This is a genomic window from Pampinifervens navoyensis (genome assembly GCF_046159715.1).
Classification (GTDB): domain Bacteria; phylum Aquificota; class Aquificia; order Aquificales; family Aquificaceae; genus Pampinifervens.
Window position 1 is genome coordinate 1 of sequence record NZ_JBJXCT010000003.1, and the last position, 179,885, is coordinate 179,885.

219 protein-coding genes, 6 tRNA genes and 1 CRISPR repeat array are annotated in these 179,885 nt (G+C 47.3%); of the genes, 126 read left to right on the top strand and 99 right to left on the bottom strand.

Annotation, left to right across the window (positions count from 1 at the left end; genetic code table 11):
* Nucleotides 1-48: 48 nt before the first annotated feature.
* Nucleotides 49-1,008: a CRISPR direct-repeat array (repeat unit 29 nt; unit sequence GTTGCTAATCTACCGTGTGGAGTTGAAAC).
* Between the two features lie 147 nt (nt 1,009-1,155).
* Nucleotides 1,156-2,649 (bottom strand): methionine--tRNA ligase, encoded by a 1,494-nt coding sequence (metG, locus tag ACKRDP_RS02765; RefSeq protein WP_409153230.1) that lies wholly within the window; start codon nt 2,647-2,649, stop codon nt 1,156-1,158.
* On the opposite strand from metG, the gene ACKRDP_RS02770 reads away from it, so the two are divergent.
* The 4 genes from ACKRDP_RS02770 to ACKRDP_RS02785 all read left to right on the top strand — a co-directional run bounded on the left by ACKRDP_RS02770 (nt 2,648) and on the right by ACKRDP_RS02785 (nt 5,000).
* Complete coding sequence (locus tag ACKRDP_RS02770; RefSeq protein WP_409153231.1) at nt 2,648-3,196, top strand: hypothetical protein; 549 nt, start codon at nt 2,648-2,650, stop codon at nt 3,194-3,196. The two genes, metG and ACKRDP_RS02770, sit on opposite strands and share 2 nt — an antisense overlap.
* Before the next feature lie 17 nt (nt 3,197-3,213).
* Nucleotides 3,214-3,300, top strand: a tRNA-Leu gene (locus ACKRDP_RS02775).
* 7 nt (nt 3,301-3,307) lie between these two features.
* Nucleotides 3,308-4,108 (top strand): TIGR00282 family metallophosphoesterase, encoded by an 801-nt coding sequence (locus ACKRDP_RS02780; protein WP_409153232.1) that lies wholly within the window; start codon nt 3,308-3,310, stop codon nt 4,106-4,108.
* Between the two features lie 10 nt (nt 4,109-4,118).
* Complete coding sequence (locus ACKRDP_RS02785) at nt 4,119-5,000, top strand: DUF86 domain-containing protein (protein ID WP_409153233.1); 882 nt, start codon at nt 4,119-4,121, stop codon at nt 4,998-5,000.
* On the opposite strand, the gene mqnE is transcribed toward ACKRDP_RS02785, so the two are convergent.
* The 3 genes from mqnE to polX are packed head-to-tail and all read right to left on the bottom strand — an operon-like array spanning nt 4,991 to nt 8,309.
* A complete protein-coding gene (mqnE, locus tag ACKRDP_RS02790; RefSeq protein WP_409153234.1) occupies nt 4,991-6,100 on the bottom strand; it encodes an aminofutalosine synthase MqnE in 1,110 nt (369 codons plus the stop codon). The genes ACKRDP_RS02785 and mqnE overlap by 10 nt on opposite strands.
* A gap of 11 nt (nt 6,101-6,111) precedes the next feature.
* Nucleotides 6,112-6,525 (bottom strand): nucleotidyl cyclase domain-containing protein, encoded by a 414-nt coding sequence (locus ACKRDP_RS02795; protein WP_409153235.1) that lies wholly within the window; start codon nt 6,523-6,525, stop codon nt 6,112-6,114.
* A 35-nt stretch (nt 6,526-6,560) separates the two neighbouring features.
* Nucleotides 6,561-8,309, bottom strand: coding sequence for a DNA polymerase/3'-5' exonuclease PolX (gene polX / locus ACKRDP_RS02800; protein WP_409153236.1), 1,749 nt, complete (start codon nt 8,307-8,309; stop codon nt 6,561-6,563).
* 16 nt (nt 8,310-8,325) lie between these two features.
* Between polX and ACKRDP_RS02805 the strand changes: the two genes are divergently transcribed.
* Nucleotides 8,326-9,144 carry a metal ABC transporter permease gene (locus tag ACKRDP_RS02805; protein WP_409153237.1) on the top strand — a complete coding sequence of 273 codons (819 nt, stop codon included), beginning with the start codon at nt 8,326-8,328 and terminating at the stop codon, nt 9,142-9,144.
* On the opposite strand, the gene ACKRDP_RS02810 is transcribed toward ACKRDP_RS02805, so the two are convergent.
* Nucleotides 9,113-9,892: a ribonuclease HIII gene (locus tag ACKRDP_RS02810; RefSeq protein WP_409153238.1), complete on the bottom strand. Its 780-nt coding sequence runs from the start codon at nt 9,890-9,892 to the stop codon at nt 9,113-9,115. The two genes, ACKRDP_RS02805 and ACKRDP_RS02810, sit on opposite strands and share 32 nt — an antisense overlap.
* Nucleotides 9,893-9,951: 59 nt before the next feature.
* Between ACKRDP_RS02810 and ACKRDP_RS02815 the strand changes: the two genes are divergently transcribed.
* Genes ACKRDP_RS02815 through ACKRDP_RS02830 form a run of 4 tightly spaced genes read left to right on the top strand, consistent with a single transcriptional unit; the run spans nt 9,952 to nt 15,011 of the window.
* Complete coding sequence (locus tag ACKRDP_RS02815) at nt 9,952-11,115, top strand: LL-diaminopimelate aminotransferase (protein WP_409153239.1); 1,164 nt, start codon at nt 9,952-9,954, stop codon at nt 11,113-11,115.
* A complete protein-coding gene (locus tag ACKRDP_RS02820) occupies nt 11,112-12,617 on the top strand; it encodes a sodium-dependent transporter (protein ID WP_409153240.1) in 1,506 nt (501 codons plus the stop codon). Before ACKRDP_RS02815 ends, ACKRDP_RS02820 begins: the two co-directional genes overlap by 4 nt.
* Entirely contained in the window at nt 12,614-13,906 is a 1,293-nt protein-coding gene (locus tag ACKRDP_RS02825) for a PDC sensor domain-containing protein (RefSeq protein ID WP_409153241.1), read from the top strand. The genes ACKRDP_RS02820 and ACKRDP_RS02825 overlap by 4 nt, the downstream gene beginning before the upstream one ends.
* Nucleotides 13,878-15,011: an acetoin utilization protein AcuC gene (locus ACKRDP_RS02830; RefSeq protein WP_409153242.1), complete on the top strand. Its 1,134-nt coding sequence runs from the start codon at nt 13,878-13,880 to the stop codon at nt 15,009-15,011. Before ACKRDP_RS02825 ends, ACKRDP_RS02830 begins: the two co-directional genes overlap by 29 nt.
* Here ACKRDP_RS02830 and ACKRDP_RS02835 read toward each other — a convergent pair.
* Genes ACKRDP_RS02835 through ACKRDP_RS02850 form a run of 4 tightly spaced genes read right to left on the bottom strand, consistent with a single transcriptional unit; the run spans nt 15,002 to nt 18,068 of the window.
* Nucleotides 15,002-15,727, bottom strand: coding sequence for an SCO family protein (locus ACKRDP_RS02835; RefSeq protein ID WP_409153243.1), 726 nt, complete (start codon nt 15,725-15,727; stop codon nt 15,002-15,004). The genes ACKRDP_RS02830 and ACKRDP_RS02835 overlap by 10 nt on opposite strands.
* A gap of 10 nt (nt 15,728-15,737) precedes the next feature.
* Entirely contained in the window at nt 15,738-17,480 is a 1,743-nt protein-coding gene (locus ACKRDP_RS02840) for a cbb3-type cytochrome c oxidase subunit I (RefSeq protein ID WP_409153244.1), read from the bottom strand.
* A gap of 12 nt (nt 17,481-17,492) precedes the next feature.
* A complete protein-coding gene (locus ACKRDP_RS02845) occupies nt 17,493-17,930 on the bottom strand; it encodes a cytochrome c oxidase subunit II (RefSeq protein ID WP_409153245.1) in 438 nt (145 codons plus the stop codon).
* A gap of 12 nt (nt 17,931-17,942) precedes the next feature.
* Nucleotides 17,943-18,068, bottom strand: a complete 126-nt coding sequence (locus ACKRDP_RS02850) for a hypothetical protein (protein ID WP_409153246.1) — start codon at nt 18,066-18,068, stop codon at nt 17,943-17,945.
* Between the two features lie 216 nt (nt 18,069-18,284).
* On the opposite strand from ACKRDP_RS02850, the gene thiS reads away from it, so the two are divergent.
* Genes thiS through hemG form a run of 3 tightly spaced genes read left to right on the top strand, consistent with a single transcriptional unit; the run spans nt 18,285 to nt 20,641 of the window.
* Nucleotides 18,285-18,491 carry a sulfur carrier protein ThiS gene (gene thiS, locus ACKRDP_RS02855; protein ID WP_409153247.1) on the top strand — a complete coding sequence of 69 codons (207 nt, stop codon included), beginning with the start codon at nt 18,285-18,287 and terminating at the stop codon, nt 18,489-18,491.
* Nucleotides 18,492-19,295: a thiazole synthase gene (locus ACKRDP_RS02860; protein ID WP_409153248.1), complete on the top strand. Its 804-nt coding sequence runs from the start codon at nt 18,492-18,494 to the stop codon at nt 19,293-19,295.
* Nucleotides 19,292-20,641, top strand: coding sequence for a protoporphyrinogen oxidase (gene hemG, locus ACKRDP_RS02865; RefSeq protein WP_409153249.1), 1,350 nt, complete (start codon nt 19,292-19,294; stop codon nt 20,639-20,641). The genes ACKRDP_RS02860 and hemG overlap by 4 nt, the downstream gene beginning before the upstream one ends.
* Here hemG and ACKRDP_RS02870 read toward each other — a convergent pair.
* From ACKRDP_RS02870 to panD, 6 genes are read right to left on the bottom strand one after another with little or no spacing between them, the layout of a single operon-like run.
* Entirely contained in the window at nt 20,588-21,046 is a 459-nt protein-coding gene (locus ACKRDP_RS02870) for a Mut7-C RNAse domain-containing protein (protein WP_409153250.1), read from the bottom strand. The two genes, hemG and ACKRDP_RS02870, sit on opposite strands and share 54 nt — an antisense overlap.
* Nucleotides 21,027-22,316, bottom strand: coding sequence for a 3-isopropylmalate dehydratase large subunit (gene leuC / locus ACKRDP_RS02875; protein WP_409153251.1), 1,290 nt, complete (start codon nt 22,314-22,316; stop codon nt 21,027-21,029). The genes ACKRDP_RS02870 and leuC overlap by 20 nt, the downstream gene beginning before the upstream one ends.
* 22 nt (nt 22,317-22,338) lie before the next feature.
* Complete coding sequence (gene ftsH, locus ACKRDP_RS02880; RefSeq protein WP_409153252.1) at nt 22,339-24,219, bottom strand: ATP-dependent zinc metalloprotease FtsH; 1,881 nt, start codon at nt 24,217-24,219, stop codon at nt 22,339-22,341.
* A gap of 34 nt (nt 24,220-24,253) precedes the next feature.
* On the bottom strand, nt 24,254-25,147 hold the full coding sequence (tilS, locus tag ACKRDP_RS02885; protein ID WP_409153253.1) for a tRNA lysidine(34) synthetase TilS: 894 nt from the start codon (nt 25,145-25,147) through the stop codon (nt 24,254-24,256).
* Nucleotides 25,144-25,746: a hypothetical protein gene (locus tag ACKRDP_RS02890; protein ID WP_409153254.1), complete on the bottom strand. Its 603-nt coding sequence runs from the start codon at nt 25,744-25,746 to the stop codon at nt 25,144-25,146. The genes tilS and ACKRDP_RS02890 overlap by 4 nt, the downstream gene beginning before the upstream one ends.
* Nucleotides 25,736-26,134, bottom strand: coding sequence for an aspartate 1-decarboxylase (panD, locus tag ACKRDP_RS02895; RefSeq protein ID WP_409153255.1), 399 nt, complete (start codon nt 26,132-26,134; stop codon nt 25,736-25,738). Before panD ends, ACKRDP_RS02890 begins: the two co-directional genes overlap by 11 nt.
* A gap of 76 nt (nt 26,135-26,210) precedes the next feature.
* On the opposite strand from panD, the gene ilvE reads away from it, so the two are divergent.
* The 4 genes from ilvE to ACKRDP_RS02915 are packed head-to-tail and all read left to right on the top strand — an operon-like array spanning nt 26,211 to nt 29,266.
* Nucleotides 26,211-27,128: a branched-chain-amino-acid transaminase gene (gene ilvE / locus ACKRDP_RS02900; RefSeq protein ID WP_409153256.1), complete on the top strand. Its 918-nt coding sequence runs from the start codon at nt 26,211-26,213 to the stop codon at nt 27,126-27,128.
* The gene (locus tag ACKRDP_RS02905) at nt 27,118-28,203 is read left to right on the top strand and encodes a M28 family peptidase (RefSeq protein ID WP_409153257.1); all 1,086 of its coding nucleotides are present in this window, start codon (nt 27,118-27,120) and stop codon (nt 28,201-28,203) included. The genes ilvE and ACKRDP_RS02905 overlap by 11 nt, the downstream gene beginning before the upstream one ends.
* Entirely contained in the window at nt 28,200-28,808 is a 609-nt protein-coding gene (locus tag ACKRDP_RS02910) for a LolA family protein (protein WP_409153258.1), read from the top strand. Before ACKRDP_RS02905 ends, ACKRDP_RS02910 begins: the two co-directional genes overlap by 4 nt.
* Nucleotides 28,805-29,266 (top strand): GNAT family N-acetyltransferase, encoded by a 462-nt coding sequence (locus tag ACKRDP_RS02915; RefSeq protein ID WP_409153259.1) that lies wholly within the window; start codon nt 28,805-28,807, stop codon nt 29,264-29,266. The genes ACKRDP_RS02910 and ACKRDP_RS02915 overlap by 4 nt, the downstream gene beginning before the upstream one ends.
* Here the strand turns inward: ACKRDP_RS02915 and ACKRDP_RS02920 are convergent.
* The 8 genes from ACKRDP_RS02920 to ACKRDP_RS02955 are packed head-to-tail and all read right to left on the bottom strand — an operon-like array spanning nt 29,229 to nt 35,342.
* A complete protein-coding gene (locus ACKRDP_RS02920; RefSeq protein WP_409153260.1) occupies nt 29,229-30,146 on the bottom strand; it encodes a TIGR00269 family protein in 918 nt (305 codons plus the stop codon). The genes ACKRDP_RS02915 and ACKRDP_RS02920 overlap by 38 nt on opposite strands.
* 4 nt (nt 30,147-30,150) lie before the next feature.
* Nucleotides 30,151-30,360, bottom strand: coding sequence for a MoaD/ThiS family protein (locus ACKRDP_RS02925; protein WP_409153261.1), 210 nt, complete (start codon nt 30,358-30,360; stop codon nt 30,151-30,153).
* Nucleotides 30,357-31,238, bottom strand: coding sequence for a methylenetetrahydrofolate reductase [NAD(P)H] (gene metF, locus ACKRDP_RS02930; RefSeq protein WP_409153262.1), 882 nt, complete (start codon nt 31,236-31,238; stop codon nt 30,357-30,359). The genes ACKRDP_RS02925 and metF overlap by 4 nt, the downstream gene beginning before the upstream one ends.
* A complete protein-coding gene (locus ACKRDP_RS02935) occupies nt 31,201-31,548 on the bottom strand; it encodes a hypothetical protein (RefSeq protein WP_409153263.1) in 348 nt (115 codons plus the stop codon). Before ACKRDP_RS02935 ends, metF begins: the two co-directional genes overlap by 38 nt.
* Before the next feature lie 3 nt (nt 31,549-31,551).
* Nucleotides 31,552-31,848 (bottom strand): GYD domain-containing protein, encoded by a 297-nt coding sequence (locus tag ACKRDP_RS02940; RefSeq protein WP_409153264.1) that lies wholly within the window; start codon nt 31,846-31,848, stop codon nt 31,552-31,554.
* 18 nt (nt 31,849-31,866) lie between these two features.
* Complete coding sequence (locus ACKRDP_RS02945) at nt 31,867-34,896, bottom strand: efflux RND transporter permease subunit (RefSeq protein ID WP_409153265.1); 3,030 nt, start codon at nt 34,894-34,896, stop codon at nt 31,867-31,869.
* A gap of 36 nt (nt 34,897-34,932) precedes the next feature.
* Entirely contained in the window at nt 34,933-35,088 is a 156-nt protein-coding gene (locus ACKRDP_RS02950; RefSeq protein WP_409153266.1) for a type II toxin-antitoxin system HicA family toxin, read from the bottom strand.
* Nucleotides 35,089-35,132: 44 nt separating this feature from the next.
* On the bottom strand, nt 35,133-35,342 hold the full coding sequence (locus ACKRDP_RS02955; RefSeq protein WP_409153267.1) for a type II toxin-antitoxin system HicB family antitoxin: 210 nt from the start codon (nt 35,340-35,342) through the stop codon (nt 35,133-35,135).
* Nucleotides 35,343-35,415: 73 nt separating this feature from the next.
* Here ACKRDP_RS02955 and ACKRDP_RS02960 point away from each other — a divergent pair, with 73 nt between their 5' ends.
* The 8 genes from ACKRDP_RS02960 to ACKRDP_RS02995 all read left to right on the top strand — a co-directional run bounded on the left by ACKRDP_RS02960 (nt 35,416) and on the right by ACKRDP_RS02995 (nt 44,219).
* The gene (locus ACKRDP_RS02960) at nt 35,416-36,480 is read left to right on the top strand and encodes an efflux RND transporter periplasmic adaptor subunit (protein WP_409153268.1); all 1,065 of its coding nucleotides are present in this window, start codon (nt 35,416-35,418) and stop codon (nt 36,478-36,480) included.
* On the top strand, nt 36,477-37,694 hold the full coding sequence (locus ACKRDP_RS02965) for a TolC family protein (RefSeq protein WP_409153269.1): 1,218 nt from the start codon (nt 36,477-36,479) through the stop codon (nt 37,692-37,694). The genes ACKRDP_RS02960 and ACKRDP_RS02965 overlap by 4 nt, the downstream gene beginning before the upstream one ends.
* Nucleotides 37,691-38,266 (top strand): TetR/AcrR family transcriptional regulator, encoded by a 576-nt coding sequence (locus ACKRDP_RS02970; RefSeq protein WP_409153270.1) that lies wholly within the window; start codon nt 37,691-37,693, stop codon nt 38,264-38,266. Before ACKRDP_RS02965 ends, ACKRDP_RS02970 begins: the two co-directional genes overlap by 4 nt.
* On the top strand, nt 38,266-39,525 hold the full coding sequence (locus ACKRDP_RS02975) for a TolC family protein (protein ID WP_409153271.1): 1,260 nt from the start codon (nt 38,266-38,268) through the stop codon (nt 39,523-39,525). The genes ACKRDP_RS02970 and ACKRDP_RS02975 overlap by 1 nt, the downstream gene beginning before the upstream one ends.
* The gene (locus ACKRDP_RS02980; protein WP_409153272.1) at nt 39,522-40,640 is read left to right on the top strand and encodes an HlyD family efflux transporter periplasmic adaptor subunit; all 1,119 of its coding nucleotides are present in this window, start codon (nt 39,522-39,524) and stop codon (nt 40,638-40,640) included. The genes ACKRDP_RS02975 and ACKRDP_RS02980 overlap by 4 nt, the downstream gene beginning before the upstream one ends.
* Nucleotides 40,637-42,223 carry a DHA2 family efflux MFS transporter permease subunit gene (locus tag ACKRDP_RS02985; RefSeq protein ID WP_409153273.1) on the top strand — a complete coding sequence of 529 codons (1,587 nt, stop codon included), beginning with the start codon at nt 40,637-40,639 and terminating at the stop codon, nt 42,221-42,223. The genes ACKRDP_RS02980 and ACKRDP_RS02985 overlap by 4 nt, the downstream gene beginning before the upstream one ends.
* A 3-nt stretch (nt 42,224-42,226) precedes the next feature.
* Entirely contained in the window at nt 42,227-43,051 is an 825-nt protein-coding gene (locus tag ACKRDP_RS02990; protein ID WP_409153274.1) for a DUF2860 family protein, read from the top strand.
* Nucleotides 43,052-43,148: 97 nt separating this feature from the next.
* Nucleotides 43,149-44,219 (top strand): EAL domain-containing protein, encoded by a 1,071-nt coding sequence (locus ACKRDP_RS02995; RefSeq protein WP_409153275.1) that lies wholly within the window; start codon nt 43,149-43,151, stop codon nt 44,217-44,219.
* Here ACKRDP_RS02995 and gcvPA read toward each other — a convergent pair.
* The 3 genes from gcvPA to ACKRDP_RS03010 are packed head-to-tail and all read right to left on the bottom strand — an operon-like array spanning nt 44,216 to nt 46,554.
* A complete protein-coding gene (gene gcvPA, locus ACKRDP_RS03000) occupies nt 44,216-45,532 on the bottom strand; it encodes an aminomethyl-transferring glycine dehydrogenase subunit GcvPA (protein WP_409153276.1) in 1,317 nt (438 codons plus the stop codon). The two genes, ACKRDP_RS02995 and gcvPA, sit on opposite strands and share 4 nt — an antisense overlap.
* Entirely contained in the window at nt 45,533-46,060 is a 528-nt protein-coding gene (gcvH, locus tag ACKRDP_RS03005) for a glycine cleavage system protein GcvH (RefSeq protein WP_409153277.1), read from the bottom strand.
* 11 nt (nt 46,061-46,071) lie between these two features.
* Nucleotides 46,072-46,554 (bottom strand): hypothetical protein, encoded by a 483-nt coding sequence (locus ACKRDP_RS03010; protein ID WP_409153278.1) that lies wholly within the window; start codon nt 46,552-46,554, stop codon nt 46,072-46,074.
* A 36-nt stretch (nt 46,555-46,590) separates the two neighbouring features.
* Here ACKRDP_RS03010 and ACKRDP_RS03015 point away from each other — a divergent pair, with 36 nt between their 5' ends.
* The 3 genes from ACKRDP_RS03015 to secD are packed head-to-tail and all read left to right on the top strand — an operon-like array spanning nt 46,591 to nt 50,228.
* Nucleotides 46,591-47,691 carry an inositol-3-phosphate synthase gene (locus ACKRDP_RS03015; protein WP_409153279.1) on the top strand — a complete coding sequence of 367 codons (1,101 nt, stop codon included), beginning with the start codon at nt 46,591-46,593 and terminating at the stop codon, nt 47,689-47,691.
* Entirely contained in the window at nt 47,672-48,718 is a 1,047-nt protein-coding gene (locus tag ACKRDP_RS03020; RefSeq protein ID WP_409153280.1) for a 3-deoxy-D-manno-octulosonic acid transferase, read from the top strand. Before ACKRDP_RS03015 ends, ACKRDP_RS03020 begins: the two co-directional genes overlap by 20 nt.
* Before the next feature lie 16 nt (nt 48,719-48,734).
* Nucleotides 48,735-50,228 (top strand): protein translocase subunit SecD, encoded by a 1,494-nt coding sequence (gene secD, locus ACKRDP_RS03025; protein ID WP_409153281.1) that lies wholly within the window; start codon nt 48,735-48,737, stop codon nt 50,226-50,228.
* Here the strand turns inward: secD and ACKRDP_RS03030 are convergent.
* On the bottom strand, nt 50,225-51,520 hold the full coding sequence (locus ACKRDP_RS03030) for a hypothetical protein (RefSeq protein WP_409153282.1): 1,296 nt from the start codon (nt 51,518-51,520) through the stop codon (nt 50,225-50,227). The two genes, secD and ACKRDP_RS03030, sit on opposite strands and share 4 nt — an antisense overlap.
* A gap of 67 nt (nt 51,521-51,587) precedes the next feature.
* On the opposite strand from ACKRDP_RS03030, the gene mtnA reads away from it, so the two are divergent.
* From mtnA to ACKRDP_RS03075, 9 genes are read left to right on the top strand one after another with little or no spacing between them, the layout of a single operon-like run.
* Nucleotides 51,588-52,538, top strand: a complete 951-nt coding sequence (gene mtnA, locus ACKRDP_RS03035; protein ID WP_409153283.1) for an S-methyl-5-thioribose-1-phosphate isomerase — start codon at nt 51,588-51,590, stop codon at nt 52,536-52,538.
* Nucleotides 52,535-53,227, top strand: coding sequence for a PilZ domain-containing protein (locus ACKRDP_RS03040; protein ID WP_409153284.1), 693 nt, complete (start codon nt 52,535-52,537; stop codon nt 53,225-53,227). Before mtnA ends, ACKRDP_RS03040 begins: the two co-directional genes overlap by 4 nt.
* Nucleotides 53,224-54,390, top strand: coding sequence for an FtsX-like permease family protein (locus ACKRDP_RS03045; RefSeq protein ID WP_409153285.1), 1,167 nt, complete (start codon nt 53,224-53,226; stop codon nt 54,388-54,390). Before ACKRDP_RS03040 ends, ACKRDP_RS03045 begins: the two co-directional genes overlap by 4 nt.
* On the top strand, nt 54,383-55,042 hold the full coding sequence (locus ACKRDP_RS03050) for an ABC transporter ATP-binding protein (RefSeq protein ID WP_409153286.1): 660 nt from the start codon (nt 54,383-54,385) through the stop codon (nt 55,040-55,042). Before ACKRDP_RS03045 ends, ACKRDP_RS03050 begins: the two co-directional genes overlap by 8 nt.
* Nucleotides 55,043-55,050: 8 nt before the next feature.
* Entirely contained in the window at nt 55,051-55,386 is a 336-nt protein-coding gene (gene secG, locus ACKRDP_RS03055) for a preprotein translocase subunit SecG (protein WP_409153287.1), read from the top strand.
* A complete protein-coding gene (gene prmC, locus ACKRDP_RS03060; protein WP_409153288.1) occupies nt 55,295-56,110 on the top strand; it encodes a peptide chain release factor N(5)-glutamine methyltransferase in 816 nt (271 codons plus the stop codon). The genes secG and prmC overlap by 92 nt, the downstream gene beginning before the upstream one ends.
* Nucleotides 56,098-57,330, top strand: coding sequence for a hemolysin family protein (locus tag ACKRDP_RS03065; protein WP_409153289.1), 1,233 nt, complete (start codon nt 56,098-56,100; stop codon nt 57,328-57,330). The genes prmC and ACKRDP_RS03065 overlap by 13 nt, the downstream gene beginning before the upstream one ends.
* The gene (gene radC, locus ACKRDP_RS03070; RefSeq protein ID WP_409153290.1) at nt 57,314-57,991 is read left to right on the top strand and encodes a RadC family protein; all 678 of its coding nucleotides are present in this window, start codon (nt 57,314-57,316) and stop codon (nt 57,989-57,991) included. The genes ACKRDP_RS03065 and radC overlap by 17 nt, the downstream gene beginning before the upstream one ends.
* Nucleotides 57,988-58,629 carry a ComF family protein gene (locus tag ACKRDP_RS03075; RefSeq protein WP_409153291.1) on the top strand — a complete coding sequence of 214 codons (642 nt, stop codon included), beginning with the start codon at nt 57,988-57,990 and terminating at the stop codon, nt 58,627-58,629. The genes radC and ACKRDP_RS03075 overlap by 4 nt, the downstream gene beginning before the upstream one ends.
* Here the strand turns inward: ACKRDP_RS03075 and ACKRDP_RS03080 are convergent.
* Genes ACKRDP_RS03080 through ACKRDP_RS03100 form a run of 5 tightly spaced genes read right to left on the bottom strand, consistent with a single transcriptional unit; the run spans nt 58,626 to nt 60,851 of the window.
* Nucleotides 58,626-58,820 carry a nucleotidyltransferase substrate binding protein gene (locus tag ACKRDP_RS03080; protein WP_409153292.1) on the bottom strand — a complete coding sequence of 65 codons (195 nt, stop codon included), beginning with the start codon at nt 58,818-58,820 and terminating at the stop codon, nt 58,626-58,628. The two genes, ACKRDP_RS03075 and ACKRDP_RS03080, sit on opposite strands and share 4 nt — an antisense overlap.
* Nucleotides 58,808-59,002 (bottom strand): nucleotidyltransferase substrate binding protein, encoded by a 195-nt coding sequence (locus ACKRDP_RS03085; protein ID WP_409153293.1) that lies wholly within the window; start codon nt 59,000-59,002, stop codon nt 58,808-58,810. The genes ACKRDP_RS03080 and ACKRDP_RS03085 overlap by 13 nt, the downstream gene beginning before the upstream one ends.
* Entirely contained in the window at nt 58,950-59,234 is a 285-nt protein-coding gene (gene mntA / locus ACKRDP_RS03090; protein WP_409153443.1) for a type VII toxin-antitoxin system MntA family adenylyltransferase antitoxin, read from the bottom strand. The genes ACKRDP_RS03085 and mntA overlap by 53 nt, the downstream gene beginning before the upstream one ends.
* Before the next feature lie 47 nt (nt 59,235-59,281).
* Nucleotides 59,282-60,493, bottom strand: a complete 1,212-nt coding sequence (locus tag ACKRDP_RS03095) for an aminotransferase class I/II-fold pyridoxal phosphate-dependent enzyme (protein ID WP_409153294.1) — start codon at nt 60,491-60,493, stop codon at nt 59,282-59,284.
* Nucleotides 60,486-60,851, bottom strand: coding sequence for a TraR/DksA C4-type zinc finger protein (locus ACKRDP_RS03100; protein ID WP_409153295.1), 366 nt, complete (start codon nt 60,849-60,851; stop codon nt 60,486-60,488). The genes ACKRDP_RS03095 and ACKRDP_RS03100 overlap by 8 nt, the downstream gene beginning before the upstream one ends.
* Nucleotides 60,852-60,870: 19 nt before the next feature.
* Here ACKRDP_RS03100 and ACKRDP_RS03105 point away from each other — a divergent pair, with 19 nt between their 5' ends.
* The 4 genes from ACKRDP_RS03105 to argC are packed head-to-tail and all read left to right on the top strand — an operon-like array spanning nt 60,871 to nt 63,223.
* Nucleotides 60,871-61,296 (top strand): DUF1122 family protein, encoded by a 426-nt coding sequence (locus ACKRDP_RS03105; protein WP_409153296.1) that lies wholly within the window; start codon nt 60,871-60,873, stop codon nt 61,294-61,296.
* Between the two features lie 48 nt (nt 61,297-61,344).
* Nucleotides 61,345-61,779, top strand: a complete 435-nt coding sequence (gene rplM, locus ACKRDP_RS03110; RefSeq protein ID WP_409153297.1) for a 50S ribosomal protein L13 — start codon at nt 61,345-61,347, stop codon at nt 61,777-61,779.
* The gene (rpsI, locus tag ACKRDP_RS03115) at nt 61,776-62,216 is read left to right on the top strand and encodes a 30S ribosomal protein S9 (RefSeq protein ID WP_409153298.1); all 441 of its coding nucleotides are present in this window, start codon (nt 61,776-61,778) and stop codon (nt 62,214-62,216) included. Before rplM ends, rpsI begins: the two co-directional genes overlap by 4 nt.
* Nucleotides 62,201-63,223, top strand: a complete 1,023-nt coding sequence (gene argC / locus ACKRDP_RS03120; protein ID WP_409153299.1) for an N-acetyl-gamma-glutamyl-phosphate reductase — start codon at nt 62,201-62,203, stop codon at nt 63,221-63,223. Before rpsI ends, argC begins: the two co-directional genes overlap by 16 nt.
* Here argC and ACKRDP_RS03125 read toward each other — a convergent pair.
* The 13 genes from ACKRDP_RS03125 to ACKRDP_RS03185 form a co-directional block, all read right to left on the bottom strand.
* Nucleotides 63,220-63,768, bottom strand: coding sequence for a GTP-binding protein (locus tag ACKRDP_RS03125; RefSeq protein WP_409153300.1), 549 nt, complete (start codon nt 63,766-63,768; stop codon nt 63,220-63,222). The genes argC and ACKRDP_RS03125 overlap by 4 nt on opposite strands.
* Nucleotides 63,768-64,460 (bottom strand): DUF4388 domain-containing protein, encoded by a 693-nt coding sequence (locus ACKRDP_RS03130; protein WP_409153301.1) that lies wholly within the window; start codon nt 64,458-64,460, stop codon nt 63,768-63,770. The genes ACKRDP_RS03125 and ACKRDP_RS03130 overlap by 1 nt, the downstream gene beginning before the upstream one ends.
* 6 nt (nt 64,461-64,466) lie before the next feature.
* Complete coding sequence (locus ACKRDP_RS03135) at nt 64,467-64,820, bottom strand: roadblock/LC7 domain-containing protein (protein WP_409153302.1); 354 nt, start codon at nt 64,818-64,820, stop codon at nt 64,467-64,469.
* A 25-nt stretch (nt 64,821-64,845) separates the two neighbouring features.
* On the bottom strand, nt 64,846-65,706 hold the full coding sequence (locus ACKRDP_RS03140; RefSeq protein WP_409153303.1) for a permease: 861 nt from the start codon (nt 65,704-65,706) through the stop codon (nt 64,846-64,848).
* Between the two features lie 13 nt (nt 65,707-65,719).
* Complete coding sequence (locus ACKRDP_RS03145) at nt 65,720-66,151, bottom strand: phosphatidylglycerophosphatase A family protein (RefSeq protein WP_409153304.1); 432 nt, start codon at nt 66,149-66,151, stop codon at nt 65,720-65,722.
* Nucleotides 66,151-66,708: a Fe-S-containing hydro-lyase gene (locus ACKRDP_RS03150; RefSeq protein ID WP_409153305.1), complete on the bottom strand. Its 558-nt coding sequence runs from the start codon at nt 66,706-66,708 to the stop codon at nt 66,151-66,153. Before ACKRDP_RS03150 ends, ACKRDP_RS03145 begins: the two co-directional genes overlap by 1 nt.
* A gap of 23 nt (nt 66,709-66,731) precedes the next feature.
* The gene (locus ACKRDP_RS03155) at nt 66,732-67,583 is read right to left on the bottom strand and encodes a flippase-like domain-containing protein (RefSeq protein ID WP_409153306.1); all 852 of its coding nucleotides are present in this window, start codon (nt 67,581-67,583) and stop codon (nt 66,732-66,734) included.
* The gene (locus ACKRDP_RS03160) at nt 67,580-68,182 is read right to left on the bottom strand and encodes an FAD-dependent oxidoreductase (RefSeq protein WP_409153307.1); all 603 of its coding nucleotides are present in this window, start codon (nt 68,180-68,182) and stop codon (nt 67,580-67,582) included. Before ACKRDP_RS03160 ends, ACKRDP_RS03155 begins: the two co-directional genes overlap by 4 nt.
* 61 nt (nt 68,183-68,243) lie before the next feature.
* Entirely contained in the window at nt 68,244-68,387 is a 144-nt protein-coding gene (locus ACKRDP_RS03165; protein ID WP_409153308.1) for a hypothetical protein, read from the bottom strand.
* Nucleotides 68,388-68,453: 66 nt separating this feature from the next.
* Complete coding sequence (locus tag ACKRDP_RS03170) at nt 68,454-69,686, bottom strand: FAD-dependent oxidoreductase (RefSeq protein WP_409153309.1); 1,233 nt, start codon at nt 69,684-69,686, stop codon at nt 68,454-68,456.
* Nucleotides 69,679-70,953 (bottom strand): dihydrolipoamide acetyltransferase family protein, encoded by a 1,275-nt coding sequence (locus ACKRDP_RS03175; RefSeq protein ID WP_409153310.1) that lies wholly within the window; start codon nt 70,951-70,953, stop codon nt 69,679-69,681. Before ACKRDP_RS03175 ends, ACKRDP_RS03170 begins: the two co-directional genes overlap by 8 nt.
* The gene (locus ACKRDP_RS03180) at nt 70,943-71,920 is read right to left on the bottom strand and encodes an alpha-ketoacid dehydrogenase subunit beta (protein ID WP_409153311.1); all 978 of its coding nucleotides are present in this window, start codon (nt 71,918-71,920) and stop codon (nt 70,943-70,945) included. Before ACKRDP_RS03180 ends, ACKRDP_RS03175 begins: the two co-directional genes overlap by 11 nt.
* Nucleotides 71,907-72,878 (bottom strand): thiamine pyrophosphate-dependent enzyme, encoded by a 972-nt coding sequence (locus ACKRDP_RS03185; protein ID WP_409153312.1) that lies wholly within the window; start codon nt 72,876-72,878, stop codon nt 71,907-71,909. Before ACKRDP_RS03185 ends, ACKRDP_RS03180 begins: the two co-directional genes overlap by 14 nt.
* Before the next feature lie 17 nt (nt 72,879-72,895).
* Here ACKRDP_RS03185 and ACKRDP_RS03190 point away from each other — a divergent pair, with 17 nt between their 5' ends.
* Genes ACKRDP_RS03190 through ACKRDP_RS03200 form a run of 3 tightly spaced genes read left to right on the top strand, consistent with a single transcriptional unit; the run spans nt 72,896 to nt 74,518 of the window.
* On the top strand, nt 72,896-73,213 hold the full coding sequence (locus tag ACKRDP_RS03190) for a nucleotidyltransferase family protein (RefSeq protein ID WP_409153313.1): 318 nt from the start codon (nt 72,896-72,898) through the stop codon (nt 73,211-73,213).
* Nucleotides 73,197-73,565, top strand: coding sequence for a nucleotidyltransferase substrate binding protein (locus ACKRDP_RS03195; protein ID WP_409153314.1), 369 nt, complete (start codon nt 73,197-73,199; stop codon nt 73,563-73,565). The genes ACKRDP_RS03190 and ACKRDP_RS03195 overlap by 17 nt, the downstream gene beginning before the upstream one ends.
* A complete protein-coding gene (locus tag ACKRDP_RS03200; RefSeq protein WP_409153315.1) occupies nt 73,562-74,518 on the top strand; it encodes a gluconokinase in 957 nt (318 codons plus the stop codon). Before ACKRDP_RS03195 ends, ACKRDP_RS03200 begins: the two co-directional genes overlap by 4 nt.
* Here the strand turns inward: ACKRDP_RS03200 and ACKRDP_RS03205 are convergent.
* The 7 genes from ACKRDP_RS03205 to ACKRDP_RS03235 all read right to left on the bottom strand — a co-directional run bounded on the left by ACKRDP_RS03205 (nt 74,515) and on the right by ACKRDP_RS03235 (nt 79,874).
* Nucleotides 74,515-75,072 carry a tetratricopeptide repeat protein gene (locus tag ACKRDP_RS03205; protein WP_409153316.1) on the bottom strand — a complete coding sequence of 186 codons (558 nt, stop codon included), beginning with the start codon at nt 75,070-75,072 and terminating at the stop codon, nt 74,515-74,517. The genes ACKRDP_RS03200 and ACKRDP_RS03205 overlap by 4 nt on opposite strands.
* On the bottom strand, nt 75,062-75,628 hold the full coding sequence (locus ACKRDP_RS03210; RefSeq protein WP_409153317.1) for a hypothetical protein: 567 nt from the start codon (nt 75,626-75,628) through the stop codon (nt 75,062-75,064). The genes ACKRDP_RS03205 and ACKRDP_RS03210 overlap by 11 nt, the downstream gene beginning before the upstream one ends.
* Complete coding sequence (locus ACKRDP_RS03215) at nt 75,625-75,807, bottom strand: hypothetical protein (RefSeq protein WP_409153318.1); 183 nt, start codon at nt 75,805-75,807, stop codon at nt 75,625-75,627. Before ACKRDP_RS03215 ends, ACKRDP_RS03210 begins: the two co-directional genes overlap by 4 nt.
* A gap of 75 nt (nt 75,808-75,882) precedes the next feature.
* On the bottom strand, nt 75,883-77,532 hold the full coding sequence (locus ACKRDP_RS03220) for a cytochrome c oxidase subunit I (protein WP_409153319.1): 1,650 nt from the start codon (nt 77,530-77,532) through the stop codon (nt 75,883-75,885).
* A gap of 18 nt (nt 77,533-77,550) precedes the next feature.
* The gene (coxB, locus tag ACKRDP_RS03225) at nt 77,551-78,327 is read right to left on the bottom strand and encodes a cytochrome c oxidase subunit II (protein ID WP_409153320.1); all 777 of its coding nucleotides are present in this window, start codon (nt 78,325-78,327) and stop codon (nt 77,551-77,553) included.
* Complete coding sequence (locus ACKRDP_RS03230) at nt 78,324-79,094, bottom strand: SCO family protein (protein WP_409153321.1); 771 nt, start codon at nt 79,092-79,094, stop codon at nt 78,324-78,326. The genes coxB and ACKRDP_RS03230 overlap by 4 nt, the downstream gene beginning before the upstream one ends.
* 3 nt (nt 79,095-79,097) lie before the next feature.
* Nucleotides 79,098-79,874, bottom strand: coding sequence for a cytochrome c oxidase subunit 3 (locus ACKRDP_RS03235; RefSeq protein WP_409153322.1), 777 nt, complete (start codon nt 79,872-79,874; stop codon nt 79,098-79,100).
* A gap of 180 nt (nt 79,875-80,054) precedes the next feature.
* Here ACKRDP_RS03235 and ACKRDP_RS03240 point away from each other — a divergent pair, with 180 nt between their 5' ends.
* Both ACKRDP_RS03240 and ACKRDP_RS03245 read left to right on the top strand, forming a co-directional pair.
* The gene (locus ACKRDP_RS03240; RefSeq protein ID WP_409153323.1) at nt 80,055-80,759 is read left to right on the top strand and encodes a dienelactone hydrolase family protein; all 705 of its coding nucleotides are present in this window, start codon (nt 80,055-80,057) and stop codon (nt 80,757-80,759) included.
* Entirely contained in the window at nt 80,756-82,768 is a 2,013-nt protein-coding gene (locus ACKRDP_RS03245; RefSeq protein WP_409153324.1) for a carbon starvation CstA family protein, read from the top strand. Before ACKRDP_RS03240 ends, ACKRDP_RS03245 begins: the two co-directional genes overlap by 4 nt.
* Nucleotides 82,769-82,789: 21 nt before the next feature.
* Here ACKRDP_RS03245 and ACKRDP_RS03250 read toward each other — a convergent pair whose 3' ends face one another.
* The gene (locus tag ACKRDP_RS03250; protein ID WP_409153325.1) at nt 82,790-82,996 is read right to left on the bottom strand and encodes a hypothetical protein; all 207 of its coding nucleotides are present in this window, start codon (nt 82,994-82,996) and stop codon (nt 82,790-82,792) included.
* Nucleotides 82,997-83,060: 64 nt separating this feature from the next.
* Here ACKRDP_RS03250 and ACKRDP_RS03255 point away from each other — a divergent pair.
* The 3 genes from ACKRDP_RS03255 to ACKRDP_RS03265 all read left to right on the top strand — a co-directional run bounded on the left by ACKRDP_RS03255 (nt 83,061) and on the right by ACKRDP_RS03265 (nt 85,960).
* A tRNA-Ser gene (locus ACKRDP_RS03255) sits at nt 83,061-83,150 on the top strand.
* A 16-nt stretch (nt 83,151-83,166) separates the two neighbouring features.
* Nucleotides 83,167-84,288: a glutamine-hydrolyzing carbamoyl-phosphate synthase small subunit gene (carA, locus tag ACKRDP_RS03260; RefSeq protein WP_409153326.1), complete on the top strand. Its 1,122-nt coding sequence runs from the start codon at nt 83,167-83,169 to the stop codon at nt 84,286-84,288.
* Nucleotides 84,275-85,960, top strand: coding sequence for a peptidoglycan D,D-transpeptidase FtsI family protein (locus ACKRDP_RS03265; protein ID WP_409153327.1), 1,686 nt, complete (start codon nt 84,275-84,277; stop codon nt 85,958-85,960). Before carA ends, ACKRDP_RS03265 begins: the two co-directional genes overlap by 14 nt.
* Here ACKRDP_RS03265 and bioD read toward each other — a convergent pair.
* The gene (gene bioD / locus ACKRDP_RS03270) at nt 85,910-86,581 is read right to left on the bottom strand and encodes a dethiobiotin synthase (protein WP_409153328.1); all 672 of its coding nucleotides are present in this window, start codon (nt 86,579-86,581) and stop codon (nt 85,910-85,912) included. The genes ACKRDP_RS03265 and bioD overlap by 51 nt on opposite strands.
* Between bioD and ACKRDP_RS03275 the strand changes: the two genes are divergently transcribed.
* Nucleotides 86,580-87,311 (top strand): SDR family oxidoreductase, encoded by a 732-nt coding sequence (locus tag ACKRDP_RS03275; RefSeq protein WP_409153329.1) that lies wholly within the window; start codon nt 86,580-86,582, stop codon nt 87,309-87,311. The genes bioD and ACKRDP_RS03275 overlap by 2 nt on opposite strands.
* Nucleotides 87,289-87,891, top strand: a complete 603-nt coding sequence (locus tag ACKRDP_RS03280) for a 7-cyano-7-deazaguanine synthase (RefSeq protein ID WP_409153330.1) — start codon at nt 87,289-87,291, stop codon at nt 87,889-87,891. Before ACKRDP_RS03275 ends, ACKRDP_RS03280 begins: the two co-directional genes overlap by 23 nt.
* Here ACKRDP_RS03280 and ACKRDP_RS03285 read toward each other — a convergent pair.
* From ACKRDP_RS03285 to ACKRDP_RS03295, 3 genes are read right to left on the bottom strand one after another with little or no spacing between them, the layout of a single operon-like run.
* A complete protein-coding gene (locus ACKRDP_RS03285; RefSeq protein WP_409153331.1) occupies nt 87,878-88,291 on the bottom strand; it encodes a secondary thiamine-phosphate synthase enzyme YjbQ in 414 nt (137 codons plus the stop codon). The two genes, ACKRDP_RS03280 and ACKRDP_RS03285, sit on opposite strands and share 14 nt — an antisense overlap.
* Nucleotides 88,288-88,512: a DUF465 domain-containing protein gene (locus tag ACKRDP_RS03290; RefSeq protein WP_409153332.1), complete on the bottom strand. Its 225-nt coding sequence runs from the start codon at nt 88,510-88,512 to the stop codon at nt 88,288-88,290. The genes ACKRDP_RS03285 and ACKRDP_RS03290 overlap by 4 nt, the downstream gene beginning before the upstream one ends.
* Entirely contained in the window at nt 88,509-88,925 is a 417-nt protein-coding gene (locus tag ACKRDP_RS03295) for a hypothetical protein (protein ID WP_409153333.1), read from the bottom strand. Before ACKRDP_RS03295 ends, ACKRDP_RS03290 begins: the two co-directional genes overlap by 4 nt.
* Before the next feature lie 37 nt (nt 88,926-88,962).
* On the opposite strand from ACKRDP_RS03295, the gene ACKRDP_RS03300 reads away from it, so the two are divergent.
* From ACKRDP_RS03300 to ACKRDP_RS03315, 4 genes are read left to right on the top strand one after another with little or no spacing between them, the layout of a single operon-like run.
* Nucleotides 88,963-89,253: an ArsR/SmtB family transcription factor gene (locus ACKRDP_RS03300; RefSeq protein WP_409153334.1), complete on the top strand. Its 291-nt coding sequence runs from the start codon at nt 88,963-88,965 to the stop codon at nt 89,251-89,253.
* 1 nt (nt 89,254) lies between these two features.
* Complete coding sequence (trxA, locus tag ACKRDP_RS03305; protein WP_409153335.1) at nt 89,255-89,575, top strand: thioredoxin; 321 nt, start codon at nt 89,255-89,257, stop codon at nt 89,573-89,575.
* Complete coding sequence (gene trxB, locus ACKRDP_RS03310) at nt 89,575-90,516, top strand: thioredoxin-disulfide reductase (RefSeq protein WP_409153444.1); 942 nt, start codon at nt 89,575-89,577, stop codon at nt 90,514-90,516. Before trxA ends, trxB (ACKRDP_RS03310) begins: the two co-directional genes overlap by 1 nt.
* Before the next feature lie 16 nt (nt 90,517-90,532).
* Complete coding sequence (locus ACKRDP_RS03315; protein ID WP_409153336.1) at nt 90,533-91,606, top strand: flagellar brake protein; 1,074 nt, start codon at nt 90,533-90,535, stop codon at nt 91,604-91,606.
* On the opposite strand, the gene rpsU is transcribed toward ACKRDP_RS03315, so the two are convergent.
* Genes rpsU through efp form a run of 7 tightly spaced genes read right to left on the bottom strand, consistent with a single transcriptional unit; the run spans nt 91,584 to nt 97,749 of the window.
* Nucleotides 91,584-91,766 (bottom strand): 30S ribosomal protein S21, encoded by a 183-nt coding sequence (rpsU, locus tag ACKRDP_RS03320; protein ID WP_343203647.1) that lies wholly within the window; start codon nt 91,764-91,766, stop codon nt 91,584-91,586. The genes ACKRDP_RS03315 and rpsU overlap by 23 nt on opposite strands.
* Nucleotides 91,767-91,798: 32 nt before the next feature.
* Nucleotides 91,799-94,165 carry an endopeptidase La gene (lon, locus tag ACKRDP_RS03325; protein ID WP_409153337.1) on the bottom strand — a complete coding sequence of 789 codons (2,367 nt, stop codon included), beginning with the start codon at nt 94,163-94,165 and terminating at the stop codon, nt 91,799-91,801.
* A gap of 9 nt (nt 94,166-94,174) precedes the next feature.
* Complete coding sequence (gene ftsY / locus ACKRDP_RS03330) at nt 94,175-95,548, bottom strand: signal recognition particle-docking protein FtsY (RefSeq protein ID WP_409153338.1); 1,374 nt, start codon at nt 95,546-95,548, stop codon at nt 94,175-94,177.
* Nucleotides 95,549-95,552: 4 nt separating this feature from the next.
* Complete coding sequence (gene trpA, locus ACKRDP_RS03335) at nt 95,553-96,335, bottom strand: tryptophan synthase subunit alpha (RefSeq protein WP_409153339.1); 783 nt, start codon at nt 96,333-96,335, stop codon at nt 95,553-95,555.
* A complete protein-coding gene (locus ACKRDP_RS03340) occupies nt 96,325-96,729 on the bottom strand; it encodes an OsmC family protein (RefSeq protein ID WP_409153340.1) in 405 nt (134 codons plus the stop codon). The genes trpA and ACKRDP_RS03340 overlap by 11 nt, the downstream gene beginning before the upstream one ends.
* Before the next feature lies 1 nt (nt 96,730).
* Nucleotides 96,731-97,174, bottom strand: coding sequence for an acetyl-CoA carboxylase biotin carboxyl carrier protein (accB, locus tag ACKRDP_RS03345; protein ID WP_409153341.1), 444 nt, complete (start codon nt 97,172-97,174; stop codon nt 96,731-96,733).
* Nucleotides 97,174-97,749 carry an elongation factor P gene (gene efp / locus ACKRDP_RS03350; protein ID WP_409153342.1) on the bottom strand — a complete coding sequence of 192 codons (576 nt, stop codon included), beginning with the start codon at nt 97,747-97,749 and terminating at the stop codon, nt 97,174-97,176. Before efp ends, accB begins: the two co-directional genes overlap by 1 nt.
* Nucleotides 97,750-97,794: 45 nt before the next feature.
* Here efp and ACKRDP_RS03355 point away from each other — a divergent pair, with 45 nt between their 5' ends.
* The gene (locus ACKRDP_RS03355) at nt 97,795-99,177 is read left to right on the top strand and encodes a TldD/PmbA family protein (RefSeq protein ID WP_409153343.1); all 1,383 of its coding nucleotides are present in this window, start codon (nt 97,795-97,797) and stop codon (nt 99,175-99,177) included.
* Nucleotides 99,178-99,186: 9 nt separating this feature from the next.
* On the opposite strand, the gene ACKRDP_RS03360 is transcribed toward ACKRDP_RS03355, so the two are convergent.
* Genes ACKRDP_RS03360 through thiE form a run of 3 tightly spaced genes read right to left on the bottom strand, consistent with a single transcriptional unit; the run spans nt 99,187 to nt 100,881 of the window.
* On the bottom strand, nt 99,187-99,396 hold the full coding sequence (locus ACKRDP_RS03360; RefSeq protein ID WP_409153344.1) for a hypothetical protein: 210 nt from the start codon (nt 99,394-99,396) through the stop codon (nt 99,187-99,189).
* Nucleotides 99,397-99,401: 5 nt separating this feature from the next.
* Entirely contained in the window at nt 99,402-100,319 is a 918-nt protein-coding gene (gene miaA / locus ACKRDP_RS03365) for a tRNA (adenosine(37)-N6)-dimethylallyltransferase MiaA (RefSeq protein WP_409153345.1), read from the bottom strand.
* Complete coding sequence (gene thiE, locus ACKRDP_RS03370) at nt 100,288-100,881, bottom strand: thiamine phosphate synthase (RefSeq protein WP_409153346.1); 594 nt, start codon at nt 100,879-100,881, stop codon at nt 100,288-100,290. The genes miaA and thiE overlap by 32 nt, the downstream gene beginning before the upstream one ends.
* 21 nt (nt 100,882-100,902) lie before the next feature.
* On the opposite strand from thiE, the gene ACKRDP_RS03375 reads away from it, so the two are divergent.
* The 5 genes from ACKRDP_RS03375 (at nt 100,903) to murJ (ending at nt 103,962) form a co-directional block, all read left to right on the top strand.
* Nucleotides 100,903-100,986, top strand: a tRNA-Leu gene (locus tag ACKRDP_RS03375).
* Between the two features lie 23 nt (nt 100,987-101,009).
* On the top strand, nt 101,010-101,564 hold the full coding sequence (locus tag ACKRDP_RS03380; protein ID WP_409153347.1) for a hypothetical protein: 555 nt from the start codon (nt 101,010-101,012) through the stop codon (nt 101,562-101,564).
* A complete protein-coding gene (locus tag ACKRDP_RS03385; RefSeq protein WP_409153348.1) occupies nt 101,554-101,985 on the top strand; it encodes a hypothetical protein in 432 nt (143 codons plus the stop codon). The genes ACKRDP_RS03380 and ACKRDP_RS03385 overlap by 11 nt, the downstream gene beginning before the upstream one ends.
* 47 nt (nt 101,986-102,032) lie before the next feature.
* Nucleotides 102,033-102,485, top strand: coding sequence for a hypothetical protein (locus tag ACKRDP_RS03390; RefSeq protein ID WP_409153349.1), 453 nt, complete (start codon nt 102,033-102,035; stop codon nt 102,483-102,485).
* On the top strand, nt 102,472-103,962 hold the full coding sequence (gene murJ, locus ACKRDP_RS03395) for a murein biosynthesis integral membrane protein MurJ (RefSeq protein WP_409153350.1): 1,491 nt from the start codon (nt 102,472-102,474) through the stop codon (nt 103,960-103,962). The genes ACKRDP_RS03390 and murJ overlap by 14 nt, the downstream gene beginning before the upstream one ends.
* Here murJ and rpsT read toward each other — a convergent pair.
* The 6 genes from rpsT to ACKRDP_RS03425 all read right to left on the bottom strand — a co-directional run bounded on the left by rpsT (nt 103,903) and on the right by ACKRDP_RS03425 (nt 107,054).
* Nucleotides 103,903-104,190, bottom strand: coding sequence for a 30S ribosomal protein S20 (rpsT, locus tag ACKRDP_RS03400; protein ID WP_409153351.1), 288 nt, complete (start codon nt 104,188-104,190; stop codon nt 103,903-103,905). The two genes, murJ and rpsT, sit on opposite strands and share 60 nt — an antisense overlap.
* 29 nt (nt 104,191-104,219) lie before the next feature.
* Nucleotides 104,220-104,291: transfer RNA gene (locus ACKRDP_RS03405), tRNA-Cys, on the bottom strand.
* Nucleotides 104,292-104,295: 4 nt separating this feature from the next.
* Nucleotides 104,296-104,367, bottom strand: a tRNA-Gly gene (locus ACKRDP_RS03410).
* 22 nt (nt 104,368-104,389) lie between these two features.
* Nucleotides 104,390-105,238, bottom strand: coding sequence for a YicC family protein (locus tag ACKRDP_RS03415; RefSeq protein ID WP_409153352.1), 849 nt, complete (start codon nt 105,236-105,238; stop codon nt 104,390-104,392).
* Between the two features lie 15 nt (nt 105,239-105,253).
* Nucleotides 105,254-106,654 (bottom strand): replicative DNA helicase, encoded by a 1,401-nt coding sequence (gene dnaB, locus ACKRDP_RS03420; protein ID WP_409153353.1) that lies wholly within the window; start codon nt 106,652-106,654, stop codon nt 105,254-105,256.
* Nucleotides 106,655-106,664: 10 nt separating this feature from the next.
* Nucleotides 106,665-107,054: a Rid family detoxifying hydrolase gene (locus tag ACKRDP_RS03425; RefSeq protein WP_409153354.1), complete on the bottom strand. Its 390-nt coding sequence runs from the start codon at nt 107,052-107,054 to the stop codon at nt 106,665-106,667.
* Between the two features lie 17 nt (nt 107,055-107,071).
* Between ACKRDP_RS03425 and ACKRDP_RS03430 the strand changes: the two genes are divergently transcribed.
* Nucleotides 107,072-107,701 (top strand): Crp/Fnr family transcriptional regulator, encoded by a 630-nt coding sequence (locus ACKRDP_RS03430; RefSeq protein WP_409153355.1) that lies wholly within the window; start codon nt 107,072-107,074, stop codon nt 107,699-107,701.
* A 3-nt stretch (nt 107,702-107,704) separates the two neighbouring features.
* Here the strand turns inward: ACKRDP_RS03430 and ACKRDP_RS03435 are convergent, their stop codons facing one another.
* On the bottom strand, nt 107,705-108,178 hold the full coding sequence (locus ACKRDP_RS03435; protein ID WP_409153356.1) for a cytochrome P460 family protein: 474 nt from the start codon (nt 108,176-108,178) through the stop codon (nt 107,705-107,707).
* Here ACKRDP_RS03435 and ACKRDP_RS03440 point away from each other — a divergent pair.
* Nucleotides 108,159-109,415, top strand: coding sequence for a transglutaminase-like domain-containing protein (locus ACKRDP_RS03440; RefSeq protein WP_409153357.1), 1,257 nt, complete (start codon nt 108,159-108,161; stop codon nt 109,413-109,415). The two genes, ACKRDP_RS03435 and ACKRDP_RS03440, sit on opposite strands and share 20 nt — an antisense overlap.
* A 26-nt stretch (nt 109,416-109,441) precedes the next feature.
* Here the strand turns inward: ACKRDP_RS03440 and ACKRDP_RS03445 are convergent, their stop codons facing one another.
* A complete protein-coding gene (locus tag ACKRDP_RS03445) occupies nt 109,442-110,095 on the bottom strand; it encodes a rhomboid family intramembrane serine protease (protein WP_409153358.1) in 654 nt (217 codons plus the stop codon).
* Between the two features lie 23 nt (nt 110,096-110,118).
* On the opposite strand from ACKRDP_RS03445, the gene lptB reads away from it, so the two are divergent.
* The gene (gene lptB, locus ACKRDP_RS03450; protein ID WP_409153359.1) at nt 110,119-110,835 is read left to right on the top strand and encodes an LPS export ABC transporter ATP-binding protein; all 717 of its coding nucleotides are present in this window, start codon (nt 110,119-110,121) and stop codon (nt 110,833-110,835) included.
* On the opposite strand, the gene ACKRDP_RS03455 is transcribed toward lptB, so the two are convergent.
* Nucleotides 110,825-111,961, bottom strand: coding sequence for a hypothetical protein (locus ACKRDP_RS03455; protein ID WP_409153360.1), 1,137 nt, complete (start codon nt 111,959-111,961; stop codon nt 110,825-110,827). The genes lptB and ACKRDP_RS03455 overlap by 11 nt on opposite strands.
* A 91-nt stretch (nt 111,962-112,052) precedes the next feature.
* On the opposite strand from ACKRDP_RS03455, the gene ACKRDP_RS03460 reads away from it, so the two are divergent.
* The 4 genes from ACKRDP_RS03460 to fsa are packed head-to-tail and all read left to right on the top strand — an operon-like array spanning nt 112,053 to nt 114,411.
* Entirely contained in the window at nt 112,053-112,649 is a 597-nt protein-coding gene (locus ACKRDP_RS03460) for a sulfite oxidase-like oxidoreductase (RefSeq protein WP_409153361.1), read from the top strand.
* Entirely contained in the window at nt 112,625-113,380 is a 756-nt protein-coding gene (locus ACKRDP_RS03465) for a pseudouridine synthase (RefSeq protein WP_409153362.1), read from the top strand. Before ACKRDP_RS03460 ends, ACKRDP_RS03465 begins: the two co-directional genes overlap by 25 nt.
* Nucleotides 113,381-113,382: 2 nt before the next feature.
* On the top strand, nt 113,383-113,751 hold the full coding sequence (locus tag ACKRDP_RS03470; RefSeq protein WP_409153363.1) for a thioredoxin family protein: 369 nt from the start codon (nt 113,383-113,385) through the stop codon (nt 113,749-113,751).
* A 3-nt stretch (nt 113,752-113,754) separates the two neighbouring features.
* On the top strand, nt 113,755-114,411 hold the full coding sequence (gene fsa / locus ACKRDP_RS03475; RefSeq protein ID WP_409153364.1) for a fructose-6-phosphate aldolase: 657 nt from the start codon (nt 113,755-113,757) through the stop codon (nt 114,409-114,411).
* On the opposite strand, the gene rseP is transcribed toward fsa, so the two are convergent.
* Genes rseP through ACKRDP_RS03510 form a run of 7 tightly spaced genes read right to left on the bottom strand, consistent with a single transcriptional unit; the run spans nt 114,408 to nt 119,367 of the window.
* Nucleotides 114,408-115,703 (bottom strand): RIP metalloprotease RseP, encoded by a 1,296-nt coding sequence (rseP, locus tag ACKRDP_RS03480; RefSeq protein WP_409153365.1) that lies wholly within the window; start codon nt 115,701-115,703, stop codon nt 114,408-114,410. The genes fsa and rseP overlap by 4 nt on opposite strands.
* A 10-nt stretch (nt 115,704-115,713) precedes the next feature.
* Nucleotides 115,714-115,998, bottom strand: coding sequence for a hypothetical protein (locus ACKRDP_RS03485; protein ID WP_409153366.1), 285 nt, complete (start codon nt 115,996-115,998; stop codon nt 115,714-115,716).
* A 2-nt stretch (nt 115,999-116,000) separates the two neighbouring features.
* Nucleotides 116,001-116,399: a secondary thiamine-phosphate synthase enzyme YjbQ gene (locus ACKRDP_RS03490; protein WP_409153367.1), complete on the bottom strand. Its 399-nt coding sequence runs from the start codon at nt 116,397-116,399 to the stop codon at nt 116,001-116,003.
* Between the two features lies 1 nt (nt 116,400).
* Complete coding sequence (locus ACKRDP_RS03495) at nt 116,401-116,886, bottom strand: V4R domain-containing protein (RefSeq protein ID WP_409153368.1); 486 nt, start codon at nt 116,884-116,886, stop codon at nt 116,401-116,403.
* On the bottom strand, nt 116,874-117,185 hold the full coding sequence (locus ACKRDP_RS03500) for a metal-sulfur cluster assembly factor (RefSeq protein WP_409153369.1): 312 nt from the start codon (nt 117,183-117,185) through the stop codon (nt 116,874-116,876). Before ACKRDP_RS03500 ends, ACKRDP_RS03495 begins: the two co-directional genes overlap by 13 nt.
* A complete protein-coding gene (gene galE, locus ACKRDP_RS03505) occupies nt 117,182-118,162 on the bottom strand; it encodes a UDP-glucose 4-epimerase GalE (RefSeq protein ID WP_409153370.1) in 981 nt (326 codons plus the stop codon). Before galE ends, ACKRDP_RS03500 begins: the two co-directional genes overlap by 4 nt.
* Nucleotides 118,163-118,176: 14 nt before the next feature.
* Nucleotides 118,177-119,367 (bottom strand): (Fe-S)-binding protein, encoded by a 1,191-nt coding sequence (locus tag ACKRDP_RS03510; RefSeq protein ID WP_409153371.1) that lies wholly within the window; start codon nt 119,365-119,367, stop codon nt 118,177-118,179.
* Nucleotides 119,368-119,439: 72 nt separating this feature from the next.
* On the opposite strand from ACKRDP_RS03510, the gene ACKRDP_RS03515 reads away from it, so the two are divergent.
* The 10 genes from ACKRDP_RS03515 to ACKRDP_RS03560 all read left to right on the top strand — a co-directional run bounded on the left by ACKRDP_RS03515 (nt 119,440) and on the right by ACKRDP_RS03560 (nt 126,954).
* Nucleotides 119,440-119,525: transfer RNA gene (locus ACKRDP_RS03515), tRNA-Leu, on the top strand.
* A gap of 16 nt (nt 119,526-119,541) precedes the next feature.
* Entirely contained in the window at nt 119,542-120,837 is a 1,296-nt protein-coding gene (gene tig, locus ACKRDP_RS03520) for a trigger factor (RefSeq protein ID WP_409153372.1), read from the top strand.
* The gene (gene clpP / locus ACKRDP_RS03525; RefSeq protein ID WP_409153373.1) at nt 120,824-121,420 is read left to right on the top strand and encodes an ATP-dependent Clp endopeptidase proteolytic subunit ClpP; all 597 of its coding nucleotides are present in this window, start codon (nt 120,824-120,826) and stop codon (nt 121,418-121,420) included. Before tig ends, clpP begins: the two co-directional genes overlap by 14 nt.
* Before the next feature lies 1 nt (nt 121,421).
* A complete protein-coding gene (clpX, locus tag ACKRDP_RS03530; protein WP_409153374.1) occupies nt 121,422-122,660 on the top strand; it encodes an ATP-dependent Clp protease ATP-binding subunit ClpX in 1,239 nt (412 codons plus the stop codon).
* A gap of 32 nt (nt 122,661-122,692) precedes the next feature.
* The gene (locus ACKRDP_RS03535; RefSeq protein WP_409153375.1) at nt 122,693-123,178 is read left to right on the top strand and encodes an OmpH/Skp family outer membrane protein; all 486 of its coding nucleotides are present in this window, start codon (nt 122,693-122,695) and stop codon (nt 123,176-123,178) included.
* Nucleotides 123,175-124,173 carry a UDP-3-O-(3-hydroxymyristoyl)glucosamine N-acyltransferase gene (lpxD, locus tag ACKRDP_RS03540; protein WP_409153376.1) on the top strand — a complete coding sequence of 333 codons (999 nt, stop codon included), beginning with the start codon at nt 123,175-123,177 and terminating at the stop codon, nt 124,171-124,173. The genes ACKRDP_RS03535 and lpxD overlap by 4 nt, the downstream gene beginning before the upstream one ends.
* Nucleotides 124,145-124,987 (top strand): menaquinone biosynthesis family protein, encoded by an 843-nt coding sequence (locus tag ACKRDP_RS03545; protein WP_409153377.1) that lies wholly within the window; start codon nt 124,145-124,147, stop codon nt 124,985-124,987. Before lpxD ends, ACKRDP_RS03545 begins: the two co-directional genes overlap by 29 nt.
* A gap of 23 nt (nt 124,988-125,010) precedes the next feature.
* On the top strand, nt 125,011-125,457 hold the full coding sequence (nuoE, locus tag ACKRDP_RS03550; protein WP_409153378.1) for an NADH-quinone oxidoreductase subunit NuoE: 447 nt from the start codon (nt 125,011-125,013) through the stop codon (nt 125,455-125,457).
* Entirely contained in the window at nt 125,432-126,709 is a 1,278-nt protein-coding gene (locus ACKRDP_RS03555) for a complex I 51 kDa subunit family protein (RefSeq protein WP_409153379.1), read from the top strand. The genes nuoE and ACKRDP_RS03555 overlap by 26 nt, the downstream gene beginning before the upstream one ends.
* Nucleotides 126,706-126,954, top strand: coding sequence for a hypothetical protein (locus ACKRDP_RS03560; RefSeq protein ID WP_409153380.1), 249 nt, complete (start codon nt 126,706-126,708; stop codon nt 126,952-126,954). The genes ACKRDP_RS03555 and ACKRDP_RS03560 overlap by 4 nt, the downstream gene beginning before the upstream one ends.
* Nucleotide 126,955: 1 nt before the next feature.
* Here the strand turns inward: ACKRDP_RS03560 and ACKRDP_RS03565 are convergent, their stop codons facing one another.
* Entirely contained in the window at nt 126,956-127,720 is a 765-nt protein-coding gene (locus tag ACKRDP_RS03565; protein WP_409153381.1) for a helix-turn-helix transcriptional regulator, read from the bottom strand.
* A gap of 277 nt (nt 127,721-127,997) precedes the next feature.
* Between ACKRDP_RS03565 and ACKRDP_RS03570 the strand changes: the two genes are divergently transcribed.
* Both ACKRDP_RS03570 and ACKRDP_RS03575 read left to right on the top strand, forming a co-directional pair.
* Nucleotides 127,998-128,228 (top strand): hypothetical protein, encoded by a 231-nt coding sequence (locus tag ACKRDP_RS03570; protein WP_409153382.1) that lies wholly within the window; start codon nt 127,998-128,000, stop codon nt 128,226-128,228.
* Nucleotides 128,229-128,488: 260 nt separating this feature from the next.
* Nucleotides 128,489-129,187: a uracil-DNA glycosylase gene (locus ACKRDP_RS03575; RefSeq protein ID WP_409153383.1), complete on the top strand. Its 699-nt coding sequence runs from the start codon at nt 128,489-128,491 to the stop codon at nt 129,185-129,187.
* Here the strand turns inward: ACKRDP_RS03575 and ACKRDP_RS03580 are convergent.
* Complete coding sequence (locus ACKRDP_RS03580; protein WP_409153384.1) at nt 129,176-130,363, bottom strand: TRC40/GET3/ArsA family transport-energizing ATPase; 1,188 nt, start codon at nt 130,361-130,363, stop codon at nt 129,176-129,178. The two genes, ACKRDP_RS03575 and ACKRDP_RS03580, sit on opposite strands and share 12 nt — an antisense overlap.
* Before the next feature lie 205 nt (nt 130,364-130,568).
* Between ACKRDP_RS03580 and rplN the strand changes: the two genes are divergently transcribed.
* The 25 genes from rplN to ACKRDP_RS03705 are packed head-to-tail and all read left to right on the top strand — an operon-like array spanning nt 130,569 to nt 143,833.
* On the top strand, nt 130,569-130,934 hold the full coding sequence (rplN, locus tag ACKRDP_RS03585) for a 50S ribosomal protein L14 (protein WP_409153385.1): 366 nt from the start codon (nt 130,569-130,571) through the stop codon (nt 130,932-130,934).
* Nucleotides 130,934-131,290 (top strand): 50S ribosomal protein L24, encoded by a 357-nt coding sequence (rplX, locus tag ACKRDP_RS03590; protein WP_409153386.1) that lies wholly within the window; start codon nt 130,934-130,936, stop codon nt 131,288-131,290. The genes rplN and rplX overlap by 1 nt, the downstream gene beginning before the upstream one ends.
* Nucleotides 131,287-131,856, top strand: a complete 570-nt coding sequence (rplE, locus tag ACKRDP_RS03595; protein WP_409153387.1) for a 50S ribosomal protein L5 — start codon at nt 131,287-131,289, stop codon at nt 131,854-131,856. Before rplX ends, rplE begins: the two co-directional genes overlap by 4 nt.
* A gap of 1 nt (nt 131,857) precedes the next feature.
* Nucleotides 131,858-132,046: a type Z 30S ribosomal protein S14 gene (locus ACKRDP_RS03600; RefSeq protein ID WP_409153388.1), complete on the top strand. Its 189-nt coding sequence runs from the start codon at nt 131,858-131,860 to the stop codon at nt 132,044-132,046.
* An 11-nt stretch (nt 132,047-132,057) separates the two neighbouring features.
* Nucleotides 132,058-132,462 carry a 30S ribosomal protein S8 gene (gene rpsH, locus ACKRDP_RS03605; protein WP_409153389.1) on the top strand — a complete coding sequence of 135 codons (405 nt, stop codon included), beginning with the start codon at nt 132,058-132,060 and terminating at the stop codon, nt 132,460-132,462.
* 9 nt (nt 132,463-132,471) lie between these two features.
* A complete protein-coding gene (gene rplF, locus ACKRDP_RS03610) occupies nt 132,472-133,026 on the top strand; it encodes a 50S ribosomal protein L6 (protein WP_409153390.1) in 555 nt (184 codons plus the stop codon).
* A gap of 11 nt (nt 133,027-133,037) precedes the next feature.
* Nucleotides 133,038-133,415, top strand: coding sequence for a 50S ribosomal protein L18 (rplR, locus tag ACKRDP_RS03615; RefSeq protein ID WP_409153391.1), 378 nt, complete (start codon nt 133,038-133,040; stop codon nt 133,413-133,415).
* Between the two features lie 11 nt (nt 133,416-133,426).
* Nucleotides 133,427-134,014 (top strand): 30S ribosomal protein S5, encoded by a 588-nt coding sequence (gene rpsE / locus ACKRDP_RS03620; protein WP_409153392.1) that lies wholly within the window; start codon nt 133,427-133,429, stop codon nt 134,012-134,014.
* 11 nt (nt 134,015-134,025) lie between these two features.
* Nucleotides 134,026-134,211, top strand: coding sequence for a 50S ribosomal protein L30 (gene rpmD / locus ACKRDP_RS03625; protein ID WP_409153393.1), 186 nt, complete (start codon nt 134,026-134,028; stop codon nt 134,209-134,211).
* Nucleotides 134,208-134,654 (top strand): 50S ribosomal protein L15, encoded by a 447-nt coding sequence (gene rplO / locus ACKRDP_RS03630; RefSeq protein WP_409153394.1) that lies wholly within the window; start codon nt 134,208-134,210, stop codon nt 134,652-134,654. The genes rpmD and rplO overlap by 4 nt, the downstream gene beginning before the upstream one ends.
* On the top strand, nt 134,651-135,946 hold the full coding sequence (gene secY, locus ACKRDP_RS03635; protein ID WP_409153395.1) for a preprotein translocase subunit SecY: 1,296 nt from the start codon (nt 134,651-134,653) through the stop codon (nt 135,944-135,946). Before rplO ends, secY begins: the two co-directional genes overlap by 4 nt.
* Nucleotides 135,943-136,584 (top strand): adenylate kinase, encoded by a 642-nt coding sequence (locus ACKRDP_RS03640; protein WP_409153396.1) that lies wholly within the window; start codon nt 135,943-135,945, stop codon nt 136,582-136,584. Before secY ends, ACKRDP_RS03640 begins: the two co-directional genes overlap by 4 nt.
* Entirely contained in the window at nt 136,574-137,365 is a 792-nt protein-coding gene (map, locus tag ACKRDP_RS03645) for a type I methionyl aminopeptidase (RefSeq protein ID WP_409153397.1), read from the top strand. Before ACKRDP_RS03640 ends, map begins: the two co-directional genes overlap by 11 nt.
* Nucleotides 137,358-137,597, top strand: a complete 240-nt coding sequence (gene infA / locus ACKRDP_RS03650) for a translation initiation factor IF-1 (RefSeq protein ID WP_173833229.1) — start codon at nt 137,358-137,360, stop codon at nt 137,595-137,597. The genes map and infA overlap by 8 nt, the downstream gene beginning before the upstream one ends.
* A 37-nt stretch (nt 137,598-137,634) precedes the next feature.
* Nucleotides 137,635-137,751 carry a 50S ribosomal protein L36 gene (gene rpmJ / locus ACKRDP_RS03655; protein WP_173833230.1) on the top strand — a complete coding sequence of 39 codons (117 nt, stop codon included), beginning with the start codon at nt 137,635-137,637 and terminating at the stop codon, nt 137,749-137,751.
* Between the two features lie 11 nt (nt 137,752-137,762).
* The gene (gene rpsM / locus ACKRDP_RS03660; protein ID WP_409153398.1) at nt 137,763-138,143 is read left to right on the top strand and encodes a 30S ribosomal protein S13; all 381 of its coding nucleotides are present in this window, start codon (nt 137,763-137,765) and stop codon (nt 138,141-138,143) included.
* Nucleotides 138,144-138,154: 11 nt separating this feature from the next.
* Nucleotides 138,155-138,544: a 30S ribosomal protein S11 gene (gene rpsK, locus ACKRDP_RS03665; RefSeq protein WP_409153399.1), complete on the top strand. Its 390-nt coding sequence runs from the start codon at nt 138,155-138,157 to the stop codon at nt 138,542-138,544.
* Nucleotides 138,545-138,547: 3 nt separating this feature from the next.
* The gene (rpsD, locus tag ACKRDP_RS03670; protein ID WP_409153400.1) at nt 138,548-139,177 is read left to right on the top strand and encodes a 30S ribosomal protein S4; all 630 of its coding nucleotides are present in this window, start codon (nt 138,548-138,550) and stop codon (nt 139,175-139,177) included.
* 12 nt (nt 139,178-139,189) lie between these two features.
* Nucleotides 139,190-140,143 carry a DNA-directed RNA polymerase subunit alpha gene (locus tag ACKRDP_RS03675; RefSeq protein ID WP_409153401.1) on the top strand — a complete coding sequence of 318 codons (954 nt, stop codon included), beginning with the start codon at nt 139,190-139,192 and terminating at the stop codon, nt 140,141-140,143.
* A gap of 3 nt (nt 140,144-140,146) precedes the next feature.
* Nucleotides 140,147-140,503 (top strand): 50S ribosomal protein L17, encoded by a 357-nt coding sequence (rplQ, locus tag ACKRDP_RS03680; protein WP_409153402.1) that lies wholly within the window; start codon nt 140,147-140,149, stop codon nt 140,501-140,503.
* Complete coding sequence (locus ACKRDP_RS03685) at nt 140,500-140,739, top strand: YggT family protein (RefSeq protein ID WP_409153403.1); 240 nt, start codon at nt 140,500-140,502, stop codon at nt 140,737-140,739. Before rplQ ends, ACKRDP_RS03685 begins: the two co-directional genes overlap by 4 nt.
* A complete protein-coding gene (locus ACKRDP_RS03690; RefSeq protein WP_409153404.1) occupies nt 140,736-141,512 on the top strand; it encodes a TlyA family RNA methyltransferase in 777 nt (258 codons plus the stop codon). Before ACKRDP_RS03685 ends, ACKRDP_RS03690 begins: the two co-directional genes overlap by 4 nt.
* A 10-nt stretch (nt 141,513-141,522) precedes the next feature.
* Complete coding sequence (locus ACKRDP_RS03695) at nt 141,523-141,891, top strand: hypothetical protein (RefSeq protein WP_409153405.1); 369 nt, start codon at nt 141,523-141,525, stop codon at nt 141,889-141,891.
* The gene (locus ACKRDP_RS03700) at nt 141,867-142,115 is read left to right on the top strand and encodes a hypothetical protein (protein WP_409153406.1); all 249 of its coding nucleotides are present in this window, start codon (nt 141,867-141,869) and stop codon (nt 142,113-142,115) included. Before ACKRDP_RS03695 ends, ACKRDP_RS03700 begins: the two co-directional genes overlap by 25 nt.
* Complete coding sequence (locus ACKRDP_RS03705; RefSeq protein ID WP_409153407.1) at nt 142,115-143,833, top strand: oxygen-binding di-iron domain-containing protein; 1,719 nt, start codon at nt 142,115-142,117, stop codon at nt 143,831-143,833. Before ACKRDP_RS03700 ends, ACKRDP_RS03705 begins: the two co-directional genes overlap by 1 nt.
* Here the strand turns inward: ACKRDP_RS03705 and lepB are convergent.
* Complete coding sequence (lepB, locus tag ACKRDP_RS03710) at nt 143,823-144,506, bottom strand: signal peptidase I (protein ID WP_409153408.1); 684 nt, start codon at nt 144,504-144,506, stop codon at nt 143,823-143,825. The genes ACKRDP_RS03705 and lepB overlap by 11 nt on opposite strands.
* 5 nt (nt 144,507-144,511) lie before the next feature.
* On the bottom strand, nt 144,512-145,555 hold the full coding sequence (rlmN, locus tag ACKRDP_RS03715) for a dual-specificity RNA methyltransferase RlmN (protein WP_409153409.1): 1,044 nt from the start codon (nt 145,553-145,555) through the stop codon (nt 144,512-144,514).
* A 60-nt stretch (nt 145,556-145,615) separates the two neighbouring features.
* Here rlmN and ACKRDP_RS03720 point away from each other — a divergent pair, with 60 nt between their 5' ends.
* The 5 genes from ACKRDP_RS03720 to ACKRDP_RS03740 are packed head-to-tail and all read left to right on the top strand — an operon-like array spanning nt 145,616 to nt 148,530.
* Nucleotides 145,616-146,551, top strand: a complete 936-nt coding sequence (locus tag ACKRDP_RS03720; protein ID WP_409153410.1) for a lytic transglycosylase domain-containing protein — start codon at nt 145,616-145,618, stop codon at nt 146,549-146,551.
* Nucleotides 146,551-147,150, top strand: a complete 600-nt coding sequence (gene mobA, locus ACKRDP_RS03725) for a molybdenum cofactor guanylyltransferase MobA (protein WP_409153411.1) — start codon at nt 146,551-146,553, stop codon at nt 147,148-147,150. Before ACKRDP_RS03720 ends, mobA begins: the two co-directional genes overlap by 1 nt.
* The gene (locus tag ACKRDP_RS03730) at nt 147,125-147,337 is read left to right on the top strand and encodes a heavy-metal-associated domain-containing protein (protein ID WP_409153412.1); all 213 of its coding nucleotides are present in this window, start codon (nt 147,125-147,127) and stop codon (nt 147,335-147,337) included. The genes mobA and ACKRDP_RS03730 overlap by 26 nt, the downstream gene beginning before the upstream one ends.
* On the top strand, nt 147,327-147,914 hold the full coding sequence (locus tag ACKRDP_RS03735) for a hypothetical protein (RefSeq protein ID WP_409153413.1): 588 nt from the start codon (nt 147,327-147,329) through the stop codon (nt 147,912-147,914). The genes ACKRDP_RS03730 and ACKRDP_RS03735 overlap by 11 nt, the downstream gene beginning before the upstream one ends.
* Nucleotides 147,877-148,530, top strand: a complete 654-nt coding sequence (locus tag ACKRDP_RS03740) for an endonuclease III domain-containing protein (protein WP_489685576.1) — start codon at nt 147,877-147,879, stop codon at nt 148,528-148,530. The genes ACKRDP_RS03735 and ACKRDP_RS03740 overlap by 38 nt, the downstream gene beginning before the upstream one ends.
* On the opposite strand, the gene ACKRDP_RS03745 is transcribed toward ACKRDP_RS03740, so the two are convergent.
* Genes ACKRDP_RS03745 through petA form a run of 3 tightly spaced genes read right to left on the bottom strand, consistent with a single transcriptional unit; the run spans nt 148,508 to nt 150,879 of the window.
* Nucleotides 148,508-149,140, bottom strand: coding sequence for a cytochrome c1 (locus ACKRDP_RS03745; RefSeq protein ID WP_409153414.1), 633 nt, complete (start codon nt 149,138-149,140; stop codon nt 148,508-148,510). The genes ACKRDP_RS03740 and ACKRDP_RS03745 overlap by 23 nt on opposite strands.
* On the bottom strand, nt 149,137-150,348 hold the full coding sequence (locus tag ACKRDP_RS03750) for a cytochrome b (RefSeq protein ID WP_409153415.1): 1,212 nt from the start codon (nt 150,346-150,348) through the stop codon (nt 149,137-149,139). The genes ACKRDP_RS03745 and ACKRDP_RS03750 overlap by 4 nt, the downstream gene beginning before the upstream one ends.
* A gap of 12 nt (nt 150,349-150,360) precedes the next feature.
* The gene (petA, locus tag ACKRDP_RS03755) at nt 150,361-150,879 is read right to left on the bottom strand and encodes a ubiquinol-cytochrome c reductase iron-sulfur subunit (protein ID WP_409153416.1); all 519 of its coding nucleotides are present in this window, start codon (nt 150,877-150,879) and stop codon (nt 150,361-150,363) included.
* Between the two features lie 152 nt (nt 150,880-151,031).
* On the opposite strand from petA, the gene ACKRDP_RS03760 reads away from it, so the two are divergent.
* Entirely contained in the window at nt 151,032-152,324 is a 1,293-nt protein-coding gene (locus ACKRDP_RS03760) for an NAD(P)/FAD-dependent oxidoreductase (protein WP_409153417.1), read from the top strand.
* On the opposite strand, the gene ACKRDP_RS03765 is transcribed toward ACKRDP_RS03760, so the two are convergent.
* Nucleotides 152,321-154,582 (bottom strand): endonuclease MutS2, encoded by a 2,262-nt coding sequence (locus ACKRDP_RS03765; RefSeq protein WP_409153418.1) that lies wholly within the window; start codon nt 154,580-154,582, stop codon nt 152,321-152,323. The genes ACKRDP_RS03760 and ACKRDP_RS03765 overlap by 4 nt on opposite strands.
* Before the next feature lie 12 nt (nt 154,583-154,594).
* Nucleotides 154,595-156,442 carry a GGDEF domain-containing protein gene (locus ACKRDP_RS03770; RefSeq protein WP_409153419.1) on the bottom strand — a complete coding sequence of 616 codons (1,848 nt, stop codon included), beginning with the start codon at nt 156,440-156,442 and terminating at the stop codon, nt 154,595-154,597.
* A 120-nt stretch (nt 156,443-156,562) separates the two neighbouring features.
* On the opposite strand from ACKRDP_RS03770, the gene ACKRDP_RS03775 reads away from it, so the two are divergent.
* Genes ACKRDP_RS03775 through ACKRDP_RS03785 form a run of 3 tightly spaced genes read left to right on the top strand, consistent with a single transcriptional unit; the run spans nt 156,563 to nt 159,111 of the window.
* Nucleotides 156,563-157,162: a peroxiredoxin gene (locus tag ACKRDP_RS03775; protein WP_409153420.1), complete on the top strand. Its 600-nt coding sequence runs from the start codon at nt 156,563-156,565 to the stop codon at nt 157,160-157,162.
* A 53-nt stretch (nt 157,163-157,215) separates the two neighbouring features.
* Entirely contained in the window at nt 157,216-158,187 is a 972-nt protein-coding gene (gene trxB / locus ACKRDP_RS03780; protein ID WP_409153421.1) for a thioredoxin-disulfide reductase, read from the top strand.
* 24 nt (nt 158,188-158,211) lie between these two features.
* Nucleotides 158,212-159,111, top strand: coding sequence for a polyprenyl synthetase family protein (locus ACKRDP_RS03785; protein ID WP_409153422.1), 900 nt, complete (start codon nt 158,212-158,214; stop codon nt 159,109-159,111).
* Here ACKRDP_RS03785 and ACKRDP_RS03790 read toward each other — a convergent pair.
* Genes ACKRDP_RS03790 through ACKRDP_RS03810 form a run of 5 tightly spaced genes read right to left on the bottom strand, consistent with a single transcriptional unit; the run spans nt 159,108 to nt 163,074 of the window.
* Nucleotides 159,108-159,350: a hypothetical protein gene (locus ACKRDP_RS03790; protein WP_409153423.1), complete on the bottom strand. Its 243-nt coding sequence runs from the start codon at nt 159,348-159,350 to the stop codon at nt 159,108-159,110. The two genes, ACKRDP_RS03785 and ACKRDP_RS03790, sit on opposite strands and share 4 nt — an antisense overlap.
* Nucleotides 159,316-159,726 (bottom strand): flagellar export chaperone FliS, encoded by a 411-nt coding sequence (fliS, locus tag ACKRDP_RS03795; protein ID WP_409153424.1) that lies wholly within the window; start codon nt 159,724-159,726, stop codon nt 159,316-159,318. Before fliS ends, ACKRDP_RS03790 begins: the two co-directional genes overlap by 35 nt.
* Nucleotides 159,723-161,045 (bottom strand): flagellar filament capping protein FliD, encoded by a 1,323-nt coding sequence (gene fliD / locus ACKRDP_RS03800; RefSeq protein ID WP_409153425.1) that lies wholly within the window; start codon nt 161,043-161,045, stop codon nt 159,723-159,725. The genes fliS and fliD overlap by 4 nt, the downstream gene beginning before the upstream one ends.
* Nucleotides 161,046-161,048: 3 nt before the next feature.
* The gene (locus tag ACKRDP_RS03805) at nt 161,049-161,426 is read right to left on the bottom strand and encodes a flagellar protein FlaG (RefSeq protein ID WP_409153426.1); all 378 of its coding nucleotides are present in this window, start codon (nt 161,424-161,426) and stop codon (nt 161,049-161,051) included.
* 49 nt (nt 161,427-161,475) lie between these two features.
* Nucleotides 161,476-163,074: a flagellin N-terminal helical domain-containing protein gene (locus tag ACKRDP_RS03810; RefSeq protein ID WP_409153427.1), complete on the bottom strand. Its 1,599-nt coding sequence runs from the start codon at nt 163,072-163,074 to the stop codon at nt 161,476-161,478.
* A gap of 166 nt (nt 163,075-163,240) precedes the next feature.
* Between ACKRDP_RS03810 and ACKRDP_RS03815 the strand changes: the two genes are divergently transcribed.
* From ACKRDP_RS03815 to pseH, 10 genes are all read left to right on the top strand, one after another.
* Nucleotides 163,241-165,169, top strand: a complete 1,929-nt coding sequence (locus ACKRDP_RS03815; protein WP_409153428.1) for a motility associated factor glycosyltransferase family protein — start codon at nt 163,241-163,243, stop codon at nt 165,167-165,169.
* Complete coding sequence (pseI, locus tag ACKRDP_RS03820; RefSeq protein ID WP_409153429.1) at nt 165,166-166,209, top strand: pseudaminic acid synthase; 1,044 nt, start codon at nt 165,166-165,168, stop codon at nt 166,207-166,209. Before ACKRDP_RS03815 ends, pseI begins: the two co-directional genes overlap by 4 nt.
* The gene (gene pseB / locus ACKRDP_RS03825) at nt 166,206-167,231 is read left to right on the top strand and encodes a UDP-N-acetylglucosamine 4,6-dehydratase (inverting) (RefSeq protein WP_409153430.1); all 1,026 of its coding nucleotides are present in this window, start codon (nt 166,206-166,208) and stop codon (nt 167,229-167,231) included. The genes pseI and pseB overlap by 4 nt, the downstream gene beginning before the upstream one ends.
* A gap of 65 nt (nt 167,232-167,296) precedes the next feature.
* Nucleotides 167,297-168,403 carry a UDP-4-amino-4,6-dideoxy-N-acetyl-beta-L-altrosamine transaminase gene (pseC, locus tag ACKRDP_RS03830; protein ID WP_409153431.1) on the top strand — a complete coding sequence of 369 codons (1,107 nt, stop codon included), beginning with the start codon at nt 167,297-167,299 and terminating at the stop codon, nt 168,401-168,403.
* Nucleotides 168,400-170,433: an aminotransferase class III-fold pyridoxal phosphate-dependent enzyme gene (locus ACKRDP_RS03835; RefSeq protein WP_409153432.1), complete on the top strand. Its 2,034-nt coding sequence runs from the start codon at nt 168,400-168,402 to the stop codon at nt 170,431-170,433. Before pseC ends, ACKRDP_RS03835 begins: the two co-directional genes overlap by 4 nt.
* 30 nt (nt 170,434-170,463) lie before the next feature.
* Nucleotides 170,464-171,066: a hypothetical protein gene (locus ACKRDP_RS03840; RefSeq protein WP_409153433.1), complete on the top strand. Its 603-nt coding sequence runs from the start codon at nt 170,464-170,466 to the stop codon at nt 171,064-171,066.
* Entirely contained in the window at nt 171,053-172,129 is a 1,077-nt protein-coding gene (locus tag ACKRDP_RS03845; RefSeq protein WP_409153434.1) for a glycoside hydrolase family protein, read from the top strand. Before ACKRDP_RS03840 ends, ACKRDP_RS03845 begins: the two co-directional genes overlap by 14 nt.
* 12 nt (nt 172,130-172,141) lie before the next feature.
* Nucleotides 172,142-172,840 (top strand): formyl transferase, encoded by a 699-nt coding sequence (locus tag ACKRDP_RS03850; RefSeq protein ID WP_409153435.1) that lies wholly within the window; start codon nt 172,142-172,144, stop codon nt 172,838-172,840.
* Entirely contained in the window at nt 172,830-173,519 is a 690-nt protein-coding gene (locus ACKRDP_RS03855; RefSeq protein WP_409153436.1) for a PIG-L deacetylase family protein, read from the top strand. The genes ACKRDP_RS03850 and ACKRDP_RS03855 overlap by 11 nt, the downstream gene beginning before the upstream one ends.
* Nucleotides 173,516-174,616 (top strand): UDP-4-amino-4,6-dideoxy-N-acetyl-beta-L-altrosamine N-acetyltransferase, encoded by a 1,101-nt coding sequence (gene pseH / locus ACKRDP_RS03860; protein ID WP_409153437.1) that lies wholly within the window; start codon nt 173,516-173,518, stop codon nt 174,614-174,616. Before ACKRDP_RS03855 ends, pseH begins: the two co-directional genes overlap by 4 nt.
* A gap of 684 nt (nt 174,617-175,300) precedes the next feature.
* Here the strand turns inward: pseH and ACKRDP_RS03865 are convergent.
* The gene (locus tag ACKRDP_RS03865; RefSeq protein ID WP_409153438.1) at nt 175,301-176,386 is read right to left on the bottom strand and encodes a PseG/SpsG family protein; all 1,086 of its coding nucleotides are present in this window, start codon (nt 176,384-176,386) and stop codon (nt 175,301-175,303) included.
* A gap of 114 nt (nt 176,387-176,500) precedes the next feature.
* Here ACKRDP_RS03865 and uvrB point away from each other — a divergent pair, with 114 nt between their 5' ends.
* From uvrB to ACKRDP_RS03880, 3 genes are read left to right on the top strand one after another with little or no spacing between them, the layout of a single operon-like run.
* Nucleotides 176,501-178,492 (top strand): excinuclease ABC subunit UvrB, encoded by a 1,992-nt coding sequence (gene uvrB, locus ACKRDP_RS03870; RefSeq protein ID WP_409153439.1) that lies wholly within the window; start codon nt 176,501-176,503, stop codon nt 178,490-178,492.
* Between the two features lie 8 nt (nt 178,493-178,500).
* Nucleotides 178,501-179,130, top strand: coding sequence for a class I SAM-dependent methyltransferase (locus ACKRDP_RS03875; protein WP_409153440.1), 630 nt, complete (start codon nt 178,501-178,503; stop codon nt 179,128-179,130).
* A complete protein-coding gene (locus ACKRDP_RS03880; protein ID WP_409153441.1) occupies nt 179,127-179,375 on the top strand; it encodes a hypothetical protein in 249 nt (82 codons plus the stop codon). Before ACKRDP_RS03875 ends, ACKRDP_RS03880 begins: the two co-directional genes overlap by 4 nt.
* Here ACKRDP_RS03880 and ACKRDP_RS03885 read toward each other — a convergent pair.
* Complete coding sequence (locus tag ACKRDP_RS03885; RefSeq protein ID WP_409153442.1) at nt 179,366-179,647, bottom strand: ubiquitin-like small modifier protein 1; 282 nt, start codon at nt 179,645-179,647, stop codon at nt 179,366-179,368. The genes ACKRDP_RS03880 and ACKRDP_RS03885 overlap by 10 nt on opposite strands.
* Nucleotides 179,648-179,885 lie beyond the last annotated feature (238 nt).

Genomic DNA, 179,885 nt, shown 5'->3' on the forward strand with positions numbered 1-179,885 from the left:
TGACAAAAGGCTTGATGTTTCTTATTATTTTTTACATACCGATTTAGGGTTGCTAATCTACCGTGTGGAGTTGAAACAGCTATAGCGGGGGGGAGACGATCACAATCTATGCCCGTTGCTAATCTACCGTGTGGAGTTGAAACTCTCTTAAGGACTCAAGGAACTCTTTGTCATATACGAGTTGCTAATCTACCGTGTGGAGTTGAAACAGTAGGGGTTTGTTTTTGGGTATACTTTTTTTCAGTGGTTGCTAATCTACCGTGTGGAGTTGAAACGAGAAGGACTGTTTTGAGAAGTAGGTTTTGTTGTTTACCGTTGCTAATCTACCGTGTGGAGTTGAAACGTTTACATACAGCACCTGTTCGTTTGTTGTGTCAGAAGTTGCTAATCTACCGTGTGGAGTTGAAACTGAACCAGAAATTATCTTTGTATACTCTCATGAATGCGTTGCTAATCTACCGTGTGGAGTTGAAACAGAAGTGGATGGGAAGCAATGCAGGAAAGGATACTTAGTTGCTAATCTACCGTGTGGAGTTGAAACTTAATTTTTCGGGTTGGAATAGAGGCACGGCTACAGTTGCTAATCTACCGTGTGGAGTTGAAACTAAAAGATAACATCAATTGAAAGTTTTCTTCCAGTATGTTGCTAATCTACCGTGTGGAGTTGAAACCTGTCTTATGTAGGTTCTTAGGGTTTTGTCCTGTGGGTTGCTAATCTACCGTGTGGAGTTGAAACACTCTTATACTACCAGTCGCCGCAGTAGAAACAGATACTCGTTGCTAATCTACCGTGTGGAGTTGAAACTAGATTAACCGCCTCATCAATTTGAGCTGGCGTAGAATTGTTGCTAATCTACCGTGTGGAGTTGAAACTCTATACTATCCTCATGGATTGGACTATTACAGATTGTTGCTAATCTACCGTGTGGAGTTGAAACTGCTCTCTGTCAGCTTAAAGCGTTTCATGAGTTCTCTGTTGGTTGCTAATCTACCGTGTGGAGTTGAAACAGCGTACGTGCTTTTTGCGAACTCTCTCGGAAGGGCGTTGCTAATCTACCGTGTGGAAGTTTCTCATGTGAGCTATAGGCTCATAACTTCATAAAGTTTACGGTCGGCCCTTCTCTGCGTAAGCTAAAAACCTACACCAGTTTTTTCTCATTCCCTCTTTGGAAAGAGTATTACCCTATCTTTCACAAGGTATTCTCTCCTTGCGTATGGCTTTAACTCCCCCTGCAGTGGCTCACATCCCATAGCTCTGAAGATTTCTCCCATCTTGCCCGGCATGAAGGGCTCAAGCAGGTTTGCCAGAAGATGTATACCATCGGTAAGCGTGTAGAGAACTTTTCTCAAAGCAAGTTCATCCGTCTTTGCAAGACTCCATGGTGCTTTTGAGTCCACATACTTGTTGAGATAAGAAGAAAGCCTCAGCACAGTCTCCAATGCGTTGTAAAAGTCGACCTTTTGCATATATCTGTCGTAGTCATCAACTACTTCACGGGCAACATTTTCATACTCAGAATCTCTTTCCCCCGAGACCTTACCCCCAAGATACTTTATATCCATTGCCATTACTCTACTGAATAAGTTTCCAACTTCATTGGCTAGCTCCCCGTTGAGCCTGTTCAGGATAGCCTCCCTTCTTATGTCTCCATCTTCTCCAAAGGGCATGTCTCTCAGAAGGAAATACCTTACCTCATCCAGCCCCCACTCTTTGACAAAGTGGTAGGGATTTATCACATTGCCCAGAGATTTTGACATTTTCTGACCTTCCACCTTCCACCATCCGTGGGCAAAGATTCTTCTGGGAGCCTCAAGGCCCACAGAGAAAAGAAAGGCAGGCCAGTAGACTGCATGAAAGCGTAGAATATCCTTTCCAACCAGATGAAGGTCTGCAGGCCACAGATGCATCCTGTCCCTGATTGCAGAAACGTAGTTAAAAAGAGCGTCAAACCACACGTATATGGTATGCTCCTGGTCAAAGGGCACCTCTATTCCCCATCTTACTCTGTTTCTCGGTCTTGTAACAGATAGGTCTCTCAACCCCTGTCTGACAAAGGCTTTCACCTCATTTTTCCTGTAGTCAGGCATTATGAACTCTGGCATGCTTTCGTAGAATTCAAGAAGTATGTTTTCATACTTTGACAGCCTGAAAAAGTAGGAGGGTTCCTTTATGTAATCGCAGGGTTTTAGATGTATGGGACAGACCTTCCCCTCTAAAAGCTCACCCTCGGGCTTGAACTCCTCACAGCCAACGCAGTACCAGCCCTCGTATTCTCCAAGATAGATGTCTCCCCTTTCATAACTTTTCACAAAAACTTCCCTGACAAGCTCCTTATGTTCCCTGTCTGTGGTTCTTATAAACCTGTCATAACTTATGCCCATAAACTCCCAGAGCTTCTTAAAGTTTTCAGAGTTCTGGTCTGCAAGTTCCTGTGGGCTAATGCCCTTTTCTTCTGCAGACCTCTGTATCTTCAGACCATGCTCATCGGTCCCGGTAAGGAAAAAAACCTCATACCCTCTTTTTCTGTAATGCCTGGAAAGCACATCGGCAGCTACTGTGGTATAGGCATGCCCTATGTGAGGGACATCGTTAACATAGTAAATGGGAGTAGTGACATAGAACTTCATGAGCTCTATATTATAAAGCATGAGAGCCCTTCTGCTCCTTCTGACTCTTCTCCTTTCTGGCTGTGCAGTGAAGACATGGACGCTGGAGGGTCCATCAGACCTTTCCAATGGGTTGACAGTCAGGGTAGAGATGAACCGGTGGAAATACTATCCCTCAGACCTTGATAGATATGTGCTGCCCATATACATTGAGATAGAAAACCGCGGTTCACAAACGGTCAAGGTGGCAAGAGAGGATGTATTTTTGATAGACGAGAAGGGTAATCAATACAATCCAGTTGAACCCAGAGATGTGATAAGCATGTTGGGAAGGGATTACCGCATGGGTATTGGTCTCGGGTTTGGCTACTGGAGCTCACCCTTTGGGCTGTGGTGGTCACCATATTACACCTTCCCCAGAAATGAATCATACCCCGACATTGTGAACAGAGCCTTTATATTCGGTGAAGTTCAGGGTGGTGCCAGGCTAAGAGGTTTTGTGTATTTTCCAGAAATTCCCAGAGATATAAACAAACTTACTCTAAACGTGAAGGGATACAAGTTCAGACTGAAGGCTAAGGAGGATTGAATTATAATATTTCTTCAGCGGGTGTGGCGGAACTGGCAGACGCGCTGGACTCAGGATCCAGTGGGCTTACGCCCGTGAGGGTTCAACTCCCTCCACCCGCACCATAAGGCCATGAAATTCCTCGTGTTTGGAGACATAATAGGAAAGCCCGGCAGGAAAGCACTCAGGTATTATCTTGCTGGATACAGAGACCTTGCAGATGTGGTGCTTGTAAATGTTGAAAACTCAGCCGGCGGATTTGGAATAACAAAAAAGGTTTACGAGGAGCTCCTCAACCTTGGTGTGGATGTAATGACATCGGGAAACCACATATGGGACAAGAAGGAGGTCTACCAGTTTATAGACCAGACAGACACACTTCTCAGACCCGCCAACTACCCTAGCGGTGTGCCCGGTAAAGGTTATGGTCTTTACGAAAAAAAGGGTGTGAAGTTTGCGGTAATAAACCTTATGGGCAGGTCCCTTCTGGACTCAAACCTTGACAATCCTTTCCTTCTCTTTGACAGACTTTACGAAGAACTTTACAGAGAAACCCCCCTCATAGTCGTTGATTTTCATGCAGAAACCACCTCTGAAAAGTGGGCTTTTGCACTTTATACGGATGGCAGGGCAAGTCTGGTATACGGAACGCATACACATGTTCCCACTGCAGACCAGATAATACTGAGAAAGGGCACAGCTTATGTGAGTGATGTAGGTATGACAGGATGCTGGTATTCTGCCATAGGCATGAAGCCAAAGGAGGCGATAGAAAGGTTTACAAGGGGAATACCCCAGAAGTATGAAGTAGAAGAGAAGGAGGATGTGGTGGTTAACGCCATTCTGGTTGAAGTGGATGACCGCACAGGTAAAGCGCGAAGCATTGAACGCCTTCAGCAATACATAACAAGAGAAGAGCTTAGAGAAGTATAAATTTATACACATGCAGGAAAGGCAGAAAAAGCCAAAGATAAGCCTTATACTGGAGAGCTTTACTCAGCTCGAGAAGGCATACACGGACCTGAAAAAGAACCTCAGCTGTGTTAGGGAAGACTTCGTTGAAAACAAGCTCCTGCAAGATAAGGTGAGGGTTGATTTCAACCTGGCCTTTGAAAGCTGTATGAGAGTTTGCAGACATCTTTCGACAGTTTACAACATAAAAACTACCTCAAAGGACTGTCTGCAGAAGGTGGGTGAGTTTGTTGGCCTTTCTCAGGTGGAGGACCTGGGAGAACTCAGCCAGTTCTACATAAAGCACCGCGACCTCAAGGAGGCTCTCCCCCCGGAAGAGCTCTACGACTTTCTGAGCAGGTCTCTGCACCTTTTCAAGGACTATGCAAAGGCTGTGGTGGAGTTCATAAAAAAGGAGACAAACAACCCTCTGCTAATAGACTTTGAACTACTCAACGAAAAGGCAAGGCACATAAAAGAATCCCTAAAGAAGATAGACTTTGTTCTGTCTCAGGGTTTTGAAGAGTTTTCAAAGACGCCCATGTATTACGACAGGGTGAAATACTTCTATCAGGTGGCCTACGACAGCCTCTTTGACATATGTAAACATCTGGCACCCAAGTTTGGTGTCAAAAAATTTGGAGACGACTGCCTCTCAAAGCTGGTAGAGGTGGGCGTTATTCCCCAGGAGTATTACATGGACATTTTCCGTATGACCAACCTCAAAAACAGGCTCATAAGCACCTGGGAGGTAAGTCCGGAAGAACTTTACAGAAGCCTTGTGGAAGTAAGGGATAAAATAGAGCCCGTGGTGAGAGAGATATCAAAGAGCCTGAAGAGCCTGCTGGAAAGCAGGCAGAAGCCTCAGGGATAGATGGCCACAGGATTGTAAAAGGTATCTCTTTCCACCGGTATCTTGTCCGCACCTCTTATGAGTTTTATGAGTTTTTCTTTTGTATGTCCGAGGGCAGAGGTTGTTCCCGCTGCATGCACTATCTTCTCCTCCTGAATGGTTCCATCAAGGTCATCCGCACCCATGTTCAGAGCTACCTGTGCTACTCTTTCGCCAAGAGTGACCCAGTATGCCTTTATATGGTCAAAATTATCCAGAAAGAGCCTTGCTATGGCTATGGTCTTGAGGTCGTCAACAGAAGATGTTCTTTTTCCACCTATCCTTGTGCCCTCTGGCCAGTAGGCCAGTGGTATGAAAACCTGAAAACCACCGGTCTCGTCCTGAAGGTCTCTGAGCCTTTCCATATGCTCAACCCTCTCCTCATAGGTTTCCAGGTGTCCGTAAAGCATGGTAGCGTTGGTGGGAATGCCGAGCCTGTGTGCTGTTTTGTGAACCTGGAGGTATTCCTCTGCGTTGGCCTTGTATGGAGCTATGATTTTCCTAACCCTTTCTGAAAATATTTCTGCGCCACCGCCTGGTATGGCATCAAGTCCCGCCCACTTGAGTTCAGTAAGAATCTCCTCATAACTCTTGCCCGATATCTTGCTCATATGATGTATCTCTATGGCAGTCCATGCCTTTACAACCATATGGGGAAAAGACTTTTTTATCTCCCTCACAAGGTTTACATATTCCTCATACTTCCAGTGAGGTGGTATTCCACCAACTATGTGAACCTCCTTACCACCCATCCTTTGAGTCTCCTCAACCTTCCTGAGCACCTCCTCAAGGCTCATCTCATAGGCCCTTGGGTCTGACTTTGTAACTCCAAAACTGCAGAAGTTGCACTGATAGACGCATATGTTGGTGGGGTTTATCTGCCTGTTGACTATAAAGTAGGCAAAATTGCTATTTTTCTTCCTGTTTACCCACTCCGCAAGGGCACCAACATAACTGAGGTCTGCTTCGTAGAAGAGCCTTATGGCATCTTCAGAGGACAATCTTTTGCCTTCAAGCACTTTTTCGCCTATGGATTTTAAACTTTTTGCAGAGCTTTTTTCTATAAGCGACTCTAACTGCATGCTTTCCTCCTTCAGTTTATTGGTATAGGTCTGCCCTTCTGTTCAGAATATAGTTTGAGGGAATCAATTAAATCTTCGTAGCTTTCTCCGTCTTCTGGGTAGGTGACCACAATGTAATAGCCCTCTTCACCCAGAAAATCCCTGATACCCTCTGCCAGGTGGATGGCTCCTTCCTTACTTGTGCCGGGAAGCAGGCAGATTATATAGAACCCCAGCTGAGCTATTACGTCTGACTCTCTCATGGACTTAGATATGCTCTCAAGGTGTTGTTCTGAAAGGTGTTCACTGTATAGCAACAAAATTGAGAAATTATCTACACCGGGGATATGTTCTACAAGAGAGAGGTCTTTTTTCAATCTCTTTAACTCACCTATCTCGTGCCTTACAAGGGCATGAAGGTTCTCAGGGCTGACAAGCTGTGCCATACTTACGATTATAAGCCTTTTTGCATGCGGGGCAATCAGTATTTTCCACTCAGCATGAGCTCTCTTTTACGCTTTACAAAGTCCTTTACACCATGCAGGTCTTTCGTGTTCAGAACGAGCTCAGGAATTGCCCAGCCTCTCCTTGCAAGACCAACACCCACCTGCATGTATGAGAGATGTTTTACAGAGTGAGCATCAGTAACAATGGCTATGGTAACACCCTCCTGCATGCACCTCCTTATGTTCTCCGGTGAGATGTCAGCCCTGTAGGTGTTTAGCTCAAGGGCAGTTCCAGTCTCTTTTGCGGTTCTTATTACCTTTTCCATGTCAAGGGGGTAGCTTTCCCTGGTCCCGTAGGCCTTTCCCGTTGGGTGGCCTATAAGGTTCACATAGGGGCTTTCCATAGCTTTGAGTATTCTGTAAGTATTGTCTTGATTGAACCTTGAGTGTATGGAAGCTACCACAAAGTCAAACTCCTCAAGGAGTTCGTCTGGAAGGTCAAGAGAACCGTCAGGCAGTATGTCCACCTCACAGCCTCTCAGTATGTAAAAGCCCTTTGGATTGTAGTACTGGTTTAACCTCTCTACCAGTTTGAACTGCTCCCTGTAGCGGGCTGGGTCAAGGCCGTTTGCAACCCGTGCGGATTGGGAGTGGTCTCCTATAACCATATACTGGTATCCAAGCTGATAGCAGGCTTCCGCCATTTCCTCAAGGCTGTGAAGTCCATCGCTCCAGTTTGAGTGCATATGGAAGTCACCCTTTATATCTTTTAGCTCCACAAGCCTTGGCAGTTTCCCCTCAAGGGCAAGCTCTATCTCCCCTGTGTTTTCTCTCAGCTCTGGCGGAATCCACTGCATGCCTATCAGGTTGTAGACCTCTTCTTCGGTACTTCCTCCTATCCACTCCTCCGTGTCTGAACGGAAAACTCCATATTCGCTTATCTTGAGCCCCTTAGCTCTGGCTATGTCCCTGACTCTCACGTTGTGTTCCTTTGAGCCTGTAAAGTATTGAAGAGCTGCACCCCACTGATGGGGTTCTACTGTTCTGAAGTCCACCTGCCTGCCTTCCTGAAGCACCACGCTTGACTTGGTTTCTCCATGAAGGAGAACCTCTTTTACGCCTCCGTAAGACACAAAGTGCCCATGGAGTTTTGCCCAGTTATCTTTTTTTGCAGAGATGAGAAGGTCAATATCACCTACGGTTTCCTTTCTTCTTCTCAGGCTTCCAGCAAGCTCTATGTTTTCATAGAGGTCTCTTACGCTCTCAAAATACTTCAGAAGCTCCTGTCCAAGCTCGTAAGCCTGTAGAAGTGTCATCCTCTCCTTGCTTTTTTCCCACAGCTCCAGACCCCTCATTATGTTCTGAATTTTCTTTTCTCCCATTCCTGGAAGGAAAGCAAGCTGCCCGCTCCTGACTGCCCTTATAAAGTCTTCCTTGCTTCTTACCTTGAGCCTGTCATAGGCAAGTCTCAGAGTCTTTACGCCCACCCCCGGAACTTCAAGAAGCTCAAGAAGGTCTTCCGGCACTTTCTGCCTCAGTTCCTCGTAAGCCCCAACTCTTCCTGTGCGAAGGTATTCCAGTATCTTTTCTACGCTGGATTGTCCTATGCCGTGTATCTGGTGAATCTTTCCTGTGCGCACCAGCTCTTCCACATCCTCACCAAGCTCTGAGAGAACCTCAGCCACCCTTCTGTAGGTGTTTATACGGTAGGGGTTATCTCCCAGAAATTCAAGCATGTCCGCCATCCTATCAAAGATTCTGGCAAGTTCTCTGTTTTTCTCCATAGGTTAAAATTTAGGAATGGAACTTCTCTCTTACAGCCTTTTCTGGGAAGGCTTCCTCTCTGCTCTTTTCATAGCCCTCTCCACCTCCCTTGTGGGAGTTTTCCTCCTCATAAAGAGGCTTGCCATGCTGGGTGCGGGTCTGTCGCACGCTGCCTTTGGGGGCATAGCCCTTGCCATAGTGCTTGACCTTGAGCCCATGACCTTTACTGTGTTTTATACTGTCCTGCTTGGTCTTCTCATTCAGTTCCTTGTAGACAGAAAGTCTCTGCCGGCGGATACGCTGGTTGCCCTTTTTTTCTCTGTGGGTGTGGCCATGGCAATAGTGGTGCTTGGAATTACGGACAACCTGGGCACAAATGTGTTCTCCTATCTCTTTGGTAGTATGCTCACTGCTTCAGAAAAGGACCTTCTCCTTTCTGTGATTGTTTTTATGCTTACCCTTCTTTTTGTATTCCTGAACTACAGAAGTCTGTTGCTTCTCAGCTTTAATGAAGAAATTGCAAGGCTCAGGGGTGTAAAGGTGGGGCTTCTCAACTATTCTCTTATTGCCCTTGCCTCTGCCAATGTGGTTCTTTCCATAAAGGCGGTGGGCCTTGTGCTCTCTGCAAGCTTTATATCCATACCCGCCATGACCTCTCTGATGGTGTCCTCTTCCTTTCTTCAGGGGATGCTCCTTTCAGTAGGTTTTTCTTTCCTTTCTCTTTCTTCTGGCATAATTCTTTCCCTGCTCCTTGACCTTCCGCCCAGCGGTGCGGTGGTGGGAAGCATGGTCTTTTTCTTTGTCCTTGCCTCCTTAAGCAAGTTTATAAAAAGAAGGTTTTCAGGAGTTTTTTAGCCATCTGTGCATCCCGGCGGTAGATTCTCCGGGCAAGTTCCATAACCTGCGGTGATGAACCCTTTGGCAGGTTGTGCCTTCTGAGCCATGTGAGAAACTCAGCCCTTGCAAGGACACTGGCGGTGGCAACCGCAAGCCTTTCTTCCCCCCTATGCTCAAATTGAACCCTTTTATCAAAGGGGCTTTTCTTTGAATAGGCGTCGACAAAAAAGCTTGCAGAAGGATACTTCTTGAAAAGCCCTTCCAGTAGTTCTCCATAAAGTGCATCCAGTATTCTGTTGAGATTTCCAGATTTCTGATAAAGCTCGTTTAACTGGCCGGGTTCTACAAGCCTGCACCTGAACTCTCCAAAAGACCTGAAAAGGTCTGCTTTCCTGAGAACCTCCTCGTCTTTCATCCTCTTACAATCCCTCATATTGAGGCTCAGAACCTTCTTGTAATACTCTGGCTTTATAACAGCACAGCAGAGCACCAGAGGACCAAACACATCCCCCTTCCCAGACTCATCACAGCCTATGTCTGTAGAAGAGGGTGCTTCAATCAGAGAGAGAACCAGTTCCTTCATAGCCTCTGTCCTCTTACCCTGAATGAGAAGAGTTCCCGAAGGGTATAGCCTGAGGGTGTTTTCTCCGTCAGTTAAGAGCCATTTCAGACCAGGACTCTCAAGTTCATAGAAGCCCCTTCTCAGAAGCTCGCTTTTAAGCTCCTCTGCCTTTTCAGGGAATACTTTGAGGGTTAGGTTTGTCATGTTCTGAACATTACTATTTTACTGATATAATAAAAATCCATAATCTTCGGAGGTGCACAATGATTGAATATGCCCACAGGATAAATGCTCTTCCACCCTATCTCTTTGCTCAGATTGACCAGAAGAAGAGAGAAAAGCTCTCTCAAGGTGTGGACCTCATTGACCTTGGGGTTGGGGACCCGGACATTCCCACTCCACAGCCCATAGTGGAAGCTATGAAAAGGGCTGTAGAAAAGCCCGAGCATCACAGATATCCCTCCTACGAGGGCATGCTTTCCTTCAGGCAGGCTGTAGCAGACTGGTATAAAAAGCGCTTTGGCGTTGAACTTGACCCTCAGAAGGAGGTGGTGACCCTTATAGGCTCAAAGGAAGGTATAGCCCACTTTCCACTGGCTTTTATAAACCCGGGCGATGTAGTCCTTTGTCCTGACCCGGCGTATCCAGTCTACAAGATAGGCACTCTTTTTGCTGGAGGCGAACCATACATACTGCCCCTGAGGGAAGAGAATGGCTTTCTGCCAGATTTTAAAAGCATTCCGGGTGATGTGCTCAAAAGGGCAAAAATCATATGGGTAAACTACCCCAACAACCCCACTTCTGCCACTGCGGATGAAGGCTTTTACAGAGAGCTCGTAGCGTGGGCTAAGGAGCACAACTTAATAGTGGCTTCAGACCTTGCCTATTCAGAGATATACTTTGGAAGCAGAAGACCCATGTCCATACTGCAGATAGAGGGGGCAAAGGAGGTTGCCATAGAGTTTCACTCTTTTTCAAAGACCTTCAACATGACAGGGTGGCGTCTTGGTATGGCGGTTGGCAATGAAAAGCTCGTTGCTGGACTGGGGAAGGTGAAGACAAATGTGGACTCTGGTCAGTTTCAGGCAATTCAGGAGGCAGGCATTACAGCCCTCAACCTTCCAGAGGAGGAGCTCCAGAAGATAAGGGAAACATACAGGGAAAGAAGACAGGCCATGGTAAAAGCTCTTGAAGAGGTAGGTCTGAAGGTTTACAAGTCTGATGCCACTTTCTACCTATGGGTGAGGGTGCCTGAGGGATACACCTCTGCAGGCTTTGTTTCAAGGCTGCTTGATGAATGTGGAATAGTATGCACTCCGGGCAACGGCTTTGGAGAGCATGGAGAGGGATACTTCAGGATATCTCTGACGGTGCCAACTCAGAGGCTTCTTGAGGCGGTGGAAAGAATAAAGGGTCTTAAGATATGAAGAAGAGGGAAGCCTGGGCTTCCAGAATAGGTCTCATCTTTGCCGCTGCAGGAAACGCTATAGGTCTGGGAAACCTGCTGAGGTTTCCCTCCAAAGTTGCCCTCTACGGCGGCGGTGCCTTTATGATTCCCTACTTTGTGGCGCTTTTTCTGCTTGGTATACCACTAATGATATTGGAGTGGGTAATAGGAAGGTATGCGGGGGCAAAGGGTCATGGTTCTATGACGGGGATTATGGGCTCTCTCTTTCATCATGCCAACTGGGCAAGAGTGCTTGGCTCAATAGGCGTTGCCATACCCTTTCTAATTGTCTGCTACTATATATACATTGAGTCCTGGACGCTGGGCTTTGCAGTGCTTTCCCTCTTTGGTCAAATGCCAGTGCCCGTAGAAGGCGGTGATGCAAAAACCGCCATGGCTCCCTATGTAGATTTTTTTAGAAACTACACAGAACCCTCAGTTTACGCCCTTGTTTTTTTGTTCATAACCCTTGCGGTAAACTGGTATATACTCCAGAGGGGGATAGTCAAGGGTATTGAACTTACCGCAAAGGTGGGAATACCAGCCCTTCTGCTCATGGGGATTTTCCTTGCGGTGGTATCTCTGTCCATTAGAGGGGGAAAGGGTCTTGAAGGGCTTCTCTACATCTATACTCCAGACTTCAGCAGAATATGGGACCCTCAGGTCTGGCTTGAAGCATCAGGGCAGATATTCTTTACTCTTTCTCTGGGTATGGGTGCTATAGCCACCTACGCCAGCTATGTAAAGGCCCGTGAGGATGTTTTAAAGGCAGGGCTCTGGACGGCAGGCTTGAACGAGTTTGTGGAGGTAATCATAGGTGCTTCCATAGCCATACCTGCCGCCTTTGCCATGTTTGGGGCCATGGCTGTGCCTGAGCTGGCAAAGGAGGGCACTTTCAGAATTGGCTTTATGTCCATGCCTGCAGTTCTTATGGCATTGCCCCTTGGCTGGCTTCTCTCTGCGGTGTGGTTCTTCCTTCTTTTTATAGCTGCACTTACCTCCTCCCTTGCCCTTACACAGCCTCTTATAGCGCTCTTTGAGGATGAGATGAGGTGGAAGCATTCAAAGGCTGTAAATGTTTCCATGCTCATGGTAAGTTCAGGCGCTCTTCTTTCTGCCTTCCTTCCTGGATTTATAGACGAGCTTGATTTCTGGGCAGGGACCTTCATGCTTGTCTTCTTTGCCCTCCTTGAAATAATTGTTTTTGTATGGATATTTGGAGTTTACAGGTTTCATCACGAGCTTACAAGGGATGTTTTTATAAGGGTGCCAAAGTGGCTGGTTTACTTTTTTGCCATAGTTTCTCCCATGTTTCTGGTTATTCTCCTCTATCAGTGGGGACTCCTTCAGGCACCCAGGGTGCTGGCTCAGGCCGATGGTGGAGTGGTTGCCGCCCGCCTTTTCATAATTGCAACCCTCGTTCTGCTTGCCTTCATAGCCGTAGAGAGTAGAAGAAGATACCTGGCAGGACCTCACATATGAGAGATATACAGCTTGTGAGTTTAGCCACTGGTGTGCCAAGAATAGAATACAACCTTGGTATAAAGGAAGCCCTGAAGGCTTTTGAAGAGTTCAGTATCTATGACTTTCTTGTTGTGGTCAGGGACAACAGACCTATAGGCACAGTCAGCAAGCTTGACCTGATAAAAGCTCAGCACAGAGAACATCTGACAGTGGGCGACCTTGCTCATCCGCTGATGAAGTTAAGGAACGCAACCTTAAAGCCTGAGCATCTTACATCGCTTCTGGACTTTTTTAACGCCTACAAATCACCCATCCTGCTGGTGGACAAAAAGGGTTCATACATGGGTGTTCTTTTTTACCATGTGGTTCTTTACCACGCAAGCCTTTTTAGAGAGGCTACAGTTCCCATGTTCCAGAAGATAAGGTCCCTCTTCGGTCAGGATTACTATTTCTACTGTTTCTACATAGGTGGCCTCAGGGGTTTTGTGGAAGAATACGGGTCTTCAAAGGGGGAGAGCCTTCAGAGGATACTTTACGAGGACGTAAAAAATACCATACAGGGAGACGTGAGCCTCTCTTACGAGGAAAATGAGGTATATGCCCTTTCCAGGGTGAAGCTGAAAGAAGAAGAAATCGTAGATTTATACCGGGAGTTTCAGAGAGAATTCTCCCTGCTCTATGCAGATGCAAAGCCCATCTACCTGTTCGGCTACTGCATACCCATAAAAAACCTTAGAAGCTTTGAGGACTTTTTCAAGCTCAGCTCAGAACTGAAAAAAAGGATGGAGGATGTGCACGATGCTTCCTGTTTCATATTCCATGAAGAAAAGCCTTCTGTGGTTCTCTGCGAGTATGAGAAAAGGGAGTTGATACACCACATAAGGCACAGGATAAAGCAGGATTTTGAAAACATAGTGGAGAGCCTCAAAAGGACTGACAGAGACCTGTGGGAATTTGTGCTATACGATTTTTTCAAAAAGTATCCATACTTTGAGCTTTTTTATGTCATAGGAGAAAGTGGGCTTCAGGTTTCCAACAATGTGGTGAACCCAAGGCTCACCTATCCCATCAAGACTGGTAAGAAAGGAGCAGACAGGTCAGAGAAGGAGTATTTTAAGAAGGCGAGCCACGAAGATGTTTACATCTCCAATATATACATATCGCAGGCAACTGATGACTTTTGCATAACCGTTTCCAAAAAGTTCAGCTATGGTGAGAAGAGCTACCTTCTGGCTGGAGACATAAACTACAGAGAGGTCCACAGGCTGGTAAAGAGCTATGCGGAAGAGCTCAAAACTGATAGGTAGCTACGCCTATAGAAACCTCAGGTATTCAAAGAATCATCCCCTGAGGATTCCGAGGGTTTCACTGCTCTTGGAGCTCCTGCACGTCATGGAGCTCCTTTCGGGGGAAGAGCTTACAGAGAGCAGACCCGCCAGCTGGGAGGAGCTGAGACTCTTTCATGAGGAGGAATACCTCAGAGCCCTTCAGGAATGCGACCAGTGTCAGTGCGTAAAGAGGGAATACAGAGAGAAGTTCAACATAGGAAGCTATGAAAATCCAGTTTCACCCGCCATGTGGAGAGGTTCTCTGCTTGCCACAGGCTCTTCCGTGCAGGCGGTGGAGCTATTTCTTGAGGGATACTCAGCCTTTAACCCGGCTGGTGGCATGCACCACGCCTATCCCTCAATGGCAAAGGGCTTTTGCTTTATAAACGACCCGGGAGTAGCCCTGCAGTATATCCTATCAAGGGGCTTCAAAAGGGTGCTCTACATAGACCTTGACGCCCACCACTGTGACGGAGTGCAGGACTTTTTCTACGAGGACGACAGGGTTTTCGTTTTTTCCATCCATCAGTCCCCCGAGTATGCCTTTCCCTTTAAGAGAGGCTTTCTCCATGAGCGTGGTTCTGGAAAGGGCAGGGGCTACAACCTCAACGTACCTCTACCTGCGGGAGTCAACGATAGCGAGTTTCTGTTTGTGTTAGAAAGAATCATCCCCATAATAGCAGAGCTCTACAGACCAGAGGTGTATGTGCTTCAGCTTGGCACCGATGTGCTTTTAGAGGACTACCTTTCCAAGTTTGAGCTGTCCAACTGGGGCTTTCTGAGAGCCTTTGACCTTGTGAGGGAAGTCCTTGGGGATGGCGTGTATCTGGGGGGAGGAGGCTACCATCCCATCGCCCTTGCCAGAGCGTGGGCTCTCCTGTGGTGCAGGCTCTCAGGTAGGAAAATCCCAGAGCGTCTGAGTGCGGAGGCAAAGGAGCTTCTCCTTTCCGTGGACTTTGAGGAGTTTGATGAAGATGTGGACAGAAGCTACATGTATGAGAGCCTCCTTGACAGACCAAGGGAAGGAGAGGTAAGGGAAAAGGTAAGGAAGATAGTGGAGGAAACGCTGGCTTACTACAGGTGAAGGGTTTTTTTTGTTTCTCTTCTGTGAAGAAGCCTTGCACTGCTTATTACAAGATACAGACCGCTGAGGGATACCCCCATAAGCCCCGCAAAGAAAAGAAACCTTGTAAAGTCCTCAAGAATGTCCCGCTTACCCAGAGAATATTCAAGAGCTCTGCGCATCTCCTTGCTATCAAACACAACACCATACACATACTTTTTGACCTTCATGTCCGGAGAGATGAATACCACAAGATTGGGGTGAACAAAGTCCTTTGTCTCCGGAATAGACATGAACCTGAAGTCTATGGCATCCACAAGCCTGAAGAGGTCTTCCTTGCTCTTTACCCTTACCACCTTCCATCCATCTCCATCAAGACCATGCTTTTCCTGAAAGGTTTTTATATCCTCCTGCCCATCGGTGGGGTCAAAGGTGAAGGATAGAACCCAGAAGTCTACGCCGGGCTTTCCCAGGGACGGGATGACTTTTTTGAGCGAGTCCGTTATTATGGGGCATGCGGAGGTGCAGTTGGTGTATATGGGGCTCAGGATTAGGGGCTTTCCCTTCAGGCTGTGGAGGTTGAACTCCCTTCCGAAAGAGTCTACGAGAAAAACGTCGGGAAGCTCCTTTCCGAGAGTTTTTCCCTCGTTGGGGGGTATGCCAGTAGAGCTTTCCTGAGAGAAGGCTGAAAAAATAAAAAAGAGGAGGGCTAAGAGCCCTCCTGACAGATGGCGCACGACGGAACCCTCACTTGACCTCAGCGGTTTCTTTCTTTTCATCTTTTGCAGACTGTGGTTTGGTTATAGGCACGGGGCTTTTGTCGTTGTAACCCGGTGAGTCAAAGAACACGCCCCTCTTTGTAACATCGTAGAGGGGTGGTATGTAGGATATGAGGAAAAGCAGAGAACTGAAAACTACCCAGGGAGTAAGCCTTTGAAGGGCTGGCATCTTTTCATCGTGATAGGGTTCTGCGGTGGGGATTTCAAGCTCAGCTTCTTTAACCGCAGGTGAAAGTAAGGTTCCAAAGAAGGATACAGCCCAGAATACAAAGCCCACAACAATAAGAACTCCTGCAAACACAGAAAGCTCGGCGTATCCAACCCATTCCGGCCTGTAGAGGGGTGATTCAGGGTTCAGGTAGGATGTGCCTGTGTTTGTCCTTCTTGGAAATCCATGAAAGCCTGCCAGAGACATGGCGTATTCAAATATGAGCATGCCCTGCCACCAGAGCCAGGGTGCAAGCACTGCAAGACCCTTAAACCTTATTTCTTTTCCTGTTAGCTGGGAGAGGAAGAAAAGAGACATACCAAGAAATACAAGCGTCACAAGTCCACCCACAGTGGTGTGGAAGTGGCCGGGGACAAAAGAAGTGTTATGAACCACCTGATTCATGTTGTAAGAGGCGTTTATGATGCCAGTAATACCACCCACAAAGAAGAGGAAAAGACCTGCCATGAAATAGGAAACAAGCCACTTGTTGCCCTCAAGGCTTATGTAGGGTATCTTTGCCCACCAGTAGAAGAGAGAGTTTTTCACCTCTGGAAATTTTGACTTTATGGAGTATTCAAGGGATGCAGCCACCGTAAAGGCGGTTATCATGCTGGGAACTGCAACACCAAAGGTAAAAAGGGCATGTATAAGCTTGTAGTTGCTGGTTATCCCTGGCTCTGTAAACTGGTGATGTAGCCCCACGGGGAAGGAGAGTATGAGGAAGAGGATAAAGACGAACCTTGCGGCGCCATCCGAATAGAGCTTTCCATCACCGGTAACTATCCTTGGAAGAACGGTGTAGAGCATCACATAGGCAGGCAGGAGCCAGAAGTAAACCACAGGATGTCCAAAAGCCCAGAAGAGAGTTCTCGCAAGGGATGGGTTTATCTCCTGAACTAAGCCAAGAGACAGGGGAAGAAGCTGAAAGAGCACTTCAACAACCACAGGCACCACCATAATCACCCACATGATGTGGTTTATCAGCATGCCATAAACGGCAAGAGGCACCTTCTGCCCGGGGTTTTCCCTTCTCCAGGATACATAGTTAGGTAACCAGTCAAAGAAGAGTGGAACTATCGAACCTACTATCAGAAGAGCAGCACCGAGATAAAAGGTCCAGTGGGCTATGAGCGGTGGGTAAAAGGTGTAAAGCACGTTTGCCTTGCCAGTAAACATTGCCCACGCAGCCATAAGAGTTCCGCCGAACATGAGGATAAGACTGAGCCACTGCACAGGAGGTCTGAGGGGTTTTTTAAGGTAGTAGAGAAATACTATGTTTCCAAGGGCCACTATGATTATGGTGGTGAAAACTATAGCGTTTATAACCCCGTGTAAGGTAAGACCCTGATAGTATTCAATACCACCCACAGACATGTCCTTTATGACCCCAGCCCTGTAAAGCACCTGCATTAGGCCGTGGTAAATACCAAAAACAAGGAGCAGGACTGGGAAGACTATCTCTGCCACTATGATGTTCCTTATTGTTCTGTCTACCTTCATGGCATACCTCCTTTACTTGACTACTATCTTCGTAGCCATATCCTGATGGCCTATGCCACAGTATTCATGGCATACTATGTGATAGACACCTGGCTTGTCAAACTTATACCTTGCGTAGGCAACAGTTCCGGGAATAGCCATAAGGTTCACGTTTGTTCCGTCAATCTGAAAACCATGTATCACATCTCCACTGGTCAGGTATATGTCCACCACTGAGCCTGCTGGTATTTCCACATCCGCTGGCTCAAAATACCACATCTTGGCAAGATAGTGAATTTCATACCTGTTAGGTGCATGCTGGATTACCTTGCCTTCAGTAAAGGGTTTAACATCCGTTATACACGTTGGTACGTCAATGTTCAAGGCTTTTGCAGCATAAACGAGCAGGGCTGCAAAGAAACCAAGAAAGCCAACCGCAAGCACAAGAGCTGTCTTTTCTGCCTTATCCATGGCTTCACCTCCTTATGGTTGTGTCTGACCCCTGACGAGCATTGTCAGGTAAGTGGACAGCCACACAAAGGCATAAAAGCCAAGCATGAAAAGGAAGAAGGCTACCGCCCCCTTTGGGAAGAACTGCTCGTCCTTCATGGCATACCTCCTATAAGGATGTTTTATAACATAATAAAACTTACTTATGAGTATATGCAAACTTTTATATTTTGTCAAGTTATATCAGAAGAAAGATTTATTCAATTTCTTCTTTTCACCTTTCATGGTTTATTAATCTAAAATAAGTAATTAAGAATATCATTATGCATTTATACATCTTGCAAAACCGAAGCAGAGTTTATATTTAATATTTCCATGAAGCTTCTCGTTAACGGCAAGGAGCTGGAAGTAAAAGAGAACATCACCCTGCTTGCCCTCCTTGAGAGTAGTGGCATACAGGTCAGACCTGTGGGTCTTGCGGTGGCGGTGAACGAGGAGATAGTGCCAAAGAGTAAGTATGGGGAGTGCATATTGAAGGATGGAGACAGAGTTGAGATAGTAAACATAGTAGGAGGTGGCTAAATGCTGGACTACGAAAGGCTTCTGGAGGATGACTACCTTGAGATTGCGGGAAGGCGTTTCCGCTCAAGGCTCATAATAGGGTCTGGTAAGTTCAGGAGCTTTCAGGAAAACAGGGATGTGCTTGAAGCCTCTGGTGCGGAGATGATTACGGTGGCAGTGCGCCGGGTAAACATTACAGACCCGACAAAGGAAAACCTTCTTGACTACATAGACCCCAACAAGTATCAGATTCTTCCCAACACCGCCGGCTGCTATACCGCAGAAGAGGCAATAAAGACCGCCATGCTGGCGAGGGAAGCAACGGGCATAAACTGGGTCAAGCTGGAGGTCATAGGAGACCAGAAAACACTACTGCCAGACATGGAGGAAACCCTAAAGGCGGCGAAGTTTCTTGTAAAAGAGGGCTTTGTAGTCCTTCCCTATATCTTTGACGACCCTGTTTACGCAAAGAAGTTTGAGGATGTGGGCTGTGCGGCGGTCATGCCCCTTGCAGCACCTATAGGCTCAGGTCTTGGCATGCAGAATCCCTATAATCTCATATTCATAAAGGAGGCGGTCTCAGTGCCAGTTATAGTGGATGCAGGCATAGGCACTGCAGGAGACATACCTCCCGTTATGGAGCTTGGCGTGGACGGTATACTCACCAACACAGCCCTTGCAGAGGCAAAAGACCCCATAAGAATGGCGGTCTCCATGAAGTATGCCACCATAGCGGGAAGGCTCGCCTACCTTGCGGGGAGGATGCCAAAGAGGACTTACGCAGTGCCCTCCTCACCTCTCAAGGGTGTTCCCTACAAGACATGATAGACATAGCAATAGTAGGGGCGGGCATATCCGGGCTTTCCGTTGCCCTGCACCTTAAAAGAAGGGGCTTTGAAGTCCATGTCTTTGAAAAGGAAGAGCTCCCAGGGGGCAACATACAGACTCTTCAGAAGGGGGGCTACATCCTTGAGCTTGGACCACAGACGGTGCTGGCGGATGGAAAGGTAGAGGAGTTTTTAAAGACCGCAGGCATAAGCCCCCAGTATGCCAGCGAAAGCTCTAGGATAAGGTATGTCTACAAGAAGGGTAAGCTTGTCCCGCTTCCCATGTCTCCCCTTAGCTTTATAAAGTCTCCCTTGCTCTCTCTTACAGGCAAGCTAAGGGTTTTGAGAGAGCCCCTTGTGCCACCTTCTGTAAAGACAGAAGAAAGCATTGCAGAGTTCGTCCGCAGAAGGCTCGGGAAAGAGTTTCTTGACTACGTGGTCGCTCCCTTTGTTTCGGGGGTTTATGCAGGAAATCCCGAGGAGCTATCTGTTAAGTATGCGGTAAGGCGTGTCTACGAGCTTGAGCAGAAATTCGGAAGCCTGATAAAGGGAGCCATTAAGCTCAAGGCTCTCGGACCGGGTGGAAGGCTCATATCCTTTGAGGGTGGAAACTATAGTCTCATAAGGCATCTATCTTCTGAGCTAAAGGTGGATACAGAGAACGTGGTCCTCAAGATAAGGAAAAAAGATGATAGGTTTGTGCTGGACGCAAAGAAGGGCAAATACGAGGCAAAGTGCGTGGTGGTCTCTGCTCCCGCCACTTCTGCGGGCTATCTTCTGAGGGACATATCCTGGAGCGCATCAGAAGAATTTGACAGGATATACTACGCCCCCGTGGTGGTCATTCACGCAAGCGTAAAGAGGGGTTCTGTCCCTCCGGGCTTCGGCTTCCTCGTGCCAAGGGTTGAGGGAAAAAGGACTCTTGGCGTTCTCTTCTCCTCTCAGATATTCACTAAAAGGGCACCGGAGGGCAGGGAGCTCCTGACCGTATACATGGGGGGAGCTACAGACCCCGATGTGGTAGATTACGAAGAGGAAGCTCTGTATGAAATAGCGGAGAGGGAACTGAAAGAAACGCTCAGAGTGGACGCAGTTGACTTTCTCAACATAACTCGCTGGAAGAAGGGCATTCCCCAGTATACACTGGGTTACGGCAAGTATATTGAGCTTGCAAAGACCTTGGAAAGAGAAAACCCCGGTCTTTTCCTGACGGGAAACTACCTCAATGGCGTTTCTGTAGCGGACTGCATAAAAGGGAGCTATGAAGTTGCCAAGAGGGTGGAGGACTACTTAGCAGGAGTTAAGCACTTTCCTGAGAATTCTCCTAAGTCTGGGATGGTGTGAGCCCTTCCAGTATATCTTTCCACAATGAGGACACAAAGTAAAGTCCCTTCCGTATAGGTAGACCATGGGTGGTATCCTGTCCTTTACCTCCTCCCTGTCAACTGCTACAAGTTCAGCGTTGCAGTGATAGCATCTGTTTAGCTTCAGCTCTGGCTCAATGTGGAAGTATCTTATGAGAAGGCAGAGCTGGACCTTCCAGTCATCCTTTGGAAGTATCAGGTATTCTATGCCCCATGCCTTGAAGTGTTCTTCCAGCTTCCTTGAGGTGGTGATAAATATCCTGCCCGGATACCTTACAACTTCTGATTTGTTTATAGGTCCCTTTATAAGAAGGGCATCCTGGCCCAGGAGCCTGAGCCAGTGGGCAAGCCTGTGAAGGTCTGCTTCAAGCAAGAACCTCTTCAAGCTCCTCCTTTCTGACCACCTCCTCAGGATGGGCTATCCTGCCAAGGACTGCACTTGCAGCCACCACTGCAGGGTTGGCAAGGTATGCCTCGCTCTTTGGATGTCCCATCCTTCCGGGGAAGTTCCTGTTGGAGGTGGATATGCAACGCTCACCCTCCGCCAGAATGCCCATATGACCACCAAGGCATGGACCGCATGTGGAAACGGAAACAGAACAGCCTGCAGAAAGGAAGATGTCAATAAGACCTTCCTTCAGAGCCTGCATGTATACCTGCTTGGAAGCTGGAATTACTATGCATCTAACATATGGGTGGACCTTCTTACCTTTGAGTATCTTTGCCGCTACTCTGAGGTCTTCAATCCTTCCGTTGGTGCAGGAGCCTATAAAGGCCTGGTCTACAGTTATGTGGGTTGATTCAGAAACAGGGTGCACGTTTGATGGCAGGTAGGGCCAGGCAACCAGAGGCTCTATCTTGCCTGCGTCCCACTCGTATAATACCTCGTAGCTGGCATCAGGGTCGCTCTGATAGACCTTCCAGGGCTTTTTTGCCCTCTGGGATACATACTCTATGGTCTTCTCGTCGGGTGCTATTATTCCGCTCTTGCCACCGGCCTCTATCGCCATGTTGGCTATGGTGAGCCTCTGCTCTATTGAGAGACTCCTTACGGCTTCGCCGTCAAACTCCATAGCCTTGTAGAGGGCTCCATCCACTCCTATGTGACCTATGGTATGCAGTATGAGGTCTTTGCCTGAGACCCAGGGCTGGAGCTTGCCGTAAAAGACAAACTTCATCGTAGGCGGGACCTTGAGCCATGTTTCTCCCGTTGCCATGGCGTAGGCTATGTCCGTGGAACCCATGCCTGTGGCAAAGGCGCCTATGCCCCCGTAAGTGCATGTATGAGAGTCTGCACCCACCACAAGGTCTCCGGGCACCACAATACCCTGCTCGGGCAATATAGTGTGTTCTATGCCCTCACCTTCTGGGAAAAACCACTTTATGTTGTGTTTCCTTGCAAAATCCCTCACTATCTTTGCCTGCTCTGCAGACTTTATGTCCTTTGCAGGCACAAAGTGAGAGAGAACCAGAGCTATTTTCTCAGGGTCAAATACCTTCTGTATGCCATACTTTTCCAGTATCTTTATGGCAAGGGGTGCAGTCACATCGTTTGCCATGGCAAGGTCTATCTTCACCGTAATGAGCTCACCGGGGTGGACTTCCCTTTTCCCCGCGTGGTCTGCAAGTATTTTTTCTGTGATGGTCATTCCCATAATTTCACCTCCTTCTTTTTCATCATGCTACCTCCTGCTCAAGGCTTTTCTTCTCTTCCATCTCAACCTTAAACTCTTCCTTCTTGCACTCGCTTTTTACCTCAACTCCATGGAGTTTGAGTATTTCAACCACCTCCTCACAGGACATGGTTTCCTTTTCCAAAAGCCTTTTTACTACAGCCTGAATGGCTTCCCTGTATTCAAGAACGACTTTCTTCGTATCCTCGTATGCTTTTGTAAGTATCTTCTTTACCTCCTCGTCTATCTCCCTTCTCAGGTCCTCGCTTATATCCACGGAGGTTGTCATGCCACCAAGGAATGGGTTTACTGTTCTTCTCACCGCCAACGGACCAACGCGCTCACTCATGCCCCACATGGAAACCATCCTGTAGGCAAGCTCCGTTGCTCTTTGAAGGTCGTTCTCCGCACCTGTGGTGATGCCTTCTTTGCCGTAGAACACCTCTTCTGCAGCACGCCCGCCCATGAGGGTGAGTATCTTTCCGTAGAGGTCCTGCCTGTCATACATGTGCTTGTCATCTATGGGTAGCTGTTGCGTCACCCCAAGAGCCATACCCCTTGGTATTATGGAGACCTTGTGCAAGGCATCAGAGCCCGGGACCATCAGGCTCATTATGGCGTGTCCCATCTCGTGGTATGCGATTTTTTCTTTTTCTTTCGGTGAGATTACCATGCCCTTCCTCTCAAGACCCATGGTAATCCTGTCTATGGCTTCTTCTATGTCCTGCATCTCTATGGCTTCCTTTCCCTTCCTTGCCGCAAGAAGGGCCGCCTCATTCAGAACGTTCTCAAGGTCTGCGCCCGTAAAGCCTGGGGTCGCTCTTGCTACTATCTCAAGGTCCACATTGGGAGCCAGCTTCTTGTCCCTTGCATGCACCTTGAGTATTTCATACCTGCCCCTCACATCGGGTCTTGGTATGTATATCTGTCTGTCAAACCTGCCAGGTCTGAGCAGAGCAGGGTCAAGTATGTCCGGTCTGTTGGTGGCGGCAATGACTATTATTCCTTCGGAGGTGTCAAAGCCGTCCATCTCCACAAGGAGCTGGTTGAGGGTCTGCTCCCTCTCGTCATGCCCTCCTCCGAGGTTGAGGGCACCCCTCGAGCGACCCACTGCGTCTATTTCATCAATGAATATGATGCACGGAGCGTGCTTTTTTGCTGTATCAAAGAGGTCTCTCACCCTCGCAGCACCTACACCAACGAACATCTCCACAAAGTCAGAACCCGAAACTGAAATAAAGGGCACATGGGCTTCACCAGCAATGGCTTTTGCCAGAAGGGTTTTACCCACACCGGGCTCACCATAAAACATCACGCCCTTTGGAGGTCTACCGCCCAGCTTCTGGAACTTCACAGGGTCTTTCAGGTATTCTATTATCTCCTTGACTTCTTCTTTTACCTCTTCCATACCCGCCACATTCTCAAGGGTGACCTTGGGCTTCTCGTCTATGTATACCTTTGCTCTGCTTTTGCCAAAGCTGAAAGCCCTTGAGGTGGGGTTCCCCCCACCGCTCACCTGCCTCATCATGTATATCCATATGCCTATAAAAAGAAGAATAGGAAGCCATGAGACAAGAAAAGGCACAAGCCAGCTGCTTTCCTGCACAGCCACCTCAACCTTTACTCCCTTGTCTATAAGTTTGTTCACTATATCAGAACCCGGCGGTATGCCCGTCTCTATCTTCTGACCTTCTGTGGTCACACCTGTAAGCAGGTTATCCTTTACCTTTACCTCTTTAAGCTTGCCTTCCTCTGCAAGCTCAAGCACCGTGTTCACCGGTGTCCTGACTGCAGACTGGCTTCTATTGCTCTCAAAGAGGTTAAAGGCGAGAACCATAAAACCCAGAAGAACAACCCATATAAAAATGCTTTTCATCCACTGCATCCGCTTACCTCCACGCTTAAAGATTTAATATTAATCATGCCTCTGGGCTTTTCAAGGGCATGCCCCTTTTTACACTGTTTATAAAGCTTTCCACACCTTTCATGCTTTTTATACCGTAGAGCCTGTATATGAGTCTTCTCCTTATAGCATGGGGTAGCTTTAAAAATGCCCTTCTGTCCATATCGCCATCTTTTATAACACTCTCTATGGCTTCCTGTGTAAGTTTCTGAAGAACATCCTCCTCTTCCTTCAGTATTTCTCTGAGCCTGAGAAAGCTCTCCTCAAGCCTGGGGTTTATCTTTTTCAGCTCTGGGACAACTCTGTGCCTTATTAGATTTCTCGCGTAGCTCAGGTCGTAGTTGGTGGAGTCCTCTACCCATGTCTCTCCCTCTGATTTTACAAAATCCTCTATTTCCTCCCTTGTGGCAAGGTAGAGGGGTCTTATTACTCTTCCCTCTTTTTCTTCAAAGCCAAGGAGCCCCTCCCTTCCTGCACCACGCACAAGCCACAGGAGCATGGTCTCTAGGAGGTCGTTAAGGTGGTGGGCGGTGGCTATGAGGTCAAAGCCAGCCTCCTGCCTTATCTCTTCAAGGGCTCTGTATCTTAGCTCCCTTGCCCTTGCCTCAAGGTTTTCTCCATGGGACACAACCCTGAGCCTTCTTACGAAGATTTCAACTCCCTTACTCCTGGCAAAGTTCAGACAGAAGGACTCATCCCTGAAGGCTTCCTCCCCCCTTATCTGATGGTTTACGTGGGCAAGGGCGAGCCTCTTCAGCCTGAAAAAGTCCCATAGCCGGAGCATGCACAGGGCGAGGGCAACAGAGTCCACACCTCCTGAGAAGGCAATAAGAAGGGAAGAGTTTTCAGGTATAAGCCTTTTCTTCCTCTGAAACTGAACCACCTTTCTGAGCAGCCTGTGATATTTCATGCTGTAAGCCGTTTCTTTACCTCCTCATAGAAGGGGTGTGGAACGCCCTCCTGGTGAAGCCTCTCAAGAAGTTCAAGGGCGGATGTTCTGTCTCCCTTTCTTTCCAGGAGGTAGACCATTAGCTCGTAGGAGTTTATCTGAGGGAGTGTTCCCCCGTTCCTTTCTTTGAGTTCCTCCTTGTAGTCTTCAAAGAGCTCAAGGTCCATTCTGGCGTATTTTTCCATCCTTTCAAAATCTTTTAGCTTCTGGGAGAGCATAAGCAGGTCATTGAGTATGAGATGCCTCTCAAAAGCATTCTGACTGAGCTCAAGAGCTCTCAGATAAAGCCATTCTGCGTCCTCGTATTTCCCCTCAAGCAGGGCGGTCTGTGCAAGAGTGCCAAGAAGCGTTGTCCTGGTATAGCCAGGGTTGCTCACTTCTCCTGAGTCAAAATGCTTTGCCCGGAAGGGGAAGCGCATATCCTTTATGCTTTTAAGGGAAAAATAATACTTGACCCTCTTCTGGTCCCCCGGCTCAAGGGCTTCATACCAGTTCCAGAGGTCAAGGGCTTTCAGCACCCCTCCCTTTTCCCTGAAAATTCTGAAGACCTTACCAATCATAGGTGCTTCCTACACCCTCAATAACCATATCCCTCCTTACTTCCTTTATCTGATTGTTTTCGTTTACATAAACCAGATAGGGGCTGTAGTTTTCTAGCTCCTGTTCATTGAAAATTGCGTATGAAGCTATGATGATTATGTCGCCCACAGCGCCCAGCCTTGCAGCTGCACCGTTGAGCCTGACTTCACCGGAATACCTCGGGGCAGGTATCACATAGGTGGAAAAGCGTGCGCCGTTGCTCACGTTGTATACCTCTATCTTTTCAAAGGGCAAAAGGTCTGCCGCCTCCATCAGGGCAAGGTCAAGGGAGAGACTCCCTTCGTAATGAAGTTCTGCGCCCGTTATTCTTGCTCTGTGCACCTTTGATTTCAGCATAAACCTCTGCATACCTTCCTCCAGAGGAAATAAAAATATAACCTGAACCTTATAAACTTCAATGCCTTTTCTGATATAATCTATAGGCATGGAATACGCCTTTTTTGAAGGGAACTTCGTCCCCATAGAAGAAGCAAACATAAACATAAAGACCAACTCCTTCCACTACGGCACTGCCGTCTTTGAGGGTATTAGAGCCTACTGGAACGAAGAGCATGAGCAGCTGTATATCCTCTTTGCCAGAGAACATTACCAGAGGCTCATAAAAAACTGCAGGGCCATGTTCATGGAGCTTCCCTACAGCGTGGAGGACCTTGTTAGCATAACGGTAGAGCTCCTCAGAAAGAACCAGATAAGAGAGGATGTTTACATAAGACCCATAGCATACTTCAAAGACCTGAAACTCACACCAAAGCTCATAGACTACACTCCTGAAGTGGCCATATACACCTACAATTTTGGAAGGTATCTGGATACTTCCAAGGGCATAAGAGTAAAGGTTTCCTCCTGGAGGCGTAACGACGATAACTCCATACCTTCAAGATGGAAGGTGGCGGGAGCCTATGTAAACAGCGCACTGGCGAAAACAGAGGCTCTCATGGCAGGTTACGATGAGGCTCTCATGCTGAACCAGCACGGTTTTGTGGCGGAGGGGTCTGGAGAAAACATATTCCTCATAAGAGAGGGAAGGGCTATAACGCCCTCCTATTCAGAACATATACTTGAGGGCATAACAAGGTCTGCTGTAAAAAGACTTCTGAGAAATGAGCTTGTGGTTGAAGTGGAAGAGCGTCCTGTATCAAGGAGCGAGCTGTATGTGGCTGATGAGATTTTCCTTACAGGAACTGCAGCTGAGATAACTCCTGTGGTGGAGGTGGACAACAGGAAGGTGGGGAATGGAGAGACGGGAAGTATCACAAAAGAACTTCAGGAAATATACTTTCGTGCCGTGAGGGGAATGATAGAAAGATACTCTGGCTGGCTTACACCCGTTTATGAAAAGTGAAAGGCTGGAGTTTTTCAAGGAGTTTGCATACAGGACCCTAAACCACAACAGACTTACAGGAACAGATGGCAACGTAAGAGTTCGCAGGCTGATAGAGTCCTTCCTTGATTACACCTCCAGCAACTACAGGAAGGAGATTTTCCATACAAAAAAGCTCATACCCGAAGAGGCATGGCTCAGCATAGGTGACAGAAAGATAAGGGGTGTTGCTTACATTGGCAGCAGGTCTATTGATAGGGAATCCTACGCAAAGAGGGAATACATAGAAGGTGACATAGCCCTCATACCGGACTTAACCCGGGAAAAGGCTCTTCAGGCTCAGGAAAAGGGGGCTGTTGCGGTGATAACTTACAGGTCAGAGGATAAGGCAGACGCATACACCTATGGAAGCTATGTGGGTCTGGACATACCCGTGGTGAGCATAAGGCGTGAGGATGTTCCAGAGATAGAGGACTCTGAAGTATTACTCAGAGTAAAGTCAAGCGAAAGAGTGGTAGAGGGCACAAATTTTCTCATGGAAATAGGAAGAGGACCCATAATCTACATCATCTCCCACATGGACACCACCGTAGATATATACGGGGCTGTGGGCAACGGTGTTGGCTTTCTTCTTCTGCTCTTCCTTTACGAGGAGCTAAAGGAAAATTACACTGTTCCCTACAGGCTCAGGTTTCTTATCACAGATGCCAGAGAGCTTGGTATGGAAGGTGCGAAGTTTCATTTAAGGGGTGGTCTCAAGCACGTTTTTTACTGTATAAACCTTGAGGGTGTTGGATGGCACAACCCCTGCGTCCTCTACAGAGACTGGGGAGGGTATAACGGAGAAAAAATAAACCATATGTTTTACAAGCACCTGCAGGATATGAGGGTAAGCATAGACTTCTGTGAGGCAAAGGATAGGGATGGCGACCACATTCCCTTTAAGGAGCTTGGCATTCAAACCCTCTATCTCAGCTCTTATCCCTTTACCATAAGGCACACCCATTATGATGTCTACGACGCCATAAGCTGGGACCATGTAATAATGTGGTATGAAGTTATACTATCCTTTTTAAGGAGGTTTCACAAACTATGAGGCTCTTAATTCTTTTTACTCTTCTGCTTGCATACTCTGCCCTTGCCCAGTCCTTTGAGGACTTTCAGAAAAGGCTTGAAGACATAAGGAGCCTGAAGGTTGTATTTGTCCAGCGAGTTCAGTATCCATGGCAGTCAAAGCCTGACGTATCAAAGGGAACCTTTTATGCCCAGAGGGGTGGAAGGTTCAGGATAGAATACGAACAGCCGGAGAACACGCTCATAGTGTCCGATGGATTTCAGGTAATGGTCTATTCACCGAGGGATAGAACAGCCTTCCTTGACCGTCTTGAGAGAAACAGCTCACCAGTTGTGGAGGCCCTTTTTCTGGTGTCAAGACCTCTCTCTGAGGTGTTTGAGCTGGTTGGTGAGATGGAAAGTTCAAGGGGCAGAGTTTTCATACTCAAGCCAAAGGTCAGGGATGAATATTTTTCCAGGGTTCTGGTAGAGGTTTCCTCAAGGGGTGATATAAGGAGCATAAGGGTTGAAGAAAAGGAGGGAACCACTACCACAATAGAGTTCCTGAGTATGTCTTCCAACTTTACGCCCTCGGAGAACCTTTTTAGGGTCCGAGTTCCAGAGGGTGCAAGGGTAATAAGACCATGAAGATTCGCAGGGCAGAGGAGGGAGACATAAAAGAGCTGGTGGATGTCTATCTGCAGGGCTACAGAGGTCTTGAGGAATATTCCTATACTCATCCCGATGATGTGCAGGCATATCTTCACTGGCTTTTCAGAAGAGATGTGGCAGGCATATGGCTTGCGGAAGAAAATGGAAAGATTGTTGGTTTTATTGCAAGCGACGGAAACTGGTTCAGTAAGAGGGAAGGAAAGGTGGTGGGTGCTATTCATGAGCTTGTGATTCTTCCAGAATACAGAAAAAAGGGCATAGGGAAGGCTCTTGTGGAGAGGGCCCTGGAATACTTCAAAAGTAGAGGACTTGAGATTGCAGAGCTCTGGGTGGGTGATGAAAACACAGGGGCAATGGACTTTTACAGGAATCTTGGGTTTGAGGAAAAAGACAGGTTTAACTACTGGGTGAGGATGACAAAAGCTCTGAAGTGAGCCTTTCTTTTAGCTTGCATACAGAACACACCTCTGCGGTGGTAGGCTCGCCACAGACAGTGCATGGTCTTAGCTTCACTTCCTTAGACTCAAGCAAAGGATGGAGCCTTCTTATAAAGTCCATGTAAAACCTCAGCTTTGTGCCGGGGCTATTCTCCTCTACTTGCGAGAGTATCTTCTTGTGTTCTATGGAGCTCGCCCCCTCTGCAAAGGGACATTCCTCCTCCACATACTCAATCCCTGAGAGGAAGGCATAAAGGGCGTTTTCCTTCTCAGTAAACTTAAAGAGTGGTTTTACTTTTCTCACAAAGCCATCGCCCTCTGGAAGAACTGGAAACTGCCTTGAAAGATAGTCCATGTTCCAGCTGAGCACATTGGAAAAGAGCGTAGCACTTTCATCATCAAGGTTATGTCCGGTGGCTATGACCCTGTAGCCCCTTTCCCTGGCAAAGCGGTTCATGTAGTATCTTTTGAGCTGTCCGCAGAAGGAGCAGGCAGGGCGGGACTCCACCTCACTTATCTGAGGTATTGTAGCAATTTCCTGACGCAGTTCCACCACAGAAAGCTCAAGCCCTCTTTCAAGGGCAAACTTCTCACACGCCTGCCTTGACCTTTGAGAATACTCGCCTATGCCAAGGTCTATGTAAAGCCCGTCCGCTCTGTAGCCAAGCCTGTGCAGTGCATCCCACAGAGACAGGCTGTCCTTTCCACCAGAGACCGCCACAAGAACTCTGTCCTCCCTCTGGAACATGCTGAACTCTCTTACGGTGGACTCTACCCTCCTGAGATACCACTCTATGTAGTGCTCTTTGCAAAGAGAGAGCCTGTGCTGTGGCAGGGACACAACAGCCTTCTGACCGCACTTCTGACATTTACGCATTCTCTTAAATATATCCACCCGATATAGCGTTTATTACCCTGAGGCTCTCCCCGTCTTTTATGAAGTCCCTTTCGTCCAGAATCTCATCCCCCTTCACCACAAAGGCGTATTCCCTTGAAAGCCCAAGAGACCTCAGCAGGTCCTTTACCCTTACCCTATCCCCTTCAAACTCCAGTTCAAGGCTCTGCCCCCTGTAGCTAACCCTGACCCTCATGCCCTCAGAGCACCCTTGATGCCTTCGTATACAAGCAGTGTAGCCCTTGACTTGTTCAGAGTATAAAAGTGCAGTCCCTGAACGCCGTTCTCTAAGAGGTCAAGACACTGCTCTGTGGCAAACTCCACGCCTATCTTGAAGGTTTCCTCCGGGTTGTCCGCATAGGGTTCAAGCTTCTCCACCAGGCTCTGGGGTATGGTGGCACCGCACATGCTGGCAAACCTCTGAATCTGCCTGAAATTGGTGATGGGCATTATACCGGGTATGATGGGAATATCTATGCCCTCTTTACTGCACAACTCCACAAACTCATAGAAGAAGGAATTATCAAAAAACATCTGTGTTATGGAAAAGTCTGCACCCGCCTCCACCTTCTTCCTGAAGTATCTTATCTCCCACTCCATGTTGGGAGACTCGGGGTGTCCCTCAGGGTAAGAGGCCACGCCTATGGAAAACCATGCGCCAAAACTTTCCCTTATCAGCCTCACAAGTTCATCAGAATGCCTGCAGGCACCCTCGGGGGGCCTGAAGTCGGGCATGTTTGCAGGCACATCCCCTCTAAGGGCAAGTATGTTCTCTATGCCCATGTGCCTGTATTCTTCCAGTATTTGCAAAAGCTCCTCTTTTGTATGTGCTATGCAGGTAAGATGTGCCATCACAGTCAGGTCTGTTTCCCTGTGAATCCTTTCCACCACCCTGCGCGTTCTGTCTCTTGTGCTTCCACCCGCACCGTAAGTGACGGAAACAAAGGTAGGGTTAAGAGGCTGAAGGCTCTTTATGGTCTGAAAGAGCTCTTCCTCTCCCTCAGAAGTTTTGGGAGGGAAGAACTCAAAAGAAACGCTAAACCCTTTCTGTTTCAGATACTCTCCTATCTTCAAGCAGTGCCTCCGCAAAGTTTATGAGCCTTATTTTACAGGGTGCAGGCGACTTTATGAACATGCTTAGCAGGCTTATGAGCCTTTCTGTCTCTTCTGGATGCTCCTTCACAAAAGAATGAAGAAGGGGGAGGATGTCCTCTATCTCAAAGCTTAGCTCCCGTATGTGCCTTATTTCCTCTGGATTTTTCCCCTCTCTGAAAGCCCTCAGAGCCTTCATAGCCCTGCTTATAAGGTCATCTCTGGTCTTTGCCCACTTAAAGTCTGTGTATCTTGTGGTTATTTCAAAAAAGGCTCTGAGGGAGGGCAGCATATATCAGCCAAGCTCTTTCAGGTCCTTTATAAACTGGTCCACATCAAGGGCGGGCATGGTCAGCGTCCTTATGGTGCCCCTTGAACCCAGCTCCACAGCCATCTTCACTATAGTGTCGTTGTCCGGAGCCTCAAGGATGTTTACAAAGTCATAGGGACCCATCACCACATACTGAGCCAGCACCTTCACACCAAAGCGTTCCAGCACCTCCTTATCCACTTCCTTTATCCTCTCAGGCTTGTGCTTGAGGGTCTTCATACCCTCATCTGTAAGGGTTGTGAGCATCACATACACTGGCATGGCTTACACCTCCTTAGTTTATTTTCTAATATGATACTTCCTCAGCCCAATTCTGTCAAAGAGTTCATAGAGCACCGGAAGCAGGAAAAGGCTCAGGGGCAGTCCTGTAAATATGCCACCTATGACTGCTAAGGCAAGGGGCTTTCTCAGTTCTGCACCTGCAGTCAGTCCCAGAGCCACTGGTGTGAGGGCTGAGACGATGGTAAAGGTGGTCATTAGTATGGGTCTGAGCCTTTCTCTTCTTGCCTGAAGTATTGCCTGACGGGTCTCTATACCTTCCTTCCTGAGCTGAATGATCCTCTCTATAAAGAGAACCGCGTCGCGCACGATTATTCCTACCAGCAGGATTATTCCAAAGTAGGAAGGGACGCTGAGAGATGTGTTCGTTAAGAGAAGAAGTCCAAAAGCTCCTGCCACAGCAAGGGGAACCATGAGAAGAACTGTAAAGGGATGCCTGTAGCTCTCAAAGAGGGAGGCAAGCACCATGTATACACCCACGAGGGCAAATATTAGGGCAAAGCCGAGCCCCTGAAAGGCTCTCTGAAACTCCCTTGCCTGACCCACCGGTTCAAAGGTGTAGCCCGGTGGGAGGTTGTTTCTGAGCCACTCTTCTACCTCTACCACTGCACTGGCAAGGGGCTTTTCTGGAGAGAGATTGGAGAAAAAGGTAAGGGAATACTGTCTGTTGTAGCGGTTTATTGCCTTGTAGCCTGTGGCAATCTGAATGTCTACAAGCTCTGTGAGGGGGATAAGTTCCCCCTTAAAGTTTCTAACAAAGACCTTTCTGAGGTTTTCCACGTTCTGCACAAATTCGGGCACAGCCTTCACATACAGGTCGTAGCTCTCCGCACCGAGCTCATAGGTGCCCAGCTGAAACTTGCCAAAAAGCACATTCAGAGTTGTTGCCACGTCCTCCACATTCACCCCCAGGTCTCCCAACTTTTCCCTGTTTACCCTTATCTGAACTTGAGACTCGTTGAGCCTGAGGTCTGTGTCCACGTCCCTGTAGCCGGGCCTGTTTCTGAACTCTGAGGTGAGCCTGCTGGCTATGGTCTGAAGCTCCTCAAGGGAAGGTCCTCTTATGGCATACTGCAGGTCCACCTGCCTTCCACCTCCAGGTCCCACTATACCCGGAGGCTCTATGCTTACCCTCACATCCTTTACCCTCCTGAGTTCTTCTCTTACCATTTCCATTATCTTTGCCTGATGGGGTCTTTTACCCTCTTTGAGGTAAACAAAGCCAAGTCCTCCATTTACATCGGGCCTTCCTGCCACCCCCTGACCCATGGCAAGTCCAAAGCGGTCTACATATGGGTTCTTCAGAAGTATGGCTTCTATCTCCTGAGTTTTCTTCTCTGTGTATTCAAAGGAAGAGCCCACAGGCGTTTCAAACCTCACGAGAAATCTGCCCTCGTCCACTATGGGGAAAAACTCCTTCTTTGTCGCCCTGAAGAGCTGAAAACCAATAAAAACACTGACAAGGGATAGTGCTATAACAATCGCCTTGTGGTCAAGAGCCCATCTCAGAAGTCTGTCAAAGAAGGCCTCAAACCTCTCGTAAGCCTTCACAAAGGGGTTTGTGGAGGGTGGTCCAGCTACAAGCCTTGAGACTGCCATGGGTGTAAAGCTAACCGCTACAAGGTATGAAAGGGCAATGGCTATCACGAGGGTCAGGGCAAAGCTGCCAAAAAGCTTGCCCACAACACCTTTCAGGAATATTATGGGAAGGAAAACTATCACAAGAGAGGCGGTGGAGGCGAGGAGTGCAAATACAACAATCCTTGTGCCTTTCTCTCCCGCTTCAATAGGCTCCAGCCCCTCCTCATGCCTCCTTCTGTATATGCTTTCAAGCACCACTATGGCATCGTCTATAACAATACCTACCGCCACCGCAAGGGCAAGAAGGGTAAAGGTGTTGAGGGAGTTGCCAAGCTGGTATATGAAAAAGACAGTTCCCAGAAGGGTTATGGGTATGGCAAAAACAGGCACCAGGGTGAGCCTGACGCTTCCGAGGAAGAAGTAGACCACAAGGGCAGTCAGAAGGCTACCTATTATGATTTCCTCTATGGCTGCTTTGACGCTGTCTTTTACAAATATGGAAGAGTCAAAGGTGTAATCCATCCTCATTCCAGGGGGTAGTTGACGGTTGAGCTCTTCCATCTTTGCCTTTACCGCATCCACTACCTGAACTGTGTTGGTTTTGGATTGCTTGTAGACCACAAGAGCAACGGCTTGCTCTCCCATAAACCTTGACATTCCTCGTCTTTCGTCTTCTGTAAACTCCACAAAGCCCACGTCCCTGAGCCTTACACCGTTTCTTATGTAGACCCCCTCAAGCTCCTTCGGGTCCTGAGCCTTTCCGTAGAGCCTTATTATGTATTCTCTATTTTTGCCGTATATGGCTCCCGCCGGAGCTTCAAGGTGATTTTTGCTCATCGCGTCAATAACATCCTGAACCGCAAGCCCCCTTGAGTAGAGCTTTTCCGGCTCAACCCTTACCCAGAGCACATTGTCTCTGAAACCTCCCAGGTCCACCTGACCCACGCCGTTTATCCTCTCAAACTCCCTCTTTATCACCTTATCCGCCCAGTAGGCAAGGGTTTGGTAATCCGCGGTTTTCGAGTAAAGTAAGGTCACAAAGACAGGAGCAAGAGATGTGTCCACCTTCCTAACTACAGGAGGGTCAACTCCCTCAGGAAGCCTTCTGAGGGCTCTCTGCACCGCATCCCTGACTTCCTGCGCCGCCACATCTATGTCCTTTTCGAGGGAGAAGGTAATTGTTATCCTTGAAGTGCCTGCAAAGCTGGCGGAGGATATGGTCTCAATACCGCTTATGGTGGCTATCTGGTCTTCTATCTCTCTGGTGACATTCACATCCACCACGTAGGCGTTGGCGCCGGGATAGGTGGTTACTATACTCACTGTGGGAAAGTCCACATCAGGAAGCCTGTCAAGAGGGATTATCCTCAGAGAGTATAGGCCCAGGATTATGAAGGCTATCATGAACATCCAGGAAGTGACTGGTCTGTGTATAAAAAAGCGATACATGGCAGGTATATTATAACCGACCGACTGGTCAGTATGTTAGGGACTTTCCCCAATAACTCTAAATATTTCTTTCACTATCTTGGGATGCAGAGTTTTGCCAGCATGAAAGGGAATTACAATTCTCAAATTACCCTTGCCATAGATGCGATGGCTTCCTTTTGTTCTCAGCAACTCAAAGCCCTTTTCCAGCAACAGCCTTTACGCTTCCTGTGGCGTAAGCCTCGGCAATCTTGGCATTATAGTTCTACAAAGGCGGTAATGACTTCCTTACTCTTGAGGTCCATTAAGTCTTCCTCTGTAAGAGTTTCAATATACAGCTCAATGGCTTCTCTTATGTTTTTCATAACCTCTTCAAAGGTATCTCCCTGCGTCTGACAACCGGGCAAATCTGGACAGTAGGCGTAGAAACCATGTTTATCCTTTTCAATAACCACAAGATACGCCATGATTTACTATTAAATGCCTTCCCGTACGTTTGTCAACCGACCGACCGGTCAGTATGTTATAATGTAAGGTGCTATGAGGAAATTCCTCTCTGTGTTGACAGCTTTTTCTCTAACTTTTGTCCTCTCATGCCAGAAGCAGGCTCAGAAGCCACAAGACCAGCAAACTCAGGAAAGAAAGGTTGTGGTCAGCCTTTACAGGGTAAAGTCTGAAGATGTCCCCATTGAATACAGCACAAAGGGTTACTTTGAAGGGGAAAAGGATGTGATTCTCAGACCCCTTGTCAGCGGGAGGGTTCTGAACCTTTTTGTGGAAGAGGGGGATTTCGTAAGGAGCGGGCAGGCACTCTTGAAAATAGACCCTGCAGACTACGAAAATACCCTAAGACAGTTTGAGGCGCAGCTGGCTCAGGCGAGGGCAAGCTACGAAAACCAGAGAGCCATTGCAGAGAGAAGAAGGTTTCTCTTTGAGAGGGAGCTGATAGCCAGAGAAGAGTATGAAAATGTGCAGACGCAACTCAGGGCTCAGGAAGAATTCATAAGAAGCCTTCAGGCACAGATATCCAACGCAAGGCTCAGCCTTCAGAGAACCACACTCACCGCACCTTTCTCTGGATACATAGCCCAGAAGTTTGTAAACGTGGGTGATTACATAACTCCCCAGAGCCAGACTTTCAGGCTGGTGACCCTTGACCCCATAAGGTTTGTGTTTCAGACTCCTCAGGAGTATGTGATTCACGCAAGTGAGGGCTCAAGGGTAAGGATAAGAGTGGAGCCTTTTGGAGAGTTTGAGGGGATTGTGTTTTTTGTCTCGCCAGCGGCAGATTCCAACAGACTTCTTACCATAAAGGCAAGGCTCAAAAACCCCAGAGGTGAGCTCAAGCCAGGCATGTATGGGGAGGCTAAGCTACTGCTTGGCGTTGAAAGGGGCTTTGCGGTGCCAGAACAGGCTGTGGTTGTTCAGGGAAATAGAAAGGTGGTCTGGAGGATTCAGGATGGCATAGCACAGCCCGTGCAGGTGGAGGTGATAAAACAGGGGCAGGGTGTAGTTTACGTAAAGGGTGACCTCAGAGATGGTGAGGGAATCGCTCTTGAAAATGCCTACGTGCTCCAGCAGGGTGTAAAGGTGGAAGTAAGATGAGGTTTATTCTTATTTTTCTGCTAAGCATAAAGTTGACGCTCGCCCTTACTCTTGAGCAGGCAATAGATTTTGCGGTCAGGAACAACACCTCAGTGAGGCTCTCTCTTCTTGACCTCCAGAAGGCGGAGGAAAACATAAGAAAGGCCAGGGCTGGCATACTTCCACAGGTAAGCTTCTCATACAGCTATACAAGGCTGGGCGGAGACCTTGCCTTTGGCTTCACCCCCAAAAACAGACACAGCTACATACTTGAAGTAGACCAGACAGTATTTAACCGTGCAGTCCTTGAGGGTCTGAGCCTTGCAAAAGAACAGAAAGAGCTCCAGAGCCTGATATACGAAGACACCAAAAGGGAAGTGGAGTTTCAGACAAAGCAGCTCTTTTATGCTCTTCTTTACAAAAAGGAAGTTGTAAAGCTCCTTGAGGAAAATCTCAGATACTGGGAAGAGAACTACAGGCAGACAGAAGGCAAGTTTCAGGCAGGGGTGGTTCCCAAGGTGGAGCTCATGAGGGCAAAGGCTCAGCTGGAGAATGCGAGGGCACAGCTGGAGAATGCAACTGCAGATTACAGAAAGAGTCTTGAAGACTTTAAAGCCTTTCTCAGGTTTGAAGGAGAGCCAGAGCCGGAAGGAAAACTACAGATGCAGCCCCTGAATGGGGAAGACCACAAAAAACTTCTTGAAAACAACAGCACGCTAAAGGTTGCCAGAAAAAGCCTTGAAGTTGCCCAGAGAGCCCTTGATCTACAGAGGTCTCAGTATTACCCCAGCCTTGACCTCTTTGCCACCTACCAGGGCAGCACTGCAAGGATTGGGGGAAAGGATAGCCTGGTGGATGGTTACACTGTGGGTGCAAGGCTAAATTACAGGATATTTGACGGCTTTGCCCGTGAGTCAAGCATAGCTCAGGCAAGGATAGACCTTCTCAAGCAGGCAGAAAATCTCAAGGATACAGAACAGAGGCTCAGAGCCGAGCTCAGCAAAACTCTTCTGGACTTAAACTCTCTCATGGCTCAGATAGGGGCAGTAGAGCTATCTCTTGAATCTGCGAGGGAAAGCTTGAGGCTTTCCACGGAGAGATACCGCTTTGGCGTTGCCACACAGCTTGAAGTGCTTGATGTCATAAGTAATTACAACAACACTCTACAGAACTACTATTTTCTGCTCTATTTATACAACACTGCAGTAGCCAGGCTTGAAAGGCTTACAAAATGAGTGCAAGAGAGAGAATAATTCAGTCTGCCAAAGAGCTTTTCTCCCAGAAGGGTTATAACCACACCACAGTGGAAGATATAGTAAAACATGCTGGCCTTTCAAAGGGTGCCTTTTACTTCTACTTCAAGAGCAAGGACCAGCTCATGGAGGAGCTCATAAACAGTATGGCTAACAGGACAAAGGAGATAATGAAAAGGTGGCTGGAGAAGGATGTTTCAGCAGAGGAGGCTATAAAGGGGCACATAAGGGACTTTCTCCTTGAATGCTACGAGGACAGGCATATAGCCTATGTGTTCTTCTTTGAGCTCATGTGCAGTAAGGAGGAATTCAGAAAGCTGCACAGCATGCACCTGCAGGAGATAAGAGAATTGCTCTCTCAGATGGTAAAAAAGGGCTACGAAAGAGGTGAGTTTCTGTGCGGAAGTGTAAAAACCCTTGTTAATCTCATAGCAGGCTACATAAGGCTTATATACATGGAGGGGCTCCTCCTTGACCACACTCCTCTGGAAGATGTTTTGAAGGAGGCGGAGGAGGGCCTTGAAATCATATTCAGGGGGCTGAAATGTGGCTAATGCTACTTCTTCTCACTTTCTGCGGATTTTCCTTTTCCCTGAGCCTTGAAGAACTCCTCAGCTCTGCAGTAGAAAAAAATCCCAGGCTATCTGTAAAAAGGTATGCGGTGGAGTCTGCACGCCTGAACCTGAAGGGTGAGACACAGCTTTATTATCCCGAATTCTTTGCTGGATACAGGTTTTCTTTTCAGTCTGAAAAGCAGTCTATAAGCGTGCCGGCTTTTTGGGGCTTCCAGCCCTTTGAATTCAGCAGTTCAAAGAGAAGCTATCAGAACCTGCAGGCGGGCGTAAGGCAGTTCCTCTATGATGGAGGGCTGAGAGCCTCAAGGGTAGACATAGCAAGGAGCAGGCTGAAAATCTCAGAGGAGGATTACGCAGAAACTCTGCTGGATGTAAAGCTGGAGGTGATAAGGGCCTATCTATCTGTGCTCTCCTCTGCAGAGCTCCTGGAAGTTCTCAAAAAGCAGAGGGAAGCGGTGCATGCTGACCTTACGCAGAGGGAAGCATTTTTCAGAGAAGGCCTGGTTGCCATAACAGACGTGCTACAGGCAAGGGTCAGGCTTGCGGAGGTGGAAAGGGACCTCAGGCAGGCAGAGGGAAGTTACCGTGTGGCCATTGCAAACCTCTCAAGGCTTACAGGCATTGAAGAAGACAGACTGAAGGACATAAAGCCAGTAAACATTAAGCCTGAGATGGAAAGCCCTGAATCGCTCATACAGAGGGCATTGCAGAGACGGCCCATCACAAAACTGACCGCACAGAGGCTCGAAGCGACAAAAAGTCAGAGAAGGATTGAGTTATCTCAGTTCCATCCTAGGGTCTTCTTTGAGGGAGTTTACAACTACTCAGACCAGAACCCGACCCTGTCTCCAAAGGGGTTCTTTGTGCTCAGTGCGGGCATGAGCATCAGCTTTCAGTCTCTCAGCTCCTATTACAGAGCCCTTGCCCTTGTAGAGGAAGAAAAGGGCATAAGAGAAGAGCTCAGGGACTTACAGCAATCTATAGCCCTTAAGGTAAGGTCTGCCTATGAAAACTTCCTGACAGCACAGGATAATCTGAAAGTAGCAGAAGAGGCCCTCACTTTTGCAGAGGAATACTACAGGTTATCTCTGGAGCAATACAGAAATCAGATAATAAGCGGCACTGACCTTCTTCAGGCGGAGGCAAGCAGGACACAGGCTCTAAGGTCTAAAGTCATAGCCTACTACAGGCTTCTTGAAGCCTACTTTGAACTGCTCAGAGAGGTAGGTGAGTTATGAAGAAGCTGGGTGCAGTCATAGTAATCCTGTTAATCCTTGTCTTTGGCTTTCTTTCCTACAGGTGGATAAAGCACAGGATAGAATATGCCATAACCGATGCGGTTTTTATAAGGGCAGAAAACATGAGCAACGTAGCCTTTGAAGTGGGAGGAAGAGTGGTGGAGGTCTACAGGGACATGGGAGACAGAGTGAAGAGGGGGGAAGTTATTGCAAGGCTTGAACCTGAAGACTACAGGCTGCAGCTTGAGGTGCTTCAGGGCAGGCTCTCCTCCATGATTGCCCAGAAGGAAGCCCTTGAGCTTCAGCTAAATAGGTCTCAGGGTCAGATTAATATAGGTGTAGATATCTCAAAAGACACGCTCAGCGAAGTAAAAGCCAGAGAGGAAGCCCTCAGGAAGCAGATACAGGAGATGGATGTTCAGCTTGAGCAGGCAAAGCGAGACAGAGACAGACTGGAAAATCTACTGAAAGAGGGTCTGATACCAAAGCAGAAGTTTGAACAGGCTGACACTTCTTACAGAAGCCTTCTTATGAGAAAGAAAGCCCTTGAGGACCATCTGAAAGAACTCAGAGCGGTCTACTCAAAAGCTCAGGGAGAATTCGAAAGGGCTCAGTTAGACAGGCTTAGGGTGCAGGAACTCAAAAAACAGGTCAGCTCCCTTGAAGAGGAAATAAAGGCTTTAAGGGCACAGATACAGAAGGCTCAGCTTGACCTGCAGAGGACTGAGCTTCGCTCCCCTGTGGATGGAGTTGTGGCAAAGAGGTTCATAAGCGTGGGGGACATGGTAAGACCAGGTCAGCCAGCTTTCAGCCTTGTGGATGACAGCTCACTCTTTGCGGAGGCTCTCCTTGAGGAAACAAAGCTCAGAGGTATAAAGCAGGGCTCAAAGGCATACATCAGGCTTGATGCCTATAAGGGTGTTGTGTTTGAAGGGGTAGTGGAAGAGATAAGCCCTGCCTCCGCCGCCACCTTCGCCCTCGTGCCAAGAGATATATCCGCCGGGGAGTTCACAAAGGTGGTGCAAAGGATACCCGTAAAGATTAAGATAACAAAGGGAGACATGAGCCTTCTCAGAGTTGGCATGGGAGGAAGGGTGGAGATAAGGAGAGAATGAGAGAAGAAAAGCCCTTTCACGAAGCCCTAACGCCCCCAGAGCGTGCAGTCCTGACCCTCTCTCTGATGATAGGGGTCTTTATGGCAATCCTGGATACCACCATAGTGGACATAGTGGTTCCAAAGATGATGGCACCTCTGAGCACAGACCTCTATGGCGTCCAGTGGGTGATAACCTCCTACATGACCTCCGCAGCTACCGCCATCTTGCTGGTAGAGTGGCTTGAAAGCAGGGTGGGACTCAAAAGGGTGTTTCTGGCGGGCCTTTTTCTCTTCACCACCGCCTCCTTTTTCTGCGGTCAGGCTCAGTCCCTTGAGTGGATGATAGCTTCAAGGACCGTTCAGGGTTTTGGTGAATCCCTCATAGTGGTCAGTGCGGAGGCCCTTCTTTTTTCCGCCTATGCCCCAGAGAAGAGGGGTCTTGCCATGGGCATATATGGGCTCGGGGTGAGCTTTGCTCCCGCTCTTGGTCCTACCCTTGGAGGCTGGATAACAGAACATATAGACTGGAGATGGATTTTCTACATAAACCTTCCCATAGGCATACTCAACTTTACCCTTGCCCTTTTCTTTCTCAAAGACTACAGACCTATCCACAGGCTAAGGCTCAATTTTCTCTCCTACCTTCTCATCTCCCTTGCCACTGTGAGCCTGCTTGTGGTGCTCTCAAGGGGACAGAAGGAGGGCTGGTTTGCCAGCGACTTTATACTCCATCTTTCTCTTCTTTCTCTCTTTTCTTTCCTTCTCTTTCTGCTATCAGAACTCACATCCAGAAATAAGCTTATAGACCCTTCCATCTTCAGGATAAAGGAGTTTGTGGTCGCCTTCTGGGTCTACTGCTTTGTGCTGGGCTTTTCCATGTATCAGGTCTTCTATCTTATACCTCTTTATTTTGAAAAGCTCAAGGGCTACACAACCCTTCAGGCGGGGCTTGCCATACTTCCCATGGCCCTTACCATAGGCTTTCTCTCTCCAGTTGCGGGCATAATCTCCGATAAAAAATCACCAAGGTTTGCCCTGTATGTGGCAACAGTTCTTTATCTGTCAGTCGCCTTTCTTTTGCTGCCAAGGCTCAACTACTTTACTCCGGGGAGCACTGCGGTGCTCTATCTTGTGGCGATGGGTGCAGGTATGGGCTTTTTCTTTGCTCCTGTGACTCAGATGGCGCTGAAGAGACTGGGGGAAAAGACTACCCTCGGAGTGAGCCTTATGCACTATATAAGATTTGTGGGTGGGTCTTTTGGCACAGCCCTTGCTACCAACGACCTTCAGAGGTTTGCCGCAGAAAACCTTCAGAGGAGCACAGAGCTTCAGAACCCATACTGGCTTCAGATGAAGATAAAGGAGGCAGCTGATTTTATATACCAGTTTTCCCATCAGGCTGAAGAAAGGGCAAAAGCAATGCTCTACCAGCTCCAGAGCCTCTATGCCATGTCGGATGCCTTTGGTTCAACCCTTCTTCTGGCAGCCTTCTGGGCTCTTCTTGGCAGTCTGCCGGTCCTCTATCTTTTCTGGGAGGACATCAGGGATTTGCTGTCACATGGTCTTACAAAAGAAGTTGCAGAAAAAAGTCAGGAGGTGTGAGCCATGCGTGCATACAGGACTTTGCTGACGCTACTCTTGCCTGCGGCTTCCATGGCGGAGAATCGTATAGGTGCAGGTGGAGCTCTTATATGGGGAGAGGACAACAACTCCACTAGGTCCACAGGCATCATAAAAAATCTTGGAAAGCCGGAGGATAGCTTTCTCAGAGCCATCCCCCTGATTGACCTTAACCTCTCCTACAGGAGCGGAGCAAACACCTACTTCTTGAGGACAACCACGGAAGGAGCAACGCCCACCCTTCAGGCGGGCCTGAAAAGAGAGGGTTTTGTATTCCAGTCAACAGAATTCTATTTTGGCTACAACCCCTTCAGAAGAGTATGGAAAGACCCCTATCTGGTAAACATCCCGCGAGAAAAGACATACCAGCGTGATTACGAGGCTGGCATAAGATTCTCTCAGGGTAATTCAAGCCTCACGCTGAAGTCTACATATTCTGACGTGGAGGATGACCAGTTAGGTAAAAGAGAAAGAGACCTGAGAAGAGACAGAATTCTCATAGATACAGGCTATTCATACACCTACAGCTTTGGCAAAAGCCTGAGACTGACTCCCTCTGTAAATCTCAGATATTCAGAGGCAAAGGGCAGGGCAAACTCTTACGCAGGCTATGCTCTGGGTCTGTCAGGTTCTTACAGGACAGGTTTCTATCTTTTCAATGCAGGCATGGGAGTAGAAGTGGACAGATACATGAAACAGGACCCAGTTCTTCTCAAAAAGAGAAAGGAAACAGGATACTACGCCCTTGTAGCGTTGACAAGAAACAATATTTTCCACCAGAGGATTTACATAACATCTCTTGTAGCTTAAAGACAGGTTAACTCCAATCTAGACTTCTACGACAGAACTGGCCTCTTTTTTGGTGTATTGACAGGATACCGCTGGTGATGGATAATAGGAAACTGATATGCACGAGGAATGCGGGAAGTGCAATGCAATAGGGGGACTGAGGGAAGAGCCTGCCACACTTGTTTTCATAGCCGAGAGTGAATTATTAAGGCAAAAACTAAAGAAACAGCTTGAGGACCTCTCATATGAGTTTTATGATGAAGAGGATTCAATAACTTTACAGGTTTCAGGACTAAAGAGCTTCTTTTACAGGTTTTATGAGGCAAAGGGGCTGTCAGAGATTGAGAGCCAAGATATATGGCTTGTGGTTCTTTCTCCAGGGGAGAGGTTCAGAAGTTATCATGTAAAAAATGCAAGAAATCTGAATTTCTGGCTTTCGCAGGTAGCCTGCGACGAATACATGGAAATTCTAAGGGAAAAAAGGCTTATGGTGTATTTTCATCCCATAGTGGACAGCAACCTATCTGTGGTTGGCTTTGAATGCCTTATAAGGGGTATAAACCAGAAGGGTTCGCAGGTATCACCTGCTTATCTCTTTGAATGTGCAGAAAAGACAGACAGCCTCTTTTACCTTGACAGGGCCTGTAGGGAAATTGCCATACAGAAATCTGCAGAAAGAGGATTGAGGGAAACCCTCATATTTATAAACTTCGTGCCCACCAGCATATACAATCCAGAAACCTGTCTGCAAACTACCATAAGGCTTGTTAACACTTACAATCTCAGGCATGAAAACATAGTTTTTGAAGTAGTTGAAAGCCATCAAGTCAGGGATATAAAACATCTCAGAAATATAATGGACTACTACAGAGAGATGGGTTTCAAGGTGGCAGTTGATGATGTTGGTTCAGGCTTTTCTGGTCTTAACAACCTTATAAATCTGCGACCGGATATAATCAAGATTGACAGAGATATAGTTCACAATGTAAACGGAGACAGCTTGAGAAAGGGAGTTGTAGATGCCCTTGTAAACATGTGCAGGCAAAACCACATAAAGGTTCTGGCAGAGGGTGTGGAGAGCATAGGAGAATTTAACTTTCTGGTAGAAAGAGTTGATTACATGCAAGGTTTTCTCTTTGCAAAACCGTCTCCAGAGCCACAGATGCAGATAAATTTAAGGAAATCTTAGATGTTTCTCATAGACTCTACAAGCCCGTCCATTTCTTCTCTTGTTCTCTTCTCTGTAACCGCAAAGAGAAGGCTCTTAGAATAGCCAAACCTTTCAAGGGGCACGCCTGCCAGAAAGCCATTTCTCAGGGATTTTCTGTGAAGCTCTTTTGCTCTGTTGTGTCTGAGGGGGAATTCCCAGAGATGCCTGCCAGTGTATACCTCCTCAAAGCCCAGGTCCAGAAGCCTTCTTTTCAGGTATAGGGCCTTGGAAAGGCTCTGCTTTGCAACCTCTCTCATCCCCTCCTTTCCCAGAAGAACCATGTAGAGGAGGTTTGCGAGGGCTATCAGGTTCTGGTTTGTGCAGATGTTCGAGGTTGCCCTTTCCCTCCTTATGTGCTGTTCCCTTGTCTGGAGGACGAGGGTAAAAGCCTTTTTATCCTCCACATCCTCGGCCATACCCACGATTCTTCCAGGCATTTTTCTCAAATACTCCATCCTCGTGGCAAAAAAGCCTGCGTAGGGTCCTCCAAAGTTGAGGGGGACTCCCATCTGCTGACCCTCTCCCACCACTATGTCCGCACCCAACTCTCCCGGAGACCTGAGAATCGAGAGGGCAACAGAGTCCGCCACCACCACAAGTGGCACTTCATACCTCCTTGCCATTTCAGAAAGAACCGTAAGAGGCTCCACATAGCCCATGAAATTTGGATACTGCACCACAAGGGCATGAGCCTCGCCATCCCTGAGAAAACTTTCCAGCCTCTCAGAATCCGTATAGCCTTCCTCCGTAAGGGGGCACAGGCTTATCTCGTCCTCGTATCCTATCAGGTAGGTTTTTACAACTTCCCTGTAGAGGGGGTTTATACCCTCAGAAAGCACAACCCTCTTCCCCCTGCCCCTTATAGCCCTTGCCATAAGAACCGCCTCTGCAAGGGCGGAAGCTCCATCATACATGCTGGCGTTGGCAACTTCCATGCCGGTGAGTTCACATATAAGGGTCTGGTATTCAAAAAGAGCCTGTAATGTTCCCTGAGATGCCTCAGGCTGGTAGGGTGTGTAGGCGGTGAGAAACTCCCCCCTGCTCAGAATCTGCCATATGGCAGAGGGTATTATCCTGTCATAGGCTCCAAAGCCTGCAAAGGATATGAGGGATGTATTCCTTCCGCTCAGGTCTCTGAAATATCTCCTGAGATCCTCCTCACTCCTCGGCTCCGGAAGCTCAGGCCTTGAGAGAAGGGATGCGTCTATGTGTGAAAAGAGGTCTTCAAGTCTTTCAAGCCCAAGTTGCCTGAGTATTCTCTGCGTCTCATCCTCTGAATGGGGAATATACATCTACCTTTCCCTTTCTTCGTAGCCGAGCTCCTCCTCAGGCAGAGCTTCAAGGGATTCTTCAAACCTTTCTTCTTCTTCCTCCGGCAGACCTAGCTTTACGGTTTCTCCCTTTTCATCCTTTATTATCTCCACGAGAAGTTGTGCGTAATCCTCTGCGGGCATAAGGTCCTCCACCTCCATTGGGTCAGAAAGCTCTATGACAGCCAGCCATCCATCCTCGTAGGGTGATTCGTTCATGAGATGAGGCTCATCGTTTAATACTTCATTTATTTCCACCACAGTGCCAGAGAGAGGTGCATATATGGGTGATACGCTCTTTACCGATTCCACATTGGCTATAGTATCACCACTCTCGTAGGATTCGCCTACCTGAGGCAGGTCCACATAGACCACGTCGCCAAGCTCCTTTTGAGCATAATCTGTTATACCTATCCACGCCCTGTTTCCCTTCACAAGTGCCCACTCATGGTCCTTGGTGTAATACCTGTCTGTTTTCACCACATACTTGCCAACAATTATCTCATCCATCGCTTTCCTCCTTAAAGAGTTTCATATTCTATACCATATTCCTGCTTGAGTTTTTCCATCACAGTGGTGAGGTCCTTCTCTTCTCCAAGTAAGCCTTCCAGAGTTCTTATAAAGTAATCAAGGTCTATGAGCCTGAGAAGTGCCAGACCTTTCCATTCCCCATCTGTTGAGTAGAGGACATTCTTTCTCCTCTTGCTGATAAACTCTCTTAGTTTATCAAGGCTTATAACGTGAGAAGGGTCAAGGACAAGCACATCGTTTCCCCTTAGCTTCCTGAGACCTTTGTAAAGTCCGTAAAGGAAGGTTCCCCTATCGTTTCTTATGAATACGAGGTCGGGGAACCTGTCTATAAAGTCCTTCATCTCCGTAGTTATCACTGCATATAGGCTATCTGGACCTATGAGCCTTTTGAGGGTGTTAACCCTGTCCGCTACCTTCTGCAGCAGATCGCTTTCTTGGAGTAGCCTTGAGTAAAAGACCATAAGAACCTTCATCCTGCTATAATATTATAAGCCTTTGCGGAGGTTAAAATGTCAAAAATAAGAGTGGCAATAGCCGGCGTAGGAAACTGTGCCAGTAGCCTTGTTCAGGGTATCTATTACTATGCGAAGCACAGAGAAGATGTGAGTGGTCTCATGTTTGAAGATGTGGGTGGCTACAAGCCCTGGGACATTGAAGTGGTTGCCGCATGGGACATTGATGCCAGAAAGGTTGGAAAGGATTTATCTGAAGCCATATTTTCTCAGCCAAACTGCACTGCGGTCTTTGAAAAGGATGTGCCCAGAACTGGCGTTATTGTTAGAAAGGGTAAGGTGCTGGACGGATATGCAGGCCATATGGCAAACTACCCTCCGGAAAGGAGCTTTGTGCTATCTGAAGAAAGGGAAGACGAGCTTGAAGATGTGGTAAGGGTTCTCAAAGAAACGGGTGCGGACATGCTCATAAACTATGTGCCGGTGGGGTCCGAACAGGCAGCGAGGTTCTATGCAGAAGCATGCCTGAGGGCAGGAGTGTCCTTTATAAACGGTATGCCCACCTTCATAGTTTCAGACCCCTCGTGGGCAGAGAGGTTTGAGGCGGAGGGCATACCGGTGGTTGGGGATGATATAAAGTCTCAGGTTGGCGCCACTATAGTTCACAGGACTCTTGTCCAGCTCTTTCTTGACAGGGGAGTAAAGATTGACAGAACATACCAGCTTAACTTTGGAGGAAATACGGACTTTCTGAATATGCTTGAAAGGGAAAGGCTGAAGACAAAAAAGGTTTCGAAGACACATGCGGTTTCCTCTCTCATACCTTACGAGATGGACCCCTTCAGCATACACATAGGACCCTCTGACTGGGTGCCATGGCTAAAGGACAGAAAAATAGCCTACATACGCATTGAGGGGAGGCTCTTTGGGGACGTTCCCATGTATGTGGAACTAAAGCTGGATGTGGAGGATTCTCCAAACAGCGCAGGCTCCATGATAGACGCCATAAGGTGCTGTAAGCTGGCAAGGGACAGAGGCACAGGTGGACCCCTCTATTCAATAAGCGCCTACACCATGAAGCACCCCCCAGTGCAGTATCCCGACTGGCAGGCGAGGAAGATGGTGGAAGAGTTCATAAGTGGAAAGAGGGAAAGGTAGGCTCTGGTTTCATGTTGCAAGCGTAGGTGAGTTCAACACTGCCAAGCCTCTTCTCAAAAGGCTATATAGGGATTATCACATAACCCTTACATACTTTTCCTTCAGGGCAAGAAAATATCTTGAGTCTCAAAAAGGAAAAGGCTATTTCCACGAGCTTTACAGGCTTCCTCCAGACATACCCTTTCTCATAAGCAAGTTTGAGAGAAAAATAGACCCGGAGGCGATCCTCATAATGGAGAGGGAGCTGTGGCCCTTCCTCATATTATCCACCAGAGCCCCGAAGGTATGGTTGAACGCCTATTCAAAGGGTGGAGTGCTTGAAAGATGGTTTTCAAAAAGATTCTCCTTGATACTGGCAAGGGAGGAGAGGTCTTCTGAGAAGTTCAGGTCTTACGGGTCTGCACATGTCCACTCCTGTGGCAATCTGAAGTTTGTGCTTGAAGAACCTCCACCCTCAGAGCTGGAGGTGAAAGGCTCAAAACTTCTCGTAGCAGGCAGCACCCATTCCGGGGAGGAGCTTATTATAAAGAGAGCCTATGAAAGGCTTTTGAGGGACTTTGAAAGCCTCAAGCTCCTCATAGCACCCAGACATGTGAGCAGGGCTGGAGAAGTGATGAAACTCTTTGATGGAATGGGTGTGTGCTTGAGAAGCAGAGAAGAAAAGGGATGGAAAGTGCTGGTGGTTGACACCCTTGGAGAGCTCTTTTCCCTGTATAGATACGCAAACGTGGCCTTTGTGGGGGGGACATTTGTTCCCGTGGGCGGGCATAACCTTCTTGAACCCGCTTACTTTGGAAAGCCAGTGCTCTACGGACCTAACACTAAAAAGGTGGAAGACCTGAGAGCTTTTCTGGAAGAGAGAGGGCTTGGCTTTTGCGTAAAGGATGAGGAGGAGTTATACAGGCGACTGCTTGAGCTTCTGAGCAGAGAAGAGAACACGGATAAGACTGGGTTGAGAGAACACAGCGAGAAGGTTCTTGAATGTTATCTTTCCAGTCTTAACACCTTTCTGAAAAAAGTTTTGTAAAATGTTGTAAGAAAACATGAAGGACCTGAAAATTAACCTCCTTATCCTGCTCTTGATAATAGCTGTCTCGGTGGCGGTGGTTGTCCTCAAGCCTGTAAACCTCGGACTTGACCTCAGGGGCGGTATATCAATGGTTATACAGCCCGATATGAACTACAGCCTTGAGCAGGAATATGAGAGGCTCCTCAAAGATGTGGAGCAGAAGCTGAGAGAGGGAGGGGTCAGGGTTCTTGATGTTACGGCGGGTGTTGATGGAATAAAGGTTGAGTTGCTTGAAGAAGGCGAATACATTAAGCTTTCCTCCCTCCTTGAAAGAGAATTTCCCAGGTTTACGGTAGCAAGAAGGGAAAGAGGTGAGGTATTCATCAGGCTAAAGGATGCAGAGATAGAACAGCTCAGAAGTGGAGTGCTCACGCAGACAATGGAGGTTCTCCGCAGGAGGATTGATGAGCTGGGCGTAGTCCAGCCCGTCATAACTCGTATAGGTGCAGATAGAATACTGGTGGAGCTTCCTGGAGTTTTGGACATACAGAGGGCAAAGTCCATAGTGGGAAGAACCGCACTTCTGGAGCTAAAGCTGGTTGTGGAAGCAGGACCGAAGGAGGCGCTTCAGGAAAAACTCACAAGGGACTACGAGCTCCTCCCGGACCAGAGCGGGACAGAATGGTTTCTTGTGGAAAAACTACCGGTAATAACCGGGGCAGACCTGAAGACCGCCTACACCACAACCGACGAGTTTGGTATGCCCGCAGTGGGTTTTGAGCTTGCAGGAAGGGGTTCAGAGGTATTTGCACAGGCAACAGAGCAGAACATAGGCAGAAGGCTTGCTATAGTGCTTGACAAGAGAGTAATCTCTGCACCCGTTATAAGAAGCAGGATAAGCGACAGAGGGCAGATAAGTGGGAACTTTACACCCGAAGAGGCAAAAGAGCTCGCCATAGTGCTGAGAGCGGGTGCTCTTCCCACAAAGGTTAATTTCCTGCAGGAAAGCGTGGTTGGTCCCTCCCTTGGAAGGGATGCCATAGAGCAGGGTATGAAGGCTGGAATAGCAGGCTTTTTGCTCCTTGTTCTTGTCCTCGTAGCCAGATACAGAACTGCGGGCGTCACCGCTACACTCTCCATAATCCTTAATGCCCTCATGCTCTGGGCTGGTCTAGTTGCTCTTGGTGGGACCCTTACCCTTCCGGGCATTGCGGGCATAATACTGAACATGGGCATAGCGGTGGACTCAAACGTCCTCATATTTGAGAGGGTAAAGGAAGAACTCAGGCTTGGCAACAGCGTGAGAAAATCCATTGAGCTGGGCTACAGAAGAACCCTCAGCGCAGTATGGGACACACACATAACGCTTCTTGTGGCGGCCCTCATACTCTTCCAGTTCGGCAGTGGTCCCGTAAAGGGCTTTGCCACAACCCTTACCATAGGAACAATAGCCTCCTTTGTTTCAAACGTTTACTTTGCCAAGGTTCTTTTAGAACTTCTAAGCAGGCTCAGGCTTTTCAGGGTCTAAAGATAAAGGCTGAAGCTCTTTGCGGTATTTTCTGAGGGTTCGGATACAAAAAACATATGACTTTTTTCCCTGCTCTCCCTCTTAGCACCCTGCCTATGGTCTGAGCTGTAAAGACTGTTTCCGTTAAGTTTAAGAACCTCAAGGTTAAGCCCAAGGCTCTGAAGGGACTGAACAAGCCTGTGAACCTCGAAAGTGGTTGGTTGTCTGTATAGGTCTTCGCTCAAGTTCATGAAGAGCCTCAGTCTATCCCCAGAAAGCATGAATCTTACGCTGCCTTCCTCAAGGCGTATGTTTATATGCTTTGGTTCATAGGAAGGTTGAGGTTGTGGCTTTTCAACCCTCTCTATCTGCTGAACCCTATCATCCTGAAACTTGACAGTGTTTGCATGCCCTTCAAAGGACAGCAGGTCAGAACTTTTACCCCCCTTTTCTTTTCTATGGTCTTCTCCATTCTCTATTGCTTTATCGGGATGAACCAATGTCCTGGCATGAGAGTCGTATTTTTCCTGAGAAAACTCGGCAAACTTTTCACTGTCTGAGTTTATATCCTCTCTAACACCAGAGGCTTCATTCTGGGAAGGCGTAGAAAATGTGACCTCTAAGAACTTACCTTGCTCAGGGTAGGACACTGCGAAGCGCTCTGGCTCTATCCCTTTGCTGTTGGCACTGGTCTGTCTATGGGTTAAACCATAAGTTTTCTCAGATGTTTCTATTTCTACCCGAAAAGCCTCCCGATGGGCCGGCTTATTCCCGAAATCATAGCCTTGTTCAATCTGTTCTGAGTTCATATAAGGCAGATACTTCCCGGTCTCTGACCTTTCTTCTTTTTCAGCAAAAATTGGCTCATAGTCAGGATTTGTCCTGTTTAGAATTTCTGCACTTTTTTCCCAGAATGACCACGAAGCCTCATCCTGCGAAATTTTCAGTTCAGCAACGGGCTCTTCCTTATTAAGGGGCGTATGTGGGATATTTATGGGCTGTGGCTCAATCGTATGAATTGCTTCCGTTTTTGAAGCACGCTTGTTTGCCTGTATGTCTTTCACTTCTGCTGGGGAAGCAGACATCAGAAGTATTACATCAGGAAAAGCAGTTATATAGAGGTTTTCACCTAAAGCAGTTAAAGGATTTTCCTGGTCCACCTTCTTCAGAGGCTCATGTTCATTTGGAGTGAAGGTCGTCTCCCCAAAAACCTCAAAAATAACATCCTCAAAAGATATAGCAGTGTAATATGAAGAAACCCTGTAGTTCAACCCAGCAGGCACCGGAAAGCTTTCAATCTGCTCCCCTCTCAAGTTTTCCCCTCCACGGGCATAATTATAATCTTTTTTTCAGACCTGGCAAGTCTATTATATATAAGTTATGGAAGTGAAGGCCTTTTACTGGAAGGGTGATACCCTTGAGCTTCTGGACCAGAGAGAGCTTCCCGATAGAGAAATATGGCACAATCTAAAAGACTACAGAGAAGTGGCCCGGGCAATAAAGGATATGGTTGTGAGGGGAGCACCAGCCATTGGATGCGTTGCCGCCTATGGCTTTGTCCTTGGCGTGAGGTCTGGAGAAAATCCGGAGAAAGTCTATGAAACCCTCAAAAACACAAGGCCTACTGCATACAACCTCTTTTGGGCGCTGGACAGAATGAAAAGATGCCTTCAGGAAGGCAGGGACATAGAAGCAGAGGCAAGGGTTATAGAAGAGGAGGACTATATGGCAAACAGAAAAATGGGGGAGCTTGGCCAGAAGCTCATCCCCGCAGGAGCAAGGATACTGACCCATTGCAATACTGGAGCTCTGGCAACTGCCGGCTGGGGCACAGCCCTCGGTGTCATAAGGTCTGCACATTATGCAGGGAAGAATGTTTCCGTATGGGTAGACGAGACAAGACCTTACCTTCAGGGCTCAAGACTTACAGCCTGGGAACTTCTTAAAGAGGGCATACCCCACAGTATAATCACAGATTCAACCGCTGGCTTTCTTATGAGAAAAGGACTGGTGGACTGTGTTATAGTGGGTGCAGACAGGATAACAAAGGATTACCATGTGGCAAACAAAATTGGAACATATTCACTCTCAGTGCTTGCAAAGGCTCACGGAATACCCTTCTATGTGGCGGCCCCGAGGTCAACCTTTGACACCAGATCCATCACGGGAGACAGCATAGCCATAGAAGAAAGGGACGAGAGAGAGGTGAAGTTTATAAGAGATATTCCTGTAGCCCCAGAGGGCTCGCCCGCCCTTCACCTAGCCTTTGATATAACTCCACCAGAAAACATAACTGCCATAATAACAGAGGAAAGTATAATAAAACTATGATGGTGGCAGACGTGCTTAAGGAGCTGGAGAGGGAAAGGTCCTGCGAGGTGGTCACATCCTGGAGGCAAATACCCATAAGGGTAAAACTTTCTGTGAGGTGGGTATCTCCTCAGGAAAGGTTCATCAGCTTTGACTTTAAGGGTTGTAAGTTCAGACATGTGTTCTCAGACAATGTTCCTGTTTACATAAAGGTCAGAGAGTTGTTCCTTATATGTAAGGTATTCAGCAACATAAGGGATGAGCTGGTTCTCGAAGTTGACTCGCCGGTGCCTGCTCCACCTGTGGTGCTCAGAGAGTTCATAAGGGTTGAGCCCACAGAAAAGGAGCCTGTCTATGTATCCTTCTGCGTGGAAGACAACTGCCTTGTGAAGACAAGGGCTGCAGACATAAGCGAATCTGGGGTTGGTGTTTTGCTGAGTAACGAGGATACAAAAAGGCTCGTAGAAATTCTATCACAGATAGCAACGGATGCATCCAGGATACATACTCCCTTTGAGCTTGAAATAGAGCTTCCAAGGGAAGGGGTGATAAGGGCACAGGGAGAACTCAAGAACATAATAAGCAGAGAAGGGGATGTATATGTCAGGCTTGGCTTTAAGATAAACCTCAGGGAAGAACAGACCAGGAAAATAAGACAGTACATAATGCGCAGACAGAGAGAGATACTGGAACAGCTAAAGGCATTATGATGCCCCTTCTGAAGCTCTCTCTGAGATATCTCCTTTCCAGCAGAGGGTCCACCCTGCTGGTTTCTCTCATAGCCTTCCTTGGGATTGTTCTTAGCGTTACCGCCCTTCTCCTTACAATGGGCGTCTTTGCAGGCTTTCAGCAAGCCCTCAGAGAAAAAATACTTTCTGCATCGCCCCACATAGTGGTCAGCCTCGTAAGCCAGGAAAACAGAGAAGAGTATCGCAACATCATAAGTCAGAAAGCCGGCGTAGAAAAGGTCTACTATCTCATGCTCTACAACGGACTGATATCAAAGGATGGAAGGCTAACAAGCGTCAGTGTAAAGGCACTTGAGCCGGAAGAGGCTCAAGAAATATACGGGCAGAGGGTAAAGGATGGTCTTCTCGTGGGCAGAGGGCTTGCAGATATACTGGGGCTCCATGAAGGAGATGAGGTGATGGTGCTATCTCCCATGGGAAAACGAACCCCTTTTGGTATTCTTCCGAGGGTTAGAGTTTTTAAGGTTGAGGGTATCTTCCAGAAGGGGGTCTTTGACCAGGACTACGCCACAGTGGTTATGGACATCAGAACTGCCTCAGACTTTTTTGGAGAGGGATACCAGCTCTCTGGATATGAGGTATACCTCAAGGACCCTTACAGAGCCCAGGAGGTAAAAAGAGAGCTGGAAAAAAGCCTTGGGGATATGGCCATAGTGCGTTCATGGATAGACCTGAACAAACCTCTTTTCAATGCACTACAGCTTGAGAAGGTGGGAATATTTTTTGTGCTCATGCTCATGATTGTAATAGCCTCCTTCAACATAACAAGCCTTCTTTTCATGAAGGTAAGGGAAAAGGTAAGAGATATAGCTGTTCTGAGAACCTTTGGCTTGAGGAGATGGCAGGTGGCGTATGTATTCCTTCTTCAAGGTCTTATGCTGGGTATTTCTGGAGCCTTCCTCGGCCTCCTTCTGTCTCTGGTAGGAGGATATTTTATCAACGAATACAGGCTTGTAAGGGTTCCAGCGGATGTCTACCTCATGGACCACGTGCCCGTGCACTTTGAACTTTCCGACATTATTTTTACAATTCTGGGTGCCGTAGTTCTTTCCCTTCTGGCAAGCCTCCTCCCCGCCTACAGGGCGGGAAGGGAAAGTATAGTAAGGGTCCTTAGAAATGAATAGGGTTATACACATAAAGAACCTGCGGAAAGTCTACCCGGGTGGCGTTGAGGCCCTTAAAGACATAAGTCTTGAGATCTTTGAGGGTGAGGTGGTAGGTCTGATGGGACCCTCCGGGTCTGGCAAGAGCACTCTTCTCCACATAACTGCCGGCCTTGAAAGGCCAACAGAGGGGGAGGTTTACCTTATGGACCAGGACATAGTTGAGATGGATGAGGACCGGCTCGCATCTTTCAGACAGAAGTATCTGGGCTTTGTTTTTCAGTTTTACTACCTTCTTGAGGACTTTGATGTGCTGGAAAATCTGACTCTTATAGGTCAGCTGGCTGGTGTTGAAAGACCCAAGGAAAAAGCCCTGCAGATACTTGAATACCTCAGGCTCACCCACAGGCTCAGACACAGACCCAGTCAGCTCTCTGGAGGAGAACAACAGAGGGTTGCCATAGGGAGGGCTCTCATGCTGGAACCCAGAATACTGCTTGCAGACGAGCCCACAGGAAATCTTGACCTTGCTGAGGGCAGGAGGATTTTTGAACTTTTCCTCAAACTCAGGGAGGAAAAGGGGCTGACCCTTCTTGTGGCAACACATAACGAAGAACTGAAAGCATACTTTGACCGGATATACAGGTTAAAGGATGGAGAGCTTATCGTATAATAGTAGACATGTATTACCTTCTTCTTACGCTTTTTGTAATAGTTGCCCTTCTGCTCATTGTTGTGGTGCTGATGCAGAGGAGCAGGGGGGATGTGGGCACCGCCTTTGGTGGAATGGGGCAGGGTGTGTTTGGACCGGGCGGTGTGGACACGATTCTTACAAAGGTCACCTACTGGCTTGGCTTTTCTCTCATGGCAATAGCCATCCTTCTTGCCCTCACCCATCCCTCAAAAAGAGGCTCTCTCATAAAAGATGAAGGTCAGACAGCTCCTTCAAAAACCCAGCAGAGCATCCCTCAGGGACAGAGCACTCCTTCTGGCACACCTTCTGGGAACAGACCATAAGGAGCTTTATTTTATGGAAGGCCTTGAGGTTCCCCCGGAGGTGGAGGAAAGATTTTTCAGAGAACTCAGCAGACTTGAGGAGGGGTATCCTCTTCAGTATATCCTGGGTGAGTGGGACTTTTATGGTATGACCTTCTTTGTGGAGGAAGGTGTTCTCATACCGAGGCCGGAGACGGAAATTCTTGTGGAGGAGGTTCTCAAGAGACTGCCAGAGGATAAACCTCTTCTGGGCCTTGAGCTGGGCGTGGGCACAGGGTGCATAAGCGTGAGTCTTCTATATTACAGGACAAACCTGCGCATGCTTGGAAGTGATATAAGTCTGAGAGCTCTCAGGCTTACAAGGAAGAATGCCCTCAGACATGGAGTTTCAGACAGGCTTTTGCTCTTTGCAGGAGACCTATTTACGCCTCTAAAGCCCTACCCCTTTGACCTTCTTGTTTCAAACCCCCCATACATTCCGGAGGCTCACTGGGAAAAACTCCCCAAGAGCATAAGAATAGAAGGCTATTCCTCTCTCATAGGTGGAGTGAGGGGATGGGAGTTTTACGAAAGACTGGCAGCGGGAGTGGCGGATTACCTCAAGCCAGGTGGTCTCATAGCACTTGAGATAGGTCATGACCAGGGGGAGGTGGTAAGGAGGCTTTTTGAAGAAAAGGGGTTTAAAGTTGAAACCATCAGAGATTACTCAGGACAGGAGAGAGTAGTGCTGGGATGGAGATATTAGGATTTCTTCTTGGTGCCTTTTTCTTCATACTGCTTGAAGCCTTCTTTGCTGGGTCTGAGATAGCCCTTGTGAGCGTGGACAGGGGAAGAGTGATGAACCTGTATAGAAGGACAAAACAGGAGTTTCTCAGGGACTTTCACGAAAACCCAGAGGACTACATAACCCTTACCATGCTCGGCTACACGGTTAGTATAGTCTTTGCCTCTACCTTTTACACCCTTGCGGTTATTAAGCTCTCCGATTACCTCCCCTTTATAAGAGGACTTGAGGTGCTCTTTTCCGCAAGCCTTGTAGTCTTCACCCTCCTTCTTGGAGAACTGCTCCCCAAAAGCCTCTTCCAGAAGCATGCAGAAAGGCTAATCCTGCCTTCCCTGTGGATTTTAAGCAGGCTCAAGACCTTTACAAAGCCAATTCTCACCATCTCAAGAGGTGTAAGCAGGTTTATCACCGATATCCTCAGAGACAGGTATCAGGAAAGGCTTCAGAAAGAGGAAATCATAAAGCTTATGGAAGAGACTGCAGCAAGAGAAGAAAGCCTCCGAATAGCTCTTCAGAGCATAACCATGAGGGACCTTTTTGTGACAGAAGAGATTAGACCCATAAAAGAGGTGGTCATGGTGGAGGAAAATGCCGGTATTGAGCAGGTCATGGAACTTATGAAGGAAAGCCAGTATAGAAGACTCCCCGTCTACAGAAGAAGAGTTGACCAGATAGTGGGCTATGTGGACCTTTTTGACCTGGTGCAGAGCAGGCATGCAAGATTTATAAGGGAGCTAATAAGGCCTGTCCATTACTTTTCAGAGTTTACAACCCTTGACAAGGTTTTTGACTTTTTCAAGAGAAGCAAGGAACATATGGGTCTTGTGGTGGATGAGCGCGGAAACATACTGGGCATAATTACATGGGATGACCTCCAGAGCTATCTTATAGGAGGTCTTTCTGAAGGAAGGGCAGAGGAAGATGAGGACATATTGGAGATAGAAAAGGATATATGGATAGCAGAGGGCAGCGTGGAGAGGGAGAGGATTGAAAGGCTCCTGAACATTGAGCTTCCAGAGGGTCCCTACACAACCCTCGGTGGATTTCTCTCCTTCAATCTTAAAGGTCTTCCAGAAAAGGGGCAGGTGGTAGACTATCAGGGATACCGTTTTAAAGTGGTTCAGAGGGATGAAAGGAGGATAATAAAGGTGAGGATAGAAAGACATGTATCGGAGGAATAAAAGCATAAGGGAGCTTCCGGAGGAACTGAAGCCGAGGGAGAAAATGCTCAGGCTCGGGGCGGAGAGCCTCACAGAGGAAGAACTGCTGGCACTGATTCTTGGCTCTGGCACCAGAGAGATGGATGTGCTCAGCCTTTCAAGGGAAATAGTGAGGCTGGGATGGCAGAGACTGGGCAAAATGTCCCCAGAGGAAGTCATAAAGAGCTTTAAGGGTATAGGTGAGGCAAAGGCATGTCAGATTAAGGCCATAATAGAGCTTGCAAAGAGGATAAGCGACCCTTACGAGGGGGTCTTCATAAACAATCCAGAAGAAGCCTACAGATTTTTAAAGAACATGGTGGACGAAAGAAGGGAACATCTCATAGCCCTCTATCTCGCACCAACCAACAGACTTATAGCACACGAGGTGATAGCCATAGGCAGGATGAACGCCCTGCACGCAGAGCCAAGGGAAATACTCTACCACGCCATAAACACCGCCTGTCATTCCATCCTAGTAGCCCATAACCATCCAAAGGGCGAGCTGAGACCTTCAAGGGAGGACATAGAGTTCACAAAAAGGCTCAGGGATGCCTGCAAGCTCATGGGCTTTGAGCTCCTTGACCATCTCATAATAAACCGAAAGGGTTATGTTTCCCTCAAAAGGGAGGGCTATATGTGATAGGTCTGCTTCAGAGACTTGGACTTTCTTCTGAGAAATGCCTTTCCTGTGGGGGTTTTTTCAGTGGTTCCTCTCAGGGCTTTTTATGCGATAGATGCCTTGAAGCCATAAAACCTCACCATCCCATGGACTACTCAGAAAAGATTGAATATGTGGCTTCTTACAGGGTTTTTGGTATGTATGAGAGCGTTCTGAGAGAGGTCCTTCACGGCATAAAGTTTGGAAATTCAAAAAGCCTTGCACTGCTTCTGGGCAGAAGGATAAAAGAGCACCTGCCGGATTATCTTGAAGAGATAAAGCCAGACATGATAACCTTTCCTTCTCTTAACATAAGAAGGTTCTGGGGAAGGGGATTTAACCATGTGGAGTATATACTCAGAGGGGCAGAGGTGCCATACATGAAAGTCTTCAGAAGAAGGGACATAAGTCCACCCCTTGCACGCCTTAACGCAGAAAAAAGACAGAAGGCAGTTCTCGGACACATGCTCAGGGATGAGTTTATAGACTTTATTGAGGGTAAAAGAGTTCTTCTGGTGGACGACCTTCTGACTACAGGCTCCACCATAAAAAGGCTTGCATACCTGCTCCTCTCTGTGGGTGCGGAGGAGGTGCATGCCTACTTTATCGCAAAGGGCTAAAAGACTTCTGTAATCCCCTCTAAAAACCGTTCAAGTTTGTCCATGTATCTTCCCTTTATCCTTTCAAACACCTCTCTGCTTTCTGCCTCACTGTATATGCGTGAGGCGAGATTTCTATCTTCAAGCATGTCAAGGAAAAGCTCATCATCCTCCAGAAACCCTGCCCTGAAGGCTGTCTTTATATTTTGCATTCAAAGCCGTGATATTCAAGAAGTATCTTCAGAAACTTCCAGAAGGACTCAAAGGTATACTCAAACCTCTGCAGAACTCCGTCAATCTCAAGAGGAGTTTTTGCCTCTGACAGCCCCTCCTTCATGGTCTTAAAGGCTCTGCTGAGTTTCTCGTAGGCTTTTTGCACCTCTTCCCTTTTCATAGAGAACCCTGCCGGTTCTTCTTACAAGCTCTGCAAAGTCTTTTTCCACTTTATGGAGAAAGACCACATCCACACTGTATATACCACTGAGCTTCTCTATCTTTTCCTTTAACTTTCTCCGCTCCCTGTGATCAAGCTCTTTGCCCCCCTCCACCGCTATGTCTATATCCGAATATGGCTTTGCGCTGCCCTTTGCCCTTGAACCGAAAAGGATTATCCTGTCGGGGTCCAGCTCCTGCGTTAGGAGGTCAACAAGCTTCTAGATAAGGTCATCAACTTTCATACCCTCTGTGTAAATCTTTCAAAAGCCCTCTTTATACCCCTTATTGCCTGTCTTATCCTGTGTTCGTTCTCCACAAGGGCAAACCTCACATAGCCCTCACCATATTCTCCAAAACCTATGCCCGGAGATACCGCCACCTTGGCCTCTTTTAGCAGATAGAGGGAAAAGTCAAGAGAGTTCATACCCACCCACTGGGGTATCTTAGCCCACAGAAACATGCTTCCCTTCGGCTTTTCCACATGCCATCCTATACGGTTAAGTCCTTCCACCAGCACATCCCTTCTTTTCCTGTAAACCTCCCTGTTTTTCTCCACAATCTCGTAGGGGCTATCAAGGGCTATTATGGAGGCAACCTGAATGGGGGTAAAGACACCATAATCAAGATAGCTCTTCAGATGGGCAAGGTTCTTTATGAGCGTCTCATTCCCCACTATGAAGGCAACGCGCCATCCTGCCATTGAAAAACCCTTTGACATGGAGTAAAGCTCCACCGCCACATCCTTTGCCCCTTCCACCTGCAGTATACTTGGAGGCTCATAACCGTCAAAGCCAAGGTCCGCATAGGCAAAGTCATGAACAAGCCATACCTCTTCCCTCTTTGCCAGCCTTACCATCTCTCTGAAAAAGTCAAGGCTCACGCAGAGGGTTGTGGGGTTATGTGGAAAGCTCAGCACCACTGCTCTGGGCTTTCTAAAAGATGCCTTGAGGGTATCATGAACCCTTCTGAGAAAGCTCTCCTCAAAAACCTCTCCATAATCGGGAATTATTGGGACGGATATGGCATCACCGCCGGCTATTATGGGAGCATAGTAGTGTATGGGATAGGTGGGGTTGGATACAAGCACTGTGTCACCGGGCTCAAGCATGGCAAGCATAAGGTGAGAATATCCTTCCTTGGCACCTATGGTGAGTATGGCTTCCCTCTCAGGGTCAAGCTCCACCCCGTATCTTCTTCTGTAAAAGTCGCATATGGCTTTTCTGAGCCTGGGAATACCCTTTGAAGCAGAGTAGCCATGAACGTTATCTCTGCGTGCCACTTCACAGAGCTTTTCCACTATATGCTCCGACGGTGGAAGGTCAGGGTTTCCCATACCCAGGTCCACTATGTCTTCCCCCTCACGCCTGAGCCTGTATTTTAGCTCGTTTACCATAGCAAAGACATACTTTGGAAGCCTGCTCACTCTCGGAAACATCCAGCTCTCACTCATGCTCTCCTTCCTCTTCAAGTTCCTTACAGTTTATGCACATGGTGGTGACAGGTCTTGCCCTCAGCCTTTCAAAGGGTATCAGGGCTCCACAGCTTTCACATATGCCGTATGTGCCCTGCTCCAGCTTCATAAGGGCATAATCTATCTTACGCAGAAGCTTTAACTCTCTTGTCTTTATCCTCTGCAGGCTTATGTATCTGCCTGTTTCTATGTTTGCCCTGTCAATCTCATCACCACCCTCAAAGGAAACGTTTGAAGGGTCTTTTATCTGCTCCTCCGCATATTTTATTATCCTCTCCCTCATCCTCAGAAGTTCTTCCTTTAGCTCCGCTATCTGTTTTGGAGTTAGATGGTGCATAATCCTATAATTATAAGTCATGAAGGAGGCTTTCAAAGAGGAACTTGGGAAACACTTCAGTCTTATCAGGGTTGAAAGGGGAAGGTTTGCGGAAGAAGAGAACATAACCCTTGGAAAAGATGGCAGGAGAATACTTTTCATAAAAGCCTTTTATGGCAGAAAGCCCTACTGGAAAGAGTGGGTGGAGCTTTTCCACATTAGCCCGGAGTTCTTTGGCTCCTCCTCTGAGGAGGAACTCTACCATATACTGGCTAAATACTTCAGAAGGGTTTTTGTGGAATACTATGAGGACCATCAGACCATGCAGGAGCTAAAGGCGGGAAAGGAGCCGCAGTATACAAGGCTTGGTTCAAAGCTGAAAGCCCTCGGCTACAGATACTTCAGGGACTGGTATTATCCGGAAGGATGGATGGAGGGTGGGTATAAGTTGCAGGCGGAAAGATAACCTGTGTTATAATGTATAATTCTTAGAAGTTCTTAAAGGAGAAGAAGGATGAAAACCTACCATGTTAGAAAAGAGGATGTGGTAAGGAACTGGTGGGTCGTAGACGCCCAGGGAAAGGTTCTGGGCAGGCTTGCCTCTCAGATAGCAAGGGTGCTTATGGGAAAGCACAAGCCCTACTACCAGCCGGACGTGGATTGCGGTGACTTTGTCATAGTTCTGAATGCGGACAAGATCATTGCCACCGGCAAAAAACCTGAGCAGAAAAAGTATCAGTTTCACAGCAACTACCCCGGTGGTCTCAAGGAGAGAAGTCTTTCCTGGATGCTCCAGCACAAGCCCGAAGAGGTTATAAGGCTTGCCGTCAGGAGAATGCTTCCAAAAAACAGACTGGGGCACAGAATGCTCAAGAGGCTAAAAGTGTACACAGGAAACGAACATCCGCACACTGCTCAGCAACCCAGAACTCTGGAGGTTGAAGCATGAGTCTGAAGCTGAAGGATTTTAAGATAGGCTTTGATAATGCCTTTTATGGCACTGGAAGAAGAAAGGAAAGTGTGGCAAGGGTATGGCTCATAAGAGGGACAGACAGACAGATAGTAAAAGTCAAGGAAAGCGGAAAGGAGTATAATCTGAAAGACTATCTTCAGAGGGAAACCCTCTATCATAAGGTTTTCTATCCCATAAAGCTCACAGGTCTGGATGGAAGGTTTGGCATATATGCCACTGTAAGCGGCGGTGGCATAAGCGGGCAGGCGGAAGCCATAATGTATGGTGTTGCAAAGGCTCTTCTCAAATACAACCCAGACCTGAGAGGTAGCCTCAAGAAAGCTGGACTCCTGAAGAGGGATGCAAGGGAAAAGGAAAGAAAGAAATATGGACTCATGAAGGCAAGAAAAGCCTACAGATGGAGCAAGAGATAAGAGTATGTATCTACGGTGCCACCGGATACACGGGGGCTGAGCTTCTCAGGATACTTTTAGAGCATCCTTATGTAAAGGTGGCTTCTCTCACTTCTCAATCCTATGCCGGCAAGAGGCTTTTTGAAGTTTTTCCCTCCTTCCTGCCAGCCCCTGTTGGCTCTTTAAAGCTTACTGAAGAGCCTGATGAGGACTTTGACGTTGCCTTTCTCTGCCTTCCACACGAAGCATCGCTGGAGCTTGTGCCAGAGCTCCTGAAAAGGGGTAAGAAGGTAATAGACCTCTCTGGCGCTTACAGAATAAGGGATGCATCTAAATACCCCGAATACTACGGTTTTGAGCACACACATAAAGATTTGCTACAGCGAGCAGTTTATGGACTTCCGGAGATTTTCAGAGAAGATATAAGGGGAGCTCAGCTGGTGGCAAACCCAGGCTGCTATCCTACTGCTACACTGCTGGCTGTCTATCCTCTGCTTAAAGAAGGTATTGAAATGGACTTTTTAATCGTGGATGCTCTCTCTGGAGTTTCCGGTGCAGGCAGAAAGACGAGCCAGAAGTTCCATTATCCTGAGATGGAAGGAAACGCCTTCGCCTACTCAGTGGACAGGCACAGGCATACACCAGAAATGGAGGAAGTTATTCATAGGGTTTATGGAAAAGTTTTGAAGGTAAGGTTTACACCACAGGTTGTCCCCACAGTGCGGGGGATGCTGGCAAAAGTCTATACAAGATGCGGAGAGATGGACTTCAGGGGTCTTTATGTGGAAACTTACAGAGGGGAGCCATTCCTATTTCTCACAGAAGAGCCACCGCACATGAAGCACGCTGCTGGAAGTAATTTCTGCTTTTTATACCTTTACTATCACAGAGAAACATCCATACTTGAAGTTATAAGTATCATAGACAACCTGGGGAAGGGGGCATCTTCACAGGCGGTGCAGAACTTTAACCTTATGATGGGTTTTGAAGAAAGCCTGGCATTGAAAAGATCTGCGCAGTTCCCTTAACTGGAGATTTCTTCCTTTATTATTTCAAGCAGTGTAAGCAACACACTTTTAACGCTTTCCTTATCAATGGCAGAGAGGGGCAACACAGGTATGCCCTCATCCTCACCTATGTCAAGGGCGGTGGATACGTCTTCTGAAGACCAAGCGTTGGGCAGGTCCTGCTTGTTTGCACCCACCACCATGGGAACAGGAAAGCGAGAGTGGAAGAAATTTATTATCCTCCTTGCCTCATGAAAGGTGGAGGGGTCTGTGCTGTCTACCAGTATTATTATTCCAAGTGCACCTTCACCCAGTATCTCCCACATGAAGTCAAACCTTGACTGACCGGGCGTGCCAAAGAGATACAGCTCATGCTCATCATCTATGCGTATCTTTCCAAAGTCCATGGCTACGGTGGTGTATTCCTTCACGCTCCTTTCGCCAACTGCCTGAGTTCTTCTTTCAGTTTTAACCGTTTTAATCTCACTCACAGTGTTTATAAACTGCGTTTTGCCCGCCGCAAAGGGACCAGCCACCACTATTTTTATCTTCTTTATGGTCTTCATCACAGCTCCCTTATCCTTTCTATTATCTTCATGAGAAGGTCAAGGGCTATTGAAGGCTTCTGTTTCCTCTCTTTCTTCTTTCTCTTTATTACCCCAAGGGCAAGGAAGCCATACAGAGCCCTGTCCACAGTAAGGTTTTCAAGACCTGACTCTTTCCTTATGTCATACACAGTTCTCTCGCCGTTCACGAGAGGAAGGACCTTTTGCTCTTCTGGAGTGAGCTCTACCCTCTTTAGCTTTTCCTCGGAACCCTCAGCGGGTTCAAAAAGAAGCATTTCATCAGATATTTTTCTTTCAACCTCCTCCGGTGTAAGGTAGCGGGATGCCATCATGATTATGTTTTCAACTGGATAGACAACCGAATAGTTGGAGTTATACTTCACAAATCCTGGCGTAAAGGAAAACACACCCTCTTTCATGTCAAGTCTCTCAAGTAGAAACCTCTGCACAGTTCTAAAAAGGTTCTCCTTTGATATGCGCAGCTTTTCTATCAGAAGGTCAAAGTCCCTCTCCGCATAAACTCTGAAGACCCTGTCCACAGGACGGGCAAAGATTATCTCCCCATCCTTCACGTAATAGGCAACCGTTATATCCTTCCACTCCACAAGGAGAATCCCGCTCTTCCTGTCCTTGGCTATTATCTGGAGTATGTCCACAAAGTTAAAGGTTTTCAGGTCACCCGTGAGAGCCATAAGCCTTTATATCATCCCCTTTAGCTTATCCTGGGACTTCCTTATCTCCATAAGCAGTAGCCCCAGCTTGGCATTGTTATCCGCAAGAACCACCATCACCGCATCCCTTCCCACTCCAGTGAGTATGACATAACCATCATGCCCCTTGATAGTTATCTGTTCCAGGTTACCCTTTGCAAGCTCTTCTGAGACACGTTCACCCAGTGAGAGTATGGCTGCGCTCATGGCCGCTATGCGGTCCTCCTCCATGCCTGGCTTGAGCACTGAGGCTATTGGCAATCCATCTGCAGATACGAGGGATGCACCCTCAAGACCTGTGTTTCTTATGAGTTCCTGCAAAACCTGTGTATACCTGTCCATTTTTCCCTCCTCTCTAAGAATTATACTAAACTTTCCAGAAGAATATATCGTAAAGAATCCCCATGGTTACAGAGAAAAAGAGCCAGAAAAACACATATGCGAGGACCAGGCCCTTTGGCAGGAACTTAAGCGTTGCCAGTATAGTAGGCACGCATATGCCAGTTCCTCCCAGCATAAAGGTAAGTGCACCACCCCAGCTGAAGCCTATATCTCCCAGAGCCTTTGCTATGGGCACCTCCTCACCGGAGCATACATAAATTGGTATGGATACAAAAGAAAGGAGAGGGTAAGATAGAAAACTGCCGGCTATCGGCTTTATAAGACCAGGGGGGATAAGGGTCTTAATCAGGGAGGCAATCACTATACCCAGCAAGAGATACCTGCCTATTCCAAGAAAGTTATCCTTAAAGTACGTGCCAAAGGATTTCCAGCCTGTGTCCCTTGCACTTCCTATAGTTAGGGGCAATCCACTGGGTTTTTTGAAAAAGAAGTCAGATATGTAGGCAAAGAGAAGGGCAAAGAAAAGAGTGCCAAAAAGTCTCAGCATAGTCATGGGAAGACCAAAGTAACCGTAAGTAAGGAGCAGGGTTACTGGGGATACAACTGGTGCTACCACAAGAAAGGAGAGCACTGGTGCATAGCCTCTGGACATGCTGCTTATAAGGTTTGCCACTGGAAGCATGGAACAGGAACATAGAGGCAAGAGCCCAGCAAGAATACCAGTGTATATGGGCGCAGTTCTTCTTTTCCTGAGGAAGGTTTTTAGCCAGCTGAGGCTCGTAAAACCCTGAAGCAGAGATGTAATAAGAACTGCAAGGAGAAAGAAGGGGAGTATGTCCAGTGTGTAGTCCCATAAGGAAAGGAAAAAGTTTCTGAAAATTTCCATGCTGAAAAATATCTTAGCTGAAAAGAAAATAGAGTATGACTGCGTTCATAAGCCCTGCAACTGCGTCGTCTGCCACCACACCATGACCACCAGGCAGTCTTTCAAAGAACTTTATGGGATAGGGTTTTACTATGTCCAGAATTCTGAAAGTAATAAAGCCCACCATGATAGCCTTCAGTGTTGGTTCCACAAGGAGAAAAGAGAGAAAATACCCAACAACCTCATCAATAACCACCTCCTCAGGGTCCTTTTCTCTTGTTAGCTCCACCATATAACTGGCAGACCAGACAGCAACCCAGTAAAGCAGGACACCAAAAATCAGCGTGAGCCACCATTTGTAAACAAGTAAATAAACAAGAGGTATACCCAAGAAGGTCCCAACTGTTCCCGGTGCGTATCTGAACCTTCCAATATAAAAGCCCGTGGCGATTAGTTCCTGCCACATTAGAGGTCTATCCTCGCAAACCTCTTTCTTCCCTCCTCAAACACATCCCCCCCGTATATATCATTGGCAACTATGACGGGAAAATCTTCCACGTAGAGTCTCCTAATCGCTTCTGTGCCAAGGTCTTCGTAAGCGACCACCTCAGAGGACTTTATACACTTTGACAGGAGAACAGCCACACCGCCTACTGCAGCAAAGTAAACTGCCCTGTATTTTTTCAGAAGCTCCCTTACCTGAGGAGACCTGTAGCCTTTACCTATCATACCCTTAAGACCCAGCTTGAGAAGGTCCTCCACATACCTGTCCATCCTTATGGAGGTGGTGGGACCTGCAGAGCCTATAACTTGCCCGGGCCTGGGAGGCGTTGGACCCACATAGTATATAACCTGACCTCTTACATCAATGGGTAGAGGTTCACCCTTCTGAAGGGCTTCCACCATCCTTTTATGAGCTGCATCCCTTGCAGTGTAGATGTAGCCCGTGATTAAAACCTTATCCCCTGCCCTTAGTTCTTCAATGACTTCATCGGTCAGTGGCGTCTGGACCTTTTTTTCCATAAGAAGATTATAAGGCAGTTTTTCTAAGTCCTGTGCCTGCTGAGTAGCAGGGCAGATGGAACTCCCCAGATGAAAGAAGACAGGAGAAGAAAGCTGTGGAATATGAAGCCCAGCTTCAGCCATTCTTTGAGGCTCTCTCCCAGAAACTTGAGGGGAAGACCAAAGGCGAGCTCATAGGTGCCAAAGCCCATAAAGCTATGAACTGGAAGCACAGAACTGAGCTCTCCACCCAGGAAGGCAAGAAAGCTTCTGTAAAGGTCTGTGTTCTCCACAGGCAGAAGCACAAGAAGGCTTGCAAACTTCAGACTGTGAGATAAGGAGGACAGAAGGAGTAAAAGCAGAGAAAGTCTAAGAGTTGCTTCTTTTTTCATAAATTCCTTCAGTTCTCCCAGCTTTCCAGTAGAAGGCAGGAAAAAATAGAACCTGTAGAGGGTCAGTCCGAGCAGAAGGAGAAGGACAGAGGGAATTATGGCATAGCCGAGGGCTGGGGACAGACTGAGAAAAAAGAGAAAGAGAAGACTTATGAGGTCATAGAGCCTTCCCACAAGGAAAGACCAGAGGGAAGCACCCAGACCTACACCGAGCCTTCTTGCATAGTAAAACCAGCTCAGTTCACCCGTCCTTGCAGGCAGAAGGTTGTTAAAAAGTATGTTGGCAGAGTTAATGAGAAAGCTCTGGTAAAGGTTCAGGTTTTTCAAAAGGAGTCTCCACCGTAGGGACCTCACCAGCTGGCTCAGACTGTATAAAAAAAAGGCAAGCAGAAGGCTCATAAAATCCACATTTTTCAGGCTTGAGAGAATCTCCCCAGCTGGGACAAAGTAAAAAAGGAGAGAAAGGAAAAGAAGGGTAAGGGCAAAAGGGATGAATTTTTTCAAGTCACCTCTGGCACGTCGTGTATTACTATCCTCTTGCCCGCAAACCTTGAAAGTATTTCAACGGCAACCTCCACACCTGAGCCTGCACAGGAAGTGAAGTGAGAAGAGAGGCCTGCAAGAGTCCCGGCAACGAAGAGGTTTCTATCAACCTCATAGTCCTTATGTTTTATCATCACTCTGCCTGGCTTGGGAGACTTTGGGTTTTCAAGGAGCTCTATTTCCAGACCTTTTATGCTGAAGGAATGAAAACCTCCAGCGAGCACCACATAGCCTGAAAGAAAGGTCCTGCCAGACCTGCTCTCAACCTCAAAGGCTTCCCCCCTTCTTTCAACTCTTATCACTTCTTCCTGAATAAAATCCACGCCGCCCCATTCTTCTATCTGCCTTCTTATCTTCTTTAACAGCTCTGTGCCTGCAATGTGGTCTATACCGGGCACATTCTTGAGGAAAGCCTTTCTGAGGTCTGAGCCCTCTGTGTCAAAGAGAAGATATCTTCTGCCCTCTGCCCACTGCCAGCCCCGTCCCCTTGCAGATGCAAGGGTCAGAGCACAGGCAAGTCCACTGGCTCCTCCACCCACTATGATAACATCATAATTCATAAGAACACTATTATACAATAAAAGCGGCTACTCCCTCCCAGAATACTCCTTGAAGCTCTCTTCACTTGCTTGCAAGCGCTTCTCTCTTTTCTTCCTTCTTCTCAAAGTCTGAGGGTTTTACGCTTTTGAGAGCCTCTTTTATCTTCTTTTTTTCCTCTGCCATAGCCCTTATTTTCTCAAGCTCTTCCTTGCTGAAACAGCACATGGTAGCACCTCCTTACTCTTGATGCTTTTATTCTATGTCCCTTTCACGAAGCAGTTATGCCTTAAATCATAAAAGCCTGAGAAAAGGAGTCTCTCCAAGCGTGGGATGAGGGAGGCAGAGCCTTGAGAGCATATCAAGGTTAAGCTCGGAAAAGAGGCTTACTGTAAGCACAGACGCAAGCTCGCCTGCATCCCTTGAAAAAACCTCCCCTCCGAGGAAAAAACCCTTTCTGTCAAAGTAGAGGAATGCCATTCCTTCTTCCGTATGGTATATGCTACCCACTGCAAAGGCTCTGAGGCTTACGCTCTTTTCTGTAAATTCTAAATTTTTCTCCTCAAGCTCTCTTCTTGTAAAGCCAACCTTTGCGTATGACAGGGGTTGCGTGTAGAGAACATAGGGGATTTTGTAAGGAGGTGTGTAAAAGCCCTTACCTTTTGTGAGCCTGAGTGCCACTGAAATTGACTGGAGCCGGCTGGCATGGGCAAGCTCAGCAATACCGTTTATGTCTCCAACCGCATAGTGGTCTTTCAGTGTAGTTTCGTAGTTTCTGTCCACGAGCACATGCCCTCTCTCATCCCTTGGAAGGTCAACCTTTATACATTCTGAGTTTGGCACCCTCTTCATAAGCCAGTATGTGCCCTCATGGGCTGCTTCAGAAAGGGGCTTGAGGGCTATGTGGAGGTCTTTCAGCATCTTCAGAAGCCTGCTCTTTATGGAAGGGTGTATGAAATCAAGACTTTTCTCATCAAAGTAGGCCTCAAGGGATACACCCATGAGGGCATACATGCAGGCAAACTCAAGAAGCAGTGGGTCATCGCCTGCCAGCCTTATGCTCTGTGGAAGCTCTTCAAGCTCCAGAAGCTCATCACCGCTGGGCTTTTGAGGATAGGATTTGCCCGTGTTTATGATTATGTTTTTCCCGCTGATTCTCCTCCCCTCCACCTCTATCACATTTGGCTCTACAAGCTCTCCGTATCCATATATGAAGTCCACGCCCTTCAGGAGCTTTTCAATCTGGTCTCTAAGTGTTTTCGTGAGCTTTTGCTTTTTCTCTTTGAGGGTTTTCAGATTGAGGCACAGCTCCTTTGCCGAAATAAGGGGTGAGTTTTTGAGGTCAGAAAGTTTTCTTGCTTCAAAGAGGTAAAGCTTTGTGGGTATACATCCTTCATGAAGACAAACGCCACCAAGATGGGCGGGGTCCTTTTCCACCACTGCCACCTTCATACCTGCGCTCCTCAAAAGCTCCGCCCCCACATAGGCAAGTCCACCCCCGAGCACCACCACATCATAGTCAAACACTCTGCACCCCCTTCTTTAGCATCTTTACGTAATTTCTGTCAAGGACCTTCTCCTTCAGGTGTTTTACAAAAAGTGCTGCATGAAAGCCGTTGACCACCCTGTGGTCAAAAGTGAAAGTTATGTGGGCTTTGCCGTCGCTTTCCTGCATGCCCACAGCCATAATGCATACCTGACCGAAGGGAATGACCGCATCAAAGGCTCTTACGCCAAACATGCCAAGGTTTGATATGGTAAGGGTTGCTCCCTTCATTTCTTCAAGACTCAGCCTTCCCTCTTCTGCCTTTTTTCTGAGCTCTCTTACCTCCTGAGCTATGTCTCTGAGGCTCTTTCTGTTCACCTCCTTTACCACAGGGTTGTAGAGTTCATCCCCCACAGCCATGGCAACACCCACATGAGAGCCAGGGTATACAAGATAGTGGTCTTCCCTGAATACAGCCCTGAGCCTGTCAAAAAACTGCATGGCATCGCCCACGATTTTTATGAGCCAGTGGGTCAGGGTTATCTCCTTATCCCATGGAATGGCAGACAGGTCAAAAACCTCGTATATGTGATAGTGGGGAAACAGAAAGCTCTTTGAGAGGTTGGATATGAGGCTCTTCTGGACGGAAGATATAGAAACCTTTCTTGGAATTCCTTTCCTTTCCACATAGGCAAGCAGAAGGTCTTCGTCAATCTTTCTTTCGGGAAACTCTCTAAGAAGCTCGTCGGTGCTGAGGTCGTATTCTTTTAAAAGCTCAAGGGCCTTTGGAGTAAAGTATCTTTCCCTTTCAAATTCCTCCACATCTCTTGCATGGGCTGGAGATGGCAGTCTGCCCTCCCTCTGAAGCTCATGTAGCTCCACTCCCTTTTCCTTTGCAAGAAGTCTTGCGTAGGGTGAAGCAAAACCGGGAGGTAGTTCAACCCTTTCCTCCTTTTTTGGAGGTGGGGGAGGGGGCGCCTTCTCTTCCTTCTTTTCCGGGATTGTCCTTCTCTCTTCAACTCTGGGCTTCTCTTCCACAGGGGTCGGTCTCTTTAACACTTCAACCTTTTCCCCAAGCTCCATTATGGCTATGGACTTTCCCACATGAACCTCTTCCCCTTCTCCTGCAAGTATCCTCTTTATGAATCCCTTTTTAAAGCTCTGAAGTTCCATAACCGCCTTTTCAGCCTCTATCTCTGCTATCACCTCACCCTTTTCCACATAATCCCCCTCCTTCTTCAACCATCGGACTATCTTGCCCTTTTCCATGGTGTCTGAAAACTGAGGCATGAGAATTTCATAATCCATGGCTTCTGCTCCAGCTCAGTATCTGTGAGTATATCTTTTCTGGTGTGGGTATTGCCATTAGCTCCAGTTTCCTGTTGTAGGGTATGGGAACTTCCTCTCCTGCAATCCTGAGAGGCGGTGCGTCAAGAAGGTAGAAGAGTTCCTCGCAGACTCTTGCAGAAACCTCTGTCCCAAGTCCCAGCGTCTTTGGTGCCTCGTATACCACCACAAGCCTGTGTGTCTTTTTTACAGACTGGTATATGGTCTCAAAATCTATGGGTCTGAGAGAGGTAAGGTCTATAACTTCACAGGATATGCCGTCCCTTTCCTGAAGCCATTCACAGGCTTTGAGAACATCGTGTAGCATCTTGAGATAAGACACGACCGTTATATGACTTCCCTCTCTCAGAACCCTTGCCCTGAAGGGGTCAAAGCCCTGCACGTAATCAAAAGGAAAGTCCATGCCATAAAGGAGGGTATGCTCAAGGAAGATAACAGGGTCATCAAGCCTTATGGCATGAAGAAGCCCATGGTAGGCACTTACGGAGTCTGAAGCACAGAAGACATAAAGACCGGGCACGCTGGCGAAGAAGTGTTCAAGGCTCTGAGAATGCTGTGCAGCGAGCTGTTTTGCCACCCCCTGAGGCATGCGCACCACAAGTGGAAGAAAGAGCTTGCCCCCGCTCATGTAGCGAAGTTTTGCCATCTGGTTCACAAACTGCTCCATAGCGAGCATGGAAAAGTTTACGGTCATTATCTCCGCCACCGGACGAAGTCCCATAAGAGCCATCCCTATGGCTGTTCCCACTATGGAGTTTTCTGCTATTGGTGTATCTATAACCCTCTTCTCTCCGTATTTCACATAAAGACCGTCAGTCACCTTGTAGTTTCCACCATAGAAGCCCACATCCTCCCCGAGGACAACAACCCTCCCATCGTGTTCCATGGCATGGTCAAGGGCAAGGTTCAGGGCATCACGGTATAACATCGGAACACACCCCGCAGTAAAGGTCCGTGTAGAGCTCCTCTTCGGAAGGCTCTGGAGAGTTCAGGGCAAACTCCACAGACTCTTCCACCACCGCTTCCACCTTCTGGTCTATGAGCCTTAATTGCTCTTCTGTGAGCCAGCCCTCTCTGAGAGACCTTTTAACAAGAAGGTCTATGGGGTCTTTCTTCCTGAACATCTCCAGCTCTCTTGGAGACCTGTAGTCCCCCTTGTCTGCCATGGAGTGCCCTTCAAAGCGGTAAGTGTGTGCTTCAATAAAGTAAGGCTTTCCGTATTCTTCTATGTATCCCTTTGCCCTTACAACCGCCTCATAGACCGCAAACACATCCATGCCGTCCACCACCTCCGTGGGCATGTAGTCCCTTGCCTTAAGGTAAAGGTCCTTCAGAGCCGAAGACCTGCTTACATGAGTTCCTATAGCGTAGTAGTTGTTCTCACACAGGAAAAGAACGGGCACTTCCCAGAGTGAGGCCATGTTTATTGACTCAAAGAAGGTGCCGTTGTTGGTGGCACCGTCCCCGAAGATACATAGAACTCCTGCCTTTTCTCCCATGAGCTTTCTGGCATAGGCTGCACCCACCGCATGGGGAAGGTGCGCTGCCACTATGGCATTTCCACCATAAAAGTCCAGCTTCGGCTCGTAAAGGTGCATGGACCCTCCCTTACCCTTTGAAACGCCCGTTGCCTTTCCAAAGAGCTCCGCCATTATGAGCCTTGGGTCTACGCCCCTTGCCAGAGCCAGCACATGCTCCCTGTAGGGACAGAAGAGGTCTCCCTTTCCAAAGCCCACCACAGCCCCCACATGCACCGCCTCTTCGCCTATGGCAAGATGCAGAAAACCTGAGATGTTACCCTTGAGGTATTCTTCCTTGCACCTTATCTCAAATTCCCTCCCCAACTTCATAAGGTAATAGAACTTCTCTGCCAGAGTCTGGCTCATGGGTAAAATTATAAGAGATGAAGCTGGAAGAATATTCCGTAGAAAAGCTAAGGGAGGAACTGCTGAGAGCTCTTTCAAAACATCTTGACCTTTCCAGATACAGGGTTTTCTTCTTTGGCTCAAGGGTACAGGGAAAAGGTGGTAGGGGCTCCGATGTGGATGTGGGCATAGAGGGTCCGCCCATTGACCCATTAAAATGGTCAAATATACAGGAAGAAATAGAAAACCTGCCAACGCTATACAGGATAGACCTTGTGGATTTTAACACAGTCTCACAGGATTTCAGAAAAGAAGCTCTGAAACACATAGAGGTAATTCATGAGCCAGAGACTTGAGCAGTTCAGAAAAGCCCTACAGAGGCTTGAAGAGGTCCTCAGCCTTCAGGAAGAAAATGAAATTTTCAGAGATTCTGCCATCCAGAGGTTTGAGTTCACCTTTGACCTTGCATGGAAGTCTTTGAAAGACTACATACTGGAAGCTCACGGGCTTGAGTGTAACTCTCCAAAGAGCTGTTTTAGACTTGCCTTCTCTTTGGGTCTCATAGACCACGACGAATACTGGCTAAAGATATGTGACTTCAGAAACCTCACATCTCACACCTACAATGAAGAGCTTGCAGAAAAGATATACAGGGAGCTTCCAGAGGTGCTAAAATACTTTAAAAAGCTCTATAGGATAATTTCATGATAGAGGAGCTTGCAAGGGAGCTCGGGGCCCAGGTGCTTCAGACGCACACCAGCTGGGTCCTACTTCTTGAAGATGTGGTCTACAAAATAAAAAAACCCGTGAATTTCGGCTTTCTGGACTACTCCACGCTGGAGAAAAGGCTTGAAAACTGCAAAAGGGAGGTGGAGTTAAACAGAAGGCTCTGCCAGTGGGTGTATCTGGGGGTTGTTCCCATAAGCCTGAAGGACGGAAGGTATGCTCTTGAAGACCCATCGGAGCCTGTTGAGTATGCAGTCAAGATGAGAAGGATTCCGGAAGATAGCCTGCTCAGAAACAGGCTGTTAGAAGTTTCAGAGGAGGACATGAGAAAGCTCGCAAGGCACATAGCAGAGTTTCATCTGAGGGCTGAAAGAAAGGACGAGTTTGGAAAGCTTGAGGTTATGAAGTTCAACACGGATGAAAACTTTGCCCAGACGGAAAAATACGTGGGAATAACCATTGACAGGGAAGACTATGAGTTTATAAAGGAAAAGACAGAAGGTTTTTACAGAAAATACGCAAAGCTTTTTGAAAAGCGCGTTAAGAATGGACGCATCAGGGACGGACACGGAGACATAAGGCTTGAGCATGTGGCTTTTCTTCCAGAGGGTATATGCGTCTTTGACTGCATTGAGTTCAACGATCGCTTCAGATGTGGGGACATGCTTAATGATATGTGTTTTCTCTCCATGGAGCTGGAGCTTCATAGCAGAAGAGACCTTTCAGAGGCCTATGAAGAAGAATACAGAAAAATTACTGAGGATGAAGAGTTTGACCTATTTCTGCCCTTTTTCAAGTGCTACAGAGCCTATGTGAGGGGAAAGGTGAACAGCTTTCTCCTAGATGACCCCCATTATGAGAAAAAAGAAGAAGCCAGAGTTCTTGCACAGAAGCTCTTCAAACTTAGCAGAGCATACGCAGAGAATATAACTTAGTCAAGCCACCTAAGGGTGAGCTCAAAGCCCTCTCTATCCTTTGGCTTTTTCTTTATCTTTGGCTTTTTGGGGCCCTTGCCTTTTCCAGGCTCATCCCAGTCGTAGTAGGCTATAACTATTTCGTTTCTTGGGTCAAGGGCTCTTGCTCTTTCAAAGTAAACCACAGCATCCTCATCCCTGTCCATGTATAGAAGGGTTATGCCTATGGTTGCGTTAACCCTTGCCTGCCAGCCCCTGTCTGGCGAATATCTGAGAGCAACCACAAGCCTGTCGTAGGCTCTGCTGTAATATCCGCACATACCCTCTGCAACGCCCAGCCAGTAGAGGGCTTCAAAGTTGTTGGGGTTCTTGTCAAGAGCCTTTTCAAATTCGTGAATAGCCTTTCTGCAGTTGCCCTTTCGGAGGTGTTTTTTTCCATTTTCTAATGCCTTTTCCGATGCAACCACGAGACCCGGTGGTCTTGCAGGGGGTGCCGTATCTCCAACGACGACGGTAGTCTTTTCTGCACAGGCAAACACAGAAAGGGTCAGTAAAGTAAATATCTTAAGCTTCATAGGTATCATTATACTTTATATCCTTCTTTAATTCCTCAACCTTTTTCCAACCACCAGAGTCCTTAAGGTAGAAATCCTCCACTCTTTTGAAGTTCAGCCTTCTCAGCCTTTTATACTCCTGAAAGCTCTCAAGAAAGCTCTCTAAGTGTTCCCTTGAATCAAAGTAAAGCAGGTCTCTTCCTTCTCTTGCAACGGCGTAGTCATCTTCGGCTTTTACAAAACCTCCGCACACGGGGCATCTCGTCCCCCTTGGAGGTGGGGGTGGGGGCTTTATTCTGAACTCCCTTTTTTCCATAAAGGCATAGAAGGCTATGGCAAGAACCACAGAAAAAACAAAAGCATCTACCGCAAAAGACGCCATTGGAGACAGGAAGCTTCCCAGATAGCCAAATATGGAAACAAGTATGCCACCAACCGTTATACCCGCAGTGAGGAATATGTGCTTGAGGGCCACACCCTTAAAGATAAAGACAAGGACCATTCCAAAGCTGAACATCTCCAAGAGCCTTGCAACCACTATGAGAATATGACCAAGGGTAACTGCATCAAGGTTCATTTTGTTGGGTCTTTATCGTGCCTTATGTAGGGCACGTTCTTTATGTTTTTTAGCCTGTTTATGAAGTGTTCCCTGTTTTTCTCAGAGAAAATCATGCCAAGAAGCCCGGTGAGGAAACCTCCAAGGACTATAAGACCGACTATGATGCCCGTCAGCTTTTTTTTCTGTTCCTGCGTCATATAATAATACCTCCAGATAAAGAATAAAAAGAGCTCCCCAAGATGGGGAGCCAAGTTAAAAGGTGCACCACCACTTTAAATATGCGTGTGGTATCCCTTGTAGTAGGCGTAGGGGTGCCAGTCATCAGGAACTTCTACTGGTAACTTCTTGAAGTTATTTGGACCAACAGGTGTTGTCGTCATACTCCACTCAAGGGATGGAGAACCCCAGGGATTGTCGGGAGCCTTTGGACCCTTCAGGCTCTTGAACCAGTTTATGAAAGAAATCAGTATTCCCACAGACATTATGAGGGCTCCAACGGTCTGTATCTGCATGAGCTGAACCCACTCTGGGATGGGTGGATAGTCTGGATACCTTCTTGGCATACCCTCAGCCATTCCCATGTACATCTGGAAGAAGAACATTATGTTGGCTCCAATAAGCATGAGCCAGAAGCTGAGTTTTCCAAGCCCTTCTGAGAACATCCTTCCAGTTACTTTGGGATACCAGTAGTATATTCCGCTGAAGGCTCCAAAGGTGAGAGCCATACCGAGCACGTAGTGGAAGTGTCCTACGATGAAAAGAGAGTCAGATATACCAAGGTCTATGGAGACCATGGCGTTGGGTATACCGGTGAGACCGCCTATAAGGAACATGAGGATTCCACCAAAGGTAAAGAGCATGGCAGTGTTATACCTTATGGCTGCCCTGTGCAGTGTCGCCACCCAGTTGAATATCTTTATACCCGTGGGAACAGCAACAAAGAGGGTTGTGTAAGAGAATAGAACCCTGAGCCAGTCTGGCACGCCGGAGACAAACATGTGATGAACCCAGGTTTCAAATCCCACAAAGGCTATGGCGTATATGGCAAGTGCCATGGATATGTAACCAAATATAGGCTTTCTGGACATGGTGGAAATCACTTCGGAGAATACACCGAAGGCTGGAAGTATCATCACGTAGACAACAGGGTGAGAGTAGAACCACAGAAGGTGCTGATACAGAAGTGGGTCGCCACCAAGCATGGGGTTGTAGAAGTTGGTTCCAAGATACTTATCGGTAAAGAGAAGTATGACGCTTCCCATCAGAGATGGAACACCAAAGAGCTGTATGAGGCTTGCAGCCATTATGGCATGAACAAAGAGGTTGAGCTTTGTCCAGCCAATGCCCTTTGCCCTCATGCTCACTATGGTGGTTATCATGTTAACAGAGCCAGCAGTGGAGGATACACTGTAGAGAAGGACTATGAGAACGTAGAGAGATGTTGGTCCTGCATTATCGTTCATAGAATAGGGTGCGTAACCCGTCCAGAGCATCTTAATCCAGTTGCCTGGTATGAGTGTAAGAAGCACCAGAAGGCTTGCACCAAAAAAGGACCAGTAGCTGAAGGCGTTAAGCCTTGGAAAAGCCACATCTCTCGCCCCTATCATGAGAGGAACCAGAAAGTTGGCAAAACCACCAGTCCATACAGTGACCGCCCACCATAGAAGCATTACAGCACCGTGTCCTGTAAGGACATAGTTGTAGAGGTCTGCACCCTCCTGCCCAAACATACCCGGAAGCTGGATACCAGGGGCGCTCTGTTCAAACCTGATAATCAGGCCGAAAAGACCGGCTACCACAAAGAATACAAGTGCTGTAATGAAGTAGAGCATGCCCACCTTCTTGTGGTCGGTGGTAAATATCCACTCCTTCAGAGTGGCACCATACCATGTTCCTGAGGGTGGTAAGTGCGCTACCGCCATGGTATACCTCCTTTATATTTATTGCTGAACCGGCTGAGCCGGCTGTTCTGCAGGAGCTGGTTGCTGGGCATCCCCACCAAGCCACTTGTTGAACTCATCCTCGGGAACAACCTTCAGAACGCTCGCCATCCTTGAGTGCCATGTGCCACAGTATTCCCTGCAGAAGACCCAGTATTCTCCGGGCTTGTTGAACTGGAACCAAAGCTTGGTAATCCTTCCAGGGACACAGTCCTCTGTAACCCTTGCCTCGTGGACGAAGAAGGAATGTATCACATCCCTTGAAGTGCAGTAGACCTTTATGGGCTTGCCAGCGGGAATATAAGCCTTTGCAGAGTCATCAACCTTATCAGGCATGAGGTAGATGTTCTTTTCAGGGTCTGCTACCTGATTGAAGAAGGTATAGACCTTCTTCCCGTTGGGATACTCAAACTCCCAGCCCCACATAAAGGCAGTGACCTTTATCTCCAGAGAGCCCTCTGGCGCCTTCCTCTGCTTGACAAAGTTGGCAAAGGAGTAAGTTCCAAGGAAGAGGACTATTATGGTGGGTATGACAGTCCAGACTATTTCTATGGCTGTGTTACCTTCAATATGAGCACCCTCCTCGTTCTCCTTGGGTCTGTAACGGTATTTGACCATGAAGTAGATGGAGGGCACTGCCACTACGATGTAAATTGCCACAGCCACCCAGAACCATACGGTTACAGAGTTTTCCCAGAAGGCCCTGGGGTAGGCGAATATTTCCTCTTTTGCCATGGCAGTTCCTGCCAGTAAGAGCAGGAGCAGAAGGTTTCTCATGTCTTAACCTCCTTTTTCTTTCTTACTATGGCATGAAGCAGGGTAAGGCTTGCAAGCATTGCCCCACCAAAGGCGAAGATTATGGCTGGGTTCAGTCCATACTTTCCTGTGTTTGGGTCATACCTGTAGCACACCATATAAGCCACATCCACTATGGTGTTTCTTGTTATCCTGAAGGTCTCTGCCTCCGCAAGAGCTATGCGGAAGTCTCTCTCCCTTGGAGATATGCCATAGAGGTATCTTACTATCTTTCCATCGGGGGCTATGAAGATAACCACGTTTGGGTGGACAAACACTCTGTCCTGACGGGAGTAGAAAAACCTGTAGCCAAGAGACTGTGTGAGCTTCTGAATCTGGTCTTCAGGCATTATGCCGAAGGTCCATTTTGGATTGCTGACGCCGAGCTGAGCCTTGAACTTTTTTATGTCTTCAAGAGTGTCCTCCTTGTCAAAGGAGAGAACAAGAAGGTTCGCATCCTTCCCGAGGTTTCCCGTTGCCTCAAGGGCAGACTTGACTATCAGTGGACATGCAGAATCACAGGTAAAGTAGGCGAGTATGAGTGCGGTGGGCTTACCCCTTATGAGTTCATAAAGTCTCTGTCTTTTCCCGTCCTCTCTGATGAACTCCACGTCTGCAACTCTGTTTCCCAGATACTTCTCTTCTTCTATCTGCATTATGGTGGCGTCAAACATGCTCGGGGTATTTTTTGGCTGTGGTGTGCCAAAGGCAAATACCCAGAACAGGAAAAGGAGGACCAAACCCTTCATGGCTCAGAACTTACCAAAGGAACCCACTATGTAAGCGGTTCCTGCCACAAGAAGCCATGCCAGGTCCACAAAGTGCCAGTAATAGCTTGCCGCTCTTGCAGGAGTTTTCTTGTTGAGAGCCTTTCCGCTGTTTATGAGAAGCACCAGCTGCATACCAAGCCCCACAAGAACGTGAGAGGCGTGAACACCGGTGAGCATGTAAAACCCAGTCCCATACATGTTGGCACTTATGGTAAAGCCCTTGCTCCACAGGTGAAGCCACTCCCAGCCGTGAATCAGAAGAAACAGAGTTCCAAGGACCATGGTGGCAAGAAGCCACAGCCTGTAGCCTCCAAGGTCTCCCTGCTCAATGCTGTGCTCTGCCTTCCATATGGTAAAGCTGGAGGTCCAGAGAATTAAAGTGAGCAGTGCAACAAGGGCGAGGTTCATACCACCCTCTGGAATCCATTCCCTCACCCATACATCCGCATGGGCTGCCCTTGCCATCCAGAAGCCAGCAAAGATGGTACCAAAAATCACTACTTCTGCAAAGACGAACCATACAATACCCTGAAAACCCAGCCCCTCATCATGCCCCTTTGAAAAATACTCATTCGCCCACCCAGCTATGCCTATTGCCAGAAGGGCAAGACCCACTCCGCCGGTGACAACCGCAAGAAGAGCAAGCTTCCAGGTGAAGTAGGCTATGGCAGCAAGAGCCAGAAAAAAACTAGACAAACCTACGGGCAGAGCCCATACGCTGGTCTCGTGGTGCGCCACATGGGTTCCCTCGTGCGCCATCTTTCACCTCCTTGTGATTTTTACTAATGATATAAATCATTTTTAGTCCTTTGTCAAGTGTTATCAATTAATAATATTTCAAGATAGTGAGATTTTAAGATTTATAAATCTGTAATTAAACACTTGCATCAAAAAGGAACATGCCCTAAAATTTTCAAAAAAGTCCAAAGGAGGTGTATCATGGGAAGACTCATATCTTTCAAAAAGGATGGAGTGGAGGTTTCAGGTTATCTCTCTGAGCCAGAGTTCGGGAAAGGACCCATGGTCTTTGTGTTCCACGAGTGGTGGGGGCTTGTGGAACACATAAAGGATGTTTGCGACCGCTACGCAAAGGAAGGATTTTATGCTTTTGGTATTGACCTCTACAGGGGCAAAACAGCCAGCGACCCAGATAATGCTGGAAAGCTCATGCAGGACCTTTTCCAGAACAGGCTTTCAGAAGCTGAGGCTATGGTAGGGGCATCTATAGCGCACTTTAAAGAGCAGGACATGGGTTATGTGCCTAGGATTGGTGAGTTTATGCTAGGGGCTACTGGCTTCTGTTGTGGAGGAACTTGCACATGGTATTTTGGTGCAAAGTTTGCAGGGGACTTCAAGGCGCTTGTTCCTTATTATGGACTTTATTCTATCGTCCCCATAGACTTTTCAGGGATAAGGGCTCCAGTGCTGGCGGTTCATGCAGGCATGGACTCTTTCATCCCCCTTTCAGAGGTGACGAAGGCCATAGAAGAATGCAACAAAAACAAGATTGACGCCCAGTTTTTAGTATACGCCGGCGTGGACCATGCCTTCTTCAACAACACAAGGCCTGAGGTTTACCACGAAGAATACGCCAACGATGTGTGGGAAAAGACCATAGCCTTCTTCAACAAGCACCTTAAATGACATGGAAGGATAGGCTCATTCTCTTTGCGGTTTCTATAATTGGTGCCATCGCCTTTGCGGTGCTTGCCCTTTCAAGGGACGAGCCTGTGGGGGCTGTATGGCTTCTTATAGCAACCCTCTGCATATACTTTATAGGCTACAGGTTTTACTCATACTATATAGCTTACAGAGCCTTTCAGATTGACGACAACAACCCCACACCAGCCCACAGGTTCTACAATGGGCTTGACTATGTGCCAACCAACAGGTGGGTGCTTTTTGGACACCATTTTGCCTCTATCTCCGGCGCAGGTCCTCTGGTGGGTCCAGTTCTTGCCGCACAGATGGGGTATCTTCCGGGGACTCTTTGGATACTCCTTGGAGCAGTTCTTGCTGGAACTGTTCAGGATATGGTGGTCCTTACCATATCCATGCGTAAAGGAGGCAGAAGTCTTGGACAGATAGCAAGAGAGGAGCTGGGTAGGGTAGGAGGTTTCATAACCCTTCTGGTCATATACAGCATACTCATAATCCTTCTTGCGGTGCTTGGTCTTGTTGTTATAAAGGCGCTGGCAGAAAGCCCATGGGCAACTTTTTCCGTCTTTATGACCGTCCCCATAGCCATGCTAATGGGTGTATACATGTGGCACATAAGACCGGGTGCAGTTCTTCACTCCTTTATATTTGGTGTTTTTGCCCTTCTTCTGAGCCTGTATGTGGGAAGGCTGGTGGCACAGCACGAAGCCCTCGGGAAGCTCTTTACCCTCTCTGAATCTCAGCTCGCCATAGCTCTGATGGTTTACGGCTTTTTTGCGTCCGTTCTTCCTGTGTGGCTCCTGCTCGCACCCAGAGATTATCTGAGCACCTTCCTCAAGCTGGGCACCATAATCCTCATAGCCATTGCGGTTGCTATGGTTAACCCTGATATTAAGATGCCTGCCTTTACCCAGTATGCCTTTACCGGTTACGGTCCCGTGTGGAAGGGAGACCTCTTTCCCTTTCTCTTCATAACCATAGCCTGCGGTGCGGTATCTGGTTTTCATGCCCTTATATCCTCGGGCACCTCTCCAAAGCTACTTGACAAAGAAAGCCATGTGAGGCTTGTGGGCTACGGAGGTATGCTGGGAGAGTCCTTCGTAGCGGTTATGGCGCTTATTGCGGCAGTATCCATGGACCCTGGTCTTTACTTTGCCATAAACAGCCCAGCTTCAGAGATAGGGAAAACAGTTCAGGAGGCAGCGCAGAAGATATCCAGCTGGGGCTTTTACATTACACCCGAATATCTGGAAAATATAGCCAGAAAAATAGAAGAGCCCACCATACTCTCAAGAACTGGCGGTGCACCAGCCCTTGCCATAGGTATGGCTCTTATATTTGCAAAAATCACCGGTGAAGCACTCCTTGCCTTTTGGTATCACTTTGCCATACTTTTTGAAGCAGTCTTTATACTGACCACCATAGACACGGGGACAAGGGTGGGAAGGTATATCCTCCAGGACCTTCTTTCAGGCATATGGCAGGTCTTTAAGGACTACAGAAATATCTGGGTCAACATGCTCACAAGCGGTATAACAGTGGCAGGGTGGGGATACTTTCTCTACGTGGGCGTAATTGACCCCTATGGAGGCATAAAGACTCTCTGGCCACTCTTTGGCATCTCCAACCAGCTTCTGGCAACTACAGCCCTCGTGGTTGCAACGGTTTATATTGTCAACAGCGGAAGGCTGAAGTATGCATGGATTACAGGCATACCTGCCCTTTTCCTTGCGGTAAACACCATAACAGCGGGTCTTATGAGGGTCTTTCATCCTGATAAGGCAATAGGATTTCTGGCTCAGGCGGCCTTCTTAAAGCAGGCAGTCCTGACTGGTAAACTACCTGCCACCCTACCCAGCGTGGAGATAGCCCAGAGGGTGATATTTAACAACTATGTGAACGCCTTTATGGGAACGCTTTATGTATCTCTTGTGCTGTGTGTGATAGGGATAGCTCTATACCGTATGTTCATGGCTGTAAGAAAGGCAGATTAATCTTCTTTCTTCTGAGGCACTTCAAAAAAATCTATACAGGAGCTGTCTTATTTCCCTTATTTCTTGCTTTAAATCCCTTATTTCCTCCTCCACCCTGTCAAAGCGCCGGTTTGTATCTTCTCTGAGGTCCTCTATCCTCTTATTGAAAAGTCCGGCCACCAGCCCAAGCACCACTACATGGGCAGTTATTATGCTAACTATTATGGTCAGGGCCGTTTGCCATTCCATGGCATTTAAATATAGCCTTTTGAAGTTGTATTGCATATACTTTACTGTTATACTATTTTCTGCAGGAGAGGTGGCCGAGAGGCCGAAGGCGGCTCCCTGCTAAGGAGTTGTAGGGTTAACAGCCCTACCGCGGGTTCGAATCCCGCCCTCTCCGTGTTAAGATAAAAGACATGAAAAGAGCCATACTCGCCCTTGAAGACGGGAGCTACTTTGTGGGCTATTCCTTCGGTGCGGAGGGAGAAGCATCAGGAGAGGTCGTCTTTAACACTTCCATGACAGGCTATCAGGAGATAATCACCGACCCATCCTACAGGGGTCAGATTGTGGTGATGACTTACACCCAGATGGGCAACTACGGCGTAAACTATGAGGATGTGGAGTCCTCAAGGGTTCAGGCAAATGGGCTTGTCATAAAAGAGCTTTCACCTATTTACAGCAGCTGGAGGGCAAAAAAGAGCCTGCACGAATACCTTGCAGAGAACGGGGTTGTGGGTATATGGGGTATTGACACGAGAGCTCTGGTCAAAAGGATAAGAGAAAGAGGAGCCCTCAGGGGAGTTATCTCTACCCAGGAAGAAGACCCGAAGAGGCTTATAGAAAAGGCAAGGGACTTGCCCGATATATCAGAGATAAACCTGGTTGAGGAAGTGGCGACCAGAGAGGTCTACTACTGGAAGGAAGGAGACTGGGACCTGAGAAGAGGCTACCTATACAGGGATAACCATAGACCTCTGATAATGGTCGTGGATTATGGTGTAAAGAGAAACATACTCAGGAGGCTCACACAGGAGGGTGCGGTGGTCCTTGTGGTCCCTCCCTATGATGTGGAAAAGAGAATTCAGGAAATTAATCCTGACGCAATCTTTCTCTCTAACGGACCAGGAGACCCCCAGAGGGTGGTGGAAGGCATAAGGCTGGTGAGAAAATACATGGAAAAACTGCCCATAATGGGCATATGTCTGGGACATCAGATAATGGGTCTTGCTCTAGGTGGAAAGACCTACAAGCTGAAGTTCGGACATCATGGCGGCAACCATCCAGTAAAAGACCTCAGAGACGGGCATATAGAGATAACCGCACAGAACCATAACTTTGCCGTTGACCCGGATACTCTCAGAGATGTGGAAATAACCCACATAAACCTTCTTGACGAAACCCTCGAGGGCTTCAGGCACATGCACCTTCCTATGTTCTGCGTTCAGTATCATCCAGAGGCCTCACCTGGTCCTCACGATTCTAAGGGTATATTCAGGGAATTTGTAGAGCTCGCCATGAGCCATGCAAAACCTTAAAGGCAGCAATGCCAAGATATCTCTGGTATCCTTTCTCATATTTCTGGGCTTTGCCCTTATAACTTTAAGGTTTGCCTACATACAGCTGATAGGAAAAGAAAGCTACGTGGACAAGGTTGTGGAAAGGTTTCCCAAAGCTTCAGTGGTCAGACTTTCCACACCGAGGGGTTCCATAAAGGACAGAAGGGGAAATGACCTTGCCATAAGCATCCCCACAGTTTCCATTTACGCCTTTCCACATCTTGTGCAGAACAGGGATGAACTGGTCCGGAGGCTCTCAGCATTACCAGAAATAAGAGAAAAGGAGCTTACTGAAAAGCTCAATTCAGACAGAAAGTTCGTCTGGCTGGTAAGGCACTTAGACAAGGTCTATATGCCCTACCTCAGAGCAGTTATAAGGGATACTGAAAACGGGAAAGCGGTAGGATTACAGGAAGAGTATAAAAGATTCTATCCTCATGGCAACTTAGCCAGCAATCTCCTTGGCTTTGTAGGAAAGGATGGAGAGGGTCTTGAGGGTCTTGAATACATTTTTGACAGGGACCTTAAGGGTAAGGAGATTAAGGGAGTTTTTTATCTTGGAAGGCTGGCGGTCAGCCCTCTGTCTGAAGATATGAACTCTAAAGATGTGCAGCTTACCATAGACCTTGGTGTGCAGACCATACTGGAAGACATAAGGGACAAAATAGTCAAGCAGTGGAGCCCTGACAGGGTGGGCATACTGCTTATGGATGCCAGGACGGGTGAAATACTTGGCATGGCAAACTACCCAACCTTTGACCCCAATCATTATCAGAGGTTCCCACCATCACACAGAAGGAACTTTGTAGTAACAGACCTTTTTGAACCCGGCTCTGTGATGAAGCCCTTCTTTATAGGTCAGGCCCTACAGAAGGGCTATGTAAAGCCAGGCATATGGATAGACACAGAAGGTGGCAGGACAGAGGTTTTTGGCAGATATGTGAAGGATGTAAAGCCCTCAGGAAGGCTGACACTTGAGCAGGTGCTCGTAAAGTCTTCAAATGTGGGCACCATAAAGGTAGCCAGATACCTTTCAAAAAGGGATGTGGAGGAGATACTGGAAAAAATACACATGACGGACAGGTTCAATCTTCTTCCTGGGGAAGTAAAGCCAAGACTTCCAAACTTCAGCTACCCCGCAAATATACTTTACGCCAGCATAGGTCAGGGTCTTGCTTCAAACCTCCTAAATCTCTGTGTCAGCTTCAATGCCCTTGCCACAAACAGGATAGTAAAGCCAAGGATATTGCTGGATGAAAAAACTCAGGTTCTGAGGGAGAACATATACACACCGCAGGTGTTTGGCTGGCTGCAGACAAACCTCACAAAGGTGGTTGAAGAGGGAACTGCAACAAGGGCAAGGTCAGATTACTTTACCATAGCAGGCAAGACTGGCACATCCCAGAAGTTTGACTTCAGCACTGGAAGATACTCAAGAGAAGAACTGGTAACCTACTTTGTAGGCTATTTTCCTGCGAGCGATCCGAGGTTTATAGCCGGCATAATGGTGGACAGACCCAGGGGTCCAGACCCATATGGAGGAACTGTGGCTGCACCTCACTTCAAAGAGCTTGTGGAGCGAGTGGCTTTTTACTACCGTTTAGAACCCGACAAGCTCAGCAAGCAGCTTTCTCTTCTCAGCAGGCAGTAAAAGCCCCTCAACCCTCGGAACTTTTATAACCCTTACACCTGTAAGCTCTTCCACAATAAAGGGGTTTGTTCTCTCAGAAACATCTCTGCCCTCAAAACCATTCATTACTATGGCTATGGGCTCAACATCCATGGCTTTCATATAAAACCAGCTCAGAAAGCTGTGGTTTATGGTCCCAAGACCTGCCCTTGCAACCAGTATGGTCTTTAATCCCCAGTCTCTGGCAAGTTTTGCATAGTCATAATTCCCCTTTACGGGCACAGCCACACCTCCTGCCCCCTCTACCACAAGAAACTCATATTTGTCAAGAAGCTCTTCAAAATGGACCCTGAGAGCCTCCAGTGAAAAATCCTTTCCCTCTTCCAGTATACCTGCATAGGGCGAAAGAGGGAGGCTGAAACTCACAGGAACAACCTCCTCTACAGGCTGACCTGTTAGAGAGGCAAGCAGTCCACCGTCTGCAGGAAAGTCTTTAACATCCGTCTCAACTGGCTTGAGATAGCCTGCTCTTACTCCTCTTTCCCTGAGAGCATAGAGGAGGTTGTAGCTTATGAAGGTTTTGCCCACACCCGTATCTGTGGCGGTTATAAGAACAGCTCTCACCTTTATAATTATAGCCATGAAGAGAGCCATAATAACAGGCATAAGAAGGATTGGCCACGAGGTAGCAAAAAGCTTGCTCCAGGAAGGCTGGAGTGTGGGGCTCGTCTATAAAAGTTCTGAGTATGTCTACAGAAAACTTAAAGAGGCTTATGGTGATAGAGTTTACGGAGTTAGGGCAGACCTGAGTCTGTGGGAAGATTGCATAAGGGCAACAGAAAAGCTCCTTGAGCTTTTAAGCGGCGTGGACGCCTTCCTTCATCTCTCAAGTCCCTATGAACCCACACCCCTGAAAGACCTGAGGGAAGAAGATATATACCACCATTTCAGACCCATAGCTCAGGCTTTTGTAGTGATGAGCAGGGAGCTGTTTCCTGCCATGATGAAAAACCCCGGCAGCGTAAGGGGTAGAATAGTTGCCTTCGGCGACTGGGCCACAAATACCACTCCTTACAGAAACTATTCAGCCTACTTTCTTGCCAAGGGTGCACTGCACACCGCAGTAAAGGTGCTCGCAAAAGAGTTTGCACCCCATGTGCTGGTAAACGCCATAGCTCTGGGTCCCACCGTGAAACCTCCAGACTTCTCCGAAGAAAAGTGGCAGGAATACATAAACAAAACTCCCCTCAAAAGGGAAGTTTCTGTGAAAGACGTGGTCAGGCTCACCCATTACCTGCTTGAGGTGGAGAGTATGACGGGGGAGATAATTAACCTTGACAGCGGGAGGCATGTGGCAGGTGAATGTTCATAGGATAGTGGTTCTTTTCAGCGGTGGGGTGGAGAGCACATGCCTGCTTTACATGTATCTCAGAGAAGGCTGGCTTGTTTACCCAGTCTATGTAAAGGCAGGCTATCCATGGGAAGCCCTTGAGCTTGAAAATGGGAGAAATCTATGGCTTTATACAATGAAAGTGCACAGAAATCTTATGCCTCTCAGGGTCGTATCCATGATAAATCCAGAAAAGGTTAACAGAAGAGAACATAACAGAAATCTATTCATACCCCTGAGAAACATGAGTCTGGTGTCTATGGCAGGCAACTACGCATTACTGAAGGGTATAAGGCATGTGGCAATAGGCAGTCTGGGCATTTATCCTTTCCCCGACAACAACGCAGATTATATGAAAAAGCTACAGTCTCTGATGAACATAGAGCTCCTGACCCCCTTCATGGGGATGGAAAAGCATGAGGTGCTTAAAAGATTTTCAGAGGGTGTCCCTCTTGAGAGGACACTGTCGTGCATTAGACCAAAGAAGCTCATGGGCAAAATAGTCAGTTGCGGAAAATGTGAAAAGTGCAGGGAAAGACAGGAGGCCTTCACGTACCTATAACTTTGACCACTACCCTCTTTTTCCTCTGTCCGTCAAACTCTGCATAAAATATCTCCTGCCATGGTCCCAGGTCAAGCCTGCCATTGGTGACGGGCAGGACAACCTGAAGGTGTGTAAGAAGGTTTTTCAGATGTGCGTCCCCGTTGTCTTCGCCGGTTCTGTGATGTTCGTAGTCTTCTCTGTAGGGTGCAAGCCTTTCAAGCCATTCCCATATATCCTGATGAAGGCCCTCCTCATCATCCTGAACTATGACAGAGGCAGTTAGGTGCATGGAAGAAACAAGACATAGCCCTTCCCTTATTCCAGACTCTTCCACTATCCTCTTTACATCCTCCGTTATTCTCACCAGCTCCCTTCTGTTTTTTGTGTTGAAAGAAAGATATACCGTGTGGCTTTTCATGCGTAGCTTTTCATGAAATCGTTAATCATCCGCTCCATCATATCTCTGTGGTAGAGCCTCTCCCTCTTTAGCCTCTCTATTTCCATCTCCAGCTCATGGGTCATTGGGTGGTGCTTTTCCAGCTTGTCCACCTGTGCATCCAGCTCATGGTGTTTTTCGTAATGGTATCTGAATTCTTTGTTTTCCTGAAGAAGCTTCTGGATTACCTCCTCTCTGCTCATTTCAGGTCCTCCTCTTTTGGTCTTACTAATATTAAACCACAAAGGCTTACTAAAAAACCTACAGACAGAACTACCAATGAGGCAAAGGCAATAAAAACAAGTAGTGCAAAGGCAAAAGGAACAAGGCAGAGCACATACAGCCAGAAGTATCTTCTGGTAGCAGTGTAGCTCCAGTATGGGTCCTGAAGGGTCTCTACGGGAAAGAGCCTTTTCCTGAGAAGGAGTGCTGGAGGTAGTGAAATCAGGCCCACTGCCAGGACAAAGATTGTAAAAAAGCTGACAAGGTTTTCATGCAGAGGCACCCTGAAATAGGGATAGAGCGGAAGGCAGGCAAAATACAGTACCACAAGAGAAAACACAAAGGCATAGTGAAGATGCCTTGACCTCTTTCTGTAAGTGTATACCTTTTCCATATTCCTATGATAGAATATAAGCATATGAGGTGAAAATATGCAAGCTGAGGTTTTGAGTGAGGAAAGGTTAGAAGAGTGGGCAGAATTTTTAAAGGCTCTGGCTCATCCTATCAGGCTCAAGATAATCTCCGTGCTGATTGAAGGCAGGCAGTGTGTGAAAAACCTGAGTGACCTCCTTCACACCTCACAGCCCAATGTTTCTCAGCATCTGAGCATACTCAGGAACAGGGGTATTGTGGGGTGTAAAAGGGATGGGTCCATAGTGTGCTACTACATCAAGGATGAAAGGGTGGTGAAAATCTACGAAATACTGAGCAAGGAGGTGTAAGATGGCAGTTATAGTGCTCACTGAGAGCAACTGGCAGACAGAGGTCATAAACTCTGACAGGCCAGTTGTGGTAGATTTCTGGGCTCCCTGGTGTGGACCGTGCAGAATAATAGCACCCATAGTGGAAGAACTGGCGATGGAAATGGGCGATAAGGTCAAGTTTGGAAAGCTGAACACGGACGAAAACCCAAACATAGCCATGAGATATGGCATAAGGGCCATACCCACCATAATGCTCTTCAAGAACGGTGATGTGGTGGATACACGTATTGGAGTTCAGCCAAAGGAGGCCCTGAGGCAGATGATTAACAGCCACCTGTGATGGTGGAACTTTCTGAAGACATACTTTACGACTGCATAATAGTAGGAGGTGGTCCCGCAGGGCTCACGGCGGGGCTTTACTGTGCAAGGGCAAAAATGAACACCCTTCTCTTTGAGAAGGGGACTCTGGGAGGGCAGATAGCCATAACAGACCTGGTGGAGAACTATCCAGGCTTTCCTGAGGGCATAAGTGGAAAGGAGCTCACTAAGAGGTTTAAGGACCAGGCAGAGAGGTTTGGACTCCACATACTGAGGAAAGAAGTCTCAAAGATAGAGAGAGCTGGCAGAGAGATATTTCTTCACCTCAGGACAGGTGAACTTGTAAGGAGCAAGACGGTCATACTTGCTGTGGGTTCAAACCCGAGAAGGCTGGGAGTTCCTGGAGAGGAAGAGTTTTTGAACAGGGGTGTTTCCTACTGTGCCACCTGCGATGGTGCCCTTTTTGAAGGGGTGCCTATAGCGGTTGTTGGTGGGGGAGATTCAGCAACACAGGAAAGCCTGTTCCTCACGAGGTTTGCCAGCAGAGTGTATCTGGTGCACAGAAGGGACCAGCTGAGGGCTCAGAAGCATCTTCAGGAAAAGGTATTTTCCAACCCCAAAATAACCTTTGTTCCCAATAAGGTGGTGGAAGAGATAAAGGGCGGTGATTTTGTGGAAAAACTGCTTCTGAGGGACACAAAAGACAACAGCCTTTCAGAACTACCGGTTGAAGGCCTTTTTATATTTATAGGTCTTGAACCAAACACGGGCTTTCTTAAGGGAAGCCTTGAACTTGACGATAAAGGATACATAATCACCGACGAGAGGATGAGGACTTCGATGGAGGGTGTGTTTGCTGCCGGTGATTGTAGAAGCGGTGCTACCGGCCAGGTAGCTGTAGCAGTTGGAGAGGGGTGCATAGCGGCCATTGAAGCAGAAAGATACATAGAGGATAAATTTTAGATAATAAGGTGCTGACATGGAATATCAGGGAGGGTTTGAAACCTTCAGGGAAGCCACCAGATACATGTTCAGAGCCCCAAGCCTTTTTGATGTGCTTTTTGTGCTTATGGGCCTGTCCCTTGCAGTGGGGTTTCTTATAGTCTTTCCCTATCTCTGGTCAAGATACAGGGCAAGAATGGACCTCAGGAAAGAGTTTTTTAACATGGGAAAATCCATGGGGCTTGATGGAGAAGAAATCCTCCTTCTGTGGAAATGTGCAAACATAACCAGAGAACCCGTCAAGATAATGCAGACAAAGGCAGTTTTTGAAAGGTGTATTTCAAAACTTGTAAAGGAAGACTCATCAAAAATAGAGATGGTTGCCCAGATAAGGAGAAAACTCAGGTTTGATAGCCTTCCATGGTTCCTTCCTCTTAATAGCACAAAGGATATAGACCTTTATCAGACCGGGTTTATAACTTACGAAGGCCATGCTTACAGTTCTGCCGTATGGGAAAAAAACGAGCTTGAACTTCACATAGCTATGCTTGATGGACCTGCAGGACCAATACAGCCCGGGGGGAAGGTTAAGTTTTCCTTCCTGAGGGAGGGTGATGGCAGATACTATTTTCAAGGCGACATACTGAGAACATACAGGGATGGAACAAAGCTGGTTCTTGTGCTACCTCATACAGACCAGCTATCAAAAATTCAGCTCAGAGAGAGCCTCCGCTGGAGGGTGAGAATACCAGCAAGGATACACATATACAGAAACAACTCTCTGTTATCACTTGAGGAGCCTGAAGATACGATAGAAGGCACCATAGAAGACCTGAGCGTTCAGGGTGTAAGGGTGTGCCTGTCAGGTTTTGTGGAGGTAAAGGGTGGAGAAAAGGTTTACCTGAACTTTGAACTCAAATCCTACCCAATAAGGACCCTTGGAACCGTGAAAAATGTCAGAGGTGGAGTGGACAGAACATGTCTGGGTATAAAGTTTGAAAATCTGAGTAAGACGGATGAAGATTACATAAGGAAGTTCATAATAGAAGAGCAGAGGGAACTTCTCAGAACCTATAAGATGGGAGAGCCTAAAGAAGGCTCCTCTTCTTAAGAGCCTTGATTATTCTCTTTCTTGCCTGTCTTTCCTTCCTCTTTTTCTTCTCGCTGGGTTTTTCGTAAAACTGTCTTCTTTTCACCTCTGTGAGTATGCCTTCCTTCTCCACTATCCTTTTGAACCTCTTAAAAGCCTTCTCAAAGGGTTCGTTTTCCATAACCTGAACTATAGCCAAGCCTTTTCACCTCCTTAAGTTTTGGAGAATATTATACCAAAAACCTCATCAAGGCTGTCTACAAAATGCAGAGTCATCTTATCCCTCACATACTGTGGCAGGTCTTCCATCACTTCATCTCTGTTCTTTGAGGGAAGTATGACCTCGTATATGCCAGCCCTTTTTGCAGCCAGTATCTTCTCCTTGAGACCACCTACAGGCAGAACCCTTCCCCTCAGGGTAATTTCGCCCGTCATGGCCACATCTGTTCTTACTTCCCTCCCAGTGAAAAGAGAAAGGAGCGCCACTGCAAGGGTTATGCCTGCAGAGGGGCCATCCTTTGGCACAGCACCCTCTGGCACGTGCACATGCACATCGTAGCCTGAAAAGGTTTCTGGGTCTATGCTGTAATCTTCTGCCTTTGACTTTATGTAGGAAAGGGCCGCCTGCGCAGACTCCTTCATAATATCCCCAAGAGAGCCTGTAAGTATAAGACTCCCCTTACCTTTGAACTTGGTGGCCTCTATTATCATTATCTCACCACCCACCTCTGTCCATGCAAGCCCTACAGCTATTCCCACCATAGGCTTTTCTTCAGAGACAGTAAACCTCTTTGAAACGCCCAGAAAGCCCTTTATATCCTGAGGCTTTACTTCAAAGGGCAGGGGTTCGCCCTTGAGACGTTTAAGAGCCAGCTTTCTCAATACTGAACTGAGCTGTCTCTGAAGGCTTCTTACACCCGACTCTCTGGTATAGCCCCTTATAACTTCCAGCAGGGCTTCATCATGGAATATGACCTCCTCCCTTTTAAAGCCGTGTTCTGGGAGCAGCTTTGGAAGCAGGTGGTTTCTGGCTATAAAGACTTTTTCTTCCTCAGAATATCCAGAAAGGTGTATAACTTCCATTCTGTCAAGGAGAGGTCTTGGTATTGTATCCACGCGATTTGCAGTGCATATAAAGAAAACCTCAGAAAGGTCAAAGGGTAGACCTATGTAAAGGTCCACGAAGTTTTTGTTCTGCTCTGGGTCAAGCACCTCAAGGAGTGCTGCCGCAGGGTCACCCTGAAAGGAAAGGGATAGCTTGTCCACCTCGTCAAGCACTATGAGGGGGTTTTTCGTTCCCCCCTGCTTGACCGCCTGTATTATCCTGCCAGGCATTGCTCCAACATATGTCCTTCTATGCCCCCTTATTTCCGCCTCGTCCCTTATACCGCCCAGAGATATCCTGACGAACTTCCTGCCAAGGGATTCTGCGATGGACCTTCCAAGTGAAGTTTTGCCGACCCCCGGTGGTCCTACAAAGCAGAGTATTTGCACCGCATGGCTTTTGCCCTTTGTAAGCTTTTTGACCGCTAAGTATTCCACTATCCTGTCCTTTACCTTTTCAAGGTTGTAGTGGTCTCTGTCAAGTATTTCCCTTGCTTTGTCAAGGTCATACCTGTCTCTTGTGCTCCTGTCCCATGGAAGGTCAAGCACCCACTCAAGCCAAGTCCTGAGAACGCCTGCCTCTGCAGACTCTGGATGGAGCTTTTCAAGCCTTTTTATTTGCTTCTCTATCTCCTCTCTGGCTTCCTTTGAAATTTTCAGCCTGCTGAGCTTTTTCCTGTATTCCTCAATCTCTGCCCTTCTCTCATCACCTTCACCCAGCTCTTCCAGTATGGCCTTAAGCTGCTGTCTCAGAAAATACTCTCTCTGCTCCTTCTCTATCTTCTCCCTTGCCACACCCCTTATCTTGCTCTGCACTTCAAGCAGTCCCACCTCGCTCTGAAGATACTGATGGACAAGCTTTAGCCTCTCCACAGGGTCAAAGGTTTCAAGGACTCTCTGGGCTTCTACAGCCTTTATATCCAGTATGGAGGCAGTCAGGTCCGCAAGCCTCCCGGGGTCTTCAAGGTCCTTTATAACCATGATAAGGTCCGGTATAACCTGCTTCCCCAGAGAAACTGCAGTATCAAGCTGCTCCTTTACAGACCTTATGTAAGCCCTGACTTCACTGGAGAGAGTTTCAGGGTCAAGCTCTACCTCTTCCAGAGGCTGGACCCTTGCCGTGTAGTAATCCCCGGTCTGTCTGTATTCTAAGAGCCTTGCCCTCTTTATCCCCTGCACAAGTATCTTTAACCTGTTTTCCTCTATGGGTGCGGACCTCACCACATGGGCTATTGTGCCAACCGTATAAAGGTCTTCCGTGTTGGGAGACTCCATACTCTTATCCTTCTGCAATATGAGAAATATGAGCCTGTCTTTTTTAAGGGCCTCCTCAACCGCCCTTATGGAAAAGTTTCTCCCGACGAAGAGTGGTATTACCATGGTGGGGAAAACCACCAGGTCCCTCAGGGGCATAGCAGGCAGCTCAAAAACATCCGAAGGCACGTCAGGAACCCTTACAAGCTCTTCTGGAAACATGTCTACCTCCTAAGAGATTAACTCCTCTATAAAAGCTTCAGCCACATAGGGTTGAAGGTCTTCTATGCCTTCGCCTACGCCTAACAACTTTACTGGAATGCCAAGCTCCTTACATATGGGCACTATGGCTCCGCCCTTGGCAGAGCCGTCAAGTTTTGTAAGCACAAGACCTGTAACTTCAACCGCTTCCTTGAAAACTTTTGCTTGCTGTATGGAGTTCTGGCCTATAGTGGCATCAAGAACCAGAAGAGTCTCTGTGGGCTCCTCTGGCAGAAATCTCTTTATAACATCCCTTACCTTTCTCAGTTCCCTTATAAGAGGCTCTTTTGTATGAAGCCTGCCGGCAGTGTCTACCAGCACCACCTGATATCCCTCTTCCTTTACTTTCTGCAGAGCTTCGTATACCACAGAGGCGGGGTCTGCGCCCTCCTGCTTTTTGAATATGTCCGCACCGCTCCTCTGAGCCCACACCTCAAGCTGTTCTATTGCTGCAGACCTGAAGGTATCCCCTGCCACAAGCAAAACCTTTCTGCCCTCTTTCACAAACCTGTGAGCCAGCTTTCCTATGGTGGTAGTCTTGCCTGAGCCGTTTACGCCGAGAAAAAGATAAAGGCTGGTTCCCTCGTGAGGCTCTCTGAGGGTTGCTTCACACTTTACTATCTGCGAAAGAAGAGCTTGCTTTAGGAGTCCAGAGAGCTGGTCTGAAGTTTTGAGGTTTCTCCTTACTGCTTCCTTTCTGAGCTCCTCCACGAGCTGCAGAGAAGTCTTTGCTCCCACATCCGCCCTTATGAGCTTTTCTTCCAGCTCCTCAAAGAGCTCATCATCTATCTTCCTTCCTGCAAAAAGTATGCCAAACTCTACCGCCTCTCTGGTTTTTTTAAGCCCCTTCCTGAGCTTTTCAAGAAGGGTTTCCTTCTGTATTAAACCAAGCTCTTCCTGAATGTTTCTTATACTTTCCTCTACTTCCTGCCTCTTTAGAGCTGGAGCAAGTTTGAGCGAGCGGTTTAAAAGCTCAAGGGCTTCTTCTGGCCTTTTTGCCTGCCACATTAAAAGTCCAGCCCTCTTGAGGCTCTCCCAGTCCCCGAGCTTTGAATATTCTCTTGCAGACTTTTCCAGCTCCCCAACCCTTTCGTATATGAGAGCTTTCTCCTTTGCTGTGGCAAGTTCAGGGTCGTAGTGTTCTATAAGCTGGTAGGCATAGTAATATTTTCCCTCTTCCATGTAAAGCCTGAAGAGAAGTCCCCTCAGCTCAGGGTTTTCCTTAAACTTTTCCAGTATTTCAATGGCCTTTTCCCTCTTCCCCTTTTCTATGAGGGCAAGTATGGCATTCTTGTCTCCCTTTTCTGCAAGCTTTTCTTCTTCAGACTTCCTCCAGAAGAGCATGGGTCTAATATTTTACACCTTCAACGGCTTCCTTTATGATTCTTACGCTTTTTGAAAGCCCCTCAAGGTCCCCCCTGCCAGCAAGCCTTACAAAATGACTGCCTACAACTACCCCATCGGCAATGGCGGACACCTCCCCTGCCTGCTCTGGCTTGGATATACCAAAGCCCACCACGACAGGCTTTTTACAGACGGACCTGTAGAGGCTCAGACTTTCCTTGAGCCTGTGCATAGGGAGCTCATCTCTCACCCCCGTAGTTCCAGTAAGGGATACGAAGTATACCATATGGTCAGAGCTTTCACATATTAGCCTGAGTCTTTTTTCAGTGCTCGTGGGCGAAGCCAGAAAGACCACAGAAAGATCAAGGGTGGAACATACATCTTTTAGCTCACCACCCTCCTCCGGTGGAAGGTCGGGCACTATAAAGCCGTCAATACCGCTTTCTTTTGCCCTTTTGCAGAATTTTTCAATACCCATGCGGAACATGGGATTGTAGTAAGTCATAAGGAGAAAGGGCCTTTCTGGAAATTCCTCTCTGAGAGTGGCAGAAAGTCTGAAAACATGCTCTGATTTTATGCCTTTCCCAAGAGCGACTTCATGGGCTGTCTGTATGGTGGGTCCATCTGCCACAGGGTCAGAGAAGGGAAAGCCTATCTCCAGTATATCTGTTCCTTCTTTTAGAAGAACTCTGAAGGCCTCAAGAGATGTATGGTAGTCAGGATAGCCCACCATCATGTAAGAAAGTAGAGCCTTTTTCCCCTTTTTCCAGAAGTTTTCAAGCCTCATTGACCACCTCAAAGCTCACCTCAATGTGACACGCCTTACTCAGCATGGCATAAACACTGCAGTATTTCTCAACAGAAAGTCTTATGGCTTCTTCCACAGCCTTTTCTTTGACATTTTTCCCGTAAACCCTGTATCTGAGGCTTATCTTCTCGTAAACCCTTGGATATTCATCCCTTCTTGTGCCCTTCACATCAATCTGTATGTCCCTTACCTCCTGCCTTTTCTTTTTCAGTATCTGGGAAATATCCACACCACTACAGCCTGCAAGGGCGGCCAGAAGTAGCTCCATGGGTCTGAAGCCCTGCTCACCCACCATAAGCTCACCGTTGCTTGTCTTTGCCATATAGGTATGCTCAAGCTCAGAAAGCCTGAGACTGATGCTTTTTTCTTCCATGTTAGGCGCTTGTGTCTATGATAAACAGAGGCTGTCCGTATTCAACTGTTTCACCGTTTTCCACAAGGATTTTTATAACCTTTCCTCTCACATCGCTTTCTATCTCGTTCATCACCTTAAGGGCTTCTATTATGCATAGCACCTGACCGGGGGATACCATATCACCCACCTCCACAAAGGGCGGAGCCCCAGGGGATGGAGACCTGTAAAAGGTGCCCACAAGAGGGCTCTTTATCACATGGAGGTTTTCCTGAGGAACCTCCTCAGTGGAAGGTATGACCTCCTGATAACGAACCTCTTTGTAAGGTGTTTCAACCACCCTCTGTAGCACTTCTTTCTGATGGGTTTCTATGAAAAGTTTGAAGCCCTCTGCCTCTATAGTAAGCTGTTTTATATCGCTTCCCTTGACGAGGTTTATTATTTCCTTTACAAAATCTTTGTCCATCAGGCTCTCTTTACCACTTCTATATAGGCACCAGTGCGAGTATCCACCTTTACTATGTCCCCCTCCTTCACAAAGAAGGGCACCTGCACCACTGCACCTGTCTCCAGTTTTGCTGGCTTTGAACCACCAGCCGCCGTATCACCCTTGAAGGCAGGTTCTGTCTCCACCACCGCAAGCTCCACCTGCTTGGGTAGCTCAATCCCAATGGGCTGTCCCTTGTAGAAAAAGACCACCACCGTCATACCCTCTTTGAGAAACTTTACCTCTTCCTTTATGCTGTCTGCTGGCACGGGCACCATCTCGTAGGTGGTCTGGCTCACAAAGTAATAGTAGTCTCCATCGCTGTATGAATACTCTGCAAAGACCTGTTCAAAATCTGCAAGCTCAATAGCGTCAGAGGACTTGTAGGTTATTTCAATTACGTTGCCCGTCTGCATGTTCTTTGCTTTGACCCTCACAAAAGCCTGACCCTTGCCGGGCTTTACATGCTCGTAATCCAGCACTCTGTGTGGCATGCCGTTGTGTTCAATAAACATATCCCTCTGCACGCTGTTTATGTCTATTTTTACACCCATGGTATAAGATTTTAGCATATATTTTTAACTCTCTGGAGGTTCAGAATGGTTAAGGATACACTCAAAGAAAAATCCAGCTTTCTTCTTTCCAACCTCCTGTCTCAGGGCGGAGAGTATGGTGAGATTTTCTACGAGCGGGTGCGACTCTGCAGGATGCATCTTGAGGACAACAAGATAGAAAAGGTTCAGTGGGGAATAGACGAGGGCGTGGGTATAAGGCTCATAAAGGATGGAAAGACTCACTACGGATACACCACCGAGCCAACCTTTGAAAACATGATGGAGATTGTCAGAACTCTTGCAAGAGGCCTTGGGCATGGACCAGTCAAAGTGGGACAGAAACGCGTAGTTGGCTGGACAGAGCTGGTAATAGACCCGGACGAAGAAGATATAAACTACAGGGTTCAGTTTCTACAGAGGGCAAACGAATCTGCCAGAAGCTATGGAGAAAAAATAAGACAGGTCACTGTGGTGCTAATGGACAGGACCAGGGAGATAATGGTAATAAACAGCCTTGGTGAGATTGCGGAGGATACTCAGAAGAGGGTTGTATTCTACACAGATGTGGTGGCTGCTCAGAACGGTATAATGCAGAGAGGCTATGAATCCGCAGGCATAAGAGGGGGCTTTGAGCTCTTTGAAAGGGTGAGCCCAGAAGAGGTGGCAAGGAAGGCTGCAGAGAGAGCCATTCTTATGCTGAGTGCAAAGCCTGCACCCGCCGGGACTTTCACGGTGGTGCTTGCTTCTCAGGCAGGTGGAACCATGATACACGAGGCTGTGGGGCACGGCTTTGAGGCGGACCTTGTGCAGAAGGGGCTTTCTGTCTACAGGGGAAAGCTGGGGCAGAAGGTGGCCAGCGAGCTCATAACCGTAATAGATGATGCCACTCTTGAGAACCACAACGGCTCCTTTACAGTGGACGACGAGGGCGTGCCCGCACAGAAAACTGTGCTCATTCAGGAGGGCTATCTGGTTGGTTATATGTATGACAGGCTAACGGCAATGAAGGAAGGTAGAGAATCTACTGGAAACGGCAGAAGACAGAGCTACGCCCATATTCCCATTGTCAGGATGACCAACACCTACATAGCACCCGGAAGGGACAACCCAGAAGACATAATAGCAGACACTAAAAAGGGCATTCTTGTGGTAAAGATGGGAGGAGGAGAGGTAAACACGGTCACCGGAGACTTCGTATTTGAGGTGATGGAAGGATATATGATAGAGAATGGGAAAATCACATACCCCATAAGGTCTGCAACTCTTATAGGTAATGGTCCAAAGGCTCTTATGGATGTGGATGCGGTAGGCTCAGACCTTGGATGGAGCATAGGGACTTGCGGAAAGGATGGACAGGGGGTGCCCGTCACCGACGCACAGCCCACTCTGAGGATAAGGTCTATGGTGCTGGGTGGGACGGAGGTGTGACTATTTTTTCTAGGCAGGCTCTTCTCTATAGAGTATTCTGAGCACTTCTTTCATATCCTTCCTGAGTTCTCTTATATCCTCTTTAAGTTCATCTATTCGCCTGTTGCTGTCATCAACCCTTTTGCTCAGTTCGTCTATGCGTTTATTTATGAGTGTGGTGGCAAAGCCCACAACTGCAACTACACTGGCTATCATCGCCATGAGCTGAAGTGGTTCCATAGGCATCATTTTATAGCCTTAACGAAGAAAGTCAAGTTGCTCAGAATCTCCCCCACAGCCCCTTCAATCCCGAGCACATCCATGTTTACCTTCTTCCAGCCCTGCCTTCTAAACCATCTTGTCTGTCTTTTTGCGTATTCTTTTGTATTTTTTATCATGTGTAAAAGACACTCCTGAAGGGGCTTTTCGCCCTTCACACAGGGTATAAACTCCTTGTATCCTATAGCCTGCGGAGAAGTGAGAAAGCTTTCAAAACCCATCTTAAGGAGCTTTTTTATCTCTTCCACAAGCCCCTTCTGTAGCATTCTTGATGCCCTTTCTTCTAACCTTCTGGAGAGGCTCTCCCAGCTCCAGCTCAGATAAAAGCCGGCAAAATCCAGCCTTGGTCTGTCCCAGTGATGGAAGGAGGAGAAGGGTCTGCCAGAGTTTATGAAAACCTCAAGAGCCCTCACTATTCTTCTTGTATCCCTCGGTGATATTTTGTTGGCATAGAGGGGGTCGGCAGCTCTTAGCTTTCTGTGTAGATGCTCACTACCTTTTTTCTCAGCTATTTCATACAGTCTGCCTCTCAGCTTCCAGTCAGGTGGTGGCGTATCCTCAATGCCATGCAGGAGTGCCTGCAGATAGAGGTATGTGCCACCGCATACTATGGGAACTTTACCCCTGGCTCTTATGTCCTGCAGGGCCTTCAGAGACAGCTCCTCAAAGAGTTTGGCATCGAAGACCTGGCCGGGTTCTACCACATCCACAAGATGATGTGGGACCTTTTCCATACACTCCAAAGGCTTTGCAGTCCCTATATCCATATGCCTGTATACGCACATGGAGTCTGCGCTGATTATTTCCCCACCAAGCCTCTGAGCAAGGAGACAGCAGACCTCCGACTTTCCGCTACCCGTGGGACCCCCAATCACTATCAACATGGTCAAAGAAAAGACCTATGCCAGCAACGCCGTAGGCACCATTTCTGTAACAGAGTTTAATTTTTTCCCATGTTATGCCTCCAAGGGCGTAAACGGGTATGGAAAGCTTCTGAGAGACCTCTTTCAGAGCCATAAGTCCCAGTGGCTCAGCCTCGGGGTGGGACTGGGTTCTAAAGATGGGGCTGAAGGTAATAAAGTCTGCACCCTCCTCCTGAGCCCACAGAGCCCCTTCCAGAGTGTGCGCCGAGTATCCCACTATAAGCTGGGGTGCTATCCTCTTTACCACACTGGGTGGAAGTCCCTTCTCAGGCAGATGGACGCCGTCCGCACCCGCCGCAAGAGCTATGTCCACCCTGTCGTTTATAAAAAGCATTGCTCCGTATTCTCCCGTGAGCTCTCTCACCTTCAAAGCCAGCCTGTAGTATTCAAGCCCCGAGATCTCCTTTTCTCTTAACTGAACCATCCTTATACCCTTTTTGAGGGCTTTTTCTAACCTCCGGAGCATATCCGGATATCTCCTGCTGTCGGTTATGGCGTAAAGTCTTGGCAAATCCAGAGCCATGGTGTATAATATACCATCTGAGCCGGAGTGGCGGAACTGGCAGACGCGCTGTCTTGAGGGGGCAGTGCCCGTGAGGGCGTGCGGGTTCGACTCCCGCCTCCGGCATTGGGAAAAAAGAGGTGCAGAAGGTGAGATATATCTGGGAGAAGGAAAGAATAAACATAGAGGGTAAATTCGCAGGGCACTTCGTGCCTCTGAGCGTCATAGATACACCCGTAGAGCTAGTATCCACCGACGGAAGTCTTTACTTGCTGTGGGTGAAAAGTCTGGAAGAGGGCGAACACTGGTTTCTCCTTGAGCTTGAGCCTGAATTGACTGCAGAATATTTGAGGGGTGTTAAACCACTAAAGGAATTGTTTAATCGGGGTGTTCTCTGGCTGTGTGAGCGCAGGTATGACACATACGAAACTGTGAGGGTTTTGGAGAAGGGGAATGGAGGATATAAAGTGCCCCCTGGGGATATATACCTACCAAGACCTGACAGCTCAGAAGAGGCTCTTAGAGTATACAAGAAATTTGTGAAAATGTTTGACAGGAATTTCAGGAAACTTATTGAACTTGATGAGTTTTACACCTTCAGGCGTGCTTATACTGATTCAATAAAATCCGAACCCAAGATCGTAACGGAATACGACTACACTCCAATCTATCTGACTGAGCGAGAATTGTTGTATGCGGCGTAGTAAAGAGAAGTTAAAAGAGTCGCTTAGAAACTTTCTGGAGCGTATTGAAATAGAATCTGTAAGGCTTCGCAAGTTGGAGTTTTTGTCAGATGTGCCCTCCGAAGATGATGAAAAAGTTGAAGTAAATGTAGATGTAGACCTCTCTGTAAGGACATTTACTAGATCTGAATCACGGGTTGAGTTTGCATATACATATGCGGAGACATTTTCTGTATCTGGGAAAAGATTAGACATTAGAATTTCCTATTTACTCACATTGAAAGTCAAGGAAGGAGAAATACCACATAAGAATGTCTTGAATGCTTATGCAAAAAACTCTGGATTGCTCCTTGTATACCCATACATCAGACATGTTGTGGATATGCTAAAGAGAGAGGCAGGACTTATACTTCCACCCTTACCTCACAAAATAATAGAGTAATACAAAATATGTGCGCCAGGTATGAGTATATAAAGCAATTGGAAGATTTGAAAAGAGAGGGTAAAATAGAACCGGATATTCACAGAGTTGTGGATACTATAAAGGATATCTGCCCGAAGAAGATACTAAACAGCAGTAAAGAGAAAAAGGGTAGAGTTTACTATAGATTTGAGAGGGATTGGTGGGATGCATACCCCTATTTTGTAAGCAAACCTAAACTTTTCAGGAAGCGAGCCATTGATAGGAGTGGGCGAGTAATAGAGGAGTTAGCATGTAAGATGTGCGGTCTATCTGTCTTTGTAGATTTAGAGGAGTTGCTGAAAACCATTCAGGAAAAGTTTAATAATGCAAATCCTACAATTTTAGAGTGTGCAAATTTAGAAAATTACGGTGAGGTTTATGCTACCCCTTCACGAGACAATCCCGCTCACAGAACCTTTTTCCCCTGCGAAGGCTACGAACCCAGTAAAGTCTGGAACTTTGCAGATGGCTCTCCTTAGACACTCTGTTTCATTCTCCACAGCCACCCTTCTGAGTAGAATTCTTGGATATGTAAGGGATGCCATGATAGCCTACTACTTTGGGGTTTCTCAGATTACCGACGCCTTCTTTGTAGCCTTCAGGCTTCCCAACACCTTCAGAAGGCTCTTTGGAGAGGGCGGCTTTAACGCCGCCTTTGTTCCCATCTTTGCCCAGAGATTAAAAGAGGGCACTGAGAGACCTCTTCTCAACTCTGTCTTTACTTACTACACGCTCTTTAACCTGCTGGTGACCCTTACCGGCATAATCTTTGCAGAGTGGGTTATAAGGCTTATAGCCCCCGGTGTGGTGGAAAAGAGCTACTTTGAGCTGGCTGTGTTTATGGCAAGGTTTCTGTTTAGCTATCTCTTTTTTGTAGGGCTGAGCGCCTTTTTCATGGCCGTGCTCAATACAAGGGGGGTCTTTTTTGTTCCTGCCTTTGCTCAGGCCGTTTTTAACATAGTGATGGCTGTGTGTATAGCCCTTACTGCCCACAGCCTTGGTTATATGGCTCTTGTTATAGGAGTGGTTGTGGGAGGTTTTGCTCAGCTACTTTTTCACATCCCATCAGCCATCTCTCAGGGACTCATTCCCAGACTGACCTTTCAGAGAGATGCAGACCTGCACCTTCTTCTGAAAAGGCTTCTGCCTGCCCTTATGGGCTTTGGCGTTGCCCAGCTCTCTTTTTTCATAGACACCTTTCTTGCCTCTTTTCTGACCCTCGGTGCCATATCCTACCTTTACTTTGCCAACAGAATATTTCAACTTCCGCTGGGTGCTCTCTCGGTAGGTATGGCAAACTCTCTTCTTTCTATTCTATCCGGCGGGCATGACCCCAGAAAGAACATAACCCTTGCCTTCAGGTTTATAACCCTGCTTTCTATTCCAGCTACTGGTGGTCTACTTGTGCTTTCCCGTCAGATAATAGCCCTGCTCTACGGAAGGGGCAAGTTCTCAGAGGAAGATATAGCCATAGCCAGTAAGGTGCTTGCAGTGTATTCGCTTGGTCTTCTGTTCTTTTCTCTTCAAAAGGTGCTGTCAAGTGTTTTCTTTGCAAAGGGAGATACCAGAACTCCAGTCCTGTCTTCACTCTTTGCGATTACTGCGGAAGGCCTTCTCGCTTTTATATTTGCCTTCCTCTTTAAGCTCGGTGTTGTAGGTCTTGCCCTTGGAACCGCCAGCTCATCTCTCGTTGGGTTTAGCCTTCTTCTTTACCTATGGAAAGACAAAAGTCTGGAGACACGGGATTATGCCAATACACTTTTAAAGACCCTTCTTGCAACTATCCTTATGTCTCTTTTCCTTATTGTTATAAACCCTTCTCCCTATGAAACACTCTATGCTATACCGCTTGCTATTCTACTATACTGGGCGCTTTTACTGCTGCTTAAAGAGCCTTTAGCTTACCTGCCCCTGAACCTTCTGAAGGGCCTTGTTGAGAAGAAGGCTAACCCTTGAAACTCTCCTTGCTGCCTCGTTTTTGTGTATAACACCTTTGGACGCCGTGTGGTAGATGATACTTACCACTTCAGGCAAAAACTCTTTAGCTTCCTCCAACTGACCGGCCTCCACCATTCTTCTGAACTTTCTTATGTAGGTTTTCATCTTTGAGAGATGATACCTGTTTCTTATTCTCCTCTTTGCGTCTCTTCTCATACGCTTTTCAGCCTGCTTCGTGTTGGGCATAAAAAACCTCCTTAATTTTTACCTTTTTGAGGCAACGGGCGGATTCGAACCGCCGTAGAAGGGATTTGCAGTCCCTCGCCTAGCCGCTCGGCCACGTTGCCTAAAAGCGGGCGACGGGACTCGAACCCGCGACCTGCTGCATGGCAAGCAGCCGCTCCACCACTGAGCTACGCCCGCTAAGGTATATATATTATATCACTTACTCCACGTTTGCCACCTGTTGCTTGAGCCTGTCAATCTCCGTCTTTATCTCCACCGCCAGAGGCGAAAGGTCTGGCAGTTTGTTGGAAAGGGTGGTTATCTCGCGGTGCATCTCCTGAAAGAGAAACTCCAGCTTTCTTCCCACATCATCCTGTGATTTAAAAAGCTCCCTGCTTTTGCTCAGGTGAGCTCTAAACCTCGTTATCTCTTCCTCCACATCCATTTTGGAGAGTATAAGGGCGATTTCATTGAGCACAAGGGCATTGTCTTCAGAAAGTCCAAGTTCTCTTGCCTTTTCCATTACTCTCTTTTTTACCTTCTCATAAACTTCTTGTCTGCTGTTCATTATCTCCTGAAGCAGGCTCTCAATCTTTGCAAGTCTATCTTCCATATCTCTTCTTATGTGCTCTCCCTCTTCCGCTCTTCTGTTAAGAAGCTCTTTGAGAGCATCCGTCAGTGCGCAGGAAATGGCTTCCTCAAGGGCAGGGTCTATCTCTTCCTTGGGAAATTCGGAGAACCTTGCGGCAAGCTGAAGTATGGTGTCATCGCTTACACTCAGGCTCAGCTTCTCCCTCAATATCTTGAAGAAGTTTATGTTGGTAAACAGGGTTTCCAGACTCACGGGTTCAATTATTTCCTTTCTCTTTACCTCAACGTGAAGGTTGATAGTTCCCCTTCTTACATACTCCTTTACCAGTTTTCTCATTGAAAATTCAAGAGACATGAGATTGTAGTTGGACTTTATGAAGATTTCCAGAGCTTTGCCGTTCAGACTTCTCACAAATACATTGACCATCCATTTATCGTTTTCAAAGGTTCCTGAGCCATAACCTGTCATGCTGAGCATCAGGAAGATTATAAGCTAAAAGTCCAGGTCAAGCTCCTCCTCTGAAAAATCCTCAGGCTCAGGTTCATAACTTTCCACAGCAGGAGAGAAGCCAGCCAGAAGGGGTTTAAAGCTGGCTGTATCTTTGAGGAAAGCAACCTTTACTATTCCAGTAGGACCCTGTCTCTGCTTTGCCACTATGATTTCCGCAACCCCAAGCTCTTCTGGAGAAGGGTTCCTTTTGTAGTATTCGGGTCTGTGTATGAAGATTATAAGGTCAGCGTCCTGTTCAATCTGTCCAGACTCCCTGAGGTCTGCCAGTTGGGGCCTTTTATCAGACCTGTGTTCTACCTGACGGGAGAGCTGGGCAAGGGCAATGACTGGCATGGAAAGTTCCTTTGCCAGAGCCTTGAGGTTTCTTGAGATTTCAGCCACCTCCTCCTGCCTGGATGCTCTTCTTGCTGGAGGTCTCAGTAGCTGAAGGTAGTCTACAAAGACCACTTCCACGCCCTTTTCCTTTTTGAGCTTTCTGGTCTTTATCCTGACGTCGGTGGTGGAGAGTCCGGGTGTATCGTCTATGTATATCTCACACCTTGAAAGGTCAAGGGCAGCGGATATAAGCCTGTTTCTGTCCTCTTCGTTTATAAAACCTCTCCTTATATTCTGAAGAGGGACATCAGAAAGCACTGAAAGGGCTCTCATAACGAGCTGCTCTTTGCTCATCTCAAGGGAGTATATGACCACTGGCACCTTCTCCTGCATGGCCATGTTTATGGCCATGGAAAGCATGAAGCTGCTCTTGCCCATGCCGGGCCTTGCGGCCACTATAACAAGGTCAGAGGGATGAAAGCCAGTGGTCAAGGTATCAAGGTCAAGAAAACCTGTAGCCCTCCCTGTTATGAGCTTTTCCTGCTTTCTGTGCTTCTCTATTATATCAATCACATCCCTTGCCACGTCTCTTATATGCCAGTAGTGGCTTACAAGCTGTTTTTCTGATATTTCTATGAGCCTTGTATTGAGGAGCTCGAGAAGGTTTTCAAGGTCCGGCTCCTCCTTTATACCCTTAAGCACGCTGAGAGATAGGTCCATAAGGCGTCTGAGACCAGATTTTTCCTTCACATTCCTTATGGCTTCCTCAAGAAGGCTACCCGTTGCTGCCTCCTCCACAAGGGCATAGATGAGGCCCATGTCCAGCCTTTCCTTAAGACCTCTCTTTTCTATATACTCCCGCAAAACTATGTCATCCCAGTCTTTGCCCTTATCTTCCCATACCTTATAAAGCAGAGAAAAGAGCAGTCTGTGGTTTTCAAGGTAGAAATCCTCTTCTTTCAGATACTCAAGCACGGTGGGCATTGTTTCCGGGTCCGCTATTATTGCACCCAGAACTGCTCTTTCTGCAAGTTCATCGTGTGGTGGTTCAAGGTCGGAGGGTATCATGGTTATTAAGTTATCTCTCTTTGTCCATAAGTGCAGTTACCTCAACCTCAAGAAGGGCGCCAAGTGGGAGACCACTCACCTCAACTGTAGTTCTCACAGGCTTTACAGGAACATCTCTGAAATATTCTTCGTAATGGGTGTTAAACTCTCTGAAAAGTCCCATATCCTTCAGATACACTACAACTCTCACAATTCTACTTCTGTCTATGCCCGCGGACTGCAGAATTGCATCTATGTTCTCAAAGACCTGCCTTGCCTGCTCTTTGAAGCCTTCTCTGAGCTTTCCCGTGTCAGGGTCAATGCCTATCTGACCCGACAGAAATAGAAATCCACCCGCCGAAATTGCCTGAGAATAGGGACCTATGGGCTTGGGAGCTTTTTCGGTGAAGAAGGGTGTCATACCTTATATTTTAAGGCATGTGGTTGGAAAAAGTAGAGAGTCTTCTGGAGGGGATGTTTCATCCAGTAAAGATTGATAAAGGGTCATTGCTCTTTTCTGAAGGAAGTCTCTGTCCCGCCGTGCCATTCGTAAAGGAAGGTGAGCTGAAGGTTTACCTTATATCTGACTCAGGCAGGGAGCTAACCCTCTACAGGGTAAAGCCCGGTCAGATGTGCATGCTTGCCATGATTACAGTTTATTCAGGTAATGAATACCCGGCTTACACAAGGGCTGAAGAAAACTCCCTGATTTTCATGGTTCCTGGCGACCTTGCTCTGAGATGGTTTGAGGAAAACCACTTGTGGAGGAGCCTTTTCATGAATGTCCTTTCAGAGAATTTGCTCTCCGTGACGGGTATGCTCAATTCAATGGTGTCAGAAAGGGTTGAAGAGAGGCTCATAAACTATCTACTTTCAGAAGCTGAAGGAAGGAGTTTTATTCAAAAAACTCACGAGGAGATAGCCAGAGATGTGGGAAGTGTGAGGGTAGTGGTCAGCAGAGTCTTAAAGGAGCTTGAAAGGGATGGACTTATAGAGCTCTGCAGAGGTAGGTTGCTAATTAAAGACCATGAAGCTCTCAAAAGGCGGGCAGGAATAACCCGCCCATAGGTTCTATTTAGTCCAAACAGAAAAGACAAAGTCTCTGTCCTTAACCTGAGCGTGACAGGCATGACAGTCCTTTGCCATGTCCTTTACCAGATTGTTCCCCTTACCATCATAACCATAATATCCCCAGCCATCTGTAGACTTATACTTCTTACTGTCCTTAACCATAAAAGCCTCTATCCTCTTTGCACCCTCTACATAGGCTCCGTTGTCCGGCACATGTTCGTAGAAAACTATAGCTATGACCGTTCCATCGGGGAAGTTTCTTTTCCCGTCCTTCTTGATGGTCTCCAGCCCCTTATCGTTTACGTAAACATGATGAACACCGCTGAAGGGGTTAAAGAGGGGATGCTTCTGGTCAAATATAACCATGCTTTTTACATGGTTCCAGCTCCTGTATTTTTCAGGAGCTACTTTAAAGGCTTCTGCCAGTGCAAGACTGAGACCTGCCATGACTCCTATGGCTACAAACTTTTTCATGACAGCACCTCCTTGTGGAGTTTTATTTAGATTATGGAAAGACTATTTTTTATTGTCTGTAACAAAGTTACAAAATTTTCAAATAATTTCTCCAAATACTTTGAATAAATCTGATGATACATACAATGGACCGCCGTATATTAATCGTGAAATCGAATCCAGAAGGAGGTCAAAAATGGACAGGAGAACCTTCTTAAAAGGAGCTGCTTACGGACTTGCACTCATTTCCATACCAGTCAGAACAACATCAGGCACAGGATTAAGGGACAGAAAAAGTTTGAAACTTACTTACTCTACAAATCTGGCTTTTAAAGACACCACAAGGCTGTGGGTTCCAGCTCCTACGAACGCAACTTACCAGAGACTGGTTGATTTGGAAATAGAGACTAACGCTTCGAAGGTTCTTCTGACAAAAGACGATGTATACCAGGCGCCCATCGTGTATTTAGAATTTCAAAGTGGTTCAGAGAAAAAGTTTGCCGAAGTAAGTTTTTATGTTGAAATCTGGAATAGAGATAGCATAAACTGGAAAACCTTACCCTCTAATAATACAAAAATACCAGAAGACGTAGCTTTTTACCTTAAACCAACACAACATATACAGACGGATGGTATAGTAAAGGAGTATGCAGATAAAATAACGAAGGGGGCAAAGACAGATTTACAGAAGGCGAAGGCAATATACGACTGGGTAGTTGAAAACACTTTTAGAGACCCGAAAGTTCTTGGTTGTGGTGTTGGAGACGTAAAGAGCATGTTGGAGAGCGGATACTTTGGAGGAAAATGCACAGACATAAATTCTCTATTTGTTGCCCTGTGCAGAGCCTCAGGCATTCCTGCAAGAGAGATTTTTGGTTTAAGAGTTTTAACCTCCAAGCTTTCAGAGGGCATATCAAAGGTTCAGGGAGACGCTACAAAAGCGCAGCACTGCAGAGCAGAATTTTATCTGGGAAAATGGATACCTGCAGACCCTGCAGATGTAAGGAAGCTTATGCTTGAAGAGAAACTTGACCTGAATCACCCAAAGGTGAAGAGAATTAGAAACTTTATGTTTGGTGGATGGGATGTGCACTGGGTCGCTTTCAACTATGCAAGAGATTTTCAACTGAAGCCGCCCATGTCAAGCGGGGAATTTCTTAATGAATTCATGTATCCTGTGGCAGAAGTAGAGGGCAAAATGATAAACAAGTTCACGCTTACTTTTGAATATTCAAAATATACGGTTCAGGTCCTTTAGTAACCATTCGTTTGGTCTTTTTCAATTTAATACCATCTTCTCCTGAACATTTTCTTGGCAAGCAAATAACCTACCACAAACCCTCCTATGTGGGCAAACCATGCCACGCCTCCAACACCCATAAGGGGGAGGGTTATGAGCCCGTTTATGACCTGTATGAGTATCCACAGGCCTATGAAGAAGACTGCAGGAAGCTCCATAAAGGTAAGAAAAAAGAAAATGGGAACAAGGGCGAGTATGCGGGCATGGGGAAACATCCAGAGATATGCACCAAGAACACCGCTTATGGCACCACTGGCACCCACCATAGGAATTTCGGCCCCGCCAAAAAGCAGGCTGACAAGCATCTGAATTAGAGCCGCGCCTAGTCCTGACAGAATATAGAAAAGAAGATACTTGAGCCTGCCCATTCTGTCCTCCACATTGTCCCCAAATACCCAGAGAAACCACATGTTGCCTATTATGTGGAGCCAGCTTCCGTGGAGGAACATGTGTGTGAGAAGCGTTTGAGGTCTTTCAAAAAGGTCGGCAGGGACAAGCCCGTAGTAATATATAAAAAGATTCAACCTCTCATCAGAAAGGCTTACTTCATAAAGCCACACAACGGAACAGGTAAGTATGATGCCAAGGTTTACCACAGGAAAGCTCCTGTGAGGGTTGACATCCTTTATGGGTATCATGCCAATAGTTTAAAATCTTTAAGGTGCTGGTTGCAAGGGAGATAAAAAAGAGCTTTAGAAAAAGGGAAATTTTAAGAGGGGTAGACCTTGAGCTTAGAAGAGGAGAGATAGTGGGGCTTCTTGGTCCAAACGGTGCCGGTAAAACAACGCTCTTTAACTGCCTTGTGGGGTTTTTACCCGTTGATGGCGGGAGGATAGAGCTTGAGGGTGAAGATATAACCCATCTACCAGCCCATAAAAGGGCAAGAAAGGGAATAACCTTCCTTCCTCAGGAGCATACAACCTTTGAAGACCTTACAGTCCTTGAGAACCTCCTCATATTCCTTGAGTTTTTTGAAGAGGGAAGAGAATCACAGCTTGTGAGAGCAGAGGAGCTTCTTGCAGACTTTGGGCTCTGGGAGCTCAGGAATCAAAAGGCGGGGAGGCTCTCAGGGGGTCAGAAGAGAAGGCTTGAAGTGGCAAGGTCCCTGATACCCAGGCCAAGATACATCTTCTTTGATGAACCCTTCACCGGTATAGACCCCATAATGCTCTCAGACATAAGGTCCATGATTATGAGCCTCAAACATCAGAACATAGGAGTTCTCATAACAGACCATAACGTCAGGGAAACTATAAGGATGGTGGACAGGGTATACATAATAAGCGATGGTATGATACTTGCAGAGGGTGAGCCCCACGAGGTGAGCGAGAGGGAGGATGTGAGAGAAGTGTATCTGGGGAGAGATTTTAGCTGGTAGGTCTGAAAAGAAGGGATTTTATGAGGACTGACACCATAAAATACAGCCAGAGAATTAGATAAGGAAAGTTTGAGAAGAAAGAAATGGGCTTGCCATAAGCATCTGCAAAGACCATCCATGAAAGGCTGAAAGGTAATAAGGGGAGAATTCTTCTCAGAGCCTTTTCATCAAGAAGGTCTGATATGGAAATCCCCCGTATTCCAGAGAACCTCCAGTTGTAAACAATCCTCGGATAGAGGTGTGCAAGCCCGCCCATTATGGTTATTCCAGTAAAGCCGTAAATTAGAAGGTCAAAATGTATGGGAAGAAGAAAGGAAACAAGTCCCTCACCTGCCATTATAGAGCCGAGAAGAAGACCGAAGGGCAATATGATGAGGGCCAAGAGAAAATACCTTACCACAAGGGGAATCTCCTTAGGCATGCGTCTTCTGGAAAATACCGAGTAGAGTATGTATAGAAAGTATCCAGCAAAAGCAAGCACTAGAAGGCTTGCGAGGGAAACAAGCCTGTAGTTAAGGAAATAAAGGCTTAGAAGAAAAAGAGGAAGGTATAAAAGGCTCAGGTAGAAAAGCCTTCTACTCAGGACTATGTTGAGAGGTTCCATATAAAGCATGGGTATCCACGCAAGCTCAACACCAACAACCACATTTAACATAAAACCCAGAGTAAGCGTATGCACTGCAAGTGCAAGGGGAAGATAGCCAAGTTCTGAAAGAAGAAGAAAAATGCTGGCAAGAAGAAGGTAGAAGGTGCCAAGACCAAGGAACTTAACAGTTACAGGTTGCCAGTTTCTTACGGATATCAGTATGTTTACTGTAAAGAGTAAAGAGGCAAAGGCATATAAGAGGCTTGCGTGGAGCGTCTGGAAAGAGTAAAAAAGAAGAGAGGCAAGGAAACTGAGGACAAAGACCAGGTAGGAAAGCCACTGAAGTCCGAGAGGCCTGCCCTGAGAGTTGGGAACTATCTGATACATGGCGGACATTATGGTATGGGCCACAAAGCCAAAAACCGCAACTATCCAAACGGCTTTTTGGTCAAGCTGAAGGCTCTTGATTATCAAAGAGTAAAGAAGATCAGATATAGCCAGAAAGAAAAAGGGTATGCTTACCCTTGATATGTAAAACATGATTTATATAGTAAGCGATTACTTATTTATTGTCAAGTCAGGATGACAGAAAGCAGTGAATGGTGGAAGTTAAAGCCTATAATAAAAGAGCATGGAGAAAAAAATTATTGTTAGCCCCATAAACCTCAAGGAAGACAGGCTTCCGCCCGGTCAGAGATGGATATCTGCGCCCATAGTCTATGACATAGTAGAGGAAATCCCCAGCTGGGATGTTAAGGGTTATCGCTTCAGAGTGTTCGGTCTTGTGGAGAATCCCCTTGAGCTTACCTACGAAGAGCTCCTAAAACTACCCTCTGTAGAGCTCATAGCGGACTTTCACTGCGTTACGCGATGGAGCGTAAAGGAGATAGAATGGGAAGGTGTGCAGACCTCATACATACTCAGCCTTGCAAAGCCAAAGCCCACCGCAAGGTATGTTATGGTTCACTGTCTGGAAGGATACACCACAAACTTACCACTCCAATACCTCTACGAAGAGGACAGCATACTGGCCTATAAAATGTATGGAAAACCCATACCTCTGAGACACGGCTACCCACTCAGGCTTATAGTTCCAAAGCTCTACGCCTGGAAGAGTGCCAAGTATGTGTGGGGTATAGAATTGATTGATGAGGATGTGCCGGGCTTCTGGGAGCAAAGGGGTTATAACATGAGGGGTGACCCATGGAAGGAGGAGCGATACTGGTAAGACTGAACCGATATCTCTCCATGTGCGGAGTTGCTTCAAGAAGGAGGGCAGATGAGCTTATACTGCAGGGAAGGGTAAAGGTGAATGGGCTTGTGGTGAAAGAGCTGGGATGGAGAGTAGACCCGCAGAAGGACGTGGTGGAGGTGGATGGAAAAGAAGTAAAGCCTCTAAGATGCAGATACATAATCCTCTACAAGCCCTGCTGTTATCTAACTGCCCTTGGACCACCCAGAGATGGCAAAAAGACCATTGAGGAGCTGATAAAGGATATCCCTGAAAAGGTCTATCCCGCAGGAAGGCTTGACTACAATGCAGAGGGGCTTCTCATACTTACCAACGATGGCGAGCTTGCTCACAGGATAATGCACCCCAGGCACAAACTTCCGAAGACCTACCTTGTCTGGGTTTCTGGGAAAGTGAGCAAAGATACGATTGACGCCATGAAAAAAGGTGCTTTGCTTGAAGATGGTCCTGCAAAACCAGACAGTGTCAGACTTATAAAGCATGAAAAAGATATGAGCCTTATAGAACTGGTTTTCCATGAGGGGAGAAAGCATATAGTAAAGAGGTTTGTCTCCAGCTTCGGGCACAGAGTTACAAGGCTAAAAAGGGTCGCCATAGGACCTGTAAGGCTGGGGAATCTCAAGCCAGGTCAGTGGAGGGACATGACAAAAGAGGAACTAAAGAGCCTGCATAAAGCCCTTGGTCTAACACCTGTAAGGAGGGGATAAGAGTGGAGAACATCCTGAAGCTCATTGCACTTTTTCTGGCTCTTTTCTTTGGACTGATGCTGGGCTTGAGATTTTACGCAGGCATGAGGAGCAAGAAGATGCTTGGAAGGAAAACTGAAATACTAAGGGATGGGATAGTTTACTTCTATTCTGAGAGATGCGGAGCCTGCAAGCTGATGAAGCCCGAAATAGAAAAACTCAAGGAGAAATTGACAATTATAGAGATGGATGTGGCAAAGCCCGAGGGCTTCCAGAAGGCAAAAGAGCTGGGAATCATGGCAACGCCTACAACCCTTGTGGTTAAGGATGGTATAATTAAGAAGGTGTTTGTGGGTGTTGTTAGGCACCAGAGAATACTTCAGGAGGTGTAAGTTATGCAGTTTTTCCTTGATACCGGTATGGTGGACGAAATAAAACAGGCTATTGAATGGGGCATACTTGACGGTGTGACCACCAACCCGAGCCTGATAGCAAAAACAGGAAGACCCTTTCTGGAAGTGGCTAAGGAGATACTCCAGCTGGTGGACGGTCCAGTGAGCCTTGAGACAGTCTCAAGGGATGCAGAGGGCATGATAAGGGAGGGAAGGATGCTGGCGGAGCTGGGCGACAACGTGGTGGTTAAGATACCCATGACTCCTGAAGGCATGAAGGCGGTTCAAGTTCTGGAATCTGAGGGTATACCCACAAACGTCACCCTTGTTTTTTCACCTGCTCAGGCCCTTATCGCAGCGAAGGCGGGTGCAAGCTTTGTATCTCCCTTCATAGGTAGAATAGACGATGTTTCAAGCGATGGAATGAAGGTTATAAGGGAGGTGAAGCAGATATTTGACAACTACGACATAGTGGACACAGAGATTATAGTTGCCAGTGTGAGACATCCCATGCATGTGGTGGAGGCAGCCCTTATAGGTGCAGACATATGCACCATGCCATTTGAAGTCATGAAAAAGCTCTTCCAGCACCCTCTTACCGATAAGGGCATGGAACTTTTCATAAAAGACTGGGAAAAGGTCCCGGAAAGGCCCTTTTAGAGCCTTCCGCCGCTCAGTATTCTCAGTATGTCGTTTATTATCACAAAGCCCGCAAGGGCTATTATTATGGCGTAGCCGGCCTTTACCCATACCTCTTTGAACCTTGGTGAGAAAGGCTTCCTTCTTATGGATTCCATAAGAAACAGAAGTATAAGACCTCCATCAAGAACGGGAAGGGGTATGAGATTGAATATGGCAAGCTGAACGGATATAAAAGCCATCATGCCCACAAAGGGAAGTATGCCCTGCTGTGCGGACTCACCTGCCAGCTGAGCTATGGCTATGGGGCCCCCAAGGGTCTTTATGGACAGACCGCCCGTTATAAGACTCCAGAGAGCTTTCAGAGAAAGAAGGCTCAGCATATAGGTTCTCTGAACTCCATCAATAAAAGCCTGCAGTGGTGGCTCTCTGCTTTCCTCTCTTTCCACGTGGGGAGCTATACCCAGAACTGGCAGACCTGTCCTCTGGTCTACTTTTGGAATGACCGTCTTTTCCTCCATATACTCTCCCCTCTGTATGGCGAGGGTTATTGGTCTGTCCCCAGATTCTCTTATAAGCCTTACAAGCTCATACCAGCCCCTTACCTCACGACCGTTAACCCGGAGTATTCTGTCCCCAGCCTGAAGCCCCACCTGACTTGCAGGACTATCTTCCACCACCCTTCCTATCACGGCGGGAAGCCACGGCTCTGCACCAAAGCCTGCAGACCTACTTATGCTGTCTTTCACATGAAGGCTTAATTCCCTGCCGTCTCTGAGGACCTTTACTGTCCAGCTTTTGCTGAGTATATTTTCAAAGACCACCTTTTCCACATCTCTCCATTTATCTACAGGTTTTGAATTGACTTCTATTATGATGTCCCCCTCCCTTATGCCCAGTTTATGGGCTATGCTGTTTTCTACCACATGGCCCACAAGGGGCTTCTCAGAAAGATATTTCGGCACTTCTCTGCCTACCACTGATATAAGGGCAAATAGAATTATGGCGAGAATAAAGTTAAACAGGGGTCCTCCAAAGGCTATGAGTATCTTCTGCCAGTTGGGTTTTGAGGAAAAGGCTCTCGGGTCCTGAATCTGCTCCTCCTCCCCGTAGAGCTTGACAAAGCCACCAAGGGGAAGGACGGACACCCTGTATTCAGTGTCCCCAACCCTTTTGCTGAAAAGCACAGGACCAAAGCCTATGGAAAATATATCCACCCTGACACCAAAGAGCCTTGCCATGAGAAAGTGCCCGAGCTCATGAAACCATATGAGCACACCTATCAAAACCAGAAAAGCCAGCACATATTCCATACTTTACCTCCTACACAAGTCCTTCTTCTTTTAGCAATACAAAGCCTATTAGTATCTCCATGCCTCCAAAAAGTATGCCAAAGCCCCAGTAAAGGAAGGTTCTGAGTTCATCAAACTGACGCTGTGTGTCTCTTTTAAGGTCATCTATCTGCTTTTTAAGGTCATCTATCTGCTTCTGAAGATGTTTTTGTCCTTCCTCAAGTCTTATAATCCTGTCCCTGTCCTCCTGCGTAAAAGGAACTTCTCTTGGAAACGCTAAACCAGCGAGCATAATCAGGAGCAAGATTAGCTTCATGCTTATTCTTCCCTTATGATTTTAACCACTACCTTTCTTTCCCTTGGACCATCAAACTCTGTAAGGAATATGGCTTCCCAGGTGCCCAGGACAAGGTCTCCATCCTCTATGGGTATGACCCTTGAGTTGCCTATTATGGCACTCCTTATGTGCGCTGCAGAGTTCCCTTCCGAGTGGGCATAGGCGTCCCTCCATGGAACCAGCTTCTCTATGGAGTAAGCTATATCCTTTATCACATCAGGGTCTGCACCCTCATTTATAAGGACACAGGCAGTTGTATGAGGGACATAGACAAGGCATATGCCCGATTTTACACCGGATGCCTTCACTATTTCTCGGACCTGACTTGTTATGTTTACAAAACTGGTATGTTTTGTGGTCCTGACCTTGATTACCACCATGCTACTTGAGAGTTATCTTGAAAACACACCTTTCATGTCCCTGAGCCTTGCAGGCAATTTCCTTAACGCTCAGTTTTCTCTCCAGAAGCTCGCCAAGAAAACCTTCAAAGAAGCCAGCCATAGGCTCACATACGGGGTTTTTGCTCTGCCCAACGGCTTCAACGAGAATTGAGCCATCAACTCTTATCTCCATCCTGTCAAGGTCATATTCAAACACATCCAGAAGCCTTGAGGATTCTGCTATGACTGTCAGCACATCGAGGGCTTCATCCAGTCTGTCTGTGTATATGCCATACCTTTCTTTGAGTATCTTCGCACCCTTTTTCCCGCCAAACTGAGTTGCCTTCTTTATTACCTTGTCAATGCCCAGTTTGCTGAGTTTGTGTATGTCCCTGTATCCATCCACAAGGGCAGCACGGTGGACAAGCACAGACTCCCTTTCGATGGCTTCTGCAAGCGCCCTGAACTTATCCTTCAGATATTCCATCCCATACTCCTGAGTTTCTGCAAGCCTTCCTCAGATATCTTATCCCTGCTCCAGGCAGGCTCAAATACAAAGTTTATCACAACATCTTTTAACTGTGGAAAGTTTTTGAGGAGGTGTTCTCTTATATGTTGGGCGAAGAAGCCCCTTGCAGGGCAGGAAGGGACCGTGAGCGTCATGTCCACGTATGCCACATTCTCCTTTAACTGCACACCGTATATGAGCCCCAGGTTCACTATATCTATGGGTATCTCCGGGTCTCTTATCTCCTTCAACCTTTCCAGAATTTCAAACTCTATCATTCAGAATAAATATAGGACTTTTCCCAATCAAGGGCGGTCTTTATTATATATGGGAGGTCTTCGTATTTTGGCTTCCAGCCGAGCCTTTCCCTTATCTTTGTGCTGTCTGCCACTAGAGCTGGAGGGTCTCCCTCACGCCTTGGTGCATACCTTACCTCAAAGTCCACCCCCGAAACCTCCCTTACCCTGTTTATCACCTCCAGCACCGAGTATCCTCTGCCGTAACCCACGTTGAAGATGTCTGGCTTTCCACCCTCCTGCAGATAACTGAGGGCATCGAGGTGTGCCTCACAGAGGTCCATAACGTGCACAAAGTCCCTTATGCATGTCCCGTCTGTTGTGGGATAATCGGTGCCAAAGACCTCAAGGTAGGGTATCTGACCGGTTGCCACTTTTACAGCCCTCAGTATGAGATGGGTGGGCTCCTTGCTTACCTGACCTATCTTTCCCTCAGGGTCTGCTCCTGCCACGTTAAAGTATCTGAGAATAACATACTTCAGCCCTGTGGCATGAGAAAAGTCTCTTATTGCTTGCTCTGCAAAGAGCTTGCTCCATCCGTAGGGGTTTATGGGAACTGTGGGGTCTTCCTCTCTTACGGGTATTCTTTCCGGAATTCCGTAGACGGCGGCGGTTGAAGAAAAGACGAGATACTCAGTCCCTGCCCTCCGCATAGCCTGAAGGAGGTTTACCGTGCCCATAAGGTTGTTCTCGTAATAATGGAGAGGTTTCCTTACGCTTTCTGGCACCTTTACCTTTGCGGCAAAGTGTATGACCGCTTCTGGTCTGAAATCAAGCAAGACCTCTTCAAGGGCTTTGTAGTTCAGAAGGTCCACCACCCTGAGGTCCCCATACAACACTGCCCACGGGTTTCCCTCAGAGAGGTTATCCACTGTAAGAACCTCGTAACCCCTTTCCCCGAGAAGCTTTACCATGTGTGAGCCTATGTATCCGGCTCCCCCCGTTACGAGTATTCTCATGCTCTTCTATTCTATCATCCCTGAAGGTTCTCCGCAAGGTAGTCCGCAAGGTGCATAACTTCCTGACCCGTGCAGTGTTTTTTGACCCCGTCCTTGAGGTTAAGCACGCAGCCAGGGCATGTGGTGAGCACCACCTGAGCCTGAGTTTTCTGAAGGTCTTCTATCTTTTCCCTCTGTATCTGGTCGGACATTTTGGGGTTTGTAATGGAGAAGAGACCTGCAAAGCCACAGCAGGATTTGTCCTTTTCAGCTTTCCTCACCTCGTCACCTTCAACCCTCTCCATAACTCCATAGAAAACCTTATCGTTTACCTTCATGGCGCTGTATGAATGGCAGGGCACATGAAAGGTCAGCCTCTTTCCTGAGCCTCTAAACCTCAAGGGACTTTTGAAGACGATTTCCGCAAAGTCATACACTGGCTTGTCTAACTTATAGTCCTCCTGCAGGGCTCCCCCGCACGTAGGGCATGCAACCACCACTGCGTCGAAGTCATATTTCCCCATCTCTTTCAAGTTATGGTCTCTCAACCTTTCAAAGGCTTGAAGGTTTCCCGAGTAGTAGTGTGGAGCACCACAGCACTTTATATCCTCTGGCACCACCACCGTATAGCCTGCCCTGTTCATGAGCTTTATCACATTTTCCCCGGTCTTTCCGTAGAAAGCATCTATCATACAGCCGGTGAAAAATAAGAGCTTTCCCTTCTCCTCCTGAGCCTCAAAGACCTTGCCCCTCAGTCCAAAAGCCCTGGCTGTGGGCTTTGGCATAAACTTCACTGCACCGGTGGGAAAGGGGGTTTTTATCTCCGAGGGCAACGGACTCAGGAGCTTTCCGGCGAGCTTTATAGCCTTTCTGCCAAAACCAGACTGCATGAGTTCAAGGGATTTTAGACCAAGAGACTTCACCACTCCCTGCCCGAGGCTTTCTCTTTGCATGTCCCTCGCTTTTACCATTATCTCTTTGTATTCCACGTTGTTGGGACATATCCACTCACACCTTCTGCACATGGCACACTGGTCCCACTGCCTTGCCACCTCCTCAGATAGGGGCAATTCTCCTTTTACCACCATCTCTGCCAGGGCAAGCCTTCCACGGGCAAAGCCTGCCTCTTCCTGCACATAGGGATAGGTGGGGCAGACAGACTTGCATAGTCCACACTTTACGCACTTCTGAGCAAGGTCTAGAGGAAGCTCTATAAACTTTTCCATAGTCTATGTAAATATATGGCTCTCAGTGCACGTTGAATTGACTAAAAGCAGGTTATAATTTTGTATTTCTGAGCGGGTGTGGCGGAACTGGCAGACGCGCAGGACTTAGGATCCTGTGGGCATAGCCCGTGAGGGTTCAACTCCCTCCACCCGCACCAAAAGCAGGAGGTTTGTATGAAGGTAAGCGTAGAAGACAGACAGGGACTTTTTAAAGCCCTTAAGGTTGAGGTAGAGGGCGATGTGGTCAGGTCTGCTCTGGATGAGGTTTACAACTACCTCAGGCAGAATGCGGAGGTGGAAGGCTTCAGGAAAGGCAAAGCCCCCCTCTGGGTAATAAAAGCCAAGTTCAGGGACTTCATACAGGAAGAGGTGGGCAAGAAAGTGGCAAACGCAACGCTGGCAGGTGCCATACAGGAAAGTGGTTTGAGGCCAGTTGCTGACATATACCTTGAGAAGGTTCAGCTGGAAGAGCCTTCCCAGAAACTCAGCTACAGTGTGTCCTTTGAAGTCCCTCCGGAGTTTGAGCTCCAGAACTTAGAAGGTCTTGAGGTTGAGATAAGGAAGGTTGAGTTCAGCGACGAGCTGGTAAGGAAGAGGATAGAGGAGATAAGGGAGGAGCATGCGGTCTGGGAGCCTGTGGAGAGGGAAGTGAGAGAAGGCGACCTTGCAGTTGTGGACTACAGGGTTGAGGAAACTGAGAGTGGTGAGACCACAGAGGGAGAGACCTCTGGGGTAATAGGAACAAAGACCTTCAGAGAAGAGATAGAAAGAGAGCTTATTGGAAAGAGGGAGGGAGACAGCTTTGTGCTTCATGACCTTACCCTTTATGATACGGAGGGCAAGCCTGCAGGAAAGGCAAAGGTTGAGATAACCCTCAAGAGCGTAAAGGAAAAGGTGCTTCCAGAGCTCAGCAACGACTTTGCAAAGGAGCTGGGGCTTGGTCAAACATGGGCAGAGGCAGAAGAGAAGATAAGGGAAGAGGTAAGGTCAGGACTTGAAAACCTGAGGAAGGCCATGATAGCGGATGCAGTGGCAATAAAGCTGGTTCAGATGCATGAGTTTGACATCCCTCAGACCCTTCTGCAGAGGGAACTTTCACACCTTGTGGAGAGAAGGGTCAGGGAACTTTCCCAGTGGGGCATAGACCCCAAATATCTGGACTACAGGGCAATAGCTCAGGAGCTCACACCTCAGGCAGTCATGAGCATAAAGCTCAGATACATACTGGACAAATATGCTCAGGAGAAAGGTATTCAGGTAAGTGCGGAAGAACTGCAGAAGAGGATAGAGGAGCTGGCAAAGGCTTACGAAAGGTCTGTTGAGGAGATGAGGGAATTTTTGCAGAGAGAAAACCTGCTACCTGTCCTCGAGGAGGACATAAAGAGGGAAAAGGCACTTGAAGATATAGTTTCAAAGGCTGTTGTGAAAGAAATTGAAGAGAAAAAGGAGGAAAAGGATGAAAATACTTGACCAGCTTGTTCCCATAGTTATTGAGCAAACCCCAAGAGGTGAAAGAGCCTACGACATATACTCAAGACTGCTTCAGGACAGGATAGTCCTGCTTGGCTTTCCCATTGATGACCACATAGCGAACCTCATAGTGGCGCAGCTCCTCTTTCTGGAGGCTCAGGACCCTGACAAGGACATATATATGTATATAAATTCCCCGGGTGGCTCCGTTACTGCCGGCATGGCCATATACGACACCATGCAGTATATAAAGCCCGACGTGGTTACCATATGCCTTGGTCAGGCAGCCTCCATGGGTGCAGTTCTTCTTTCCGCAGGTGCAAAGGGCAAAAGGTATGCCCTGCCACACTCAAGAATCATGATTCACCAGCCTCTGGGAGGTATAACAGGTCAGGCAACAGACATAATAATTCACGCGGAGGAGATAAAGAGGATAAAGCACATGCTGAATGAAATTCTTGCTAAGCACACAGGACAGCCCCTTGAAAAGATTGAAAGAGATGTGGAAAGGGATTATTTTATGTCTGCTCAGGAGGCTATGGAATACGGCATAGTGGACAGAGTCATAGAGAAGAGGAGCTGATATGTCAAGAAAAAGGCAGGAAAATCACTGTTCCTTCTGTGGCAGGTCTCAGAGCGAGGTGCTTGTGCTCATTGCAGGACCCAACGACACCTTCATATGCGACCGGTGCGTGGAGGTATGCAACAACATCATAAAAGACCAGAAAAAACAGCTCAGCTACAACCTTTCAAAAGAAATCCCTACCCCGGAGGAAATAAAAAGACAGCTTGACCAGTATGTGATAGGTCAGGAAAGGGCAAAGAAGGTATTATCTGTTGCAGTTTACAACCACTACAAGAGGATAAGGGCAAAAGAACTGGGACTGAGCCTTGACGACGTGGAGGTAGAAAAGAGCAACATACTCCTGATAGGTCCCACAGGTTCTGGCAAGACCCTTCTGGCAAAAACCCTTGCAAAGATACTGGATGTGCCCTTTGCCATATCCGACGCAACCACTCTCACGGAAGCGGGTTATGTGGGAGAGGATGTGGAAAATGTGCTGGTAAGGCTTTTGCAGAACTGCGGGTATGATGTGAAGGCGGCGCAGAGGGGAATAATATACATTGACGAGATAGACAAGATTGCCAAGAAGGCTGGTATAAACCCCTCCATAACAAGAGATGTCTCCGGTGAAGGAGTTCAGCAAGCGCTCCTGAAGATTATTGAGGGGACAGTTTCTAATGTTCCACCCCAGGGAGGCAGGAAGCATCCTCATCAGGAGTTTATACAGATAGACACCACCGACATACTCTTCATATGCGGTGGAGCCTTCGTTGGGCTTGAAGACATAGTAAAGAGAAGGCTCGGAAAGTCAGTGGTTGGCTTTGAGGCTGAAATAAGAAAGTTTGAGAAGGGGGAAAACCCTCTTCACTTTGTGGAGGTGGACGACCTTATACACTACGGGCTAATACCCGAGTTTGTGGGCAGGCTTCCAGTCATTGCAGTGCTGGATGAGCTAACAGAGGAGGAACTTATAAGGGTCCTTGTAGAGCCGAGAAATGCCCTTGTTAAACAGTACAAAAAACTTTTTGAGATGGAAGAGGTGGAGCTTGAGTTCACCGATGATGCCCTTGTGGAGATAGCAAGGGAGTCAATAAGAAGAAAAACGGGTGCAAGAGGTCTAAGAGCGATTATGGAGGAAATAATGCTGGATGTGATGTTTGAGATACCCTCCATGCGTGGCGTGAAAAAGGTTCTCGTAAACGCTGAGGTGGTAAAAAACAAGCTCAAACCCACCTACATAATGAGGGAGGCAGTCTGAGTCTATGCTATCATTTTTAAAGGAGGTAAAGAATGAAGAAATCGCTGATTATGTTCCTTTTTGTTTCCACACTTGGCTTTGCCCAGCAGAAGTTCGCCTGCGTAGACCCTAACAGAATACTCTCCGAATCTCAGCTGGTAAAAGGCAAAGAAACCCAGCTAAGAACAAAGGCGGAAGAGTATCAGAAGCAACTGGACCAGATTAACAAGAGGCTTGAAGAGCTCAGAAAACAGATAGAAAGCAAGGGAATTGCCCAGAACGTCAGGGAACAGAGGATAAGAGAATATCAGAAGGCAGAGGCAGAGGGTATGGAGCTCCAGCAGAAGGCTCAGAGGGAGCTTTCAGAAATTAAGGGGAAGATGGAAGAAGAAATAATATCCAGAGTGAGGAGTATATCAGAGGACATAGCCAAAAGGCAAGGCTTCACAGGGATTCTAGACTGCTCAGCCTTCGTATACAGGTCTGCGGAGATAGACATAACGGCGGAGGTCATCCAGAGGCTTGACCAGCAAAAATGAAGCTCTCTGAGGTTGCTGAGCTCTTGCAGGGGAAGCTGTATGGAGACCCAGACTTTGAAGTAGAAGGCCTCTCTTCTGTGGAAAACCCGAGGGAAGGCACCGTAGTTTTCTGTCAGGAAAAAGAGCAGGTGGAAAAACTAAAGGGTCTGAGAGTTGTGCTGGTGGTCTCTGAAGAGGTAGATTTCCCCAATTACATCAGGGTAGGAGCGGTAAGACTTGCCCTTGCCAGGTTCCTGTCCTATGCGTATCCAGAGAAGCATCCCTCTGGCATATCTGAAAAGGCCCATATTGAAGAAGGCGTTCGCATTGGGAAAGATGTCTATGTGGGTCCTTTTGTCTATCTTGGAAAGGGTGCAGTTCTTGATGATGGCGTGAAGGTATATCCCTTCTGCTATATAGGTGAGGGTGTGAGAATAGGAAAGAACAGCGTTCTTTTCAGCGGTGTTCATGTCTATCCCGGTTGCGTGATTGGTGAAGGGGTAAAAATTCACAGCGGTTCTGTGATAGGGGCGGATGGCTTTGGCTACTACGTGGGTCCAGAGGGGATACTCAAACTAAACCACATTGGGAAGGTGGTCATAGAGGACCATGTGGAGATAGGAGCCAACACATGCATAGACAGAGCCTTAATAGACCAGACCTTAATAGGGAGCGGCACAAAAATAGACAACCTTGTTCAGATAGGTCACAACTGCAGGATAGGTGCGGGGAACATAATTGTATCTCAGGTGGGTCTGTCTGGTAGCGTCAAGACGGGTAGGGGGGTAGTTCTGGCTGGACAGGTGGGTGTCGCAGACCATGTGGAAATAGGCGATGGGGCAGTTGTCTCTGCAAAGGCAGGCGTCTCAAAAAGCCTTGAAGGCGGAAAGGTTTATGGAGGAGCCATTCCGGCTATGGAGTGGTCAAAGTGGAAGAGGCTTTATGCATATATTTTAAAACTGCCTGAGCTTTTTAAGGAGAGAAGGCATGAGGATAAGAATAGCCCACAGTCCTGACTCGGACGATGCCTTTATGTTTTACGCACTCACCACGGGCAAGGTAGACACAGAAGGTCTCCAGATTGAGCATGTGCTTGCGGATATTGAGACACTCAACAGAGAAGCTCTGAAGGGCACTTACGAGGTGTCGGCACTTTCCTTTCATGCCTACCCCTATGTGGCAGAGAATTATCTCGTGCTTCCCAGTGGTGGAAGCGTTGGAGAGGGATATGGTCCAATCGTAGTATCTGTGAGAGATTTGGAGAGTCTTAAAGGTAAAAGGGTAGCAATTCCGGGTAAACTCACCACCGCATACCTTGTTCTGAAGCTTTACGAGCCGGACTTTGAAGAGATTGTGCTCCCCTTTGACAGGGTGCTGGATGCGGTTGCAGAGGGTAGGGTTGACGCCGGGCTGGTAATTCACGAAGGGCAACTCAGCTACAGGGACAGAGGGCTCAAAAAGCTCCTTGACCTTGGCCAGTGGTGGATGGAAAAAACCGGGCTTCCCCTTCCCTTAGGGTGCAACGTTATAAGAAAAGACCTGGGCATGGAAGTGATAAAAAAGATGGAGAGACTCATGAAAAAGAGCATAGAATATGCCCTTGAAAATAGGGGTGAAGCCCTCAGCTTTGCCAGAGAGTATGCCAGAGAGATAAAAGAGGACACGGCAAGAACTGAGAGGTTCGTGAGTATGTATGTAAACCAGCGAACTCTGGATTATGGAGAAGATGGCAGGCGAGCGGTAAGGCTTCTGCTACAGATGGGTATTGAAAGAGGTATAATTGAAGCTAAAATGCCACAGGTAATCTTTAGCGATGAGGTGATAGACTAATGGGTGTCTTACCTGAGGAGTTAATGCAGAAGTTGAGAGAGCATGCAGACTACTTCCCAAGAAAGGAGCAGGCTGTTCTTATCTGTCTTCACGAAGTTCAGGACCACTACGGACACATCCCCTTCTTTGCTCTCGAGGAGGTGGCAAGGCTCTTAGAAGTTCCGCTGAATCATGTGGAAAACGTGGTCTCTTTTTATGACATGTTTGACAGGGGAGAGCCTGCCAGACACAGGATAAGGGTATGCGTAAGCGTTGTCTGCAACCTTATGGACTCAAAAAAAGTGCTCGGAGCCATAAATGAACTCCTAGGTATATCACCCGGCGAGGTAACCAAAGACGGAAGGTTCAAATTAATAGGTGTGCAGTGTATAGGTGCATGCTCGGAAGCACCGTGTTTTATGGTGGACGAAGACACCTACAAGTTTGAATCAAAGGAGAAGCTCCATGAGGTCCTATCCCGTTACACCTGATATATACGCAGAGACTACCCTCAACCTTTTGCTCAAGAGGGCAAAAAAGCCAAGAGTTCACACCATAGAGGAATATCTCAAAGACGGTGGGTATCAGGCTCTGGAGAAAGCTCTCAACATGAAACCGGAAGAAATAGTAGACTGGGTTGACAGAAGCCAGCTCAGAGGAAGGGGTGGTGCGGGTTTTCCCACAGGAAGAAAGTGGAAGTTTGCGGTGCAGAACCCAGCTCCCAGATACCTCATATGCAATGCAGACGAATCTGAACCCGGCACCTTTAAAGACAGAATACTCATGGAGAGAGACCCTCATCTTCTGATAGAGGGTATGATAATATCCGCCTATGCCATAGGTGCCAACCAGGCCTTCATATACATAAGGGGCGAGTATCCGGCGGGCTATTACATCCTCAGAGATGCCATAGAAGAGGCAAAGAAGAAGGGCTTTCTGGGGAAAAATATTCTGGGTTCTGGCTTTGACCTTGAAATTTATGTGGCAAGAGGTGCAGGCGCCTACATTTGCGGAGAGGAAAGCGCTCTTATTGAGTCTCTTGAAGGTAAAAGGGGTTTTCCGAGGATAAAGCCTCCTTTTCCAGTTCAGTATGGTCTTTTTGGAAGGCCCACGGTGGTAAACAACGTGGAGACCCTCTGCAATATTCCCCTTATAGTGGGTATGGGCTGGGAAGAATACCGCTACATAGGACCGAGCGACTATCCGGGACCAAAGCTTTTCCCCGTCAGTGGAAAGGTCAAAAAGCCGGGGGTTTACGAGCTTCCTATGAACACAACTCTGAGAGAGGTCATCTTCAAGTATGCGGGTGGAACGATAGGAAACAAAAAGGTAAAGGCCGTCTTTTCTGGAGCCCTTGACTGCTTTTCTACGGAGGAGCTGGATACACCCATGGACTACTCACCCTTTGGCTTTGGTGGAACGGGCACGGTTATAGTGCTTACAGAGGAGGATGACATAGTTCAGGCGTGTCTCTGGGTGGCGGAGTTTTACGCCCATGAGAGCTGTGGTCAGTGCACGCCCTGCAGGGTTGGAACCCACGAGCAGGCATATCTACTTGAGAGGATACTTCACAACCATGCAGATGAAAGGGAGTGGGCAGGCTTTGAGTTTGTAAACTCATACATACAACCCACCTCCATATGCGGGCTTGGGGCTGTGGCCGGAAGGCTCATACGCCAGACTATGCAGAAGTTTCCACAGGAGTGGGAAAAATACAGAAAAAGTTTCCCTGCACAGATATGAAGCTACTCTTTATATTTTTCAGCCTGACTTTTGGTGCTCTTGTGTGGGCTCAGGATGACTCTCAGAGATGCCAGACGAATCCACTCAGGGACAAAGAATACTGCAGATACTTCTGGAGCGTGTGTAAGAATCTGGGTGTAAGGAGACTTGATGGAATAAAGAGCTGTCTTGAGAAAAGCCAGTCCTACGAAGAAGGTGTAAAGTGCTTTGAAAGGTCATGGCTGGAGGACCTTTTCAAAAAATAATCTACGTTTCTAAGTTTTTCTTCCACTCTTCATACATGGAAACCAATTCTTCTCTACCAATGCTAAGCTTTTCTGTAGCTCTTCTCAAGTATTCTCTAACGCTTGAGGTTGATATACCGAGATATTGACCTATTTCCTCGTTGCTGAGACCCTCAAGCAGTAGTAGAACCACTTCCCTCTCTCTCTTAGAAAGCGTCTTTTTATAAGCTTGCCTTTTCCTGCATAGCTCCTGCAAAAAACCTTCCGGCGAGGCACTTTTCTGGGTATGAGGTATATTTTCAATTGCATGGACATCCTCTGACTTCTGAGAAACCTCCTCCAAACCTCTTCTATTAGCTCTGTTTGCATGCACTAAGTATACAGAAAAACCCACGAGTATAAGATTCCCTAAAGCTATAAGACTTCTTGTGTCTTCCATAATTTTAAAGAGGAAATAGCCCACAAGAATAGCACTGCAAACAACTCCAAAACCAACAGGAAATGCCTTTATGGGATTTCTGAGCTTTATCAAGGTATAAAGTAGAAATACATCAGCAAAACCAAAACCTATCTGGACCGCATACATGGCAAGGTTTAAACCAAGACCATTACCCGTATGCATCAGAAAGTATCCCAGGGCAAAGGAAACCACGGAAAGAATCAGTAGATTTTCATCCCAATCCTTCAGCAGGATTACACACAGAAATACAGCAGATGCGTAGAAAATGACCTCAATACCATACAGAAGGGCCTCCTTACGGTAGGCTTCCATAAGCACACCATACATAAGACCTCCCGTGAGGTAGAGAATAAAGACGCCCGGTAAAAATCTTAGCCATAAGCTAAGAGGTATATTTTCAGAGGAAATTTCAAAAGATTTCTTAGTAAGACTCAGAACTGGTGCAATACTTAAAATTAAAAACTTATAATTTTCCCTTACAGGTATGTTTGAGAGAAAAACCATGGCGATATTTCCTATCCCCAGACCAAGAATATCCTTTTTTTGAACACTATTTGTCAGAATTACCCCCACATACACCGCAAGACTGGAAGATAGAAAGCCAATGAGCAGCATAAGTAAAGGTCTGAGAGTTTGGTCGGACACTGGGAAAAAGGCAGTTAATATAGCAGTAGCTGGAATAAAAAAGGGGAAAGTTCTGAGAAAGAATCCCTTTATTGAGGCTATGAGGAAAAAACCAGATATGTGTCCCAGGAGAAAAAAGGGAAATAGCCAATGTCATGAAGGAGAGGGCCACCCATTGGAAAAGATACAAGCCAGAAGACAAAGAGGCTGAGACTTATGATAGGCAGCATTCCGTTGATATTTTAACAGGAGGATGGGATACAAATATATATGATTTAAATCATATATTTCAGTGCTTTCGTGACACTGTTAGTGACAATCACGCTACATTGTGCGACTTGATAAATTAAGGCTTACATCTCTATAATTTCCAGCATCAGGATGGTTTCTCATAAGGCTGGGAGGAGTAAGAGGGGGAGAGGACGCCCTCCTCCCGGGGACCCGACTGGGTCCCCTGCTATAATTAAGCTAATGGAAAGATATAAGCTTCAGGCAACCCTCAGGGCTCTGGAGAAGATTGGTTTTGATGTTCTTTACACTGAAAGTGTAAACATTCCTGCAAGCAAACCACAGAGTAGGGAAGCACAAGCGGTGCGGGAAAAGGACAGGAAGGAACTTCTTGGTGACCTCTACAGGAAAATTGTGGATGAAAAAAAGTGCGTCCTTTATGAGGGTGCAAGCGGTTATGTTTTTGGAGAAGGCAACCCTTACTCGCCCGTTGTCTTTGTAGGAGAAGCCCCAGGAGAAGAGGAGGACCAGCTAAGAAGACCTTTTGTGGGAAGAGCTGGCAGGTATCTTAACCAGAAACTTGAGGAGGTGGGGCTCAGGCGAGAGGATGTTTACATAACCAATGTGGTAAAGTCCAGGCCTCCGGGCAACAGAAAGCCTACTGCAAAAGAGATGCAGTCCTGTCTGCCTTACCTGAGAAAGGAAATAGAAATAATAAACCCAAAGCTCGTAGTATGTCTGGGCGCTACAGCGCTTGAGGGTATACTGGGAAAATCACTACCAATAACAAAACACAGAGGGAACTTTTTTGACTACCCCTACGACAGAAGAATAAAGGTCCTTCTCACCTACCACCCTGCTTACATTCTCAGAAACCCGGGCGCTGAGAAGGAATTCGTGGAAGACCTGAGAAGGATAAGGGACTTTCTACTAAGTTCTTGAGAGAAAGACCTTAAGGTATCCCTCTTCAATCTTTGCACCCTTGGGTTCATAGTCCCTGAGCTTTCTGGGGAGCAAGATATGACTCTTAAAGTTCTTCCACCTTATAACAATCTCACCCTCGCTCTTAAGGACGGAGAGTCCCTCCTTTGTGAGGAAAGGGGCTCTCAGCCTGACCATGTATTCACCATCCTGCTCTATAAACTCGTAGGGTTTTTCTCTGTGAAATACCCTTGCAGGGTCTGTATCACCGTATATAAGGTCTGAGAGAATCCTGAGCCTTTCCTCACCCACCACCTCATCCTCCATGAGAGGAACTGTAAACACAGGAACTGGGTAGAAGAGTGCCTGCATATCCTCAAGGTATCTTCTCTGAGTGAGCACCCACCTTGAAAAGTGTTCACATCCTTCTACAGAGGAAGGCAGAACCTTGTTAACCACAACAGCATCCACATTCACCCCAAAGAGGTTAAAATACATAAAGGCTCTCTGGCTCTCTTTGAGAACCATCTTTTCAGGGTTTGCCACGAGCCTGACGGAGGTTACATCCGGGTCAACAAGAATCTCATCCACACCCTTTAGCTTTTCGTAGAAGTTCTCAAGAGCCCTGAAATACTCATCGTCTGGTATTGGGACATCCGTAAGCCTCCTTGCTACAGGTCTTGCCACCTTGAGAATGGTCCTCTCCACGTTGAATATCTTTCTCATATACCACTTGAGAACCGTTGGCATAGAAACAAACCTCAGGGATTCGCCGGTGGGAGGGAGGTCAAGAACAAGGGCATCAAACTCCCTCTCTCTGTAATATTTGTTCACATACAGGAGGCTTGTTACCTCCTCCATGCCGGGAAGTATGGCAAGCTCTTCAGAAACAACCTCATCAAGCCCAGTGGTGTTGAAGAGAAGCTCCAGGAACCTGTAAACATCACCCCAGTATCTGTCCACTTCCTCCTGTATGTCTATCTCCTGTATGTGGAGGTTATCCGAGATTTTTATGGGCAGTCCCTTTGCCCTGGTCTTTTCCTCTTCTGGCACATCAAAGGCATCCCCAAGGCTGTGTGCTGGGTCAAGGGAAACCACGATGGTTCTGTAGCCGAGGCTTGAAAGCCTGTAGGCGGTTGCGGCTGATATGGTGGTTTTGCCAACGCCACCCTTGCCTGAGAAGAGAATTACCCTCATAAGAAAGAAAGTATAACCCACTCTGCGGACGCCTGAAACTTCTTATAAGCCCGTTGATGTAGCCTGATTACGGGTCTATGCCTTTACCACTTGACAGAAGCCCCTTCTATAGATTAAAATAAACAGCCTTGGTTAGATAGCTCCAGTTCTTCAACAGGGGCTTACTTGTGGTATAATTTTTAGCTTATAACAGAGGTGGAAGACTATGATACAGCGACAGGGTTATGCAAATGTTGCGGATAACTCGGGGGCCAAGAGGGTTCAGATTATAGGCATACCCTACGCCCCGAGGAAGTATGCCACAGTGGGTGATGTGGTAACTGTCACAGTAAAGGTTGCCGCACCCAACAGCCCGGCAAAAAAGGGCAAGGTCTACAGAGCGGTGGTGGTAAGGACAAAGAAAGAAGTAAGGCGTTCCGATGGCAGCTACATAAAGTTTGATGACAATGCGGTGGTTCTTCTCAATCAATATGGAGAGCCTCTGGGCACGCGCATACTTGGGCCAATAGCCAGGGAGGTCAGAAACAGGGGCTTTACCAAACTGGCATCTCTTGCTCCGGAGGTGGTGTGATGGCTCAGAGGATAAAGAAGGGCGACACAGTGGTTGTTCTGAGAGGAAAGGAGAAGGGAAAAACTGGTGAGGTCATAAAGGTTCTCAGGGAAGAAAACAGAGTGATAGTAAAGGATGTTAACCTGGTGAAAAAACACCTCAAGGAAATACCCAACGTGAGAGAAGGTGGCATATACGAGATAGAAGCTCCTCTCCACATAAGCAATGTAATGCTCATATGCCCCAAGTGCGAAAGGCCCACAAGGGTAGGCATAAGAACGCTCAGGGAAGGTGATACTCTGAGGAAATACAGGTTCTGCAAAAAGTGTAAGGAAAACATCGACCTTATAAGAGAGAAAGTGAGGGTTGAAGCATGAGCGTAGAAACCAGGTATGTATCAAGGCTTTACAACAAGTACAGGGAAGAGGTGGTTCCGCAGCTGATAAACCGCTTCGGCTACAAAAACCCCATGGAAGTCCCCAGAATAGTTAAGGTGGTGGTAAATATGGGCGTAGGTGAGGCGGTTGGAGACATAAAGCACCTTGAAAGGGCCATGGAAGACCTGAGGGCCATAACAGGTCAGCAACCGGCGGTAAGAAGGGCAAAGAAATCAGAGGCTGGCTTTAAGCTTAGAAAGGGTATGCCCGTTGGTCTCAAGGTTACGCTGAGAAAGGAAAGGATGTGGGACTTTCTTGATAAGCTCATATGTGTGGCCCTTCCAAGGGTGAAGGATTTTAAGGGGCTTAACCCCAGGTCCTTTGATGGAAGGGGAAACTACGCCTTTGGAATTGGGGAGCAGATAGTTTTTCCAGAGATTGATTATGAAAAGGTGGATGCCATAAGGGGTATGGACATAATCATTCAGACTACCGCAAAGAGTGATGAGGAGGCTTTCTGGCTTCTGGCGCTGCTGGGGCTTCCCATTAGGAGTGCAGGAGGTTAACATGGCAAGAAAGGCAAAGGTGGCAAAGGATGTAATGCATTTTCCCAAGTATGCGGTCCGGCAGAAGAACAGATGTCCTCTTTGTGGCAGGCCAAGAGGCTTTATAAGACAGTTTGGTATGTGTAGACTGTGTTTCAGGGAGCTCGCCCTAAAGGGCGAACTTCCAGGCATTAAAAAGTCCAGCTGGTAAGGAGGTAAGATATGGACCCAGTGGCAGACATGTTCTCCGCCATAAAGAACGCAATAAGGAGAAGGATGGATTACGTGGACATCCCCTCTTCAAGGCTGAAAGAGTCCATACTTGAGCTTCTCAAGAAGGAAGGCTACATAAAAGGATGGGAAAGACTCCAGGAGGGTAAGAAGGGCACCCAGTATATACTGAGGGTTCATCTCAAGTATCTTGACCCCAAGAAGGAAAGGAACGCCATATCGGAGCTTCAGAAAGTTTCAAAGCCTGGAAGGAGAATATACACTCCCAAGCACAGAATCCCTCACGTTCAGAGGGGTTTTGGCGTAGCCATACTCTCCACCGACTCAGGTCTCATAACAGACCATGATGCCAGAAGGCTGGGCAAGGGTGGGGAGATATTAGCCTATGTATGGTGAGGTGCAGACATGTCAAGGATAGGCAAGAAACCCATTGAAATCCCCCAGGGTGTTAAGGTGAGCCTTCAGGATGGTGAGCTCAGAGTTGAAGGACCTAAAGGCAAGCTTTCAATGAAGCTACATCCAGATATGGAGGTCAGTCTGGAGGGAAACACCGTAAGGGTAACTAGACCCTCTGACCAGCCCTTTCACAGGGCCATGCACGGCACAACCGCTGCACTCATAAGAAATATGATAAAGGGTGTTACCGAAGGCTTTACAAAAGTGCTTGAGGTGGTTGGTCTTGGATACAGAGCTGCAGTCAAGGGAAACAACCTTGAGCTGAGCCTTGGACTCTCACACCCTGTGGTTTATCCCATACCTTCAGACGTAAGGATAGAGGTAAAAGAAAACAAAATATACGTCAGCGGTATAAACAAGGAAAGGGTAGGGCAGGTATGCGCCCAGATTAGGGCCTTCAGAAAACCCAACGTATACAAGGGCAAAGGCATAAGATACGAGGGTGAGGTGCTCAGGCTCAAGGCTGGAAAGGCGGCAGGAAAGGGCAAAGGCGGCAAGAAGTAAGGAGGTAAGCTATGGCAAAGCTCGGCAGGCATGAAAAGCGAGAAAGAAGGCACAAGAGGATAAGAAAGAAAATCGTGGGAACTCCAGAAAGACCAAGGCTCAGCGTTTACAGGAGCCTGAATGCCTTCTACGCTCAGCTGATTGATGACTCTGGGGGCCAGTCAAGAACGCTGGTTTCTGCCTCTTCCATAGACCCGGAGTTCCTACAGCTTGCCGGTAAGAGAGGAGGAAAGTCCATAGAGGATGTGCAGAAAGTGGCCGAGATACTGGTAAAGAAGGCTATGGAAAAGGGCATAAGAAAGGTGGTCTTTGACAGAGGTGGTTTTCTTTACCATGGAAAGATAAAGGCCTTTGCAGATAAATGCAGAGAGCTTGGTCTTGAATTCTAAAGGAGGCAGATATGGGTGGTGTATCAATTGAAAAGCTCATTGACAATAAGAGAAGAGACCAGAGAATAGCAGAGCTTGAGGACCAGCTGCAGATAGAGGAAAGGCTCATATACGCCAAGAGAACCACAAGGGTAACCAAGGGTGGAAAGAGGTTTTCCTTCAGTGCTCTGGTTATAGTAGGGGACAAGAGAGGCTTTGTGGGTTTTGGACTTGGAAAGGCGAGGGAAGTGCCAATAGCCATTGCGAAGGCGATAGAGGATGGAAGAAAGCACCTCATAAGGGTCCCTATAGAAAACGGAACCGTCCCCCACGATGTGGTGGGTCATTACGGCCCCACCATGATAAAGGTTATACCTGCAAGGCGGGGGACAGGTATTGTGGCAGGTGGCGCTGCAAAACCCATCTTTGAGCTGGCAGGCTATACGGACGTGCTCACAAAACTTCAAGGGAGCACGAACCCCAACAATGTGGTAAGGGCTGTCTTTGACGCCCTTCTCAAGCTCAGGTCTGCCGAAGAGGTGGCAAAGGAGAGGGGTATAGACCCCGAGCTCATAAAGAAGCGCTACCACATATACGCAAGAGACCTTCGTATACCCTGAGGAGGAGTGTAATGGCCAGGCTTAAGGTGAAACTTGTCAGAGGTCTTGCAGGAAAGCCCGAGGCTCAGGTAAAGGCCGTAAAAAGCCTAGGGCTTAAAAAGGTAGGCCAGGAAGTCCTGCTTGAAGATAACCCCATGGTAAGGGGGAACATACGCAAGGCGCTTCATCTTCTTCAGGTAGAGGAGGTCAAGGAATGAAACTGCATGAGCTTGCACCGAAGGAAGGATCAACAAAGGAAAGGAAACGAGTGGGAAGAGGTATAGGTTCTGGGCTGGGAAAGACCTGTGGTAAGGGTCATAAGGGGCAGAAAACCAGGTCAGGAGACAGGAGACTTCCCTCCTGGTTTGAGGGTGGTCAGACGCCCCTTCACAAAAGAGTGCCAAAGAGAGGTTTCAGACCTGTAAACAGGATAGAGTATGCGGTGGTTAACCTAAAGACCCTTGAAAGATACTTTGAAGCTGGTCAGGAAGTTAGCCCGGAAACTCTACTGGAAAAGGGGCTTGTAAGAAAAGGGATGCCCGTCAAGGTGCTGGGAGATGGAGAGCTTACAAAGGCTCTGAAGGTAAGAGCCCACGCCTTTTCTCAGTCTGCAAGGCAGAAGATTGAATCCCTCGGCGGGGTCTGCGAGGAGGTAAGGTGATAGAGTACATAAAACAGCTTTTTTCCCTTGAGGACTTCAAAAAGAGGCTCCTTTACACACTTTTTATGCTTGCCATATACAGGCTTGGCAGTCATATTCCGCTGCCCGGCATAGACACAACAGCCCTTCAGGATTTTTTCAAGAGCTTTCAGGGAACCCTCTTCTACCTTTACGATATCTTCTCTGGAGGAAACCTGAGCAGGATGACTCTTTTCGCCTTGGGAGTCATGCCCTACATATCTGCCTCCATAATGATGCAGCTTCTTACGGTGGCGGTGCCGGAGCTTCAGAGGCTTGCCAAGGAAGAAGGTGATTATGGAAGGTATAAGATAAACCAGTATACGAGGTATCTCACCCTCCTTGTTGCCTTTGTTCAGTCCATAGGTATAGCTGTCTGGCTGCAGGGGCAGGTCTCGCCAAAGGGAACCCCCATAGTGCCAGATGCTGGAATTCTCTTTTCCATAACCACCATAATAGCCCTCGTTTCCTCCACCATGTTTCTCGTGTGGGTGGGCGACAGGATAACGGAGAAGGGTATTGGTAATGGTATGTCCCTTCTCATATTCGCCGGTATAGTGGCAGGTTTCCCCAGTGCTGGCATAAGGGTTTGGGATATGCTCAGAAACGGTGATATCTCCCCCTTTGCCTTTGTGGGCACCATCATCTTCATTATAGCGGTGGTTGTGGGCATAGTCTTTATTCAGGAAGCAGAAAGAAGGATACCCATACAGTATCCGAGAAGACAGGTGGGAAGACAGGAGGTTATGGGCTCCTCCAGCTACCTTCCCATAAAGATAAACCCCGCAGGTGTAATACCCATAATCTTCGCTCAGTCCCTTCTTATAATTCCTTCCACAGTTCTCGGTTTCATACAGCACCCCATAGCCAGAGCTATGCATGATGCCTTCAACCCCACAACACTCCCCTACAACATCCTCTACATAGCCTTCATAATCTTCTTCACCTACTTTTATACAGCGGTGATCATAAACCCGGTGGATGTGGCAGACAACCTCAAAAAGGCTGGAGCCTTCATCCCGGGCATAAGACCGGGTCAGGATACCCAGAAGAGCCTGGAATACATCATTAACAGGCTTGCCCTTGTGGGTGCCATCTTCCTGAGCGTGGTGGCTATAGTGCCCATCTTCATAAGTCTCTGGCTAAATGTTCCTTTCTACTTTGGAGGAACAACTGCCCTTATCGTGGTGGGTGTAGCCCTTGACACTATAAACAAGCTCGAGGCTCAGCTCCTCCAGCAAAAGTATACCAAGTATAGGAGGAAGGTAAGATGATAGTGGTGTTCCTTGGACCACCAGGCTCTGGCAAGGGGACGCAGGCAAAAAAACTCTCTCAGGAGCTGGGTCTTGTGCACATATCCACCGGTGACATCCTCAGAGAGGCGGTCAAGAACCAGACAGAGCTTGGCATTAAAGCAAAGGAATACATGGACAGGGGGGAGCTTGTCCCTGACAGCCTTATGATAGCACTCATAGAGGAGGTGATGCCTCAGGAGGGCGGTTTTATACTTGATGGATTTCCAAGAACAGTGCCACAGGCTGAAGCACTTGATGATATGCTGCAGAAACATGGAAAGGGGCTAAGCTGGGTTTTTCTCTTTGACCTTCCAGAAGAGGTAGTAGTGGAGAGGCTCTCTGGTAGGCTCACGTGCTCCCAGTGTGGTGCCGTATACCACATAAAGTATAACCCTCCCAAGGAGGAGGGTATATGCGACCTTTGTGGCGGAAGGCTCGTCCAGAGGGAGGATGACAGAGAGGAGATAGTCAGAAAGAGATACAGGGTATACACGGACCAGACAAGACCTCTCGTTGAATTTTATCAGCAGAGGGATAAATTGATAAGACTGAATGCAGCACAGGATATACAGGAGGTAAACAGAAGGCTTTTAGAGGTGCTAAAGAATGGCGGTTGAGCTATATTCTTTTAAGGAGATAGAGAAGATAAAGAGAGCCTGCGATGTGGTGGTTGAGGTATTGCAGGCGGTGGCGAAGTTTGTAAGACCCGGCGTATCCACCTACGAGCTTGACCTTATAGCGAGAGAAGAGGCAAAGAAGAGAGGTGCAAAGCCTGCCTTTCTCAACTACAAGCCACCCTTCAGCAACGAGAAGTTTCCGGCAAGCCTGTGTGTCTCCGTGAACGAGGCGGTAGTCCACGGTTTGCCTAAAAAGGAACAGGTAATAAAGGAGGGTGATATAGTCAGCCTGGACTTCGGAGCCTATGTGGAAGGATACGCGGGGGACTCTGCTCTCACTGTAGCGGTTGGAGAGATAAGCAAAGAAAAGGAAATGCTCATGAAGGCTACAAGGGAAGCCCTTCAGGAGGCGGTAAGGGTATGTATACCGGGCAACTGGGTTTCAGATATAGTGGAAGCCATACACAGGGTGGCAAAAAAGTATGGCGTCTACCCTCTCAAAAACCTCGGTGGGCACGGTATAGGGAGGAAGGTTCACGAGGACCCCTTCATACCCAACCATCCTGAGACCCTAAAACAGGAAAAGAAGGACTACAAGCTGAGACAGGGCATGGTGGTTGCCCTTGAACCCATGCTCTCCCTCGGGACAGAAGAGATATCACACAATGGCGACAGATGGACGGTGATAACCGCAGACGGAAGCCCCGCAGCCCACTATGAGTATGTGGTGGCCATAACCAAGCAGGGGCCCATAGTGCTCACGGAGTTTAAGAATGGCTAAGAAGAAAGGAGAAGAGAAGCAGAAGGAAAAGGGTATAGTGCTTGAAGGTGAGGTTCTTGAAGCCCTCCCCAACGCCATGTTCAGGGTAAAGCTGGAAACGGGCCATGAGGTGCTTGCCCACGTCTCTGGCAAGATGAGGATACACTTCATAAGGATACTGCCCGGTGATAAGGTGAAGGTGGAACTCTCTCCCTATGACCTCACCCGCGGGAGGATAGTCTACAGGGGATGATTTTGTGCTATAATTTTCTGCTTACAAGGAGGTTAGCATGAAGGTAAAACCTTCTGTCAAGCCAATATGCGCCAAGTGTAAGGTGATAAGGAGAAAGGGAAGAGTTATGGTCATATGCGAAAACCCAAAGCACAAGCAAAGACAGGGTAGTTAAGGAGGTAAGATATGGCAAGGATAGCTGGAGTTGACCTTCCAGATGGTAAAAAGCTGGAAGTTGCCCTCACATACCTGTATGGTATAGGCTGGGCAAGGGCAAAGGAGATATGTGAAAAAACCGGCATACAGGGCACAAAGAGACTGGGAGAGCTAACACCCGAGGAGCTAAACACCATAAGGAAGTTTATAGAACAGAACTACACGGTAGAGGGTGACCTCAGAAGGGAAGTGCAGATGAGCATAAAGAAGCTCATAGACATGGGATGCTACAGGGGTATGAGGCATGTAAAGGGCCTGCCCGTTAGGGGTCAGCAGACAAGGACCAACTCAAGAACCAGAAAGGGTAAGAGGAAAACAGTTGGTGGCACAAAGAAAAAGATAGCAAAGTAAGGAGGTAATTTATGGCGAGAAGGCAACAACAGCCCAAAAAGCAGAAAAAAACCGTAACGGAAGGAATAGTTCACATACTGAGCACCTTCAACAACACCATAATAACCATAAGCGATAAGCAGGGCAATGTGCTTGTCTGGGAAAGTGGTGGAACTGTGGGCTTTAAGGGAACGAGGAAAAGCACGCCCTATGCAGCACAGCTTGCCGCTCAGAAGGCTGCAAAGAGGGCAGTTCAGGAATATGGGCTTCAGGAAGCAGAAGTGAGAGTTAAAGGGGCAGGAGCTGGAAGAGAATCTGCTCTGAGAGCCATCTATGCCGCAGGCATAAAGATAAAGGCAATAAGGGATATAACACCCATACCCCATAACGGATGCAGACCACCTGCTAAGAGGAGGGTTTGAAGCATGGGCAGGTATATGGGACCTCAGGTAAGAATTGACAGAAAGCTCGGCGTGGTAGTATCAGGGAAAAAGAGTGCTCCCAAAACCCTGGCAAGAAGGAACTTTCCCCCAGGCCAGCATGGAAGGGTAAAAGGCAGGAGGAAGAAGCTTACCGAATACGGCATAAGGCTTATGGAAAAGCAGAAGCTCAAGTTCCTGTACGGAGGTCTCAGGGAGAAGCAGTTCAGGAAATATTTTGACGAGGCATCACGCTCCAAGGGCAACACAGGACAGGTTCTTCTCCAGCTTCTGGAGAGAAGGCTTGACAACGTGGTATACAGGCTTGGCTTTGCAAGCACAAGAAGACAGGCAAGACAGTGGATTTCCCACGGACACTTTCTGGTAAACGGCAGAAAGGTGGACATACCCTCTTACAGGGTTGAGGTGGGAGACATAATAGAGCTAAAGCCCTCTTCCAGAGATATAGCACAGGTTCTGGAAAATCTGGAAAACATAGACCCGAGAAGTGTTCCACCCTGGCTTGAGCTGGACAAGGAGAACTTCAGAGGAAAGGTCATAGACCTTCCAAAGGATATTCAGCTGGAGGTTCCAGTCAACCTTCAGTACATAATAGAGTTCTACTCAAGGGTCTAAGGAGGAAAGAGTATGCTTAGAGAGTTTCTTTTCCCCTCAAAGGTCTACTGGGAAGAGAGGACAAAGACCTACGGCCGCTTTGTGATGGAGCCCTTAGAGAGAGGTTTTGGAATAACTGTGGGAAATTCCCTCAGGAGGACGCTTCTCTCTTCCATACAGGGCGTTGCCCTGACCGCTGTGAAGATATACGGTGTGTATCACGAATTCTCATCCGTTGAGGGTGTTCAGGAAGACACTCTTGAAATAATAGCAAACCTCAAAAGGGTAAGGTTTAAAATGCACACCTCTGATGTGGAGGTGCTCTATCTGAAAAAGAAGGGTGAGGGTGCTGTATATGCGAGAGATATAAGCCTCCCCCCAAGTGTGGAGGTGGTAAACCCAGACCAGAAAATACTCACCATTACTGACCCGAACAGAGAAGTCAACATAGAGCTCAGGATTGAAAAGGGTTTTGGATACCTGCCTACAGAGGAGATGGAAGTTCTTGGAGAAGTAGGGTGGATACTTGTGGACGCAGATTTTTCCCCAGTTCGTCAAGTTGCCTTTAGAGTTGAAAAGACAAGGGTGGAGAAAAGAAGCGACTACGACAGGCTCATAGTGGAGCTCTACACAGATGGCACAAAGACACCTGACGAGGTTATTAAGGAAGCGGTGGGGCTTATAGTGAAAAACTTCACCCCTCTTGAGAACATATCCTTTGAAGTGCCAGTTATAGAGGAGCCAGTTGGGGTTGTGGAGGAGTTTGTGGAAAAGCTCAGCCTTCCAATAGAGGAGCTTGATGTTTCTCAGAGGGCTCTCAATTCCATAAAGAGGATGGGTATATCCACCATAGGAGACCTTGTAAAGCTCACAGAAGAAGACCTCAAGGGCACGAAGAATGTGGGCAGAAAGGCCATAAACGAGATAAAGGAAGCCCTGAAACAGATGGGGCTTCACCTTGGCATGGATATAGAAAGCAGGAGGTAAAGGATGAGGCACAGGGTCAAGAAAAAGCACTTTGACAGGACAAAGGAGCAGAGGCTTGCCCTTTACAGGTCCCTTGCAAGGGCTCTTATTATGGAAGAGAGGATAGAGACATCACTTCAGAGGGCAAAAGCAGTAAAGCCCTTTGTGGAGAGGTTGATAAGCCTTGGTAAGAAGGGGGACCTGGCATCAAGGAGGCTTGCCCTGAGGCTTCTGCCCGACAGAAGGGTGGTGAAAAGGCTTTTTGAAGAGGTGGCACCCAGGTTTGAAAACAGGAATGGAGGCTATACAAGGATAATAAAGCTACCAGAAAAGAGAAAGGGTGATGGTTGTGAGCTTGCCCTCCTTGAGCTTGTAGAATGATAAAGGGTATATTATCCTTCCTTATAAACCTTCTTATAATCCTTGTCCTGCTTCATGCGGTGGGTTCCTGGATACCAAAAATAAGAGAAAGTAAATTTTATGAAAGGCTTGACAGCCTCATTGCCCCTCTTCTCAGTCCAATAAGGAAAATAGTCCCACCAGCCGGTGGGCTTGACTTTTCCCCACTTATTCTTCTTTTTATACTCTATCTCATCAAGTATCTTTTAAAGCTTTGAGGCTTGACCAGTATCTTGTTGAAAGGGGCTTGGTCTCTACACGGGAAAAGGCTCAGGCCATGATAATGGCAGGGCTCGTGTATGTGGATGGTAAACCTGTCACGAAGGCAGGAACAAGAGTAAAAGAGGGGCAGAGGGTAGAGGTCAGAGAGCCTCCAAAGTATGTTTCCAGGGGAGGATACAAGCTGGAATGGGCTATAAACAGGTTTGGTCTTGATGTGAGGGATATGGTGGCTATAGATGTGGGCTCCTCAACGGGTGGCTTTACCCAGTGTCTTTTGATGTTTGGTGCAGAGAAGGTATATGCTGTGGATGTGGGACGGGGTCAGATGGACCCAAAGCTCAGGTCAGACCCCAGAGTGATTCTCTATGAAGATACAGATGCAAGGGAATTGACGGATAAACACATACCTGAGCCAGTGGATTTGATAACCGTAGATGTATCCTTCATATCGGTTACCAAAATAATCCCCCATGTGGTAAAATTCCTTAAGGAGGAGGGAATTTTGCTGGTGCTTGTAAAACCACAGTTTGAGGTGGGTCCAGAAAGGGTAAGGAAGGGTATAGTAAAAAGAGAAGAGGACAAAAAACAAGCTGTCATAAAGGTGGCTGAGTTTTTAACCTCTGCCGGCTTTAATGTGGCTGGGGTGACAAAGTCAAAGCCAAAGGGCACAAAGGGAAATGAAGAGTTCTTCCTTCTCTCAGGCAGGCATCTTAAAGCCTTAGAAAATCTGGAGGAGGCTGTAGAGAGTGCAGTCAGGGAAGTTGTTTGAAGAAAACTGCATGCAGGGAAAGATAGGGCTTTATCCTTTTACGCCAGAAAACCTTATGAGAGTAGGTCTTGCCCTTTGCACATACCTGAAGATACACAGGGGGACCGAAAAGCCAAGAATGAGCGTGGGGGCTCTGAACTTTCTTACCCTCTGTGTCACAGTGGGCTTTATGGCAGGCGGTGGAGACGTTTACATGGATGAGGAGGGGGACATAATCCTTAAACATACCATTGAGGAGGGCAATGCAAGGCTATGGATAGAGAACATGGAAAGCTATGAGCTCAGAATGGTTGAATCAATACTCTTCAGCAGGTATAATATGCCAAGAGCAGAAGGAGAGGAGGTAGGTAGCCTATGGATACTAAAAAAACTGCTATAGAGCTCTCGGAAGAGACCCTTAAGACCCTTTTAGAGTTCGGCACAGACCTGGATGAGTTTTACAGAAGGTTCAGAGAGCTCAGACTTCTTGAGGATGACCTTTCCTTTCAGTCTGCCCTTCTTCATGTGGAACATGCCTTTTTCATGGTGGTGCAGTCAATAAACATACTCAGGGAACAGCTGGTGCTTCTGAGAACAGCAGGTCAGAAGGGGGAGGTTTATTGATGGGTGTTCTGTGTATGTTGCTGGACAAGAAAAAGCAGTATTTTTCCCTTCTTGCGGACATATTCAACATAACCGGACATAAGCTTCTTATAGCACTTGATGAGAACAAAGCCTTTGAGCTTTTAAAGGTGTCGGAGCCTGAAATCTTAATACTACCTGCAGAGGACATAGACTTCTGGTTTAAACTCCTTGAGCTTGAAAAATACATATTGCCGGTTCTGTTCGTGGAAAGCTATGAGGAGGCCGAGTCATTAAGAAAATATGGACTGAGAGATTTAAACTCTGTGGTTTTACCCTTCAACCCTATGGAACTTTTAACCAAGATTGTCAGCCTGAGCAGGGAGCCTCAGGATGTGGCCTCCCTTTCTGCCACGGGACCTGTCAATGTGCTTCTTAAACTCTTGCGTAAGGGCGTTACCTCATCCCTCCTGATAGAAGATATAGAAGATGAAGAGAATTTCTGCACCATATACATACATGAAGGCATTATAAAGGGCAGTAGCTGTGGCAGGGAGGAAATACTTACTCTAATTCCTAAAGATGTGAAAACCACCCTTGATGTTTATGAGGAAGACAGGGCTGTTATGAGCTACGTATACAAAAACAACTGGGACTTTCTTTCCACTATTGTCTATGGCTATGTTCCAGAGCAACTCTTGACACAGGTGGGGTTAAAAGAGGAGGAGCCTGCAACTTCAAGGCCTGTCCTTGATATGAGCCAGCCCATAGAAACAGGTGATGGACTTTTCTGGATAGGAGTGCCTCAGGAGGGTGGATTGCTTCAGAAAAACTCATACCTGCGTATATATGAAAGGGAAAGCATAAGGGTCCCTGTGCTGATAAACATAGGCACCATGCAGGATTACATCCTTATAAGGGCAAAGCTGGAGCAGGTGATTGGCACTGTGGATGCCTTAAGGGCGGTAGTAATCCTTGGCTCTGCTGTGGATGAATGCTCGGGCATTCTCAGCATGCTTCAGTCAAACCAGAGGGCATTGGTGATAACTTCCCTGAGCATAGCCCAGAGGTTAAAAGCCCTCGGTATTCCCCAGGCCAGGATAAGGGCTTTTGAATCCTTCCCAAACAGAAGGCTCAGGCTTGCTACAGGGGATGTGCTCAGATTTGTCCCACTACCCTTTCTTCCTGAAAGGGGCAGTTTTGCCATGCTTGAGGAAAGCAGGGGCTATCTGTTCACGGGCAGGTTTCTGAGCTCTCTCTGCACATACGAAGAGCTGAACCCTGTAGAGGGGGGTGACTTAGAAGATGTTCTCATATACACAGGCTTTATGGCACCCTCACAGGATACCCTGAACAGAGCACTTAAGCGGATAAATTGGGAAGAGGTGGACTCCATACTGCCCATGTTTGGAAATCCCGTGCACTCTCAGGAAAGAGTTAAGGAACTCTTCGCCAGGCTAGAAAGGGGTCTGCTGCCAGTAGCTTTTGAAGTTAATGATAGAGAGGTAGTTCTGGAGGTATGCAACAGCCTGGTAGCATATTTGAGAGACAACATGGAGGCGTCAGAGCTTCAATCTTTCCTTGAAGAGTTTAATCAGTTTGCATATCTGGAAGATGGAAAGATAGTAGAGCCTTTCGTTGAGCCTGAAAGTTTACCCCCTCTTATACTGGGTTTAATGTATGCAAAGGGGATAAATCCAACTCTCATAAAGCATACTATAAGGCACTTTTATATGGCAGGTATTCCCCTTACCATATGATGGGTTTGCCTATTCTTTCAAACCTTGGGTTTAGCAGAGCAAGAAATAGCTGTTTAAAGCCTGTTAATATACTCACGTCAGTGCTCTCAAGGGGCGGTATGTCACCAGAAAAGTATATAACAAAAGCCTTCCCCACAATGTTTTCTCTCGGCAGAAGCCCCCAGTATCTGCTGTCCTCGCTGTTATCCCTGTTGTCTCCCATTACAAAATAGTGCCCCTCAGGTATTCTGGCGTAGTAAACATCTTTTCTCTGAATAAAGGGATTCTGGTATAGGGCTATTCTGTGTCTTACTCCGTTTGGGAGGGCTTCCTCGTATATAAATTTTAAATTCCCGTCTTCCACAACCTCTTCCACAAGCCTCAGGGGAAGCTCCTGACCGTTTATGAAAACCCTCTCACCCCTTATCTCAAGGGTATCCCCAGGCATCCCTATGATTCTTTTTATAAAGTCTATCTGGGGGTTTATGGGCCATTTGAAAACCACTATGTCCCCCCTCTGAGGTTCAGAAAGTCTGTAAACCAGCTTGTTGACAAGTATAAAATCACCCACGAGAAGCGTGGGCTTCATGGAGCCGGAGGGAATGTTGTAAGCCTGAACAAGAAAGGCCCTTATAAAGAGGACCACTATTATAACTATTACAAGCTCCCTGAGCCATCTGGGAATTGACTGCACCTGTTCTATTTTACCATAAGCTCAAGCCTTTTGCTCCTGAGCTGCCCACAGGCTCCAAAAACTTCAACACCCTTGCTCAGTCTTATGAAGGTGGATATGTTATACCTTCTGAGCACTTCCTGAAAGGCGTAAACGCTCTCCAGGGATGGTCTTTCAAAGGGAAGGGAGGGGTCAGGATTGTAGGGTATGAGGTTCACCTTGAATTTTCTCCTGTAAGGAGCTACCATGTCTGCCAGTTCTCTGGCTTCCCGTGGTGAGTCGTTAATACCCTTTATTACCACATACTCAAGCATTATCCTTCTGTCGGGAGGGTAGGGAAAGTTTACGAGGACATGAAAAAGCTCCTGCAGGCTGTTTGTCCTGCTTATGGGCATGAGAAACTCTCTGAGATTTTGGGATGGAGCGTTTATAGAAACGGCAAGGTTGAGCTCTCTCATAAGGGGGTCCTCTGACATTTTTCTGAGCTGAGCCACAAGACCGCTGGTGGATATGCTCACCCTTCTCTTGGAAAGGTCTATCCCCCAGGGGCTCACCATTATCTCCACAGCCTTCCTCACCGCCTCATAGTTTGCCAGGGGTTCACCCATACCCATAAAGACCACATTCCTTATCCTGCCTGGCGTTTCCCTCTGAACGAGGAGATACTGGTCAACTATCTCTGCTGGAGTTAGGTTTCTCAAAAGTCCATCCTTTGCCGTGGCACAGAACCTGCAACCCACCGCACAGCCAACCTGAGAGGATACACAGAGAGTCAGGTGGTCCCTTTCAAAGATAAGAACGGTTTCTATCATATGGCCATCTTCTGTCCTGAATATATATTTAACCGAGTCCTCAGTGGACACCTTGCCGACAGCCTCAAGGGTATGAACTCTGAAGTGCTCAGAAAGCAGAACCCTGTGAGCCTTTGAAAGGTTTGTCATCTTCTGAAAATCCGTTTCAAACTTTTTGTAAAGCCAGTCAAGCACCTGGGCAGCCCTGTAGGATTCAAGCCCAAGCTCTCCAAACCTTTCCCTCAGCTCCACCAGATTGAAAGAGGTAAGCAGCTGCATTATGTATTAAATTTATAACACCGATGGCGATGAGTGTATAATAAACACTGGAGGGTTGATATGAAAAAGGGGGTTTTATTCCTGTGTCTATCAGCAACAATCTTAAGCTCCTGCACTCCAGTGGTTCGTCAGGCAACCATACCCAGGGCAGAGCATAATGTAAGCCTTGTCCAGAGGGGGAGCTTTTACTTCTCGGAGGAAGAGGAAAGGTTTATAAGGGAGGAGGCAAAAGCTCTCGGCATACCCATACCGGACAGAGAAGAAATAAGAAGGTTTATGGACTATTACCTGAGCAACAAAAGGTTCTTTGAGCTTACCCTCCAGAGGGCAAACTACTACATGCCCCTCATAAGACCAATAGTGCAGAGGCATGGTCTTCCTGAAGAACTAGCCCTTCTTCCAGTCATAGAAAGTGCCTTTAACAATTTTGCTGTGTCAAGGTCCGGGGCTGCCGGACTCTGGCAGTTTATACCTTCCACTGCAAGGAGGTATGGGCTCAGGGTAGACCAGTATGTGGATGAAAGGTTTGACGTTCTGAAGGCCACAGATGCTGCCATGAGGTATCTCAAGGACCTCTACGGTATGTTTGGAAGCTGGGAGCTTGCCCTTGCCAGCTACAATTGTGGTGAGAACTGTGTGGCGAGAAGAACTGGCGGTGTTGACTTCTGGGTAACCCAGCGTTTTCTGCCAGAGGAGACCAGAAATTACGTTCCCGCCTTTTTTGCAGTGCTCCTCCTCGCAAGAGACCCTGAAAAGTACGGGCTTTCTGTCAGGGTTGAAGGTATGGAAATAGACAGGCGGCTTGTGGAGAAAGACACTGCAGTTGAGGAAGTTCTATTAAGAAAAGGTGTAAGGGAAAGCACCTTCAGAGACCTCAATCCTCATATAAGAACCGGGATTATACCTGCAGGCACATATGTTTACATACCCAGGGAACAGAACTCAGCGGAAAGGGTTGAAAGGCTGCCAAACGGAGCAAAACTTATCATCAAGTAATGACAGAATGCTTTGTGCTTGCAGGTGGTCTCAGCAAACGCTTTGGTGAAGACAAGCTGCTATACCAGATTGGTGGAAAGAAGGTAATAGAATACACTGTTGATGCCCTCAGAGGTTTTTGCGAAAGGCTTTGCCTTGTGACTAAGGATAGAGAAAAGTTTTCCTTCTTAAAGGATGTGGAAATACTGGAGGATAAAATTGCAAAACAGCTCGCTCTTGCTGGTGTATACACAGCACTGGAAAATCTCAGAGGGGATAGAGCCCTGATACTGGCTGGAGACATGCCCATGATAAAGAGGGAGGTTGTCCAGCTTCTGCTGGAAAGGGCAGAACCACCTATAACCCTTTTCAGGATAGGTGGAAAGCTCTATCCTCTTTTTGCGGTATACTACAGGCAAGTTTTGCCAGAGCTAAGGGTCTACCTCAACTCTGGAGGTGAGAAGGTTGTGGATTTCGTGGAAAGGTTTACTCGCAAGGAACTTACCGAGAGGGAAGTGATTGGACTTGACCCAGAGCTCCTTTCCTTCCTGAACATGAACACGAAGACAGATGCTGAGTATATATTAAAGACTTATGGTGGAAAAAACTTTGAAGGTTGAGGGTATGACCTGTCAGCACTGTGTGGAGACTGTAAAGAGGGCAATCTACTCCCTTGAAGGTGTATCCCATGTGGAGGTCACTCTTCAGGAAGGGAAGGTGCAGGTCCGTATGGAGGAAGAAATCCCCTTCCACACGCTAAAGTCTGCAATAGAGGAGTGGGGCTACAGGGTGGTCGGTGAGGTTTGAAGAGTTCAGGGCAGAAGTGGAAGGTCTTGAGCTCTTCAACAGAGGGTGGAGGGGTTATATCTACAGGGGTGTGTGGAAGGGGGAAAGAGTTGCTATAAAGGTGGCAAGGGACAGGGAAAGAGTGTATGCCATTAAAAAGGAATGTGAGATACTCAGAAGACTGCTGGGAATGAAAGGGTTTCCCCAGCTCCTCTACTGCGGGGAGGAATTTATAGTCTATACCTTTATAGAAGGAGTTCCCATAGAAAAAAAGAAACTCACAATTCAGGAGAAGGTGGATATATACCTCAGGATACTTGAACTAATAAAGATTCTTGACTCCCTCGGTATAAACAAAGAGGAGCTTCAGAGGCTTGACAAAAACACCCTCATAGGAGAAGACGGGAATGTTTATCTGCTTGACTTTGAAAGGGGAAGCCCAGAAGCAAAAAAGCTACACAACCTCACTCAGTTTCTTCAACTGCTTGTCAGGGAAGGCTTCCTTCAGAGGGAAAGGGCAAAGGAGCTTGGTATGAGATATTCAGGGGGTGAGAAGGTCTATGATGAGGTTGCTCAGGCTCTACGGGCTTTTACTTGAGCTTTACGGTCCTCAAAAATGGTGGCCTGTGGACATTCAATACCACAAACTCAAGGGCACGGACCCGAGGGATGAGGTCATAATAGGGGCTGTGCTTACACAGAACACAAGCTGGAAGAACGTGGAGAAGTCTTTAGAAAACCTGAAAAGGGAGGGTGAGCTGTCTCTTCGGTTTATAAGGAATGCCAGGATTGAGAAGCTCAGAGAACTCATAAGACCCTCCGGTTTCTACCATCAGAAGGCAGAGAGACTAAAGGCGGTGGCAGAGTTTATAAATCCAACGGACATGGTAAGAGAGGTATCAAGGGAGGGGCTTTTAAAGGTCAAAGGAATAGGACCTGAAACTGCAGATGCCATACTTCTCTATGCAGGTGAAAGATTGAGTTTCGTGGTGGACAAATACACACAGAGGTTTATGAAAAGGCTTATGGGAGTTGATGGAAATTACCACAGCCTCAAGAGTTTCTTTGAGTCAAACCTCCCCCAGGACCTTGAAGTCTATAGAGAATTCCACGCCCTCATAGACGAGCACGCAAAGAGGTATTGCAGGAGCAACCCCCTGTGTAGGGAGTGCCCCCTGAAGGACAAATGCATCAGTGCAAGCCCATCCTCTTGAGAATTTTTCCTCTCCATAACCACAGAAGGACACCCATAACCACAAGGTAGGCTATTGTTCCCACACCCATAAGAACCCTCTTGTTTTTCTCCTCAGGAGAGGGCTCGGATACAGACTTGAGATAGGCGATTATCTTTGCAGTTTCCTCTGGTCTTCCTGCCATGACCGGGGGCATGGATGTTCCCGGAAGCACCTTCTGAGGCTCAAGGGTAAAGTTGAATAAGTATTCCTTACCCTTGACAAGATACATGGTGGAAAGGTCTGGAGGAACCTTACCGAATGACTCTTTCAATGCCATGAGGTCTTCATGGAATACCGCCTCATATACATCTCTTGGCAGAACCTTTCCATACTTTTCCTGTAGCGTTTTGAGTTTTGGGTTCGCCTGCACAGAGCTTATGTAAACCGCATCATATCTGACAGAATGGCATGCCTGACAGTTCTGCTCAAATAGCTGTTTACCCTCCTTTGCGTAGCTCTTCACATCACTTGCTATCTTTGCATACTGAGAGGGCATCTCGTAAGTTTCACGATGGGCAAAAATGTTGTTAATCCATATTATGTAAAAAAACAGCACTATGATAACCGTAAAAAAGATGGTCTTAATCATTGCTTCTCACCTCCTCTTGCTTTATACCATCCCCACTCTATGATGGATATGATGGGGAGAGAAAGGAAGAAGGCAAAGAGTCCTGCGGTAAACACGAGGCCAAGCATGGCGTTGGTGGGTGTGGGAGGCATGGTCCCCAGTATAGTAAGAGCCATGGAGGATATTACCAGCACAATAAACATTATGAAAAAGAGAGGTCTGTTCCTCGCACTCTTTAGTGGTGAAAAGTCAAGGAAGGGCAGTATAAGTAAGAAGACAAGGGAAAGATTGAAGGCCACAAAACCGAGGAACTTGTCAGGTATGGACCTGAATATGGTATAGTATGCCAGCAAATACCACTCAGGAGCTATGTGGGCTGGTGTTTTGAAGGGGTCTGCAGGGTCATAGTTGTCTGGTGGCAGGAAGTGGTGCATGTAGAAGAAGACAAAGAAGAAAAACACCGCAAGGTAGCCCATTATGTAGGCACCCTCCTTGAGGGTCATGTAAGGATGGAAGGGGACACCTTCTTTTTTCTTGTCTATCTCTCTTCCCTCTGGATTGGATATACCCGCTGCACGCACTAGATAGAGGTGTATGCTTACAAGAAGGAGAAGTATGAGGGGCAGGAGCCATATATGAAGACCGAAGAACCTTCCGAGGGTTATCTGACCTATTTCATAACCTCCCTTCATCCATATGGATATGGTCTCTCCTATTTTGAGATGACCTATGAGAGGTGCAGAGTCTATTGAAGTAGGAATCTCTGCGGTAACCACCATGCCCCAGTAAGAAAGCTGTCCCCAGGGGAGGAGGTATCCGGTAAGAGCTGTTACAAGGAGAACAAAGTAAATGAGCCATCCCACAATCCAGGTAAGTTCCCTCGGCTTCTTGTAAGCATTATAGTATATGCCAGTGAATATATGGAGGTAGACTACCGCAAGGAAGAAGTTTGCACCCGCGGCGTGCACGTGCCTTATGAGCCACATGAAAGGCACTTCTTTCATTATGGTGTAGTTGGCACTGTCAAAAGCGGTATGAACGTTTGGCTGATAATACATGGTAAGGAATATGCCAGAAATGACCTGAATGGCAAAGGCCACTATTGCCATAATCCCAAAAGCGTAGGGGAAGGTGAGGTTTTTGGGCACTTTGTAGTCCACCATCTGAGACTGCCAAAGCTCAGAAAGGTGCGCCCTTTCATCAATCCATCTGCCAATCCTTCCAAGCATCTTCACACCTCCTTATGTAAGTTCCTTGACAAAGCCTGCTTCACCTATAACAAGCTTGTTGCCATCCCTCTTTTGCGGAGGCACGTGAAGTGGTCTTGGCGGAGGACCGGCTATGTTATCTCCCCACGGTGAATAGAAACCTCCGTGACAGGGACAGTGAAAAACAGGGTAGTTAAACTCAGCCTCACCCTGAGGCTTCCAGAGAGGAACACAGCCAAGGTGGGTGCATACCGCTATGAGAGCGTATGCCTCCTGACCCTGAAGTAGTCTGGCATTGACCTCCTCCTTTGCCTTACCGGTCCACTGGAAGCCCTGTGGGAGCTTGACCACAAAGACAGGCTTGCCCTTCCAGGATACAACCCTGACCTGCCCTTCTGGGATGGAAGCCACATCCACCTCCACCATGGCACCCGCAAGTGAGGCAGCGCTTGGTGCAAGAGTCTTGACTATTGGATACAGGACTCCAAGGACTCCCACAACTCCGAGACCGCCTATGGCAAGACCCATAAGGTCCCTTCTTGAAGTTTCCATGACTTTACCTCCTGACATAGTTCATAACATTTTAATTATATCAGAAGGAATTATAAAGGACAAAAGGAGTTTTTTGTAATTTTATTTGACATGTCTAACATTTTGCTTATATAATTATAAGCTATTACTTATAAAACTCAGGAGGTTGTGTTATGAGCAAGCATGTGGTGATAATCGGCGGTGGGATAGGTGGAATAGCCACCGCCTACGACCTCAAAAAGTTAGACAAAAGCCTGAAGGTCACCATCATATCGGGAAGACCCTACTTCGGCTTCACTCCTTCCTGGCCCCACCTCGCTCTGGGCTGGAGGAAGTTCGAGGACATAAGTGTCCCCCTTGCAGGACTCCTTCCAAAGCACGGCATAGACTTCATAAACGAGGATGCGGAGAGCATTGACCCTGAAGCCAACAGGGTAAAGACAAAGGGTGGTAAGGTTGTAGAGTATGACTATCTGGTCATAGCCACAGGTCCAAAGCTTGTCTTTGGCGCAGAGGGTCAGGAGCAGAACTCCACCTCTGTGTGCACTGCAGAGCACGCCATGGAGCTCAACAAAAGGCTTGAAGAGTTCTACAGAAACCCGGGACCTGTGGTGGTGGGTGCCATACCGGGCGTGAGCTGTTTCGGTCCGGCTTACGAATTTGCCTTCATGCTCCATCATGAACTCAAAAAGAGAGGCATAAGGCATAAGGTGCCCATAACCTACATTACATCAGAACCTTACGTGGGTCATATGGGGCTTGGTGGTGTCGGACCCTCCAGAAGGCTCATGGAAGATGTAATGGCAGAAAGGAGCATAAAGTGGGTTGCCAACGTGAAGATAACAAAGGTTGAGCCGGACAGGGTAATATACGAAGACCTTGAGGGCAAGACCTATGAGGCACCTGCAAAACTCTCCATGATTATGCCAAGGTTTATGGGTCCCGAAGTAGTTCAGTCTGCAGGTGAAAAGGTGGCAAACCCAGCCAACAAGATGGTCATAGTCAACAGATGCTTTCAGAACCCCACATACAGGAATATCTTTGGAGTAGGAGTGGTCACTGCCATACCTCCTGTGGAGCAAACACCCATACCCACAGGTGCACCCAAGACTGGTATGATGATAGAGCAGATGGCTCTTGCGGTTGCTCACAACATAATCAACGACATAAGGAACAATCCAGACAGATACGCTCCTGAGCTGTCTGCCATATGCATAGCGGATATGGGTGGCGATGCCATGGGCTTCTTCGCTTCTCCTGTGCTTCCTCCCAGGTCAACGGTGCTTTACAGGAAAGGTGCCATAATGCACTACATCAAGTCAGCCTTTGAAAAATACTTTTTGTGGAAGGTAAAACACGGGGACGTGGCGCCGTGGTTTGAAGAAAAGGGGCTTGAATTCCTTCTGAAGATTCACCCAATTCACCTGTGCTCTGACTGTTCCGGTTCACCAGGGTCTGCCTGCTAGTCTCTGTTCAGATATGCGAGGGAGGTTCCCGCTCCTCCCTCCTTTGGATACCCCTCCCTGTGGAAAACCACAAGGGGTGAAGAAGAGAGAAATTCCTGAACAGCTCTCTTCAGAGTCCCATAACCATGTATTATCTTTACAGCCTTCAGACCCATGCTGTGGGCTTCCTGAAGAAAAAGTTCAAGTTTGGTGATTGCTTCCTCCACGCTAAAGCCTGTCAGGTTTATCTCCGATGGTGAACTTCTCTTTATCTCAAAAACCTTCTCCGGTTGCTGCTCTTCTGGAGGTGGTTCGGTCTTTCTTAGCTCTGAGAGCTTCACCCATGCCCTTACACCACCAGCCAGAAGGCAGGCTTTTCCCTCCCTTATTTCAAGCACTCTACCCTTTGAGCCAAATATCTCCACCCAGTCTCCAACCTCTATGGTTTCCTCCCTTTCCTTTTTGTAGGCTTCCTCTACCTTCTCCCTGAACAGCTCCCTGAGCTTCTGCCTGTCTTTTAGACTTCTCATGTGCTTTTCTGCCTCATGGAGAAACTCCTCAAAACGCTCCTTTACATCCTCTATGGCTCTTCTTATCTCCTGCTTCTTTCTGCTTTCAAGCTCCCTAAGCATGGCTTCCTGCTCCGCTATCATTTTTTCAAGTCTTTCTCTCTCCTCCTGCAGTTCCCTTAGCTTTTCCTGATACTCCCTTATATAACTTTCAAGCATTTCTCTTGCGGTAAAATACTCCTCAAAGCCTGCAGGAAGAAATCTTCTTGCCTTCTGTATCAGCTCCTCCGGCATACCACACTTCTGGGCTACAAAAAGTGCCATGCTTTCCCCCACCGCATCGTATACTATCCTGTAAAGAGGCTTCAGGCTTTCTCTGTCAAAAAGCGTGCTTGCTGGCGTGTAGTAGTCAGAGTTGAGGGCATACACCTTTATGGGTGTGTGATGGGTGTTAACAAGCACAAAGGCCATTTTCTCCCTTAGATATTCCAGAACTGCAACTCCAAGGGCTGAACCTTCTACGGGGTCAGTTCCAGCACCCAGCTCATCAAGAAGCACCAGGGTGTTTTCCTTCACATGGGGCAGGAACTCAGCAATGTTGACCATGTGAGAGGAAAAGGTGGAGAGGCTCTGCTCTATGCTCTGCTCGTCCCCCACGTCCACAAAGACATTTTCAAAAACTGGTAGTGTGCCCTCCTGCAAAGGTATGGGTATGCCAGACTGGAAAAGAAGACAGCAAAGGCCAAGAGTTTTCAGGGCCACAGTTTTACCACCCGTATTTGGTCCTGTTAACACAAGCCCTCTTTTGCCCTTTATGACTATATCAAGAGGAACCACATCCTCCTTCAGAAACACCAGAAGCGGATGTTTCACCCCCAGAAGCTCCACATGCTGACCCATGGAGGGGAACCTTCCTCCATATGCTCTGGAAAACTGAGAAACAGAATTCAGATAATCTACCTTCACAAGAGTTCTGAAGGCCTCCATAAGCCTCTGGGACTGCTCACCAATCATGGAAGAGAGTTTTTTCAGTATCCTTCTTACCTCCTCCTCTTCTTCATCTCGTAGGGTTGTAAGCCTGTTGTTTAGCTCAATTACGCTCTGAGGCTCCACATATGTGGTAAAGCCAGAGGAGGAGGTCCCGTGCACTACACCGACCACTTTCTTGACCTCTGTGGTCTTTACTGGCAACACATACCTGCCATTTTTGTAGGCAACGAATTTGTCAGAAAAGACCCTGTCAGCATCTGGTCTTGAGAAGACAGCTTCAAGCCTCTTAAGCACCTCCTTTTCTGTATCCCTTATCCTCTGCCTTATCTCCCTAAGATTCTCGCTTGCAGAGTCTTTTACAAAGCCCCGCGGGTCTATAACAGACTCAATCATGTTCTCAAGGCTGCTAAAAAGATGGAGCCCCTTTGTAAGCCTGGTAAGGCTCCTGTATGTCTGAACCATTTCCCCGAGAACTTTTCTGAGCTCCCTTATAAGCCTTATCACCTTAAGAAGTGCAAGGGCTTCATCCACTGTTATGGCATAATCCTTTATGGAAGTCCTCTTTATAAGTTCTTCCACATCCTCAAAGTTGTATAGATTTACTCTGTTGGAAACTTTCATAAAGTCTTCCACAAGGCTCAATTTTTCTTTCAGCGAATCCCTGTCGCTTGTGGGCCTTATCTGGTCAATGAACCTCTCTGTTGCCTTTGAATGAGCATAGGTCTTTATCCTGTCCAGAACATGAAAAAACTCAAGCCTTATAAGGTCTCTTTCTCTCATCAATAGAATATTTTAGTAACTCTCCTCCTGCCAGAACTCGGTTCTGAACCTTACAACCCTGTTCCTGCCCGCCTGCTTTGCCCTGTAAAGAGAAACATCTGCAAACTTTATGCACTGCCATATTTTATCAGAGTCATGGGGAAATTCAGCAACACCTATGCTAACGGTCTTTTTCAGCACAATCCCTGGTGCCTCTATGGTGTGGTTTTCTATAGCCCTTCTTATCTTCTCAGCCACCTCTTCAGACTTACCAGGCTGCACGTCTACCAGAAGCACCATAAACTCCTCTCCACCGTATCTTATCACCATGTCTGCCTCTCTCACAGATTTTTGTATTTGATGGGCAACCTCTCTGAGAACTCTATCCCCCACATCATGACCGTATCTATCGTTGACCTCTTTGAAGTAATCCACATCCACCATGAGAATGCCCAGAGCTGTCCCACGCCTTCTTGTCTGGGCAACCAGCTTATCAATCGTCTCCTCAAGGAACCTCCTGTTGTATAGCCCTGTAAGCTGGTCTCTGAATGACTGCTCTCTGAGCATGTCCATGTAGGTTCTTGCCTCAAGCACTGGCGCCGCCTCATTGAGATAGCCCTTTATGTATGGTATTAACAGGTTTATAAAGGGCTCCATCTCAGGTTCGTAGATTAACTGCACCACATTGCCCACCGCACCACCCACGTATGCGGGTATGCAGTAGTAATGAAGTCTACCTTCTTTGCATGCCTGGTTATCTCCAAAGTTTGGGCATATGCAGGGAAACTCTCTTGAATCCACGCTGGTTCCTGTTCTTTTTGCCCTGCATTCCTCTGCATTTTCAAGTATAACCTCATTGCAGCGGCTTTTGGAACCTATGGCATAAACCAGACTCATCCTGTTTTTTGCCTGGTTCACTTCATACAGACAGAAGTTGTCAAGGCTCATGTAATCCTCCAGCACCTCCCTTATCCTCTCGTAAACGTCCTTCTTACGCCTGTCCTTTTCTATTACCCTCTTGAACTTATAGATGTTAAGAAGCTCGTCCACAATCTTTGAAGTGTCCGAAAGCACATTTCCAGTTTTCAACACCCCATAACCTATCATGCTCCTGACCTTCTCCTCAACAGAGTTCAGGGTATTGTGAAGGCTTTTGAAGGACTGGGATAATATCTCTTTCAGTGCACTGGCTTCATATCCTGGGTCTGTTTTTATTTCATATTTAAAGGAGCCCTCCCCCGCAGACTTCATAAATTGAGCAAGCTCATTTATAAAGCTACTTATCTTCGTTATAAAAAGATTCATAAAAAGTGCAACCGCGGCAAGGGCAAGCAGGAAAGCAACAGTAAGCACGGAGAGAACCTTTGCAGAAGCTGACCTTATGTGAGTCAGGTCCATGCTCAGACTTATGGCACCAAGGGTTTCACCTGGCTTAGCCCTGTGGCACTGAAGACAGTCTACCCCCTTTATAGGCTCTGCCCTGTAAGGTATAACTATTCTGTATTTAACTGAGGTGAGGGATTCCTCAAGATGCTCCATGGTCTTGCCTGTTTGGAGGACTGCCCTTTCCAGCTCATCCTTTGGCAGCTCAAACCTCATGCCACCTCCAAACTGCTCCACCACGCTCTTTGCCCTTATAACCCTTATCTCCTCCACCCCTTCTATCTCCCTTATTCTGCTAAGAAACTCATCCCTCCTGTTTATTACGCCCATGACCATAAAAGAGGTAAGTGTATCCCTGACCAGTTCAGATATTATGTATGCCCTCTGCTTGGACTCTCCAATAGCCTGAGATCTGAAGGTATAAAGCGTGGTTGCGAGTATAAGTAAAAAGGCAAGTAGCATTACACCTACAAGCCTTACAAGAATGGCTTTTTTCATAAACCCTCCTTGGTTAAAGATTATAAACTCTCATTCCTGGAGTTGACTTACATCATATTGCAAATTTTTCTCAATAGCTTATAATATTCAATAACAAAAACTTGATTAAGGAGGTAAGACATGGAAGCAGTTAAGGTTGGACAGAAGGTTCCAAATTTTGAGATGGAGGTGTATGACCCCAAAACTCTCGGCTTTGGGAAGGTTTCCCTGGAGGACCTTCTCAGGGAGAGGAAATGGACAGTGCTTTTTTTCTACCCTGCAGATTTTACCTTTGTATGTCCCACAGAGCTGGCAGACCTTGCAGAGCACTACGAAGAGCTCCAGAGGATGGGGGTTGAGGTAATATCCGTCTCAACGGACACCAAATACACCCATCTTGCATGGCAGAGAGCAGAAAAACTACTGGAGAATGTCAGATATCTCATGGGTGCAGACCCTACAGGAAAGGTCTCAAGGCTCTTTGGAGTCTACGATGAAAACACGGGGCTTGCCTTGAGGGGAACCTTTATAATCAACCCAGATGGTATACTTGTTGGCTCTGAAGTTAACTTCTACAACGTGGGAAGGAACGCAGAAGAACTGGTGCGCAAGATGAAGGCAAACGCATACCTGATGAGCCATCCCGATGAGGCCTGCCCTGCAAAGTGGAAAGAGGGTGAGAAAACCCTCAAGCCATCTCAGGAGCTTGTAGGGAGAGTTTACGAGGCTCTGCAGACTTGAAACTTCCCCCACTGGGGGGACTATATTTTTATATTCTATATGGAGGATAAGGTATGGAGCTGACACTGGATTTTCATACAGATAAGGTTTACGATGTAATTATAATTGGCGGTGGACCCGCAGGTGCCTCTGCGGCCATATACACCGCAAGAGCTGGCCTTTCAACCCTTGTGCTTTATAGGGCTGAGGCAGATGGAGCGCTTGGAGTGACGCAACAGATAGAGAACTACCCTGGTATAAGGGGTCCCTTATCTGGATATGAGCTTCTGAAGCTTATTCGTGAACATGCAAAAGCCTTTGGTGCAGAGTTTATAAGGGGTAAGGTAATAGCTACGGACCTGATGAATGATATAAAGAGAGTATATACCATAGATGGTAGAGAATTTAAGGGCAGGGCTGTGATAGTTGCATCGGGAGCTATGGAAAGGACGAACAAGTATAAAGGTGAGGAAGAATTCCTCGGTAAGGGTGTATCTTACTGTGGGGTCTGCGATGCAGCCTTTTTCAAAGACAGACCTGTGGCTGTAATAGGAGAGGATGACTACGCCCTTGAGGAAACTGAGTTTATAGCCCGTTTTGCAAGCAAGATTTACCTCGTTGTCCCTTCCAGCAGGATAAAGGCACCCCACGAGATGGTCTCTGAGATACAGTTCAACCCAAAGGTGGAAATACTCCTTCATCACAGGGTTGTGGAAATCTCAGGCACATCCCTTGTGGAGGGGCTGTGGGTTCAGAATATTACAACGAAGGAGAAAAGGCTCCTGCAGGTGGATGGTGTATTCATATTCCTGGGTGGTAACAAGCCCTCGGTGGACTTTCTTATGAACCAGGTGGAGATGAACGGAGAACACTGCATAGTGGTCAACGAAGAAATGATGACTTCAGTTCCCGGAGTATTTGCTGCGGGAGATGTGCTCTGCACCAACATAAAGCAGGCTGTGATAGCAGCGGCAGATGGTGTAAAAGCTGCCCTTGCTGTGGACAAATACCTGAACAAAAAAGCAAAGATTACCGCCCAGTGGTAGAGCTGGTTTATACTATTTTAGCCTATGGTAGATACTCAGAATATAAGAGAGAAGATACTCTCTTACCTTGACCCCGAAGTAAGAGAAGTTTACGATATAGGCAGCTATATCATATCTTCCGGTGGTAAGGGAGTAAGGCCTCTTCTTACCATAATGGTATGCGAAGCGCTGGGAGGTAATGTGGAGAGGGTTATTCCTCTCGCCGTGGGTATAGAGTATGTGCACATAGCTTCTCTGCTTCACGATGATGTGGTGGATGGGGCAGAAAGGAGGAGAGGCAAGAAGAGTGCCAACCTTATCTATGGCAATCAGGCATGTGTTCTGACAGGTGACTATATGTATGCAAAGGCTCTTTCTCTGTATTCACGCTTTGGAAACCTTCAGAGTATTGAAGTGCTCAGTGATGCAGTTATGAAGATGTCTCAGGGGCAGCTTTTAGAGCTCAGAAGCCTTGGCAGGCTTATTGATGAGGAAACATACATGAGGATAATAGACTATAAGACCGGGGCCCTTTTTGGAGCATGCATGGCAGTGGGTGCTCTTATGGCAGACAGAAAAGATTACTGGGATTTTTACCAGATGGGGCTTATAGTCGGCAGAGCCTTTCAGCTAATTGACGATGCTCTGGACTATGCGGGCAGTGAAGAAAAACTGGGAAAGCCAGTGGGTTCTGACCTTGCAGAGGGTAAATGCACCTATCCCCTTCTGTGCGTGCTCCCTGAACTGAAAGAGGAGGAAAGGGTGCTTTTTTACGATGGTGGGCACGAGAAACTAAGAACACTCGTTTTGAGACACGGCGGGGTTGAAAAAACAAGAGAGAGGGCTGCAACTGAAATTGAGAAGGTCTTACACTTCATAAGGGGCTTTGATGCCTCCGGCGGCATAGAGAACCTGATACTGAAACTAATACACAGAGAAAGCTAAGCTCCATAACTTTCCTTAAACCTCTTCAGGTTGACAAGACCCTCTGCAAGTTTATTTCTAAACACCTCTCCCAGTGCTATAAGATGTTCAAGAATCCTGAGGCATTCCTGAGCAGTCTGGAGGTCCAGATTCTCCATATGCTCCTGATTTATACTGCTCAGCGTTTCTATCAGTTTATCCCAGTCTTCCTGCTGGAGATAGACTTCACACCGCAGGAGCAGTTGCTTCAGGTCTTCCATATACTTTCTTCTCCACTTCTTCCCAGCTTTCTTTGAGCTCTGTAAGTATCTTTATCATTTTGCGGAGCGTCTGAGGTTCATCACCTTCCACAGTAATCCTCACAAGGTCATTTATAAGAGCCTGATACACTTCATGGAGGCTCCTTGCTATATCTCCTCCCTGTTCCATATTGAGGGTTGCATCAAGAACAGTAAGTATCTCCGTAGCCCTGCCCATGGATTCATACTTTCTTTTCATATCTTCAGCCCCTGCAGAACCCCTTTCCATAAGCTCCGTAGCTTCATCAAGACATGAAATCGCCTTCTCATACAGAAGAATGACCTGCCTTACGGGGTTTGCGGTCAAAACCATGTTCTCAAGGTATGCGTTAATCATCTCTTACCTCCCTGCATTTCTGAAAGGCTGACTATAAAGGTCTGCAGTCTTGCCATTATATCCTGAGCCCGGTTCATAAAGGCTTCAACCTTTGCATACTCAAGCCTGAGCCTTTCCTCTTCCCTTACCAGTTGCTGCCCCAATTCCTGAGCCCTTGTGTTTATGGCGTCCAGTCTGCTCTGAAGGTCGTTATTGAAAGTCTGAAGGGTTGTGGAAGTTCTCAGGGCGTAGCCTCCCATTGTATTTTTGAGTTCTGTGAGAATCTCCCCGAGCCTCTGAGGGTCTGAGCTCGCTAAAGAGTTAACCCCAGAACTGTTCACCTCAAGGGTGCCGTCCTCCTTTATGTTTATAAGGTCGTTGGCAAAAAGCCCATCAAGCATCCTTGAAAGCTCGGTCTTTATACCCACTATGGAGTAGTCGCCCTGAAAGAGTGCATCCTTACCGGTTAGCTTGTTAACCTGAGATATAACAACGTTGTAGCCTTTAACAAAGTCCTCCAGAAATCTGGAAACTGCTGAATAGTCGTCGCTCACGGAAACCGTGGCATCACCCACCCTTTTTACCTCCAAGCTCAGACCACTCACAAGGTTTTCAAACCTGTTGCCGGGGCTTGTGAGGATGCTGGAGCCTATGCTTATACTGGCATTCCGGGCATTCTGAAGTGGATTGCTAGTATCAAGGCTCCAGGCGTTTCCATTTATGATGGGTGGGGTGTTGAAAGATATGACTGTGCTTCCGGAGGCTGTCTCAGCAGTTGAAAAGGATTCATCCTTTTCAGACAGCATCAATCTGTATTGTGAACCATCATAAAATATGCTGGCAACTATCTTGTCACCGGCAGCTTGGTTTATAGCGTTTATCAGGTCTGAAAGTCTGCCAAAGCCTGCCTGCACATCAAAGTAAAGGGTTGAACTTCCCGCGTTGTAAGCTATCTGAAAGTCACTCCAGCTCATGGGTGTGTTCAGGTCTGAAATGCCCTGCTGTGTAATAAGAACCTCCTTCTGGGCAAGCTGGTTTACAGAGATATTCAGAGTTATGTTGGGTGCATTTTCTGTAGCTGTTGCTGTCAATATTGAACTGTCTGAGGAAGTAGCCCTTTTGCTCTTAAAAAGGTCATTCACATTAAGAGTTTCAAAAAGCCCTGACAGGTCCGATACAGCACTGGATAGACCCTGAAGGGCAGACTGCCTTGCCTGCACCTGCTGGGCCTCCTGAGAGAGCCTCTGTATGGGAATAGATTTTAACCTTATTATCTGGTCCACTATGGAGCCCCAGTCAAACCTGCCTGTCAAGTTGTTAAAGTATATTTCCCCGGCCAAAGCTCATACCTCCTTCTGTAAAAGTATACCAAGCATCTGGTCAATCTTTTTCATCAGGTCAAGAAGGTAGTCAGGGGGTATCTGACGAATCACCCTGTTGGTGTCCTTCTCTATTATCTTGGCAACGGGTATTTCAAGCTCCGTGTCTATGTCTATTTTTAAATACTTGCTGAGCATGTCAAACTTTCTTTTCACTTCCTCAAGTAATCTCCGAAGCTCTTCAGACTTCATGCTTATGTTTTCCTGAGCCTCCTGTTGTGCCTGCTGAACTTCCCTTTCCACCTCCTTTCTCATACCCTCAAGTGCTCCATCCTGAACCTGCCTCTGGGCAACCATCTGAGGCCCGGCATTCACCTGTTGCTCAACAGGTCCTATTTTCATTTCTCCCCTCACTTAAAAAGGGGGGAGGTGGAACCTCCCCGTATATTTATTACCTGAGGAGCTGGAGCACAAGCTGAGGAAGCTGGTTTGCCTGTGCAAGCATCGCCATGGAGGACTGCATCTTTATCTGGAGCTTGGTGAAGTTGGTCATCTCCTCTGCGTAGTCTGTGTTCCTTATCACGTTCTCAGCCTCTCTGGTGTTGTCAAGGGCTACCTTCTGAGAGTCGTATATGGACTGCAGGTTGTTCATGACCGCACCGATCTGGGCTCTAATGGTGTCCACACGCTGAAGGGCTTTTTTGACTATGAGCATGGACTCCTCCGCCTGCTCGTTGGTAAGAACGCTCACAGCATACAGGTTCTTAGCGTTGGCATTGCCTCCAGTGGCAACGTTGAAGTTGAAACCTGAAGTTGCAGTTGAAACTCCGTTGTAATCCAGCTTATAAGTCTCAACGCCGGCTATGTCTATAGTGCCTACGTCAATGTAGAAGGCATAATTACTTGTTGTTGTAAAGTTAACAGTTCCTGCGTTTTCAAGTACCTGACCCAAGTTTACATTGACAGTTGCAGTGCTTGGAAGTCCAGTAGCTGATATGCTTGTTCTGACCGCAATAGTTTCTCCCTTGTTTGTCTCAAGAAAGAGTCTGTTATTTACAACCTTGGCGCTTACAGGAGCATTGGCTCCAGAAGCTGCTGTATTTATAGCGTCAGCAAGCTGTTGCACGCTTGTTATGTTGCTGTTGATAGTTACTGTAAAGTTTGCGCTTCCAGCAGCATTAACGTTACCTATGTAGAATTCTAAGGTGACAGAGTCAACAGTTCCAGCAGTTCCGACTATCTGTACAAAATTGGCAAACCCAGCATAGTTTGCACTTGCATGGTTTGTGTTCTTTGCCACTGCCTCAACGCCAAGAGCCTGAAGGGCTTTGTTACTGTTTATGTTTTCGGCAAGAGTTTTTGCATCCACAAACCTCTGCACTCCATCATAAGCAAGCACCCTGATGCCCGCTATGTCAACATAGTCTCCTGAATCAACAAGCCAGTTCGATGAAGTACTAAGAAGATCAACAAATGTTCCAGCAGTCACAGCATTAGCACTACTTGTATACCTTGCACCCTGACCTTTAACCATGAAGGCACCTATATCATTGGGCAAAACGCTCTTAATGTCAATTTCCAGTATCTGGTCTTTTCTTGCTCCATAGTGAATTGCCCTGCCGGCAAAGGTTCCATCAAGGAGCTTTATGCCGTTGTATTCGGTGTCTGTGCCTATTTTCTTGATGGCATCAATGAAGTTGTCAATCTCTCTCTGAAGACTCGCCCTCGCATTGGGGTCGTTTATGTCGTTTGCCGCACGCACTGTCCTCTTGTAAATCTCGTTGAGCCTGTTGAATATCTGTCCTGCAGAGCTCTCGGCAATTCTCAAGGCAGAAAGACCTGTCTGGATGTTCCTGTTGCCTTCCTCAAGACCAGAGCCAACCACCATGAGCTGGTCTGCGATGAACAGACCTGCGGAGTCATCCGCAGCGTTGAGTATTCTCATACCCGTTGAGAGCCTGAGTAGAGACTTGTTCATCTCCCTCTCGTTGGAAAGGATGGCGGTATGGGTTGCTGCCGCTTCAAAGTTGAAGTTCACTCTCAGTGCCATGGTTTGCACCTCCTTTAAGGTTTGTTATGTGTTTTTATCGGATGGAAAGAGAAATTTTTAAGCCCCTAATACATGACTTCGTGCAACCTTTTTCAAGAGAGGCTTTACTGCAGAGCGAGTTGATATGACCTACCCATCCTGCCTGAAATACTGTAAAATCCTATACATGCAAATAACTGAGGAGTTCCTCAAGGAGAGGCTTTACAAAAACCACCAGTTTTTGAGCAGAAGAGCACCTGGCATACTCCAGCTTATCTCAAGTCTTCCTCAAAACTTCAATGTAATAGTCAGAGATGGTAGGCTGGATGTGGACTTTGGGGGTGGGGGCATCTACGGAGGGGATGCCTATGCAATGAGCCTTTCTCAGGTGCAGGCTTTTGAAGACAAGCCAACGAGGATTTTCCCTGATATAGACCTCTCAGATACATCAGAAGACACTGAGATTATCGCCCATAGATACGATGCAAAACTGATAAAGCTCATTGGCAACAGAGTTGAGCCAGAGACTATCAGAAACACAAGACATATTCCCCTGCTACTCATGGCTGGGCTTGGCTTTGGGATACACCTTGAGCTTCTGCTGGAGCGTTTCGAGGTGCAGAACCTCATAATCCTTGATGTGCCGGCCTTTTTCAGGCTCAGCATTTACTACCTTGACTGGGAAAGGCTCTTTGAATACTATTCAAAGCCCGGCAGGACGCTCAACTTCATAGTCCACGACAAGCTCATACTTGAGCCAGACCTTGACATTGCCTTTCAGAAGCTTTTGAGAACCATACAACAGTTAAACCCGGGAGTTTTCTACTGGGGCTACTACTTTGAACACCTTCAGTATAACCCACCCCTCAGGCTCATAGACTGGTTTAATTCCTCCCCGGCCTTTCAGGAGCTTTTTCATGGATATTTTGACGACGAGCTGTGGTCTCTCAGATGGACTCTTGAGAAGTTTGAAAGGAAAATACCCCTTTACTACCCTCAAAAGAAAGTTCCTCAAGGTTCGGTTGCCTTTGTGGTGGGGGCGGGTCCCTCTCTGGACTACGCCATAGATAAAATAAGGGAGTATAAAGACAGGGCTGTCATATTCTCCTGCGGAACTGCCATATCTGCCCTTCAGAGGGCTGGCATTGTGCCAGACTTTCACGTGGAAATAGAGAGAACGAAATACACCTACGACACGCTCATTGAGCTTGACAGAAGCTTTCTAAAGAAGACAAGGCTCATTGCCAACAACCCCCTCTGGACGGATTGCTTTAAGCTCTTTAAAAAGGGTTATATGTTCCTCAAACTCAATGACACAGGGGCATTGCTTCTTGAGCCTACAGGTTCGCCTATTATATGGCATACGGGACCCACGGTTACCGCCGCAGGCGTTGCCCTTGCCGCCGAGTTTGGCTTTGAGGAGGTATACCTGTTTGGGGTTGACCTTGGCTCAAAGACAGAGAGTCATCATTCAAAGCTCACAAGCTACTACAACCCCCAGAGCCTTCTCTCAAAGGCGGAGATTAAATTTGAAATACCAGTCCCGGGCAACTTCGGGGGTGAGGTCAGAACTCACGTGTGGTTTCTCAACACCAAGTATGGTATAGAGCAGACCATAAAGAAAAAGGGAATAAAAGTTTACAACACCTCTGATGGTGCAAAGATAGAGGGAGCCATCCCACTGCCCATAGACTTTTTCAGGCTGGAAAAATCCGCCGATAAGAATACAGCTATAAAGAACATAGAAGATAACTTTGACACGCGCTATGTGAACATGGTAAAGCCTTCAGAAGTCCTGAGAAAGCTCCATACAGACTTTGAAACCCTCTCAGAGTTTGTGAGAGAGTTTCCAGGGAGGTTTGATTTTTCTTCTTATCACGATACGGTTTACAGCTTTAGCGAGCTGGTGAGAAAGCTTATGCTAATGAAAAACCCTCTTCTTTACAACCTCACCTATCACAACACCCACCGCTGGAGCCAGATAGCTCTGGGGCACGCCCTCAGCTTGAAGGGGCATGGGATGAAAGAGTTTGTGAAAGGGTTTTATGGGTTATACTATAAATTTCTCAGGGATGCTGGAAAGGAGATTAGGAAACTTTTAGAGGACTTTGGATGATGAAAATAGGAGAAAGAAAGATATGTGAAGGCCAGTCAGTTTTTGTAGTTGCGGAGCTATCCGCCAACCACCTTCAGAACCTTGACCTGGCTCTGAAGACCATAGAAGCCATAAAGGAGTCGGGTGCGGACGCCGTCAAGCTCCAGACCTACACCCCAGACACCATAACCCTGAACATTAGAAACGAACACTTCATGATAAGAGAGGGAACGCTATGGGATGGGCAGTATCTTTATGACCTTTATAAAAAAGCCTACACGCCATGGGAGTGGCACCAGAAGCTCTTTGAGTTTGCAAGAAGTCTGGGGCTAATATGCTTCTCCTCACCCTTTGACAGGACCGCGGTAGACTTTCTTGAAGAGCTGGGAACGCCCGCCTACAAGGTGGCATCCTTTGAGATAACCGACATACCCCTCATAGAATACATTGCCAGCAAGGGAAAACCGGTCATAATCTCCACAGGCATTGCCACCCTCTCGGACATAGAAGAGGCTCTGCAGGCATGCAGGAGGGTCGGAAACGACCAGGTAATCCTTCTCAAGTGTGTGTCTGAATACCCCACTCCCTTTGAAGATGCGAACCTGAGGACTATTCCCAACATGATTGAGACCTTTGGTGTGCCCGTGGGGCTTTCTGACCACACGCTGGGGATTGCGGTGCCTGTGGCGGCCGTTACCCTTGGAGCGGTGATGGTGGAAAAGCATTTCATTCTGGACAGAAGCCTTGGAGGTCCTGACAGTGCCTTTTCCCTTGAGCCTGCAGAGTTCAGAGCCATGGTGGAAGCCATAAGGCAGGTGGAGAAGGCTCTTGGAAAGGTGAGCTACGAGCTAACTGAAAAACAGAAAAGGATGAGAAAGTTCTCAAGGAGCCTCTTTGTGGCAGAGGACATCAAGGCTGGAGAGGTTTTCACTCAGGAGAAGGTGCGGAGCGTCCGACCCGGTTATGGTCTTCACCCCAGATACCTGAAGGAAATCCTCGGAAGAAGGGCAAGGGTTGACATACCTGCCGGCACCCCCCTGAGCTGGGAGCTAATAGAATGAGCTTTCTGGAGGGAAAGACAATCCTTATCACCGGGGGAACAGGTTCCTTTGGAAGGGCTTTTATAAGGTATGTGCTCAGGCATCACAGACCCAAAAAGATAATCGTCTTCAGCAGGGACGAGTTCAAGCAGTGGCAGATGAGCAAAGAGTTTCCAGAGAGCCAGTATCCCCAGCTCAGGTTCTTTCTGGGAGATATCAGAGATAAGGACAGGCTCTGGTTTGCCTTTGACGGTGTGGACTATGTGGTCCATGCAGCAGCCCTCAAGCATGTGCCAATACTTGAATACAACCCCTTTGAGGCGGTAAAGACCAACATAATAGGTGCCCAGAACATCATAGAGGTCGCCATTGAAAAGGGGGTCAAAAAGGTTGTAGCCCTCTCCACCGACAAGGCGGTGAGCCCGGTGAACCTCTACGGTGCCACAAAGCTCACCATGGAAAAGTTGCTGATTGCTGGCAATTCATATGCAGGTGCAAAGGAAACCTCCTTTAGCATAGTCCGGTATGGCAACGTGGTGGGAAGCAGAGGAAGCGTCATACCCCTCTTTCTGAAGCTCCTGTCTGAAAGCTCAAGGGAGCTGCCCATAACAGACCCCGCTATGACTCGCTTCTGGATAAGCCTTGAAGAGGGCGTCAGGCTCGTGCTCTTTGCCCTTCAGGAAGCAGATGGCGGGGAGGTTTTTGTGCCAAAGATTCCCAGTGTCAGGATTGTGGACCTTGCAAAAGCCATGTGTCCGGAATGTAGTTTTAAGTTTATTGGGATAAGACCCGGAGAGAAGCTCCACGAGAGTCTAATATCAGAGGATGAAGCAAGGGATGTAAGGCTCGTAAGGCACGAGGATAAAGAATACTTTGTCATACTGCCTCATTTCAGCTTTGAAGCCAGAGCTCTTGAGAAGTGGCAGAGATACCCGAGAATGCCCGAGGGCTTTTTCTACAGGAGCGACAGAAACGACTGGTGGCTGGAAGGAGAAGAGCTGAAGATTTTTCTGGAGAAGGCCCTTGAGGGTGTGGAGGCATAAATTTTAAATCATGCAGTTGCAAAGCAAAGGGGCATAAAGCTATACCACAGCTACGAGTTTGAAGAATGATACCTTACGGAAAGCAGTTCATTGATGAAGAAGACATAAAGGCGGTGCTTGAGGTCCTTAGGTCTGACTTTATCACTCAGGGACCAAAGATTGAAGAGTTTGAAAAAGCCCTTGCTGGCTACTGCGGAGCCAGATATGCGGTTGTCTTCAACTCTGGCACCTCTGCCCTTTACTGTGTATACAGAGCCCTAGGGCTGAGCGAGGGTGATGAGTTTATAACCACTCCCATAACCTTTACCGCAACGGTCTCCACTGGGGTTCTTCTGGGAGCAAGACCCGTATTCTGCGATGTGGAAGGGGACACGGGAAACATGGATGTGAGCCTGCTGGAGAGCCTTATAACGGAGAGGACAAGGCTCATAGTTCCAGTTCACTACGCCGGGCATCCCGTGGACATGGAAAAGGTCTGGCAGGTCGCTCAGAGGTATGGGCTTTATGTGGTAGAAGACGCCTGCCATGCCCTTGGCTCTGAGTATAGGGGGCATAAAACGGGCTCCTGCAGATACTCTCATGCGACAGTTTTTAGCTTCCACCCTGTCAAGCACATAACCACAGGCGAAGGAGGCGCGGTGCTCACCAACGACGAAGGGCTATACAGAAGGCTCATGCAGTGCAGAAACCACGGCATAGTCAGGGGCGAAGACTGGGAATACTGGGTTGAGTTTCCGTCCTTTAACTTCAGGATAACGGACTTTCAGTGTGCCCTTGGCATATCTCAGCTCAGGAAGTTAGAGGGTTTTGTCAGAAGACGCAGAGAGCTGGCAAGGCTCTACGGGGAAAAGTTCAAAGACTTTGACGCCATAAGTCTCCCTGCAGAAAAGCCCTATGCCCTTCATTCTTACCACCTGTATCCTGTAAGGCTCAGGGAAAAGGAAAGGAGAAGGGAGGTCTTCAGAAAGCTCAGGGCTCAGGGCATAGGCGCGCAGGTGCACTACATCCCCGTCTACTGGCACCCCTTTATGGAAGGGCTTGGCTACAGGAGGGGGCTATGCCCTGTGGCAGAGGACTTTTACGAGAGGGTCATGAGCCTACCACTCTATCCGGCACTTAGGGAGGAAGAGCTGGAATGGGTGGTGGAGAAAGTGATACTTGTCCTGTTATGAGAGTAGGGCTAGTCATACAGGCAAGGAATGGCTCAAGTAGGTATCCCCGTAAAAGCATTCAGCTTCTTTACGAAAGGCTTGTGCTGGACTGGGTTCTTTCAAGGGCTGGCAGGGCAAAGGTAGATGTCAGGGTGCTTGTCACTTCGTGGCTTGAGCAGGATGACATAATAGAAAGGATAGGCGTATGCAAGGGCTGGGAAGTTATTAGAGGACATCCCATTGATGTTCTCAGCAGATACGCACAGGCGACCGCCAACTTTGAACTGGATACGGTAATTAGAGTGACTGCGGACTGCCCTCTTATAGACCACAACCTTATTGATATGGCGGTAGAGCTGTACAAGGACGAAGACCTTGATTACTTCGCCTATAATGCCATAGTCAATGGCTTTGATGTGGAGGTCATAAAGGGGGAGTGGATACTTAGAGCAGACCAGAAGGCAAAACTGCCCTCAGAGAGAGAGCATGTGAGCCCTTACATAAGGAAATCAAAGAGGGCAAAAAGGCTCTTTTATAGGCTTCATGAAGAAGACCTCTCTCACATCCACCTGAGCCTGGACTACCCGGAGGACCTAATTGTCATAGAGAGGATAATCACAGCCCTCCAGAGAGAGGACTTTGTATACTGGGATGTGGTAAGGCTCATAAAGGAAAGACCGGAACTACTTGAAAGAGAAAAAGAAATTCCTGTTAACGAGGGATACCTCAGGTCTCTGAGAGAGGACAGGGAGTTCATAAAAAGCCTGAAGGGAAGAAGGTTAAAACTTGAGGAAAGCCTTCGGCACTTTGAGAGGACAAAGAGGCTCGTCCCTAACTGCTCTCAGACCTTTAGCAAGTCCTACCTTCAGTTTTCTGTGGGGGCAGTGCCCCTCTTTGTAAGGGAGGGGAAGGGCTGTCAGCTGGTAGACCTTGACGGTAACACCTACATAGACTACACCATGGGTCTGGGGGCGTGCGTCCTGGGCTATGCCTTTGAGCCAGTGCTGGAAAGGGTTGAAAAGGAGCTGAGAAGGGGGACGGTCTTTACACTGCCGAGCTACTTGGAGGCTGAGCTTGCAGAGCTTCTGAGAGAAGTCATACCATGCTGTGAAATGGCGCGCTTTGGAAAGAACGGCTCTGACGCCACCTCCGCAGCGGTCAGGCTTGCAAGGGCATACACCGGCAGGAAATACATAGCCAGCTGTGGATATCACGGCTGGCAGGACTGGTATATTGGCACGACCACCCGTAGTAGAGGGGTGCCAGAAGAAGTAAAAAGGCTCACTCTCACCTTTGAATACAACAACCTCCAGAGCCTCCAGAGACTCTTTGAAGAATACCCTGACCAGATAGCCTGCGTCATAATGGAGCCGGTAGGCATAGAAGAGCCAGAGGGAGACTTCCTGCAGAAGGTCAGAGAGCTGACCCACAGGCACGGAGCACTTCTTATCTTTGACGAGGTGGTTACCGGCTTTCGCTTTTCCCTCGGTGGTGCTCAGGAATACTTTGGAGTTGTGCCAGACCTTGCCTGCTTTGGAAAAGCCATGGGAAACGGCATGCCCATATCTGCGGTAGTGGGCAGGGCTGAGATAATGGAGCTCTTTGAAGAGGTTTTCTTTTCCTTTACCTTTGGCGGTGAGACCGCAAGCATAGCGTCAGCCCTGGCTACCGTAGAGTATCTAAAAGACCACGAGGTGATACCCTACCTGTGGCAGCAGGGACGGAAGCTCAAAGAGGGCATCCAGAAGCTCATAGAAGAGAAAGAACTTGAGGGCCTTGTCTATGCGAAGGGCTATCCGGTCAGGTTTTTATTGGACTTCAGGGATGAGAGCCTGAAGCTCAAGACACTTTTTCAGCAGGAGTGTGCAAAAAGGGGAGTGCTCTTTACAGGCGGACACAACATGGCTCTGCCCCACGACGACAAGGTAATAGAGAGAACTCTGAAGGTCTACGACGAGGTGCTTGACATCGTAAAGTATGCGGTGGAGTATGAGATGGTGGAGGAGCTACTGGAGGGGCAACTGCTACAGCCCGTTTTCAGAAGGATGTGAGGGTTTAAATTTAAAAGCTGGAGATTTAAGATGGAAAAGGTAGAGGAAAGAGTTGACAGGCTTGAGAGGTTGATGGAATACCTCATTGAAGAGATGGCGGACTTTAAAAAATGGGTTATAAGGTATACGGCAGAAACAGACCGCAAGATAGAGGAGTATAGGGAGGAACACAGGAAAGAGCTAAGGGAATTAAACAAACGCTGGGGTGAGATTGCGAATAAGATGGGAACCATAGTGGAGGATATTGTATTTCCAGCTTTCAAGCCTGTGGTCAGGAAATACTTCCAGTGTGAGCCTGAAAGGGCGTATCTCAGGGTGGTTTACGAAAACAGAAAAAAGGGCATATACGAAGAGTTTGACGCCTTTGCGGTGTGTGAAAAGCAGGTTTTTCTCCTTGAGGTCAAGACCACACCGAGAGAAAAGCACATAGAGGAGTTCAAAGAAAAGGCAAAAAGGTTCTTGCAATACTTCCCTGAGTATGCGGACAAAGAGTTAATTCTCATCATGGGCAGTCTTAGCTTCAGCGAGGGTTTTATCAGGCTCCTGTCTCAGGCAGGCATCTACGCCATGGCTTTCAGGGAATGGGAGTATATGGATATTCTGAACTTTGAGGAGGTGCATGCTCAGGGCTGAAAAATACCCCAGACCCGTCCTGTGTCCCCAATACCCATGGGAAGAAAAGCATACCTACCTTTACGGCTCAGTAATAGAGCTTCCCGACAGGCTCAGGATGTATTATCAGAGCTATGTGGATGGGATAGGCTTTTTTGTATGCCTTGCGGAGTCCACCGATGGTATCCACTGGCAAAAGCCCCTCATAAGACCCCTCAAAGAGAGCCTGCCCCATCTGTATCCCACCGTGGAGGTGGAGGGCAAAGTCCTTGACTTCTACCACAAAACCCAGTCCCTGGAGTGTATGAGCAATGTGGTGGCAAACTACCACATACCCTCAGTGATATACATACCAGAGGACGAGTATCCCTACAAGCTCTTTGGCTACACAGACAGGGGCTACTGTGTTGTCTTTTCAAAGGATGGAATAAACTTTGTAGAATACGATAAAAACCCAGTTATCCCTCTGCTCAAGTTTCCCAACAAAAAGACCAGAAAGGTCTGGTATAGCGATGTGGCACCGGTTTTTTATGACGAAAAGAAGAAGGTCTACAGAGCTATGGTAAAGACCTACAAGATAGACCCACAGGGAAGAACCCGCCGGTGTGTGGGCATGTCCACAAGCAAAGACTTCCTCAACTGGAGCAAACCAAGGACTGTATGGATACCCTTAGAAAGGGAGGACAGAATAGCCCAGAAGAGAGGCTTCAAATGGGCAGACTTTTATGGGCTGTGCCCCTTTAACTATAAAGACCACTACCTTGGTTTTCTGTGGCTTTTTATGATAGACCATGAGATACCCAGAGGCACCCACGACGGGAAGATTGAGGTCTACCTTGCTTATAGCAAAGACTGCAGAAAATGGGAGCTTGTCTCTGATGAGCCTATCATACCCCTTGGAGAAGAAGGAGAGTGGGATTGTGGAATGATAACTACTGCTAACCAGCCATTGATGAAAAATACGGGTGAGCTTATAGTATACTATTCGGGTGCAAACTTTAGCCATGGGTATGGAGAGTATGAAAAGGATTATGAAGAATGGAACAAGTTTTGCGTTGGAAAAGCAGATATCTCTACTATATAAGACAAATATACTATGAAAAAGGTTCTGATTGCTACTATAAGAAGATGGAATGTCAAAAATGCCTTAAGATTTAGAGACTTATATAAAGACAAATATCAAACTCATATAGTTGAAAAACCTGAAGACCTAAATGAAGATATGCTATACAGTCTTAATCCAGATTATGTATTCTTCCCGCACTGGTCTTGGATGATCCCAGAGTGGCTATACACTAAATATAATTGCATAGGGTTTCATATAGGAGATTTGCCTGAAGGCAGAGGCGGGAGCCCTTTACAAAACCATATAATTAGAAAAATTTATAGAACAAAAATTACAGCCTTTAGGATATCAGGGGGCATTGATGAAGGAGATATCTTTTTAAAGCATGATATCTGGTTGGAATTAGGCACAGCAGAAGAGTTGTTTATAAAGATATCTAATATTATTTTCTTTAGCATGATACCTACAATTATTGAATGTAACATCACGCCTTATAAGCAAGAAGGCAAAGGAAGCATATATAGAAGGCTAAAACCAGAGAATAGCAACATATTAGATGCGAACATAAGTAATTTAGAGGATTTCTACGATTTTATACGCATGCTTGATGCAGAAGATTATCCAAAGGCATTTATAAAATTGGGGAAACTAAAAATAGAGTTTACTGAGGCAGTTCTAAAAGTAGATAAAGTAGTAGGCAGGTTTGAGGTTATAGAAGATGACTCATAGTTCAGGTATTTTGTTAATCATTGCACATCCAGACGATGAAGTTCTCGGTTGCGGGGGAACAGTTGCAAAGTTTTCTGAAGAGGGCAATGAGGTTTATACTCTGATACTTGGAGAAGGTATAACGTCAAGGGATGAGAAAAGAGAGCCAAAGACAAGAAAGGTGGAGCTTGAAGCTCTCAGAGAAGATGCTTTAATGGCTAACAGATTACTGGGTGTTAAAAAAGTAATATTCTGTGATTTTCCGGACAACAGGTTTGATAGCGTCCCTTTGCTTGATATCGTAAAAACAGTGGAAAAAGTAATAGAGGAGATAAAACCGGAAATAATTTTCACCCATCACGGAGGAGACCTGAACATAGACCATCAGATAACTTACAGAGCCGTGCTAACGGCTACGAGGCCTCAGCCGGGTAGTTCTGTAAAAGAGATATACTCCTGTGAAGTTCTATCCTCCACAGAATGGGCTTACCCAGTCAGTTTTCAACCAGACACATACTTTACGCTTTCAGAGAAGCACATCAGGAAGAAAATTGAGGCAATGCAATGCTACAGGAGTGAATTGAGGCAATACCCCCATCCAAGGTCCATAGAAGGAATAGAATATTTAGCAAAATTGAGGGGCATGCAGGTAGGTTGTGAATATGCTGAAGGCTTTAAACTGGTGAGGAAAATACTATGAAAATCCTTTTCCTTGGCGGAAACCAGCACAGCTTAGAGCTTTTTGAGTGGTTGAAAGAAATAGTAGAGGATGTAGTATACACAGAAGAGCAGGTGAACCTTGAGTATATGAAATCTATAAGCCCAGACTTCATAATAAGCTACAACTACAAGCACATAATACCCAGAGATGTGGTTCGTGCATACTGTCCAAGGATAATAAACCTGCATATATCCTTTTTGCCTTACAACAGGGGAGCGTATCCCAACGTCTGGAGCTTTCTGGAGGATACGCCCAAGGGGGTTACCATTCACCTTGTTGACGAGGGCGTGGACACAGGGGACATTCTCCTGCAGAGGGAGGTCTTCATTGATGAGGAAAAAGAAACCCTCAGGAGCTCATACCTGAAACTTCACAGAGAGATTCAGAAACTTTTTAAAGAAAACTGGGATAGAATAAAAAATATGGAAATCAAGCCACTTAAGCAACACGGGGGGGGTCAGTGCACTACAGGAGAGAATACGCAATCTTTGAACCTTTCATCAGAGAAAAGGGATGGGACACGCCCATCAGAGAGCTTAAGGAGAGATATAGAGCTTGGAAAAGTTCTTCTGAAAAACTTTGTGAACCTGACTGAAGAAGAGAGGGAGATGGTCAGGAGGTGGAGAAACCATCCAGAGGTTAGAAGGTGGATGTATACGGACCATGAAATAAGCGTGGAGGAACACAAGGAGTTTGTAGAAAACCTGAAAAGAGATAAAAGGAACTTTTACTATCTGGTATGCTCAGAGGGTAAGTTAATCGGTGTCATTTATCTAAATAAAGTGGACCTTCACAACCGCAATGCCTACTTTGGCATCTACGCAAACCCTGAGGAAAAGATACACGGTGCGGGGCTGATTCTTGAAAGGTCAGCCATAAGTCTTGCCTTTGAGGTGGCAGGACTTCACACTCTCAAGCTGGAGGTTATAGAGGACAACGAGAGGGCTACAAATTTTTACAAAAGGATGGGCTTTGTGGAGGAGGGCAGGCTCAGGGAGTTTGTGTTCAAGGATGGCAGGTGGAAAGATGTTATCGTGATGGGGATGATTAATCCTGCGAGCGAGCGAGCTTTATAAAAACCACATCCCTGTATTTTTCTGCAAGGGTTTTTACTCACGTTCACGCCTATAACTACAGGCAGGGTGGTCATGTTGTAGACTTTCTGGACGGTTTGGGCTCCCCTCATGGCTCTTTCTGCATCCTCTGCGTGAACTGAGTAAGATACTTCTATGGCAAGCATAACATCCTGCCTTGTTTCTTTTATTTTAGCCTTTACCACTGCGTCAAGCTCAAGGGCATCTTCCCTTTCCTTTGCGGTTATGATACTACTGTCTTCTGCTTCGTCAAGTTTTCTCACAAAGGCATTTAAGTCTATAACTTCCGAATACCTGAAGTGCCTGCCAAGATAAGCACCGGCCCTCTCTCTTACCTTCCTTTCAAGGTTGTCCCCTTTGAGCTCCGCAACGTCAGTTTTTACAATTTGCAGTTCCCCCTTTAGGAATTCTATATCCTTTCTTACCACAGTCATATCGGTTTTGAGAGTATCCACATCCTCCTTCACCACTGCCATATTTGTCTTTAGATTTTCAGTATCACTCTTGACCTCTTCCAGTTTCTGCTCCGTGCTCTGGCTTTTTTCCTTTAGATATGCAACTTCCTTTTCCAGTCTGTCAAATCTTTCCCTGACCTCTTTCGCAAACTCTTCAAACTTCTTTGGCAGTTCAACCAGCTCTGTGGTGAGTATGAGCATTCTGAGTTCTTCAAGCCAGGCCGGGTTTTCTTTCAGGGCTGATACTATGTCGTGGAAGGTTCTTATGGTATAGCTCTTTTGAAGCTCTGCTTGCTCCATGTTTATAATCATATGTTCTCAAAAGCTCTCTGGCAACTCTCAGAGCACCTCTGCCGTCCACCAGCCTCCTGCCCCTTCTGGACATTTCTTTTCTCAAGTTCCAGTCCGCAAGCCTGTTAAGGGCAGAAAGCAAGTTCTCCATAAGCACCTTCTCCTCCCACCAGCCGGCGTAGAGGGCAGAGCCCTGCTTTTCCCAGCCCTTGCAGTTTAGAAGTTGATTTTCGGCGACCGCAACGAGAATGGTAGGCGTGCCAGTTCTTGCAAGCTCGTAGGTTGTTTGACCGCCGGCGCTTATGGCTACGTCCACAGAAAGCATTATATCCCTCATACCCTCCGCAGACAGACCTTCAAAAATCTTTACCCCTTCATGCCTGAACCTGTAAATGCCATCTTTGTTGCCAAAGCCCTTGCCTACAACCACAAAGAGCTCTAAGTCTTTTCTGGTTTCCAGAAGAAGATTGACTACCCGTGGCGTCATGTTTCTGGTGTCGTCCCCACCAAAGGTTATGAGAACCCTTCTAAGCCTTTTTCTTATGGCTTTTTTCCCTATCTTCCAGAAGGCACTTCTGAGGGGTATGTATTTTGGTCCAAGAAGGTATCTGACCCCAGTCCTTTCGGGATAGCAGAGCTCTTCTGCGTAAACTCCGCCGTTGAGCACAACACCTGGTGGGTAATCAAGCCTTTTGTAGTCGTCTATGAACAGCCCGAGCCTTGCAGAGCCGGATATGTCTTCGTAGATTTCTCTCCCCGCAATGTAAGAGTCAACCACAACGAGGTGATAGTCTTTCAGGATATCCCTCACCTCCTTCCACCGCCCGTGCCAGTCAAAAATGCGATGGTTTACCCCTCTCAAAACCCCCTCCACCGAGCCGTCTCCGGCCACTAACATAAAAGGCTTCTGACCGTATACTGAGAAGGCTTCATAAAGGGAAAGACACCTAGTGATGTGTCCGTGGCCTATATGAGAAGAGCCTTCGGTAAGAATCAGTATTTTCACGGGTCTAAATTATAACTTGCTGACGGCATTCTTGCCCTGTCTGACGAGTGCCAGAGAATGGCACGGCGATTTATGTGGTCAAGGCCAACGGAGCGGTTTAAATTATGATAAGTTATGAAAACCCTGTCGGGGTTTAGTATAAAAACAGACCTCCAACCCGCCGGCGACCAGCCGGGAGCTATAAGGGAGCTACTGGAAAACCTTGAGTCTGGGGTAAAGGAGCAGGTGCTTCTGGGTGCCACAGGCACAGGCAAAACCTTCACCATAGCCAACGTCATTGAAAAACACGGAAAGCCGACCCTTATAATAGCCCACAACAAAATACTGGCCGCACAGCTCTATCGGGAGCTGAAAGAGCTCTTTCCAGACAATGCGGTGGAATACTTTATCTCCTACTACGATTACTACCAGCCAGAGGCATACATACCCGAAAAGGACCTCTACATTGAGAAGGACGCCAGCATCAACGAGATTCTGGAAAGATACAGGCACTCAGCCACCGTGTCCGTGCTTGAACGCAGGGACGTTATCGTGGTCGCCTCAGTTTCCTGCATATACGGCCTTGGCTCTCCGGAGGCTTACTACTCAATGAGAGTTTCCCTTGAAGTGGGACAGAGGCTGAGCCTGAGCAGGCTTACAAGAAAGCTAGTGGAGATAGGCTATGAGCGCAGCGACTACGCTATAAGAAGGGCGACCTTTGCAGTAAAGGGTAATGCCCTTGAAGTGGTGCCATCTGATATGGAAGACCAGCTCATCAGGGTAGAGTTCTGGGATGATGAAATAGAGTCCATAGAGCTGATGGATGCCCTCAACAGGCATAAGATAAAAGACCTTAAAAAGGTGGTGCTCTTCCCCGCAAGCCACTACGTAGCACCAAGAGACACAATAGAAGAAGCCCTCCAGCAGATAGAGAAAGACCTCAAGGAAAGAGTGGAGTGGTTCAAATCTCAGGGCAGGATGGTGGAAGCCCAGAGACTATATCAGAGAACCATGCATGATATGGAGATGATAAGAGAGCTCGGGCACTGTAAGGGTATAGAGAACTACTCCAGATACTTTGATGGCAGAAAGCCAGGAGAACCTCCCTTTACGCTCCTTGACTATTTTCCCGATGACTTCCTCCTTGTAGTGGATGAGTCCCATGTGACCATACCGCAGGTAAGAGCCATGTATAACGGAGACAGGTCAAGAAAGGAAAAGCTGGTGGAGTATGGCTGGAGACTGCCCTCCGCCCTTGACAACAGACCCCTCAAGTTTGAAGAGTTTCTGCAGAAACTCAACCAGGTCATATACATGTCTGCAACTCCGGGAGAATGGGAAGTTCAGAGAAGCAAGGGCATAATGGTGGAACAAATCGTGAGACCCACGGGACTTCTTGACCCTGTGGTAGAGGTGCGTCCCACGAGAAACCAGATTGAGGACCTGATAAGGGAAATCGGGGAGAGAAGAAAAAGGAAGGAAAGGGCTCTTGTGCTTACCACCACAAAGAGGCTTGCGGAGGAGGTTGCAGAATACCTTAACGAAAGGGGTATAAAGGCAAAATATATGCACTCAGACCTGGATGCCATAGAAAGGGCGAAGGTGGTAAAGGAGCTGAGGGAAGGTGCAGTGGAAGTAATAGTGGGCGTAAACCTTCTGAGAGAGGGTCTTGACCTGCCAGAGGTGTCTCTTGTTGCCATACTGGAGGCAGACAAGGAAGGCTTTTTAAGGAGCTACACCTCCCTTATACAGACCATAGGGCGTGCGGCGAGAAACATCAATGGCAAAGCCATACTTTACGCAGACAGGGTCACCGAGTCCATGAGGAGGGCCATAGAAGAAACCAACAGAAGAAGGCAGATTCAGGAAAGGTATAACAGGGAGCATGGTATAACACCAAAGAGCATAGTAAAGCCCATAAAAGAACTGCTGGCAATAGAAGAGCTGGATTATGTAAAACTACCGGTGAAGCTTCCAAAGGGCATATCCTCAGAAGAAGACCTTATAGAGCGTATAAACAAGCTGGAAAAGGAGATGTGGGAGTGTGCAAAGAAGTGGGAGTTTGAAAAGGCTGCAAGGCTCAGAGATGAGATAAAACAGCTAAGAGAGCTTTTAAAGCTCATATAATTTTTTCCATGGGACACAAGTTTGACCCCTCAAAACTTCAGAAGCTGGACGACCCAGGCAGGCTTGAGCTTTTTGACCCCCAGAAGACCCTCAGAGAGTTCGGGCTGAGAAAAGGCATGAGGGTGCTTGACGTGGGCACGGGTGCAGGCTTTTACCTTCCCTATCTTTCGGAGGCCGTAGGACCAGAAGGAAGAGTTTATGCTATAGATATAGAGCCACTCGCTGTGGAATACGCCAGCAACAAAGTCAGAAGCCTTGGACTTTCCAACGTGGAGGTCCTGCCCTCTGAAGAAAACCGTCTACCTTTACCAGAAAACACGGTGGATTTTGTCTTTATGGCTTTCGTCTTTCATGAGCTTGAGAACCCTGTGGATTTTATGCAGGAGATAAAAAGAGTTTGCAAAACTCTCGCTTATGTAGCTATAATAGACTGGAAAAAGGAAGAGAGGGACAAGGGTCCTCCACCAGAGGAAGTTTATTCTGAATGGGAGGTGGGTCTTATGCTTGAGGAGGCAGGCTTGAGGGTTGGAAGGGTCGTAGAGCTAGGCAGATACTGCTTTGGAGTCTATGCCATGGTGGTCAAGGAGGAACCAGAAAGGTTTCATAGCCCCATAAAGATACCACCAGGCTTGGTATGAAGAGCATAAGGGAAAACCTCAAAAAGCTGGGGGTGGAGCTTGAGAGCAGATACTTGATTTACAGGACTGACGAGAAAACCCTTGTTGTGCCGTATTATCATATAAGGACAGTAGAATTAAAGGGAAAGAGGATTGTGGTATCTACAGGCGGTGTGGAGAGGGTAAATATGGATATGCCGTCGGAAGAAATGGCAATGGCTCTTTTTGAAGAGCTCTTACTTTATCTGGAAAGGGTTTACCTCTGACCACCTGCAATGGCAGGGACTATAGAGAGAACATCTCCATCTTTGAGTTCTGTATCAAGACCCTTAAGAAATCTTATGTCTTCGTCGTTAAGGTAAAGGTTCACAAACCTTCTTACCTCACCCTGCTCGTCCACAAGCCTTTCTTTAAAGCCAGGGTATGCCTCTTCAAGTTTCTCTATGGCTTCTCTTATGGTGCCAGCCTGCACCTGCACTTCACCCTGACCGTTGGTTACTCTTCTCAGCGGCGTGGGGACTCTAACAGTTATAGCCATTGCAAAACCTCCTCGTTTATTATAACATAGTTTTCTGTAATGGTTAAGAAAACATACGCGGTGCAAGCGCATCTTGAGCATGTGGTAAACCTGAAAGACGGGAGCTTGCACGGATACTGGGTTTTAACCAGAATAGTTTCAGGGGGTATTGAAATAGGTTTTAACGCAAGTTGCAAGTTATAGCATCCCTGCACTCCAGAGCCTATGGAGATTGTAAGAAATTACCGCCATGTAGATT

Bases quoted from the DNA above. Each gene is read 5' to 3' on its own strand.
- ACKRDP_RS02770 (WP_409153231.1), top strand. From the start codon at position 2,648: ATGAGAGCCCTTCTGCTCCTTCTGACTCTTCTCCTTTCTGGCTGTGCA.
- metG (WP_409153230.1), bottom strand. From the start codon at position 2,649: ATGCTTTATAATATAGAGCTCATGAAGTTCTATGTCACTACTCCCATT.
- ACKRDP_RS02780 (WP_409153232.1), top strand. From the start codon at position 3,308: ATGAAATTCCTCGTGTTTGGAGACATAATAGGAAAGCCCGGCAGGAAA.
- ACKRDP_RS02785 (WP_409153233.1), top strand. From the start codon at position 4,119: ATGCAGGAAAGGCAGAAAAAGCCAAAGATAAGCCTTATACTGGAGAGC.
- mqnE (WP_409153234.1), bottom strand. From the start codon at position 6,100: ATGCAGTTAGAGTCGCTTATAGAAAAAAGCTCTGCAAAAAGTTTAAAA.
- ACKRDP_RS02795 (WP_409153235.1), bottom strand. From the start codon at position 6,525: ATGGCACAGCTTGTCAGCCCTGAGAACCTTCATGCCCTTGTAAGGCAC.
- polX (WP_409153236.1), bottom strand. From the start codon at position 8,309: ATGGAGAAAAACAGAGAACTTGCCAGAATCTTTGATAGGATGGCGGAC.
- ACKRDP_RS02805 (WP_409153237.1), top strand. From the start codon at position 8,326: ATGGAACTTCTCTCTTACAGCCTTTTCTGGGAAGGCTTCCTCTCTGCT.
- ACKRDP_RS02810 (WP_409153238.1), bottom strand. From the start codon at position 9,892: ATGACAAACCTAACCCTCAAAGTATTCCCTGAAAAGGCAGAGGAGCTT.
- ACKRDP_RS02815 (WP_409153239.1), top strand. From the start codon at position 9,952: ATGATTGAATATGCCCACAGGATAAATGCTCTTCCACCCTATCTCTTT.
- ACKRDP_RS02820 (WP_409153240.1), top strand. From the start codon at position 11,112: ATGAAGAAGAGGGAAGCCTGGGCTTCCAGAATAGGTCTCATCTTTGCC.
- ACKRDP_RS02825 (WP_409153241.1), top strand. From the start codon at position 12,614: ATGAGAGATATACAGCTTGTGAGTTTAGCCACTGGTGTGCCAAGAATA.
- ACKRDP_RS02830 (WP_409153242.1), top strand. From the start codon at position 13,878: ATGCGGAAGAGCTCAAAACTGATAGGTAGCTACGCCTATAGAAACCTC.
- ACKRDP_RS02840 (WP_409153244.1), bottom strand. From the start codon at position 17,480: ATGAAGGTAGACAGAACAATAAGGAACATCATAGTGGCAGAGATAGTC.
- ACKRDP_RS02845 (WP_409153245.1), bottom strand. From the start codon at position 17,930: ATGGATAAGGCAGAAAAGACAGCTCTTGTGCTTGCGGTTGGCTTTCTT.
- ACKRDP_RS02850 (WP_409153246.1), bottom strand. From the start codon at position 18,068: ATGAAGGACGAGCAGTTCTTCCCAAAGGGGGCGGTAGCCTTCTTCCTT.
- thiS (WP_409153247.1), top strand. From the start codon at position 18,285: ATGAAGCTTCTCGTTAACGGCAAGGAGCTGGAAGTAAAAGAGAACATC.
- ACKRDP_RS02860 (WP_409153248.1), top strand. From the start codon at position 18,492: ATGCTGGACTACGAAAGGCTTCTGGAGGATGACTACCTTGAGATTGCG.
- hemG (WP_409153249.1), top strand. From the start codon at position 19,292: ATGATAGACATAGCAATAGTAGGGGCGGGCATATCCGGGCTTTCCGTT.
- leuC (WP_409153251.1), bottom strand. From the start codon at position 22,316: ATGGGAATGACCATCACAGAAAAAATACTTGCAGACCACGCGGGGAAA.
- ftsH (WP_409153252.1), bottom strand. From the start codon at position 24,219: ATGCAGTGGATGAAAAGCATTTTTATATGGGTTGTTCTTCTGGGTTTT.
- tilS (WP_409153253.1), bottom strand. From the start codon at position 25,147: ATGAAATATCACAGGCTGCTCAGAAAGGTGGTTCAGTTTCAGAGGAAG.
- ACKRDP_RS02890 (WP_409153254.1), bottom strand. From the start codon at position 25,746: ATGATTGGTAAGGTCTTCAGAATTTTCAGGGAAAAGGGAGGGGTGCTG.
- panD (WP_409153255.1), bottom strand. From the start codon at position 26,134: ATGCAGAGGTTTATGCTGAAATCAAAGGTGCACAGAGCAAGAATAACG.
- ilvE (WP_409153256.1), top strand. From the start codon at position 26,211: ATGGAATACGCCTTTTTTGAAGGGAACTTCGTCCCCATAGAAGAAGCA.
- ACKRDP_RS02905 (WP_409153257.1), top strand. From the start codon at position 27,118: ATGAAAAGTGAAAGGCTGGAGTTTTTCAAGGAGTTTGCATACAGGACC.
- ACKRDP_RS02910 (WP_409153258.1), top strand. From the start codon at position 28,200: ATGAGGCTCTTAATTCTTTTTACTCTTCTGCTTGCATACTCTGCCCTT.
- ACKRDP_RS02915 (WP_409153259.1), top strand. From the start codon at position 28,805: ATGAAGATTCGCAGGGCAGAGGAGGGAGACATAAAAGAGCTGGTGGAT.
- ACKRDP_RS02920 (WP_409153260.1), bottom strand. From the start codon at position 30,146: ATGCGTAAATGTCAGAAGTGCGGTCAGAAGGCTGTTGTGTCCCTGCCA.
- ACKRDP_RS02925 (WP_409153261.1), bottom strand. From the start codon at position 30,360: ATGAGGGTCAGGGTTAGCTACAGGGGGCAGAGCCTTGAACTGGAGTTT.
- ACKRDP_RS02935 (WP_409153263.1), bottom strand. From the start codon at position 31,548: ATGCTGCCCTCCCTCAGAGCCTTTTTTGAAATAACCACAAGATACACA.
- ACKRDP_RS02940 (WP_409153264.1), bottom strand. From the start codon at position 31,848: ATGCCAGTGTATGTGATGCTCACAACCCTTACAGATGAGGGTATGAAG.
- ACKRDP_RS02945 (WP_409153265.1), bottom strand. From the start codon at position 34,896: ATGTATCGCTTTTTTATACACAGACCAGTCACTTCCTGGATGTTCATG.
- ACKRDP_RS02955 (WP_409153267.1), bottom strand. From the start codon at position 35,342: ATGGCGTATCTTGTGGTTATTGAAAAGGATAAACATGGTTTCTACGCC.
- ACKRDP_RS02960 (WP_409153268.1), top strand. From the start codon at position 35,416: ATGAGGAAATTCCTCTCTGTGTTGACAGCTTTTTCTCTAACTTTTGTC.
- ACKRDP_RS02965 (WP_409153269.1), top strand. From the start codon at position 36,477: ATGAGGTTTATTCTTATTTTTCTGCTAAGCATAAAGTTGACGCTCGCC.
- ACKRDP_RS02970 (WP_409153270.1), top strand. From the start codon at position 37,691: ATGAGTGCAAGAGAGAGAATAATTCAGTCTGCCAAAGAGCTTTTCTCC.
- ACKRDP_RS02975 (WP_409153271.1), top strand. From the start codon at position 38,266: ATGCTACTTCTTCTCACTTTCTGCGGATTTTCCTTTTCCCTGAGCCTT.
- ACKRDP_RS02980 (WP_409153272.1), top strand. From the start codon at position 39,522: ATGAAGAAGCTGGGTGCAGTCATAGTAATCCTGTTAATCCTTGTCTTT.
- ACKRDP_RS02985 (WP_409153273.1), top strand. From the start codon at position 40,637: ATGAGAGAAGAAAAGCCCTTTCACGAAGCCCTAACGCCCCCAGAGCGT.
- ACKRDP_RS02990 (WP_409153274.1), top strand. From the start codon at position 42,227: ATGCGTGCATACAGGACTTTGCTGACGCTACTCTTGCCTGCGGCTTCC.
- ACKRDP_RS02995 (WP_409153275.1), top strand. From the start codon at position 43,149: ATGCACGAGGAATGCGGGAAGTGCAATGCAATAGGGGGACTGAGGGAA.
- gcvPA (WP_409153276.1), bottom strand. From the start codon at position 45,532: ATGTATATTCCCCATTCAGAGGATGAGACGCAGAGAATACTCAGGCAA.
- gcvH (WP_409153277.1), bottom strand. From the start codon at position 46,060: ATGGATGAGATAATTGTTGGCAAGTATGTGGTGAAAACAGACAGGTAT.
- ACKRDP_RS03010 (WP_409153278.1), bottom strand. From the start codon at position 46,554: ATGAAGGTTCTTATGGTCTTTTACTCAAGGCTACTCCAAGAAAGCGAT.
- ACKRDP_RS03015 (WP_409153279.1), top strand. From the start codon at position 46,591: ATGTCAAAAATAAGAGTGGCAATAGCCGGCGTAGGAAACTGTGCCAGT.
- secD (WP_409153281.1), top strand. From the start codon at position 48,735: ATGAAGGACCTGAAAATTAACCTCCTTATCCTGCTCTTGATAATAGCT.
- mtnA (WP_409153283.1), top strand. From the start codon at position 51,588: ATGGAAGTGAAGGCCTTTTACTGGAAGGGTGATACCCTTGAGCTTCTG.
- ACKRDP_RS03040 (WP_409153284.1), top strand. From the start codon at position 52,535: ATGATGGTGGCAGACGTGCTTAAGGAGCTGGAGAGGGAAAGGTCCTGC.
- ACKRDP_RS03045 (WP_409153285.1), top strand. From the start codon at position 53,224: ATGATGCCCCTTCTGAAGCTCTCTCTGAGATATCTCCTTTCCAGCAGA.
- ACKRDP_RS03050 (WP_409153286.1), top strand. From the start codon at position 54,383: ATGAATAGGGTTATACACATAAAGAACCTGCGGAAAGTCTACCCGGGT.
- secG (WP_409153287.1), top strand. From the start codon at position 55,051: ATGTATTACCTTCTTCTTACGCTTTTTGTAATAGTTGCCCTTCTGCTC.
- prmC (WP_409153288.1), top strand. From the start codon at position 55,295: ATGAAGGTCAGACAGCTCCTTCAAAAACCCAGCAGAGCATCCCTCAGG.
- ACKRDP_RS03065 (WP_409153289.1), top strand. From the start codon at position 56,098: ATGGAGATATTAGGATTTCTTCTTGGTGCCTTTTTCTTCATACTGCTT.
- radC (WP_409153290.1), top strand. From the start codon at position 57,314: ATGTATCGGAGGAATAAAAGCATAAGGGAGCTTCCGGAGGAACTGAAG.
- ACKRDP_RS03080 (WP_409153292.1), bottom strand. From the start codon at position 58,820: ATGCAAAATATAAAGACAGCCTTCAGGGCAGGGTTTCTGGAGGATGAT.
- ACKRDP_RS03085 (WP_409153293.1), bottom strand. From the start codon at position 59,002: ATGAAAAGGGAAGAGGTGCAAAAAGCCTACGAGAAACTCAGCAGAGCC.
- ACKRDP_RS03095 (WP_409153294.1), bottom strand. From the start codon at position 60,493: ATGAGTGAGAGCTGGATGTTTCCGAGAGTGAGCAGGCTTCCAAAGTAT.
- ACKRDP_RS03100 (WP_409153295.1), bottom strand. From the start codon at position 60,851: ATGCACCATCTAACTCCAAAACAGATAGCGGAGCTAAAGGAAGAACTT.
- ACKRDP_RS03105 (WP_409153296.1), top strand. From the start codon at position 60,871: ATGAAGGAGGCTTTCAAAGAGGAACTTGGGAAACACTTCAGTCTTATC.
- rplM (WP_409153297.1), top strand. From the start codon at position 61,345: ATGAAAACCTACCATGTTAGAAAAGAGGATGTGGTAAGGAACTGGTGG.
- rpsI (WP_409153298.1), top strand. From the start codon at position 61,776: ATGAGTCTGAAGCTGAAGGATTTTAAGATAGGCTTTGATAATGCCTTT.
- argC (WP_409153299.1), top strand. From the start codon at position 62,201: ATGGAGCAAGAGATAAGAGTATGTATCTACGGTGCCACCGGATACACG.
- ACKRDP_RS03125 (WP_409153300.1), bottom strand. From the start codon at position 63,768: ATGAAGACCATAAAGAAGATAAAAATAGTGGTGGCTGGTCCCTTTGCG.
- ACKRDP_RS03130 (WP_409153301.1), bottom strand. From the start codon at position 64,460: ATGGCTCTCACGGGTGACCTGAAAACCTTTAACTTTGTGGACATACTC.
- ACKRDP_RS03135 (WP_409153302.1), bottom strand. From the start codon at position 64,820: ATGGACAGGTATACACAGGTTTTGCAGGAACTCATAAGAAACACAGGT.
- ACKRDP_RS03140 (WP_409153303.1), bottom strand. From the start codon at position 65,706: ATGGAAATTTTCAGAAACTTTTTCCTTTCCTTATGGGACTACACACTG.
- ACKRDP_RS03145 (WP_409153304.1), bottom strand. From the start codon at position 66,151: ATGTGGCAGGAACTAATCGCCACGGGCTTTTATATTGGAAGGTTCAGA.
- ACKRDP_RS03150 (WP_409153305.1), bottom strand. From the start codon at position 66,708: ATGGAAAAAAAGGTCCAGACGCCACTGACCGATGAAGTCATTGAAGAA.
- ACKRDP_RS03160 (WP_409153307.1), bottom strand. From the start codon at position 68,182: ATGAATTATGATGTTATCATAGTGGGTGGAGGAGCCAGTGGACTTGCC.
- ACKRDP_RS03165 (WP_409153308.1), bottom strand. From the start codon at position 68,387: ATGTGCTGTTTCAGCAAGGAAGAGCTTGAGAAAATAAGGGCTATGGCA.
- ACKRDP_RS03175 (WP_409153310.1), bottom strand. From the start codon at position 70,953: ATGGATTATGAAATTCTCATGCCTCAGTTTTCAGACACCATGGAAAAG.
- ACKRDP_RS03180 (WP_409153311.1), bottom strand. From the start codon at position 71,920: ATGTTATACCGTGATGCCCTGAACCTTGCCCTTGACCATGCCATGGAA.
- ACKRDP_RS03185 (WP_409153312.1), bottom strand. From the start codon at position 72,878: ATGAGCCAGACTCTGGCAGAGAAGTTCTATTACCTTATGAAGTTGGGG.
- ACKRDP_RS03190 (WP_409153313.1), top strand. From the start codon at position 72,896: ATGAAGCTGGAAGAATATTCCGTAGAAAAGCTAAGGGAGGAACTGCTG.
- ACKRDP_RS03195 (WP_409153314.1), top strand. From the start codon at position 73,197: ATGAGCCAGAGACTTGAGCAGTTCAGAAAAGCCCTACAGAGGCTTGAA.
- ACKRDP_RS03200 (WP_409153315.1), top strand. From the start codon at position 73,562: ATGATAGAGGAGCTTGCAAGGGAGCTCGGGGCCCAGGTGCTTCAGACG.
- ACKRDP_RS03205 (WP_409153316.1), bottom strand. From the start codon at position 75,072: ATGAAGCTTAAGATATTTACTTTACTGACCCTTTCTGTGTTTGCCTGT.
- ACKRDP_RS03210 (WP_409153317.1), bottom strand. From the start codon at position 75,628: ATGAACCTTGATGCAGTTACCCTTGGTCATATTCTCATAGTGGTTGCA.
- ACKRDP_RS03215 (WP_409153318.1), bottom strand. From the start codon at position 75,807: ATGACGCAGGAACAGAAAAAAAAGCTGACGGGCATCATAGTCGGTCTT.
- ACKRDP_RS03220 (WP_409153319.1), bottom strand. From the start codon at position 77,532: ATGGCGGTAGCGCACTTACCACCCTCAGGAACATGGTATGGTGCCACT.
- coxB (WP_409153320.1), bottom strand. From the start codon at position 78,327: ATGAGAAACCTTCTGCTCCTGCTCTTACTGGCAGGAACTGCCATGGCA.
- ACKRDP_RS03230 (WP_409153321.1), bottom strand. From the start codon at position 79,094: ATGAAGGGTTTGGTCCTCCTTTTCCTGTTCTGGGTATTTGCCTTTGGC.
- ACKRDP_RS03235 (WP_409153322.1), bottom strand. From the start codon at position 79,874: ATGGCGCACGAGGGAACCCATGTGGCGCACCACGAGACCAGCGTATGG.
- ACKRDP_RS03240 (WP_409153323.1), top strand. From the start codon at position 80,055: ATGGGAAGACTCATATCTTTCAAAAAGGATGGAGTGGAGGTTTCAGGT.
- ACKRDP_RS03245 (WP_409153324.1), top strand. From the start codon at position 80,756: ATGACATGGAAGGATAGGCTCATTCTCTTTGCGGTTTCTATAATTGGT.
- ACKRDP_RS03250 (WP_409153325.1), bottom strand. From the start codon at position 82,996: ATGGAATGGCAAACGGCCCTGACCATAATAGTTAGCATAATAACTGCC.
- carA (WP_409153326.1), top strand. From the start codon at position 83,167: ATGAAAAGAGCCATACTCGCCCTTGAAGACGGGAGCTACTTTGTGGGC.
- ACKRDP_RS03265 (WP_409153327.1), top strand. From the start codon at position 84,275: ATGCAAAACCTTAAAGGCAGCAATGCCAAGATATCTCTGGTATCCTTT.
- ACKRDP_RS03275 (WP_409153329.1), top strand. From the start codon at position 86,580: ATGAAGAGAGCCATAATAACAGGCATAAGAAGGATTGGCCACGAGGTA.
- bioD (WP_409153328.1), bottom strand. From the start codon at position 86,581: ATGGCTATAATTATAAAGGTGAGAGCTGTTCTTATAACCGCCACAGAT.
- ACKRDP_RS03280 (WP_409153330.1), top strand. From the start codon at position 87,289: ATGTGGCAGGTGAATGTTCATAGGATAGTGGTTCTTTTCAGCGGTGGG.
- ACKRDP_RS03285 (WP_409153331.1), bottom strand. From the start codon at position 88,291: ATGAAAAGCCACACGGTATATCTTTCTTTCAACACAAAAAACAGAAGG.
- ACKRDP_RS03290 (WP_409153332.1), bottom strand. From the start codon at position 88,512: ATGAGCAGAGAGGAGGTAATCCAGAAGCTTCTTCAGGAAAACAAAGAA.
- ACKRDP_RS03295 (WP_409153333.1), bottom strand. From the start codon at position 88,925: ATGGAAAAGGTATACACTTACAGAAAGAGGTCAAGGCATCTTCACTAT.
- ACKRDP_RS03300 (WP_409153334.1), top strand. From the start codon at position 88,963: ATGCAAGCTGAGGTTTTGAGTGAGGAAAGGTTAGAAGAGTGGGCAGAA.
- trxA (WP_409153335.1), top strand. From the start codon at position 89,255: ATGGCAGTTATAGTGCTCACTGAGAGCAACTGGCAGACAGAGGTCATA.
- trxB (WP_409153444.1), top strand. From the start codon at position 89,575: ATGGTGGAACTTTCTGAAGACATACTTTACGACTGCATAATAGTAGGA.
- ACKRDP_RS03315 (WP_409153336.1), top strand. From the start codon at position 90,533: ATGGAATATCAGGGAGGGTTTGAAACCTTCAGGGAAGCCACCAGATAC.
- rpsU (WP_343203647.1), bottom strand. From the start codon at position 91,766: ATGGAAAACGAACCCTTTGAGAAGGCTTTTAAGAGGTTCAAAAGGATA.
- lon (WP_409153337.1), bottom strand. From the start codon at position 94,165: ATGTTTCCAGAAGAGCTTGTAAGGGTTCCTGACGTGCCTTCGGATGTT.
- ftsY (WP_409153338.1), bottom strand. From the start codon at position 95,548: ATGCTCTTCTGGAGGAAGTCTGAAGAAGAAAAGCTTGCAGAAAAGGGA.
- trpA (WP_409153339.1), bottom strand. From the start codon at position 96,335: ATGAGGCTTGAAAACTTCTGGAAAAAGGGGAAAAAGGCTCTACTTTCT.
- ACKRDP_RS03340 (WP_409153340.1), bottom strand. From the start codon at position 96,729: ATGGAAGAAAAAAGCATCAGTCTCAGGCTTTCTGAGCTTGAGCATACC.
- accB (WP_409153341.1), bottom strand. From the start codon at position 97,174: ATGGACAAAGATTTTGTAAAGGAAATAATAAACCTCGTCAAGGGAAGC.
- efp (WP_409153342.1), bottom strand. From the start codon at position 97,749: ATGGGTGTAAAAATAGACATAAACAGCGTGCAGAGGGATATGTTTATT.
- ACKRDP_RS03355 (WP_409153343.1), top strand. From the start codon at position 97,795: ATGGTTAAGGATACACTCAAAGAAAAATCCAGCTTTCTTCTTTCCAAC.
- ACKRDP_RS03360 (WP_409153344.1), bottom strand. From the start codon at position 99,396: ATGGAACCACTTCAGCTCATGGCGATGATAGCCAGTGTAGTTGCAGTT.
- miaA (WP_409153345.1), bottom strand. From the start codon at position 100,319: ATGTTGATAGTGATTGGGGGTCCCACGGGTAGCGGAAAGTCGGAGGTC.
- thiE (WP_409153346.1), bottom strand. From the start codon at position 100,881: ATGGCTCTGGATTTGCCAAGACTTTACGCCATAACCGACAGCAGGAGA.
- ACKRDP_RS03385 (WP_409153348.1), top strand. From the start codon at position 101,554: ATGCGGCGTAGTAAAGAGAAGTTAAAAGAGTCGCTTAGAAACTTTCTG.
- murJ (WP_409153350.1), top strand. From the start codon at position 102,472: ATGGCTCTCCTTAGACACTCTGTTTCATTCTCCACAGCCACCCTTCTG.
- rpsT (WP_409153351.1), bottom strand. From the start codon at position 104,190: ATGCCCAACACGAAGCAGGCTGAAAAGCGTATGAGAAGAGACGCAAAG.
- ACKRDP_RS03415 (WP_409153352.1), bottom strand. From the start codon at position 105,238: ATGCTCAGCATGACAGGTTATGGCTCAGGAACCTTTGAAAACGATAAA.
- dnaB (WP_409153353.1), bottom strand. From the start codon at position 106,654: ATGATACCCTCCGACCTTGAACCACCACACGATGAACTTGCAGAAAGA.
- ACKRDP_RS03425 (WP_409153354.1), bottom strand. From the start codon at position 107,054: ATGACACCCTTCTTCACCGAAAAAGCTCCCAAGCCCATAGGTCCCTAT.
- ACKRDP_RS03430 (WP_409153355.1), top strand. From the start codon at position 107,072: ATGTGGTTGGAAAAAGTAGAGAGTCTTCTGGAGGGGATGTTTCATCCA.
- ACKRDP_RS03440 (WP_409153357.1), top strand. From the start codon at position 108,159: ATGGCTACAAACTTTTTCATGACAGCACCTCCTTGTGGAGTTTTATTT.
- ACKRDP_RS03435 (WP_409153356.1), bottom strand. From the start codon at position 108,178: ATGAAAAAGTTTGTAGCCATAGGAGTCATGGCAGGTCTCAGTCTTGCA.
- ACKRDP_RS03445 (WP_409153358.1), bottom strand. From the start codon at position 110,095: ATGATACCCATAAAGGATGTCAACCCTCACAGGAGCTTTCCTGTGGTA.
- ACKRDP_RS03455 (WP_409153360.1), bottom strand. From the start codon at position 111,961: ATGTTTTACATATCAAGGGTAAGCATACCCTTTTTCTTTCTGGCTATA.
- ACKRDP_RS03460 (WP_409153361.1), top strand. From the start codon at position 112,053: ATGGAGAAAAAAATTATTGTTAGCCCCATAAACCTCAAGGAAGACAGG.
- ACKRDP_RS03465 (WP_409153362.1), top strand. From the start codon at position 112,625: ATGGAAGGAGGAGCGATACTGGTAAGACTGAACCGATATCTCTCCATG.
- fsa (WP_409153364.1), top strand. From the start codon at position 113,755: ATGCAGTTTTTCCTTGATACCGGTATGGTGGACGAAATAAAACAGGCT.
- rseP (WP_409153365.1), bottom strand. From the start codon at position 115,703: ATGGAATATGTGCTGGCTTTTCTGGTTTTGATAGGTGTGCTCATATGG.
- ACKRDP_RS03485 (WP_409153366.1), bottom strand. From the start codon at position 115,998: ATGAAGCTAATCTTGCTCCTGATTATGCTCGCTGGTTTAGCGTTTCCA.
- ACKRDP_RS03490 (WP_409153367.1), bottom strand. From the start codon at position 116,399: ATGGTGGTAATCAAGGTCAGGACCACAAAACATACCAGTTTTGTAAAC.
- ACKRDP_RS03495 (WP_409153368.1), bottom strand. From the start codon at position 116,886: ATGGAATATCTGAAGGATAAGTTCAGGGCGCTTGCAGAAGCCATCGAA.
- ACKRDP_RS03500 (WP_409153369.1), bottom strand. From the start codon at position 117,185: ATGATAGAGTTTGAAATTCTGGAAAGGTTGAAGGAGATAAGAGACCCG.
- galE (WP_409153370.1), bottom strand. From the start codon at position 118,162: ATGAGAATACTCGTAACGGGGGGAGCCGGATACATAGGCTCACACATG.
- ACKRDP_RS03510 (WP_409153371.1), bottom strand. From the start codon at position 119,367: ATGGAAAAGTTTATAGAGCTTCCTCTAGACCTTGCTCAGAAGTGCGTA.
- tig (WP_409153372.1), top strand. From the start codon at position 119,542: ATGAAGGTAAGCGTAGAAGACAGACAGGGACTTTTTAAAGCCCTTAAG.
- clpP (WP_409153373.1), top strand. From the start codon at position 120,824: ATGAAAATACTTGACCAGCTTGTTCCCATAGTTATTGAGCAAACCCCA.
- clpX (WP_409153374.1), top strand. From the start codon at position 121,422: ATGTCAAGAAAAAGGCAGGAAAATCACTGTTCCTTCTGTGGCAGGTCT.
- ACKRDP_RS03535 (WP_409153375.1), top strand. From the start codon at position 122,693: ATGAAGAAATCGCTGATTATGTTCCTTTTTGTTTCCACACTTGGCTTT.
- lpxD (WP_409153376.1), top strand. From the start codon at position 123,175: ATGAAGCTCTCTGAGGTTGCTGAGCTCTTGCAGGGGAAGCTGTATGGA.
- ACKRDP_RS03545 (WP_409153377.1), top strand. From the start codon at position 124,145: ATGAGGATAAGAATAGCCCACAGTCCTGACTCGGACGATGCCTTTATG.
- nuoE (WP_409153378.1), top strand. From the start codon at position 125,011: ATGCAGAAGTTGAGAGAGCATGCAGACTACTTCCCAAGAAAGGAGCAG.
- ACKRDP_RS03555 (WP_409153379.1), top strand. From the start codon at position 125,432: ATGAGGTCCTATCCCGTTACACCTGATATATACGCAGAGACTACCCTC.
- ACKRDP_RS03560 (WP_409153380.1), top strand. From the start codon at position 126,706: ATGAAGCTACTCTTTATATTTTTCAGCCTGACTTTTGGTGCTCTTGTG.
- ACKRDP_RS03565 (WP_409153381.1), bottom strand. From the start codon at position 127,720: ATGTATGGTGTGCTTATGGAAGCCTACCGTAAGGAGGCCCTTCTGTAT.
- ACKRDP_RS03570 (WP_409153382.1), top strand. From the start codon at position 127,998: ATGAGCAGCATAAGTAAAGGTCTGAGAGTTTGGTCGGACACTGGGAAA.
- ACKRDP_RS03575 (WP_409153383.1), top strand. From the start codon at position 128,489: ATGGAAAGATATAAGCTTCAGGCAACCCTCAGGGCTCTGGAGAAGATT.
- ACKRDP_RS03580 (WP_409153384.1), bottom strand. From the start codon at position 130,363: ATGAGGGTAATTCTCTTCTCAGGCAAGGGTGGCGTTGGCAAAACCACC.
- rplN (WP_409153385.1), top strand. From the start codon at position 130,569: ATGATACAGCGACAGGGTTATGCAAATGTTGCGGATAACTCGGGGGCC.
- rplX (WP_409153386.1), top strand. From the start codon at position 130,934: ATGGCTCAGAGGATAAAGAAGGGCGACACAGTGGTTGTTCTGAGAGGA.
- rplE (WP_409153387.1), top strand. From the start codon at position 131,287: ATGAGCGTAGAAACCAGGTATGTATCAAGGCTTTACAACAAGTACAGG.
- ACKRDP_RS03600 (WP_409153388.1), top strand. From the start codon at position 131,858: ATGGCAAGAAAGGCAAAGGTGGCAAAGGATGTAATGCATTTTCCCAAG.
- rpsH (WP_409153389.1), top strand. From the start codon at position 132,058: ATGGACCCAGTGGCAGACATGTTCTCCGCCATAAAGAACGCAATAAGG.
- rplF (WP_409153390.1), top strand. From the start codon at position 132,472: ATGTCAAGGATAGGCAAGAAACCCATTGAAATCCCCCAGGGTGTTAAG.
- rplR (WP_409153391.1), top strand. From the start codon at position 133,038: ATGGCAAAGCTCGGCAGGCATGAAAAGCGAGAAAGAAGGCACAAGAGG.
- rpsE (WP_409153392.1), top strand. From the start codon at position 133,427: ATGGGTGGTGTATCAATTGAAAAGCTCATTGACAATAAGAGAAGAGAC.
- rpmD (WP_409153393.1), top strand. From the start codon at position 134,026: ATGGCCAGGCTTAAGGTGAAACTTGTCAGAGGTCTTGCAGGAAAGCCC.
- rplO (WP_409153394.1), top strand. From the start codon at position 134,208: ATGAAACTGCATGAGCTTGCACCGAAGGAAGGATCAACAAAGGAAAGG.
- ACKRDP_RS03640 (WP_409153396.1), top strand. From the start codon at position 135,943: ATGATAGTGGTGTTCCTTGGACCACCAGGCTCTGGCAAGGGGACGCAG.
- map (WP_409153397.1), top strand. From the start codon at position 136,574: ATGGCGGTTGAGCTATATTCTTTTAAGGAGATAGAGAAGATAAAGAGA.
- infA (WP_173833229.1), top strand. From the start codon at position 137,358: ATGGCTAAGAAGAAAGGAGAAGAGAAGCAGAAGGAAAAGGGTATAGTG.
- rpmJ (WP_173833230.1), top strand. From the start codon at position 137,635: ATGAAGGTAAAACCTTCTGTCAAGCCAATATGCGCCAAGTGTAAGGTG.
- rpsM (WP_409153398.1), top strand. From the start codon at position 137,763: ATGGCAAGGATAGCTGGAGTTGACCTTCCAGATGGTAAAAAGCTGGAA.
- rpsK (WP_409153399.1), top strand. From the start codon at position 138,155: ATGGCGAGAAGGCAACAACAGCCCAAAAAGCAGAAAAAAACCGTAACG.
- rpsD (WP_409153400.1), top strand. From the start codon at position 138,548: ATGGGCAGGTATATGGGACCTCAGGTAAGAATTGACAGAAAGCTCGGC.
- ACKRDP_RS03675 (WP_409153401.1), top strand. From the start codon at position 139,190: ATGCTTAGAGAGTTTCTTTTCCCCTCAAAGGTCTACTGGGAAGAGAGG.
- rplQ (WP_409153402.1), top strand. From the start codon at position 140,147: ATGAGGCACAGGGTCAAGAAAAAGCACTTTGACAGGACAAAGGAGCAG.
- ACKRDP_RS03685 (WP_409153403.1), top strand. From the start codon at position 140,500: ATGATAAAGGGTATATTATCCTTCCTTATAAACCTTCTTATAATCCTT.
- ACKRDP_RS03695 (WP_409153405.1), top strand. From the start codon at position 141,523: ATGCAGGGAAAGATAGGGCTTTATCCTTTTACGCCAGAAAACCTTATG.
- ACKRDP_RS03700 (WP_409153406.1), top strand. From the start codon at position 141,867: ATGGATACTAAAAAAACTGCTATAGAGCTCTCGGAAGAGACCCTTAAG.
- ACKRDP_RS03705 (WP_409153407.1), top strand. From the start codon at position 142,115: ATGGGTGTTCTGTGTATGTTGCTGGACAAGAAAAAGCAGTATTTTTCC.
- rlmN (WP_409153409.1), bottom strand. From the start codon at position 145,555: ATGCAGCTGCTTACCTCTTTCAATCTGGTGGAGCTGAGGGAAAGGTTT.
- ACKRDP_RS03720 (WP_409153410.1), top strand. From the start codon at position 145,616: ATGAAAAAGGGGGTTTTATTCCTGTGTCTATCAGCAACAATCTTAAGC.
- mobA (WP_409153411.1), top strand. From the start codon at position 146,551: ATGACAGAATGCTTTGTGCTTGCAGGTGGTCTCAGCAAACGCTTTGGT.
- ACKRDP_RS03730 (WP_409153412.1), top strand. From the start codon at position 147,125: ATGGTGGAAAAAACTTTGAAGGTTGAGGGTATGACCTGTCAGCACTGT.
- ACKRDP_RS03740 (WP_489685576.1), top strand. From the start codon at position 147,877: ATGATGAGGTTGCTCAGGCTCTACGGGCTTTTACTTGAGCTTTACGGT.
- ACKRDP_RS03745 (WP_409153414.1), bottom strand. From the start codon at position 149,140: ATGATTAAGACCATCTTTTTTACGGTTATCATAGTGCTGTTTTTTTAC.
- ACKRDP_RS03750 (WP_409153415.1), bottom strand. From the start codon at position 150,348: ATGCTTGGAAGGATTGGCAGATGGATTGATGAAAGGGCGCACCTTTCT.
- petA (WP_409153416.1), bottom strand. From the start codon at position 150,879: ATGGAAACTTCAAGAAGGGACCTTATGGGTCTTGCCATAGGCGGTCTC.
- ACKRDP_RS03760 (WP_409153417.1), top strand. From the start codon at position 151,032: ATGAGCAAGCATGTGGTGATAATCGGCGGTGGGATAGGTGGAATAGCC.
- ACKRDP_RS03765 (WP_409153418.1), bottom strand. From the start codon at position 154,582: ATGAGAGAAAGAGACCTTATAAGGCTTGAGTTTTTTCATGTTCTGGAC.
- ACKRDP_RS03770 (WP_409153419.1), bottom strand. From the start codon at position 156,442: ATGAAAAAAGCCATTCTTGTAAGGCTTGTAGGTGTAATGCTACTTGCC.
- ACKRDP_RS03775 (WP_409153420.1), top strand. From the start codon at position 156,563: ATGGAAGCAGTTAAGGTTGGACAGAAGGTTCCAAATTTTGAGATGGAG.
- trxB (WP_409153421.1), top strand. From the start codon at position 157,216: ATGGAGCTGACACTGGATTTTCATACAGATAAGGTTTACGATGTAATT.
- ACKRDP_RS03785 (WP_409153422.1), top strand. From the start codon at position 158,212: ATGGTAGATACTCAGAATATAAGAGAGAAGATACTCTCTTACCTTGAC.
- ACKRDP_RS03790 (WP_409153423.1), bottom strand. From the start codon at position 159,350: ATGGAAGACCTGAAGCAACTGCTCCTGCGGTGTGAAGTCTATCTCCAG.
- fliS (WP_409153424.1), bottom strand. From the start codon at position 159,726: ATGATTAACGCATACCTTGAGAACATGGTTTTGACCGCAAACCCCGTA.
- ACKRDP_RS03805 (WP_409153426.1), bottom strand. From the start codon at position 161,426: ATGAAAATAGGACCTGTTGAGCAACAGGTGAATGCCGGGCCTCAGATG.
- ACKRDP_RS03810 (WP_409153427.1), bottom strand. From the start codon at position 163,074: ATGGCACTGAGAGTGAACTTCAACTTTGAAGCGGCAGCAACCCATACC.
- ACKRDP_RS03815 (WP_409153428.1), top strand. From the start codon at position 163,241: ATGCAAATAACTGAGGAGTTCCTCAAGGAGAGGCTTTACAAAAACCAC.
- pseI (WP_409153429.1), top strand. From the start codon at position 165,166: ATGATGAAAATAGGAGAAAGAAAGATATGTGAAGGCCAGTCAGTTTTT.
- pseB (WP_409153430.1), top strand. From the start codon at position 166,206: ATGAGCTTTCTGGAGGGAAAGACAATCCTTATCACCGGGGGAACAGGT.
- pseC (WP_409153431.1), top strand. From the start codon at position 167,297: ATGATACCTTACGGAAAGCAGTTCATTGATGAAGAAGACATAAAGGCG.
- ACKRDP_RS03835 (WP_409153432.1), top strand. From the start codon at position 168,400: ATGAGAGTAGGGCTAGTCATACAGGCAAGGAATGGCTCAAGTAGGTAT.
- ACKRDP_RS03840 (WP_409153433.1), top strand. From the start codon at position 170,464: ATGGAAAAGGTAGAGGAAAGAGTTGACAGGCTTGAGAGGTTGATGGAA.
- ACKRDP_RS03845 (WP_409153434.1), top strand. From the start codon at position 171,053: ATGCTCAGGGCTGAAAAATACCCCAGACCCGTCCTGTGTCCCCAATAC.
- ACKRDP_RS03850 (WP_409153435.1), top strand. From the start codon at position 172,142: ATGAAAAAGGTTCTGATTGCTACTATAAGAAGATGGAATGTCAAAAAT.
- ACKRDP_RS03855 (WP_409153436.1), top strand. From the start codon at position 172,830: ATGACTCATAGTTCAGGTATTTTGTTAATCATTGCACATCCAGACGAT.
- pseH (WP_409153437.1), top strand. From the start codon at position 173,516: ATGAAAATCCTTTTCCTTGGCGGAAACCAGCACAGCTTAGAGCTTTTT.
- uvrB (WP_409153439.1), top strand. From the start codon at position 176,501: ATGAAAACCCTGTCGGGGTTTAGTATAAAAACAGACCTCCAACCCGCC.
- ACKRDP_RS03875 (WP_409153440.1), top strand. From the start codon at position 178,501: ATGGGACACAAGTTTGACCCCTCAAAACTTCAGAAGCTGGACGACCCA.
- ACKRDP_RS03880 (WP_409153441.1), top strand. From the start codon at position 179,127: ATGAAGAGCATAAGGGAAAACCTCAAAAAGCTGGGGGTGGAGCTTGAG.
- ACKRDP_RS03885 (WP_409153442.1), bottom strand. From the start codon at position 179,647: ATGGCTATAACTGTTAGAGTCCCCACGCCGCTGAGAAGAGTAACCAAC.